Annotated in this window: 167 protein-coding genes, 1 tRNA gene and 2 pseudogenes (1 of these 170 running past the window's edge); 56 read left to right on the forward strand and 114 right to left on the reverse strand. The window is 71.0% G+C overall.

Going from position 1 to position 175,043, the window contains the following annotated elements:
• Nucleotides 1–264: the 3' portion of an O-methyltransferase gene (locus Raf01_RS02290; RefSeq protein WP_203916140.1), read on the forward strand. 378 nt of this gene lie to the left of the window's left edge; the window shows 264 of its 642 coding nt (coding positions 379–642); its start codon lies off the left edge, out of view; it ends in the stop codon at nucleotides 262–264.
• A 43-nt stretch (nucleotides 265–307) separates the two neighbouring features.
• Here the strand turns inward: Raf01_RS02290 and Raf01_RS02295 are convergent, their stop codons facing one another.
• Together Raf01_RS02295 and Raf01_RS02300 are read right to left on the reverse strand one after the other, a co-directional pair.
• Entirely contained in the window at nucleotides 308–1,768 is a 1,461-nt protein-coding gene (locus Raf01_RS02295) for a leucyl aminopeptidase (protein ID WP_203915997.1), read from the reverse strand.
• Nucleotides 1,769–2,039: 271 nt separating this feature from the next.
• On the reverse strand, nucleotides 2,040–2,207 hold the full coding sequence (locus tag Raf01_RS02300) for a DUF3117 domain-containing protein (protein ID WP_007455245.1): 168 nt from the start codon (nucleotides 2,205–2,207) through the stop codon (nucleotides 2,040–2,042).
• 248 nt (nucleotides 2,208–2,455) lie between these two features.
• Here Raf01_RS02300 and Raf01_RS02305 point away from each other — a divergent pair, with 248 nt between their 5' ends.
• Nucleotides 2,456–3,331, forward strand: coding sequence for a PaaX family transcriptional regulator (locus tag Raf01_RS02305; protein ID WP_203916141.1), 876 nt, complete (start codon nucleotides 2,456–2,458; stop codon nucleotides 3,329–3,331).
• Nucleotides 3,328–4,119 (forward strand): enoyl-CoA hydratase-related protein, encoded by a 792-nt coding sequence (locus Raf01_RS02310; protein ID WP_203915998.1) that lies wholly within the window; start codon nucleotides 3,328–3,330, stop codon nucleotides 4,117–4,119. The genes Raf01_RS02305 and Raf01_RS02310 overlap by 4 nt, the downstream gene beginning before the upstream one ends.
• A gap of 36 nt (nucleotides 4,120–4,155) precedes the next feature.
• Here Raf01_RS02310 and Raf01_RS02315 read toward each other — a convergent pair whose 3' ends face one another.
• The 4 genes from Raf01_RS02315 to Raf01_RS02330 form a co-directional block, all read right to left on the reverse strand.
• Nucleotides 4,156–4,356 (reverse strand): hypothetical protein, encoded by a 201-nt coding sequence (locus tag Raf01_RS02315; RefSeq protein WP_203915999.1) that lies wholly within the window; start codon nucleotides 4,354–4,356, stop codon nucleotides 4,156–4,158.
• Between the two features lie 103 nt (nucleotides 4,357–4,459).
• The gene (locus Raf01_RS02320) at nucleotides 4,460–5,065 is read right to left on the reverse strand and encodes a DNA-3-methyladenine glycosylase I (RefSeq protein ID WP_373319435.1); all 606 of its coding nucleotides are present in this window, start codon (nucleotides 5,063–5,065) and stop codon (nucleotides 4,460–4,462) included.
• Between the two features lie 81 nt (nucleotides 5,066–5,146).
• Nucleotides 5,147–5,638, reverse strand: a complete 492-nt coding sequence (locus Raf01_RS02325; protein WP_203916000.1) for an SRPBCC family protein — start codon at nucleotides 5,636–5,638, stop codon at nucleotides 5,147–5,149.
• Nucleotides 5,635–6,291 carry a DivIVA domain-containing protein gene (locus tag Raf01_RS02330; RefSeq protein ID WP_203916143.1) on the reverse strand — a complete coding sequence of 219 codons (657 nt, stop codon included), beginning with the start codon at nucleotides 6,289–6,291 and terminating at the stop codon, nucleotides 5,635–5,637. The genes Raf01_RS02325 and Raf01_RS02330 overlap by 4 nt, the downstream gene beginning before the upstream one ends.
• Before the next feature lie 211 nt (nucleotides 6,292–6,502).
• Between Raf01_RS02330 and folP the strand changes: the two genes are divergently transcribed.
• Nucleotides 6,503–7,315, forward strand: coding sequence for a dihydropteroate synthase (gene folP / locus Raf01_RS02335; protein WP_239133320.1), 813 nt, complete (start codon nucleotides 6,503–6,505; stop codon nucleotides 7,313–7,315).
• A 46-nt stretch (nucleotides 7,316–7,361) separates the two neighbouring features.
• Here folP and Raf01_RS02340 read toward each other — a convergent pair whose 3' ends face one another.
• Complete coding sequence (locus Raf01_RS02340) at nucleotides 7,362–7,739, reverse strand: NADH-quinone oxidoreductase subunit A (RefSeq protein ID WP_203916002.1); 378 nt, start codon at nucleotides 7,737–7,739, stop codon at nucleotides 7,362–7,364.
• A 167-nt stretch (nucleotides 7,740–7,906) separates the two neighbouring features.
• Between Raf01_RS02340 and Raf01_RS02345 the strand changes: the two genes are divergently transcribed.
• The 3 genes from Raf01_RS02345 to Raf01_RS02355 all read left to right on the forward strand — a co-directional run bounded on the left by Raf01_RS02345 (nucleotide 7,907) and on the right by Raf01_RS02355 (nucleotide 12,497).
• Entirely contained in the window at nucleotides 7,907–9,385 is a 1,479-nt protein-coding gene (locus tag Raf01_RS02345) for a COG1361 family protein (RefSeq protein WP_203916003.1), read from the forward strand.
• A gap of 240 nt (nucleotides 9,386–9,625) precedes the next feature.
• The gene (locus Raf01_RS02350; RefSeq protein ID WP_203916004.1) at nucleotides 9,626–11,470 is read left to right on the forward strand and encodes a 2-oxoacid:acceptor oxidoreductase subunit alpha; all 1,845 of its coding nucleotides are present in this window, start codon (nucleotides 9,626–9,628) and stop codon (nucleotides 11,468–11,470) included.
• Complete coding sequence (locus tag Raf01_RS02355) at nucleotides 11,463–12,497, forward strand: 2-oxoacid:ferredoxin oxidoreductase subunit beta (protein WP_203916005.1); 1,035 nt, start codon at nucleotides 11,463–11,465, stop codon at nucleotides 12,495–12,497. Before Raf01_RS02350 ends, Raf01_RS02355 begins: the two co-directional genes overlap by 8 nt.
• An 81-nt stretch (nucleotides 12,498–12,578) precedes the next feature.
• On the opposite strand, the gene Raf01_RS02360 is transcribed toward Raf01_RS02355, so the two are convergent.
• The gene (locus tag Raf01_RS02360) at nucleotides 12,579–15,314 is read right to left on the reverse strand and encodes an ATP-binding protein (RefSeq protein WP_203916006.1); all 2,736 of its coding nucleotides are present in this window, start codon (nucleotides 15,312–15,314) and stop codon (nucleotides 12,579–12,581) included.
• 318 nt (nucleotides 15,315–15,632) lie between these two features.
• Nucleotides 15,633–15,842, reverse strand: coding sequence for an FmdB family zinc ribbon protein (locus tag Raf01_RS02365; protein WP_203916007.1), 210 nt, complete (start codon nucleotides 15,840–15,842; stop codon nucleotides 15,633–15,635).
• 177 nt (nucleotides 15,843–16,019) lie between these two features.
• On the opposite strand from Raf01_RS02365, the gene Raf01_RS02370 reads away from it, so the two are divergent.
• Nucleotides 16,020–16,889 carry a lytic murein transglycosylase gene (locus Raf01_RS02370; RefSeq protein WP_203916008.1) on the forward strand — a complete coding sequence of 290 codons (870 nt, stop codon included), beginning with the start codon at nucleotides 16,020–16,022 and terminating at the stop codon, nucleotides 16,887–16,889.
• Between the two features lie 84 nt (nucleotides 16,890–16,973).
• Entirely contained in the window at nucleotides 16,974–18,002 is a 1,029-nt protein-coding gene (locus Raf01_RS02375) for a GNAT family N-acetyltransferase (RefSeq protein ID WP_203916144.1), read from the forward strand.
• 16 nt (nucleotides 18,003–18,018) lie between these two features.
• Here the strand turns inward: Raf01_RS02375 and Raf01_RS02380 are convergent, their stop codons facing one another.
• The 6 genes from Raf01_RS02380 to Raf01_RS02405 all read right to left on the reverse strand — a co-directional run bounded on the left by Raf01_RS02380 (nucleotide 18,019) and on the right by Raf01_RS02405 (nucleotide 24,420).
• Complete coding sequence (locus tag Raf01_RS02380) at nucleotides 18,019–18,498, reverse strand: helix-turn-helix domain-containing protein (RefSeq protein ID WP_239133303.1); 480 nt, start codon at nucleotides 18,496–18,498, stop codon at nucleotides 18,019–18,021.
• 285 nt (nucleotides 18,499–18,783) lie between these two features.
• A complete protein-coding gene (hemB, locus tag Raf01_RS02385; protein WP_203916010.1) occupies nucleotides 18,784–19,767 on the reverse strand; it encodes a porphobilinogen synthase in 984 nt (327 codons plus the stop codon).
• 96 nt (nucleotides 19,768–19,863) lie between these two features.
• Nucleotides 19,864–21,444, reverse strand: a complete 1,581-nt coding sequence (locus Raf01_RS02390) for a bifunctional uroporphyrinogen-III C-methyltransferase/uroporphyrinogen-III synthase (protein ID WP_203916011.1) — start codon at nucleotides 21,442–21,444, stop codon at nucleotides 19,864–19,866.
• A complete protein-coding gene (gene hemC / locus Raf01_RS02395; RefSeq protein WP_203916012.1) occupies nucleotides 21,441–22,391 on the reverse strand; it encodes a hydroxymethylbilane synthase in 951 nt (316 codons plus the stop codon). Before hemC ends, Raf01_RS02390 begins: the two co-directional genes overlap by 4 nt.
• Complete coding sequence (locus tag Raf01_RS02400) at nucleotides 22,388–23,737, reverse strand: glutamyl-tRNA reductase (protein WP_203916013.1); 1,350 nt, start codon at nucleotides 23,735–23,737, stop codon at nucleotides 22,388–22,390. The genes hemC and Raf01_RS02400 overlap by 4 nt, the downstream gene beginning before the upstream one ends.
• Nucleotides 23,737–24,420, reverse strand: coding sequence for a redox-sensing transcriptional repressor Rex (locus tag Raf01_RS02405; RefSeq protein ID WP_203916145.1), 684 nt, complete (start codon nucleotides 24,418–24,420; stop codon nucleotides 23,737–23,739). Before Raf01_RS02405 ends, Raf01_RS02400 begins: the two co-directional genes overlap by 1 nt.
• A gap of 384 nt (nucleotides 24,421–24,804) precedes the next feature.
• Here Raf01_RS02405 and Raf01_RS02410 point away from each other — a divergent pair, with 384 nt between their 5' ends.
• Together Raf01_RS02410 and Raf01_RS02415 are read left to right on the forward strand one after the other, a co-directional pair.
• Complete coding sequence (locus Raf01_RS02410) at nucleotides 24,805–26,082, forward strand: sensor histidine kinase (protein WP_203916014.1); 1,278 nt, start codon at nucleotides 24,805–24,807, stop codon at nucleotides 26,080–26,082.
• Nucleotides 26,073–26,714 carry a response regulator gene (locus tag Raf01_RS02415; protein ID WP_203916015.1) on the forward strand — a complete coding sequence of 214 codons (642 nt, stop codon included), beginning with the start codon at nucleotides 26,073–26,075 and terminating at the stop codon, nucleotides 26,712–26,714. Before Raf01_RS02410 ends, Raf01_RS02415 begins: the two co-directional genes overlap by 10 nt.
• A gap of 120 nt (nucleotides 26,715–26,834) precedes the next feature.
• Here the strand turns inward: Raf01_RS02415 and Raf01_RS02420 are convergent, their stop codons facing one another.
• The 3 genes from Raf01_RS02420 to Raf01_RS02430 are packed head-to-tail and all read right to left on the reverse strand — an operon-like array spanning nucleotide 26,835 to nucleotide 29,356.
• Nucleotides 26,835–27,470 carry an HAD family hydrolase gene (locus tag Raf01_RS02420; RefSeq protein ID WP_203916016.1) on the reverse strand — a complete coding sequence of 212 codons (636 nt, stop codon included), beginning with the start codon at nucleotides 27,468–27,470 and terminating at the stop codon, nucleotides 26,835–26,837.
• Nucleotides 27,471–27,522: 52 nt separating this feature from the next.
• Nucleotides 27,523–27,759 carry a glutaredoxin family protein gene (locus Raf01_RS02425; protein ID WP_203916017.1) on the reverse strand — a complete coding sequence of 79 codons (237 nt, stop codon included), beginning with the start codon at nucleotides 27,757–27,759 and terminating at the stop codon, nucleotides 27,523–27,525.
• A 10-nt stretch (nucleotides 27,760–27,769) separates the two neighbouring features.
• Complete coding sequence (locus tag Raf01_RS02430) at nucleotides 27,770–29,356, reverse strand: AMP-binding protein (RefSeq protein ID WP_203916018.1); 1,587 nt, start codon at nucleotides 29,354–29,356, stop codon at nucleotides 27,770–27,772.
• Between the two features lie 581 nt (nucleotides 29,357–29,937).
• Here Raf01_RS02430 and Raf01_RS02435 point away from each other — a divergent pair.
• The 3 genes from Raf01_RS02435 to Raf01_RS02445 all read left to right on the forward strand — a co-directional run bounded on the left by Raf01_RS02435 (nucleotide 29,938) and on the right by Raf01_RS02445 (nucleotide 32,881).
• Nucleotides 29,938–30,828 carry an ECF subfamily RNA polymerase sigma factor, BldN family gene (locus Raf01_RS02435; RefSeq protein WP_203916146.1) on the forward strand — a complete coding sequence of 297 codons (891 nt, stop codon included), beginning with the start codon at nucleotides 29,938–29,940 and terminating at the stop codon, nucleotides 30,826–30,828.
• Between the two features lie 130 nt (nucleotides 30,829–30,958).
• Nucleotides 30,959–31,897 carry a DUF5667 domain-containing protein gene (locus Raf01_RS02440; RefSeq protein ID WP_203916019.1) on the forward strand — a complete coding sequence of 313 codons (939 nt, stop codon included), beginning with the start codon at nucleotides 30,959–30,961 and terminating at the stop codon, nucleotides 31,895–31,897.
• 105 nt (nucleotides 31,898–32,002) lie between these two features.
• Nucleotides 32,003–32,881, forward strand: coding sequence for an HAD family hydrolase (locus Raf01_RS02445; RefSeq protein WP_373319445.1), 879 nt, complete (start codon nucleotides 32,003–32,005; stop codon nucleotides 32,879–32,881).
• 12 nt (nucleotides 32,882–32,893) lie between these two features.
• Here the strand turns inward: Raf01_RS02445 and Raf01_RS02450 are convergent, their stop codons facing one another.
• From Raf01_RS02450 to Raf01_RS02470, 5 genes are all read right to left on the reverse strand, one after another.
• Nucleotides 32,894–33,967, reverse strand: coding sequence for a lysophospholipid acyltransferase family protein (locus tag Raf01_RS02450; protein WP_203916020.1), 1,074 nt, complete (start codon nucleotides 33,965–33,967; stop codon nucleotides 32,894–32,896).
• Nucleotides 33,964–35,043, reverse strand: a complete 1,080-nt coding sequence (locus Raf01_RS02455; protein ID WP_373319447.1) for an NAD-dependent epimerase/dehydratase family protein — start codon at nucleotides 35,041–35,043, stop codon at nucleotides 33,964–33,966. The genes Raf01_RS02450 and Raf01_RS02455 overlap by 4 nt, the downstream gene beginning before the upstream one ends.
• Before the next feature lie 96 nt (nucleotides 35,044–35,139).
• Nucleotides 35,140–35,241: a 30S ribosomal protein bS22 gene (locus tag Raf01_RS02460; RefSeq protein ID WP_007465623.1), complete on the reverse strand. Its 102-nt coding sequence runs from the start codon at nucleotides 35,239–35,241 to the stop codon at nucleotides 35,140–35,142.
• A 92-nt stretch (nucleotides 35,242–35,333) separates the two neighbouring features.
• Nucleotides 35,334–35,546, reverse strand: coding sequence for a helix-turn-helix domain-containing protein (locus Raf01_RS02465; RefSeq protein ID WP_203916021.1), 213 nt, complete (start codon nucleotides 35,544–35,546; stop codon nucleotides 35,334–35,336).
• A gap of 167 nt (nucleotides 35,547–35,713) precedes the next feature.
• Complete coding sequence (locus Raf01_RS02470; RefSeq protein WP_203916022.1) at nucleotides 35,714–36,634, reverse strand: proline dehydrogenase family protein; 921 nt, start codon at nucleotides 36,632–36,634, stop codon at nucleotides 35,714–35,716.
• A gap of 69 nt (nucleotides 36,635–36,703) precedes the next feature.
• Here Raf01_RS02470 and Raf01_RS02475 point away from each other — a divergent pair, with 69 nt between their 5' ends.
• Together Raf01_RS02475 and Raf01_RS02480 are read left to right on the forward strand one after the other, a co-directional pair.
• Nucleotides 36,704–37,708, forward strand: a complete 1,005-nt coding sequence (locus tag Raf01_RS02475) for a glutathionylspermidine synthase family protein (protein ID WP_203916023.1) — start codon at nucleotides 36,704–36,706, stop codon at nucleotides 37,706–37,708.
• A gap of 54 nt (nucleotides 37,709–37,762) precedes the next feature.
• On the forward strand, nucleotides 37,763–38,302 hold the full coding sequence (locus tag Raf01_RS02480) for a CGNR zinc finger domain-containing protein (RefSeq protein WP_203916024.1): 540 nt from the start codon (nucleotides 37,763–37,765) through the stop codon (nucleotides 38,300–38,302).
• A gap of 42 nt (nucleotides 38,303–38,344) precedes the next feature.
• Here Raf01_RS02480 and Raf01_RS02485 read toward each other — a convergent pair whose 3' ends face one another.
• Entirely contained in the window at nucleotides 38,345–39,079 is a 735-nt protein-coding gene (locus Raf01_RS02485) for a sugar phosphate isomerase/epimerase family protein (protein ID WP_203916149.1), read from the reverse strand.
• Nucleotides 39,080–39,283: 204 nt separating this feature from the next.
• On the reverse strand, nucleotides 39,284–40,210 hold the full coding sequence (locus Raf01_RS02490; RefSeq protein WP_203916025.1) for a Ppx/GppA phosphatase family protein: 927 nt from the start codon (nucleotides 40,208–40,210) through the stop codon (nucleotides 39,284–39,286).
• Nucleotides 40,211–40,228: 18 nt separating this feature from the next.
• Between Raf01_RS02490 and Raf01_RS02495 the strand changes: the two genes are divergently transcribed.
• Nucleotides 40,229–41,119, forward strand: a complete 891-nt coding sequence (locus tag Raf01_RS02495; RefSeq protein ID WP_203916026.1) for a DUF3109 family protein — start codon at nucleotides 40,229–40,231, stop codon at nucleotides 41,117–41,119.
• A gap of 209 nt (nucleotides 41,120–41,328) precedes the next feature.
• On the opposite strand, the gene Raf01_RS02500 is transcribed toward Raf01_RS02495, so the two are convergent.
• Both Raf01_RS02500 and Raf01_RS02505 read right to left on the reverse strand, forming a co-directional pair.
• Entirely contained in the window at nucleotides 41,329–42,012 is a 684-nt protein-coding gene (locus Raf01_RS02500) for a response regulator (RefSeq protein WP_203916027.1), read from the reverse strand.
• A 31-nt stretch (nucleotides 42,013–42,043) separates the two neighbouring features.
• Nucleotides 42,044–43,264 (reverse strand): sensor histidine kinase, encoded by a 1,221-nt coding sequence (locus Raf01_RS02505; RefSeq protein ID WP_203916150.1) that lies wholly within the window; start codon nucleotides 43,262–43,264, stop codon nucleotides 42,044–42,046.
• Between the two features lie 300 nt (nucleotides 43,265–43,564).
• Between Raf01_RS02505 and phoU the strand changes: the two genes are divergently transcribed.
• On the forward strand, nucleotides 43,565–44,212 hold the full coding sequence (phoU, locus tag Raf01_RS02510; protein ID WP_203916028.1) for a phosphate signaling complex protein PhoU: 648 nt from the start codon (nucleotides 43,565–43,567) through the stop codon (nucleotides 44,210–44,212).
• Nucleotides 44,213–44,285: 73 nt separating this feature from the next.
• Here phoU and Raf01_RS02515 read toward each other — a convergent pair whose 3' ends face one another.
• Entirely contained in the window at nucleotides 44,286–45,047 is a 762-nt protein-coding gene (locus tag Raf01_RS02515; RefSeq protein WP_203916029.1) for a phosphoglyceromutase, read from the reverse strand.
• Nucleotides 45,048–45,193: 146 nt separating this feature from the next.
• On the opposite strand from Raf01_RS02515, the gene Raf01_RS02520 reads away from it, so the two are divergent.
• The gene (locus Raf01_RS02520; protein ID WP_203916030.1) at nucleotides 45,194–46,537 is read left to right on the forward strand and encodes an MFS transporter; all 1,344 of its coding nucleotides are present in this window, start codon (nucleotides 45,194–45,196) and stop codon (nucleotides 46,535–46,537) included.
• 738 nt (nucleotides 46,538–47,275) lie between these two features.
• Here Raf01_RS02520 and Raf01_RS02525 read toward each other — a convergent pair.
• Both Raf01_RS02525 and mshA read right to left on the reverse strand, forming a co-directional pair.
• Complete coding sequence (locus tag Raf01_RS02525) at nucleotides 47,276–47,761, reverse strand: type III secretion system chaperone family protein (RefSeq protein WP_203916031.1); 486 nt, start codon at nucleotides 47,759–47,761, stop codon at nucleotides 47,276–47,278.
• Nucleotides 47,758–49,068 carry a D-inositol-3-phosphate glycosyltransferase gene (mshA, locus tag Raf01_RS02530; protein WP_203916032.1) on the reverse strand — a complete coding sequence of 437 codons (1,311 nt, stop codon included), beginning with the start codon at nucleotides 49,066–49,068 and terminating at the stop codon, nucleotides 47,758–47,760. Before mshA ends, Raf01_RS02525 begins: the two co-directional genes overlap by 4 nt.
• Nucleotides 49,069–49,304: 236 nt before the next feature.
• On the opposite strand from mshA, the gene Raf01_RS02535 reads away from it, so the two are divergent.
• The 3 genes from Raf01_RS02535 to Raf01_RS02545 all read left to right on the forward strand — a co-directional run bounded on the left by Raf01_RS02535 (nucleotide 49,305) and on the right by Raf01_RS02545 (nucleotide 51,814).
• Entirely contained in the window at nucleotides 49,305–50,105 is an 801-nt protein-coding gene (locus tag Raf01_RS02535) for an SDR family NAD(P)-dependent oxidoreductase (RefSeq protein ID WP_373319436.1), read from the forward strand.
• Nucleotides 50,102–50,905: a class I SAM-dependent methyltransferase gene (locus tag Raf01_RS02540; protein WP_203916033.1), complete on the forward strand. Its 804-nt coding sequence runs from the start codon at nucleotides 50,102–50,104 to the stop codon at nucleotides 50,903–50,905. Before Raf01_RS02535 ends, Raf01_RS02540 begins: the two co-directional genes overlap by 4 nt.
• Before the next feature lie 135 nt (nucleotides 50,906–51,040).
• Nucleotides 51,041–51,814, forward strand: a complete 774-nt coding sequence (locus Raf01_RS02545) for a maleylpyruvate isomerase family mycothiol-dependent enzyme (RefSeq protein WP_203916034.1) — start codon at nucleotides 51,041–51,043, stop codon at nucleotides 51,812–51,814.
• A gap of 34 nt (nucleotides 51,815–51,848) precedes the next feature.
• On the opposite strand, the gene Raf01_RS02550 is transcribed toward Raf01_RS02545, so the two are convergent.
• The 12 genes from Raf01_RS02550 to Raf01_RS02605 all read right to left on the reverse strand — a co-directional run bounded on the left by Raf01_RS02550 (nucleotide 51,849) and on the right by Raf01_RS02605 (nucleotide 60,500).
• On the reverse strand, nucleotides 51,849–52,664 hold the full coding sequence (locus Raf01_RS02550) for a heavy metal-binding domain-containing protein (protein WP_203916035.1): 816 nt from the start codon (nucleotides 52,662–52,664) through the stop codon (nucleotides 51,849–51,851).
• 19 nt (nucleotides 52,665–52,683) lie between these two features.
• Nucleotides 52,684–53,682: a heavy metal-binding domain-containing protein gene (locus tag Raf01_RS02555; protein WP_239133305.1), complete on the reverse strand. Its 999-nt coding sequence runs from the start codon at nucleotides 53,680–53,682 to the stop codon at nucleotides 52,684–52,686.
• Between the two features lie 25 nt (nucleotides 53,683–53,707).
• Nucleotides 53,708–54,130: a hypothetical protein gene (locus Raf01_RS02560; RefSeq protein WP_203916036.1), complete on the reverse strand. Its 423-nt coding sequence runs from the start codon at nucleotides 54,128–54,130 to the stop codon at nucleotides 53,708–53,710.
• 31 nt (nucleotides 54,131–54,161) lie between these two features.
• Complete coding sequence (locus Raf01_RS02565) at nucleotides 54,162–54,674, reverse strand: O-acetyl-ADP-ribose deacetylase (RefSeq protein WP_203916037.1); 513 nt, start codon at nucleotides 54,672–54,674, stop codon at nucleotides 54,162–54,164.
• Nucleotides 54,675–54,689: 15 nt separating this feature from the next.
• Nucleotides 54,690–55,466 carry an EI24 domain-containing protein gene (locus Raf01_RS02570; protein ID WP_203916038.1) on the reverse strand — a complete coding sequence of 259 codons (777 nt, stop codon included), beginning with the start codon at nucleotides 55,464–55,466 and terminating at the stop codon, nucleotides 54,690–54,692.
• Between the two features lie 103 nt (nucleotides 55,467–55,569).
• On the reverse strand, nucleotides 55,570–56,307 hold the full coding sequence (locus Raf01_RS02575) for an alanyl-tRNA editing protein (RefSeq protein WP_203916039.1): 738 nt from the start codon (nucleotides 56,305–56,307) through the stop codon (nucleotides 55,570–55,572).
• Nucleotides 56,308–56,326: 19 nt separating this feature from the next.
• Entirely contained in the window at nucleotides 56,327–57,133 is an 807-nt protein-coding gene (locus Raf01_RS02580) for an alpha/beta fold hydrolase (protein WP_373319448.1), read from the reverse strand.
• Between the two features lie 10 nt (nucleotides 57,134–57,143).
• Nucleotides 57,144–57,458 (reverse strand): DUF2516 family protein, encoded by a 315-nt coding sequence (locus Raf01_RS02585; RefSeq protein WP_203916040.1) that lies wholly within the window; start codon nucleotides 57,456–57,458, stop codon nucleotides 57,144–57,146.
• A gap of 131 nt (nucleotides 57,459–57,589) precedes the next feature.
• Complete coding sequence (locus Raf01_RS02590; RefSeq protein ID WP_203916041.1) at nucleotides 57,590–58,033, reverse strand: hypothetical protein; 444 nt, start codon at nucleotides 58,031–58,033, stop codon at nucleotides 57,590–57,592.
• Nucleotides 58,033–58,584, reverse strand: coding sequence for a helix-turn-helix domain-containing protein (locus tag Raf01_RS02595; RefSeq protein WP_203916042.1), 552 nt, complete (start codon nucleotides 58,582–58,584; stop codon nucleotides 58,033–58,035). The genes Raf01_RS02590 and Raf01_RS02595 overlap by 1 nt, the downstream gene beginning before the upstream one ends.
• A gap of 82 nt (nucleotides 58,585–58,666) precedes the next feature.
• Nucleotides 58,667–59,677: an asparaginase gene (locus Raf01_RS02600; RefSeq protein ID WP_203916043.1), complete on the reverse strand. Its 1,011-nt coding sequence runs from the start codon at nucleotides 59,675–59,677 to the stop codon at nucleotides 58,667–58,669.
• On the reverse strand, nucleotides 59,670–60,500 hold the full coding sequence (locus Raf01_RS02605; protein WP_203916044.1) for a beta-keto acid cleavage family enzyme: 831 nt from the start codon (nucleotides 60,498–60,500) through the stop codon (nucleotides 59,670–59,672). Before Raf01_RS02605 ends, Raf01_RS02600 begins: the two co-directional genes overlap by 8 nt.
• A gap of 135 nt (nucleotides 60,501–60,635) precedes the next feature.
• On the opposite strand from Raf01_RS02605, the gene Raf01_RS02610 reads away from it, so the two are divergent.
• Nucleotides 60,636–62,015 (forward strand): glycoside hydrolase family 18 protein, encoded by a 1,380-nt coding sequence (locus tag Raf01_RS02610; protein ID WP_203916045.1) that lies wholly within the window; start codon nucleotides 60,636–60,638, stop codon nucleotides 62,013–62,015.
• Between the two features lie 112 nt (nucleotides 62,016–62,127).
• Here Raf01_RS02610 and ygfZ read toward each other — a convergent pair whose 3' ends face one another.
• Complete coding sequence (gene ygfZ, locus Raf01_RS02615) at nucleotides 62,128–63,174, reverse strand: CAF17-like 4Fe-4S cluster assembly/insertion protein YgfZ (protein ID WP_203916046.1); 1,047 nt, start codon at nucleotides 63,172–63,174, stop codon at nucleotides 62,128–62,130.
• On the reverse strand, nucleotides 63,167–63,592 hold the full coding sequence (locus Raf01_RS02620) for a Fur family transcriptional regulator (RefSeq protein WP_203916047.1): 426 nt from the start codon (nucleotides 63,590–63,592) through the stop codon (nucleotides 63,167–63,169). Before Raf01_RS02620 ends, ygfZ begins: the two co-directional genes overlap by 8 nt.
• Nucleotides 63,593–63,681: 89 nt before the next feature.
• Between Raf01_RS02620 and Raf01_RS02625 the strand changes: the two genes are divergently transcribed.
• The gene (locus tag Raf01_RS02625) at nucleotides 63,682–64,521 is read left to right on the forward strand and encodes an aminotransferase class IV (protein WP_239133306.1); all 840 of its coding nucleotides are present in this window, start codon (nucleotides 63,682–63,684) and stop codon (nucleotides 64,519–64,521) included.
• 116 nt (nucleotides 64,522–64,637) lie between these two features.
• On the opposite strand, the gene Raf01_RS02630 is transcribed toward Raf01_RS02625, so the two are convergent.
• Both Raf01_RS02630 and mtfM read right to left on the reverse strand, forming a co-directional pair.
• Nucleotides 64,638–65,225 carry a heme-binding beta-barrel domain-containing protein gene (locus Raf01_RS02630; protein ID WP_203916048.1) on the reverse strand — a complete coding sequence of 196 codons (588 nt, stop codon included), beginning with the start codon at nucleotides 65,223–65,225 and terminating at the stop codon, nucleotides 64,638–64,640.
• Entirely contained in the window at nucleotides 65,222–65,326 is a 105-nt protein-coding gene (gene mtfM, locus Raf01_RS50480; protein WP_275412949.1) for a small membrane protein MtfM, read from the reverse strand. The genes Raf01_RS02630 and mtfM overlap by 4 nt, the downstream gene beginning before the upstream one ends.
• 13 nt (nucleotides 65,327–65,339) lie before the next feature.
• Here mtfM and Raf01_RS02635 point away from each other — a divergent pair, with 13 nt between their 5' ends.
• Complete coding sequence (locus tag Raf01_RS02635) at nucleotides 65,340–65,714, forward strand: DsrE family protein (protein WP_203916049.1); 375 nt, start codon at nucleotides 65,340–65,342, stop codon at nucleotides 65,712–65,714.
• Nucleotides 65,715–65,750: 36 nt separating this feature from the next.
• Here the strand turns inward: Raf01_RS02635 and Raf01_RS02640 are convergent, their stop codons facing one another.
• From Raf01_RS02640 to Raf01_RS02660, 5 genes are all read right to left on the reverse strand, one after another.
• Nucleotides 65,751–66,602 (reverse strand): hypothetical protein, encoded by an 852-nt coding sequence (locus Raf01_RS02640; RefSeq protein ID WP_203916050.1) that lies wholly within the window; start codon nucleotides 66,600–66,602, stop codon nucleotides 65,751–65,753.
• An 88-nt stretch (nucleotides 66,603–66,690) separates the two neighbouring features.
• Nucleotides 66,691–67,005: a DUF1416 domain-containing protein gene (locus Raf01_RS02645; RefSeq protein WP_203916051.1), complete on the reverse strand. Its 315-nt coding sequence runs from the start codon at nucleotides 67,003–67,005 to the stop codon at nucleotides 66,691–66,693.
• A 5-nt stretch (nucleotides 67,006–67,010) separates the two neighbouring features.
• A complete protein-coding gene (locus tag Raf01_RS02650) occupies nucleotides 67,011–67,859 on the reverse strand; it encodes a sulfurtransferase (protein ID WP_203916052.1) in 849 nt (282 codons plus the stop codon).
• Between the two features lie 304 nt (nucleotides 67,860–68,163).
• Entirely contained in the window at nucleotides 68,164–68,931 is a 768-nt protein-coding gene (locus tag Raf01_RS02655; protein ID WP_203916053.1) for an LmeA family phospholipid-binding protein, read from the reverse strand.
• A gap of 29 nt (nucleotides 68,932–68,960) precedes the next feature.
• The gene (locus Raf01_RS02660; RefSeq protein WP_203916054.1) at nucleotides 68,961–70,322 is read right to left on the reverse strand and encodes a hypothetical protein; all 1,362 of its coding nucleotides are present in this window, start codon (nucleotides 70,320–70,322) and stop codon (nucleotides 68,961–68,963) included.
• Nucleotides 70,323–70,618: 296 nt separating this feature from the next.
• On the opposite strand from Raf01_RS02660, the gene Raf01_RS02665 reads away from it, so the two are divergent.
• Complete coding sequence (locus Raf01_RS02665) at nucleotides 70,619–71,359, forward strand: winged helix-turn-helix transcriptional regulator (RefSeq protein WP_239133307.1); 741 nt, start codon at nucleotides 70,619–70,621, stop codon at nucleotides 71,357–71,359.
• Here Raf01_RS02665 and Raf01_RS02670 read toward each other — a convergent pair.
• Together Raf01_RS02670 and Raf01_RS02675 are read right to left on the reverse strand one after the other, a co-directional pair.
• Entirely contained in the window at nucleotides 71,326–71,988 is a 663-nt protein-coding gene (locus Raf01_RS02670) for a response regulator (protein ID WP_203916056.1), read from the reverse strand. The genes Raf01_RS02665 and Raf01_RS02670 overlap by 34 nt on opposite strands.
• On the reverse strand, nucleotides 71,985–73,412 hold the full coding sequence (locus Raf01_RS02675; RefSeq protein ID WP_203916057.1) for a sensor histidine kinase: 1,428 nt from the start codon (nucleotides 73,410–73,412) through the stop codon (nucleotides 71,985–71,987). The genes Raf01_RS02670 and Raf01_RS02675 overlap by 4 nt, the downstream gene beginning before the upstream one ends.
• Nucleotides 73,413–73,552: 140 nt before the next feature.
• Here Raf01_RS02675 and Raf01_RS02680 point away from each other — a divergent pair, with 140 nt between their 5' ends.
• The 9 genes from Raf01_RS02680 (at nucleotide 73,553) to pstB (ending at nucleotide 83,253) form a co-directional block, all read left to right on the forward strand.
• Nucleotides 73,553–74,101 carry a hypothetical protein gene (locus Raf01_RS02680; protein WP_203916058.1) on the forward strand — a complete coding sequence of 183 codons (549 nt, stop codon included), beginning with the start codon at nucleotides 73,553–73,555 and terminating at the stop codon, nucleotides 74,099–74,101.
• Entirely contained in the window at nucleotides 74,098–75,426 is a 1,329-nt protein-coding gene (locus Raf01_RS02685; RefSeq protein WP_203916059.1) for a peptidoglycan-binding protein, read from the forward strand. Before Raf01_RS02680 ends, Raf01_RS02685 begins: the two co-directional genes overlap by 4 nt.
• Complete coding sequence (locus tag Raf01_RS02690; protein WP_308442624.1) at nucleotides 75,423–76,289, forward strand: ABC transporter ATP-binding protein; 867 nt, start codon at nucleotides 75,423–75,425, stop codon at nucleotides 76,287–76,289. Before Raf01_RS02685 ends, Raf01_RS02690 begins: the two co-directional genes overlap by 4 nt.
• Entirely contained in the window at nucleotides 76,286–77,473 is a 1,188-nt protein-coding gene (locus Raf01_RS02695) for an ABC transporter permease (protein WP_203916060.1), read from the forward strand. Before Raf01_RS02690 ends, Raf01_RS02695 begins: the two co-directional genes overlap by 4 nt.
• A 205-nt stretch (nucleotides 77,474–77,678) precedes the next feature.
• The gene (gene mshD, locus Raf01_RS02700; RefSeq protein ID WP_203916061.1) at nucleotides 77,679–78,677 is read left to right on the forward strand and encodes a mycothiol synthase; all 999 of its coding nucleotides are present in this window, start codon (nucleotides 77,679–77,681) and stop codon (nucleotides 78,675–78,677) included.
• Between the two features lie 430 nt (nucleotides 78,678–79,107).
• On the forward strand, nucleotides 79,108–80,223 hold the full coding sequence (gene pstS / locus Raf01_RS02705) for a phosphate ABC transporter substrate-binding protein PstS (RefSeq protein ID WP_203916062.1): 1,116 nt from the start codon (nucleotides 79,108–79,110) through the stop codon (nucleotides 80,221–80,223).
• 179 nt (nucleotides 80,224–80,402) lie between these two features.
• A complete protein-coding gene (gene pstC, locus Raf01_RS02710; protein WP_203916155.1) occupies nucleotides 80,403–81,359 on the forward strand; it encodes a phosphate ABC transporter permease subunit PstC in 957 nt (318 codons plus the stop codon).
• A 5-nt stretch (nucleotides 81,360–81,364) separates the two neighbouring features.
• Nucleotides 81,365–82,456, forward strand: coding sequence for a phosphate ABC transporter permease PstA (gene pstA, locus Raf01_RS02715; RefSeq protein ID WP_203916156.1), 1,092 nt, complete (start codon nucleotides 81,365–81,367; stop codon nucleotides 82,454–82,456).
• Nucleotides 82,453–83,253 (forward strand): phosphate ABC transporter ATP-binding protein PstB, encoded by an 801-nt coding sequence (gene pstB / locus Raf01_RS02720; protein ID WP_444544541.1) that lies wholly within the window; start codon nucleotides 82,453–82,455, stop codon nucleotides 83,251–83,253. Before pstA ends, pstB begins: the two co-directional genes overlap by 4 nt.
• 158 nt (nucleotides 83,254–83,411) lie before the next feature.
• Here pstB and Raf01_RS02725 read toward each other — a convergent pair whose 3' ends face one another.
• Entirely contained in the window at nucleotides 83,412–84,122 is a 711-nt protein-coding gene (locus tag Raf01_RS02725; protein WP_203916064.1) for an NUDIX hydrolase, read from the reverse strand.
• 44 nt (nucleotides 84,123–84,166) lie between these two features.
• Between Raf01_RS02725 and Raf01_RS02730 the strand changes: the two genes are divergently transcribed.
• On the forward strand, nucleotides 84,167–85,261 hold the full coding sequence (locus Raf01_RS02730) for a Gfo/Idh/MocA family protein (RefSeq protein ID WP_203916065.1): 1,095 nt from the start codon (nucleotides 84,167–84,169) through the stop codon (nucleotides 85,259–85,261).
• On the opposite strand, the gene Raf01_RS02735 is transcribed toward Raf01_RS02730, so the two are convergent.
• The 4 genes from Raf01_RS02735 to Raf01_RS02750 form a co-directional block, all read right to left on the reverse strand.
• Nucleotides 85,251–86,288 carry a hypothetical protein gene (locus tag Raf01_RS02735; RefSeq protein ID WP_203916066.1) on the reverse strand — a complete coding sequence of 346 codons (1,038 nt, stop codon included), beginning with the start codon at nucleotides 86,286–86,288 and terminating at the stop codon, nucleotides 85,251–85,253. The two genes, Raf01_RS02730 and Raf01_RS02735, sit on opposite strands and share 11 nt — an antisense overlap.
• Before the next feature lie 143 nt (nucleotides 86,289–86,431).
• Nucleotides 86,432–87,430 carry an inorganic phosphate transporter gene (locus Raf01_RS02740; protein WP_203916067.1) on the reverse strand — a complete coding sequence of 333 codons (999 nt, stop codon included), beginning with the start codon at nucleotides 87,428–87,430 and terminating at the stop codon, nucleotides 86,432–86,434.
• Nucleotides 87,427–88,053: a DUF47 domain-containing protein gene (locus tag Raf01_RS02745; protein ID WP_203916068.1), complete on the reverse strand. Its 627-nt coding sequence runs from the start codon at nucleotides 88,051–88,053 to the stop codon at nucleotides 87,427–87,429. The genes Raf01_RS02740 and Raf01_RS02745 overlap by 4 nt, the downstream gene beginning before the upstream one ends.
• A 49-nt stretch (nucleotides 88,054–88,102) precedes the next feature.
• Entirely contained in the window at nucleotides 88,103–88,990 is an 888-nt protein-coding gene (locus tag Raf01_RS02750) for a PPK2 family polyphosphate kinase (RefSeq protein ID WP_239133308.1), read from the reverse strand.
• 160 nt (nucleotides 88,991–89,150) lie between these two features.
• On the opposite strand from Raf01_RS02750, the gene sigJ reads away from it, so the two are divergent.
• Nucleotides 89,151–90,083 (forward strand): RNA polymerase sigma factor SigJ, encoded by a 933-nt coding sequence (gene sigJ / locus Raf01_RS02755; RefSeq protein ID WP_203916070.1) that lies wholly within the window; start codon nucleotides 89,151–89,153, stop codon nucleotides 90,081–90,083.
• Nucleotides 90,084–90,194: 111 nt separating this feature from the next.
• Nucleotides 90,195–91,193 carry an LLM class flavin-dependent oxidoreductase gene (locus Raf01_RS02760; protein WP_203916071.1) on the forward strand — a complete coding sequence of 333 codons (999 nt, stop codon included), beginning with the start codon at nucleotides 90,195–90,197 and terminating at the stop codon, nucleotides 91,191–91,193.
• Here Raf01_RS02760 and Raf01_RS02765 read toward each other — a convergent pair.
• Nucleotides 91,163–91,663, reverse strand: a complete 501-nt coding sequence (locus Raf01_RS02765) for a DUF402 domain-containing protein (protein WP_203916072.1) — start codon at nucleotides 91,661–91,663, stop codon at nucleotides 91,163–91,165. The genes Raf01_RS02760 and Raf01_RS02765 overlap by 31 nt on opposite strands.
• Before the next feature lie 220 nt (nucleotides 91,664–91,883).
• Between Raf01_RS02765 and Raf01_RS02770 the strand changes: the two genes are divergently transcribed.
• Nucleotides 91,884–93,782 (forward strand): ATP-dependent DNA helicase, encoded by a 1,899-nt coding sequence (locus Raf01_RS02770; RefSeq protein ID WP_239133326.1) that lies wholly within the window; start codon nucleotides 91,884–91,886, stop codon nucleotides 93,780–93,782.
• Here Raf01_RS02770 and Raf01_RS02775 read toward each other — a convergent pair.
• Nucleotides 93,779–95,035, reverse strand: coding sequence for an AI-2E family transporter (locus Raf01_RS02775; protein WP_239133309.1), 1,257 nt, complete (start codon nucleotides 95,033–95,035; stop codon nucleotides 93,779–93,781). The two genes, Raf01_RS02770 and Raf01_RS02775, sit on opposite strands and share 4 nt — an antisense overlap.
• A 141-nt stretch (nucleotides 95,036–95,176) precedes the next feature.
• Between Raf01_RS02775 and Raf01_RS02780 the strand changes: the two genes are divergently transcribed.
• The gene (locus Raf01_RS02780; RefSeq protein ID WP_239133310.1) at nucleotides 95,177–95,512 is read left to right on the forward strand and encodes a GroES family chaperonin; all 336 of its coding nucleotides are present in this window, start codon (nucleotides 95,177–95,179) and stop codon (nucleotides 95,510–95,512) included.
• An 18-nt stretch (nucleotides 95,513–95,530) separates the two neighbouring features.
• Here the strand turns inward: Raf01_RS02780 and Raf01_RS02785 are convergent, their stop codons facing one another.
• From Raf01_RS02785 to Raf01_RS02795, 3 genes are all read right to left on the reverse strand, one after another.
• On the reverse strand, nucleotides 95,531–96,859 hold the full coding sequence (locus Raf01_RS02785; RefSeq protein ID WP_203916075.1) for a PrsW family intramembrane metalloprotease: 1,329 nt from the start codon (nucleotides 96,857–96,859) through the stop codon (nucleotides 95,531–95,533).
• A 26-nt stretch (nucleotides 96,860–96,885) separates the two neighbouring features.
• Nucleotides 96,886–98,052 carry an FUSC family protein gene (locus Raf01_RS02790; RefSeq protein WP_239133311.1) on the reverse strand — a complete coding sequence of 389 codons (1,167 nt, stop codon included), beginning with the start codon at nucleotides 98,050–98,052 and terminating at the stop codon, nucleotides 96,886–96,888.
• A 213-nt stretch (nucleotides 98,053–98,265) separates the two neighbouring features.
• The gene (locus tag Raf01_RS02795; protein WP_203916076.1) at nucleotides 98,266–99,156 is read right to left on the reverse strand and encodes a hypothetical protein; all 891 of its coding nucleotides are present in this window, start codon (nucleotides 99,154–99,156) and stop codon (nucleotides 98,266–98,268) included.
• Between Raf01_RS02795 and Raf01_RS02800 the strand changes: the two genes are divergently transcribed.
• Both Raf01_RS02800 and Raf01_RS02805 read left to right on the forward strand, forming a co-directional pair.
• Nucleotides 99,155–99,922: an ABC transporter ATP-binding protein gene (locus Raf01_RS02800; protein WP_203916077.1), complete on the forward strand. Its 768-nt coding sequence runs from the start codon at nucleotides 99,155–99,157 to the stop codon at nucleotides 99,920–99,922. The two genes, Raf01_RS02795 and Raf01_RS02800, sit on opposite strands and share 2 nt — an antisense overlap.
• A gap of 7 nt (nucleotides 99,923–99,929) precedes the next feature.
• Entirely contained in the window at nucleotides 99,930–102,500 is a 2,571-nt protein-coding gene (locus tag Raf01_RS02805) for an ABC transporter permease (RefSeq protein ID WP_203916078.1), read from the forward strand.
• Between the two features lie 19 nt (nucleotides 102,501–102,519).
• On the opposite strand, the gene ligD (Raf01_RS02810) is transcribed toward Raf01_RS02805, so the two are convergent.
• Genes ligD (Raf01_RS02810) through Raf01_RS02820 form a run of 3 tightly spaced genes read right to left on the reverse strand, consistent with a single transcriptional unit; the run spans nucleotide 102,520 to nucleotide 104,801 of the window.
• A complete protein-coding gene (gene ligD / locus Raf01_RS02810) occupies nucleotides 102,520–103,431 on the reverse strand; it encodes a non-homologous end-joining DNA ligase (protein WP_203916079.1) in 912 nt (303 codons plus the stop codon).
• Entirely contained in the window at nucleotides 103,424–104,338 is a 915-nt protein-coding gene (gene ligD, locus Raf01_RS02815) for a non-homologous end-joining DNA ligase (protein WP_203916159.1), read from the reverse strand. Before ligD (Raf01_RS02815) ends, ligD (Raf01_RS02810) begins: the two co-directional genes overlap by 8 nt.
• 25 nt (nucleotides 104,339–104,363) lie before the next feature.
• Nucleotides 104,364–104,801, reverse strand: a complete 438-nt coding sequence (locus Raf01_RS02820) for a hypothetical protein (protein ID WP_203916080.1) — start codon at nucleotides 104,799–104,801, stop codon at nucleotides 104,364–104,366.
• A 249-nt stretch (nucleotides 104,802–105,050) separates the two neighbouring features.
• Here Raf01_RS02820 and Raf01_RS02825 point away from each other — a divergent pair, with 249 nt between their 5' ends.
• The 3 genes from Raf01_RS02825 (at nucleotide 105,051) to ku (ending at nucleotide 107,322) form a co-directional block, all read left to right on the forward strand.
• Nucleotides 105,051–105,896: a helix-turn-helix domain-containing protein gene (locus Raf01_RS02825; protein WP_203916081.1), complete on the forward strand. Its 846-nt coding sequence runs from the start codon at nucleotides 105,051–105,053 to the stop codon at nucleotides 105,894–105,896.
• A 41-nt stretch (nucleotides 105,897–105,937) separates the two neighbouring features.
• On the forward strand, nucleotides 105,938–106,147 hold the full coding sequence (locus tag Raf01_RS02830; protein ID WP_203916082.1) for a DUF397 domain-containing protein: 210 nt from the start codon (nucleotides 105,938–105,940) through the stop codon (nucleotides 106,145–106,147).
• Nucleotides 106,148–106,311: 164 nt separating this feature from the next.
• Nucleotides 106,312–107,322 (forward strand): non-homologous end joining protein Ku, encoded by a 1,011-nt coding sequence (gene ku / locus Raf01_RS02835; protein ID WP_203916083.1) that lies wholly within the window; start codon nucleotides 106,312–106,314, stop codon nucleotides 107,320–107,322.
• Between the two features lie 50 nt (nucleotides 107,323–107,372).
• Here ku and Raf01_RS02840 read toward each other — a convergent pair whose 3' ends face one another.
• The 6 genes from Raf01_RS02840 to Raf01_RS02865 form a co-directional block, all read right to left on the reverse strand.
• A complete protein-coding gene (locus Raf01_RS02840) occupies nucleotides 107,373–108,995 on the reverse strand; it encodes a long-chain fatty acid--CoA ligase (RefSeq protein WP_203916160.1) in 1,623 nt (540 codons plus the stop codon).
• Between the two features lie 200 nt (nucleotides 108,996–109,195).
• Nucleotides 109,196–110,809 carry an MDR family MFS transporter gene (locus tag Raf01_RS02845; protein ID WP_203916084.1) on the reverse strand — a complete coding sequence of 538 codons (1,614 nt, stop codon included), beginning with the start codon at nucleotides 110,807–110,809 and terminating at the stop codon, nucleotides 109,196–109,198.
• The gene (locus tag Raf01_RS02850) at nucleotides 110,806–111,258 is read right to left on the reverse strand and encodes a MarR family winged helix-turn-helix transcriptional regulator (protein WP_203916085.1); all 453 of its coding nucleotides are present in this window, start codon (nucleotides 111,256–111,258) and stop codon (nucleotides 110,806–110,808) included. The genes Raf01_RS02845 and Raf01_RS02850 overlap by 4 nt, the downstream gene beginning before the upstream one ends.
• A 211-nt stretch (nucleotides 111,259–111,469) precedes the next feature.
• Nucleotides 111,470–111,847: a hypothetical protein gene (locus tag Raf01_RS02855; protein ID WP_203916086.1), complete on the reverse strand. Its 378-nt coding sequence runs from the start codon at nucleotides 111,845–111,847 to the stop codon at nucleotides 111,470–111,472.
• A 156-nt stretch (nucleotides 111,848–112,003) separates the two neighbouring features.
• Nucleotides 112,004–114,235, reverse strand: coding sequence for a putative bifunctional diguanylate cyclase/phosphodiesterase (locus Raf01_RS02860; RefSeq protein ID WP_203916087.1), 2,232 nt, complete (start codon nucleotides 114,233–114,235; stop codon nucleotides 112,004–112,006).
• A gap of 286 nt (nucleotides 114,236–114,521) precedes the next feature.
• Nucleotides 114,522–114,597 (reverse strand) — tRNA-Thr (locus tag Raf01_RS02865).
• 336 nt (nucleotides 114,598–114,933) lie between these two features.
• Between Raf01_RS02865 and Raf01_RS02870 the strand changes: the two genes are divergently transcribed.
• Nucleotides 114,934–116,628, forward strand: a complete 1,695-nt coding sequence (locus Raf01_RS02870) for a metallophosphoesterase family protein (protein WP_203916088.1) — start codon at nucleotides 114,934–114,936, stop codon at nucleotides 116,626–116,628.
• Nucleotides 116,629–116,636: 8 nt separating this feature from the next.
• On the opposite strand, the gene Raf01_RS02875 is transcribed toward Raf01_RS02870, so the two are convergent.
• From Raf01_RS02875 to tmk, 6 genes are all read right to left on the reverse strand, one after another.
• Nucleotides 116,637–117,467 carry a PSP1 domain-containing protein gene (locus Raf01_RS02875; RefSeq protein ID WP_203916089.1) on the reverse strand — a complete coding sequence of 277 codons (831 nt, stop codon included), beginning with the start codon at nucleotides 117,465–117,467 and terminating at the stop codon, nucleotides 116,637–116,639.
• Between the two features lie 73 nt (nucleotides 117,468–117,540).
• Nucleotides 117,541–118,341: a hypothetical protein gene (locus Raf01_RS02880; RefSeq protein ID WP_203916090.1), complete on the reverse strand. Its 801-nt coding sequence runs from the start codon at nucleotides 118,339–118,341 to the stop codon at nucleotides 117,541–117,543.
• On the reverse strand, nucleotides 118,341–118,649 hold the full coding sequence (locus tag Raf01_RS02885; protein ID WP_203916091.1) for a type VII secretion target: 309 nt from the start codon (nucleotides 118,647–118,649) through the stop codon (nucleotides 118,341–118,343). Before Raf01_RS02885 ends, Raf01_RS02880 begins: the two co-directional genes overlap by 1 nt.
• Nucleotides 118,636–118,974, reverse strand: coding sequence for a YbaB/EbfC family nucleoid-associated protein (locus Raf01_RS02890; RefSeq protein ID WP_203916092.1), 339 nt, complete (start codon nucleotides 118,972–118,974; stop codon nucleotides 118,636–118,638). Before Raf01_RS02890 ends, Raf01_RS02885 begins: the two co-directional genes overlap by 14 nt.
• A gap of 78 nt (nucleotides 118,975–119,052) precedes the next feature.
• Nucleotides 119,053–120,234 carry a DNA polymerase III subunit delta' gene (locus tag Raf01_RS02895; protein WP_203916093.1) on the reverse strand — a complete coding sequence of 394 codons (1,182 nt, stop codon included), beginning with the start codon at nucleotides 120,232–120,234 and terminating at the stop codon, nucleotides 119,053–119,055.
• Nucleotides 120,231–122,483, reverse strand: a complete 2,253-nt coding sequence (tmk, locus tag Raf01_RS02900) for a dTMP kinase (RefSeq protein WP_239133312.1) — start codon at nucleotides 122,481–122,483, stop codon at nucleotides 120,231–120,233. The genes Raf01_RS02895 and tmk overlap by 4 nt, the downstream gene beginning before the upstream one ends.
• A gap of 375 nt (nucleotides 122,484–122,858) precedes the next feature.
• On the opposite strand from tmk, the gene Raf01_RS02905 reads away from it, so the two are divergent.
• Nucleotides 122,859–124,079, forward strand: coding sequence for an amino acid deaminase/aldolase (locus tag Raf01_RS02905; protein WP_203916094.1), 1,221 nt, complete (start codon nucleotides 122,859–122,861; stop codon nucleotides 124,077–124,079).
• Between the two features lie 39 nt (nucleotides 124,080–124,118).
• Here Raf01_RS02905 and Raf01_RS02910 read toward each other — a convergent pair whose 3' ends face one another.
• Nucleotides 124,119–124,679, reverse strand: a complete 561-nt coding sequence (locus Raf01_RS02910) for a TetR/AcrR family transcriptional regulator (RefSeq protein ID WP_203916095.1) — start codon at nucleotides 124,677–124,679, stop codon at nucleotides 124,119–124,121.
• 224 nt (nucleotides 124,680–124,903) lie between these two features.
• Between Raf01_RS02910 and Raf01_RS02915 the strand changes: the two genes are divergently transcribed.
• Nucleotides 124,904–126,205: a D-arabinono-1,4-lactone oxidase gene (locus tag Raf01_RS02915; protein ID WP_203916096.1), complete on the forward strand. Its 1,302-nt coding sequence runs from the start codon at nucleotides 124,904–124,906 to the stop codon at nucleotides 126,203–126,205.
• Nucleotides 126,206–126,220: 15 nt separating this feature from the next.
• Here Raf01_RS02915 and topA read toward each other — a convergent pair whose 3' ends face one another.
• The 6 genes from topA to Raf01_RS02945 form a co-directional block, all read right to left on the reverse strand.
• Nucleotides 126,221–129,004, reverse strand: a complete 2,784-nt coding sequence (topA, locus tag Raf01_RS02920) for a type I DNA topoisomerase (protein ID WP_373319440.1) — start codon at nucleotides 129,002–129,004, stop codon at nucleotides 126,221–126,223.
• Nucleotides 129,005–129,197: 193 nt separating this feature from the next.
• Nucleotides 129,198–129,782, reverse strand: coding sequence for a hypothetical protein (locus Raf01_RS02925; RefSeq protein ID WP_203916098.1), 585 nt, complete (start codon nucleotides 129,780–129,782; stop codon nucleotides 129,198–129,200).
• Nucleotides 129,783–129,807: 25 nt separating this feature from the next.
• Complete coding sequence (locus Raf01_RS02930; RefSeq protein WP_203916099.1) at nucleotides 129,808–130,335, reverse strand: hypothetical protein; 528 nt, start codon at nucleotides 130,333–130,335, stop codon at nucleotides 129,808–129,810.
• 153 nt (nucleotides 130,336–130,488) lie between these two features.
• Nucleotides 130,489–132,885: a sodium-translocating pyrophosphatase gene (locus Raf01_RS02935; RefSeq protein ID WP_203916100.1), complete on the reverse strand. Its 2,397-nt coding sequence runs from the start codon at nucleotides 132,883–132,885 to the stop codon at nucleotides 130,489–130,491.
• 269 nt (nucleotides 132,886–133,154) lie between these two features.
• Nucleotides 133,155–133,661 carry an ATP-binding protein gene (locus tag Raf01_RS02940; protein ID WP_203916101.1) on the reverse strand — a complete coding sequence of 169 codons (507 nt, stop codon included), beginning with the start codon at nucleotides 133,659–133,661 and terminating at the stop codon, nucleotides 133,155–133,157.
• 7 nt (nucleotides 133,662–133,668) lie between these two features.
• Nucleotides 133,669–134,079: an STAS domain-containing protein gene (locus tag Raf01_RS02945; RefSeq protein WP_203916102.1), complete on the reverse strand. Its 411-nt coding sequence runs from the start codon at nucleotides 134,077–134,079 to the stop codon at nucleotides 133,669–133,671.
• 203 nt (nucleotides 134,080–134,282) lie between these two features.
• Here Raf01_RS02945 and sftH point away from each other — a divergent pair.
• Nucleotides 134,283–136,650 (forward strand): annotated as a pseudogene (gene sftH / locus Raf01_RS02950) (DNA 3'-5' helicase SftH).
• A 180-nt stretch (nucleotides 136,651–136,830) separates the two neighbouring features.
• Here sftH and Raf01_RS50485 read toward each other — a convergent pair.
• From Raf01_RS50485 to ssd, 7 genes and pseudogenes are all read right to left on the reverse strand, one after another.
• Nucleotides 136,831–137,148: pseudogene (locus tag Raf01_RS50485) on the reverse strand (Rv3654c family TadE-like protein); the annotation flags it as partial.
• Nucleotides 137,145–137,516 (reverse strand): TadE family type IV pilus minor pilin, encoded by a 372-nt coding sequence (locus tag Raf01_RS02960; RefSeq protein WP_203916103.1) that lies wholly within the window; start codon nucleotides 137,514–137,516, stop codon nucleotides 137,145–137,147. The gene Raf01_RS02960 and the pseudogene Raf01_RS50485, both read right to left, overlap by 4 nt.
• Complete coding sequence (locus tag Raf01_RS02965) at nucleotides 137,513–137,680, reverse strand: DUF4244 domain-containing protein (protein ID WP_203916163.1); 168 nt, start codon at nucleotides 137,678–137,680, stop codon at nucleotides 137,513–137,515. Before Raf01_RS02965 ends, Raf01_RS02960 begins: the two co-directional genes overlap by 4 nt.
• Before the next feature lie 18 nt (nucleotides 137,681–137,698).
• The gene (locus Raf01_RS02970; protein WP_373319449.1) at nucleotides 137,699–138,346 is read right to left on the reverse strand and encodes a type II secretion system F family protein; all 648 of its coding nucleotides are present in this window, start codon (nucleotides 138,344–138,346) and stop codon (nucleotides 137,699–137,701) included.
• Between the two features lie 176 nt (nucleotides 138,347–138,522).
• On the reverse strand, nucleotides 138,523–139,230 hold the full coding sequence (locus tag Raf01_RS02975; protein WP_239133314.1) for a hypothetical protein: 708 nt from the start codon (nucleotides 139,228–139,230) through the stop codon (nucleotides 138,523–138,525).
• Nucleotides 139,227–140,339, reverse strand: coding sequence for a TadA family conjugal transfer-associated ATPase (locus Raf01_RS02980; RefSeq protein ID WP_373319441.1), 1,113 nt, complete (start codon nucleotides 140,337–140,339; stop codon nucleotides 139,227–139,229). The genes Raf01_RS02975 and Raf01_RS02980 overlap by 4 nt, the downstream gene beginning before the upstream one ends.
• Nucleotides 140,282–141,355 (reverse strand): septum site-determining protein Ssd, encoded by a 1,074-nt coding sequence (gene ssd, locus Raf01_RS02985; protein ID WP_203916166.1) that lies wholly within the window; start codon nucleotides 141,353–141,355, stop codon nucleotides 140,282–140,284. The genes Raf01_RS02980 and ssd overlap by 58 nt, the downstream gene beginning before the upstream one ends.
• A gap of 871 nt (nucleotides 141,356–142,226) precedes the next feature.
• Between ssd and Raf01_RS02990 the strand changes: the two genes are divergently transcribed.
• Nucleotides 142,227–143,054, forward strand: a complete 828-nt coding sequence (locus Raf01_RS02990; RefSeq protein ID WP_203916105.1) for an HAD family hydrolase — start codon at nucleotides 142,227–142,229, stop codon at nucleotides 143,052–143,054.
• Nucleotides 143,055–143,379: 325 nt separating this feature from the next.
• Here Raf01_RS02990 and Raf01_RS02995 read toward each other — a convergent pair whose 3' ends face one another.
• On the reverse strand, nucleotides 143,380–144,129 hold the full coding sequence (locus Raf01_RS02995; protein WP_203916167.1) for a Fic family protein: 750 nt from the start codon (nucleotides 144,127–144,129) through the stop codon (nucleotides 143,380–143,382).
• 183 nt (nucleotides 144,130–144,312) lie between these two features.
• Here Raf01_RS02995 and acs point away from each other — a divergent pair, with 183 nt between their 5' ends.
• A complete protein-coding gene (gene acs / locus Raf01_RS03000) occupies nucleotides 144,313–146,268 on the forward strand; it encodes an acetate--CoA ligase (RefSeq protein ID WP_203916106.1) in 1,956 nt (651 codons plus the stop codon).
• A 124-nt stretch (nucleotides 146,269–146,392) separates the two neighbouring features.
• Here the strand turns inward: acs and Raf01_RS03005 are convergent, their stop codons facing one another.
• On the reverse strand, nucleotides 146,393–147,565 hold the full coding sequence (locus tag Raf01_RS03005) for an ROK family transcriptional regulator (protein ID WP_203916107.1): 1,173 nt from the start codon (nucleotides 147,563–147,565) through the stop codon (nucleotides 146,393–146,395).
• Nucleotides 147,566–147,845: 280 nt separating this feature from the next.
• On the opposite strand from Raf01_RS03005, the gene Raf01_RS03010 reads away from it, so the two are divergent.
• Nucleotides 147,846–148,766 carry an alpha/beta fold hydrolase gene (locus Raf01_RS03010; RefSeq protein WP_203916108.1) on the forward strand — a complete coding sequence of 307 codons (921 nt, stop codon included), beginning with the start codon at nucleotides 147,846–147,848 and terminating at the stop codon, nucleotides 148,764–148,766.
• A 24-nt stretch (nucleotides 148,767–148,790) separates the two neighbouring features.
• On the opposite strand, the gene Raf01_RS03015 is transcribed toward Raf01_RS03010, so the two are convergent.
• A complete protein-coding gene (locus Raf01_RS03015; protein ID WP_203916109.1) occupies nucleotides 148,791–149,156 on the reverse strand; it encodes a UCP033725 family protein in 366 nt (121 codons plus the stop codon).
• The gene (locus Raf01_RS03020; protein ID WP_203916110.1) at nucleotides 149,153–151,831 is read right to left on the reverse strand and encodes an SseB family protein; all 2,679 of its coding nucleotides are present in this window, start codon (nucleotides 151,829–151,831) and stop codon (nucleotides 149,153–149,155) included. The genes Raf01_RS03015 and Raf01_RS03020 overlap by 4 nt, the downstream gene beginning before the upstream one ends.
• A 198-nt stretch (nucleotides 151,832–152,029) precedes the next feature.
• Here Raf01_RS03020 and mycP point away from each other — a divergent pair, with 198 nt between their 5' ends.
• Nucleotides 152,030–153,223 carry a type VII secretion-associated serine protease mycosin gene (mycP, locus tag Raf01_RS03025; RefSeq protein ID WP_203916111.1) on the forward strand — a complete coding sequence of 398 codons (1,194 nt, stop codon included), beginning with the start codon at nucleotides 152,030–152,032 and terminating at the stop codon, nucleotides 153,221–153,223.
• A gap of 143 nt (nucleotides 153,224–153,366) precedes the next feature.
• On the opposite strand, the gene Raf01_RS03030 is transcribed toward mycP, so the two are convergent.
• The 3 genes from Raf01_RS03030 to eccB all read right to left on the reverse strand — a co-directional run bounded on the left by Raf01_RS03030 (nucleotide 153,367) and on the right by eccB (nucleotide 155,504).
• Nucleotides 153,367–153,657 carry a WXG100 family type VII secretion target gene (locus Raf01_RS03030; RefSeq protein WP_203916112.1) on the reverse strand — a complete coding sequence of 97 codons (291 nt, stop codon included), beginning with the start codon at nucleotides 153,655–153,657 and terminating at the stop codon, nucleotides 153,367–153,369.
• A gap of 19 nt (nucleotides 153,658–153,676) precedes the next feature.
• Nucleotides 153,677–153,994 (reverse strand): WXG100 family type VII secretion target, encoded by a 318-nt coding sequence (locus Raf01_RS03035; RefSeq protein ID WP_203916113.1) that lies wholly within the window; start codon nucleotides 153,992–153,994, stop codon nucleotides 153,677–153,679.
• A gap of 127 nt (nucleotides 153,995–154,121) precedes the next feature.
• Nucleotides 154,122–155,504, reverse strand: a complete 1,383-nt coding sequence (eccB, locus tag Raf01_RS03040) for a type VII secretion protein EccB (RefSeq protein WP_203916114.1) — start codon at nucleotides 155,502–155,504, stop codon at nucleotides 154,122–154,124.
• A 106-nt stretch (nucleotides 155,505–155,610) separates the two neighbouring features.
• Here eccB and eccE point away from each other — a divergent pair, with 106 nt between their 5' ends.
• Genes eccE through Raf01_RS03055 form a run of 3 tightly spaced genes read left to right on the forward strand, consistent with a single transcriptional unit; the run spans nucleotide 155,611 to nucleotide 158,211 of the window.
• On the forward strand, nucleotides 155,611–157,401 hold the full coding sequence (eccE, locus tag Raf01_RS03045) for a type VII secretion protein EccE (RefSeq protein WP_203916115.1): 1,791 nt from the start codon (nucleotides 155,611–155,613) through the stop codon (nucleotides 157,399–157,401).
• Nucleotides 157,402–157,423: 22 nt separating this feature from the next.
• The gene (locus Raf01_RS03050; protein ID WP_203916116.1) at nucleotides 157,424–157,804 is read left to right on the forward strand and encodes a phage holin family protein; all 381 of its coding nucleotides are present in this window, start codon (nucleotides 157,424–157,426) and stop codon (nucleotides 157,802–157,804) included.
• Nucleotides 157,801–158,211 (forward strand): GNAT family N-acetyltransferase, encoded by a 411-nt coding sequence (locus Raf01_RS03055; protein WP_373319443.1) that lies wholly within the window; start codon nucleotides 157,801–157,803, stop codon nucleotides 158,209–158,211. The genes Raf01_RS03050 and Raf01_RS03055 overlap by 4 nt, the downstream gene beginning before the upstream one ends.
• Nucleotides 158,212–158,260: 49 nt before the next feature.
• Here the strand turns inward: Raf01_RS03055 and Raf01_RS03060 are convergent, their stop codons facing one another.
• The 15 genes from Raf01_RS03060 to Raf01_RS03130 all read right to left on the reverse strand — a co-directional run.
• Nucleotides 158,261–158,956 carry an anti-sigma factor family protein gene (locus Raf01_RS03060; protein WP_203916117.1) on the reverse strand — a complete coding sequence of 232 codons (696 nt, stop codon included), beginning with the start codon at nucleotides 158,954–158,956 and terminating at the stop codon, nucleotides 158,261–158,263.
• Entirely contained in the window at nucleotides 158,953–159,432 is a 480-nt protein-coding gene (locus tag Raf01_RS03065; RefSeq protein WP_373319450.1) for a sigma-70 family RNA polymerase sigma factor, read from the reverse strand. The genes Raf01_RS03060 and Raf01_RS03065 overlap by 4 nt, the downstream gene beginning before the upstream one ends.
• A gap of 168 nt (nucleotides 159,433–159,600) precedes the next feature.
• A complete protein-coding gene (locus Raf01_RS03070) occupies nucleotides 159,601–160,434 on the reverse strand; it encodes an IclR family transcriptional regulator (protein WP_203916119.1) in 834 nt (277 codons plus the stop codon).
• 377 nt (nucleotides 160,435–160,811) lie between these two features.
• Complete coding sequence (locus Raf01_RS03075) at nucleotides 160,812–161,792, reverse strand: polyprenyl synthetase family protein (protein ID WP_239133329.1); 981 nt, start codon at nucleotides 161,790–161,792, stop codon at nucleotides 160,812–160,814.
• Nucleotides 161,793–162,118: 326 nt separating this feature from the next.
• Nucleotides 162,119–163,663 carry an NADH-quinone oxidoreductase subunit NuoN gene (nuoN, locus tag Raf01_RS03080; protein ID WP_275412950.1) on the reverse strand — a complete coding sequence of 515 codons (1,545 nt, stop codon included), beginning with the start codon at nucleotides 163,661–163,663 and terminating at the stop codon, nucleotides 162,119–162,121.
• On the reverse strand, nucleotides 163,660–165,201 hold the full coding sequence (locus Raf01_RS03085; RefSeq protein WP_203916121.1) for an NADH-quinone oxidoreductase subunit M: 1,542 nt from the start codon (nucleotides 165,199–165,201) through the stop codon (nucleotides 163,660–163,662). Before Raf01_RS03085 ends, nuoN begins: the two co-directional genes overlap by 4 nt.
• Nucleotides 165,202–165,238: 37 nt before the next feature.
• Complete coding sequence (gene nuoL / locus Raf01_RS03090; protein WP_203916122.1) at nucleotides 165,239–167,164, reverse strand: NADH-quinone oxidoreductase subunit L; 1,926 nt, start codon at nucleotides 167,162–167,164, stop codon at nucleotides 165,239–165,241.
• A gap of 8 nt (nucleotides 167,165–167,172) precedes the next feature.
• Complete coding sequence (nuoK, locus tag Raf01_RS03095) at nucleotides 167,173–167,472, reverse strand: NADH-quinone oxidoreductase subunit NuoK (protein ID WP_203916123.1); 300 nt, start codon at nucleotides 167,470–167,472, stop codon at nucleotides 167,173–167,175.
• On the reverse strand, nucleotides 167,469–168,245 hold the full coding sequence (locus tag Raf01_RS03100; RefSeq protein WP_203916124.1) for an NADH-quinone oxidoreductase subunit J: 777 nt from the start codon (nucleotides 168,243–168,245) through the stop codon (nucleotides 167,469–167,471). The genes nuoK and Raf01_RS03100 overlap by 4 nt, the downstream gene beginning before the upstream one ends.
• Nucleotides 168,242–168,829, reverse strand: a complete 588-nt coding sequence (gene nuoI / locus Raf01_RS03105; RefSeq protein ID WP_203916125.1) for an NADH-quinone oxidoreductase subunit NuoI — start codon at nucleotides 168,827–168,829, stop codon at nucleotides 168,242–168,244. Before nuoI ends, Raf01_RS03100 begins: the two co-directional genes overlap by 4 nt.
• 1 nt (nucleotide 168,830) lies before the next feature.
• The gene (gene nuoH / locus Raf01_RS03110; RefSeq protein WP_203916126.1) at nucleotides 168,831–170,201 is read right to left on the reverse strand and encodes an NADH-quinone oxidoreductase subunit NuoH; all 1,371 of its coding nucleotides are present in this window, start codon (nucleotides 170,199–170,201) and stop codon (nucleotides 168,831–168,833) included.
• Nucleotides 170,198–172,711, reverse strand: coding sequence for an NADH-quinone oxidoreductase subunit G (locus Raf01_RS03115; RefSeq protein ID WP_203916170.1), 2,514 nt, complete (start codon nucleotides 172,709–172,711; stop codon nucleotides 170,198–170,200). Before Raf01_RS03115 ends, nuoH begins: the two co-directional genes overlap by 4 nt.
• 29 nt (nucleotides 172,712–172,740) lie before the next feature.
• Nucleotides 172,741–174,057, reverse strand: coding sequence for an NADH-quinone oxidoreductase subunit NuoF (gene nuoF, locus Raf01_RS03120; protein WP_203916127.1), 1,317 nt, complete (start codon nucleotides 174,055–174,057; stop codon nucleotides 172,741–172,743).
• A 22-nt stretch (nucleotides 174,058–174,079) separates the two neighbouring features.
• Entirely contained in the window at nucleotides 174,080–174,952 is an 873-nt protein-coding gene (gene nuoE, locus Raf01_RS03125; protein WP_203916128.1) for an NADH-quinone oxidoreductase subunit NuoE, read from the reverse strand.
• Nucleotides 174,952–175,043 (reverse strand): NADH-quinone oxidoreductase subunit D-related protein (locus tag Raf01_RS03130; RefSeq protein ID WP_203916171.1); only part of this gene is annotated, 92 nt, incomplete at its 5' end. The genes nuoE and Raf01_RS03130, both read right to left, overlap by 1 nt.

Below are 175,043 nucleotides of genomic sequence, written 5' to 3' on the forward strand. Positions count from 1 at the left end.
GACGGGATGTACGACCTGCTTTTCGTGGACGGTGACCGGGACGAGTACGCGTCCTGTGTCGGATCCGCGCAGCGGCTGCTGCGCCCGGGCGGAATTTTGGCGATCAACGGGGTACTGGCCGACGGGAAGGTGGCCGACCCGGCGGCCCGCGATCCGGAGACCGTGGTGCTGCGCGAGTTGGTCAAGGCGCTGCGCGAGGCCGAGGAGTGGCTGCCCGCGCTGCTGCCGGTCGGCAACGGCCTGCTCGCGGCCGTCAAGCGGTGAGCCATCCGGTGCGCAGAGCCGCCGTCGCTCGCATCGCCGCCTGTCAGGACTGCTCGCCGACGCTCTCCAGCCAGCGCAGCAATGTGCGTACCCCCCAGCCGGTCGCGCCCTTGACCAGCTCCCCCTCGTTCGTCTCGATCCACGAAGGTGCCGACATGTCCAGGTGTGCCCAGCGGTCCCGGGCGACACCGGTGAACTCGCGCAGGAACAGCGCGGCGACCACCGAGCCGGCACCGCCGTCCCCCACGTTGGCGGCGTCCGCGACATCGCTCGCGAGCGACTCCAGGTAGTCGTCGGTCAGCGGCATGCGCCACATCCGCTCCCCGGCGGCGGAGGCGGCCGCGGTCAGCTCACCGGCCAGTTCGTCGTTGTCGCTGTACAGCGCGGCAGTGCGCTTGCCCAGCGCGACCGCGTTGGCGCCGGTGAGCGTCGCCAGGTCGACCAGCAGGTCGGGGTTCAGCCGGCGGACCGCGTACGCCAGCGCGTCGGCGAGCACGATCCGGCCCTCGGCGTCGGTGTTGAGAATCTCGCTGGTCCGGCCGCCGTAGTGGCGCACCACGTCACCCGGCCGGTACGCGGAGCCGCTCGGCATGTTCTCGGCCAGCGGCGCGAGCGCGGTCACCCGTACCGGCAGGTTCAGCGCGGCGGCGCCGAGGGTGGCCGCGATGATCGCCGCCGCCCCGCCCATGTCCTTGCGCATCAGCTTCATGCCGTCCCGGGGCTTGATCGAGATGCCGCCCGAGTCGAAGGTGATGCCCTTGCCGACGAGCACCACGTGTCGGCGTGCCCCGCGCGGCCGCCAGCCCAGCTCGACCAGCCGGGGTCCCCGGGGGGAGCCACCGCCGACCGCGAGAATGCCGCCGAAGCCCTCCTCCGCCAGTTCCCGGGGCTCCCGGACACGCAGCTTGAGCCCGGACAGGCGGTTCGCCTCCCGAGCCACCCGCGCCGCGAACCAGGCCGGGCTCTTCTCCTGGCTGGGCATGTTGGTCAGGTCCCGGGCCAGGTACGTCGCGCTCGCCACCGCGTTGGCCACTCCGAGCGCGGTCTCGAAGCGCTCCGGGGCATCGACGAGTACCGTCACCCGGCGCAGCGCCGGGCCGCCGTCCGCCTTCTCCGCCGCCAGCCGGAACCGATATCCGGCGAGCAACATCCCCTCAGCGAGCCCGCGCAGCGCGGCCGGCTCGACGCTGCCGGGCAGCGCCACGGACAGCGCCGGCTCCCGGACAGCCGCCCGGTACAGCGCGGCTCCGGCCGAGCGCCAGTCCGCCTCGGTTCCGGCGCCGATCCCGACCAGCAGCAGCCGGCGCGGCCGGTCCTGGGGTCGGGGGAGCACCTGCACCGCACCCGCCGCGCCGCTGTGGTCGGCGTCCTCGACGAAGGCGGCGGCCTCCGCGGCAATCGCTCCGGCGACTGGCGCCTCGACGGGTACCAACCCGTCCGGGGACACCGGGAGCGCCAGCGCGGCCGGGGCGCCACCGGTTGTGGAAAGGCGGATGTTCAGCAAAGCCCGGTCATCTCCCGTTTTGCGATTGGTCTGGGTCGTCGCGCCAGACGCGCCGAGCCCGACTGGTCTGGGTCGCAGCGCGGCGCCAGACGCGCCAAGCCCGACTGGTCGGCGACTGGTTCGGGTCGCGGCGCGGCACCAGACGCGCCGAGCCGGACTGGTGGAACTGTTCGACCGTCACGGCAGCCGCCCGCACCCGGTGATCCGATGGATCATTCCGGGTGCGGACGACTGCTTGACATATTCAGCTGTCCTTACCGACGGGTCGGGGTCAGCCGGCGGCGGCCTTAAGCGCGTCTCCGAGCGCGTTCGCCTCGTCGGGAGTCATCTCAACGACGAGCCGGCCACCGCCTTCCAGCGGGACACGCATTACGATGCCCCGGCCCTCCTTGGTGACCTCCAGCGGACCGTCGCCCGTCCGCGGCTTCATCGCCGCCATCTCGTCTCCCCTCACACTTTCTGCAGGTCAAAGCGGCTCCTCCGACCTGTACGGCAGCGGCACTCCAGCCCGGGGCGGCGACCCCGGAACTGTGCCGACTCATGATTTTCCCTGATGAAGGGCGTCAGACCCAAACCGCCCCGGCGGGGATATGACACCGATCTAGACCTGACGCCAGGAAACTGTCACAATGAGCGGCATTTCCGCCGGCCGGCGGCGTGATGTCGATCACGAAGGGTGGGCAGACCATGCAGGCGCGCTCGGCCCTGTTCGACCTGTACGGCGACTATCTGCGCCCGCGCGGCGGTCGCGCGCCGGTCGCCGCCTTGGTCCGCCTGCTCGCCCCGCTGGGGATCGCCGCCCCCGCCGTCCGCACCGCCGTGTCCCGCATGGTCCGCCAGGGCTGGCTGCATCCGCTGCGCCTGTCCACCGGGCCCGGCTACCTGCTGAGCCCCAAGGCAGCCCGGCGCCTGGACGAGGCGGCCGCGAGGATCTACCGCACCGGTCGGACCGGCTGGGACGGAACGTTTGATCTGATTGTTATCGACACCCCGCCTCAGCGCGGCGACCGGTCCCGGCTCGCCGCCAATCTGGCCTTCCTCGGATATGGCAACATCGACGAGGCTACCTGGGTGGCCACCCGCACCACCGACGAAGTGGACACTCTGCTGCGCGAGTCGGGCCTGCGGTACGAACGGTTCACGGCCAGCCACGCCGCGGGTACGGCCGGCGCCATGGCGCTGGTCCGCCGGGCGTGGAACCTGGAGGAGATCAGCAACGCGTACGAGCGGTTCGTCCGTGAGCTGCGTCCGCTGGTCGCGACGATCAATGAGCGCAGCACGGATGAGGTCTGCTACGCCGCCCGGTTCACGCTGGTGCACTCGTGGCGAACGTTCCTGTTCAGCGATCCGCAGCTGCCCCCGAGCCTGCTTCCACCGCGCTGGCCGGGCACGGCGGCGGCGGCGTTCTTCGACCGGCACTCCGGGCGCCTCCGACCGGCCGCGGACCGGTACGTCGACATGTGCCTGGAGCAGTCGAGCCGCACCCTGGCGGCCCGCCACCTCACGCGTACGCCGGTCAAAACCGTCCGGCAGCAGACGATCCGGAGCGAGGAGCGGACATGAGTGACGTTCTGCTGGTCGAGCGCGACGGCGCGGTCGTGTCGCTCACCCTCAACCGGCCCGACTCGCTGAACTCCCTCAACCGGGAGTTGAAGGCGTCGCTGCGGGACACCCTCGGCGACCTCGAGTCCGATCCGGAGTGCCGGGCGGTGGTGCTCGCCGGCGCCGGCCGGGCCTTCTGCGTGGGTCAGGATCTGCGCGAGCACGTGGAGGTGCTGGAGTCGGGTTCGACCGATCCGCTGGGCACCGTGAGCGAGCACTACAACCCGATCGCCGCGCGGCTGGCCGGGCTGAGCAAGCCGGTCGTCGCCGCGGTGCGCGGAAGCGCCGCCGGTGCCGGGGCATCCCTCGCGCTGCTGGCTGACTTCCGGATCGGCGGCCCGAAGACCAGCTTCCTGATGGCGTTCGCCAACGTGGGCCTGGCGGCCGACACCGGCGCCTCCTGGACGCTGCCCCGGCTGGTCGGGCTCGCGAAGGCGACCGAGCTGCTGATGCTCGCCCAGCCGGTACCCGCCGACGAGGCGAACCGCCTCGGGCTGCTCACCACGCTGGTCGACGAGGACGATGACGTTCTGCCGGCGGCCAGGGCACTCGCCGCCCGGCTGGCCGCGGGGCCCACTATGGCGTACGGCGCGATCAAGCGCGAACTGGCGATCGGCAGCACCGGCAGCCTCGCCGAAGCGCTGGCCGGCGAGTACGAGGCTCAGACGCTGACCGGTGCGTCGGCGGACCACCGGGCCGCGACGGCGGCCTTCGTCGCCAAGCAGAGGCCCGAGTTCACCGGCCGCTGAGCGCGCCCACCGACCGCCCAGCCGCTCGCCGGACCCTCAGTCCTCCTCGGGATCGAGGTTGGTCTGCTCATTCATCAGGTATGCCTGCATGGCCAGCTCATTTCCGGCCGGCGAGACGTAGACCGGCAGCTCGGCCGGGCCCAGCTGATCCACATAGGACCAGAACCGCTCCACCGCCTCGGCCGGAGAGTCGGCCTCGATCGGCAGGTCGAGACTGATCAGCCAGCGTGCCGTCATGGAGTCACCACCACCCGCGCCGTCGAGTCGCCTGCCGCGCCACGGCCGGGGCGCCCGCCGCCCGATCGCCGGGCGGACACGGTCGCCGGACGGCCCCGGCGAATCACCGGCCACCGCCACGGGTCGCCTTGCGAGGCCGCTTCTTGACGGCCACGTAGCAGTCGGCGAGATGATCGTCGACCATGCCGGTGGCCTGCATCAGCGCGTAGGCGGTGGTCGGTCCGACGAACCGGAAACCGCGCTTGCGCAAATCCTTCGCCATCGCCGTGGACTCCGGCGTCGACGCCGGGACCTCGGCGAACGACTGCGGACGGGGCCTGCCCGGCTCCGGCGCGTAGGACCAGAGGAAGGCGGAGAGGCCGTCGGGCAGGTCGCGTGCCGCCGCGGCATTGTTGATCGCGGCGTTGATCTTCGAACGGTTGCGCACGATTCCGGCATCCGCCATCAGGCGCTCGACGTCTGATTCGTCGTAGGTGGCCACCTTGTCGATGACGAAGTCGTCGAACGCCGCCCGGAACGCCGGTCGTTTGCGCAGGATCGTCAGCCACGACAGGCCGGACTGGAATCCCTCCAGGGTCAACCGCTCGAACAGCGCGTCGTCGTCGCGCACCGGCTGGCCCCACTCCACGTCGTGGTATGCCAGGTAGTCGGCCGTGCTGCCGGCCCACCCACATCGCGCGAGCCCATCCGCCCCGATCAAGAGATCCACGCGGTCAGCCTAGCCAAGGGGTCCGACAGTGAGAGCCTGCTGGCAAACCTCCCGCTCGGCCAGACGTTTTCCAGCAGGCTCTCACGGCAGGGTGCCGGCCTCGACCAGCCGGGCGAATCGGCGCAACATCTGGGTCAGGCCGACCTTGGAACCGGGCCAGAGCACCGCCCCGGCGAACCGGCCGGCCGGCCCCGCCGGTAGCTGGAACCACTCGTGCCAGACGACCTGGGTGCGCCCACCACCCATCGCGGTACAGCGCATCACGCCCGGCCCGCGCAGCAGTCGACCGGTGTGGACGACCCGCACCTCGTACGGCGGGTCCAGCTTCGCGATCTTCATCTCGTCACGCAGGATGGCCGGGCCGACCGTGGTGACCGCCTCGACCGTGCTCCCCTCGCCGCCGTCGCCGTCGGTGATCCGCACCTTCGTGAACGGGATCCAGTCGCCCTGCCGCTCCCAGGCGGTGAAGGCGGCGTAGACCCGCTCGGCGGGTGCGTTGACGATCACCGTCGCGGTGACCTCGCCCGCGCCCGGCGTCGACGGCGGTGTCGACGCCGATCTCGGGCCGGTCACTTGGCCGGCTCGGCAGCCGCCGGGTCGCTCATCTTGCCGAAGCCGGTCGGCCAGCGACGGCCGTCCTGATCGCCGTCACCGGCCGGGGAGTCGTCGCCGTCGCCAGCGTCCTTCGGATCGGCGGCCTTCGGATCGGCGGCAGAATCGGCCGGCTGCGCGGCGTCCTCGGCCAGATCGGAGGTCACCGTCTGGCCCGGGTCTGCCGCGGTGACGGTCAGAGCCCGGTCGGACCCGGCCTCCGCACCGGTCGCCTCCGCACCGGTCAGTCCGGCGTCGTCGCCCATCCGGGTCGGCCGGGCCGCCTGCTCGCGGGCGTCGCGCAGGGCGTCCGCCTCCTCGACGCGCCCGGCGCGCAACGCCGCGACCTCGGCCTCCAACACGCCGATCAGCTCTTCCTTGTACCCGAGGTCGTAGGCGGCCCGCCGAAGCGCCAGGTCAACCTGCGTCATCCGGTAGCCACGTAGGGTTACATCGAAGCGGACCTGTCCGAGGTCGGACTCGGTCAACGGCCGGGACCCCGGCAGCGGGACAGATCGACCATCCGGTTCGATCGGCTCCAGGCCCTGGTCACCCCCCATGATCAGCACGGTGATACCAAAGACGAGCGCGGCGGCGACGAGTGCCACGGCGAGCACAATGAAGAGCTGGCCCATGCCCACGATCGTGGCACGCTTGCCGAGTACGGGCGACCCCGCCACCCGGACGAGGAGATAGATGAACGAGCACGGCGAACGAAGTGGCAGGCCCGGGGCGGTCGAGCCACGATCGTCCGGTTCCCGGACGGCCGCCGAGACCGGTACCGGCGCAGGTGACGGGGACCTGCGGCTCGGCCGGCGGACCTTCCGGCCGGGCGAGTCGGCCGTGATGGCCATCGTGAACCGGACGCCGGACTCCTTCTTCGACCATGGGGCCACGTTCGCGCAGGACGCCGCGCTGCGGGCGGTCGAGCGGGCGGTCAAGGACGGCGCGGACATCGTCGACATCGGCGGCGTCAAGGCCGGCCCGGGCGAAACCGTGGACGTGACCGAGGAGATCCGCAGGACGGTCTCGACGATCTCCGCGGTCCGGGCCGAGTTCCCTGACCTGGTCATCTCCATCGACACCTGGCGCGCAGCGGTGGCCCGGGAGGCGGTACCGGCCGGAGCCGACCTGCTCAACGACGCCTGGGCCGGCGCCGATCCCGAGCTGGCCGAGGTCGCCGCCGTGACCGGGGCGGCGCTGGTCTGCTCGCACGCCGGGGGCCTGGTGCCCCGGGCCCGGCCGCACCGGCCCGCCTTCACCGACGTGGTCGCCGATGTCGTGGGTACCGTGACCGGACTGGCCGAGCGCGCTCTGCGGCTGGGGGTCCGCCGGGACGGCATCCTGATCGATCCGGCTCACGACTTCGGCAAGAACACCCGGCACTCGCTGGAGGTGACCAGGCGCCTGGGCGAACTGGTCGGCACGGGGTGGCCGGTGCTGGTCGCACTGTCCAACAAGGACTTCGTGGGCGAGACGCTCGACCTGCCGATCCACGACCGGCTGGAGGGCACCCTGGCCGCCACGGCGGTCTCCGCGTGGCTGGGCGCCCGGGTGTTCCGAGCGCACCACGTCCGGCAGACCCGTCGGGTACTGGACATGGTCGGCGCGATCCGCGGTGACCGGCAGCCGGCGGTCTCCCGACGCGGGCTGGCCTGATCGGGCCCGGCCCGGGCGGAACCGGTGTGGTCGCCGCCGGGCCGCGTCAGGTCCAGCGCAGTACGCGCTTGCGCCAGGCGTAGAGCAGGCCGAGAGCCAGTACGGCCACGAAGATCCCCATCTCGACGACCGCGCTGGCGCCGAACTCCGGTCGGTCGTAGATGACCGCCCAGGGAAACAGGAAGACGCTCTCCACCGCGAACAGCACGTACAGGAAGGCGTAGAGGTAATACCGGATCTGGGCCTGGGCCCAGTCGCCGCCGACCGGATCGAGGCCGCACTCGTAGTTCCGGTATTTGTCCGGGGCGGGATTGGGTGCGCTCGGGCTCAGCAGGCGGTTGGCCGAGAACGCGCCGACAAAGACCAGTGCGCCGACCACGATGAGCAGACCCAGCGTCGCGTACGAGCCCAGATAGCCCGACATACGGACGATCGTACCGGCGAAGTTCGGCCGTGTACCCGGCAGAATCCGGCCGTCCTGCCGCGTCCGGAGACCGGAACGAGCCCTCACAATCGAAGTGCGAAACTCTCGTCGCCCAAGGTCATGAGGTGCCCGTGCCACGCTGGTCCGCCGCCCGGAAGCTTGGTTCGTTGACAGTCATCCTCCTGGTCGGCGCCCTGATGGTCAGCCCGGCCGCCGCACGTGCCGACGACGGCGGCACGGCCGCGCCGGCGTACGTCGAAGACTCCGCGGCGCCGGGCGAGTCCCCGACACCGGACGGGTCACCGACACCCGGCCCGACCGACGCACAGCCGGACTCGCCGACCCCGCCGCCACCCGGGTCGCCGACACCCGACCAGCCCCAGCCGTCGGCGACGACGGCCGACCCGGAGCAGGGCGGCACCGGATCTCCGGGCCTGCGGGTACGGGTGTACGCGAGCAACGCCGTTCTCGACGACCGGTACTGGAGCGGCGCGAACTCCACCTCGTTCACGATCACGGTCCGGAACACCGGTACGGCGACGGCGACCGTGGCGGTCGACTACACCGTCCCGGCCGGCGTGACGGACGTCGCCACGGGTGCCTGCCAGCACGGCCACTGCTCGGTGTCGTCGGTCTCGCCGGGCGCCTCGGTACCTCTGCCGGTGGCGATCACCGTGTCCGCGGACGCCTGGCGCAGCGCACCGCTGACCGGTCGCCTCACCTTCACCGTGAGCGCCACCGGCGCCTCGGACGTCAGCGGCCAGCGCACCTGGGGCCTGATCTTCCCGCCCGGCCCACCGGCCCCGGGGATCGATCTGCGGGTCGACGACGTGACCATGGACGCTCAGCCGGACGTACCCGCGCAGCTGAAGATCAGGCTCACCGACAGCGGCAGCCAGCCGGCGGCCGCCACGGTCGACGTGGTGGTACCGGACGGTGTGACCACGGGCACGATGTCCGGCTGCGAGTCCCAGGGGCGGCCGAGCGGCTCCACGGCGCGGTGCGTGCTGGGCGCGCTGCCGGCCGGCGGGCAGAAGACGATTCTGGTCCCACTGACCGCAAACGCCGAGGCCCGCGCCAACGCACCGCTGGCCGGGCTGGTGCGCGCCACGCTCTCGCCGCCCGGGCAGGCCGGCCGGACCACTCAGGCTTCGTACGAGATCGACGTGCCGGCCGATCAGACCGGGGTGAGCGTGGCTGCCGCGGCGTCGGTCGTACCGGCGCCGACCATGGGCAACCACGGCGGCTCGTACGTTCTGAGCTCACGCAGCGCGGTGGCGTGGCCGATGATCACCGTCTCGTCGGCGGTACTGATCACGGTCATCGTGGTGCTGGTCATGGTGCTGCGCGGGCGTCCCGTGGCGGCGGGGCCGCGGCTGGCCGGTCCGGCGGGCGGGACATTCATGAGTGGGGCCGCCTCGGTCGAGCCCGCCGACAGGACGGCCGGGGCGGAGCCTGCCGGGCTGAAGCTTGCCGAGTCGGTGCCTGTCGATTCGGTGCCTGTCGACTCGGTGCCCGTCGAGTCGGTTCCCGCCGAGGAGGAGCCCGCCGGATCGGAGCCTGTCGGGAAGGAGCCCGCCGAGGCCGGGCAAGGCCCAGCCGATGACTCCGGCGAGGACCCTGAGGACGCGGCCGGCCGCTCGTAATGCCGCCAACAACGGAGATGTCGTTACTTTGGCCAATAGTCGCCGAGACGCCCGCCTGAGCCTGATTAAGCGCAGCGAGATCTATAACTGTGACCAAACGCCTAAACATTCGTCGGACCCGGGACAGAACCCCGGTTGAACCTCGACGTAGGCTCAAGGTGATTAACACTTTAGCGGGCCGGGCTACAACGGTGTTGCACACCCGCACACGCATGGCCCGCCGCGAGGAGGTCCCTTCCCGTGACCAAGCAGGTCCGTCAACTGGATCGGGTGGTCATCCGGTTCGCCGGCGATTCCGGCGACGGTATGCAGCTCACCGGTGACCGATTCACGTCCGAGACCGCCCAGCTGGGCAACGACATCTCGACGTTACCCAACTTCCCCGCGGAGATCCGGGCGCCAGCCGGCACCCTGCCCGGCGTGTCCAGCTTCCAGGTGCACTTCGCCGACTTCGACATCCTCACTCCCGGCGACGCGCCGAACGTGCTGGTGGCGATGAACCCGGCCGCCCTGAAGGCCAATCTGCGAGACCTGCCGGGCGGCGCCGACATCATCGTCAACACCGACGAGTTCACCACCCGTAACCTCACCAAGGTCGGCTACACCGCCAACCCGCTCGAGGACGGCTCACTCGACGGCTACGCGGTGCACCCGGTCGGCCTGACCAGCATGACCGTCCGCGCCCTGGCCGACCTCGACGTGTCCAAGAAGGACGCCGAGCGAGCCAAGAACATGTTCGCGCTCGGCCTGCTGTCCTGGATGTACTCCCGGCCGTACGAGTCGACGATCACCTTCCTGGAGCGCAAGTTCGCCGCCCGGCCCGAGCTGGTCGCGGCGAACATCGCCGCGTTCAAGGCCGGCTGGAACTTCGGCGAGACTACCGAGGACTTCGCGGTCCGCTACGAGGTCAAGCCGGCCAAGATGTCGCCCGGCAACTACCGCAACGTCACCGGCAACACCGCGCTCGCGCTGGGCGTCGTGGCCGCGCGGGTGCGGTCCGGCCGGCCGGTGGTCCTCGGCGCGTACCCGATCACGCCCGCCTCGGACATCCTGCACGAGCTGTCCAAGCACAAGCGGTTCGACGTGACGACCGTGCAGGCCGAAGACGAGATCGCCGCGATCGGGGTGGCGCTCGGCGCCTCGTACGGCGGTGCTCTCGGCGTCACCTCGACCAGCGGCCCGGGCGTCGCGCTCAAGGGCGAGACCATCTCGCTCGCCGTCGCGCTCGAACTGCCACTGATCATCATCGACGTGCAGCGCGCCGGGCCGTCGACCGGCATGCCGACCAAGACCGAGCAGGCTGACCTGAACATGGCGCTGTTCGGCCGGCACGGCGAGGCCCCGGTCGCGGTCATCGCGCCGAAGTCGCCGTCCGACTGCTTCTACGCGGTACTGGACGCGGCCCGGATCGCGCTGACCTACCGGACGCCGGTGATCCTGCTCTCCGACGGCTACATCGCCAACGGTTCCGAGCCGTGGTTGCTGCCCGAGATCGCCGACCTGCCCGACCTCTCGGTGGAGTTCGCGACCGAGCCGAACGGGCCGGCCGGCGAGTTCCTGCCGTACCTGCGCGACCCGAAGACCCTGGCCCGGCCGTGGGCGATCCCCGGCACCCCGGGACTGGAGCACCGCATCGGCGGCCTGGAGAAGGCGGACAAGACCGGGGACATCTCGTACGATCCGGCCAACCACGACCTGATGGTGCGCACGCGTGCGGCGCGGATCGAAGCCATCGAAGTACCCGACATCGAGGTCGAAGACCCGGACGGCGACGCACGGGTACTCGTTCTGGGTTGGGGCTCCACGTACGGGCCGATCGGGGCCGCCTGCCGGGCACTCCGGCAGCGTGGCTGCGCGATCGCCCAGGCCCACCTGAGGCATCTCTCGCCGATGCCGCGCAACCTCGGCGAGGTGCTGAAGCGGTACGACAAGGTGGTCATCCCCGAGATGAACCTGGGCCAGCTGGCCCACGTGATCCGGGCCCGCCACCTGATCGACGTGATCGGATACAACCAGGTCCGCGGCCTGCCGTTCACGGCGGCCGAGCTGGAGACGATGTTGGAAGAAGTCGTGAAGAATGTCTGAATCGGTATCGATCAAGCTCACCACGAAGGACTTCAAGTCCGACCAGGAAGTGCGCTGGTGCCCGGGCTGCGGTGACTACGCGATCCTGGCGGCCGTCCAGTCGTTCATGCCTGAGCTAGGCATCCCGCGCGAGCGCATCGTCTTCATCTCCGGCATCGGCTGCTCGTCCCGGTTCCCGTACTACATGAACACGTACGGCATGCACTCGATCCACGGCCGTGCCCCGGCCATCGCCACCGGCCTGTCGGTCTCCCGGCCCGACCTGTCGGTGTGGGTCGTCACCGGCGACGGCGACGCGCTGTCCATCGGCGGCAACCACCTGATCCACGCGCTGCGGCGCAACGTCAACCTGAAGATCCTGCTGTTCAACAACAAGATCTACGGGCTGACCAAGGGTCAGTACTCTCCCACGTCAGAGGTCGGCAAGATCACGAAGTCGACGCCGGTCGGGTCCACGGACTCCCCGTTCAACCCGATCTCGCTGGCGCTCGGGGCCGAGGCGTCGTTCGTGGCCCGGACGATCGACTCGGACCGCAAGCACCTCCAGTCGGTGTTGCGCGCCGCGTCGCAGCACCAGGGCTCGGCGTTCATCGAGATCTACCAGAACTGCAACATCTTCAACGATGGCGCGTTCGACGTGCTCAAGGAGCCGGCGACCCGGGACGACTTCCTGATCCGGCTGGAGCACGGCAAGCCGATCACCTTCGGCGCCGACGGTGAGTGGTGCGTCGTGCACCCGCCCGGCGGCTTCGGGCTGTCGGTCGAGCGGACCGCCGAGACCGACCAGGCGCACGTCCTGGTACACGACGCGACCGTGGCCGACCCGGCCTACGCGTTCGCGCTGTCCCGGCTGCCCGACCTCGACCTCCGGCACACCCCGATCGGGCTGTTCCGCTCGGTGGACCGGCCGGCATACGACAACCTGGTTCGCGAGCAGGTCACCGCGGCGCAGAGCAAGCTCACCCGCGGGCTCGACGAGGAGTTCGCCGCGCTGCTCGGCTCGGGCGACACCTGGACGATCCTCTAGACGCATCGATCGAACGACCCATCGAGGGCGGTCCGGCGACGGGCCGCCCTTTCTGTCGTCCGGTGCCGGGTCGACCGGGGCTCAGGACGCTCGCGAGTCGACGTCGCGGGCCGGTACCGGGGCCGTACCGGTGACGCGCTCCTTCTCCGTGAAGCGCACCGAGCCGGCCTTCAGGTCCGGGTGCTCCACGGCGAGTGCGACCTTGGCCGCCTCGTCGAGCGTGAGGGCGGCACCCTCGGCGTACGCGGAGTCGAACGCCGCGTCGCCCAGCGCCGCCCGCAGCCGGGTCTGCTGCTCCGCCCAGTACGAGCCGTAGATCCTCGCCACGTCGGGCAGCAACGCGCGGGCGGCCTGGGCGGCGCCGAACAGCCGGGCGCCGGTGATCGGGTCATCGCCCAACGCGCAGCGCACCGCGAAGCCGTTGATGGTCTCGACCGCGCACGAGTGGAAGCCGTATCCCATCCGCGAGCGCAGCGCGACGGCCAGGTGATCATGCGCCGCGACCAGGTCACCGCGGGCGAGCGCGACCATGCCCAGGATCATGTCGACCGCGCGCCGGCCGCGCTCGATCGGCCGGCCGGCTTCCACCGGACGGGCCGCGGCGAGCAGTTCGGCGGCATCGTCGAGGGCACCCCGCTCCCAGAGGATCTGGGCGAGACAGTAGACCGCGGGCAACGCGTCGCCGATGACGTCGTGCGCGCGAGCCCAGTCGATCAGTTCGCGGCATCCCGTCTCGGCCTCGGCCGGGTTGCCCATGCTCAGCAGCGGCGAGCCGCGCCCGGACAGCGCTCGGGCCAGCAGCGCGGAGTCCCCGGCTCGCCGGGCGTACGCCTCGGCGCGTTGGGAGAACCGCAACTCCTCGGCGTACTCGCCATCGGCGCCCGCGTGCAGGGCGTGCACGTGGTATGCCGCGGCCAGCTCGGCCTCGGGGATCTCCTCACCGGTGTTGGAGATCCGCTCGTACAGGCGGAACAGCCACAACCGGCCCTCGCGGGCCAGGCCACGCTCGCGCCACCACTGGTCGAGCCCACCTACGATGCGCAAGCCCTGCCGGGCACTGCCCTGGGTGGCGGTCCAGTGCAGCGCGGCGCGCAGCTCGTCGGCCATCGGGTCGATGGCGAACAGCGACAGTGTGACCGGCCGCCGGTCCGGGGACTGGTGGGCACGCTCGATCGCGTGCAGGCACCAGGCCACGTGCCGGTTGCGTGCGGCGTCTGCCTCGTCCGCGTCGGCGAGGCGCCGCGCCGCGTACGCGCGGATCGGGTCGAGCATCCGGTACGTCGTGCCGGAAGCCGTGGGCTGCGCCTGCACGAGCGACTTGTCGACCAGTACGGCGAGCGCGTCCAGCGGGTCCTCACCCAGCAGCCATTCGATGGCGGGCAGATCCACCCGCCCGGCGAACACGGCCAGCCACCGGAGCAGCCGGGCGGCCCGTGGGCCGAGCGTCCGGTACGACCAGGTGACCGTGGCCTGCAGGGTGGCGTGTCGTAGCGCCGCACCGCCGGCCAGCGGCACGGTGTCCACCATGGACAGCCCGGCGTCCAATGTGGACACGACATCGTCGAGCCGGTTCACCAGTTCGTTCGCGGTCAGTACCCGCAGTCGGGCGGCGGCCAACTCCAGGGCGAGCGGCAACCCCTCCAACCGGTACGCGACCCGGCACAACTGTTCCAGCTCGGTACCGGACGGCCGCTTGCCGCCCCGGGCCGCGGCGGCCCGGTCGAGCAGAAGCGCCACGGCGTCGCCCGGCGCGCCCGCCGGATCGGGTTCCAAGGACATCGGCGGGATCCGCCACACCACCTCGCCGGCCAGCCCGAGCGGCTCCCGGCTGGTGGCCAGCACCTGCACTCCACGGCTGCCGGCGAGCAGCCGGCCGACGACCATCGCGCTCGCGCCCGGCTGGGCGTCGCAGGTGTCCAGGACGATCAGGAACCGACGGCTGCTCGCGTAGTCGGCGATGGTGTCCACGACCGCACGGCCGGGCTCCGGCCGCAGCCCCAGGGTGGCCGCCACGGTCACCGCCACGAGGCCAGGGTCGGTGGCCGACGCCAGGTCGACGAACCAGACGCCGTCCGGGTAAGCGTCCACCCGGGTGGAGGCGACCTCGACAGCCAGCCGGGTCTTGCCGGCGCCGCCCGGGCCCACGACGCTGACCAGCCGGTGCTCCTCGACCAGGGCGGCCAGTTCCCGCTGTTCGGCGGCGCGGCCGACGAAGTTTGTCACCGTGCCGGGCAGATTGTGCGGGGTCGCGTCGAGCGTGCGCGGCCGCGGGAACTGCCGGTGCAGCCCGGTCGCGATGAGCTGGAAGAGTCGTTCCCGGTCGTCGAAGCCGCGCAACCGGTGCAGCCCCAGGTCGAGCAGCCAGGCATCGTCGCTCAGCTGGCCGGCCAGCCGTGCCGTGGATGCCGAGCAGAGCACCTGACCACCGTGCGCGGCCGCCGCGATCCGGGCCGCCCGGTGCACCTCCGGGCTGGTGTACTCGTTGCCCATCGGCTCGGCGTACCCGGTGTGCAGGCCCATCCGCACCTGGGGCCGGGCCTCCGGCGTCGGCCAGTCGTGAACGGCCAGAGCGCGCTGCGCCTCGGCGCACGCGTGCAGGGCGGCGCCGGCATCCGAGAACGCGACGAAGAGCGAGTCGCCCTCGGTGGACAGCGGGGTGCCGGCACACGCGGTCAGGGTATTTCGAAGCAGCCGCCGGTGCTCATTGAGAACAGGCGGGTACCCCGCACCGAGCATCTGGGCCAACCGGGTCGACCCCTCGATGTCGGTGAAGAGGAATGTCACCAGACCGCTCGGCAGGTGAACCCGTTCCGACACGCGTGAACCTCCGCCCCCTGGAAGTCGTGCCTCATGCTGACGCACCCTCCGAAGCGACCGCATCGGAGAAACGGTCCGGCACGGATCGGCCCAAGGTCGAACCCTGGGTTCAGATCATGGCACGGTGGAGTCAACGAGCGGAGAAGCACGGGGGTGCTACGGCTGACGTAACGACGACCACCAGGCCGAGTTGCGGTCCGCGAGGTCAATGTGGGCTCGACCGACCGGCCGAGCGTTCGTCCCGTCCGGCCGCGCCAGCGACGAAAGATGCGCCGCCACCGGCTCGGATGCCCCACGGATCGCGCGTGGCGGTCCAACCTAGCACCCGCAGGCGCCTCCGCAGCACCCCCCTGAAGCGGCAGACGGCCCGGTCGACGAGGCACGACCTGCGACGGAGACCGTGGACAGAAGCTTGACGGTGTCGTCGTGCCCGTGCGGACAGCGTGCGGGCGCGGCCGACTGCTCCATCGGCCGGTTCAGCTCGAACGTGTCGCCGCAGGCACGGCATCGGTACTCGTAACGCGGCATGAACACAGATTACGACGGCTGCACTGACACCGGAATGGGTGTAATACTCACCTAGTGACCGGCACGGATATGGACTCCCCTCCCGCGCTACGGCCAGCCGCCCCGCCCCCACCCGCCCGTCACCGACCATCGCGCTTCGCGTGGTTGGCCAGGGCCGGCCGGCGAGTCAGGCAGGGCATGGCGGCCACCGGCCGGGCACTACACCGGTGGGCGCTGCGGCCGAGCGGGCGCTTCGTGCTCCCCGCGCTGGCGCTGGCCGCCCTGCTCGCGTTGGCCGGCGGCGCCGGTGGCTACCTGGTGCCGGCCACCGCTCCGGACAAGCCGCTGTCCCAAGCGGACCCGCACGCGGCCGGCGCCGACGGCACCCAGCCCAGCGCGCCGGACGGCCTCGACCCGGACGCCACACCGCTGCCCGGCGCGACCGACCTGCCCACGGACGAGCCGACCGGCACGACCGCCGCCGTGACGCGACCGGAGGACGTGTTGGCCGGCTGGGCGACCAAGCTGTCCCCGGTTCTCGGGATCCCGATCGTGGCGCTGGAGGCATACGGGTACGCCCAGCTCTGGTCGCAGCAGAGCCTGCCGTCCTGCCACCTGACCTGGACCACCCTGGCCGGCATCGGCAAGGTCGAGTCCAACCACGGCCGGACGAACGGCGCCGTACTGCAACAGGACGGCCGCGCCATGCCGCCGATCATCGGCCTCACCCTCGACGGCACGGGCGAGCGGGCGAAGATCCCGGATACCGATCACGGCAGGTACGACGGCGACATGATCTACGATCACGCGATCGGGCCGATGCAGTTCCTGCCGAACACCTGGGGCAAGTACCAGGTCGACGCGGACCAGGACGGGTCCGCCGACCCGAACGACATCAACGACGCGGCCCTGGCCGCCGCCGACTACCTGTGCGCGGGCGGCCGAAACCTTTCGGTACCCGCGGATTGGCGGTCGGCAATCCTTTCGTACAACGACCTGGACTCTTACGCGGACGACGTGTTCGCCGCCGCCGACAACTACGGGATGCAGAGTCGGACGGTGAGCTGACGCCGGACAACTTTCCGGCAGCATTAAGAATCGCCGGAACAACTACTTTCGCCGGCCTGCGATTATCGGCAAGCTAGAGCGGTGATGGTACGCGAGTGGGATCCCCGAACCGCGCCGTCCGTCGAGATCGAAGCCGTATTGGCCACGCTCAACGCAGCGCAGTCTGTCGATCTTCCGGACGATCCGCAGTGGCGCATTGACGCGTTCCGCGAATACCTTGCCGTCACGATGCCCGGCGAGCGCCGGGTCTGCTGGCTGGCCGAGTCGAGCCCCGGCGCCGCCGCGCGCGGCGAGCCGGTGCTGGGCGAGGCCAACATCCTCCTGCTGGGCGACATCGGCGTGATCGAGGTGTGCGTGCACCCGAAGGCGCGTCGCGGCGGGCTGGGGCGCGAGCTGCTCGGCGCGGCGATCCGGCGGGCATACAGCGAAGGATTCGCCTCGATCGGCGTCGAGGTCGTCGGCGGCACTCCCGCAATCGACTTCTATGAGCACCACGGGTTCCGCTGCGCATACGTGGAGATCCGTAACGTTCTCAAGTTGTCGAGTGTGGACTGGATGCGGCTCGGCGAGATGGCCACCGGAGTTGGCTCCGGGTACCACATCGAGTACTACCCTGGCGGGCCGCCGGAGGAGCTGTACGAGGCGTACGCGGAAGCGAAGGAGATCGTCCGCGAGTCCTACGATCTGGGCGACCTGGAGCTGCGGCCCAGCTCGTACGATCCGAACCGGCTACGTGCCAGCCTCACCACGCTGCACGCGCGTGGGCTCAAGCCCTACATCGTGCTCGGCATCCACGAGAAGACCGGGAAGGTCGCCGGCCTCACCGAGGTCGTCGTGCCGGCCCAGCGCCCGACCAGGGCCGACCAGTACGACACGATCGTGGTGCCGGCCCACCGCGGCTACGGCCTGGGACGGGCGATCAAGGCGCGGATGCTGTTCGAGCTGCGCTCGTCGGAACCTCGGCTCACCGAGGTGCAGACGTGGAACGCCTTCGAAAACGAGCCGATGCTCAAGGTCAACGCCGAGCTGGGCTTCCTGCCCGACCGGCAGTGGCGCGAATATGAGGCCGATGTGCCGGATCTCGTCCGCCTGCTCAACCTGGCCGGCCCCTGACCCGCGCCACCACTCTTCAGCCCCAGTAGCGGGTGTCCGGCGGAGGGCGCTCGCCCCGGTGCTGGGCGACGCGGACCTCCCACTGACTGCGCTTGCGCAGCCAGTCGCGGTAGCTGCGGCTGCGGTGGAACGTCTCCGGCGGACGGGCCAGCCCGTAGATGTCGGCCCACCACTCTCCGGGGAGCGGATCAAGGATCGTGTCCAGGTGCGACGGGTACCGCCGCTCCGCGCCATCGCGGATGTCCTCACGATCCCGCATCGGCATGATGACGTGTCCGTTGGCGTCGACCACGGCGAGGTAAAGCCCCGCCGCACCCAGGAGGCGCTGCAACAGATCCAGGCTCGGCGTGAGGGTGCCCGCCTCGACCCGGCCGACCGTGGACGGCGAGACCCGAGCCCGGTTGGCCAGCTGGCGTTGGCTCAGGTCGCCGATCCTGCGGGCACGGCGGACGAGACCAGCTATCGGATACTGACCGGCTCGCGGTGGGTTGTCCACGCCATCAGGGTGCCCGATCGGCCAAGCCCGGCTCAACCGCCGGGCGAACCCTGTGGATAACTCGCCGCCCGCCGGCCGAGGTACTCCCTTCGGCACGCTTTGCTCTGCTTACCCCCACGCAACACTCTTGGCGAAAATCGTTGCGTATAGGTAAGCAGAGCAAAGCATCCACAACAGACACCCGGCGCCGGTCGAGCCGGTGCGCCGGGCATCGAAGGCGCCGAGCGACGAGCGGCCGGGGCAGCGGGCAGCGGGCAGCGGGCAGCGGGCAGCGGGCAGCGAGGATCAGAAGCCGGCGCGCAGCAGGCGGGCCGCCTCGACGGCCCAGTACGTGAGGATCGTCTGGGCGCCGGCTCGCCGGATCGAGGTCAGCGTCTCCAGGATCGTGCGCTCACGCTCCAGCCACCCGTTCGCCGCGGCCGCCTCGACCATCGCGTACTCGCCGGAGATCTGGTACGCGGAGACCGGCACGTCCACCGATGACGCCACGGCGGCGACCACGTCGAGATACGGCAGGGCGGGCTTGACCATCACCATGTCGGCGCCCTCGGCGACGTCGAGCGCCACCTCGCGCAGCGCCTCCCGGACGTTGCCTGGGTCCTGCTGGTAGGTGCGGCGGTCGCCGACGAGCGCCGACTCGACCGCCTCGCGGAACGGCCCGTACAGCGCCGACGCGTACTTGATCGCGTACGCCAGGATCGCCACGTCCGCGTACCCGGCCTCGTCCAGCGCCCGCCGGACGAAGCCGACCTGGCCGTCCATCATCCCGGAGGGGCCCACCATGTGTACCCCGGCGGCGGCCTGCGTCACCGCCATCTCGGCGTACCGGGCCAGGGTCGCGTCGTTGTCCACCGAACCGTCCGGCGCGAGCACGCCGCAGTGACCGTGCGAGGTGAACTCGTCGAGGCACAGGTCGCCCATCACGACCGTGGAGTCACCGACCTCGGCGATCACGTCCCGGATGGCGACGTTGAGGATGCCCTCCGGATCGGTACCGCCCGAGCCGACCTCGTCGCGATGCTCCGGCACGCCGAACAGCATCAGCCCGCCGATCCCGGCCGCGACCGCCTCGGCGGCGGCCTTACGCAGCGACTCCCGGGAGTGCTGCACGACTCCGGGCAGCGACGAGATCGGCCGCGGTTCGGTCAGTCCTTCCCGCACGAACATCGGCAGGATGAGCTGGCGCGGCGCGAGTTCGGTCTCGCTCACCAGCCGGCGCATCGCCGGGGTGCGGCGCAGCCGGCGTGGGCGGGCGTCCGGATAGGTCATGGCGACCTCCTGAGGATGCGGCATTGCCGGATCGGGAACGCCGGGTCGATCGAACCCGGCCGATCGGCAGGGCCGACGGTCAACGGTACCGGCGGGTCACCGGAACCGCAGAGCCGTCGGGCCCTGCACCTTGGAGCCGCGCCGCTGCTTGGCCGGCATGGCGGCCAGCTTCTCGCGCAACTCGACCGCGTACGTGGCGAGCTCCTCGACCAGGTCGGGAACCGCGGCGTGCGGCGGCTGGACGTCCACCCTCAGGCCGAACTCGACGGCCGTCTCCGCGGTCTTCGGTCCGATCACCGCGACCACCGTGCGGGTGTGCGGCTTACCGGCGATACCGACCAGGTTGCGCACCGTCGAGGACGAGGTGAACAGCACCGCGTCGAATCCTCCGGACTTGATCGCGTCGCGGATGTCGGCCGGCGGCGGCGCGGCCCGAACGGTTCGGTACGCGGTCACGTCGTCGACCTCCCAACCGCGCTCGGTCAGGCCGGCGGCCAGGGTCTCGGTCGCGATGTCGGCGCGGGGCAGCAGCACCCGGCCGACCGGGTCGAGGATCTCGTCGTGCGGCGAGAACTCGGCGAGCAAGCCCTCGCTGGACTGCTCCCCGGCCGGAACCAGCTCGGGCTGGATGCCGAAGGCGCGCACGGCGCTGGCGGTCGCCTCACCGATGCAAGCGATCTTCACACCGCCGAAGTGCCGGGCGTCCAGGCCGTGTTCGGCGAACTTCTCCCAGACCGCGCGGACCGCGTTGACCGAGGTGAAGATCACCCACGCGTACCGGCCGTCCACCAGACCCTTGATCGCGCGTTCCATCTGCGCTGGGGTGCGGGGCGGCTCGACCGCGATCGTGGGTACCTCGCAGGGAATGGCGCCGTACGCGCGCAGTCGCTCGCTCATCACGCCTGCCTGCTCCTTGGTGCGGGGCACCAGGACCTTCCAGCCGTACAGCGGGCGGTTCTCCCACCAGCCCAGCTTGTCGCGCTGCACCGTACCGGCGCCGACGGACAGCACCACCCGGCCGCTGAAGCCGAGCGCGGCGGCCACCATGCTGTCCACGGTGGACGTCGAGGTGTACTGCGTCTCCCCGGTGCCGTCGCCGGTGACCGCGACCGGCGTCTGCGGGTCGAGTCCGGCCGCGAGCAGTCCGTCGCGTACCGTCCCCAACTCGCCCGCCTCGACCGCGACCGCTACCGCGCCACGGCCGGCGGCGGCCGCCAGCGCCTCGAAGTCGACCGTGCTGATGTCGTCGATGTCGGCGGAGGTGCGCACGCCGGTGAGCGGGATCCCGGCGTAGGCGGCCACGCCGGCCGCCTGCCCGATCCCGGGTACCACCTCGAACGGCACCGCCGTGCGGGCGACGGCCTGGACCTCCCGGACCACGGACTCGTGTCCGAACGGGTCGCCGGCCACGAGGTGCACCGCGTGCAGGCCGGACCGGGCCGCCGACAGCAGCACCTTGGCGACGTCGCCGGAGGCGCCCTCGGCCGGCGAGAACTGCGTGTCAGGCGACGCCAGGTCGCGGATCGCCCCGAGCATGACATCGGACACGCCCCGGTCGAACACCACCTGGTCGGCTGAGGTCAGTGCGTCATGGGCGCGGCGAGTGAGCAGGCCAGGGTCGCCGGGGCCGGCCCCGACAAAGCTGATGTGCCCGGTGGACTTTCGGGTCCGCGTCATTGCTGTACTCCCAGTACTTCGTTGGCCCCCGCGTCGAGCAGTTCGTCCGCCAGCAGGCGGCCGAGCGTCGACGCGTCGGCGAGCGTTCCGGTGCGGGACAGCCGGAAGGCGACGCGCCCATCCGGACTCAGTACCGCACCGCGCAGGTAGATCTCCCCGTCCTTATCGGCGGCCGGAGCGTGAACCGTAACCGCCGCGCCGTGCTCGACGATCTCGGCAAGACCGGCGACGGGTGCGCTGCAGCCCGCCTCGAGCGTGGCGAGCAGCGCGCGCTCGGCGTCGACCGCGGCCCGGGTGGGGACGTGATCGAGCGCACGGAGCGCGTCGTACAAATCATGATCGTCGACCCGGCACTCGACGGCCAGCACACCCTGGGCGGGGGCCGGCAGCATCTGCCGCGGGTCGAGGATCTCGGTCACTTCGTCGGCACGCCCGAGTCGGACCACCCCGGCGTACGCCACGACGACCGCGTCGAGCTCACCGGAGGCCACCCGCCGCAACCGGCTGTCCACGTTGCCGCGGATCGGCACGGTCTCGATGGGCAGCCCGAGCGCGTGCAGCTGAGCGAGCCGGCGCACCGCGCCGGTGCCGACCCGGGCGCCGGGCGGCAGCTCGGCCAGAGTCAGTCCGTCCCGGGCGACCAACGCGTCGCGCGGGTCCTCGCGCTGCGGGGTCGCCGCGATCACCAGGCCGTCGACCGGCGCCGTCGGCAGGTCCTTGTACGAGTGCACGGCGAGGTCGATCTCCTTGGCGCCGAGCGCGTCGCGCAGCGCGGAGACGAACACGCCGACGCCCAGCTGGGCCACCGGCGCGGTGGACCGGTCGCCAGCGGTGCTGATCTCCACCAGCTCCACGCTTTCGCCGGACGCCCTGGACAGCGCGTCGGCGACCATGCGGGACTGGGCCACGGCAAGCGCGCTGGCCCTCGTCCCCAGCCGGATGCTCACGAATCGACCTCCGGAACCCCGTTGACCGCGCCGGGTGAGGGCACGTCCAAGTCGAACAGCTCACGCAGCAGGGCGGCGTACCGGTCCCCACCAGGCCCGGCCGCCAGCTCCCGCACCCGCACCGTCGGCTGGTGGAGCAGGCGCTGCACGACCCGGTGGATCGTACGCGCCACATCGGCCCGTTGCTCGTCAGTCAGCTCCGGACGGCGTTGCGAAAGTCGACGCAACTCCACGGCGACCACGTCATCTGCCCGGGACCGCAGCGCGGCAACCGTGGGCGCCACGTCAGAACTGCGCAGCCAGGCCAGGAACGCCTCGACCTCGGCGGCGACGATGCCCTCGACCGCGGCCTTGTCGGCGGACAGGCCACCGTCGGCGGACAACGACGCGCCGAGCCGTTCGATGTCGATCAACTCAACCCCGGGCAGCGCGGCGACCTGCGGGTCAACATCTCGAGGGACAGCGAGGTCCACGATGGTCACCGGGCCGGTCACGTCCGCCGGCGTGATCACGTGGCCGGACGAGGCGGTCGCCGAGACCACGATGTCCACGGTGGACAGATCGAGCCCGGTAACGGCGGTCGCGTCGTACAGCTCGGCGAGCCGGGCGGCGCGTTCGGCTCCCCGGCTGGTCACGTACAGCGGATCGGCGCCGGACCGGCGCAACGTGGCCATGGCCAGCGAGCCCATCGCCCCGGCGCCCACCACGAGCGCGGAGCGGCCGGCGAGCACGCCCCGCCCCTCGACCGGCTCGGCGCCGGCCGCGTGAGAGCCAGCCGGCTCGGAGTCGGTCGCGTGGGGGCCGGCCGCGTGCGAGCTTGCGACCGCGGCCAGGTTCAGAGCGGCCGAGACCACGCTCTGGCCGGCCCGATCGATCCCGGTCTCCGCGTGCGCCCGCTTGCCGACCCGCAGCGCCTGCTGCATGAGTTCGTGCAGCAGGCGACCGGTCGCGTCGTGCTCCGCCGCCATCGCGTACGCGTCGCGAAGCTGCCCGAGGATCTGCGCCTCACCGATCACCATCGAGTCCAGCCCGGTGGTCACCCGGTACGCGTGCCGGACCGCCTCCGCGTCGTAGTGCACGTACGCGTGCGGCGCCAGGTCCGCCGGAGCCGCGCCGGCCCGGGCCGCCAGTACCGAGACGATGTCGGTCAACCCGCCGTGGAACGCGGACACCCCGGCGTAGACCTCGACCCGGTTACAGGTCGACAGCACGAGCGCCTCGCCGATGTAGGGCTGGGCGAGGAGCTGCGCCAGTACCGGAGGCACCTCGGCCGGCGACGTGACGAGCCGTTCCAGCACGGGTACCGGCGCCGTGCGGTACGAGACGCCGACGACGATGAGATTCATCAGCTGATCGCCTCCGGCAAGGCCGTCAGGGTCGACTTCCGGTGCTCATGGAAGGACAGGATCTGCAGCTCGATCGCGAGGTCGACCTTGCGTACGTCCACATTCTCCGGCACGGACAGCACGCACGGCGCGAAGTTCAGAATGCTGGTCACGCCGCAGTCCACCAGGGCGTCGGCGACTGCCTGGGCGGCGTGCGCCGGCGTGGCGATCACCGCGATCGCGATGTGCTCGGTCGCGACGACCTCGGCCAGCTCGTCGATGTGCCGCACCGACAGGCCGGCGATCCGGTCGCCGACCCGGGTGGGATCCGCGTCGAAGAGGGCGGCGATGTGGAAGCCTCGGGAGCCGAACCCGCCATAGCCGGCAAGGGCCTGGCCGAGGTTACCGACGCCGACCAGGGCCACCGCCCGGTGCTGGTTGAGCCCGAGGACGTGTTCGATCTTGTCGATCAGCTGTCCGACGTCGTACCCGACCCCACGGGTGCCGTTCGAACGCAGGTAGGACAGGTCCTTGCGCAGCTTCGCGGAGTTCACCCCGGCCGCCTGGGCCAGTTCCTCGCTGGAGACCACGTCGCCGCCGCCATCGGCCAGGACGTGCAGCGCCCGCAGGTATTCCGGGAGCCGGGCGACGGTGGCCTCGGGCAGGTCCGGCAGCTCGGAGGCCGGCGCACCACGCTCGGGCAGTCCATGGCCCGGCGACCCGTCGGCACTCAGCCCGGCCGCCGAGCGTGCCGGCCGGGAGTCACTTCCCGCTGGCCGCTCGCTGCGCTGCTGACTCAAGTGTTCCTCTCGATCCGGGCCGCCTGAGGGGCGCGCCGCTGTCGCGACACTGCCGGCCACCCGTCGTCCGCGTAGGTGCCTGCCGGGAACCCCACCGCGCCGACCACGGCCGACTGTGCTAGGAGGCTCACCGCGTTTATAGACTAGGCGCTCGTGAACGCGTGCACAAATCGTGATCTTGAAAGGCCGAGCCGCAGGTCAGCGCCGTGACCGGTGGGGATAACCCGACCACGGAAACGGCGGCGCGCGGGATGGGGCGTTCCGTCTCCGGTGTCTAGGTTCAATGACATGACACACCCCCGCCCCGGAAATCCCGCCGGCCGCATGCTCCGGCAGATCGGCGCCGACTCGGCCTACGCGATCGTCGGGTTCCCCATCGCCCTGGCCGGGTTCATCGTGACCCTGCCCCTGTTTGTCCTGGGGGTCGGCACGCTGATCACCGTGGTCGGCTTCCCGATCATGGTCGGCGCGCTGTACGCCGCCCGGGGGTTCGCCGATCTCGAACGGCTGCGGCTGCCCACGGTGACCCACCGGCCCGCTCCCCGCCCCGCGTACCGCAGTGCCCCGCCAGGCTCCGGCTTCTGGCGGCGGATCTTCACCCCGCTGCGGGACGGCCAGTCGTGGCTCGACCTGATGCACGCGATCTTCGGCTGGATCCTCTACACGGTCAGTTTCGTGTTCACCGTCACGTGGTGGGCCGGCGCACTCGGCGGCCTCAGCGCGATCATCTGGACCCAGTACATTCCGCACGGCGATACCGACCAGGACCTCAACGAGTTGCTCCACATCTCCGACACGCTGACCGCCCGGATCGGCCTGAACACCGTGATCGGGCTGTTCTTCCTGGTCACCCTGCCCCTGGTCGTCCGGGTGGCGGCACTGGTCCCGGCGCAGTTCGGCCGGGCGCTGCTGACCGGCATCGCCGAGGTACAGAACCGGATCAGCGGGCTGGAACAGCAGCGGGACTCGGCGGTGTCGGCCGAGGCGACCGCGCTGCGCCGGCTGGAGCGCGACATCCACGACGGGCCGCAGCAGCGCCTGGTCCGGCTCGCCATGGACCTCGGCCGGGCCCGGCAGCAGATGAACAGCAACCCGGACGCGGCCCGCGCCACGATCGACGAGGCGCTCGGCCAGACCCGGGAGACCCTCGACGAGCTGCGTGCCCTGTCGCGAGGCATCGCCCCACCGATCCTGTCCGACCGGGGCCTGCCCAGCGCACTGGCCGCGCTCGCCTCGCGCAGCACCGTACCGGTGGCGCTCACCGTCCCACCCAAACTCGGCCGGCTGACCCCGATCCTGGAGAACACCGCATACTTCCTGGTCGCCGAGTCGCTGACCAATCTGGCCAAGCACAGCCAGGCGACCAACGGCGCGGTCTACGTCTCCCACGCCAACGGGCGGCTGATCGTCGCCGTACTGGACGACGGAGTCGGCGGCGCCCACCTGTCCAAGGGCCACGGGCTGACCGGCCTGGCCGACCGGGTACGTGCGGCGGGTGGCACGCTCACCGTCGTCAGCCCGGAAGGCGGGCCGACCGAGATCCGAGCGGAGCTGCCATGCGAATAGTCGTCGCGGACGATGCGGTACTGCTGCGAGAGGGCCTGGTCCGCCTCCTGGAGGAGAACGGGCACCAGGTCGTCGCGGCGGTCGGGGACGGACCATCCCTGGTGGACGCGATCGTGGAGCACCGCCCCGACGTGTCGATCGTGGACGTACGGATGCCTCCGTCACACACCGACGAAGGGCTGCGCGCCTCAGTGTCGGCGCGCCGGCTGGTACCCCGGTCGCCGATCCTGGTCCTGTCCCAGTACGTCGAGGTCTCCTACGCGGACGACCTGCTGGCTGACCGGGTCGGGGCGATCGGGTACCTGCTGAAGGACCGGGTGGCCGAGGTCGCCGACTTCCTGGACACGCTGGAGAGGGTGGCCGGCGGAGCCACCGTGCTCGACCCCGAGGTGGTGGCTCAGTTGGTGGTACGTCGCGGCCGGGCGCCGCTGGATTCGCTCACCCTCCGGGAGCGCGAGGTGCTGGCGCTGATGGCCGAGGGCAAGTCGAACGCGGCCATCGCCAAGACCCTGGTGGTGACCGACGGCGCGGTCGAGAAGCACGTGAAGAACATTTTCACCAAGCTCGACCTGCCGCCGGACGAGGAGCAACACCGGCGCGTCCTGGCCGTGCTGACCTACTTGCGGGGCTGACCGTGGCTCGCGAGGCTGGTCACCGCCGCGGCCGGCCAGGACACGGAACGAGCCGCAGCCGGCTCGGACACGGCCGGCTCGGACACGGCCGGCTCGGACACGGCCGGCTCGGACGCGGGGCTAACTGAGCGCCGCGAGCCGGGCTGCCTCGGCAAGCGTGTCGGCGACCGGCACGCCGACCGCCCGCAGCCGGGCCGGGTCGGTGAAGCCGCCGGTGTAGAGGACACAGCGGGCACCCACGCTCTGGGCCGCGATCGCGTCGTCCTCCGAGTCGCCGATCAGCACACAGTCGTCACCGACCAGCCCCTGCGCCCGCAGGTGAGCGACCAGGTGAGGCGCCTTGGGACCGCCGCCGACCGCATCACGGAGCCCGTCGATGCGGGCGAAGTACCGGTCGAGCCCGTACCGCGACACGGTGGGTACCAGTTCGTGGTGGAACCACATGGACAGCAGGGACTGGGTGCCGGCCCAGGAGCTCAACGCCTCCATCGCGCCCACGGACAGCGCGCACCCCAGCAGCCCCTCGGCATATGCGACGTGGAACGTCTTGTCCAGCCGGACGAACTCCTCCTCGTCGATCACCCGCCCGAGGACGTCGCCGTAATACTGCGCGATCGGCCGGCGGAAGTCGCGCCGGTGCTCTTCGGCGGTCACCGCCGGGCCGCCGAGTTCGGCGAGCGAGGCATTGGTAGCGGCGACGACCAGGGTCAGGTCGTCGAGCAGGGTTCCGTTCCAGTCCCAGACGAGGTGCGGCACCCGGCAACTCTAGCCGGGACCGATGGCCGGACGCCTTCGAAAAAGGCCGCCCTCAGCCGGCCAGGTCCCGGCGCAGCCGGGCCTCTTCCACCCGCCAGTACCCGTGTTCCTTGCCGTCCAGCAGGACCACCGGCACTCGGTCGCCGTACTCCGCCTCCAGCTCCACCTCCGACTCGACGTTGATCTCCTGCCACTGCTCCCCGGTGTCCGCCGCGATGCGCTCCAACGCCTCTTTGGCGACGTCGCAGAGGTGGCAGCCGGGTCGGGTGATCAAGGTGAGTCGAGGCACGGAACCAAACCTAGCCCTGGTCGCGGAGCTTGGCCTTGCGCACCCGCCCGGTGGCCGAGTGCGGCAGCGACGGGACGAACTCGATCGCCGTCGGGCACTTGAACCTGGCCAGATTGCGCTCGCAGTGGGCCAACAACTCCTCGGTGCCGACCATGGCGGAGATCACCACGAAGGCCTTCACCGTCTGTCCGGAGTACGGGTGGGGAATGCCCAGCACCGCCGCCTCCCGTACGGCGGGGTGCGCCATCAGTACCTGCTCCACCTCGTACGGGTACACGTTGAACCCGCTGACCAGGATCAGCTCACGCTTCCGGTCGACCAGGAACAGGTCCCCGTCGGCGTCGGCGTACGCCACGTCGCCGGTGGCCCACCAGCCCTCGGCGTCCGGGCCGTCCCGGCCGTCCGGCCAGTACCCGCTGAACAGGTTCGCCCCGCGCGCCACGATCTCGCCCGGATCGGTGCCGGGCGAGCCCGGCGCGTCGTCGTCGAAGTCGTCGTCGGTGATGTCGATCTCGTCCCCGGACGCGGCGACCAGCTTCAGTGTCACGCCCGGGATCGCCCGGCCGATCGATCCCGGCTTGGGTACCGGTGCGGCCAGCGCCGAGGTGAGCACCGGCGCGGCCTCGGTCAGCCCGTACCCCTCGAAGACCGGGTGCCCGGTGGCGTTGAGGAATCGGGTGCCCGCCACGGGGTGCAGCGGCGCCGCTCCGCTGACCGTCAGCCGTACCGACGCGAACGCCTCTCCGAACTCGGGCAACAGCGACCAGGCGACGAACATCGCCGGCACCCCGATCACGATGCTCACCTGGTGCTCGGCGACCAGCCGCAGCGACTCGACCGGGTCGAACCGCTCCAGCAGCACGCCCGTGGCGCCGTGGTAGGCCAGGGCGCCGAGCCCGGCGTTGAGCCCGTACGAGTGGAACAGCGGCAGGGCGAGCAGGATCATGTCGTCGGCGGCCAGCGGCTGCGGCTCGACCTGGGCGAGCTGGGCATGGTTGGCCAGCAGGGCCCGGTGGGACAGCATCGCCCCCTTGGGGTTGCCCTCGGTACCGCTGGTGTAGAGCAGGACGGCAAGATCCTCGCCGCCGGCCTGGCTTTCCGACACCTGGTCCGGGAAGCGTGGGGGGTGCTCGCCTCCGCCATGACCCGGCTCCGGCTGTGCTCCCCCGGGAACGGACGGCGGCGCGGCATCCGGCGCGTACCGGTGGCGCAGCGGCAGCCCGTCGGCGACCAGGTCGACGCTGGCCAGCACCTCCGGCGTCGCGAACAGCACGGCGGCCCCGGAGTCGGCGAGGATGTGCCGCAGCTCGCGACCGGTGTATCCGGGATTGACCGGTACGGCGATCAGCCCCGCCCGCAGCACGGCGAAGTACGACTCGACGAACCGCGGCACGTTGGGCAGCGCGATCGCCACCCGGGCCGGGTGCCCGTTGTCCTCGGGCAGGTCGAGCGCTCGCAGCCCAGCGGCAAGCTCATCGATGCGGCCGTCGAGCTCCGCCCAGGTCACGGTCTGGTCCTGCCAGATCAACGCGGCCTTGTCCGGAGTGGTCCGCGCGGCCTGTCTGACCGTTTCGGCGACGTTTCGTGGCTCGTGCACGAAGGCACACTAGCGCCGGGGTGGCAATCCTGGCGCCTGTCAATTTTCTCCCTCCGCGTCAGTGGCCCATGATCATGGACACGCCCGGGGTACCACGACACGCCGAAGCGACACGCTGATCACGACACGCCGAAGGGGCCGGGAGCGTGTCGCGGAAATCGGGCGATCCCCACCCATCAAAGCCTTGTCAATCACAGACAGGCGGACAACGTGTGCGACGGGTGTAGGAGCGACTCCGAAATACTTCGCCTCTGAGTAACGGACTCCGCACGTATCAGTGACGTTAGCCCTATTATTTCTCAGGTCGGCCCACCCGATGTGTCGTGTGTCGACACCCCTCTGCCTGAGGAGGCCGCAGTGCCCGTTGAAGCACCGCACCACCACCTCGTGGGCAGGAGTCGGATTCCCAGGCGAATCCCGGCCTCCGCCCAGTGGGCGCTGGTGCACGGGCCGGCGGAGGAGGTGCGGTGACCCGTTACGACCTGGCCGGCGCTGGAGCCGGCGCGTCCTTCCCCGAGGTTCTCGGCGCCCGGCTCGCGTTGACCGAGGGCCTGTCCGTGCTGCGCGGCTGCGTATCCGAGATGCTGACGTCCGTCCTGCGGGGCGACGGCGGCACCAGCTCCCGCACGCGCAACCGGCCACACATCAACGACATCCCGATCCGGCACATCCCGGGCGGCAACACGAAGCCCGTCGGTGGACGGCTGGCCGTGCCGTCGCGACCGGTACCGGTGCAGGCGCCCGAGCTGGGCGGCGACACCGAGCCACTGCCCGCGACGTCCGGGACGGCTGCCACCGAGGTGATCGACGGACTTCGTGCCGACCGGACCACCGAGACGCCACCGTCGCGGACCGGGCCGCCCGGCGGGCCACCGACCGGGTACCCGGACCGCCCCGACCCGTCCGACGCCGCCGCGGCGGTGTGGACGCTGGTCGAGCGGGCGCAGGCCGGCGAGGCCGAGGCGTTCGGGCTGATCTACGACCGGTACGTCGACACGGTCTTCCGGTTCATCTACTTCCGGGTCGGCAACCGACAGCTGGCTGAGGACCTGACCTCGGACACCTTCCTGCGTGCCCTGAAGCGCATCGGCAGCTTCACCTGGCAGGGCCGCGACCTCGGAGCCTGGCTCGTGACGATCGCCCGGAACCTGGTCGCGGACCACTTCAAGTCGGGCCGGTACCGGCTGGAGGTCACCACCGGCGACGTGCTGGACGCCGATCGCGAAGACCGGGGCCCGGAGGGCAGCCCGGAGTCGGCGGTCGTGGACCACATCACCAACGTCGCCCTGCTCACCGCCGTCAAGCAGCTCAACCCCGAGCAGCAGGAGTGCATCGTGCTCCGCTTCCTGCAGGGGTTCTCGGTCGCCGAGACGGCACAGGCCATGGGCAAGAACGAAGGAGCGATCAAGGCACTCCAGTACCGCGCGGTGCGCGCGCTGGCCCGGTTGCTACCGGACGGCTTCCAGGCGTGACCGCCCACATGCCGGGAACGCGTGGGCCGGCAGCCGGCCGGGCCGTAACCGGAGGCGTGACTCGTGCGTTGAAAACGATGCCAGCCGGCAGGGTCGCCGCCGGTGGGACCAACGGGAGGGGGTGCGGGTAATGGCTGCCGCGTTTTTCAACCGTCGTCGCGCCGAACGATTCGCACAGCTCCTTGACCAGGCCGACGGCAGGAGCCGCCGGCACAGTCGCAGTCCGCTCGACGAAGAGCTGGCCGACTACGTGGCGCTGGGCCGGATGGTCTCCGGTCGCGAGCTGACCACGCAGAACCGGCCGGATCCGGACTTCCGCTCCAGCTTGCGCGCCATGCTGGTAGCCACCGCCGAGCGCGAGGGCATCGGAGTCACCGCGGGCAAGGACCAGCGCCGCACGGTCATGGGGCCGGTGTACCTGAGCGCGGTCGCCCAGACGGGAGCGCCCAGCGCGTCCCGGCCGGGCAACCGGCGGCCCGTGGTGGGTAGCCGCCGTACCCGGGGCGCGATCATCATCGGCATCGCCGCCGGTACCCTCGCCCTGTCCGGAATGTCCATGGCCAGCGGCGACGCGATGCCTGGCGACCCGCTGTACGGCGTCAAGCGGTCCACGGAGAGCGCCCAACTCGCGCTGACCGGGTCCGACGTCGACCGAGGCCAGGCATACCTGGGGTTCGCCCGCAACCGGATCCTGGAGGCGTCCACGCTGCGTGATCCGGGTCGGGTCGAGGCGACCCTCGGCGACATGGACAACGAAACCACCCAGGGCATCAGGCTGCTCACCGGGGTCGCGCTGAACCAGCACGACTCGACCGCGCTCAACCTGATCGACGACTTCGTCACGACGCAGCGTCCGCTCGTCACGCAGCTCACGGGCGACCTGTCCGGTCCGGCACGGGCGCGGGCGCAGCAGTCGGTGAACCTGCTCGATCAGGTCGGTCGACGGGTGGCGGGCCTGCGCGGTTCGCTGCTGTGCGGCTCGGCCGGTACCGCCTCCGACGCGCTGGGACCGAAGCCGCCCGCGTGTCCGGGTGCGTCCCGAGCCGGTCAGACATCGCCGGGACACTGAGCTTCGCCCGGCGGCATCCGCACTCAGAGCCTGCCAGCGGGCTCTCAGACCCCCGGTGATGCCGGGGGTCTTTTCTTGCTCGGACAGATACCCTCGCAGGGGTCGATATCCGATTGCGGAAAGGGGCGGAGCGTGACCGGGACACCACGGCACGAAGTGCTCGCCGGCTGGGCGGCGGCCGAAGTCGAGGCTGCGCTCACGGTGCCCGCGGACCGGTCTGCCGGGGCCTTCTTCGACATCGACAACACGATGATGCAGGGCGCCTCGATCTACTGGTTCGCGCGTGGCCTGGCCGCGCGCAAGTACTTCACCACGGCCGACCTGGCCCGGTTCGCCTGGAGCCAGCTGAAGTTCCGGCTGCTCGCCCGGGAGCACCGCGGCGACATGTCGCACGCCAAGCAGGCCGCCCTCGCGTTCGTGAAGGGCTGGTCGGTGGGCGAGTTGCGGCGGTTGTCCGAGGAGATCTTCGACGAGCTGATGGCCGAGCGGATCTGGTCCGGCACCCGGGCGCTGGCTCAGCTGCACCTCGACGCTGGGCAGCGGGTCTGGCTGGTCACCGCGGCCCCGATCGAGTTGGGCCAGGTGATGGCCGACCGGCTGGGGCTGACCGGCGCGCTGGGCACGGTCGCGGAGATCGACCAGGGCGTCTACACCGGCCGCCTGGTCGGCGACCTGCTGCACGGCCCGGCGAAGGCGGAGGCGATCACCGCGCTGGCCGCGACCGAGGGGCTCGACCTCAGCCGGTGCACGGCGTACAGCGACTCGGCCAACGACATCCCGATGCTGTCGCTGGTGGGGCACGCGGTCGCGGTCAACCCGGACACGGCGCTGCGCCGGGAGGCACGACACCGCAACTGGGAGGTCCGCGACTTCCGGACCGGCCGTAAGGCGGCCAAGATCGCCGTACCGTCGGCACTGGGCACCGGCATGGTCATCGGTGCGGTCCTGGCGACCGCGGCGGTCCGGCGCAGGCAGTCCCGCTAGCGCCCGGGCCCGCTAGCGCCCCGGAGTCCCGCTAGCGCCGGGGGCGTCCCCGCCGTCCCGGTCGCGCTGCTCCAGCAGCCGGTACAGGGTCTGCTGGATGGTCTCCCGCACCTGGTCGGCGAGGTTGAACACGACCGCCGGATCGTCGGCCTGCTCGGCCCGCCCGGTGGTCTCGATGGGCGTACCGAAGCTGATCAGCCACTTCGACGGCAACGGGATCATCCCGAGCGGCCCGAGCCACGGGAAGGTCGGCGTGACCGGGAAGTACGGCCAGCCAAGCAGTCGGGCCAGCGGCTTGATGTTGCCGATCATCGGATAGATCTCTTCGGCTCCGACGATGCTCACCGGGATGATCGGGGTACCGGTGCGCAGCGCCGCCGAGACGAACCCGCCCCGCCCGAAACGCTGCAGTTTGTACCGGTCGCGGTACGGCTTGCCGACGCCCTTGAAGCCCTCCGGGAACACGCCGACGAGTTCGCCGTCCCCGAGCAGCCGCTCGGCATCCGGGTTGCAGGCCAGCGTGCTGCCGTGCTTGCGGGCGAGTTCGGAGATGAACGGCACCCGGAAGACCAGGTCGGCCCCGAGCAACCGGAGGTACCGGTGGGCCGGGTGCTCGTCGTGTACGGCGACGGTGAGCATCAGCGCGTCCATCGCCACCACGCCGGAGTGGTTCGCCACGACCAGGGCCGGCCCGTTGGCGGGCAGGTTCTGGATGCCCTCGACCTCGATCCGGAACCAGTCCTGGTAAAGCCGCCGGAGCAGCGGGAAGAACACGCCGTCGGTGAGTTCCTGGTCGAACCCGAACTCGTCCACCTCGTACGCGCCGGTGAGCCGCCGGCGCAGGAACGCCAACCCGTTCGCGACGCGGCGGTCCCAGACGTCCTGGCCGGGGGCCAGGGACGGGTCGGTGATCTCCCGCGCGGCCGGCGGCTCGGGCGACGGTTCCGGCGACGGTTCCGGTGCCAGGGAGGCGGCCGGGGACGGGACGGGCGGCTTGCGGGTGCGGCCGGCCGGCGCGGTGATCGGCGGCAGGCGACCGGCCCCATTCGGGTACTGGATGCCGGCACGGCTCTCGAAGTCGGTCATGACGCGTCCCGCAGGGCTGCCCGGGCCGCCCGGATCCCGCCGAGGATGCTCCGCTCCGCGGCGGCGATCGCGTCACCCGGCAGGATTCCCCCCGCCCCGCTGCCACGGAGGAAGTCGGCGAACGCGTCCGACGTGGTACGCGGGGTGTACCCGTACTCCTTGATCAGGCGCGTCGTGTCCACCACCCTGCCGTGCACGAACAGGTCGAGCTGGTCGAGGCTGAACTTGACGCCGGAACGCGCCAGCCCGGCGGCGGCCGACAGCCCGTGCTCCATCACCGGAACGGCGATCCGGTCAGCCCGGCGTACCGCCTGGGACAGCGTGATCACTCCGGCGCCCGCAACGTTGAAGGTCCCCGGATGATCCTCCACCACCGACCGGTGCAGGATCTCCAGCGCGTCGTCGACGTGGATGAATTGGAGGCGGGGATCCCGGCCCAGCACGGTCGGCACGAACGGCAGCGCGAAATACCTGGTCAGGCTCGTGTTGGCCCGCCTGCCGATGAACGGCGCGAAGCGCAGCACGGTAGCCGACACGTCGCGGCGGCGGCGCCGGAACCCGCGGACGTACCCCTCGATGTCGAGCACGTCACGCGCGAACCCGCCGCGGGGTATCTCCCGCGGCTCCGTGTCCTCGGTGAACACCGCTGGATCGCGGAAGGACGCCCCATACGCCGCGGTCGACGACCGGATCACGATCTTGCGCAGGTCGGGCGCCTGCTGGCAGGCGGCGAGCAACTGCATCGTGCCGATGACGTTCTGCTCTTTCATGGCCGGCCGGCCACCGGCACGCCGGTCGCCGGCCACCGCCAAGTGCACGACCGCCTCCACCCGCTCAGACGAAATGATCTTCGCGGGTGCGGCGGTCGTGATGTCGGCGGCCACGAACTCGACGCCGCCGGCGAGAAGGATCGCGAATTCGGCGGGCGGCTCCTCGCTGTCCATCCCGATGACCCGGCCGATCCGGGGGTCGGCAGCGAGCCTCGCGGCAACCTGGGCGCCAAGGTAGCGGGCCACGCCGGTGACCAGCACCACTGCGGGGCCACGGTGACGTCGGCGCGGGATGGCGCCGTTGATCCGGCGCTCCTGACCGGTGCTCACGTCACTCCTCCGCGTTATCGCCAGAAGGAACCGAGCGAGGGGTGCGTCTACCTTCCCGCCGAGGCGGGGCGGCTACTTGCCGAGACGGCGACGCTGGACGCGGGTCTTGCGCAGCAGCTTCCGATGCTTCTTCTTGGCCATCCGCTTGCGGCGCTTCTTGACCACCGAGCCCATACGAGTGTTCCCCTCGAACTATGCGCTTGAGTAAACCCGGTAAGCCTAGCCGGCGCCCGAGGAGAAGAGGAAACCGGCCCTGCCCGTACCGGTCAGGCCGATCTCTGGAACGCGTCGCGCAGGTAGGCGTGCACGGCGTGCTCGGGTACCCGAAATGATCGCCCGACCCGGACGGCGGTGAGTTCCCCCGAGTGGACCAGGCGGTAAACCGTCATCTTGGACACCCGCATGAGCCCCGCCACCTCGGCAACGGTCAAGAACTGAACCTCCGAAAACCTGCCCTCGGAGTGCGCGGATCCCGCCATGGCTCACCCTCGGTCCTGTTCCCGGCGCGTCCCCGTCGGGACAGCGGGGCGCCGCCGGGGCGGGGAACGCGCGTGTAACTAGAACGGTACCGGTACGGGTGTGACTTCCGCGACGGCTTCTCGCATTTGTTCCCCGGTCGCGGGACCCATGATCAGGTGGCCCGGGTTCAGTTCCGCGACGCCAGCGACCGGGCGAAGAAGGCCAGGTTCCTCGGGCGCTCGGCGAGCCGGCGCATCAGGTAGCCGTACCACTGTTCGCCGTACGGCACGTAGACCCGCACCTGATATCCGGCGGCGGCCAGCCGGTGCTGTTCCTCGGGCCGGATGCCGTAGAGCATCTGGAACTCGAAATCCTCCGGCGACCGGTCGAACCATTTGGCCCGGTCCTCGCCGATGGCGATCAGCCGGGGATCGTGAGTCGCGATCATCGGGTACCCGGGCCCGGACATCAGGATGTTGAGACACCGCACGTACGACTTGTCGACCTCGACCGTGGACTGGAATGCCACCGACTCCGGCTCGGAGTATGCACCCTTGCACAGCCGGATCCGGGAGCCCGGGACGGCCAGTTCCCGGCAGTCCCCCTCGGTGCGCCGCAGGTACGCCTGGAGCACCGCGCCCGCGGTCGGGAAGTCCCGGCGCAGCCGGTCCACCGTGTCCAGGGTCAGATCGGTGGTCGCCGCGTCCTCCATGTCCAGCGTGACCGTGGTACCCGACGACGCCGCCACCTCGCAGATCGCGTGTGCGTACTCGTACGCCAGGTCCTCGTCGAACCGCTGGCCGAGCGCGGACAGCTTCACGCTGACCTCGGCGGCCGCGGTGACTCCGGCGTCGGCAAGCGATTTGAGCAACCGGAGATACTCGTCCTTGGTGGCCGCCGCCTGCTCGGCGGTCTGCGTGTCCTCACCGAGATAGTCCAGAGTGACCTTCAGTCCCTCGGCGACGAGCTCACGGGTCGCACGCAGCGCGTCGTCGGTGGAAACACCCGGCACGAACCGCCGTACCACGTCCCGGCTCACCGGGACGGTCTGCACGAGCCGCTCCACCCGCGACGATCGGGCAGCGGCGAGGATGACCGTTCGGAGCATGGGGCGAGCGTAGCGCCCGCGAATGGCTTCGACCCGCTAACCTCTGTTCCGGCCGACTGGAGGACGGACATGCACCGGATCAGCAGTACGCCCCGGCCGGGGTGGCAGCAGACGGTACGCGACCAGGGGGTTTCCCTCGCCCGTTGGGACGAGACCGCCTGCTATGTCCTCGACCTCGGGGAGGTGCTGCGGCTGGAGGCGCTCACCGCGGAACTCCATGAGATGTGCCTCGCGGCAGCCCGGTACGTGGTCGAACAGGGCAGGTATGCCGATTTCGGCGTACCGGAATGGGCCGTCCCGGCGGTCCACGCCTCGCTGCTGTCCGGAGCGCCGAGCCTGTGCTCCCGTCTCGACCTCTGGTACGACGGCAACCGGCAACCCAAGCTGCTGGACTGCCGATCGGACGTGCCCGGTGGCCTGGTCGAGACGTCGATCGCCCAGTGGTACTGGCTGGAGCAGACCAGACCGGACCAGGACCAGTGGAACAGCCTGCACGAGCGGCTGCTCGCCGGCTGGCGGACGATCGCCACCGGCCTGCGCCACCCGACAGTCCACTTCGGCTGGTCGCAGCTCGACCCGACCGGCGGCGACGAGCTGGCCGCCGGATATCTGGCCGGGGTGGCCGAGCAGGCCGGCCTGACCACCCGACTGGTACCGATGCACCTGATCGGCTGGGACGGCCAGCGCTTCCTCGACGACGAGAACACCCCGATCGCCACCTGCTTCAAGCGGTACCCGTGGGAGTGGATGATCCGCGAACCGTACGGCCGGGTGGCGATGTCGCCGGAGGTTCCGACGACCTGGATCGAGCCGCCCTGGAAGCTGCTGCTGTCCGGCACTCCGCTGCTGGCCACGCTCTGGCAGCTGTACCCGGACCACCCCAACCTGGTACCGGCGTTTGCCGGCCGGGCCGTGGAGCTTCCCCCGCCGCCGAGCTTCTCCGGCAACCCGGTCGTGCTGACCAGTTGGATGGTCAACGGCGACGGCGGGCTGGCGCACACCGCCGGGGCCGGTTTCCGGGAAGCGGGCGTCGACGGATTCGAGCGATTTGTCCCCCACTATGTAACAAGATAGGCATCGGCGTACCTGGATTGCGCCGCCCGCGCGAACACCGTCTACCGTTGTCGCGTGAACTTCGACGCGTACGCCCACCGGGCCGTTGATCTCGTCAACGCGCCGCTGGACGACCTCGATGACCTGAGGAGCCTGTTCGGCCCGGAGAACTGGATGCGGGACGGGACCACGGAACGCGACATCGCCTCGTTCCGCCGGGCCCAGAAACGGCTGCGGGAAATCTTCGAGCTGGGTACGGGCCACCGGGACGCGGAGGCCGTGGCCGCGCTCAACGCGCTGCTCGACGCGCACCCGGTGCAGCCCCGCATCTCCGGCCACGATGCCGCCGACTGGCACATGCACGTGGCCAGCCGCGGCTCGTCGGTCAGCGCCGAATACCTGGCCGGTGCGGTGTGGGGCCTGGCGGTCTGGCTGTGCGAGTACGGCAGCGCCCGGTTCGGCGTCTGCGCCGACGACCGGTGCGGCAACGTCTACCTCGACACGTCCTCCAACTGCTGCCGCAGGTTCTGCTCGGAACGCTGCGCGACCCGTTCGCACGTCGCGGCGCACCGCGCCCGTAAGCGTGCCGCGGACGCGCTGGCTCCGATCAGCTGATCGACCAGCCGGGCCGCGTCACTCAGGCGGCCGTCGCGTCACTCAGACGTCCACTGTGGACGTCTGAGTGAGATGCGTGCGCGCGAACGCCAGCGCCTCGGCCAGATCCGACTCCCGCTCGGCCCGGCTGGCCGCGCGCCGGGTGGACACCTCGACGGCGATCGAACCGGTGAAGCCCCGGCCGGCCAGCGACTCCAGCAGCGCGGCGCACGGCTGCGTGCCCCGGCCCGGGACCAGGTGCTCGTCGCGCGCCTCGCCGGTGCCATCGCCGAGGTGCACATGCGCCATCGACGACCCCATCACGTCGGCGAGGGCGAGCGAGTCGGTGCGCGCGGCGGCGCAGTGCGAGAGATCCAGTGTGTACGCGTCGAAGCCGACCTTGGTCGGATCCCAGCCGGGCGAGTAAGGCACGAACTCCCGCCCCGCCATCCGCACCGGGAACATGTTCTCCACCGCGAACGTGACGCTCGGGTGCTCCTCGCGCAGCTTCGCGATGCCGGACGCGAACGTCCGGGCGTAGTCCCGCTGCCAGCTGAACGGCGGGTGCACGACGACGATGCCGGCCGACAACGACTCGGCGAGCGAGGCGCTGCGGCGCAGCCGCTCCCACGGATCCGGGCTCCACACCCGCTGGGTGACCAGCAGGCACGGGGCGTGGATCGAACCGATCGGCACACCGTAGTGCTCGGACAGGCCGCGCAGCGCCCCGGCGTCCTGGCTGACCGCGTCGGTCCAGACCATCACCTCGATCCCGTCGTACCCCAGAGCGGCGGCCATCGCGAACGCGGCCGAGGTGGGCTCCGGGAACACCGACGAGGTCGAGAGCAGGACAGGAATCACACTGCCAGCGTAGCTCCGGCCCGGTATCCCGGCCGGAGTCGTCGGGACAATACGAACTGAACGTCCGACTCCGGCCGCTTGACCAGCACGGTTACAAACCGGGCGAGCCTGGCGGTCGCGGCGTCCGACTCCGGCGCGAGATCAACTCTCCAGAATGTCCAGGCGGCGGAGGATCACGCCCTCCCGCAGTGCCCAGGGGCAAATCTGCAGCTCATCGATGCCCAGACGGCGCATCGTCGCCTCCGCCACCACCGCGCCCGCCAGCAACTGGTGCGCCCGGGGAGCGCTGACTCCGTCCATCTCGCCGAGCGCGCTGCCCGGAATGTGCCGGATGAAGCCGAGCACCTGGTGCAGACCGGTCCGGGTGAGTACCCGGGGAACCAGCGGCCCGGCCCCCGACGGTGACGCGCCGGCCAGCCGGGCCAGGGTGCGGAACGTCTTCGAGGTCGCCACCGGACGGTCCCAGCCACTCGGCTCGATGACCCGGGCCGCGCCGTCGACCACCTTCCCGGCGTACTCGATCAGCGCGTCGACGTCGGCGGCCTTGGGCGGCGAGCCGTGCAGCCGCTCCCGGGTCAGCCGGCCCGCGCCCAGCGGTACGGACAGCGCTATGTCCGGCTCCTCGTCGATACCGGCGGCCAGTTCCAGCGAACCGCCGCCGATGTCGAGTACCAGCAGCCGCCCGGCCGACCAGCCGAACCAGCGCCGTACCGCGAGGAAGGTCATCCGAGCCTCGCCCTCGCCGGAGAGCACGCGCAGCTCCACGCCGGTCTCCCGGCGGATGCGGGCGAGTACCTCGGCCGAATTGGTCGCGTCCCGGACCGCCGAGGTGGCGAACGCCAGCAGATCCTCGGTCTGCAGGCGCTCCGCGGCCTCGCGGGCATCGCGGACGGCTTCCACGAGCGCGTCCGCGCCCTGGGTGGACAACCGGCCGTCCGGCTTGATCTGTTCGGCCAGGCGCAGGACGACCTTCTCCGAGTGGGCCGGCCAGGGGTGGGCACCGGCATGCGCGTCGACAACCAGAAGGTGAACCGTGTTGGAGCCGACGTCGAGGACACCGAGACGCATGCGGAATACGCTAGTCCGATGAGCATCCGCGCGTCCGTCGACGAGCCGAACGACCCTCGCAGCCTGGAAGTGGGCTTGGACTACCCCCGTGAGTGGATCGAGTTCCCCGATCCGGCCGATTCCGAACACGTCATCCGGGCCGACCTGACCTGGCTGCTGTCCGCCTGGACGTGCGTGTTCGGCAAGGCGTGCCACGGAATCATCAAGGGCCGGGCCGGCGACGGCTGCTGCTCGCACGGCGCTTTCTTCACCGACGCCGATGACGAAAAGCGCACCCGGGAGGCCGCGCGGAAGCTGACGCCCGAGACCTGGCAGCACTACCGGCGCGGATTCAAGAACTACACCGAGATGGACACGATCGACGGCAAGACGCCGGCGCGGCGCACCGCGACGCGGGACGGCGGGCCGTGCGTGTTCCTCAACGAAGCGAATTTCGCCGGCGGTGGCGGCTGTGCGCTGCACGCTCAGGCGTTGCGCGACGGTGTGCACCCGCTGGAGTACAAGCCGGACGTGTGCTGGCAGCTGCCGATCCGCCGCGACCAGGAGTGGAGCAAGCGCCCAGACGGGACGAAGGTGCTGGTCTCCACGATCACCGAGTTCGACCGGCGCGGCTGGGGCGAGGGCGGGCACGACCTGGACTGGTGGTGCACGTCATCGCCGGAGGCGCACGTCGGCACCGAGCCGCTCTACCGCTCGTACGGGCCCGAGCTGACGGCGCTGATCGGCAAGAAGGCGTACGCCAAGCTGGCCGAGCTGTGCACGGCCCGGATGGACCTCGGGCAGATCGCGCCGCACCCGGCAACGCCGAAGACCATCCCGGTCATCGCGCTCCAGCCGGGCGGCCGCGAGCCCGCGTCGCCCCGCCGCCGGGCCAAGAGCGGAGCCCGCAGCACGGACACCGCCGACTGAGTCCGGCGGACCGGCGGGAGCTTTCTCGCGGCCCGCACGACGGGCCGTTCCCGAAGGACGGAGAGCCACCCGGAACCAGGGTGGCCTCCGCCGGGCTCGGCCGTGGCGCCTGAGCCCGGCCAGACCGCCCGGCCAGACCGCCCAGCCTGACCGCCCGGCCTCACCGTCGGCCTGGCTGACTGACCGCCCGGCCTGACTGACCGGTCGGCCTACGGCTCGAACTTGTAGCCGAGGCCGCGGACCGTGACGATGTGGCGCGGCGTCGACGGCTCCGGCTCGATCTTGGAACGCAGCCGCTTCACATGAACGTCCAGGGTCTTGGTGTCGCCCACGTAGTCGGCGCCCCAGACCCGGTCGATCAGCTGTCCCCGAGTCAGTACCCGGCCGGCGTTGCGCAGCAGCATCTCCAGGAGCTCGAACTCCTTGAGCGGCAACGGCACCGCGTCGCCGGAGACGGTCACCACGTGCCGCTCGACGTCCATCCGCACCGGACCGGCGGCCAGCGTGGGCGCGGTCACCTCGACGGCCTCACCGGACTGCCGGCGCAGTACCGCGCGAACCCGGGCGACCAGTTCCCGCGGCGAGTACGGCTTCGTCACGTAGTCGTCGGCGCCGATCTCCAGCCCGACCACCTTGTCGATCTCCGAGTCGCGCGCGGTGACCATGATGATCGGCACGTTCGAACGGGAGCGCAGCTGCCGGCACACCTCGGTCCCGGACATCTCCGGCAGCATGAGGTCCAGCAGGACGATGTCCGCGCCGGTCCGGTCGAATTCGGTCAGCGCCTGAGTACCCGTGGCCGCGACGGAGACCTCGAAGCCCTCCTTGCGCAGCATGTATGACAATGCGTCCGAGAACGACTCTTCGTCCTCGACGACCAGCACGCGGGCCACTAAGCGCTTCCTTTCACTGGAACTCAGCCTTTCACTGCAACTCCGCGGCGGAGTATCCCGCCGCGATCACAACCGACGGCGGTAGCGGTAGAGCGGCATCCGGTGGACGGGCGGGCAGCCGCAGGATGAACGTCGAACCCTCGCCGACCGTACTGACCACGTCGACCTGGCCACCATGGTTGGTGGCGATGTGCTTGACGATCGCCAGGCCGAGGCCGGTGCCGCCGGTCGCCCGGGAGCGCGCCTTGTCCGCCCGGTAGAAACGCTCGAAGATCCGGTCGAGGTCCTTCGGCTCGATGCCGATGCCCTGATCGGTCACCGCGATCTCGACGAACTCGCCGTTCACGCCGGCAGTGATCATCACCTGCAGCGGCGGTTCGCCGCCCACGCCGTCCGGCGAGTACACCACCGCGTTCTCGGCGAGGTTGGCCACCGCGGTCATCAGCTGGCTCTCGCTGCCGTACACGGTCAGTCCGCGGGTACCGGAGAAGTTGACCTCGATGCCCTTCGCCGAGGCGGGGGTACGGGTCCGGTCGATCACTTCCGCGACGATGCGGTCGACCGGCACCGGCGCCGGCTCGGGCAGCGGCTCGCCGCCCTGGAGGCGGGACAGTTCCAGCAGTTCGGTGACCAGACGTCCCATCCGGGTCGATTCGTGCTGGATGCGCTCGGCGAAGCGGCGCGCCGCCTCGGGGTCCGGCGGCGTCGCGCCATCCGTATCCAGCGCGTCCAGCAAAGCCTCGGCCAGCAGCTGTAGCGCCCCGACCGGGGTCTTCAGCTCGTGGCTCACGTTGGCGACGAAGTCCCGGCGCACCCGGGCGACCCGGTGCGCCTCGGTGACGTCGGCCGCCTCGACCGTGACGTGACCGTCACCCAGCGCAACCGCCCGGATATGCACTCCGAGCGGGTCCCGGCCGTTGCCCCTCGGCAGGTCGAGTTCGACCTCGCGCCGGGTACCGGTGCGCCGGGCCTGGCCGGCCAGGGTACGCACGACGGTGTGCGCGACCGGGGTCCCCCCGGCCACGGTACCGGCGCGCAGCAGGCCGAGTTCCCGTGCCGCCGGGTTCGCCAGCACGGGTCTGTCCTCTTCGTCCAGCACCAGCACGCCGACTCGCAACGCGTCCAGGCTGCGCCTGCCGAGTCCCTTGGCCGACACGCCTCGGGCGGGCTCTTTTTCCACCGAGTCCTCCGCGTCTGGAACCGGATGCCGCTGGACCGGCCCGCCGCCGTCCTTGGCGCCGCGACGGCGCATCCACTCCACACAGTGATCGTAGGCTCGCTGTTAACCTAACGATTTCGCAGCAACGGACAAATAGGACAGCGAAGATATAGAATTCACCACTCGTCCCCGTACCGTTCACCGGAGTTCACCGCTGCGACGCACCGTGGACCTACCGTCACCGCCGAACGCGAGTAAACCTGCTGCTCAGGCCCACACCGGGGCGCCGACGGCGAGAGCACCGCGTGACCGGCCTGGACAGAACGCCAGACCGTAAGTTACGCCGCTTGACCGGTCTGGCCGACTGCCAGCCCGTGATCAGACTGGAGCGAAATGCGCGAGGAATTCCGAGCAGACCTGGCCAGCGTGGGGCAGACCCTGGTCGCGATGGCCGAGGGCGTCCGGGCAGCGATGCGTGAGGCGACTGCCGCGCTGCTGGCTGCCGACCAGACCGGGGCCGAGGAGGTCGTCCACGGCGACGCCGAGATCAACGCGTACTACCGCCAGGTCGAGGACAAGGTCTACGACCTGCTCGCCCGGCAGGCGCCCGTCGCCTCAGACCTGCGCCTGCTGATCAGCGCGATCCACGTGGCCGCCGACCTGGAGCGGATGGGCGACCTCGCCGATCACGTCGCCAAGACCTGCCTCCGGCGGGTACCCGCCCGCGCGGTACCGGACGAGCTGGTACCGGTGGTCAGGGACATGGCGGCGGTCGCTGACCGGATCGCCGGCAAGATCACCGAGATCCTCGAAACCTCGGACGCGCAGCGCGCCGCCGAGCTGGAGAGTGACGACGACGAGATGGACGAGCTGAACAAGCAGCTGTTCGGGCTGCTGCTGGGCACCGCGTGGCGGCACGGGGTCGAGGCGGCGATCGACGGCGCGCTGCTCGGCCGCTGGTACGAGCGGTTCGCCGACCACGCGGTCAACGCCGGCGATCAGATCGTCTACCTGGTTACCGGCGAGGCACCGGCAGCCTGACCGCTTCCGCCCCGGGACACCGATCTTCCCGCCCGGGCACCCAGCTCCGTCGCTGGGTGCCCGGGCGTTCGGCTCACCGGCCCTGGTTGGCCACCGCGGCGGCGGCTTCCGCGGCCGCTTCCGGGTCGAGGTAACGCCCACCGGTCACGGTCGGGCGCAGGGTCGCCGGGTCGAGGTCGTAGCGCAGCGGAATCCCGGTGGGGATGTTCAGCTTGGCGATCGCCTCATCAGAGATCTGATCCAGGTGCTTGACCAGTGCCCGCAGCGAGTTGCCGTGCGCCGCCACCAGCACGGTACGGCCGGCCATCAGGTCCGGCACGATCGCGTCGTACCAGTACGGCAGCGCCCGGGCCAGCACGTCTTTCAGGCACTCGGTACGCGGCCGGGCGTCGACCGGCAGCGTGCTGTAGCGCGGGTCGTCGACCTGAGAGAACTCGTCGTCCGCCTCGATCGGCGGCGGCGGGGTGTCGTACGAGCGGCGCCACAGCATGAACTGCTCCTCGCCGTACGCCTCCAGGGTCTGCTTCTTGTTCTTGCCCTGCAGGGCGCCGTAGTGCCGCTCGTTGAGCCGCCAGCTGCGACGCACCGGGATCCAGTGACGGTCCGTGGTGTGCAGTGTGATCTCCGCGGTCCGGATCGCCCGGCGCAGCACCGAGGTGTGCACGACGTCCGGCAGCAGGTCGTTCTCGCGCAGCAGCTCACCGCCGCGGCGCGCTTCCTCCTCGCCCTGCGCCGACAGGTCCACGTCGACCCAACCGGTGAACAGGTTCTTCGCATTCCATTCGCTCTCGCCATGGCGGAGCAGCACGAGGGTGCCCACAGTCATGCCGCCCATCCTGCCCGACCAGTCTGAACGCAGGTCAGCCGGCCGGGTGCGAGCGGGAAGAAGCGCCCGGAAAGCGTGACGTGGAAGACATGTTCGGGCGACCCGCCGAACGGTCCTGATTGAATGATCTGTAAATAAGACTTACAGGAGGTGCCGTGCGCGCCTGGTTCCGGGCAACCGCGGGTGGGCTCTCGGCGACCTACTGGGTCATCTGGTCGGGCATCCTGGTCAACAAGGCCGGCGGGTTCGCGACGCTGTTCCTGTCGCTGTACCTGACCGGTCCCCGGCAGCTGACGCCCGGACTGGCCGGCACGATCGTCGGCGGGTCGGGCATCGGGGCCGCGGCGGGCACTCTGCTCGGCGGGGTGCTGGCCGACCGCTGGGGCCGGCGTCGCACCCTCCTGCTGGCACATTTCGGCGCCTCCGGCCTGCTTCTCGTGCTCGCCAGCGCGCACAGCCTCCCGGTGATCGCGGCCTGCGTCGTGCTCGTCGGCGCCTCGCAGGGCATGCCCGGGCCCGCCTTCGTCGCGGCGATTGTCGACATCACCCCCGAGGCCGCCCGGCCGCGCGCGTTCAATCTGCAGTTCTGGGCGTTCAACCTCGGCGTGGCGGCGGCCGGGCTGATCGCCGGCGCGGTGGCCCGGTTGAGCTTCACGCTGCTGTTCGTGTCGGACGCGGCGACCACGCTGGTCACCGCGTTGCTGATCCTGCTCTGGGTGCCGGAGAGCGTGCCGCACAAGCGATCCAGGCCGGCGGTCGAGTTGGCCGGAGGCGGGCCCGCCGGAGCCGAGCCGGCCAGCACCGGAGTGACCGGCACGGCGCCGGCCAGCACCGGAGCGACCGGCGGCCCGTCATCGGCCCGGGCCGGACTGCGGGTGGCGCTGACCGACCGCATCTTCATGACGTTCGTCGGGCTGGCTCTGCTCCAGGCCGTACTGAGCGCGCAGAACACCTCGATCCTGCCGCTGTCGATGACCGCGGACCGCGTCACCCCGTCCGGGTACGGGCTGCTGATGTCGCTGACCGGGCTGCTCATCGTGGCCGGGCAGCTGTTCGTACCGTGGCTGATCCGGCGCATGCTCAACGGCTCGGTACTGGCGCTGGCGCTGGGCCTGGCCGCCGCCGGGTACGGCGCCCTCGCGTTCGCCGGCTCGCTGGGCTTCTACCTGGCCTGCGCGACCGTCTGGACTGCCGGCGCCATGCTGGCCGCACCCGCCAACGCCACCATCATGTCCGACCTCGCGCCGCCCACCGTCCGGGCCCGGTACCAGGCGGTGTTCTACCTGACCTTCTCGCTGGCGAGCTTCATCGCGCCGGCCCTCGGCGGGCTCAGTTGGCAGTACCTGGGCTCCTGGCACTGGGTGCTGTGCGGTCTGGTGGGGCTGGTCGCCTGCGTCGGGCACCTGATCGCCTCCCCGGCCCGGGAGCGCCGCATCGCTCGGCGACCGGTAACCGGCCCGGCGACCAGGGACGTCGAACTGATTGCCGAGCTGTCGTGACACAGCGCTGAGCTGTCGTAACGCAGCGAGCGGGGCTGTCGGGACAAAGACCGGAAACGCCGGATCTGAAACGCGCGCGACGACCGATCTTCCCGTATGGTCGCTTGTCTATGGAGAGGGACAACTGGCCAGGGCCGGTATCCGGCCCGGCATCAACCGATGGGCAACACGTCGTAGGCGTCGCACACGTACCGGATCTGCGCACCATCCTGAATGAGAACACAGCGAGCGACCTGCCACTCGTCCGCACGAGTCAGGCCCAGCCGACCGATTCCCCGAATCCACAATCCCACTGACGTCGAGTTCGGTACGGCGGGCGGGCGGCGCGGCCCCTGAGCCGCGTCCGCCGCGCCTGCCGCACGGGACACCAAAAGGGTTCGTCGCAATCCTTCGGGATGCCGACGAACCCTTTCTGGTTCCGGTGGCGACCTACGTCCCCCAACGAGCGCCACCCGACGGGCTGCCTTTCGGGCCGCCGTTTCGACCCCCTCGAACGACTGGCCAGCAGCGCGTCTTGCGTTAACGTACGGGGCGCGGTAAGGACCGGGCAAGTCGTTTGCGTTGTCGCCTCGATCACGGTCCCGACGCGTTTAAGTTGATGGAACCGTTGCGGCACAAGCACTTCGGGCAACGTTCGGCGGTCCGGCCGCGCTCAGACTCCACAGCGCGCATCGCTCACCCGGGGCCACTGTCCAATGTGGTCATTCGGACCCGGCCGTCGAACCAGTGTGCGTCCACTCAGGACGGATTGACCAGGTGCTCGAACGCACGCAGATTGTCCAGCGGCTCGCCGCGCTTGACCCGCCAGGCCCATTCCCGCCGGATGGCCGCACCGAAGCCGATTTCCAGCATCGTGTCGAAGCTCTCGTCGGCGTAGGTGAGCACCGAGCCGAGCAGCCGGTCCAGTTCGTCGGCGGTGACCGCGTGCAGCGGCACCCGGCCGGTGAGGTAGACGTCGCCGGCCTTGTCGATGGCGAACGCCACGCCGTAGAGCCGCGCGTTGCGCTGCAACAGCCAGGCCCACAACTCTTCCCGGCGCTCGTCCGGCTGGCGCATCACGAACGCCTCGATGGCCAGCGCGTGGTCGCCGACCATGAGGTTGCAGACCGTCTTGAGCTTGTGGGTACCGGGCAGGGTCACCGCGTACCGGCCGTCGCCGGTCCGCTCCCAGGCGAGTTCCCGTTCGTCCAATGTGGACTCGATGAGCGTGGCGACCTCGTTCATCGCGCCGTCGCCAGTTCGAAGCCGAAGCCCTGCGACCGGTACCCGGTCACCGCGTCCCGGTACACCGCCAGCAGGCTGGCAGCGGTGTGGTTCCAGGAGAACTGGCGAGCATGCTCGATGGCGCCCTTGGCCAGCAGCGCGCGCAGGTTGGGCTTGCGCAGCAGCCGGGACATGACCCGGGCCCACTCCACCGGGTCGTGGCCATCGACGAGCACCCCGGAGCGACCATCGCGCACCGCCGTGCGCAGCCCACCCACGGCTGCCGCCACGACCGGCGTCCCACACGCCTGCGCCTCCAGCGCGACCAGCCCGAAGGACTCGTTGTAGCTGGGTACCGCGACGAGGTCGGCGGCCCGGTACACGTCGGGCAGCGCCTGCCTGTCCTGCGGCGGGAGGAACCGCACCACGCCGGCCACGCCCAGCTCGGCGGCCAGGCCGGCGAGGTCCAGGCCACTGCCGCTGTTGCCGCCGACGATCGCGAGCGTCACCTGGTCACGCAGGTCCGGCGGCAGGTCGGCCGCGGCGCGGAGCAGGATGTCGGGTGCCTTGAGCGGCTGGATGCGCCCGACGAAGGCGATCACGTGCCCCCGGGTCGGAAGCCCCAGCCGGCGCCGGGCGGCGGACCGAGCCGCGTCCTCGCGCCCCACCGAGGCCGGCGCGAACCGGTCCAGATCCACGCCCGGCTCGACCACGGTGACCCGGTCCTCCGGGGCGCCGTAGAGGTCGATCAGCTCGCGCGCCTCACTCGGCGTGTTGGCCACCAGCCGGTCGGCTTCGGCGATCACCTGCTCCTCGCCGATCACCCGGGCCTTGGGTTCGGGCCGGTCGCCGTCCGCCAACTGGCGGTTCTTCACTTTCGCCAGGGTGTGCGCGGTATGTACCAGCGGTACCCCCCAGCGATCCTTCGCCAGCCAGCCGACCTGACCGGACAGCCAGTAGTGCGAGTGCACCAGGTCGTACCAGCCGGGCGAGCGGGCCGCCTCGGCGCGCAGCACACCGTTGGTGAAGGCGCACAGCTGGGCCGGCAGCTCCTCTTTGGCGAGCCCCTCGAACGGGCCGGCGACGACGTGCCGGACCAGGACACCGGGAGCCATTTCCACCGTCGCGGGCAGCCCGGAACGGGTGGCCCGGGTGAAGATCTCGACCTCGACGCCGGCCTGGGCGAGACGTTTGGCGACCTCGACGATGTAGACGTTCATCCCACCCGCGTCGCCGGTACCCGCCTGCTCCAAGGGAGAGGTGTGTACCGAAAGAGTGGCGACCCGACGCGGCAGCCGTACTGCCGCCAGTGTGCTCACTCGGGCCACGTGTGCCCTCCTACCGCGTCGTCGGTACCCGTCGTCGGTCCTGATCGGTTGTGCCCTTATCCAACGCTGTCAACCGCCAGACCGCCTCGCATCTTCCCGCTTCGCATTCCCGAAACGCCATCGGGGTGAGCAAACTCGCACCGGCCGGCCGCCACCCTGCCCGGCGCCCGGACGCGGGTGGCAGGATTTCAGGATCGCGCCGCGACGCGCATTCCCGCCAAGGAGGACGGTCGACCATGCCAGCTCACTCACCGGTACGGGCGGAAACCGACGTGCGGCCGATCGCGGTGATCACCGGAGCGTCCAGCGGGATCGGCGCCGCGACCGCGCGCCGGCTGGCCACCGAGCGGTTCCACGTGGTGGTCGCGGCCCGGCGCGCCGACCGGCTGGCCGCCCTGGTCCAGGAGATCCGGGCCGGCGGTGGTCAGGCGACCGCGGTGCCGGCCGACGTCACCTCGGCCGACGACGTGGCGGCGCTCGCCGCCGCCGTCGCCGAACTCGACGGGGACGTGACCCTCCTGGTCAACAACGCCGGCGGCGCGCTGGGCCTGGACCCGATCGAGTCCGCCAGCGTCGAGGACTGGCAGTGGATGTACGACGTGAACGTCGCCGGTACGCTGCGGGTCACCCAGGCGCTGCTGCCCGCGCTGGACGCGTCCGGTGCCGGCACGGTCGTCGTGCTCGGCTCGACCGCCGGGCTCATCGTGTACGAGGGCGGGGCGGGCTACGCGGCGGCCAAGCACGCTCAGGCCGCCCTGGCCGAGACCCTGCGCCTGGAGCTGTCCGGCCGCCCGATCCGGGTGGTCGAGATCGACCCGGGCATGGTGCGCACGGACGAGTTCTCGCTCAAGCGGTTCGACGGCGACGAACAGCGGGCCGCGGCGGTATACGCCGGCGTGGCCAACCCGCTGGTGGCCGAGGACATCGCGGACTGCATCGCGTGGTGCGCGACGCGCCCGCACCACGTGAACATCGACCGGATGATCGTGCGACCGCTGGCCCAGGCCGCGCAGCACAAGGTGCACCGGGTGCTGTGAGCCCGCGGACGGGTCACCGCCCCGACCGGCCGGCCCCGGTGGGCTCGGTGACCCGGGGCACCACGAATCCCAACCGGCTGCGCCGGGTGGACGGCTGGATCTGCGCGGTGCTCGGTCAGCGGCTGCCGGACGATCCGCTCGTGGTCGACCTCGGGTACGGGTCCTGGCCGGTCACCACCGTGGAACTGCGGTCCCGGCTGGCCCGGGTGCGCCCGGCGGCCCGGGTGGTGGGGCTGGAGATAGACCGGGCACGGGTGGCGGAGGCGTCGCCGTACGTCGACCCGCCCGGCCTGACCTTCGCGCTCGGCGGGTTCGAGTTGGCCGGCCTGCGCCCGGTGCTGGTTCGGGCGATGAACGTGCTGCGCCAGTACCCGGAGTCGGAAGTACCGGCCGCCTGGTCGACGATGTGCGCCTCGCTCGCGCCGGGCGGGTACGTCATCGACGGTACCTGCGACGAACTGGGCCGGCTGGCGTCGTGGATCCTGCTGGACGACTCCGGGCCGCGATCCCTGACGCTGTCCATCCGGCTGTCCACATTGGATAGTCCGATCGAGGTCGCCCAACGGTTGCCCAAGGCGCTGATCCATCGGAATGTGCCGGGGCACTGGGTACACGCGTACCTGACCGCGCTGGACGAGGCGTGGCGCGACGCGGCGCCGCTGTCCGCGTTCGGGTACCGGCAGCGGTGGATCCGGGCGGTGTCAGCGACGCGGGATGCCGGCTGGCCGGTACGGGACGGGGTCCGGCGCTGGCGCCTCGGCGAGGTGACCATCGACTGGCCGGAGCCCATCGACCGGTAGACACGCGCCACGCGGGCGCCAAGACCGCCGCCGACATGCAACGGACAGATCGAGGTTCTACAGTAGGTGCGACTTCGGCGGCCGGGGCTGGGGGCGGAGCCGATCGCGTCGCCGATGACACAGACATGGACGGGGATGAGCGCGAACGTGGACAAGAAGGAATTCAGCCTCGCGGCGCTGCGCACCGAGGGTCCGGCGTTCCGGGAGGCCGTCGCGGACGCGGCGCTCGACGCGCCGGTGCCGTCCTGCCCCGGCTGGAGCGTGGCTGATCTGATCGGCCACCTCGGTGAGGTCTACGGCTTCGTCGCAGAACACGTCGGCCGGGGCGTGACCAGCCGGCCCGAGGACACGGCGCCGGACCGGTTCGCGCCGCCGTCGGGTGTCGACCTGCTCACCTGGTGGGACGATCAGTACCAGAAGCTGGTCGCACTGCTCGACTCGCTCGACCCCGAGCTGCCGGCCTGGAACTGGGCTCCACAGTCCAAGACGGTGGCGTTCTGGCACCGGCGGATGGCGCACGAGACGATCATCCACCGCTGGGACGCGCAGTTCGCCACGATCAACGCGGAACCGATCGACCCGAAGTTCGCCGCCGACGGTGTCGAGGAGGTGCTGGACTCCTGGCTGCCGGCCGGGCGCCGGCGCGGCCCGACGGACCTGGTCGGCATCGTCGGGCTGTGCGCCACCGACGTGGAGCGGGAGTGGCTGGTGCGGTTGCGCGCCGACGGCGGCGTGGCGCTGCTGGACACCGACACCCTGCTGGACACGGACGAGCACCACGAGCGGGCGATGGCGCGGGGCACCGCCAGCGACCTGATGCTCGCGCTGTACGGCCGGGTCGGCTACGACCTGCTGGAACTCAGCGGCGACGTGCGGCTGCTGGAGGCGCTGCGCACCGGTTGCGCCTGAGCTCCGCCTGAGCGCAGCCCGGAGCCGGCGGCGGCTACCGATCCAGGCTCAGGACCAGCTGCGGGCGGGCGATCTCGTGATCCGGCCGGATGGGCCGGACCGCGGTGCCGATCGCGAAGAACTCCGTGGTGTGCGAACCCCACGAGTGGTTGCGCTGATCGAGCTGTACGCCGACGATGCCCTCCGCGGACAGTGCCTCGGCCTCCTTCTGCATCCGCGCCATGGCCAGTTCCCGGGCGTCGTAGAGGGCCTGGGTGAACTGCGGCAGCTCGGTGTTCTGGCCGAGGTTGGACAGGATGTTGCCGAACGTGCGGTGAGCCACGTGGTACACGCAGACGCCCATCACCATGCCCAGCGGCGCGTAACCGGCCTGGAGCAGCGTCCAGAAGTCCTGCCCGGACAGGTCCGACGTGAACGGTTGGCCGTGGTCGTTGCGCCAGCTCTGGCCGTCGTCCGCCTTGACCGCGGTGCCGACCGCGAGGAACTCCGCCGCGTCCGAGCCCCACTCCTTGAACTCCACCTCCAGCCGCACCCCGACGATCCCGTCGGCGCCGAGCAGGTCAGCCTCCGCCTGCATGCGGGTCATGGCCAACTCCCGGGCGTGGTACATGGCTTGGGAGAGCACATCCAGTTCCTGGTTTTTGCTCCACCGGCCGACCTGGAAGCCGACGTGGTACACCGAGGTGCCCAGCACCAGCCCGAGCGGGGTGAAACCGGCCTGCTTGACCAGAAGGAACTCGTTCACCGTCAGGTCGGACGTGAAGATGTGGCCCTTCTTGTCCGGCTGCAGCTCGGCGAGCCGGTTCATCGCGTCCTGCGGCAGGCCGAGCTGGCTCGGGTCGACGCTCATCGAAGCTCCATTCAAGCCCTCACAGGCGCATCATCGGTAGCGGCGCCTCAAGGGAGGCGGTCGTTTCAAACGGCACCACGGCGGTGCCCCAGATGAACGTGTTCGCGACGTGGTCCTCGCCCTCGCCGCCACCGCTGCAGCGCTGCTCGGACACCTGCATCATCATGTCCCGCAGCAGGACCGTCTGCCCGCCGACCTGCTTCGCGTCGCTGGCCAGCGACTTGCGGGCGGAGTCCCGGGCGGCCTGGACCAGCTGGGTCGACCCGGCCAGCTCCTGGTTGTACCAGGACGTCCGCTGGCTCATCATGCTCCAGTCGTCGTGCCGGATCATCGAGCCGACGCCCTGGACCAGGGCCACCGGTGCCCACCCGGCGCGGATCAGCTTGGCGAAGTCCTGCCCGGTCAGGTCGGAGGTGAACGGCTTGCGCGGGCGCTTGGCCCCGTCGGCCCGGACCGCCGTGCCGATGGCGATGAACTCCAGGCCGTTGCCGTAGAACGACTGCACGGTCAGGCGTACCCCGACCACGCCGTCGCCGCCGAGCCCCGAGCACTCCTGGCGCATCCGTTCGACCGCCCGGTGCCGGGCCTGACTGAGCAGCTGCTGGGTGGCCGGCACCGGAACCACCGGAGCCATCGTCCACCCGCCGCCGAACGTGCCCCCGCCGGCGATGCCGCCCCCGGCGAAGCCCCCGCCCGCCATGCCGCCGCGTACGCCGCCGCCCAGGCCGATGCCTCGGCCGTAGTAGTACCCGCAGCCGGTGTACGACCAGCCGACGTTGTAAACCGCGCTGCCGAGCACCTGCCCGACGGGCGAGAAGCCGACCGAGCGGATGGCGGCGAACTCCTCGACGCTCAGTGCGGAGGTGAAGCTGCCCGGCTCGCCCCGGTCCCGCCGTTCACGCTGCTCGGCGATGCGCCACTGGGCACGCAACGGCAGGCGGCCGGCGGTGATCTCCACCGCGCTGCCTTCCGCGATCTCCTCCGCGGTCCAGGTCTGGCCGGCCGGGTCGACGGTCACCGGTGGCCATCCCGGTGCCGGCCGGTCACGGCGCGGTGAGTTTCTGGAGCGCGGCCACCGCCGCGGCGTTCGTACCCGCGACCTCGGCCAGCGCGGCGGCCAACCTGCGCGCCCACTCCTCGGCGGAGACCTGTTTCGTGGACAGCACCACACCACCCGACTCGTGGCAGACCCGGGTCGCGGCGCGCGCCCCGACATCCTCGCGGTCCAGCTCGTACCGCTGGTCGCCGACCGTGACCGCGATGCTCAGCACCGCGGGCTCCCGACGCCCGGCCAGCCGCGCCTTCCACTTGCCCTCGCGGCGCACCTGGACGAGGTCCGGCGGCAGCGTCGCGGACAGCACGTTGAGCAGCATCCCGGAGTACAGCGAGAGATCATCTGTGTGCCGGCGCAACTGGGCGGCGAGCAGTTCGAGATCAAGATTCGACTGCGGTGTGCCCTGCGTCATACGCCCCTCCATCGCGTCACCCCGCTCCAGGCTAGCGCTCGGCGGCCACCTCCCGGGCGACCGCGAGAACGTCCGCCCCGAACAGCACGAGTCGGACCTCCTCCGGGCGGGCAGTGGCCGCCTCGATCGCGGTGAGCGCCTGGCGGACCGCGTCGTCGACCGGCCACCCGTAGGTACCCGCGGAGATCAACGGAAACGCGACCGAGGCCGCGCCCACCTCGTGCGCCACCGCCAGGGAGTTGGTGTAGCAGTCCCGGAGCAGGCCCGACCGGTCGTCCTGACCGGTGTAGACCGGGCCGACGGTGTGGATCACCCAACGGGCCGGGAGGTCGCCGGCCGTGGTCGCGACGGCCTGTCCGGTGGGCAGCCCGCGGCCGTACCGGGAGGCACGCAACGCCCTGCACTCGGCCAGGATCTCCGGGCCACCACGCCGGTGGATCGCGCCGTCGACCCCGCCACCACCCAGCAGGGAGGAGTTCGCGGCGTTCACGATGGCGTCCACCGGCTGCGCGGTGATGTCCCCCTGGACCAGTTCGAGCGTCATCGGAGAATCATGTGCCTAGTGCGGCAGGCCGTACATCCGGCGGGTCATCAGGGTGGCGCCGACCACGGCCGCCGGCATCACCAGGATCGCGCCGAGCGGGATCAGGAAACACGCGAAGACCGCCACGCCGAAGCCGAGCGCCAGGAACCGGTGCTGGCGCAGCACCTGGCGGCGCCCGCGCAGCCGGATCCCCCGCCGGGCGAACGCCACCCCGGTCAGCTCCAGGGCCAGCGCCCAGCCGCCGACGAGCGCGCCGATCACCGGTACCACGGTCTGCCCGACCGCCGGCAGGAACCCGGCGACGAACAGCAGCACACCGATCACCGCGGAGAAGACCAGCAGCCGGATGGATTCGCCGAGACCCCGGACGATCTCCCGCCACCAGGGCAGCTCGACCGCGTCCGGTACGCCTCCCAGGCCGTCCTCGATCCGCTCGGAGATCTTCTCGTAGAACGGATCGCCGATGGCCAGCGTGAGCCCGGTGAACGCGACGAACGCCAGGAGGAGGAACACCCCGATGATCGCGATGTCCGCGAGCACCCGGACGGTGTCCCGGGCGCCGGCGGACCAGTCGTCGGCGAACCAGGTCACCGCACGCGACTCGGGGCCGAGGAACACGAGCAACACGATGAACACGCCGACCAGCAGGGCGAACGCGATCAGCGCCGGCAGCATGCCGAGGATGACCAGTCCGGGGTTGCGGGCATAGGTCCCGAGCCCCCGGAAGAGCAGCCCCACGCCGGTCAGGAACTCCTGGATCGGCCGGCCCGCGCGCGCCACTCGGTTGTCCACGCCGGGAGCCTAGCGGTGAAGGTCGGATCCCGCCCGGGGAGCGCAGCCGGAGCCGGGTTGCGGCGGAGGCGAGCAGCCCCCCGTCGCTCAGTGACGACCACCGTCAGTCCGAGACGCGCACCCGTACCCGCCGGTTGGCCCGGCCCTTGCTCTCCACCTTGACCACCGACACCTTGCCGATCTGGCTGGTGGACGCGACGTGCGTGCCGCCGTCGGCCTGCACGTCCAGCCCGGTGATGTCGACGATCCGGATCTCCTGCTCATCGGCCGGGATCAGGTTGGACTGGGTACGGATGATGTCCGGCAGTGCCAGCGCCTCGTCCCGGGACAGCACCCGGGTGACCACCCGGCGGTCCGCGGTCACCTCCGCGTTGACCAGCTCCTCCAGCCGTGCCTTGAAGTCGGCCGGCACCTCGGGCAGGTTGAAGTCCATCCGGGCCTCGCCGGGCTCCATGTTGCCGCCGGTGACCAGCGCCCCGAAGTCGCGGAACACCACGCCGCACAGCACGTGCAGGCCGGAGTGGGTACGCATGAGCATGCTGCGCCGGTCGTCCTCGACGGCTCCGGTGACCGCGGTGCCCGGCGGCGGAAGCGGATCGCCCTCGGCCGGCAGCAGGTACAGGTCGTCGCCCTTCCGGGTGCCGACGATCCGGGTCTGTACCCCCTGCCAGAGCAGTACCCCGTGGTCTGGCGGTTGGCCACCGCCCCCGGGGTAGAACGCCGACCGGTCCAGCACGATGCCGTCCTGCGCGTCGGACGACAGGACCGTGCACTCCCACTCGCGCAGGCTCGGATCGGCCAGGTCGAGCCGGTGCGTGCGGCCATGCTGCGTGACACCCATAACCCGCGACCCTACCCGCTCAGTCGGGAGCGCCGAGGAAGGCGCTGATGCGTTCTCTCAGGTCGGCCCGGGCGGTCCACAGCACTCCGGGCTGGTCGTAGACGTGCAACTGGGCGTGCGGCAGGAGGCTGGCAAGCCGTTCAGCCACCGGTACCGGGTGCAGCTCGTCCCCGGCGGCCGCGATCACCAGCGCCGGGGCGGTCACCGCGGCCAGGGCCGTCGCGTCGGGTACCGCGACCCGGCCGGTGAGCCCGGCGAGACCGGCGCCGAGGCCGTCGCGGAGCAGCCGATCGGCCCGTTCCCGGACGAACGCCCGCGCCGCCACGGTGGCCCGGAGGGCGGCCGGTACCTCAAGGAAGATCACCTCGGCGAGCCGGTCCCGGTCGCCGGAGCCGATCGCGTCCAGCAGGGCGGTCAGCCGGGCGTGGGACGGCCCGGTCCGGGGCGTGTCCAGTACGGCGGGCAGGAAGAAGACCAGTCGCCGGAACCGGTCGGGACGGTCCACCAGCAGCCGGCACAGGGCGCCCGCGCCGAGGCTGATGCCCAGCGCCTGGTCCGCACGGTGGAAGTCGGCGACCGCGGCGAGGTCGGCCGCCAGGTCGGCGTAGCTCCACTCGCCCGGCGGCGCGGCCGAGCGCCCGTGACCGCGGAGCTGTATGAAGATCTTGGAGCCGGGGACTCCACTGCCCAGCGGGCGGGTATCGGCGATGCCGCCACCGAGCCCGTGGGCGAACACGGTCACCGGGCGACCGGTACCGGTGGCCAGATATTCCAGCTCGACGCCGTGGGGCGCGCCCAGCAGCTCGGTCGGGGGCGATGGCAGCAGCGCGGGTCCCCTACCAGGAGCCCTGCCCGTCGACCGCGTCGCGGAGCGCCGGACGCAGGTCGAGCAGGTACACGGCCGCGACGGTGATCGCGATCAGGCCGAGGAAGCTCCGGACGCTTCCGAACAGCAGCGTCACCAGCAGGGCGGCGCCGGTCATCGCGAGCCACCCGCCCTTGGGGATGCGCCCCACGATCTGGAACGCGTCGGCCCGCTGGGTCAGGCAGTTGACGAACGCGAACAGTTCGATGATCAGGCACACCAGGGTGAGCGCATAGGTGACGACGTTGGTCACCGTGATGTAGAAGAGCGGCGCGGCAACGACCATGGCTACGAGCTTATGCCGGCGCGGCCCGGGGATCCCGGGCCGCGCCGACGCTGTGTGGTTGTCCGACCGGTCTGGCTCGGCGCGTATGACGCCGCGCGACGACCCAGACCAGCCGTGTGGTGCGCCGTGAGCTACTTCGCGGCCGGCTTGGTCCGCTTTGCCGGCTTGGCCGCGGTCTTCTTGGCCTCGGCCTTCCCGCTCTCGGTCTCCCCCTCAGCGGGGGCGGAAGCCGTGGTCTCCTGCTCGATGCCGATGGTGGCGTGGATGACCCGGCGACCGCGCACCACTTCCTCGCCGCGGGCGACCAGGTCGGTGTAGATCGCCTGCGCGCGCTCCTGGGCGGCCTGAGCGTTGGTCACCAGCGCGGTCACGTTGCGCTGGGCCGCGTCCCGCAGCCGCTCGACCCGCTCGGCCGCACCACGCAGCCGATCCACGTCCAGGTCGGTGTCGGCCACGCGGCCGCGCAGCTCGGCGACCGTGGTGGGCAGCTTGCGCAGCCGCTGGTAGGCCATGTCGCCGACGGCGGCCGCGGCGTACAGCGGAGCGGGAATCTTCGTGTTGGTTTCGGCAGCCATCAGATCTCCTTGGTCGTGGCGGCCTTCCCGGCCGCGTTCGTGGCTGGTGTGTGCTGTGCGGGGACTGAGGGAGCCGAGGCTTCCTCGGCGGTCACGGCCTCGTCGAAGCGGGCGCCGCCGCCGTCGGTGCGGGCGTCGTCGCCGGCCGGTTCCGCCGGCGCCTCGCCCTCACGGGCGTGCTCGGTCTCGCGGGCATGCTCGGCCTCGCGGGCGTTCTCCCGACGGAATGTCTCGTAGATCTGGATGAGCGACTGCTTCTGGGCCGCGGTCAGATCCGGGTCGGCCGCGATCGCCTCCAGGACGTCGTGGCCTTCCTTGCCGTCGAGCAGGCCGGCGCGCAGGTACATCAGGGGTGTCGAGACCCGCAGCGCGCTGGCGATCTGTTGCAGCACCTCGGCGCTCGGGCGGCGCAGGCCGCGTTCGATCTGGCTGAGGTACGGATTGCTGACCCCGGCCTGGTCGGCGAGCTGGCGAAGCGAGATCCGCGCGTTGCGGCGCAGGTCACGAATGAACTCGCCGATGTCGCGTGGCAGGTCCTTGGGCGTTGGCATGCGCCCAACGGTACGTCGGCGTGCTTGCAACAGCAAGCAGAGCGCTAGCAGTTGCTAGCGTGAGCCCCGCCACTCCGGCGGTTCACCAGATCGCCCGTACCGTTCCCACCGGCTCACCGCGGCCGCGCTGGACGACGCCGTCCGCGTCGGCGGCCAGCTCGGCGAGGACCGGAGCGTCCACCCCCAACCGGCGCAGTGCGCTGGCCAGAACCGGGTACCGAGCCCGCCGGTTACCGTCATCGATCTTCATGGCCACCGCGCCGACCCCCGGTACGGCGACCGCCAGCACGCCCTCGGCGCCACCCTTGGCGAGGATGCCCGGTATGCCGCGCATCAGCCGGGCGTCGTCCGCGCCGGTACCGGAGACCAGTTCGGGGTACTGGCGCATCGCGTCCGCCACGGCCCGCTCCCCGGTACCCGGTTCGGCCCGTACCACCCGCAAGAAGCCGGACGCCAGCGCGTACAGCGAGATGGCCAGGACCGGCGCACCGCAGCCGTCCACACCCACCGCCGCCACCGACTCGCCGACGACCTCCTCCAGCACCGATCGCAGGTGCTTCTGCAGCGGATGGTCGGGCCGGTGGTAGCCCTCGGTCGGCCAGCCCGCCGCCACGCAGGTCAGCAGCATGCCGGTGTGCTTGCCGGAACAGTTCATGTAGATCCGCTCCCGGTCGCCGCCGGCCAGGAGCACGTCCCGGCGCGCGGATTCGGACAGCGGCAGGTCGGGCGGGCAGGCCAGCGCCTCTTCGGTCAGGCCGGCGCCGCGCAGCATCGACCGGGCGAGGTCGATGTGCATCGGCTCACCGTGGTGACTCGCGGCTGCGAGGGCGAGCTGGGCCGGCTCGGCCGGTGCCAGCCCGGCCCGGAGCATCCCGGTGGCCTGGAACGGCTTGTTCGACGAGCGCGGGAAGACCGGGGCGGTCACGTCGCCAGCGGCGGCCACCGCCTCACCGGTGGCGGAGAGCACGACGACCGAGCCCCGGTGGTACCCCTCGACGAACCCGGACCGGGTCACCTCGGCGAGCAGCTCGCCGCCGGCGTACGTGTCGGCCGTCGCGGGGCGCTCCCCGGTCGCGTCGTGAAGATCAACCACGGCTCTTTACCTCCAGCAGCGCACGGGCTTCGCCGGCCGGCATCGGCGGCCGCTGCGCCAGCCGGGCGAAGCCGACCGCGCGCGCGACCAGTTGCATGTTCGATTCGACCGGCTGCCCCTTGGCGTAGCTGATCGTGTCCTCCATGCCGACGCGCAGGTGGCCGCCGGCGGACAGCGAAGCGAGCATCACCGGAATCGTGGACCGGCCGATTCCGGTGGCGGAGAAGGTCGCACCGTCGGGCAGGTCGCGCAGGCAGGAGACGAGTGCCTCAGCGGTACCCGGCATCCCGCCCGGTACCCCCATCACCAGGTCGACGTGGACGTGCCCGCCGGCCGGCGGCCCGTACTTGTCGAGCAGGCGGCGCAGCGTCGTCAACTGGCCGAGGTCGAAGATCTCGTACTCCGGCACGATCCCGCGTTCCCGCATCCGGGTGTGCAGCTCGACGATGAACTCCCACCGGTTCATGAACACGTCGTCGCCGAAGTTGACCGTACCCATCGTGCAGGACGCCATGTCCGGCTCGGCATCCAGTACGCGCAGCCGGTCGGACTCCGGGTCGGAGACCGCACCCCCGGTGGACAGCTGGACGATCAGATTGGTCTGCTCGCGCAGGGCCGCGACCGTGTCCCGCAGCCGACCCAGGTCGAGTGTGGGCCGGGCCTCGGCGTCGCGGATGTGGACGTGGATCACGGCGGCACCGAGGGCCTCGCACTCACGCGCGGTGCTCACCAACTCATCGAGGGTCACCGGCAACGCCGGCACCTCGCTCTTGGCGGACTCGGCGCCGGTCGGCGCGATCGTGATCAACGTCGGTGTTGTCATGGTCGCGATCCTGCCACGCCCGCTGACCTGCCAGCCAATCCGGCATCTGCCATCTATTGACGTAACAGATAAGACTCTTTACTGTTCAGCAATCGACATCCATCCCTGTATCGATTGCTGATAGGGAGACCTGTCTTGGCCAGATCACGCATCGTCGCGTCCGTCGCCGCGCTGGCGGGCGCCGCGCTCGTCGCCACAACTCTCGCGCTCGCGCTGCCCGTCCAGGCGGCCGGCGGTGTCACCGCGACGTTCAGCAAGGATTCCGACTGGGGTACCGGCTACCAGGGCAAGTACACGATCACCAACGGTACGTCGACCGGCATCAGCTCCTGGACGGTCGCCTTCGACCTGCCCTCCGGGCTGACCATGGGCACCTACTGGGACTCCCTCGTCACGACCAGCGGCCAGCACGTGACCGCGAAGAACCGGGACTACAACGGCACCGTCGCGCCGGGCGCGAGCGTGACCTTCGGCTTCACCGTGAACGGCGGCTCGGGCGCGCCCACCGGCTGCACGATCAACGGCGCCTCCTGCTCCACCGGCTCCGGTGGCGGGGGCAGCTCGCCGACGCCGCCGCCGACGAAGAGCCCCACGCCGAGCCCGACGCCGACCGGTGGTGGAGGCGGCGGCGGTACCGGCACCACGCTGGCGACCGCGCCGTACATCGACATGGGATCGTGGCCCACGCCGGTGCTGTCCGACGTCGCCTCCGCGAGCACCCTGAAGAACTTCACCCTGGCGTTCGTCACCTCGGCGGGCTGCCACGCCTCCTGGTTCAACGCGTACGACCCGCGCAGCGGCTGGCAGCTCGACCAGATCAACGCGATCCGTGCCCGGGGCGGCGACGTGAAGATCTCCTTCGGCGGCGCGTCCGGCATCGAGCTGGCCCAGGCGTGTACCAGCGTCAGCGCGCTGACCGCCGAATATCAGGCGGTGGTCAACGCGTACAGCCTGAAGTACATCGACTTCGACATCGAGGGCGCGGCGGTCGCGGAGCCGAACTCGATCAATCTGCGCTCACAGGCGATGAAGCAACTCCAGAACGCCAACCCGAACCTGAAGATCTCGCTGACCCTGCCGGTGCTCCCGACCGGCCTGGACAGCAACGGTCTGGGCGTCGTCACCGCCGCCAAGAACGCGGGCGTCAACCTGGACGTGGTCAACGTGATGGCGATGGACTACTACCAGAGCGGCGACTACGGCGCCTTCGCGATCCAGGCCGCGCAGTCCACCTTCAACCAGCTCAAGTCGCTGTACCCGAGCAAGACCACGGCCCAGCTGTGGCGCATGGTCGGGGTGACCCCGATGCTCGGCCAGAACGACGACGGGCACGTCTACGACCAGGCCGCAGCTCGCGACCTGGTCTCCTTCGCCAAGACCAACCACCTGGGCGAACTCGCGTTCTGGGAGGTCACCCGGGACCGCAACGCGTGCACCGGTGCGCTCTACATGTGCACGAACATCAGCCAGTCGCCGTACGAATTCAGCAAGATCTTCTCCAGTTACACCGGCTGATCTGATAAACCAGCAGGACGCGGGCCCGCTCGTCCGGGGTGGGCCCGCGCTCGGCGCTCAGCGTCACTCCCGCGGCCTGGGCCGCCTCTCCGAAGAACGGCCGCGGCTGCGCTCAGGGGATGTCGATCGCCGCGGCCGACACGCCGACGCGCAGTTGCTCATCGTCGCCGACGTTGCGCTTGACGATGGCCAGCGCGATCATCCCCAGCTCGTGGTGACGCACAGCGGTGCCGACGAACCCCACGTCACGCCCGTCGGCGGTGGACACGGCGGTGCCCGGGGCGGGCAGTTCGTCCGTGCTGACACCGTCCAGGTGCAGCAGTACCAGCCTGCGGGGCGGTCGGCCCAGGTTGTGCACCCGGGCGATCGTCTCCTGGCCCCGGTAGCAGCCCTTGTCCAGGTGCACCGCGTCGGCGGTCCAACCCACCTCCGCCGGAATCGTCCGGTGGTCGGTCTCCAGCCTGTACCGGGGCCGGCGGGCGGCCACCCGCAGGGCCTCGAACGCCCAGATCCCGGCCCACGGCACGGCCAGCTCATCGGCGACGGCGGCCACTCGGGACCGCGGTACCAGCAGGTCATAGCCGTATGCCATCCGGCGCGCCCAGCCGCCACCGGGCAGTGGAGCGGTCGAATACACCGTGGTCGGACGCGGCGCCACGTCGGCCGAGGCGAACTTCGCCCCAGGTACCGGCGCCACCTTCGGCGGGTCCAGCTCGATGCCCGGGATCCGCGCCTCGGGGCCGACAAGCGAGAGCAGCGCCCAGTCGGCGGTCACGTCGGCCGGTTCGACCCGCATCAGGAACCGCATCCGGTTCAGGAAGTCCAGCAGCGCCGGCGCGGTGCCCGGCTCGGTATCCAGCCAGGTCGTGGTGCCGTCGTCGGTCAGTACGGCGTGGTGCTCCACGTGCCCGTGCGGCGACAGCACCAGCAGCTCGCTGCCCTCACCCGGCCGCAGGTCGGTCAGGTGCTGGGTGGTCAGGCTGTGCAGCCAGCTCAGCCGGTCCTCGCCGGGGATCGCGATGATCCCCCGGTGCGACCGGTCGACCAGCCCGGCGGCACCCTCCAGCGTCCGCTGCTCGCGGACCGGGTCGCCGTAGTGCGCCACGGCGCCGGTGTCCGGCGAGCCCGGCTGTACGGCTTCGATCAGTACCTCAGGCATCCCCGCCTCCACATCCGGCACACAGCCCGAACAGCGCGACATGGCCGATATCGATCAGGAAGCCGTGGTCCCGGGTCAGCGTGTCGGCGAGCGGGTTGAGCACTCCAGAGGAAACCTCAAGGATGGCTCCGCAGCGCCGGCAGACCAGGTGAACGTGCTGTGCCTCACCCACCGCGTGATAGGTCGGCGCCCCGTGGGAGAGGTGCGCGTGGGTCACCAGACCCAGTTCCTCAAGCAGCTCCAGGGCGCGGTACACAGTGGTGATGTTCACTCCGGCGGCGGTCTCGGCGACCCGTGCGTGCACCTGGTCCGGGGTGGCGTGGCCAAGCGAGTGCACGGCCTCCAGCACAAGCTGCCGCTGGGCGGTCAGCCTCAGACCCCGGGAGCGCAGTACCTCCGCCAGCGGCGAATTCGACACGTTTCGAGAGTACTCGGAGGGGCCGGTTCGACCATGACCGGCGGGGCGTCGCGCGCGGGCGGGACCGCCCCTGCGGGTAGGCTCCCGATGTGTCGCAGCGAGTGGTTGCCGTGCTTGGTCGCGGTGTCGTACCAGCCCAGACGCCCATCCTCCGCGCCGACGACCTCGGCGTCCTGCGCGGTGACGGGATCTTCGAGACGATGCATGTCCGGGATGGCCGAGCCTGGCTGATAGAAGATCATCTCGACCGGATGAGCCGCTCAGCGAGCCTGGTCGAGATCACGCTCCCGCCGCGCGAGGCACTCCTCGACCTGGTCGGCCAGGCGCTGGCCGAGTGGCCGGACGGCGTCGAGGGCGCGCTGCGCCTGGTGTGCACCCGCGGTGGCGAAGACGGCGAGCCGGTCACGGCGTTCGCCACGCTCGCCCCGGTCGGCGCCCGGCAGATCCAGGGACGCCAGGAGGGCATCGCGATCGCGACCGCCTCGCTGGGCGTCGCCGCGGACGCGCGCCCGGCCGCGCCGTGGCTGCTCGGCGGCGCGAAGACGCTGTCGTACGCGGTGAACATGGCCACCCAGCGGTGGGCCGGCGGGCAGGGCGTGGACGACGTGCTGTGGGTCTCCAGCGACGGATACGCGCTGGAGGCGCCGACCTCGACACTGGTCTGGCTGGCCGGCGACACGCTGTGGACGGTGCCGGCCGCCTCGACCGGAATCCTGCCCGGAATCACCGCGCGCTGCCTGCTGGACCACGCCGGTGACCTGGGTTACGCGGCCGGTGAGCGGATGATCCGCCCGGTCGACCTGACCGAGGTGGACGGCGCGTGGTTCGCCTCCTCGGTGCGCGGCCTGGCGGAGATTCGCAGCCTCGACGGCAAGCCGCTCAACCGGGCCGGCGACACCGCCCGGATGCTGAGCCTGCTCGGCTTCTGACCGGCGGCGATCCGCCAGTCGCATCCGCCGGCACCCGGCACCCGGCACCCGGCCCGCGTGCCAGCGGCGTCAGCCGCCGGTCGCGTTCGCCGGCACCCGGCCCCGGGCCAGCGGCGTCAGCCGCCGACCCGGAGGAGCCTCGCGGACAGGTGCGCGGACAGCGGCTGTCCCACCGCGGCCATCTCCTGCGCGTAGAGCAGGGCGCCCTCGACGATGCCGTACAGCCGCTGGCCGGCGGTGACCTCCTTGGCGGAGACCGTACGCACCACCGCGTCGGTGACCAGCTCGACCTTGAGGTGATCCATCCGGCCGACGTACAACTCCATGATCCCGGTCGGGTTGCTGAGCAGCACCTCGAGCTCGTCGGTCGCCTTGTCGTCCGCCATGACCGGGCGCCACCAGCCGGTCTCCCGGGCCGCCGGCCGGATCGGCGTGCCGTCGTCCTCGATCAACCAGGAGCGCGACTCGTAGAACAGGAACGGCCGGCCGTCGTGGCTGAACCGGACTTCCTGGGCGTAGTCGAAGTCCTCGATCGTCGGGTACCCGCCCCGGCCCCGGCCCCGCCAGACGCCGACGAACGGCAGCAGCCCCAGCAGCGCGGGGTGCAGGTCCGGCCCGGTACGCAGGTCGTGAGTCTCCTCGTACGGATACTCCGGAACCGGCGGGGCGTTCAACCACGGCGGCGGTGTCAGGCTGTCAGTCACCAGCGTCCTCTCGATACCCGTACGGCAAGATAGACCAGCCCGCCCGCCAGCACGCCGAAGCCGGCGACCAGCAGGCTGACAAAACCGATCTCGGTAACCACGGCATCCGATCCTATGCTGGTCGGCATGGTCCGTTCTCTGGTCATCAAGGTGACTGCCGGCAGCGATGCCCCGGAACGCTGCTCACAGGCGTTCACCGTGGCCGCGACGGCGCTGGCCGCCGGTGTCGACGTGTCGCTCTGGCTGACCGGCGAGTCGGCCTGGTTCGCGGTGCCCGGCCGGGCCGCCGAGTTCGAGCTGCCGCACGCCGCGCCGCTGCCCGATCTGCTGGACGCTGTGCTGGTCGGCGGCCGCGTGACGCTCTGCACCCAGTGCGCGGCCCGGCGCTCGATCGGCCCGGAGGACGTGATCCCACAGGTCCGGATCGCCGGAGCGGCGGTCTTCGTCGAGGAGATCACCGCCGAGGGCGCCCAGGCGCTCGTCTACTAGGCCGTTTCTCGAGGTGCTCGGTCGAGCGGCGCCGGGTCAGGACGCGCAGCCACCGGTGGTGAGCGTCACGGTGAGCTGGTCGCCGTCGGTACGGACCAGCAGGCCGGGGTCCTCCGCGTAGACGTCGTCGCGCTCGACCACGGGCGGCTGTGGCGGTACGGGCAGGGCGTCGAGGGCCTGCCGCGGTACCCCGACCGCCTCCACGGTGCGTACCCCGCAGGGCAGCCGGTGGGTGGACCAGTGCGGGGAGGCGACGCCGAGCGCGTCGAGAACGCGCTGTACGGCGGCCCGGTCGGCGGCGGCCGGTACCCCGGTCGGGTCGGGTGCCGGCAGGTCGCCCCGCGGTCGGCAGCCGGTACCGGCGGTGACCTGCACCAGCCCGGTACGGTCGACCGAGCCGTTGATCTGGACGTAGTCCCCGGCATCGGCGCTCATCCGCTGCGCCGTCAGGCCGCCGGATTTCGGATGTACGGCACTCGGCCGGTACGAGTGGGGCAACCCGGCCACGATCCGGTCCAGCAGGCCGGACTCGGTACCCGGCCTGGTGGCCAGGAAGACCACCCGGTCATAGCGCACCCCGGGGCGTACCGGCGTGATCGCGCAGGTGGTCACCTCGTCGTACCCGGTGATCGCCGGCACCACCCCGGTGCCGGCCGCGTTGATCACCTGGCCGAGAGCCCGGTCCACGGTCGGCTCAGCCCCGGCGGCGGTGGTCTGTTCCCGGACGGTCGGCCGGCCAGCCAGCGCGTACCAGACGCCGCCCGCCAGCAGTACCAGCGCCCAGGCGCAGCACACCGCGACCAGCACCCGGCGCCGGCGCGGGTCGGCGGGCGGGGTCGGCCGGGGCGGCTCGTACGGCACGTACCTCGGCGGGTTGTCCACTGTCACGCGACCATCGTCCTCTCCACGCACAAAGGTGCCGGCGGCACGTCGTGCGCGCCACCGGCACCTCGTGATGAGGTCGCTTCCTGGACGGTCAGGCGGCCACCGACAGGGCCACCTCGGTGATGCCCCGGCCGGCGTCGACCGTGGCGTCGCCGTTGCCCGCGCGGGACAGCGCCCGCAGCGTCCAGCTGCCCGGAGCGGCGAAGAACCGGAACTGCCCTGCGGCCGAGGTGACCACCTCGGCGGTGAACTCGCCGGACGCGTCGAGCAGCCGCACGTAGGCACCGGACACCGGCTGGTCACCGGCCCGGACCACGCCGCTGATCACGGTCTCCTTCTCCACGTTGACGCTCGCCGGGAGCGGCGCGGACTGCTCCGGCGCGCCGCAGCCTGAGATATCAGTCATGATCTTCACCCCTGCCCCGGCTCGTCGCCGAGCGCGACCGGCACGCCCACCAGCGAGCCGTACTCGGTCCACGAACCGTCGTAGTTCTTGACATTGCTGTGACCGAGGAGCTCGCGCAGCACGAACCAGGTGTGCGAGGAGCGCTCACCGATCCGGCAGTAGGCGATCGTGTCCTTGCTGTCGTCCAGCCCGGCGGCGCCGTAGATCTCGCGCAGCTCGTCGTCGGACTTGAAGGTGCCGTCTTCGTTGGCGGCCTTGCTCCACGGCACGTTGATCGCGGTCGGCACGTGCCCGGCCCGCTGCGCCTGCTCCTGCGGCAGGTGGGCGGGGGCGAGCAGCCGGCCGGCGAACTCGTCGGGCGAGCGGACGTCGACCAGGTTCTGCGCGCCGATGGCGGCGACCACGTCGTCGCGGAAGGCCCGCAGCGACAGATCCTGCTCCTGCGCGGTGTAGTTGGTCGCAGGGCGGGACGCGGGCTCCTTGGTCAGGGTCCGGTTGTCCAGCTCCCACTTCTTGCGGCCGCCGTCCAGCAGCCGGACGTCGCCGTGCCCGTAGAGCTTGAAGTACCAGTAGGCGTAGGCGGCGAACCAGTTGTTGTTGCCGCCGTACAGGACGACGATGTCGTCGTTGCCGATGCCGCGCGAGGACAGCAGGGTCTGGAACTGCTCACGGTTGACGAAGTCCCGCCGGACCGGGTCCTGCAGGTCCAGGCGCCAGTCGAGCTTGACGGCGCCCGGGATGTGACCGGTGTCGTAGGCGCTGGTGTCCTCGTCGACCTCGACGAAGACGACGCCCGCGGCGCCCAGGTTCTTCTCGGCCCAATCGGCGGAGACGAGTACGGAGTCGCGACTCATGGTTACCTCTCGAGATGGTGACGGGGCCGCGATCATGCGCGCCGCGACCCATGGGCGATCGATGGGTACGTCGGACGGCGCCGCTGCCGGCTAAGAGGCTGGAAAGAACGGCCGCCGTATCAGACCTGGCGACACAGGCATGCTGCGACCAGGCCGAAGTCGATCGGCCGGCGCTTGGTGAGCATCAGGTCACGGTCGCTGCACGCCAGAGACGGCGAGGCGGGGACCACTGGGCTCATGGTTCGGGAGCTTATCATCGCGACAACCGGCCGAACAGGGCGCCTAACCTTGCGACAAGGCTCACTCACGCTCCGGCGCCGCCCAGCGGGACATTTGTCGCCGTCGCTGTGATGGTGACGCCCTCCGGCTTCGCCTGAACGCTCTTGATCTTCAGGTGGTACGGCAGCGGCGGGATCTTCACGGTGAACGACAGCTGCTCCTTGAGCGAGCCGAGCACCGCCTGGAGCACCGACGGGATGCCGCCGCCCTGGACATTCACCTGGGTGATGTTCACGTGCGCCGCGTCGCCGTCGACGGCGATGGTGCCGGTGGCGACCACGGTCGTCGACAGGCTCAGCACCTTAACCGGCGCGGTGATCTGCACCTGGCCGTCGGGCAGCGCGGCGACCGTCGCGCCGGTGCTGTTGAACTGCGACAGGTCGATCAGCTTGTTGACCGAGTCCCAGCCGAGCCGGCCGGTGCCGGTGACGTTGTCCGCGGTGACCTGGCCGTTTCCCTTGATGAGGGCGCTGGCGCTGGCGTTGACGCCGGTGGCCACCACGGTGAGGTCGTCGAGCGTGACGCCCTGGTCGGTCGGCTTCGTCACATCGATCGTGATCTTGTCGTACCGGCCGCGGGCCACCTGGGTCAGGAACGGAAAGCCGCCGATCTTGACCTTCGGATCCTCCGGCGAGCTGATGTTCTGGTCGGCCATCTGCTGCTTGGCCTGGCTGGCGACGGTGCGCTCAGCGGCGTAGACAGCCACCCGGTCGGCGATGGCGAACAGCCCGACCAAGGCGATCACCAGGATCACCAGGACGAGCAGACCTTTGCGTCCACGACCGGCCGCCATGTGAGTGCTCCTCGCTGCGTTGCGACGCGTCAGTTCAGGTTGGTCACCAGTACCATGACGCTCAGCACGTACGCGACCGGGGATGCCAGCGCGAAGCCGCCGAGCGGGCCTTGCAGGTGCCGTGCGATCCACAGCGCCGGCTGCCCACCGTCCAGCTCCCTACTCACCTCCGCATATGAGACCGCGAGGTCGGCGAGCACCGCCACCAGGGCGGTGGCGAGCCCGACGATCGCGGCCCGCGGCGGGTGCAGCCCGCTCAGCACTGATCCCATGATGCTCGCCGCGACGGTTCCGGCCATCGCGCCCAGGACCACTCCGATCGAGCCGCGCGGCACCTGGGGGCTGGTGCGTGGCGACGGCAGCACGGTGTCGGTCAGCCTGGCGACCACCAGTGCGACTCCGGCGGCAACCAGACAGGCGACGATCGCAGGGGTACCCGGCGCGTGCCGGCTCAAAACAATCAACATCGCGAAGCAGATCACGCCGATGACGACGATCAGCGTGCTGCCCAACGACTCCGTGACGCGCGGCCGGGGGCTGCGGCGCAGCAACTGCCCGCCGACCGCCGCCCCGACCGCGGCGACCATGATCAGGCCGAGCGGGGCGAGCGAGGCGTGCTGCGGCAGGGAGGCGGCCAGGTCGGAGCCGGCCGCGGCGGCGAGCGCCACGCCGGCGACGATCCGGGGTCCGGCCGGACGGATGGTCACCGTCCAGGCCAGGACAAACAGCACCTGTACCGCGAGGACCACAAACGCGTACGAGCCGGGCACCATGTACGCGCCGAGGATCAGCGCGAGCCCCAGCAGCCCGGAGAACCCGGCCACCGACAGAGAGAGCAGCCGCCTGGCCGGCGCCACGCCCTCGCCACGCTCCTGGAGCCAGCTCGGCAGGTCGGACTGCATGCCGCTGGTGAGGCCGGTCTCCTGGCCGGCTTCCGCCCGCCGCCGGTGCGGCCTGCGCAACCGGCGACCGCCGCCCTCGCCCGCCCCGTCGCGCGGCGGCTGCCCGCCCGGACCCCCCGGTGCCCCGATCGCGACCCTGGTCGGGTCGTCCCGATGCTGCTCGCCCCAGGGGGCGTCGCCCGCGCCCTGGTCTGCCTGCCACGGCTGTGTCATGCCCTGCTCCACCCGGCCCCGTTGATCTCCGCGTCCCCGCTCCGCCCGGGCACGATCCGCACGGCCACCCCGCTGCTGCTCCTCGGGCGGACCGGACGGGTAGTCGATCCCACCATCCCGCGCCGCACTCCAGCCGAACGGATCGGAGTCGTCGATGCGGCGCTCGGGCGAGTCCGCACGCGGGGAGCGGCGCGCGTCCGCACGCTGGCCGCGCCAGTCGTCGCGGCCACCGTCTGCCGCCTCGCGGCCTCCGCCGGGAGGAATTGTCGGGGACACGCCCCTGATCGTGCCAGAGCATGGGGTGTTGCCGCGACGCCGGCCACCGCCGGTCGGGCTCCGGGCGCTGCCTGCGGGCCGCCCGGATCATGCCGGACTGTGCGGTGTTGCCGAGATGACGCGGTAGCCGGTCCGGGCTCCGGACGTGCCACCGGCCCCGGACCGGCCGCGGCGACCCTCGCACCAGCCGAGTGCCTCAATTCACCCAGTGAGTTGAGCAGGACCTTCGGTTATTCTCTTCTCTTAACCGCCCGTCAGCGCCGTCGGGAATGATCGACAACAGACGGAGGAGACGCGTGGAGATCCTGTTGTTGACCGGTGGTCGCGCCGGTGAACCGGCGACCGTTCTCCCGGCCCTGGACCTGCTGCCGCACTCGGTACGCACCGCACCACGCGACGTACGCACGCTGGTGTCCGGCCCGTCGCCGGACGTTGTCATGATCGACGCCCGTAACGAACTCGCCGACGCCCGCGCCACCTGCCGGATGCTGCACGCCACCGGTCTGGGCGTGCCGCTGCTGGCGGTGGTCTCCGAGGCCGGCCTGGTCGCGCTGTCTGCCGACTGGGGACTCGACGACCTGGTGCTGGCCTCGGCCGGCCCCGCCGAGATCGAGGCGCGGCTGCGGCTGGCGGTCGGGCGGATGGGGCAGGCCAACTCCAACGAGGGTGGCCTGATCCGGGCCGGCGAGCTGACGATCGACCCGGACACGTACGCGGCGAAGCTCAAGGGCCGGCCGCTCGACCTCACGTACAAGGAGTTCGAGCTGCTCAAGTTCCTCTCCCAGCACCCCGGCCGGGTGTTCACCCGGGACCAGCTGCTGCGCGAGGTGTGGGGCTACGACTACTTCGGCGGTACCCGCACCGTCGACGTGCACGTCCGGCGGCTGCGCGCCAAGCTCGGCTCCGAGTACGAGTCGATGATCGGCACGGTTCGCCAGGTCGGGTACAAGTTCGTGGTGCCGCCGTCCCGGGCGCTCCCGGAGGGCGAACCGGTCGGCGTCGTTCAGCCGGAGGCCGTGGCCAGCCCGCTCTCGTAGCCGAGGATCACCGCCTGCACCCGGTCACGCAGGCCGAGCTTGGCCAGGATCCGACCGACGTGGGTCTTGACCGTGCCCTCGGAGAGGTGGAGCGCGCTCGCGATCTCGGTGTTCGTCAGGCCGCCCGTGATCAGCGTCAGCACCTCGCGCTCCCGGGCGGTCAGCACGTCGAGCCGGTCCGCGCGGCGGGGCGCCGGCGGGGCGCTGTGCAGGAAGTGCGCGATGAGCCGCCGGGTGACGCTGGGCGCCGCGACCGACTCGCCGCCGGCCACGACCCGTACCGCGGCGATGAGGTCCGCCGCCAGCGTGTCCTTGAGCAGGAAGCCGCTGGCGCCGGCCCGGAGCCCGGCGAACACGTACTCGTCGAGATCGAACGTGGTCAGGATGATCACACGCGGCACCGAGGTACCGCCGGCCCGCAGCCGCCTGGTCGCCTCGATCCCGTCCAGGCCGGGCATCCGGACGTCCATGAGCACGACGTCGGGGCGGTACCGGCGGATCACGTCCAGCGCTCCGGCTCCGTCGGCCGCCTCACCGACCACCTCGATGTCCTCGGTCTCGTCGAGGATCATCCGGAACCCGGTCCGTACCAGCGTCTGGTCGTCGACCAGCACCACCCGGATCGTCACGCCGGAGACCAGACCGGGTCGGCGGCCGGGGCGGCGGCAGGGTCGGCTAGCGGAGCGACGGCAGGGCCGGTCGCGCCGCCCAGCGGGGAGGCGGCACGGCCGGTCGCGCCGGCCAGCGGAAGGACCGCGCGGACCCGGAAGCCACGCTCCGACGGCCCGGCGACAAGGGTGCCGCCCAGGACGCTGACCCGCTCGGCGATACCGGCCAGCCCGCTGCCCGCGCCGTCGGCCGCCGCCTGGCCGTCGGACACTGTCTGGCCGTCGGCAACCGCCCCGCCGTCGGCCACCGCCGTGCCCCGACCGTCGTCGCTGACCTCGATCTCCAGTTGGTCGGGCCGGAAAGCCAGCCGTACCTGAGCCTTCGCGCTGGGCCCGGCGTGCTTGAGCGTGTTGGTCAGCGACTCCTGCACGATCCGGTACCCGGACAGGTCCACCCCGACCGGCAGCGGTACCGGCTCACCCTCGATCGTCAGGACGACCGGGGCGCCGGCAGCGCGCACCTGATCGACCAGCGCCGGCAGCGCCGCCACGCCCGGCTGCGGTGCCAGCTGCGGATCTTCGGCCGGGTCCCGGCGGACGACGCCGAGCAGCCCACGCATCTCGGCCATGCAGCCGCGGCCGGTCGCGATGACGTCGCGCAGCGCGGCCTCGGTGCGTTCCGGATGCCGGCGCAGTGCGGCCGCCGCGCCCTGGGCCTGGATGACGATGACCGACAGCCCGTGTGCGACCACGTCATGCAGCTCCCGGGTGATCCTGGCGCGCTCGGCGGCGGCGGCCAGGACCGCCCGCTGCTGCTGTTCGCGCTCCAGGTCGGCGGCGCGCTGTTGCAGCGTACGCAGGTGGGCCTGGCGGGTACGCGCGCTGTCGCCGAGCACGACCGCGAGTGCCAGCATCAACAGCACCTCGACCGTCGATCCGACACCCTGCAACTGCAGGAAATGCCAGTACGACTGCTCCGCGGACACCTCTTTCACGGAGATGGAGATGGCGGCGGGCGATTTCGGCAGCCACGTGCCGAGCAGGAAGTCGCCCACGACCAGCACCACGAGCGCGCACAGCGGAACCAGCCGTGACCGGGCACGACTGGCCAGCGAGTAGAGCACGATCAGCACGGCGAAGTCGATGAGCGGCAGCGGGATGAGCCGGTCGTTCTGGTGACCGGCGGCGCCGATCGACGCCAGACCGAGGGCGGGCAGCGGCCAGCGGTGCGCGAGCAGCATTCCGGCCACGAGCAGAGCAGTGGACACCCACCACAGCGTCAGCGCGTGGTGCCAGCCGCCGACCGAGCCGTACGCGAGCAGCAATTTCCTCGCGAACGGCCCGTCGAACAGGTAGCCCGCACCCTGCACGATGCTGCCCAGCGTCAACACCAGCGCCAGGCCGGCGTCGACGAGGAGTGTCCGGTTCACAGTCAGGCGGGACACCCGTTCATGGTAGGTACGGCCGGCGGTCCCTGGCATCTGTCTGTGGTCGTACCCGCCGGTGCGACTCCCGTCGGATGCCGGCACGACAGATCCGACGGTACGCAGACGATCCGGGCCGGCCCGCGCCGGACCGTGTGGGCATGAGACTTCACCGATTCCTCGCTCCCGCCGTCGCGGTCGCGCTGCTCGGCGGCTCCGGCCTGGTGGCCGGCTGTGGTGGCCGGTCGGCGGGTTCCCCCGCGGCCTCCCCCTCGGTGGCCACCGACGGGCAGATCCTCGCGATCGGCCGCGAGTACGCGCAGTGCCTGCGCACCCACGGGATAGCCAACTACCCCGATCCCGTCGTCGCGGACGGCCGGCTGGCCTGGCAGGTGACCGACGGCGCGGATCCGAAGCAAATGCTCCAGAGCAACAAGGCGGCCGCGGATGCCTGCCACTCGATCCTCGACCGGCTGCCGGCGTCGGCCGTCAAGCGGCGCAGCTTCTCGCCGGAGGACATGCAGAACCTGCTGCGGTACGCGCAGTGCATGCGCCAGCACGGTATCCCGGACTGGCCCGACCCGCAGGCAGACGGCACGTTCGAGCTCTCCCCGGCGCTGAGGAACGAGGGCAAGTCGTCTCGCCGGATCGCCGCCGGCCAGGCGTGCGACCAGTACCTGAACGGCAACGGGATAGCGGTGAGCAAATGACCGGCGCACCGGGCACCGACGAACGGGCGGTCGCGCCGGCCGGCGACGACCCGGCTTTCCCGCCGGGCGGCGGCTCAGCGGCCGGCGCGCACAACGGCGATTCCAGCGGCGCGTCGGGCGGCGATCCCCACGGCGGGCGCGACGGCGATTCCAGCAGCGCGCCGGACGGCCATTCCGAACGCGGACAGCACAGCGGCCGCCGGGCCGGGCGCGAGCGCCGACGGCTCAGGCGGGCACTGGCCGGCGCCGCGGCGATCGCGGTGGCCGGCTCGGCGGCCGCCATCGGGTACGCGGCAACCGCCCGGCCGCACGACAACGCCGCCGTGGCCGGGACCGTGCCCAGCACCACCGCGCCGGTCACTCGGGGCACGGTCACCGAGACCGTGAAGGTCGCCGGAACGCTCGGCTTCGACGGCGACTTCCCGGTCGTCAACCAGTACGCGCCGGGGGTGCTCACCGGGCTACCCGAGTTGGGTGCGACGGTCGCCCGGGGCGGCACCCTGTACCGGATCGCGAACCACCCGGTACGGCTTCTCTACGGGGCGGTGCCGGCGTACCGGGGGTTCGCGTCGGGCATGCCCGACGGCCCGGACGTCGCCCAACTGGAGGCGAACCTGGTCGCGCTGGGCTTCGACCGGAGCCACGCGATCACCGTCGACAACCACTTCACCGCGGCCACCGCCAGCGCGATCCGGCGCTGGCAGGCGTCCTGGGGCGTCCCGGCCGGTCACCGTACCGGCACCCTGGAGCCCGGCGAGGTGGTGTTCCTGCCCGGCGCGCTGCGCGTCAGCCAGGCACAGGCGGCGCTGGGCACGACGGTGGCACCGGGCGCCCCGGTGCTCACCGGCACGTCCACCTCCCGGGTCGTCACGGTGGACCTGACCACCGACCAGCAGTCGCTGGTACACCAGGGCGACCGGGTACAGGTGAGCATCGCGAACGGTGCGCCGGTCGCCGGTACGGTCAGCCGGATCGGCCGGGTCGCCACCGCCCCGACCAGCGACAACGGGCCGGCCGGCGGTACCGGCGGCGATTCGGGACCCGCCACGGTACCGGTCACCGTCACGCTCACCCCGCCGCCCGGCGCCGCCGACCTGGATCAGGCACCGGCCCAGGTCTCGATCGTCGTCGACGAACACCCGGACGTCCTGCTGGTGCCGGTCACCGCTCTGCTGGCCCGGCCCGGCGGCGGGTACCAGGTGCGGCTGGCGTCGGGCGGGTACCTGGCCGTGCAGCCCGGACTGTTCGACGACGACACCGGCACGGTGGAGGTCACCGGTGCCGGGCTGACCACCGGCGACCGGGTCGAGGTGCCGGCCTCATGACCGCTTGCGGCGAACCCGTACTGGAGCTGCGCGACGCCCGCAAGGTGTACCCCGGCAATCCGCCGGTGGAATCGATCCGGGGCATCGACCTGACCATCCGCGACGGCGAACTGGTCGCGGTGATCGGCCCCTCCGGGTCCGGGAAGACGACGCTGCTCAACCTCGCGGCCGCGCTGGACCGGCCGACCACCGGATCGGTCCGCATCGCCGGCCAGCGGGTGGAGAACCTGTCCGACCGGCAGCTGTCCGGGCTGCGCGCGTACCGGCTGGGTGTGGTCTTTCAGCAGTTCTTCCTGCTCGACCAGTTGAGCGCGGAGGACAACGTGGCGACCGGGCTGCTGTACCGGGGGGTGCCGGCCAGGCACCGGCGCGCCGCGGCCCGGGAGGCGCTGGCCCGGGTCGGGCTGGCCCACCGCGCGCACCACCGGGGCCAGCAGCTGTCCGGCGGCGAGCGGCAGCGGGTCGCCATCGCCCGGGCGCTGGTCGGACGGCCGGCTGTGCTCCTGGCCGACGAACCGACCGGAAACCTGGACTCGGCGACCGGTGCGGAGATCCTCGCGCTGGTCCGGCAGCTCAACGACGACGGCACCACCGTCGTGATGATCACGCACGACGCCGCGGTGGCCGCCGCGACTCACCGCCGGATCGAGCTGCGCGACGGGCTGGTCGTGCGCGACACCGCCGGCGCGGGCAGCCCGGTGCCGGCCGGTGCGATACCGGCCGGTCCGGCGGGCCCGATGCCGGTCGGTCCAGCGGGCTCAGTGCCGGTCGGTCCTTCGGGCCCGGTGCCGGTTGGTCCGGCGGGCTCAGTGTCGGTCGGTCCGCCGTGCGACGGCGCTCCGGGGACGGGAGGGTCGCGATGAACTCCCGGATCCGGCTGGCCGACCTGTTGCCGCTCGGCACGATCGGGCTGCGCAGCCGGCGCGGGCGGGCCGCACTGTCCATGCTGGGCGTCACGATCGGCATCGCGGCGCTGGTCGCGGTGCTCGGCATCACCCGGTCCAGCCAGTCCGATCTGCTGGGGCGGATCGACCGGCTGGGCACCAACCTGCTGACCGTGGTGAACGGGCACACCATCGGCGGGGACGAGGCCGAGTTGCCCAGCACCGCCGGGGCGACCATCGCCCGTACCGCCGGTGTCGTGTCCGTCGCGCCCACCGCCGAGCTGTCCTCGGTACCCGTGTACCGGTCGGATCGGATCCCCAGCTACCGCGGCGGTGGGCTGTCGGTACGGGCCTGTGACGGCCAGCTGATGTCCACACTGGACGGTCACCTGTTGCGCGGGACCTTCTTCGACGCGGCGACCGTGAACTACCCGGCGACCGTGCTCGGGTACACGGCCGCGCAGACCCTCGGGATCACCGACCTGTCCGGCACGCCGCGGGTGTTCCTGGGCGGCACCTGGTTCACGGTCATCGGCATCCTGGCGCCGTCCGAGCTGGCGCCGGAGGTGGACCACTCGGCGCTGATCGGGTTCCCGGTGGCCGCGGCTGACTTCGGGTACGACGGGCACCCGAGCCGGGTGTACGTACGCGCCGACACCGCCCGTACCGAGGAGGTGTCGGGCCTGCTGGCCCGGGCGACCGACCCGGAGCACCCGGAGCAGGTCACGGTCAGCCGGCCATCGGACGCGCTGTCGGCCCGGCTCGCCGTCTCCGGTGCGGCCACCACTCTGTACCTGGGACTCGGCACGGTCGCGCTGCTGGTCGGCGGCATCGGCATCGCCAATGTGATGGTGATCTCAGTGCTCGAACGGCGGCACGAGATCGGCCTGCGTCGGGCGCTGGGCGCGGCCCGCCGGCACGTGGCGGCCCAGTTCCTGGTCGAGTCGCTGCTGCTCGGGGCGGCCGGCGGGGTGGCCGGGGTGGCGGTCGGCGCGTGGATCACGTACGGGCTGGCGAACCAGCGCGGCTGGCAGCCGCTGATCCCACCGACGGCGGTGGGAGCCGGGCTGCTGGCCGCGGTGGTGATCGGTGCCGTCGCCGGCCTCTACCCGGCGGCCCGGGCGGCCCGGCTGTCGCCCACCGAAGCGCTGCGTACGGTTTGACCATTCTCCCGGGCCGGTCGGCGAGTGCCGGCCGGCCCGGCCCGTTGCCTCTGGTCTGAGTGACGGCACGGCGCCAGACGCGTCGAGCCAGACCGGTCGAACGACTGGTCTGGGTCGTGGCGCGGCGTCAGACGCGTCGAGCCAGACCGGTCGAACGGGACCGGGCTCACACCGGGCCCCGCCGGACAACGGATACGGTTGCCAGATGACCTCTACCGTGCCGGTGCGGCGCCTCGATCGACTGGACCCGCACCAGGTCGGCGAGGTACTGGAACTGACCCGTGCGGCGGGCGACGCCGACGGTGCGCACCCGCTGTCCGAGCACGTGATGCTGCACGTCCGCCACGGTGGCGACGAACCCGCCGAGCACCTCGTCATCCGGGTCGACGGCCGGCTCGTCGGGTACGCGCACGTGGACACCACGGACGCGATCGAGGGAGCCAGCGCGGAACTGGTGGTACACCCGATGTACCGCCGGCATGGGCTCGGCCGCGCCCTGGTCGCGGCGGCGACCGCCGCGGCGACCGAGCATGACCCGACCGGCCGGCTGCGGCTGTGGGCGCACGGTGACCACCCCTCCGCCACCGTTCTCGCGCTGTCGATGGGATTCGAGCGGCACCGGGTGCTGTGGCAGATGCGCCGGTCGCTGTACGCGCCGGTCGAGGCGCCCCGGCTACCGGCGGGCGTGCGGATCCGGGCGTTCCAGCCGGGTGAGGACGACACCCGCTGGGTCGAACTGAATGCGCGGGCCTTCGCGCACCACCCCGACCAGGGCAAATGGACGCTGAAGGACCTGCGGGTACGGATAGCCGAGCCGTGGTTCGACCCGGCCGGCTTCCTGCTGGCCGAGCGCGAGCCGGGCCCGGCCGGTGGAGCCGGCGACGACCGGCCCGACCCGGCCGGCGACCGGTCGGTCCTGGGCTTCCACTGGACCAAGGTGCACGGCGCGCTGCGCGACGAGGGCACGGACATGCACCAGCACGACCCGATCGGCGAGGTGTACGTGCTGGGTGTCGACCCTTCCGCGCAGGGGCTCGGCCTGGGCACCGCGCTGACCCTGGCCGGCCTGCGGTACCTGCGGGGACGCGGCCTCGACCAGGCCATGCTGTACGTCGACGAGAGCGACGCGGCGGCGGTCCACCTGTACCAGAAGCTCGGCTTCGCGCGGTGGTCGACGGACGTCAGCTTCCGGCGCCAGGTCTGAGAGCGCCGGGTCCGAGAACGCCGCTCCCGAGAACACCGCGTCTGAGAGCGCCGGGTCCGAGAACGCCGCGTCTGAGAGCGCCGCTTCCGAGAACGCCGGGCCTGAGAGTGCCCCGGACCGACGGCGCCGAGCCCTTCCCGGACGCGGTGAGCGACCTCACCGGGGACGCCGGATGCGGCGGCCGAGGCACAGATATCCGAATAAGTTAGCCCCAAAATCGGGCATCAGCACCACCGTTCACGCAACCGACATCTCGCCATCGGCACATCGTCAGCTAGTGCCCGGAACGTGTTCACCCTGCGTTCACTTGCGGCCTCTGCACCGTCCATCTGCCGCTCCTACCGTCCAGGGCATCCGGTGTGATCGCCGGTGACTTCGACGGTGGCCACCGCCGCCGTATAACTCTCGAAAACTCTCGAAGGGACAGCACGTGAAGCTCCAGCGGCACGGCATCCTGGCTGGCCTCGCGCTGACCGCGACGTTCGCGCTCGCCGCGTGCGGCTCGGACAACAACACCACCCCACCGGCGAACGCCGGCGGTGGTAGTTCTTCGGCGTCGAACCCCATCGCCTGCGCGAGCGGCACCCTGAACGCGGCGGGTTCCACCGCCCAGCAGAACGCGATCAACGAGTGGGTCAAGGACTACCAGACCTCCTGCTCTGGCGCCAACATCGTCTACACGGGCAACGGCTCCGGCGCGGGCCAGCAGGCATTCATCTCGGGCACCGCGGACTTCGCCGGCTCGGACTCGGCGCTCACCGCCGCCGACCAGCCGAAGGCTGACGCTCGTTGCAAGACCGGCCCGGCGATCCACCTGCCGATGGCCGTCGGCCCGATCGCGGTCGTTTACAACGTCCAGGGCGTGACCAACCTGCAGCTCAAGCCCGCCACCCTGGCGAAGATCTTCGCTGGCAAGATCACCACCTGGAATGACGCGGCGATCAAGGCCGACAACCCGAGCGCCACGCTGCCGTCCACCAAGATCCTGACGGTGCACCGCTCGGACAGCTCCGGCACCAGCGACAACTTCACCAAGTACCTGGGCACCGTGGACGCCGCCGACTGGACCTTCGGCCACGACAAGACCTGGAAGGGCCCGGGCGGCGACGCCGAGAAGGGTTCGGACGGTATCGCCTCGCTGCTGGGCAAGACGGACGGCGCGATCGGCTACGTCGAGTGGTCCTTCGCCCAGGCCGACAGCCTGAACGTCGCGAAGGTCGGTAACGGCGCGGGCGAGTTCGCCACGCTGGACGGCGACTCGGCCGGCAAGACCATCGCCAGCGCGAAGACCACCGGTAGCGGTGACGACATGCAGCTGAGCATCGACTACAACACCACGGCCGCGGGTGCGTACCCGATCGTCCTGGTGACGTACGAGATCGTCTGCGAGAAGGGCAACGACGCGACCAAGCTCCCGCTGCTGAAGGACTTCCTGTCCTACACCGCCAGCACCGGCGGCCAGCAGGCCATCACCAAGGTGGGCTACGCGCCGCTCCCCGACTCGGTCCGCGCCAAGGTCGCCTCCACCGTCAGCAACCTGAGCTGACGACCACGACAGGTAGACGAATCGATAGGTAGACGATGAGCCAACCATCGTTTCCCGGCTCCGCCGAGGCTGCTTCCGCAGCCTCGGCGGATTCGCCGAATGACCTGACTGTGCAAGACGACACCCGTGCCGTCGACATCCCCCGTCACCGCTCCGGCGGCCGGGGGCCGGTCGCCCCGATGGGCGGCGGTGGTGCCCTGCCCCCGAAACGCCGCTTCGGCGCGGAGAGTGTCTTCCGCTGGTTCACCACCGGTGCCGGGACGATTGTGCTGGTCATCATCGTGGCCATCGCGATCTTCCTGATCGTGAAGGCAGTACCGGCGATCAAGGCCGACAAGGCCAACTTCCTGACCCACTTCGAGTGGTTCCCCAACGACCCGACCGATCCGAAGTTCGGCATCGCGTCGCTCGCGTTCGGCACCGTGTTCAGCTCCGCGATCGCGCTGGTTCTCGCGGTACCGGTGGCCCTGGGCATCGCGCTGTGCCTGTCGCACTACGCGCACAAGCGGCTGGCGAACGGCCTCGGCTTCCTGATCGACCTGCTGGCCGCCGTGCCCAGCATCGTGTTCGGCCTGTGGGGCCGCGACTACCTGGTCGACCCGGTCCGGCAGCTGTCCGGCTGGCTGCACAAGTACTTCGGCTGGATCCCGCTGTTCGGCAGCGACGGCCCGTACGGCAAGTCGATCCTGCTCGGCTCGCTGGTGCTGGCCATCATGGTCCTGCCGATCGTCACGTCGCTGTCGCGTGAGGTGTTCCGGCAGACGCCTGGCATGAACGAAGAGGCGGCGCTGGCGCTCGGTGCGACCAAGTGGGAGATGATCCGCATGGCGGTCATCCCCTACGGCCGTCCCGGCCTGATCGCCTCGGTCATGCTCGGTCTCGGCCGGGCACTCGGCGAGACCATCGCCCTGGCGCTGACCCTCGGCGGCGGTTGGGCCGTCGGGTCCGACATCATCCACGACGGCGGCAACTCGATCGCCGCGAACATTGCCAACGGCTTCGGCGAGGCGAACGACATCGGCCGGGGCGCTCTGATCGCCTCCGGTCTCGTGCTGTTCGCGATCACGCTGATCGTCAACATGATCGCTCGGGCCATCGTGTACCGGCGCCGTGAGTTCATCGGGAGCGCGGTGTGACCAGCATGACGACCATTCCCACGTCCTCGTCGGCACCGCTGACCAACGCCCTGAGGTCCCGGCGCCTGCCGGTCTGGGCGCTGGTGGCGATCGGGGTCGCCGCCGCCGTACTGGCGGTCCTGCTGTTCAAGGTCGCCGGGCTGATGGACGGCGGCTGGGTACTCACCCTGGTGGGTGCCGTGCTCATCTTCCTGATCGGCTTGTCGGTCATCTCCTCGGTGGTCGAGGGCCGCCGGGCGGCACGCAACCGGGTGGCCACGTCGCTGATCTACTCGGCCTTCGTGCTCGCGTTGGTGCCGCTGGTCTCCGTGGTGATCACGCTGCTGAACAAGGGCCGGACGCGGCTCGACGGCACCTTCTTCAACAACTCGATGCGCAACATCACCGCGTTCGACTCCGGCGGCGGCGCGTACCACGCGATCGTCGGCACCCTGGAGCAGGCGGGCATCGCGACGTTGATCACGGTACCGCTGGGCGTCGCGGGTGCCATCTACATCGTCGAGTACGGCCGCGGCCGGCTGGCGAACACCATCCGGTTCTTCGTGGACGTCATGACCGGTATCCCGTCGATCGTGGCGGGTCTGTTCATCCTGGCGTTCTGGGTGCTGATCGTCTCGCCGCACCTCTCCTCGACCCACCAGCCGTTCAACTCGGGCTTCGCCGCGGCCCTGGCACTGTTCGTGCTGATGCTGCCGACGGTCACCCGGTCGACCGAGGAGATGCTCCGGCTGGTACCGGCGTCGCTGCGGGAGGGCTCGTTCGCGCTCGGTATCGCGAAGTGGAAGACGATCATGCGGATCGTGATCCCAACCGCGCTGCCCGGCATCGTCACCGGCATCATGCTCGCCGTCGCCCGCGCGGCCGGCGAGACCGCGCCGGTGCTACTGGTCGCGGGCGGCACCCCGAACCGCAACTTCAACCCGTTCGAGGGCAACCAGGAGTCGCTCTCGGTCTACATCTACGACCAGGCCGCGGCGGCCACCAAGTACGGCCCGCCCCGGGCCTGGACCGCGGCGCTGACCCTGGTCGCGCTCGTACTTCTCCTCACGGTCGTGGCAAAGCTGCTGTCGCGCCGGACCAAGTTGAACCAGAAATGATCGCCACACAGGAGTTGGCAATGGCGAAGCGGATAGAAGCGGTCGGCGTCACCGCATACTACGGCGCCTTCAAGGCGATCGACGGTATCAGCATGGTGATCGAGCCCAAGTCGGTCACCGCCCTGATCGGGCCGTCCGGCTGCGGGAAGTCGACGTTCCTGCGCTCGATCAACCGGATGCACGAGGTGCTGCCGGGTGCCCGGGTCGAGGGCAAGCTGACCATCGACAGCCAGGACATCTACGCCCGTGACGTGGACGTGACCGCGGTACGGCGGACCATCGGCATGGTCTTCCAGCGGCCCAACCCGTTCCCCACCATGTCCATCTACGACAACGTGGTGGCCGGGCTGCGGCTGGGTGGCGTACGGCGGAAGTCGCTGCTGGACGACGCGTGCGAGAAGGCGCTGCGCGCGGCGAACCTGTGGAACGAGGTGCACACCCGGCTGAACCGGCCGGGCGCCGGGCTGTCCGGCGGTCAGCAGCAGCGACTGTGCATCGCCCGGGCCATTGCCGTCGAGCCGCAGGTCGTGCTGATGGACGAGCCCTGTTCCGCGCTGGACCCGATCTCCACGCTGGCGATCGAGGATCTGATCAGCGAGTTGAAGAACCAGTACACGATCATCATCGTCACGCACAACATGCAGCAGGCGGCTCGGGTCTCCGACCGCACGGCGTTCTTCTCGATCGACAAGACCGGTGACCCGGGACGGCTGATCGAGTACGCCGAGACCGCCAAGATCTTCACCAACCCGTCGGTGAAGAAGACCGAGGACTACATCACCGGCCGCTTCGGCTGACACCGTCAACCGAAGCGGCTGACCGCGGGATCTGGCTCGTCGCGCGGCGCAAGGCGCGCCGAGCCGGATCGGTCGGAGGCTGGTCCGGGTCGTCTCGCGCGTCAGACGCGCCGAGCCAGACCGGCCTCAGCGAGCCGGCGTCGAGAAGGTGGCGGCCTTCAGAACACGAGCCGGCCCTCGACCAGTCGTGGGCGCACCGGGTTGACCGCATCCCGGTGCGCCGCCGCGGCCATGGCCTCGTCGATCCCGCCGTGCCCGGCCAGCTGATCGAGCGTGGTCCGGGTCGGAGGCAACATCGGCAGATCCTGGGTCTCGGCGGGTGCCACCCAGAGCGACAGTGACGCCTCCGTACCGATGTGCCGGGTCAGTTGTCCCTCCGGCAGCCGGGCGAGGAAGAAGTACGTGTCATACCGGCGGGGTTCGAATTCCGGCGTGATCCAGCGGCTCCACGCCGCCAGCAGGTCGCCGCGCAGCACCAGCCCCCGGTCCCGGAGCAGCTCGGCAAAGCCGATCTCGCGCGACTCGACCGCTCGGCGGGCATCCTCCCAGTCCACCGTCGACACGTCGGCGAGCACGGAGTCCGCGGACGGCCCCGCGAGCAGCACGCCGGTCTCCTCGAACACCTCGCGCACGGCCGCGCAGACGACTGCCCGGGCCTGGTCGGCGGGCAGCCCGAGCCGCTCGGGCGGGGCCACCCAGTCCAGCTCGGTGGCCGCGTCGCGGGGGTCGACGGTACCGCCGGGGAACGCGTACATCCCGCCGGCGAAGGCCATGCTGGCCGCCCGGCGGACCAGATAGACCTCGAACGGGGAGCGGAGCAACAGGACGGTCGCGGCGGGCCGGGGACGCGCGACGGACTCGGGACTCACGCGTCGACCCTACTTGGCCCGAACGCACATGATTGGATCAAGCCATGACCACTCCGGAACGGCCGCTTGACCGCAGCGCCTCGTCCCTCGGCGCCGCTGGCGGCCGCAACACTCAAGAGCGGCCGCTTGACCGCAGCGCCTCGTCCCTCGGCGCCGCTGGCGGCCGTGGCACCACCCGAATCCGCTGGGGCATCCTGGCCACCGGCCGTATCGCCAACACCTTCGCCGAGGATCTCGCGCTCCTGCCGGACGCGGAGATCGCCGCCGTCGGCTCCCGTACCCTCGACGCCGCCCGGGGCTTCGCGACCCGGCACGGGATCCCCCGCGCGTACGGCTCGTGGGACGAGCTGGCCGCCGATCCGGACATCGACGTGGTCTACGTCGCCAACCCGCACTCCGCTCACCACGCGGCGACCCGGCTGATGCTGTCGTCCGGCAAGGCGGTGCTCTGCGAGAAGCCGATCACCCTGGACCTGGCCTCCACGCAGGACCTGGTCACCGTCGCCAGAGAGAACGGCGTGTTCTTGATGGAGGCGATGTGGATGCGCACGATCCCGGCCATCCGCAAGATCGCCGGCCTGGTGGCCGACGGGGCGCTCGGTGAGGTGACCGCCGTGTACGCGGACTTCGGGGTCGCCGGGCCGTTCGCGCCGGAACACCGGATGCGCGACCCCGCGTTGGGCGGCGGCGCCCTGCTCGACCTGGGCATCTACCCGGTCACGTTCGCGCACCTGTTCCTCGGGCCGGCGCAGCGCACCACCGCGCTGGCCACGCTGACCCCGGAAGGCGTCGACGAGAACACCGCGATCGTCCTGGGCTATGACAACGGCGCCCTGGCCAGCCTGCACTGCGGGATCGTGGGGGCGTCGCCGAACATCGCCTCGATCGTCGGCGAGACCGGCCGGATCGAGCTGCCGGCGCCGTTCTTCCGCCCCGACCGGTTCACCATTCACCGGGGTGAGCACGCCGAGGTCGTGCAGGTGCCGATCCGCGGCAACGGCATGGGCTACGAAGCCGAAGAGGTCATGCGCTGCCTCCGCGAAGGGCTGACCGAGAGCCCGCTGGTGCCGCTGTCCGCGACCCTGGACGTGATGCGCTGCCTGGACGCCGTACGCGCGCAGATCGGCGTCACGTACTAGCGGCTTCGCTCGACACCGAGCCGGCCGCCGCGACCGAGAGCGTCAGCCGGTTGCGTGCCGGGCCGGAGGCGGGCAGCACCTCGACGGCCTGGTTCGTCGAGACGAATCCGGCACAGAGGGTGTACTCGCCGCCCGGGCCGCCGAGACCGGGCGTGGCGCCGCTCACCTCGACCGTCTGCCCCGGCTCCACGATGCCGGCGGTACCGGCGTCGACCACCAGGGTGGCGTCGAGATCCTCCCCGCCCGGCCCGCGTACGGACAGGTGCCAGCGATCGGCGTGCGCGGTGAACTCGCCGACGTTGCGCACCTGGTACCCGCAGCGGAACGGCGCCCCGGCGACCGGTGCGCCCGGCTCGACGGTCAGCCCGGACGTCAGCATCAGGTCGTGGTACGGCGGCTGTGCCGGCCGGTAGTCCTGAGCGAACAGGCCCCGCCACCGGTCCTGGACGTCGCCGGCCTCCAGTGACCAGGAGCCGTCCGGCCTGCGGGTGACCGTGCCCTCCACGTCCGGGCAGCGATTGTCGTAGATGTGCAGTTCATCGCCGTCGTACCCGTAACAGACCACCTGGTGGTTGTCGCCCAGGTCGGTCAGCAGGGTCGACCGGAGCAGCCCGAGGACCACCGGATCGCCGCGGTCGATCGACCGTCGGATCCGGACCAGTTCCTGGCTGGTCCGGGTGTGGACGCCGGGCAGCCGCAGGATGTCGTGATCGGGCCGCAGCGTCCAGGCGATGAACTTGGTCGCCGATCCGGTGAGGAAGCTGTCGATCAGGCGGTGGTAGATGTAGCCGGCGAGCACGCTGCCGTCGGGCGGCACGCCGTCGGCGAAGTCGCCGGTCTCGTGGGTGGGGACGGGCAGCCCCGCGTGGAAGTAGTCGAGCGCGGCGTAGGCCATGCCGCCGCACCGGCCGCCGGTCGTCACGTCCACCGCCCCGTGCAACGGGACATGCAGCGTGACGATGTGGTTGACGAAGTTGTTGGGGAAGTGGAAGCCGTTCTTCCCGGCACGGAAGGCGGTGTCCGGCATGGGTCCTCCCGCGGTCGCGGTCGGCCGCCCTCGGGGGCGTTTGCGGACACCGTAGGCGGGCCGGTGACGCTGCGTACACGCAGCGACGCGCAGCCGACAGCGCGGACAGCCGTTCGGTCGAGGAGGGGTCGGGCGGAACGGCGTCAGAACAACGGATGGATCGCGAGGTAGACGATCGCGCCGACGGCTCCGGCGGCGGGGAAGGTGAGCACCCAGGCGACCAGGATGTTGCCGGCGACGCCCCAGCGGACCGCGGAGAGCCGCTTCGTCGCGCCGACGCCCATGATGGCCGAGGTGATCGTGTGGGTCGTCGAGATCGGCAGGCCGTACGCGGTCGCTGTGTAGAGCACGGCCGACGCCGTGGTCTCGGCCGCGAATCCCTGCGGCGGGTCGAGGTGGATGACTCTGCGGCCGAGGGTACGGATGATCCGCCAGCCACCCGAGTACGTGCCGGCGGCCAGTACCAGGGCGGTCAGCACGTCCACCCACCACCGGTGGCGGGTGGCGCCCTGGTACCCGCCGACGGTCAGCCCGAGCAGCACGATGCCGACCGTCTTCGAGGCGTCCTGCATACCGTGCCCGATCGACATGCCGAACGCGGAGACCGACTGGGCGATCCGGAAGCCCCGGTTGAGTGTGCCCGGATGTCCCTTCCGGAAGATCCAGAGAACGGCGAGCATGACCAGGTACCCGAGGATCAGCCCGACCACCGGCGAGACCACCATCGGGATGATCACGCTCTTCAGGATGCCGTGCCACAGCACGATGCCCGGGCCGGACAGCAGGGTCGCGCCGACCAGACCGCCGAACAGCGCGTGTGACGACGAGGACGGGATGCCGAAGTACCAGGTGATCAGGTTCCAGGCGATCGCGCCGATCAGCCCGGCGATCACGACGCCGAGACTGCCCGTGCCCTCGGGCAGATTGACGATGCCCTTCCCGACGGTGGCCGCGACCTTGCCGCCCAGGAAGGTACCGATGAGGTTGCCGACCGCCGCCATGAGCAGGGCCACCCGCGGAGTCAGCGCGCGCGTCGAGACCGAGGTCGCGATCGCGTTGGCCGCGTCGTGGAACCCGTTCGTGTAGTTGAAGCCCATCGCGAAGACGATCACCGCGATGGTGGCGAGCAGTTCGAAGCTCACGATTCCTTCACCGCGATGGTTTCCACGGTGTTGGCGACCCGTTCGAACGAGTCACACGCCAACTCCAACTCCTCGACGACCTCCTTCATCTTGAGCACGGTCAGCGCGTCGTACTCCCCGGAGAAAAGCCGTACCAGCAGCATCCGGTAGGCCCGGTCGCCCTCGTTCTCCAGCCGGTTGCACTCGACCCAGTAGTCTTCAAGATCCTTCAGGCCCTTCAGCCGCGGCATCGCGTCGGCGGTGACCCTGGCCTGGCGGTCGAGAACGTCCACCATCTCGTGCATCTCCCGGGGCAGGGCCGGCATCTTGGTCAGCCCGTACAGGTAGACCAGGCTGCCGACCGCCTCCAGGTGATCCATGACGTCGTCCAGGTTCGAACCCAGCCGGTAGATGTCCTCCCGGTCGAACGGCGCGATGAACGTCGAGTTGATCTTCTGGTACAGGTCATGCGTGATCGCGTCGCTGTCGTGTTCGACCTCGACCAGCCGCTCACTGATCGCCTGGATGTCGGCGCCGGGCAGGATCAACTCGGCCAGCAGCTCGGTGCCGGTGACGAGGTTCTGCGCGGCCCTGCTGAAGAATTCGTAGAAGGAGTTGTCGCTGGGACGCAGTCGGAATCGCACGCGGGGAACCTCACACGGTACGGAGGGGTGATCTCGCGGGAACTCTAGTTCACCGCCTGGTCACCCGGTGTTTGGCGGGGCTTGTGGAAGCCGCCAGCCGGCGCCGCTCGGCGGCGACGTCGAAGTCGCCCTCCGGATAGGTTAGCCGCAGATCCGCGAAAGCTTCTCTGAGCAGCGTCGCGACGGCCCAATCGCGGTACCACTTCCGATTTGCCGGAACCACGTACCACGGTGCGTAATCGGTCGAACACTCCGTAAGCGCATCCTGGTACGCCTCCTGGTACTCGGTCCAGTAGCCCCGTTCGTCCACGTCTGCCGGGTTGTACTTCCAATGCTTGGTCGGGTCGTCCAGCCGCTGCTCGATGCGCGCGCGCTGCTCCTCGAAAGATATGTGCAACATCACTTTGACGATGGTGGTGCCGTTACGGGTCAGATCCCGCTCGAACTGGTTGATCTTCTCGTACCGCTCCCGCCACACGGCCGGGGCGACCAGCTCGTGTACCCGCGCCACCAGCACGTCCTCGTAGTGCGAACGGTTGAAGACGCCGACATATCCGGCAATCGGCAGGGCAGCCCGTACCCGCCACAGGAAGTCGTGCGCCAGCTCCTCGGGAGAGGGCTTGCCGAAGCTGACGATGTGCAGGCCCTGAGGGTTCATGGTGCCGGCGACCTTTTTGGTCGTGCCGTCCTTCCCGCCGCAGTCCATGGCCTGCAGTACGAGCAGTAGGCGACGGCGGGAATGGCCCGCCTTGGCGCCCGCGTACAGGCGCTCCTGGTGCGAGGCGAGGTCGGTGCCGATGGACTCCAGCTCCCGCCGCGTCCAAACCTTCGGCTCCTTGCCGGCTTTCTTCGGCAGGCCGGGGGTACCGGCCGGATCGATGGCGCCGAGATCCACCCGGCCGCCCGGTGCCACCCGGAGGATGTCGCGTAGGTTCACCGGCCGATCATCGCGCATTCATATGGATCAGCAAGCCGGGCGCGATCTCGCCGCCGGCCGGCCGGCCGGTCGTGACCCGACTCCCGCCGGCCGTGCCGGCCGCGCCGCCGACCGTCGTTCAGGCCAGCCGCCGTGGCCGGGGTCACCGTAGGCTCGACGGATGGTCGATGAGTCCGGCGGGCAGTTCGAGGAGCACCGTGGCCACCTGTTCGGCGTCGCGTACCGGATGCTGGGCAGCCGGTCGGAGGCCGAGGACGCCGTCCAGGAGACCTGGCTGCGCTACGCCTCGTCCGGGTCCGAGCCAGCGGATCTGCGTGCCTGGCTGACCACCGTGATCGGCCGGATCTGCCTGGACGTGCTGCGTTCGGCGCGGGTACGCCGGGAAGCGTATGTCGGCCAGTGGCTGCCCGAACCGATCGTCACCCGGCTGCCCAGTGGCGCCCCCGATCCGGCCGACGAGGTCGCGCAGCACGAGCAGGTCAGCCTCGCGCTGCTGGTGGTGCTGGAGCGGCTGACCCCGGAGCAGCGCGTCGCTTTCGTCCTGCATGACGTGTTCGCCGTACCGTTCGAGTCCATCGCGGCCACTCTGGACACCACACCGGCCGCGGCCCGGCAGCTGGCCACCCGGGCACGGCGCACGCTGGCCGGACCGGAGACGCCCCGGCACACCGCCGACCTGACCGAGCAGAGGCGGGTCATGTCCGCGTTCGTCGCCGCGGCCGCTCGGGGCGACCTGGACGGACTGGTCCGCATCCTGGCACCGGACGTGGTCGTCACCGGCGACGGCGGTGGCCTCGCCCCGGCCAGCCGGCAGCCGGTCGTCGGCGCCTCTCAGGTGTCCCGCTTCGTGCTCGGCCTGTTCCGCCAGGCCGACCGGTTCCAGGTGGCTCGCGCCGAGCTTGCCCTGGTCAACGGCGATCTCGGCCTGGTGATCGACGGAGTCGACCCGGCCGGCAACCCGAGCCTGACGGTGGTGGCGCTGGCCGTGGCGGACGGGAAGATCACGGCCGTCTACAACCAGCTCAACCCGAACAAACTCCGCGAGGTCCCCCGTCCCGACGCGGCGACAGCGAGCTGGCCGCCCACTGTGTGAGTAGACGCCGGCTGGGCTGAGGAAGGCGCCTGCTGGCTCTGGGCCCGGCCCACGGTCGCCATTCCCGGAAGGGAATTGCCGGGACACCGCGCGGCCAGCACGATCCACGACATGGACAGCGTGGCTGACGGCAATCACCTGGGTGTGGTGCTACCGACCGGGAAGGCCCAGTGGGGCGAGGGTACGGATCCGCGCGACCTGATCGATTTCGCGGTACGGGCCGAACGGCTCGGCTACGCCTCGATCTGGGCGGGCGACACGCTGCTGCGGCCGGTGATCGAGACGTTCACCATGCTGTCCGCCGCGGCGGCGGCGACCGAGCGCGTGGGACTCGGCAGCGCGGCCCTGATACCGGCCCTGCGCCGGCCGGTCCAGGCGGCGCAGGCGATCGCCTCACTCGACCTGCTCTCCGGTGGGCGGCTCACCCTCACCGTCGGCGCCGGGTTTCCCCACCGCTCCGAGACCGAGTACGCGGTGGCGGAGGTGCCCTGGCGGGGACGGTTCGCCCGGCTCGATGACACGGTCGCGCTGTGGCGGCAGCTGTGGACCGCTGACGGACCCACCTCGTACCACGGCGACGTGCTGCACTTCGATCACATCCCCGAGGCCATCCGTCCGGCCCAGCCAGGCGGGCCGCCGATCTGGCTCGGCGGTGCCGCTCCCGCCGCACTCGACCGCGCCGGCCGGCTCTACGACGGCTGGCTGCCGTACCCGCCGGAACCGGCGGACTACCAGACCGGACTGGCGGCGGTGCGCCGGGCGGCCATCGGGGCGGGCCGGTCGGCCGAAGCGGTGACCCCGGCACTGTTCGCGACCGTGCTCATCGTCGACGACCCGGAGGCGGGACGCCGGGCCCTCGCGGAGTACGCGCAGCGCACGTACCGGATGCCGATCGAGGTCGTGGAGACCATCCAGCTACTCGTCGCCGGTCCCCCCGAGACGGTCACCGCCGCGCTCGACCGGTACGTCGCGGCGGGCGCCCGGCACGTCGTGTGCCGCATCGGCGCGCTGGACCTGAAGTCCCAGCTCGATCAGCTCGAACTGATCAGCGAGCTGCGCCTCTCGCCGGCCGGGGCGGCTCAGAGCACCTGGTCGAGCCAGGCCCGATAGCCGCCGGCAAACGGCTCGGTGTCGTCGGAGAGCGCCTTGACCAGCCAGTGGGCGGCCGCCCAGGCGTTGTTCACCACATCCTCCGGGTATCCGAACCGGACCCGGTTGACCTCGAACTCGTCCTCGTCGACCAGTTCCACGACGCTCTCCACGCGCCGTCGCCGCACGTCGAGGTCCAGGTCGACGAACCGGACCAGGTACCGGTCGACCCAGGTCGCCGGCGTGGCGATGTCGCAGTAGATCTCGGTGCGCCTGGGCGGCGCGTTGAACAGCGCCGTCCACCAGGCGTCCCGGGGCACCAGCAGGACGTAAGGGTCGTCGTACTTGTAGCCCTCGTTGTGCGCGTACCGGGGCTCCGGTACGCCCAGCCAGACGCCGTGCTCGTCCTCACCCAGGCGCAGAGCCTCATATCCACGGTGTGCGCCGCCGTCGTACTTCGTGTACTCGACGCGCACCACCTCTCTGGCCATGAGCAGACAGTACTGTCCACCACCCTGGTAACACAGTTAGCGAACTGGAGTTTTCCCCGACGTGTCCGGTGGATAACTCGCCGGGGGTGTGGACGACGCACCGGGGCGTCGGAGGCACGCGGTAGCGTTCTCACCCGTGAGCCGACCCAGCGTTGACAGTCTGCTGACCGCCGCCGTGACGGCCGTCCCCGGCGGTGCGAAGCGTCCCGGGCAGCAGGCCATGGCCGCCGCCGTAGCCGAAGCGGCGAAGAGTGGGGAGCACCTGCTCGTCCAGGCCGGCACGGGCACCGGCAAGTCGCTGGCCTACCTCATCCCCGCCCTGCTCGTCGACGGCCCGGTCGTGGTGTCCACCGCCACCCTCGCGCTCCAGTCCCAGCTGGTCGACCACGACCTGCCCCGGCTGGCCGACGCGATCGAGCCGGTGCTCGGCCGGCGCCCCACGTTCGCGGTGCTCAAAGGCCGGCATCACTACGCCTGCCTGGCCCGGCTGGACAACCTGAACGAGGAGGAGCCGACCGACTCCCTGTTCGAGTCCGAGGGCGGCGGCACGAAGTGGCTCGGTGAGGCCGGCCGGCTGGGCAAGCAGATGCAGCGACTGCGCGACTGGGCGCTGGAGTCGGACACCGGTGACCGCGACGAGCTGGATCCGGGCGTCGACGACACCGCCTGGCGGCTGGCATCCATGCCGGCCCGTGAGTGTGTCGGCGCGGCCCGATGCCCCTACGGCTCGGAGTGCTTCGCCGAGGCGTCGCGGGCGCGGGCCCGCGAGGCCGACATCGTGGTCACGAACCACAGCCTGCTCGCCGTCGACATGCTCGCCGGCCGGCACATCGTGCCGCCACACAAGCTCCTCGTGGTCGACGAGGCGCACGAGCTGGCCGACCGGGTGTCCAGCGCGGCGCAGGCCGAGCTGTCGCCGGAGGCCATCGAGCGGGCGGCCCGGCGGGTGCGTTCCCTGGTGGACACCGACGACCACGACCGGCTGGTCGAGGCGGGCGACGGGCTGGCGGCCGGGTTGACCGAGGCGCAGCCGGGCCGGCTGACGGCCGGGCTGCCGGCGGCGATCGCCGAGGCGCTCACCCTGCTCGACAGCGCCTGCCGGCGCATGCTCGACCGCCTCGGCGACGTGAAGGCCGAGGATCCCGACCCGGTGCGCAAGCAGCAGGCCAAGGCGACGCTCTCCGAGATGTCCGAGACCGCCCAGCGCCTGCTCGCCGCGGCCGACTTCGACGTTGCCTGGATCGAGCTGGGCGACCGACGCCGGGCCATCGTCGTGGCGCCTCTGTCGGTCGCCGGCACGCTGGCCAACCACCTGTACGAGGACCGCACCGTGGTGGCCACGTCGGCCACCCTGGCTCTCGGCGGCCGGTTCGACACGGTCGCGCGGGCGCTGGGCCTGAGCGAGGACCCGTCGACGGTCGACCCGAAGGTGTCCCCGTCCTGGAAGTCGCTCGACGTGGGCTCACCGTTCGACTACCCGAAGCAGGGCATCCTCTACGTCGCCGCGCACCTGCCCCGGCCGAGCGCGTCCGGGCTGTCCGACGCGGCGGCCGACGAGCTGATCGCCCTGGTTCAGGCGCTCGGTGGGCGGACGCTCGGGCTGTTCTCGTCCCGGCGGGCCGCGGAGCGCGCGGCCGAGGTGCTGCGGGCGAAGACCGACGTTCAGGTGTTGCTGCAGGGCGACGAGGCGCTGCCCCTGCTGGTCCGCAAGTTCCGTGACGACCGCACCAGTTGCCTGATGGGCGTCATGTCGCTCTGGCAGGGCGTCGACGTGCCCGGCGACGCGTGCCAGCTGGTCGTCATCGACCGGCTGCCCTTCCCGCGCCCCGACGAGCCGCTGGCCGCGGCCCGGGCGGCGGCCGTTGACGCGTCCGGGGGCTCCGGCTTCGCCGCCGTGAGCGTGCCGATCGCCGCCGTACGGCTCGCTCAGGGCGTCGGCCGGCTGATCCGCAGCGCGCAGGACAAGGGCGTGGTCGCCGTACTGGACTCGCGGTTGGAGACCGCCCGGGGATATGGCGGCTACCTGCGCCGCACGCTGCCGCCGTTCTGGTACACGACGAAGCCCGAGGTCGTCCACGGCGCGCTGCGCCGGCTGCGGGAGCCCGCCCCAACGGGCTAGCTCTTGACCACGACTTCCTTGGGCGGCGGCGGTTCCGGCTGATGTCGCTGACGCGCGGCGAGGTGCCGGATCCCGGTGTTGAGCACCGCCAGGATCGGTACCGCCACCAGCGCGCCGATGATCCCGGCCAGCACCACGCCGGTCGCGATCGCGACGATCACGGCCAGCGGGTGTACCGCGACCGCCCGCCCCATGATGAGCGGCTGGAGCACGTGCCCCTCGAACTGTTGGACGAGGATGACCACGGCCACGACCAACAGCGCGGTGACCGGGTTCCGGGTGACCAGAGCGACCAGTACGGCGATCGTGCCGGTGAGCGTCGCCCCGACGATCGGGATGAAGGCGCCCAGGAAGACCAGGGCCGCCAGCGCGAAGGCCAGGTCGACCCGCAGGATGACCAACCCGATGCCGATGCCCGTCGCGTCGATGAACGCGACCAGCACGGTGGCCCGGACGTACGCGACCAGGGTCTGCCAGGACTGCTCACCCGCGCCGCGCACCGGCTCCCGGGCGGCGACCGGCAGCAGGTTGACCAGGAACCGCCAGATGCGCCGCCCGTCGCGGAGGAAGAAGAACGTGGTGAACAGCGTCAGGAAGGCGGACGCGATCACCTCGAACGCCGTCGTGGCGGTCGACCAGGCCCCGGTGGTCAGCAGCGACTTGTGGTCGTTGAGCCAGTCCTGGACCGAGTTGAGCGCCGAGTTCAGCTGCTGGTCGGACAGGTGCATCGGCCCGCGCTTGAGCCAGTTCTGGATCTGCTGGATGCCGCCCTGCGCCTGCTGGCTCAGCTCACCCCAGCTGTTCACGAACTCGGTGACGACCAGTGTCAGCACGCCGGCGACCACGGCGAGGCCGGCGATCATCGTGAGCGCGGTGGCCAGCGACCGGTGCACGTGAGCGCGCTGGCGCAGGAAGCCGACCGACGGCGCGAGCAGCGCGGACAGCAGGAGCGAGATCGCGATCGGCACGACGACCTGGTGTAGCGTGCCGACAACCCACAGCAACGCCGCCCCGGCCACCGCGACGATCAACAGACGCCACGACCAGGCGGCCGCGATCCGCAGCGGGTACGGCACATCCTGGCCGTCCTTGCCGACCGGGTGTTCGGGGTACTCGGCGTACTCCTCGCTGTCCACCGGATCGTCGCCCGTCACGTCGGGCTCGCGCGACTCGATGGCGGCGCTGCGCGCGGTTTGGCGACCGGCCTGATAAGCCCGCCAGATATTCGCCTGTACCTGCCTGAAACGGCCCAAGGCTCTCTCCATCTACCGGCCTCGCCGATCCCCACCCGCTCGATGGCTACCGACTGTGACGCGGTGCCGTCCCGTAGCGGTGCCCCCACCAGACCTACCGTACCGAGGCAGGCAATCGAGATCCGCTGTACCGTACCGATCGTGAACGCGAACGACCCCGACCAAGGTCTGCCCATCCGCCTGCTCCACGACCGCGTCCTCGTCCGGCTGGAGGGAAACGAGGGGGAACGACGCTCTGCCGCGGGCATCGTGATTCCCGCCACCGCCTCGGTCGGCCGGCGGTTGTCCTGGGCTACGGCGGTGGGCGTCGGCCCACACGTACGGTCGATAGTGATGGGTGATCGGGTCCTCTTCGATCCCGACGACCGCTCGGAAGTCGAACTGCACGGGCGCGACTACATCCTGTTACGAGAGCGCGACGTCCACGCCGTCGCGGCCAGCCGGGTCGAGCCCGACGCTACCGGGCTCTACCTGTAGTCCAACGCGCTCGCACCGCTACCGGTAACCGGTCTGCGGGTACCGGGGCAGCACCACGGGCACCGGTACCACCGGCAGCTCCGGCGGCTCGACCGTGCGCACCGAGCCGTCCGGGAAGCTCACGTGATAGCGGGTGCCGTCCCAAGTCACCGGCGGCGCGTGCGGATCCCGGGAGAACTTGCCCCGGTACCAGGCGATCGCCTCCAGCAGCCGGCGCTCTTCGGCGAGCATGGCGGTCAGGTCGGCGGGCCGCATCGCCAGGCCGCGGTGGAGGCCGTCGCGGAGCAGGGCGAGCTGGGTAGCGGCGAACTGGTACCCGCGCATCGCCCGGTCGCCCTCGTCGCCGGCCACCCGCTTCGCCCAGGCTCGGGCGGACATCCGCCGCCCCATGGTGACCAGCGTGGCGACCTCCGGCGCGGTGAGCCAGCCGGTCCGCACGTACTCCGGCAGGATCCGCTCGGTCAGCCGGCCCTCCCACGCTCGCAGGTAGAGGGCGAGCCCAACCATGGCCAGGAAGATCGGAACCATCACCGAGAAGTACCCGTAGAGCTGGATCAGGTACTGGCCGGTCTGCTGGGCCAGGGTGATCATGAGGTTCCACGAGCCATGCATGATCATCGCAGCGAGGAGCCCGGCCAGCGGAGCCAGCCGGCGCACGGCCTTCGAGCCGGCCCGGGCGGCGACGCCCAGCCCGACGCCGGTCATGGAGGTGAACAGCGGGTGGGCGAAGCCTGACAGCAGGATCCGGGCGATGAAGAGCGCGATGACCTGGGAGAGGCCGCCCGCCACGCCGCCCTTGTCGGCTCCGCTGGCGTACCCGTACCCGCCCAGGTACAGGATGTTCTCCACCATCGCGAAGCCGGTCGCGGACAGTCCACAGTAGACGATCCCGTCGACCACGCCGGAGAACGTCCGGCGCCGGCGCCAGAACAGCAGGATCGGGCCGAGCGCCTTCATCGACTCCTCGATGATCGGCGCCACCACCACCGCGACCAGGGCCGCCGGCCAATGCAGCTTCCCGAACGCCCAGCCGGCCAGGTTGTTCAGCAGGAACGCGACGAGGGTCGCCACGCAGGCGCCCCAGGCGAAACAGTAGGCCAGGTACTTGATCGGCTCCGGCTCGTACCGGTCGAGCCAGAAGAAGGCCGCGACCAGCACCGGTACCGGAATGATCGCGGCGAGCACGCCGACGGCCAGCGCCCGCGGGCCGATGTTGTATCCCAGCAGGATCAGCATCGCCACACCGCACAGCGCGATGAAGACGATCAATCCGGCCAGCAGGCCGATCCTCTTCCAGTCTGGCCGTCGGGGCTGGATCGGTTCGAGGCTCCCAGCGAGCTGGCTCATGGACTGAGACTAGACCCTGTCCCTGCCTACCTTGCCGGGCGTGAGGGGCGGGCCACCCGGCCGGCGGCCCGGTGGATCAACCGCGTCGTCGCGCGGTCCGACACCCCGGTGGCCAGCAGCAGATCGGTGCCGATGGTGCGGATCTGCGCGGCGATCACCCCGGCGGAGAAGCCCAGGCCACGCCGGTACGCCTCGCCGGCTATGGCCACCGAGGCCAGGGTGAGTTCCCGGGTGCGTACCGGATCCCGGCCCGCGGCCAGCTCCCGCACCAGGGTTTCCACCGCCTCGGACGCGCTCTGCAACGAGGCGATCAGGGCGGCGGGCGACTCCTCGCCGTCCTCGATCGCGATCACCGCCCGGCGTGCCAGCACCCTCGCGTTGCGCAGGGCGTGGTCGATGTGTGGGGCGGCGTCGACATACTCGGTCAGCGGCACCCGGGCCCGCCACCGGACCGGCGCCAGCGTCGCGGTCTCCCGGGCATCGGCCAGCGCGTCCTGGAACCGGGTGACCGACGCGTCCGCGTCCCGCAGTGCGTCCAGGGCCGCCTGCGCGTCCTGGAGGCTGCCTGCCCGCAACGCGGCGGCGCAGTCCCGCAGCCCCTCGGCCAGGCAGCCGAACGCCGGCTCGGCCGCACGCTTGATCACCGTGAGCGGGTTGATCTGGAGCAGCAGCGCCAGCACCAGCACTCCGACCACACCGCCGGCCAGGGCGTCCACGAAACGCGAGTAGTAGATGCCGCTCTGCGGCGGCGCCAGGGTCGACACCAGGACGGCCGAGGACGCCGCCTGACCGATCACGGTCGGGCTGCCGCCGAGGAACACGCAGGCCAGGATGACGAAGGCGACGGACACTCCGATCTGCCACGCCCCGGTACCGGTGAAGTAGATCAGCAGATCACCGAGCAGGATTCCCAGCGCCACTCCGACCAGCAACTCCACGGCCCGGCGTAGCCGCTGGCCGACCGACACGTTCAGCACGATCACGGCGGCGATCGGCGCGAAGTACGGGTGCGGGTGGCCGATCAGCTCGTGCGCGACCAGCCAGGCAAGCGATGCCGCCAGGCCGCCCTGGGCGGCGAACAGCAGGCTTCCGCGCAGGCGCCGGACGCGGTCGGACAGGTCCGCCCTCGACCGGTGGCTGATCTCGTTGACCGCGTCTACGGCTGTGTGTACCCGGGTTCCGGCCATCGCCATGGTCGAAAGACTATGCGTCCGGCCTGCCCGAATACGCTCAGATGAAGCCAGACCGTGTCTCGAAGTGCCTGGCCGGCCTGCGGCGGGTCCAGACGACGACCGGCGGCCTTGTCGTCTCGTCCGGATACAACACCGGTATCCGGACGAAACTCCGCCTTGCCGGATCGCCGCCTGGACCTCGCCTCGGCTCGACCGAGCACTCCGAGACACGGCCTAGTCGTAGAAGCCGCCCACCTCGGGGTCGAACCCGAATTCGGGGTCGACACGCGGATCGGGCCGGCGACGCCTGCCCCGGTAGACCAGCATGCCGAGCATGCCCACCCCACCGACTACCAGCACGGCACCGAGAATCATGATCCATGGCCCGATCGAACCGCTGGTCTTCAGCGGCGCCGTCTGGGCGCTCGGCGCCCCGTTGTTGAGCGGGACGACCTGGCCGCCCAGGCTGCTGGGGGCGAACAGCGCCGGTTCGGTCGGCTCCTGCGCGACAGACGTCGCGGCGTGGGTCGGCGTCGGCCGCCCGGCGTTCGGGGTGGGACTGACAGCGCCCTGAATCGTGTACGTGGCCACCTGCGCGGGCCGCCCGAGAGTCCCCGGTACCGCGACCCGGTGCGCCCCGGCGGCACGGGCTCTGGCCGGTGGCCGGGCGCGGATGCTCGCGACGCAGGCGGTGGTGCCGTTTCGCCGGGCCGACCGCTGCGGGGCGCCGAGCGGCAGGCCGTCCCAGGTGAACTGCACGACCGGGCAGCCCAGCCTCGGTCCCTGCTGCGTGCCGGACGGCTGGACCCGGTACTGGGCCACGAAGACCGCGGTGGGCAGGCCGTGGTTGGGCGCGAGGGTGAGCGAGGAATCGTTCGGAGCCGACACGGCCGGTGACCCGATCAGGACCACGCCGGTCAGGACCGCCGCGCCGAACAGGGGCACGGACGCGAGCCGGAGTACGCGCATCGGCTCATCGTGGACCAGGGCGCCGGTTCGGGCTACCCCGCGTGGGGGAGTTGGCACCCCGAGGCTCGCCAGGGTCGGGTCCTCCTTGAGTCGTACCCACAAAGCGTTCTTCGCGGCGACGACCGCGGCCCTCGCGCCGCCATAGCGTGCCGGCATGACAACATCCACGACCACGACCCGGGCCGCCGTGTCGATGAATGAGCTGGTCAAGGTGTACGGGACCGGAGACACCGCGGTACGCGCCCTGGACCGGGTGAGCGTCACCTTCGGCGCTGGCGAGTTCACCGCCATCATGGGCCCGTCCGGCTCCGGCAAGTCGACCCTGATGCACTGCGCCGCCGGCCTGGACACGGTCAGCTCCGGCACGGTCGCCATCGGCTCCACCCAGATCACCGGCATGTCCGACAAGGCCCTCACCCGGCTGCGCCGGGAACGAGTCGGATTCGTGTTCCAGTCCTTCAACCTGCTGCCCACGCTCACCGCCGCGCAGAACATCCGGCTGCCCTTGGAGCTGGCCGGGCGGCGGGCCGACCGGCAGTGGTACGACACCGTCATCGACGTGCTCGGCATCCGGAGCCGGCTGGAACACTTCCCGGCGCAGCTGTCCGGTGGGCAGCAGCAACGGGTCGCGTGCGCCCGGGCGCTGCTGCCCCGGCCGGACGTCATCTTCGCCGACGAGCCGACCGGCAACCTGGACTCCCGCTCCGGCGCCGAGGTACTGGGCTTCCTGCGCGACTCGGTACGCGAACTCGGCCAGACCGTTGTCATGGTCACCCACGACCCAAACGCCGCCTCGTACGCCGACCGGGTGGTCCTGCTCGCCGACGGCCGGCTGGCTGGCGACCTGCCCGACCCCACCGCCGACGGTGTCCTCGACGCGCTGCGGCGGCTGAGCGAGCCCGCGCCAACCCGGAGGGGCTGAGCCGGAGATGCTGAAGACCACACTCGCCGGGCTGCGGGCCCACACCCTGCGGCTGCTCGCCACCGCCCTGGCCATCGTGCTCGGCGTCGGCTTCATCGCCGGCACCCTGATCTTCAACGACACGATCAAGGCCGCGATGTACGACGAGTACGCCCGCACCGCGCGCAACGTCGACGTCTCCATCACGCTGCCCGATTCGGCACAGGCCCGCGCTCCCCAGGCCGGCTCTCCCCAAGCCATGGAGTTGCCGCTGTCCACACTGGACAACGTGCGCCGCGTGCCCGGCGTGGCGTTGGCCGACGGACGGATGCACGAAACCCTGCCGCTGCTGAACAAGAAGGGCAAGCTGGTCGGCAACGACGGCAAGCCGGGTATCGCGCTGTCCGCCGGTACCGTGCCGGCGCTGCGCCCGTACGACGTGACGAAGGGACGCGTACCGGCCGGCGTCACCGAGGCCGCCCTCGACGCCGACACCGCGGCGCACACCGGGTACGCCGTCGGCGACACCCTGACAGTGCTGGACACCAAGCAGGTCAGGCACACCGTGACCCTGGTCGGCATCGTGAGCTTCGGCGACTCCAAGCAGTACGCCGGCGAAGCCGTGGTGATCCTCACCCAGGACGCGATGGCGCGCCTGGCCGGGGCCACCGGGTACAGCCAGGTGGTGGCGAAGGCGGCACCGGGCCAGGACCAGTGGCTGCTCACCCGCAAGGTACGCGCCGCGCTGCCCGAGGTGCGGGCCGTCGCCGGGGCACAGTACCGGGACAACCTGGCGAACGACGCGATCAACCAGCTCAGCCAGTTCACCGAGGTGCTGCTGATCTTCGCGATCATCGCGTGCGTGGTGTCCGCGTTCGTCATCTACAACACGTTCAACATCCTGATCGTCCAGCGCATGCGGGACATGGCGTTGCTGCGCTGCGTCGGCGCGTCCCGCGGCCAGCTGTTCGGTTCGGTGCTGCTGGAGTCCGTCGCGGTCGGGCTGGCCGGCGGCGTACTGGGCATCGGGCTCGGAGCCCTGCTCGGGTACGGGCTGTTCCGCGGGCTCGGGGCGGTGGACGAATCGCTACCGTCGCACGCCGTCGTGCTCACGCCCACCCCGATCGTCGTCGCCCTGCTGGTCGGTGTCGTGGTCACCGCGGCGTCGGCGCTCATCCCCGCGGTACGGGCAACCCGGGTGCCGCCGCTCGCGGCGCTCCAGGTGGCGCCGCTTGCCACCGCGTCCCCGGGCCGGCGGCGAGTCCTCCGGATCGCGGCCGCCGTACTGGTCGCCGCGGCCGGTACGGCGCTGACCGTGGCCGGTTCCCGGACATCCGGCGACGCGCAGACCGCGACGCTGGCCGTGGTGGCCGGCGGGCTGGTGAACTTCCTCGCCGTACTGATCGCGTCGCCGCTGTTCGTCGGCCCGCTCACCGCCGCGCTGGGCTGGCTGCCGGGACGCCTGTTCGGTACCCCGGCCCGGCTCGCCGCCGCGAACGCCCGGCGCAATCCGGGCCGTACCGCGGCCACCACGGCGGCGCTGATGATCGGCGTGGGCCTGATGTCGGCGGCGACGGTGGCGATCACGACCGTCAGAACCACGGCCAACGATCAGCTCAACACTCACTACCCGATCGACTACATGCTGCGGTCCAGCGATCCCGACCACGGCTCGGGCGTCCCCACGGAGGTGGCGCGCCGGCTGCGCGACCGGCCCGAACTCGGCACGGTCGCCGAGATCCGGCTCGGTCAGGTCACCCTCGACGGCACCCGGCTCGACGTCGGCTCGGTCGACCCGTCCGGTCAGGCGTTGCTGACCGGCGCGGCGATGCCGGTCGTCGCCGGGTCGACGGCTCACCTGGGGCGTGGATCGATCATCCTGTTCACCTCCGCACCGGACGCGAAGGGCAAGAAGGTCGGCGACACCGTCACGTTGTCCACCGGGGACGGACGCGGTGGCCGCTTCACCGTGGCCGCGCTGGTCAGCGGCGAGTCGCAGTTCGGGGTCGCGCTCCTGGCGTGGTCCGACTTCGCCACGCTGTATCCGGCGAGCACCGACGACACCGTCCTGGTGAAGGCGGCGCCCGGGGTGTCGCCGGCCAGCTCGCAGGCGGCGGTCGAGTCGGTGACGGACGACTATCCGGTGATCAGCGTCGCAAGCCTCGCCGAGTGGCGATCGGAGATCAACCAGTCGGTCGACTCGCTGATCGCCGCGGTCGCGGCCCTGCTCGGAATCGCCGTCGTCATCGCGCTGATCGGCATCATGAACACGCTGTCGCTGTCGGTCTTCGAGCGCACCCGCGAGTCGGCGATGATCCGCGCGCTCGGCCTGACCAGGGGACAGCTGCGCGCCACCCTGCTGATCGAGGCGCTGCTGATGGGCGTGGTCGGCGCGATCGTCGGCTTGAGCTTCGGCCTGCTGTACGGCTGGGCCACCACCCGGGTGATGTTCACCGGCTTCGCTGCGGAGGTGACGGTACCGGTGGGCCAGCTGCTCGGGTACCTGGCCATCGCCGCCGTCGCCGCGGTCGCCGCCGCCGTACTGCCGGCCCGCCGGGCGGCCCGCGCCTCGATCGTGTCGGCCATGGCGGAGACCTGAGCGTGCGGCGACCTGAGCGTCAGGACCGGCGGGACGGCCGGGGTACCTCCGGACCGTCTCCGCCGGTCAGGTCGGCGAACAGGTCGCCGTACCGCTTGATCCGCTTGAGCACCTCGTCGGCGCGGAACTGGCGGACCCGGCCCTTCTCCAGCTCCGTCCAGGTCAGCGGCGTGGAAACGGTCGGCGCCGGCTCGGCACGCATCGAGTACGGCGCCACCGTGGTCTTCGCCGCGTTGTTCTGGCTCCAGTCGATGAACACCTTGCGTGGGCGCAGGTTCTTGGCCATCCGGGCGACGATCAGCTTCGGGTTGTCCCGCTCCAACTCCTCGGCGATCCTCCGGGCGTACGCGGCCACCTCCTCGGCCGGCTGGCTGCCCGCGATCGCGCACATCAGCTGCATGCCCTTGCGTCCGGAGGTCTTCGGCTGCGGGTCCAGGCCATCGGCGGTTAGCCGCTCGCGCAGCAGCAGGGCCACCTCGGTGCACTCGGGCAAGCCCGCGGGCGGGCCGGGGTCCAGGTCCACGACCAGCCGGTCCGGCCCCGCCGAGCCGACCGTCCACTGTGGGACGTGCAGTTCCAGGGAGGCGAGGTTGGCCAGCCAGACCAGGGTCGGCAGGTCATCGGCGACGACATAGTCCAGGGTCTCCCGGCCCTTCGACGAGCCGGGTGCGGGCAGGGTCTCGATCCGTACCCAGTGCGGGACGCCGGCCGGCGCGTTCTTCTCGAAGAATCCGTTGCCGCCGACCCCATTCGGGTACCGGATCCGGGTCAGCGGGCGGCCCGCCAGGTGCGGCAGGAGGACCGGTGCGACCCGGGTGTAGTAGTCGATCACTTCGCCCTTGGTGAACCCGGCGGCCGGGTACAGCACCTTGTCGAGATTGGACAGCTCGAGGGTGATGCCGTCGACCTGCACCGGGAAGCGATCAGGCATCGACACACTCCTCCGGAGACTTGTCGGTGCGCAGCCGCTCCAGGCGCGGGAAGCGCAGCCGGTGGTCGGCGGTCACCTGGCCGTACCGGACCTCCACCACGACCTGTGGCCGTACCCAGACCGCGTCCCGGGCGTCCTCCCGGGGCAGCGGGCTCGCGAACGGCGAGGACGGCACGATCAGCGGACGCAGCGCGGCGAGCAGGTCCCGCTCCTTGGCGGCCGAGATCCCGCCGCCGACGCGGCCACGGAACTCCAGCCGACCGTCCGGCCGCGCGGTGCCGACCAGCAGGGCTCCGATGGTCCGCGCGCCCCGTCGCCAGCCGCCGACCACCAGGTCGGCAGTGTGCTCCCGCTTGTACTTCACCCAGTCCGGCGAGCGGGTACCCGGCCGGTACGGCGCCGAGAGCCGCTTGGCCACCACCCCCTCCAGCGCGTACTCGTCGGCAGCCGCCAGGGTCGCGTCACCGTCATCGAACCGGGGAGGTACCAGCCATCGCCTCGCGGACAGGTCCAGGTCTTCCAACGCGGCGCGGCGGTCGGCGTACGACCGGCCGGTCAGGTCGAGCCCGTCCAGCGCGAGCAGGTCGAAGATCATGTACGTGACCGGACGGGTGGCCGCGAACCGGGCCGCCCGGCCCGCCTCCCGGACATGCATCCGCTCCGCGAGCGCGGTGAACGAGGGCCGCCCGTCCTCGTCCAGCACGACGATCTCCCCGTCGAGTACCGCCTGGTCGAGGACCGCGCCCAGCGGCGCCAGCTCGGGATAGGCCGCGGTGACCTCCGCGCCGCTACGGGCACGCAGCCGCAGGGTGCCGCGCTCGACGGTGGCGATCACCCGCACGCCGTCCCACTTGAACTCATACGCCCAGCCCGGCCCGCTCGGCAGCGGACCGGCGGTGGCGAGCATGGGCGCGCCGGGCACCCTTCAGACCCTATAGCGGCTGGTGCGCCCCTGGCCGGCAGAAATAGCGGGCGGCCGCGCGCAGCCCGCCGGCCACCGCCCACATCGGGGCCCCGGTCACCCAGCCCCGGACCGCGCGCCGCGGCGACCTGGCCGGCCCGGTCTCGCCGGCCGCGACCAGGTAGGCGGCGAACATCTCCTCAGCCTGATCGGCGACCAGATGGGCGCGACCGCAATCGTCGCCACCAGGCAGAACCCGGGCGGCGGAATACAGGGTGGCGTGCACATCGCTGCTCAGCATCGGCCCGTCGCCGACCACCGTTGGCAGGAGGTCGGCGGCCATGGCGAGAAGTCCCGCACCGATCGTCGTCGCGACCGATTCGAGCCCGGAGAGCGGCCGCTTGACCGCGGCAGCTCGTCCCTCCCCGCCGCTGGCGGCGGATGAATCGGTCGGAACGATCATGGTCACGCCCGGACTCCTCCCCTGGCCACCGCTCCAACCACGTCGCTCGTCGGTCCGGCCCAAGGACCGATCCGCGACGCGTGCGTGGCGCCGCTCTCCCGCAGCCGTCGTCATCCGGAACAGCCGACTTCGGGGAACTCGACGCCGACGCTCCACACAGCATGCACCGACGTCTATTGCGATGCAACTCCCAGATAATCACGTTGCGTCACGAGTCCCTAGCATTCCTCTGCTACAGATGCGAGACTCAGCGCCGTGACCAGCAGCCCGACCGTTCGCCGCCGCCGTATTGCCCGCGAGCTTCGCCAGTTGCGCGAACAAAATGGATTGACACTGGACCAGGCCGCGCGGCAGCTCGATATGTCCAAAAGCAACCTGTCCCGGATCGAGAACGCGCAGATCGGCATCAAGCCGCGTGACGTGCGCGCCGCTCTCGCCCTCTACCAGGTCAACAATGCCGACGCCGAGGTGCTGATTGAAATAGCCCGGGGCGCCCAGCAGCGGGGCTGGTGGCACAACTACAGCGACGTCCTGCCGGAATGGTTCGAGTTCTACGTCGGACTCGAGGCCGAGGCGTCCGTGATGCGCACCTACGAGGCCGAGTCGGTGCCGGGGTTGATGCAGACCGAGGCGTACGCGCGTGCCATGTTCCTGCTGACCGTCGGCGACGTGGACATCGACCGCAAGGTTGCCGCCCGGATCCAGCGCCAGGAGATCCTGCGCCACCAGGAGACGCCGGTGGCGCTGTCCGCCGTCCTGAACGAGGCGGTGCTGATGCGCCCGGTCGGCGGACCCGACGTGATGAGCGAGCAACTGGAGCAGCTAGCGGATCTTGCGAAACTACCGAACGTAACTATCCAGGTACTACCGATGGCGGCCGGTGGGCACCCTGCGATGACAACACCCTACGTAATCCTGAGCTTCAAAGACGCCCCGGCCGAATCAATCGTTTACCTGGAAAATCTCACAAATGGACAAGCTTTGGAGGAGCCCGAACACGTCGGAGGGTATACCATGGTCCACGAGAAGCTGTGCAGTATGGCGCTCGGTCCCGACGACTCGATTGCCCTACTACGCGAAGCTTCTCGTAACATTCAGTAACTCCTCCGATAGCTCTCCTAAAAGACAAAAGGGGGTGCGGTATGGCCGCCATGGACCTGACCCGCGCCGCGTGGCACAAAAGCTCACGCAGCAGCGGTAACGGCAACTGTGTCGAGGTCGCGATCCTCGACGACACAGTTGCGGTCCGCGACACCAAAGACCGCAGCGGTCCGGTGCTGGTATTCACGCCAGCCGAATGGAGCGCGTTCGTAGCCGGCGCCAAGGACGGAGAATTCGACCTCGCCTGCTGAGTTAGCCGAACACCAACGACCCCTGAGCAGGGGGTCGTTGCTTGCTTTTTGGGGCGCCCTCGCTGAGAGCGCCCCACACATTACGTTCCGTCTGGGCCGGTAATTGCGCCTTTGAACCCTTCGGAGCGGTCGTTTTCCCTGGTCGTCGGTCGTATCCTGGCTGTATGCGGGCGATCTGGAAGGGCGCGGTCTCGTTCGGCCTGGTGTCGATCGGGGTCCGCCTCTACTCCGCGACCGAAGAGAAGGACATTCGCTTCCATCAGGTGCACCGCACCGATGGCGGGCGCATCCGGTACAAGCGGGTGTGCTCGGTGGACGGCGAGGAAGTCTCGTACGACGACATCGCCAAGGGCTACGACATCGGCGGCGGCGAGATGGTCATCCTCGATGACGAGGACTTCGCCGACCTGCCGCTGACCACCTCGCACGCCATCGAGGTGCTGGAGTTCGTGCCGGCCGAGCAGGTCGACCCCATGCTCTATGCCAAGGCGTATTACCTGGAGCCGGAAAACACCGCCGCCAAGCCGTACGTGCTGCTGCGCGACGCGCTGACCGGGGTGGACCGGGTCGCCATCGTGAAGGTCGCGCTCCGCCAGCGGGAGCAGCTGGCCACCCTGCGGGTCCGCGAGGGCGTGCTCGTCCTCAACACGATGCTGTGGCCGGACGAGGTGCGTGCGCCCGCGTTCGACTTCCTCGACGAGGACTACTCGGCCCGGCCGCAGGAGCTGGCGATGGCCGAGTCGCTGATCGACTCCATGGCGGCCGACTTCGAGCCCGACGCGTACACGGACAACTACCGCGAGGCTCTTCAGGAGGTCATCGACGCGAAGATCGAAGGCCGCGAAGTGGTCGCGCCGGCCGAGGAGGAGGCAGCGCCGGCACCGGCCGTCGACCTGATGGCCGCGCTGCGGGCGTCGGTGGACCGGGCCCGGGCGGCACGCGGCGAGTCGGGTGCCCCGCGCTCGTCGGAACCGACACCGATCACCTCGGCGAAGTCCGCCAGGAAGGCCGCGGTGAAGGCCGCCCCGGCGAAGAAGACCACCAAGGCGGCGCCCGCGAAGAAGACGGCCGCGAAGGCAGCCGCGGACGAGGACAAGCAGGCCACGAAGAAGACCGCCGCGAAGGGTACGGCGGCCAAGAAGACGGCCGCGAAGAAGGCGCGCCGGTCGGCCTGAGCCGGCGCGCACCTCCCGGCCACGCCGGCCCGTCTACCTGGCGCCGTCGCTCAGCCGGCCATCCGCACGTCCAGGGCGCCGTCCGCGTACTGCGCGCGGACCACCTTCTTGTCGAACTTGCCGACGCTGGTCCTGGGTACCGCCTCGATGAACGCCCACCGCTCCGGCACTTGCCAGTTCGCCACCCGGCCGGCGAGAAACTCGCGCAACTCGTCGACCGTGACGGCGGCCGACTCGCGGAGCACCACGGCGGCCAGCGGTCGCTCGTCCCACCGGGGATCCGGTACCCCGATCACGCACGCCTCCAGCACGGCCGGGTGCGCCATCAGGTGGTTCTCCAGATCCATGCTGGAGATCCACTCGCCGCCCGACTTGATGACATCCTTCGCCCGGTCGGTCAACGTCAGGAAGCCGTCGGCAGACAGCGTGCCGACGTCGCCGGTACGCAGCCAGCCGTCGCGGAACTTGTCCGGGTCGGGTACGTCGTCGCCGAGGTACCGCGCGGTCACCCAGGGGCCCCGGACCTCCACCTCGCCGACCGCCTGGCCGTCGTTGGGCTGTACGTCGCCGAGCGGCCCGACGATCCGCGCCTGGACCGAGGCCGGGAACAGGCCCTGTGTGTACCGGTAGTTCCAGGCTTCCTGGCCGTCCACGAGCGCCGGGGTACGGGACACCGAACCGAGCGGGGACATCTCGGTCATCCCCCAGGCGTGCAGGATCTCGACGCCGTAGCGCTCCGAGAACGCGTGCATCAACGCCGGTGGGCAGGCCGAGCCACCGACCACGACCTCCTTGAGCGACGAGACGTCGGCGTCCGGATGCGAGTCCAGGTATGCCAGCAGGTCGGTCCAGATGGTCGGTACCGCCCCGGCCAGGTTGGGCCGCTCGCTCTTGATCATCTCCGCGAGCGGGGCGGCCTGCAGGAACCGGTCCGGCATGATCAGCGAGGCGCCGGCCATGAACGCCGCATAGGGCACCCCCCACGCCATCGCGTGGAACATCGGCACGATGGCCAGCTCGCGGGAGTGCGTGGTGAGCCCGAACGCCGCCGGCGAGCAGACCTGCATCGAGTGCAGCCAGATGGACCGGTGCGAGTAGGCCACGCCCTTGGGGTTCCCGGTGGTACCCGACGTGTAGCACAGGGCCGCCGCGTCGCGCTCGTCCAAATCGGGCCAGTCGTACTCGGTGGGCTTGCCAGACAGCAGCGCCTCCCACCGGTGTACCGGTATCCCCGTCGCTTCCAGCGGGCCGGCGTCACCTCCGCCGACCACCACCACGTGCTCCACGGTCGGCATCTGGGGCAGGCTCTTCGCGAGCAGCGGGACCAGCGTCGAGTCGACGATCACCACCCGGTCCTCGGCATGCGTCGCGATGTACGCCAGTTGCTCGGGAAACAGCCGGATGTTGAGGGTGTGCAGCACCGCACCCATGCTGGGGATCGCGAAGTAGGCGACCAGGTGCTCGGCGTTGTTCCACATGAACGTGCCGACCCGCTGGTCGCCCACCACGCCGAGGTCGTCGTGCAGCGCGTGGGCCAGTTGGGCGGCCTGGGCGCCGACCTCGGCGTACGTAGTGCGCCGGGCACCGTCCGCCGTCCAGGTCACCACCTCGGACCTGCCGTGCACGCCGCGGCCGTACTCGAGAAGCCGGGAGATCTGGAGTGGGAGATCCATCATCGTGCTACGCATGATCACACGTTAGTGGCGAGCGTCACACCGGGCCAGTGGCAAAACGGTCCGGTTACCGGGATCCGTTCCCGGCAACCGGACCGTCAGCGGCCCGCCCCGCCACAGAGCGGCTGGGCTCAGACTCTGCTTCCGTTGGTTGTGCTCGCCTACGCCACAGACCGGCTCCGGCTGCGCTCAGGCGATGCTCAGCCGATGAGCGCCTCGGCCGCCGCCTCGCGGTACTCGCCGTCCTGCTCGCCGCCCGGCTGGCCTGCACCGCGAAGCTCGCTGTTCGGCAGGACCAGGCAGAGCACCACCGCGATCAGCGCGACCAGGCCCGCGACCAGGAAGATCGGGTGCAGCGTGTCGACGAAGCCGTGCTGGATCGCCGAACGCAGCGGGCCGGGCAGCGCCTTGATCGACGCCGGGTCGTTGATCGAGATGTTGTTCGCCTGTCCGGCGAAGTGCCGCGCCACGTCCGGCGGCAGTTGCTTGAGCGCCGCCGTGACCAGCGGAGCCAGCGCGCTGCTCAGCTTGTTGCTCAGCACAGCGCCCAGCGCCGCGACACCCACCGAGCCGCCCAGCGAGCGGAAGAACGTGGCGGTCGCGGTACCCGAGCCCATGTCGCGCAGGGACAGCGAGTTCTGTACCGCCAGGATCAGCGGCTGCATCGACAGGCCCAGACCGATGCCGATCACCAGCATGTAGATGAACGACAGCCACAGCGGGGTGTCCACCTGCAACTGGGTGAACAGCAGCAGGCCGGCGGCGAGGATGACGGTACCGGCGATCGTGCTCCACTTGTACTTCCCGAGCTTGCTGATCACGCGGCCCGAGACGATCGAGGTCACGATCACGCCGGCCATCATCGGCAGCATCAGCAGACCGGACTTGGTGGGCGTCGCGCCCTTGACGATCTGCAGGTACAGCGGCACATAGATGATCGCGCCGAACATGCTGAAGCCGAGGATGAACGTCGCCGCGTTGGAGATCGAGAAGCTCGGGATCTTGAACAGCCGCAGCGGCAGGATCGGCTCCGACGCACGCGATTCGACAAACATGAATCCCGCCGCGAGAACCACGAACGCGATCAGCAGGCCGAGCACCTTCGCGGAGGTCCAGGCCCAGCCCGTGCTACCGCCGAAGGACAGCGCGAGCAGCAGGCAGATCACGCTGAGGACCATGAGAATCGAGCCCTGCCAGTCCACCTTGTGCTCGCGCTTGACGTGCGGCACCAGCCGCAGCACCGAGTAGCACACGAAGATCGCGAGGATCGCCAGCGGCACGTTGATGTAGAAGATCCAACGCCAGTCGTGCTGCGCGAAGTACCCGCCGACGAGCGGGCCCGCCACGCTGGACAGGCCGAAGACCGCGCCGAAGATGCCCTGGTACCGAGGCCGGTCGCGGGGCGGCAGGACGTCCGAGACGATGGTGAACGCCAAGGTCATCAGACCACCGGCACCCAGACCCTGGATCCCGCGGAACAGGATCAGCTCGGTCATGTTCTGCGACAACCCGGCCAGCAGCGAGCCGACGAGGAAGGTGCCGATGGCGAACATCAGCAGCGGCCGGCGACCGTACAGGTCGGACACCTTGCCGTACAACGGGGTGGACGCGGTCGAGGCCAGCAGGTAGGCGGTGACCACCCATGAGTAGTGGTTGATCCCGCCCAGCTTGCCGACGATCGTCGGCAGTGCGGTACCGACGATGGTCTGGTCCAGCGCGGCCAGCAACATGCCGGTCATCAGACCGGCCATCAACAGAAGGATCTGCCGGTGACTCAGCTGTGGCCGGGTCTGGTGCCCGACGGCCGTACTCATCTTTTCTCCTGTCCCGATGTGGCGATCGTTTCGTTGAGCCGCGTGAACAGCCTGGTGAACTCGGCCCGCTCCTCGGCGGTCCAGTCCGCGAGCAGGTCGCGGAGCGCGGACAGCCACAGATCCCGGTTACGGGCGAACACCTCGTGGCCGCTGGCCGTGGCTCCGACCAGTACGGCCCGCTTGTCGGTGGGATCGGGCGAGCGCCCGACCAAGCCGGCCGACTCCAGCGCGCCGACCTGACGGCTGACCGTCGACAGGTCGAGACACACGTCATCGGCCAGCGCGGACAGCCGGGCCGGACCGCCGCTGGCGATCCGGCTCAGCAAGATATAAGCGCCCCGCTCCAGGTCGAGACCGTCCGGTGGAACGCGAAGGCTCGCATAGAACCGGTCAGCCCGACGAAGGAAGATGCCGAATTGACGCCCGATCTCGACGTGATCGTCCGGCAAAAGTTGTTCCCCGCAATCCCCCGAGATACTTGCTCCGCACAAGCATTTCTCGACAGCGGTCCCACTGACAACCGAAATAGCCCTGGTGTGGGCTAGCTCTCTCCCAATCGGGCCGCTTGACCGGCCCGCCCACAAACCAGGCGGACCTGACGGCCCTAACTCTCTCTCCCAATCGGGCCGCTTGACCGGCCCGCCCAAGAACGAGGCGGCCCTACGACATACTCGCGAGGCCGCTCGGCCTGCCGACCGTGTTCAGCACGTACACGGCCTTGTCCGGTTCCAGCGCGGCCGCGAGCGCGGTGGCCCGTTCCTCGGCCGCCTGGCGCGCGGCTTCCGCCTGCCGACGAGCTTCTTCGGCTTCCCTCTTACCCGAGGCACCCGCCTGTACGCCGAGGAAGCCTCCGAGGATGGTCCCGACCGTGCCGGTGATGACGCCCAGCGCGGCGCCCACCTCGGTACCGGTCTTGTACCGGTACACGGCCACCCCGAAGAACAGGAGCATGGCCGCGATGGCGACGAACACCGCCAGGAACGCGTACCCGCCGCTGCCCCGCGAGCGCTCGCCGGAACTCTTCTTACTGCTGGACATGGGCGTCCCACCCCCTGGATCGCCTGGAACTGACGGATCGACTTTAGTCCCGATTTGGGCTATCTACGGCGTTTGGCGTAGTTCGGGGCAAATGGTCGAGACGCTCCGGTCCGAGGCGTGATGGCCATCGTGCTGGCCGCAGCGCTCGGGTAGGGATCAGTTGGCCGCCGCGGCGTCCAGCGGGGCGGCTTCGCCCTGGCTCGGTGCGCGCCCCGTCCCGCCCTGGCGCGGCACGCGCACGATCTCACCCTGGCGCGGCATGCGCCCGATTTCCTCCGCCGGCACCGGCCGGCCGAACAGCCAGCCCTGCCCGCAGTCGCAGCCCAGGTCGCGCAGCCAAGCCTCCTGTGCCGCCGTCTCCACGCCCTCCGCGGTCGCGGACAGCCCGAGCCCGTGAGCCAGGCCGACCAGCGTGGCCACGATCCGGTCGCGCGCCGGATCGGCCGGCTGCGAGTCCCAGAGCCCCTCGATGAACTGCGCGGCCAGCTTCAGGTTGTGTACCGGCAGGTCACACAGGTACGCGAAGTTGGAGTACCCGGTGCCGAAATCGTCGATCGCGATCCGGACTCCCATGGCGACCAGGGCGCGCAGCATCCGGATGGGCTCGCCGGTGGTGTCCATGACCGCACTCTCGGTCAGTTCGAGCTGCAGCAGCCGGGGTTCGAGCCCGGTCTGGCGGAGCACGTCCCGTACCGTGTCGGCGAGGTCCGGCTGGTGAATCTGGCGTACCGACAGGTTGACGCTCACCACCAGGTCGGGCTCACCGTCCCGCTGCCAGCTCCGGGCCTGCCGGCACGCCTCCGCCAGCACCCAGCGGCCCAGCGGCACGATCAACCCGCTCGCCTCGGCCACTTCGATGAACTGGTCGGGCAGCAACCGGCCGAGCGTCGGGTGCTGCCACCGGACCAGCGCCTCCACGCCCAGCAGCGCCCGGTCGGCAAGCCGCACCAGCGGCTGGTACTCGACGACGAACTCACCCCGCTCCAGCGCCGCCGGCATGGTCGCGGACAGCGTGTACCGGGTGACCTCGCGTGCGTGCCGGTCCTCGTCAAAGAGTGCCCAGCGGCGGCCGCCGGCCGACTTCGCCCAGAACAGAGTGGTGTCCGCGGCCTTCATCATGTCCTCGACGTCGCTGCCGCGCACGGCGCGCTCCACCACGCCCACGCTCGCGCCGACGGTCAGCTCCTGGCCGGCGATCGGGACCGGAGCCTCCAGCGCGGCGAGCACGTCGCGTGCCACCCCGACGACCTGCTCGGTATCCGTCGAGTCGGAGACGAGCACGACGAACTCGTCACCCCCGATCCGGGCAACGAAGTGCCCGAGGCGGGAGACCGCGACTTCCAGCCGAGCGGCGATCGCGGCCAGCAGACGGTCGCCGAGGTCGTGGCCGAGGGTGTCGTTGACCACCTTGAAGTCGTCCAGATCCAGGTAACAGAGCCCGACCCTGCGGTCCCGGTCGGTGGCGGCGAACAGCTCGTTCATGCGCTCCAGGAACAGCCGCCGGTTGGGCAGGCCGGTCAGTGGGTCGTGCCGCGCCTCGTGGCGCAGCCGGGCGTGCAGCCGCTGCCGGTCGGTGACGTCCTGGATCATCGCCACCGTGTATCGGGGCCGGCCGTCCCGGTCGCGCAGCAGGGACAGGGTCATCTCGGTGTAGACGGTGCTGCCGTCCCTGCGCCGGTAACGCCGGTTGCGGCGGATGTAGTCCACCTCGCCGCCGATCACCTGCTGGTACCCGTCCCAGCTGGACGGCTCGTCGTCCGGGTGCGACAGGTCCCACACGGTCAGCTGTCGCAGCTCCTCGATCGGGTACCCGAGCAGGTCGGCCAGGGCCTGGTTCGCCTCCAGGATCCGGCCGCTGATGTCGGCGATACCGATCCCGATCGCGGCACTGGCGAACACCGCCCGGAACCGCGCCTCGGCCTGGGCCTGCGCGGCGGCCAGCGCGTCCCATGCCTGCTCCTGGTCGTCGAGGGTGCGCCGGCGCAGCGCCCAGGTGTACCCGCTGGCCAGCGCGCCCTGAAGCCCGGCGATCCGGCCGGCGGTGTCGCGCGGCTCGGGATCGGCGGTCGGTTGCCCTCTCCGGGCGTCCGCTTGGGCGTCCACAGCGCCGGCAAACTCCGTGCCGAGCAGCGCGACGGTCCGGCTGAGCGCGTCCGGGTTGAGAAAGTGCGCGTCGACGAGCGCCGCTCCCACCCGCCGCGCGGAATCGGCGGAGAACGGCCGCGCGGACAGCGCCGCGATCAGTTGGTCGGTGAGGCCACGCAGCAGCTCGCTCAGCGCGGCGGAGCTCATCGGGACATAGCTGGTCCCGCCGATCGCCCGCGCCCACGCGTCGACGAAACGGTCCCGACCGGATCCGGCTGTCGAGCCGGACCCGTTGCGTCCCATAAGGCCCTCCCCCAGTGCCCCGCGGCAACGCCTACCTCCGCGGCGACGCGTGCGTACGCGACGACGCGCGGCATGCCCGCGCGGTGCGAGCATATTGCCATCGACAACGCCTCGGGAACCCGCCGACAGTACCGGCCGATCCGCCGGGACTTTGATGCCTGTCAACGTATTCCCCGACTGGGCCTGCGGTAATCGTCGAGAGTCGCGACCCGAACACGTACCGTTTCCAACCCGGAAACCACGAAAGGCCGGAGCTGAACTCCGGCCTTTGCGTGCGCGTCGCGCGTGGAGCCGCCTGTCGGAATCGAACCGACGACCTCATTATTACGAGTAATGTGCTCTACCGACTGAGCTAAGGCGGCGCGAGACCCGTTGAGTCTACGCGACGCGGTCATGGCGGGCCCACCGGGTATCGGCAAGGTCGTCTCGGATCCCGAGGTGTTCCCAAACCGTTACGATGTTGATCGTCATACCGGGTTTTTCCTGGCCAAAGGCATGATCGAGATGCCTGGCGCGACCGGTCGCGCTGCTACCCCGGCCGCACATCATTGATTACCCTGCACACGCATGACCAATCGAGCAAACGACCGCCCGACCGCGGCGCCCCGCCGACCGGTCCTCGGGTGCGCGACGGCGGCGGCAGCTCAGCGTCCCTCGCGGCCGGCAGCCCGGCGCCGCCCGACCTCGCGGGCGACCGCATGACCATCGACGACCAGCCGGTCACCGAGCCACGACCGCGCACCTTCGACCCCAAGGAACTGGGCTTCCGCCCGCAGCCCCCGGTCGGTTGGCTCCAGCCCGTCCAGCTCTCGGGCACCGCGCTGCGGGTCATCCTGTCGCAGATGTTCGGCGCGTACCTCGACAAGCGCGAGCTGCAGAACACGCTGCCGGCCAGGGTCTACGACGAGGGCGCCGACCGGGACGAACTGTGGTTCGACTATGTCGCCGACCTCGGCGACGGATTCAACCCCACCTACACGGTGGCCTACCTGCTCGCCCAGCCCAGCCTCACGGTCGATGGGCATGAGCTGCCCCGGGGCAAGGTGCTGATGATGGGCGGCGACGAGGTGTACCCGACCGCGAGCACCGGTGCGTACGAGGACCGTACGAAGGGGCCGTACAAGGCGGCGCTGCCGTGCGCGTACGGCGCGGACCAACCCCAGCTGTACGCGCTGCCGGGCAACCACGACTGGTACGACGGCCTGACCGCGTTCCTGCGGCTGTTCGCGAAGAACGAGGCGGACAGCATCGGCGGCTGGGTCAACGCGCAGGCCCGCTCGTACTTCGCCATCTCGCTGCCGCACAAGTGGTGGCTGCTGGCCATCGACACCCAGTTCGGCGCGTACCTGGACGACCCGCAGTTGCGCTACTTCCGGGACGTCGCGGCCCGGCTGGACGCCGACGATCGGCTGATCCTGTGCTCGTCGACGCCGGGGTGGGTCGAGGCGATCGACGACGCGAGCGCCTACGACGCCATCGACTATTTCATGCGTACCGTCGTCGAGCCGACCGGCGCCAAGGTAAAGCTGATGCTCTCCGGGGACCTCCACCACTACGCCCGGTACGAGGGGCCGGACCGCCAGCTGATCACCTGCGGCGGCGGCGGCGCCTACCTGTACCCGACGCACAAGCTGCCCGAAGAGATCATGGTGCCGCCGCCGGTCAGCAGGTCGCGCCGGCAGAGCCCGATCAAGCGGTACGGGCTGGCCACCACGTACCCCTCGAAGGCGAGGTCGCGGCGCTACGCCACCAGCGTGTTCACCAGCGTCCTGGCCCGTAACTCCAGCTTCGCCGCGCTGCTCGGTGCCGTGCACACCCTGTATGCGATGGCCCTGGTCGAGCTGATGCGCCACCCGTCCGGAACGGCGCAACGCCTGTTCACCATCCCGGCGGCGCTGATGGGCCTGCTGATCATCGGCGGGGCCACGTTCTTCGCGATGCCGTCCAAGGGCGGTAAACAGTCGAAACACTGGATGTTCGGCGTCGGACACGGGCTGGCGCATGCCGCTCTCGGCGTGCTCGGCGCCTGGGCGTGGCTGCACCTGCCGTTCGGTGACTGGGTCTGGCCGCTGCCGCTGTTGGCCGCCGTGGTCATCTACCTGCCGGTGTCCGGCCTGATCGCGCTCGAACTCTTCTGCCTCTACCTGCTGCTGGCCAGTACGGCCCGGGTGAACCTGAACGAGCTGTTCGCCGGGCAGTCCATTGTGGACTCAAAGTGCTTCCTGCGGCTGCGTTTCGACCGGGATGGCTCGCTGACCATCTACCCGATCGGGATCGACCGGGTCAATCTCGGCTGGGAGGTCGCGCCGGACGCGCCGCAGACGCAGTCGTGGATCGAACCCACGAGGCCGATCGACATCCACCTGATCGAGCAACCGCTGCGGATCGAGTAACGGCCGGTTCAGCGGCTCTCGTACGCCTGGCGGGGGCCGCACACCGAGGCCCGGCTGCACGAACAGCGCGAACCGTCGGCGTCCATGCGGACGACGACCGAGTCGCGCGGCACGCTGTGCCCGACCACCCGGCCGTCACCGTCCGGAGTGGACACTCGGGTGCCCACCGCCGGGGCGGCGGCCTGGAACTGCTGGTACAGCGGGTGCTCGTACTTCAGGCAGCACATCAGGCGGCCACACGCGCCCGAAATGCGCAGCGGATTGAGCGGGAGGTCCTGGTCCTTCGCCATCCGGATGGTGACCGGCTCGAAGTCGGTCAGGAACGTGGCGCAGCACAGGTCGCGTCCGCACGAGCCGATCCCGCCCTGGACCCGCGCCGAGTCCCGGGCGGAGAGCTGGCGCAGCTCGACCCGGCAGTGCAGGGTGGCGCCCAGGTCGCGGACCAGCGACCGGAAGTCGACCCGATGCGGCGCGGTGAAGTAGATGGTGGTCCGGCCGCCCGAGCCCCCGGCGCTTTCCAGCACGTGGTCGACCGCGACCACCTTCATCGGGAGTTCGTGCTCGCGGATCAGCCGCTTGGCGGCGGTCTTGGCCTCCGCCTTCCGTTTGCGCATCAGCTCGTCGCGGCGCAGGTCGTCGTCGCCGGCCACGCCGAGCAGCTGAGGGAAGCCGTCGGTTTCCTCGGAGACCCACTGCGGCGCCCATACGCACTCGGCGACCTCGGCGCCGTCGTCCGTGGGGACCAGCACCTTGTCACCGACGCTGATCGACAGGTCGCCGGGGTTGAGGTAATACAGCCGGCCGTACCGATTGAAGCTGACCGCACACAGCATTCCCATCAAGCCACCTTATCCCGGTTTGGTGCGCCGGAGACCAGGCGTGATGCGGCCGGCACGCACAGGCAACGGGCAGTCAGCCGATTTCCAACCGCCCGTGAACGCTGGTCGCCATCGGGGCCTGGGCCGGAAAGGGCAGGTCGTCGAGCCGGCCGGCCCACGCGTCGAGGACGCGCCGGCCATCGTCCAGGATCTCGGCCGCGCCACCGAGGATGTGCGCGCCGAGGTCGGCCGCCGCCCGGGCGGCGTCGCGGGACGTGGCGGTCGGTCCGTCAAGGGCGCCGGCCGGTCCGCCGGCCGCTCCGGCGGTGACGCCACCCCCGATGCCGATGCCCGCGAGGTTGCTGACCGCGCCGGCAATGCCCGCGATGTCGCTGCCCGTGCCGGTATGGCCGGTGCCCGGGGCCAGGGAGGCCCGCAGGGTCGCCGCCTCGGCCGAGCCCAGGCACTCGGCCAGCGTGCCGGCCAGCGCTCGGCGCCCCCGGGCCAGCCAGGCGCCGACCTCGTCGAGGTATGAAGCGGTCGCGTCCAACCGGCCGGCCATGCTGGCCGAGTCGCCGGCCAGGTATCCAGAGAGTGTCGACCACCGGGCGGCGAAGCTCTCCGCGGCCGGGCCGCGCCAGGCCGCCGGCATCGGTGCCGACGCCTGCCCGGTCTCGTAGCCCTCGGACTGGCGGCGCAGAGCATCACCGGCCACGACGAGCGGATCGGCGGTCACCGCGGCGAGTTGCGTGACAACGTCGCCCGGCAGCGCGCCGACCCGGCGCAGCAGCGGCAACACCGGATGGTCGGCCGGTGCACCGGCGGCGATCAGCGTGGCGTCGATCCGGTCGAGCAGGGCGCCGGCAGCGGGGTGGATGCGGTCGAGGAGGTCCATCACGGCGCTCCCGCCCGTCGGTGCCGGCGGTGCGCCGCGTCCTCGGCGTCGCGGTAGCCATCGGCCGCGGTGCGCAGCGCGCCGGCCAGGTCGGTGAGCCGGGCACCGGCCGCCGCCGCCTCCCGCTCCCGGGCAGCCAGCGCGGCCCTCCACTGGGCGTGCAGAGCCCGGCCAAGCTCGCCCAGGCGGCCGGAAGCGTCGCCCGCGAACGCCTCCGGACCCGGGTCGGTCCGGCCGAGCCGGTCCGCGGCGCCGGACACCTCGTCGCCGAGCGCTCCGATCCGGCCGGCCAGCTCATCGATCTCCATCGGCCCTCCTCAGCGGCCGGTATTCGCTGAACGTCTCGGCGTGCAGCGTGGTGCGGGCCCAGGCGGCGGCGTCGGCGGCGGCCGACACGGCCTGCCGGATCGAACGGGACAGCTCGGCGTTGGTGCGGCCGGTGAGGTCACCGGTGACGGTCACGTCGCGGATGGCTCCGTCGGCGGTCACCACGACCTCCACGAGGCCGTCGGGGGAGCTGACCGTTACCTCGGCGGTGCGCACCGCCTTCTCGAACTCGGCGAGCCGGGCGTCGAGGCGCTGGTAGCGCTCGATGGCCTCCTCGATGAAGTGCTCGTCGATCTCGCGCCCCATGAGGGTCACCGTACGGCACCTCAGGGTAGTGGGAAACCCCGCGATCCGGGCCTGTGGATAACTCCGCGGCAGCCGGGGTCAGCCGCGCCAGAGGGCGAGCATCATGGCCTCGACCGCGATGCGCGGCTTGACGTTCAGCTCGATCTCGGCCCGGCAGGCGAGTACCGCCTCCAGCCGGCGCAGGGTGCTCTCGGGAGTCCAGCGCGCGGCCGCCTGCGCCGCGACTTCGACGCTGTCGGCGTGCACCGGTGCCACCGGTGCGGCCAGCTTGTCCACGAGCACGTCCCGGTAGAACCCGGCCAGGTCGACCAGGGCCCGATCCAGGGCGTCCCGTTGAGCCCGGGTGGCCCGCGACTTCTGCCGCCGCTCCAGTTCCCTGATGGCGCCCGTCATGCCGCGCGCGGCGGACGCCGCGCCCTTGCCGGTACCGCCGGCCCCCAACGCGGTCTGCAGATCGGCGCGTTCCCTGGCGTCGACCTCGACCACCGCGGCGGCCGCCTCGCTCTCCGCCGCCTCGATCAGTGACGACGCGGCGTCGAAGGCCGCGCCGATTCCGGTGAGCCGGCGCGGTACCCCGAGCACCTTGTCCCGGCTCGCTCGGGCCTGCGGGTCGCGCGCCAGCCGGCGGGCGCGGCCGACGTGCCCCTGCGCCGCGGCGGCGGCCCAGGCCGCCTCGGCCGGGTCGATGCCGTCCCGGTTGACGAGTACCGAGGCGACTGCCTCCGCGGGCGGCTGGCGCAGAGTCACCACCCGGCACCGGGAGCGGACGGTCACCGAGATGTCATCCGGGTGGGTGGACGGCGTACAGAGCAGGAAGACCGTACGCGGCGGCGGTTCCTCGATCGCCTTGAGCAGCGCGTTGCCGGCCGCCTCGGTGAGCCGGTCGGCATCCTCGATCAGCAGTACCTGCCAGCGGCCCTGGCTCGGTGCGCTGGCCGCCCGCAGTACCAGGGCACGCATCTCGCCGACCCCGATGGTCAGCCCCTCGGGGACCACGAACCGGACGTCGGCATGCGTACCGGCGAGCGTGGTGTGGCACGCCGCGCAGGTACCGCAGCCCTGATCGGCGCACTGCAGAGCGGCGGCGAACGCGCGGGCGGCCACCGACCGGCCCGACCCCGGCGGCCCGGTGAAGATCCACGCGTGGGTCATGCCCTGCGCCGGTTCGCCGCGCACCACGGCAGCGGCCGCTGCCGCCGCGCGACGCAGCGTGTCGATAGCGTCGTGCTGGCCGACGAGCGAGTCGAAGACCCCGGTCACGACGGCGACCGGCTCTCCAGCGTGGACAGCGGCCCTTCAAGCACCTTGGTGGGCTGATCGGGACCGTCGGGCGCGACGTCGCTGGCCAGGCCGCCGTCCGGCGCCTGCGGGCCCTCCCCGGCCTCGGGCCGCTGCCCGGGCTCGGACTCCGGCCCGGCCGACGGCTCCTGCCCAGCCGATGGCTCGGCCGACGGCTCCGGCGCGGCCGGCGGCTGCGCTGGGCTCGGCGCGGCCGGCCCGACCATGCCGACCACCCGATCGGCCACCAGCCCGGCCACCACCTCCGGCGGCCGGCTCGCGTCCAGCACCAGGTACCGGTTCGGGTCCGCCGAGGCCAGGTCGAGGAAGGCGTACCGGACCCGCTCGTGGAACGGCAACTCCTCGGCCTCCAGGCGGTCCGCGTCCCCGGCACGGTTGCCGACCCGGGTCAGCCCGATGGACGGATCGATGTCCAGCAGCACGACCAGATCCGGCTTGAGGCCGCCGGTCGCCCACGCCGACAGCCACCGCACGTCGTCGACCGGCAGGGTACGGCCGGCCCCCTGGTAGGCCAGCGACGAGTCGACGTACCGGTCGCTGATCACGATCGCGCCCCTGGCCAGCGCCGGGCGTACCACGCTGGTGACGTGGTGCGCCCGATCGGCGGCGTACAGCAGCGCCTCGGCCCGCGGCGCGATCGCGCCACCGTCGACCGGTCCGGGATCGAGCAGCAGGCCGCGGATGCGCGCACCGACGTCGGTCGCGCCCGGTTCCCGGGTCACCACGACGTCGTGACCCTCCGCCCGCAACCGGTTGACCAACCGCTGTACCTGCGTGGACTTGCCGGCGCCCTCGCCACCCTCGAACACGATGAACCGGCCGACCCGTACCGACTGCTCGTTCAGCGACAGCGGGCGGCCCCGCACCGACCCGATCAGGTCCCGGAAGAGCGGTACGCCCTTCTTGTCGTCCATCTGGCGCAGCGCGGCGATGCCGGCGAGCACGCCGATCAGGCCGGCCGCGAACAGCAGCAGACGGGTGGTCGAGATCGGGACACCGAGCAGCCTGCGGGAGCCGCCGACGCCGGTGATCAGGGCGGACACCGACACGCTGAACAGCAGGGTCAGCTGGGCACCGACCTGGATGAAGGAGAACACCCGGCCACGGATGTCGTCGTTGACCTCACGCCCCATCAGCGTGGTACCGGCCAGCAGCGCCATGCCCGCGCCGATGCCCACGCCCACCGCGGCGACCACCGCGATGACCAGGTGCCAGGCGAACGCGAGGACGGCCACCGACAGCGCGGCGAGCACGATGGACAGCCCGAACCAGCGACGCCGGGACAACGCGCCGACCAGCCGGGGACCGCCGACGATGCCCAGCGCGAGGCCGATGAACAGGAACGCGAACAGCAGGGAGAAGCTGGACTCGCCACCGCCCAGCGACCGGGCGTAGAACTGCGCGGTACCAACGACCACGCCAGCGACCGCGAACGCGCACAGGATGCCCTGCACCAGCCCGCGCACCATCGGCGTCTTGCCCACGTAGGCCCAGCCGGCGATGAACTCACGCCAGAGGCTCGACTGCTTGGCCCGGCGCTCGGCGGACCGGCCGCTGATCTCCTTGATCCCGAAGAACACGGTCAGCGCGGTCGCCAGGAACGTCAGCGCGTCGAAGTACAGCGCCACATGCGTCGCGTTGATGGCGCCGTGCCCGGTGGCCCGGTGCAGCGACCCGAGGACGGTGTTGAGGGCGGCGAGCACGAGGCCGGCCAGCACCGGGGTGATGCCGTACGTGGTGGCCAGCGTCAGCTGGTTGGCCGACTCCAGCCGGCCCTTGGGCAGCAGGTTGGGTACCGAGGCGTCCTTGGCCGGGCCCCAGCCCATCTGCAGCGTCTCGATCATGAACGTCGCGATCGCGGCCCAGAGCACGATCAGCCTGGAGTCGCCGGTGACCAGGGTGATCCCGGGGATCGAGGCGAACAGCACGAACCGGCCGAGGTCACAGACCACCATCGTGTACCGGCGGTCCCACCGGTCCGCGACGACTCCGGCCAGCGGGCCCATGACCAGCGCGGGCAGCATGCGTACCGCGACCACCGAACCGAACGCGGCGCCCTGGGCCGCGGAGCCGGTCACCTGCTGGCTGGCGAACAGCGCCGAGCCGAGCAGGCCCAGCCAGTCACCGAGCGAGGAGAACCCGAGTACCAGCCATAGCCGGCGGAAGGGCCGGATCTGGAGGATCGCCTTTAACGCGGCGCCCCCCGACAAATCGACGGGTGATTGTGCTGGCGGATCCGGCGATTCCGTGCGCCGTTTCCGCGGCTCGGACGTCGTACCGATGGCCCTAACCTCCGCACCTGCCAGCTGTCGAGCAGCTCCCCATGGCGTTAACTGTAGCCGGGCTACCGATCGCCAGCGGATCGGCACTGCGTGTCGCCCTTGCTTTGTGGGGTCGACAAATTATCCCCGGCGCGAAACTCTCACGCAGGTCAGACGGTACGCACCCCGAATCGGTTCGGCAGCCGGCGGATCCACGCCGCGAAACGGCCCCGCCTATCGACAGACCGCTATGCGACACAAACCCGTCCCTCCGAATTACGCGAGACTGTTTCGTGTTAATCGCGGACCAGCTAGCGTGCTTTTGTGTCCAACGCAACGTCCGAGCGGGTTGCCCTGCTTACCCGCTACAACCGCGCCACTGTCGCGCTCGATCCGCCGTTCGCGGTCGTCGACCTCGACGCCTTCGACGCCAACGCCACCGAACTTGTGAAGCGATCGGCGGGCAAGCCGCTGCGCGTGGCCAGCAAGTCGGTGCGCTGCCGGCACCTGATCGGCCGCGCACTGGACGGGCCCGGCTGGCGCGGCGTGATGGCGTACACCCTGGCCGAGGCCGTCTGGCTGGTCGAGTCCGGAGTCAGCGAGGACGTGCTGGTCGGGTACCCGACCGCCGACCGGCTCACACTGCGCACCCTGGGTACCGATCCGAAGCTGGCCGCCTCGGTCACGCTCATGGTCGACAGCCCGGAGCAGCTCGACTTCATCGACGCGGCCGCGGGCGGGAGCGCCGCGCGGGAGACCATCCGAGTGTGCCTGGAACTGGACGCCTCGTGGCGGCCGGTCGGCCAGCGGCTGCACGTCGGGGTGCGCCGCTCACCGGTACACAGCGCCGAGCAGGCCGGTGCGCTGGCCGCCGCGGTGGCCGGCCGGCCCGGGTACCGGCTCGTCGGGCTGATGTCCTACGAGGCGCAGATCGCCGGCCTCGGCGACGCTCCGGCCGGCCAGCGGGCACGGGGTGCCGCGATCCGGTTCATCCAGCGCCGTTCGATGCCCGAGCTGGTAGCGCGCCGGGGCGCCGCGGTGGCCGCCGTACGGGAGCACGCCGAACTTGAGTTCGTCAACGGCGGCGGTACCGGCAGCGTGGCCGCGACCTCCGCGGACCCGGCGGTCACCGAGGTCACCGCCGGGTCGGGTCTGTACGGGCCGGCACTCTTCGACGGGTACCGCGCCTGGCGGCCCCGGCCGGCGGCGTTCTTCGCGCTGCCGGTCGTACGCCGTCCCGCACCCGGCATCGCCACCGTCCTCGGTGGAGGCTGGATCGCCTCGGGCGAGACCAGCCGCAGCCGACAGCCGGTGCCGTGGCTGCCGGAAGGGCTGTCGCTGATCGGCACCGAGGGCGCCGGTGAGGTGCAGACCCCGGTGACCGGACCGGCCGCCGACGCGTTGCGGGTCGGCGACCGGGTCTGGTTCCGTCACGCCAAGGCCGGAGAGCTGTGCGAGCACGTGGACACCGTGCACCTCGTCTCCGGCGATCGGATCGTCGACACGGTACCGACGTACCGCGGCGAGTCGCGGACGTTCCTCTAGGCCATTCCGCGCTGGCGCGCGGAGACCGGGACGGAGCTGTCAGCGGGAGATGGTGTTGACGTGTCGGTACAGGTACTCGCGGATCAGCGCCTTCGCCTCGGCCAGGACCGCCGGATCACCGTCCGGGTCCCGGCGGAAGGCCAGCTTGATCAGCGCGTCTCCGGCCTCCACGGCGATCCCGAGCGCGAAGTCCAGCCGGGGGCCGGACGCCGCGCCGAAGTGATCCACCAGCAGTCCGGCGAGTTGCTCGGCGATGATCGTGTTGTTGTCCCGCTCCTCGTCGAGGAGGTGGACGTCGACCACGTCGCCGAAGTGCAGGGTCCGGAAACCCGGCACCGCGCGGTGCATCGAGATGTACTCGTCGATCGCCGCGTCGACTACGTCCCACCAGTGCGTGAACTGGGTGTCGGCGAAGCGGGAGCTGATTCGTTGCAGGTACCCCTCGAGGTTGCGCAGGGTCAAAGCCTGCACGATCGCCCGCTTGTCGGGGAAGAACTGGTACACCGAACCGATCGCGACCCCTGCCCGCTCGGCGAGCAACGTGGTCGTCAACGACTCGTATCCGATCTCGTCTACCAGTTCGGCGCACGCATCCAGCATTCGCTTGACTCGCGCGACGCTGCGCTCCTGTACTGGAACACGGCGCAGCGGTCGGCTGGAAGCCTCGGTCGTCACTCTGCGCGCCACCCCTTCCGCGGCTACGGGCGATCCCGCCACTTGACGTCAAATCTACTCAGAGCAACGATGCCGGCGCGGCCTCGAAGTGCCCTGTTCGGCTTTAAAACACCCCAGATCGCGCGAGTCCACTTCAGCGAGGAGCCTCGATGAGCGTCAACCAGTGGCAGAACTGGGCTGGAAACCAGCGGGCGCAGGCCGCCCGAGTGGCACATCCGGCCAGCACGGACGAGGTATCTGCCCTGGTCAAGACGGTTGCGAATGAAGGACTGAAGATCAAGGCAGCGGGATCCGGACACTCGTTCACGTCCGCCGCGGTCGCCGACGGAGTCCGGGTCGAGCTGGACCGGCTCGCCGGCACGGTCTCGGTCAATCCAGCCACCCGGCGGATCACTGTCCAGGCCGGCATGCCACTGCGGGTACTCAACCAGGTGCTCGCCGGACACGGGCTGGCACTGCCGAACCTGGGCGACATCGACGTGCAGACGGTCGCCGGGGCGATCTCCACCGGTACCCACGGCACCGGCGGCCGGCTCGGCTGCCTGTCGACCTTCGTCGAGGCGCTGACCCTGGTCGCCGCCGACGGCTCGGTGATCCGGTGCTCGCCGACCGAGCGGCGGGAGGTCTTCGACGCGGCCCGGGTCGGGATCGGTGCCCTCGGAATCCTTACCGAGGTGACACTGCGTTGTGTAGACGCCTTCACGTTGCGCGCCGAGGAGCGCCCGGAACCGCTGGCCGACGTACTCGCGGCGCTCACCGAGCACATCGAAGGCAATGATCACTTCGAGATGTACTGGTTCCCGTACACCGACCGGGTGCAGACCAAGCGGAACAACCGGGTACCGGCCCACGACCGTCCACTTCCCCGGTTCCGGAGCTGGCTCGACGACGAGTTCCTGTCCAACACGGTGTTCGCCGGCGCCTGCCGGGTCGGCCGGGTGGTCCCGGCGCTGATACCGGGGATCACCGCGATCGAGGCCCGGGCGCTGACCGCGAGGATCTACACCGGACCGTCGCACGAGGTGTTCTGCACGCCGCGGCGGGTGCGCTTCGTGGAGATGGAGTACGGGGTACCGCGCGCCGCACTGCCGGAGGCATTCGAGGGGCTGCGGAAGGTCGTCGACCGGCTGCCGTTCAAGGTGATCTTCCCGGTCGAGGTGCGGGTGTCGGCGGCGGACGACATCTGGCTGTCCCACGGGTACGGGCGGGACAACGCGTACATCGCGGTCCACCAGTACGTCGGCATGCCGTACGAGCCGTACTTCCGCGGCTTCGAGGAGGTCGCCGAGAGCCTGGGCGGGCGGCCACACTGGGGCAAGATGCACTGGCGTACCCGCGAGGACCTCAGGCCGGCGTACCCGCGCTTCGACGACTTCCTCGCGGTACGCGACCAGCTCGACCCGGGCCGCGTGTTCGCCAACCGGTACACGTCGAGGGTCCTCGGGGACTGAGCCCCGAGGACGCCCCTAGGTCGTCTTCTTCGCGGCGGTCTTCTTGGCCGGTGCCGCCTTCTTGGCGGCGGTCTTCTTGGCCGCAGTGGCCTTCTTCGCCGTGGTGGTCTTCTTCGCGGTCGTGGTCTTGCCCGCGACCGCCTTCTTCTCCGCCGCGGTCTGCTTCTTCGCGGTGGTCTTCTTCGCCGCGGCCTTGGTGGCCTTCTTGCGGGCCGGAGCTGGCCCCTTGGCCCGCTTCTCGGCCAGCATCTCCGAGCCCTGCTCCACGGACATGGTCTCGGGCGTCTGACCCCGCCGCAGCGAGGCGTTGGTCTCGCCGTCGGTCACGTACGGCCCGAACCGGCCGTCCTTGATCACCAGCGGCTTGTCCGTCAGCGGGTCGGGGCCCAGCTCGCGCAGCGGCGGCGCGGCCGGCCGGCGCTGGCGGGTCTTCGGCGCGGCCAGCAGTGCCAGGGCCTCGTCCAGGCTCACCGTGAACAGCTGCGACTCGTCGGCCAGCGACCGGAAGTCGTCGCCCCGCTTCACGTACGGCCCATACCGGCCCGCCCCCGCGAACACCTCGGCGCCCCCGGGGTCCTTGCCCAGCAGCCGGGGCAGCGAGAGCAGCTGCAGGGCGTCGGCCAGCGACACCGCCTCCGGCGACTGATTACGCAGCAGCGAGGCGTTGCGCTCCCCGCTGGACACGTACGGGCCGAACCGACCCGACTTGATCACGACCAGCTCGCCGGTCTCCGGGTGCTCGCCCAGCTTCCGCTCGCCGCCGCCGCCCAGGAACAGTTCGTCGACCTTCGCCGGACTCAGCTCGTCCGGGGCGATGCCGTCCGGCAACGACGTCCGATCGTCCTCGCCGGGCTCCTGGCCGGGCACCGTACGCTGCAGGTACGGCCCGTACCGGCCGACCCGCACCACGACGTCCCGCTCGGAGTCGTCCCGGAACAGCGGGATGGAGTTGACCCCACGGGCGTCGATCTCGCCGAGGTTCTCGGTGACCATCTTCCGCAGGCCACCCGCCCTGGCGATCGAACCCTCGTCGCCCACCCCGCCGAAGTAGAACGCGGTCAGGAAGTCCAGCGCCGATGCCTCGCCGTCGGCGATGTCGTCGAGCTCGTTTTCCATCGAGGCGGTGAACTGGTAGTCCACCAGCCGGGGGAAGTGCCCCTCCAGCAGGTTGGTCACCGCGAACGCGGTGAACGACGGGATCAGCGCCTGACCCCGTTTGAACACGTACCCGCGGTCCTGGATGGTGGCCATGATGTTGGCGTACGTCGACGGCCGGCCGATGCCCAACTCCTCCAGCGCCTTGACCAACGACGCCTCCGTGTAGCGGGCCGGTGGCTGGGTGGTGTGGCCGACCGGGTTGAGCCTGTCGGCGCGCAGCGGCTGATCCTTGACCAGGGTCGGCAGCCGGCGCTCGGCGTCCTCCGCCTCGGCCTCCTCGTCGTCGCTGGACTCCACGTAGGCGCGCAGGAAGCCGGGGTCGGTGATCGTCTTACCGGTCGCCCCGAAGTCGCACTCCTCGTTGTTCGTGGAAACGGCCCGGATGCGCACCGACACCGACGAGCCGACCGCGTCGGTCATCTGCGAGGCGATGGTCCGCCGCCAGATCAGCTCGTAGAGCCTGAACTCCTCGGTGGACAGCTCGTTCGCCACCTCGCCCGGGGTGCGGAAGGTGTCCCCGGCCGGGCGGATGGCCTCGTGCGCCTCCTGAGCGTTTTTCACCTTGGACGTGTACCGGCGCGGCTGCGGCGGCACGAACCGGTCGCCGTACAGCTCCTGGACCTGGGCCCGGGCAGCGGTGATGGCCGACTCGGAGAGGTTCACCGAGTCGGTACGCATATAGGTGATGTAGCCGTTCTCGTACAGGCGCTGTGCCGTACGCATCGTCTGCGCGGAGGAGAACCGCATCTTGCGGGCGGCCTCCTGCTGCAGCGTGGAGGTGATGAACGGCGGGTAGGGCCGGCGCCGGTACGGCTTCTCCTCGACCCTGACGACCTTGAACGACTGGTTCTCCAGCCGGCCGGCCAACCCGCGGGCGGCCGCCTCGTCCAGGTGCACCACGTCGCTGCGGGCCCGGCCGGTGGTCGGCTCGAAGTCCCGGCCGGTGGCGATCCGGTCGCCGTCCAGCGAGATCAGCGTGGCGGAGAAGCCCCGGGGCCCGTCCGCAGGGGCGTCGAGCATCGCGAGGTCGGCGATGATGTCCCAGTACTCCGCCGAGCGGAACGCCATCCGCTGCTTCTCGCGATCCACCACGATCCGTGTGGCCACCGACTGCACCCGGCCCGCCGACAGCCGTGGCATGACCTTCTTCCACAGCACCGGCGAGACCTCGTACCCGTACAGGCGGTCCAAGATCCGCCGGTACTCGTACGCGTTGACCAGGGCGCGGTCGATCTCCCGGGGGCTGGCCACGGCCGCCTGGATCGCCGGCTTCGTGATCTCGTGGAAGACCATCCGCTTGACCGGGACCTTGGGCTTGATCGTCTCCAGCAGGTGCCAGGCGATGGCCTCGCCCTCGCGGTCCTCATCTGTCGCCAGGTAGACCTCGTCCACCTCTTTGGCCAGCTTGGTCAGGCGGGTGATCTGCTGCTTCCGGTCGCTGGAAACCACGTAAAGCGGCGCAAAACCGTTGTCGACGTCCACGCCCAGCCGGGCCCACGGCAGCGACTTATACTTCGCTGGCACGTCGGCCGCGTTGCGCGGCAGGTCCCGGACATGGCCCAGGCTCGCCTCGACCACATACCCGGGGCCTAGGTAACCCGAGATCGTCTTGGCCTTCGCCGGGGACTCGACGATGACCAAGCGCTTAGCGTCGTGCGGCACGGCACTCCCAGTTGCTCATGGACACGGTGTTCAAACGTAACCCAGCGGTGTCCGGAACCGGGCGTACCGGGCCCTGCCAGGCGGCGTCACCGTACACCCAACTCCGCCGGTGACTCACGTCACGGCACCGATCATGCCCCGAACGCGTGATTCGCACCTCGGATTCCGGCCGCTACCGAGATGCCGGCCACGCCTCTGCGGGAACCTCGGCTGGACGGTCGCCGACAAGCTCGGCAAGCCTTCCGATCCGGCGCCGGCCGGCGATCCGGTACGCGGGTCCGCCGGCCCTGGTACCCAGCAGAACTGCCGGTAATCCGACACTCGCGAGCGCCACGCCGACCGGCTCCCAGGCCGGCTCGTCGGACGGTCCCAGCCGGAGGGTGAAGCCGAGTTGGTCGCCGTGCCCGGCAGCGATCACCCACAGCCGCAGGCGCCGGCCATCCAGCCCGAACCCGGGCGGCGGCAGCTTCACCGCACCCCGCAGCCAGGCCGCGCCCAGCGGGGCCAGGGTGCTGGAGTATGCCGTCCGGACGCCGATGTGCTGCTCGACCGTGGACACCAGGGTCGCCGGTACCCCGCGTTGTGCCAGCTCGGCGTGCAGCACCCGGCCCCGCCACAGGTCACCGACCACGACGGAGACCCGGGCGGTGCCGCCCATCCGGACCACCTGACCCGGCCCGGCCAGCAGCCCTTCGAGGTCGGCCGGTGCCGGTGGCGCCGCCTCGACCCCGAATATGGACAGCTGCTTCACCTGCATCCCGGCCTCACCGCATCCCCGCCCGCTACCCGCACTCCGGTACTGCTTCGAACTCCTCACGCAGTTCCGTCGACGTGAGCGCGCCGGTGTTGAGCCCCGCCTGCGAGTACTCCTTGTCGAGGGTGCCGACCGCGGCGGCCACGCCGTCGTAGAACGGCTTCGGCTGGCTGGTCGGGAGTGCCGCGACCGTGTGGTGCGCCTTGTCGTACGCGTCGCGTACGTGGGCCAGCGCGGACACGAACCGGTTGGCGATCACCTTGCCCCCGTCGACGTCGGGCACCCCGGCGGCGGCGACCTTCACCCGCGCGCTTTCCGTGGAGTCCCGGGCGCCGTCGAACAGCCGGATCATGTTGTCCCTGGTCTGCACCGGGGTCTTCGCGTCCTTCATCTGCGCCGCGGCCTGGCTGTTGAGCTGTGAAATGCTGGCCCGCCACGGGGACAGTGCCCGGCACACCTCGGTGGCCCAGGTCTTGGCCGGCGTGGCATCGCTGCCGCACGCGGCGACCGTTGCCACCACACCGAAGGCCGCCAGGGACGCGAGCATGCGACGCATGCCCGTCACTGTACGACTGTTCGATTGCCGGCGGTGTCTGGCGGAGGCTGCGGGGCGCGTGGCGTACCGGCCGGAGGCCGCCAGCGGGCCCGAAACGACGGCGCCGGCCCCGCGGGAACCCCGCGGAGCCGGCGCCGGTCTGCCAGCAGGCTCTTACACCTTGGCGGCTTCGGCGTCCTCGCTCGTGTTCGCCGAACCGTCGCCCGGCGTCGCGCCGCCGTTCGTGGCGGCCGCGATGTCCTCCTCCGAGGCCACCGACATCGGCTTGCGCTTGTTGATGGTCACCGCGACCACGATGATCAGCAGGGCCAGCACCGCGACCAGGATGCGCAGCGGGGTGTTCTTGTCGCTCCCCACGCTCCACATGACCACGGCCGGTGCGATCAGCAGCGAGACCAGGTTCATCACCTTGAGCAGCGGGTTGATCGCCGGGCCGGCGGTGTCCTTGAACGGGTCACCGACGGTGTCACCGATGACCGTGGCGGCATGGGCGTCCGAGCCCTTGCCGCCGAACTTGCCGTCCTCGATCATCTTCTTGGCGTTGTCCCAGGCACCACCGGAGTTGGCCAGGAACACGGCCATCAGGGTCCCGGCACCGATCGCCCCGGCCAGGTAGCTGGCCAGCGCGCCGATGCCCAGGCCGAAGCCGACCGCGATCGGCGCCAACACCGCGAGGAGGCCAGGCGTGATCAGCTCACGCTGGGCGTCCCTGGTGCAGATGTCGACCACCCGGCCGTACTCGGGCCGCTGGGTGCCGTTCATGATCCCGGGGAAGTCCCGGAACTGCCGCCGTACCTCGAAGACGACCGCACCGGCCGACCGGGACACGGCGTTGATGGCCAGTCCGGAGAAGAAGAACACCACGGCCGCGCCGAACAGCAATCCGACGAGGTTGCGCGGGTTGGACACGTTGAGGATCTGGTCAAGCGACTCGGTGACCTTCGCCTTGGTCAACGCCGTACCGACGGTGTCCGTGTACGACCCGAACAGCGCGGTGGCCGCGAGTACGGCCGTGGCGATCGCGATACCCTTGGTGATCGCCTTCGTGGTGTTGCCCACCGCGTCCAGGTCGGTGAGCACCCGGGCGCCATCCTCGTCGATCTCACCGGACATCTCCGCGATGCCCTGAGCGTTGTCGGAGATCGGGCCGAAGGTGTCCATGGCCACGATCACGCCGACCGTGGTCAGCAGGCCGGTGCCGGCCATGGCGATCGCGAACAGGGACAGCACGGTCGAGCCGCCGCCGAGCAGGAACGCGCCGTACACACCGGCGCCGATGACCAGCGCCGAGTACACGGCCGACTCGTACCCGATCGAGATACCGGCCAGGACCACGGTGGCCGGACCGGTCAGCGAGCTCTTGCCGATGTCCTGCACCGGACGCCGGTCGACCTCGGTGAAGTAGCCGGTCAGCGCCTGGATGATGGCCGCCAGCACGATACCGATGATGACCGCGATGATCGCGACCACCGGCGGGGAGAGCCGCAGGTTGTCGGTGGGGGCCAGGCCCAGGGCGGTCCGCCAGCTGTCGCCGAGCAGGTCCGACCAGTTCTTCGGCAGGTACAGCCACGCGGCCACCGCGCTCAACACCGCCGAGATGCCGGCGGAGATGAAGAACGCTCGGTTGATCGCGGTCAGACCATTTCGGTCGGACGCACGCAGCCGGGTGATGAACACGCCGATGATCGCGGTGAGCACACCGATCGTCGGAACGATCAGCGGGAACACCAGTCCGTACTCGCCGAACGCGGCCTTGCCCAGGATCAGGGCGGCCACGAGCGTCACCGCGTACGACTCGAAGAGGTCCGCGGCCATGCCGGCGCAGTCGCCGACGTTGTCGCCCACGTTGTCCGCGATGGTGGCGGCGTTACGCGGGTCGTCCTCGGGAATCCCCTGCTCGACCTTCCCGACCAGGTCGGCGCCGACGTCGGCCGCCTTGGTGAAGATGCCGCCGCCGACCCGCATGAACATGGCCAGCAACGCCGCGCCGAAGCCGAAGCCCTCCAGCACGGTTGGCGCGTCGCCCTTGTAGATGAGCACGACGATCGCCGCACCGAGCAGGCCGAGCCCGACGGTGAGGAAGCCGACCACGCCGCCGGTGCGGAACGCGATCTGCATTGCCCGCTCGCGGCTGCCCTGACCGGTGTTGGCGGCCGCCGCGACCCGGAGATTCGCCCTGGTGGCCAGGGCCATGCCCGCGCCACCGATGAACGCGCTGAACAGTGCGCCCACCACGAAGAAGGCAGACCGTCCGATCTTGACCGACAGGCCGCCCTCGTTGACCGGGAGCAGGAACAGCAGAATGACGGCAATGATCACGAACACGCCGAGGGTCTTGAACTGGCGGAAGAGGTACGCGGTCGCGCCCTCCTGCACAGCCCCGGCGATCTCTTGCATTTTCTGGGTACCCTTACCGGTTGCGAGAACCGCCCTAACCAGGGCGAACGCAAAGCCCAACGCCACCAGCGCGATAACCGCGGCGACTATGACGTAGGACAGGTTGCTACCGGTAAGGGGCAGCTCGCTGGCAGCGAGGGATCCCTCGGACATCTATGTCCTCCTGTACCGATATGTGCGTCATCGCCCGGTCAGTGGCGATGACAGACTCTACGCGGGAGTAACCGCGCCCCTGCCCCGCAAACGCGGGGACAAGGATTAGCTGATGACCCGGGGTACTCTAGTCGGCCGCCGTGGGCCTGGTCACACCGCCGTACCCATGTGTCCCCTGCTGGGGCCGGTGCGGGGGTTCCGGCGGGCCCACCCGAGCACAGCCGGAGCCGGGTTGTGGCGGAGGCGGGCAAAGGCTCGACCGTACGGGCTCAGCCCCGCCCGCCCGACCCGTTCCGGCCCGACGGCATGGGCCACGACATCCGTACCTCGGTGCCCGGACCATGATCCGCCGGGCGTACCGTCAGGTCCTCGACCAGGCCGGCGAGCAGGGCCAACCTCATTCCCACGGTGACCGCCTCCTCGGTGGCCGGATCCGGGCTGGCCACCTGTCCCGGGGGCTCCTCGAGGAGCGCGACGGGGTCGGCGAGTTCGGCCGGGTCACCGAGCGCCTGACCGAGCGCGGCGTCGATCGGTGCACGGTCGATGACCCGTACCGTGAACCGGTCGTCGTCGCCGAGCGCCACCTCGACGAGGTCGGCGATCGAGTGGTCGCGATGCAGGGCGACGGCACGTGAACACGCCTCACCGATCGCCAAACGGATCTCGTCGAACAGTTCGGAGGCCACCCCGGCGCGACGGGCGACCGCGACGCCCACCAGGCGTGCGGTGCGTACATGAGCCGGCGCGGGCGTGAAGGACAACCTGACCGTCGGCATCCGCGCCTCAGCCGGCCGAAGCGGCAGGGTCGGCGCCACCGTCCGCGTCTGGAGCCGGGGTCCCCGTGCCGGAGCCGCCCTGGCCACCAGCCGTCGCCGCCTCCACCGACGGGAACATGGTGAAGACGCGGTCCAATCCGGTGATCCGGAAGATCTTGAGCAGCCTCTCTTGGCCACAGGCGAGGAACAGCTCACCTCCGACGCCGCGCAGCCGCTTGAGCGCGCCGACCAGGACGCCGAGCCCCGTCGAGTCGAGAAACTCCACCCGGTCGAGGTTCACGATCACGTGCCGTGCGCCGCCTTCGACCAGCGCGATCAGACGCTCACGCAGCTGGGGTGCGGTATAGACATCGATCTCGCCGGCCACATCGAGTATCAGATAGCCCTCGGCGTCGCGGGCCGACAACGACAGCTCCATGTGGACCTCCTTCGGTGGCGTCGCCGAAGGGCGCACCTCCCTGGGCATCTAACCATCGTTCGGCGATCTCGTGCGCACGCGTACCACACCTGGAGATCCGACGTCGTCGCGCGTGGTGAGTCCGGCGTCGCCGGGCGCTCACGAGGGAGCCACGTCGGGTGGCTCACCGTCCCGATCCGTCGTTGGACGTGGCCCGGGCACCAGTGTCAGAGTGCTTGGGTGACCAGCCCCGCCCTGTCGCCCGCCGGGACGCTCGCCCCCGACGAGTTGCTCGACCGGTTGTCGAGCGGCCAGCAGGAGTCGCTGACCCACGTCGAGCGGGTACCGGCCCGGGACGGTGTGACCGCCGCCTGGCCCGGGTGGGTCACGCCGGCGCTGCGCGCCGCACTCGCCGACCGGGGGATCACGGCCCCGTGGAGGCACCAGGCCGAAGCCGCCGACCTCGCCCACGCCGGCGAGCACGTGATCGTGTCCACGGGTACCGGCTCGGGCAAGTCGCTCGCCTACCACCTGCCGGTGCTCGCGACCCTGGAGAGCGATCCCCGGGCCACCGCGCTCTACCTGGCCCCGACCAAGGCGCTCGCGGCCGACCAGCTGGGTACGGTCTCCGCACTGGCGTCGCCGGGCATCCGGCCGGCCGGGTACGACGGGGACACGCCACGCGAGGAGCGTGACTGGGTGCGCGCGCACGCGCGGTTCGTGCTGACCAACCCGGACATGCTGCACTACAGCGTGCTGCCCCGGCACGACGGCTGGTCGGCGTTCCTGCGCCGGCTGCGTTATGTGGTCGTCGACGAGTGCCACACGTACCGGGGCGTCTTCGGCTCGCACGTGGCGCAGGTGCTGCGGCGGTTGCGGCGCGTCTGCGCCCGGTACGGGTCGGCCCCGGTGTTCGTGCTCGCGTCCGCGACCGTGGGCGATCCCGCCTCCTCCGCCACCCGGCTGACGGGGCTGCCGGTCACCGCGGTCAGCGATGACTCCTCGCCGCGCGGCGGGGTCACGTTCGCGCTGTGGGAACCCCCACTGCTGCCGTTCAGTGCCACCGACGCTCAGTCCGGCGAGGCGACCGGGGCACAGGCTCGTGACGCGGTGCCCATCCGCCGGTCCGCGCTGCGCGAGACGGCCGACCTGCTCGCCGACGCGATCGCGGGCGGCGTACGGACACTCGCGTTCGTCCGGTCGCGCAGGGGTGCCGAGGTGGTGGCCGCGATGGCCCGCCGCTCGCTGGCCGAGGTGGCACCGGAGCTGGCCGATCGGGTCGCCGCCTACCGGGCCGGGTACCTGCGTGAGGACCGCCGGGCCCTGGAGACCGCGCTGCGCACCGGTGAGCTGTACGGACTGGCCTCGACGAACGCGCTGGAACTCGGCGTGGACCTGGTGGGGCTGGACGCCGTGGTGATCACGGGGTACCCGGGCACCCTGGCCTCGCTGTGGCAGCAGGCCGGCCGCGCCGGCCGGGCGGGCCGGGACGCGTTGTGCGTCCTGGTGGCACGGGACGATCCCCTGGACACCTACCTCGTGCACCATCCGGCGGCGCTGTTCGGGCGGCCGGTGGAGGCGACCGTGCTCGATCCCGGCAACCCGTACGTCCTCGCTCCCCACCTCTGCTGTGCCGCCGCCGAGCTGCCGCTGACGGATGCCGACCTCACCCTGTTCGGCGAGGCCGCCCGGGCGGCGGTGGACGCCCTGGTCGAGGCCGGCGCGCTGCGCCGCCGCCCGTCGGGCTGGTACTGGACCGCCTCCGACCGGCCGGACGTGGACCTGCGCGGTACGGGGGACTCCCGGATCTCCATCGTCGAGTCGGCGACCGGCCGGCTGCTCGGTACGGTCGACGGCGGCTCGGCCCACGCGCAGGTGCACACCGGCGCCGTACACCTGCACCGGGGCGCTACCTACGTCGTGGACGAGTTGGACCTCGACGACTCCGTGGCGCTGGTGCACGCCGAGGAGCCGGACTGGACCACCCATCCGCGCGACGTGACCGACGTCGACATCGTGTCGGTGTCGTCTTACGTGGACGCCGGGCCGGTCGGGCTCTTCCTCGGTACCGTCGACGTGACCGGGCAGGTCGTCGGGTACCAGCGCCGGCGCATCGGTACCGGTGAGGTGATCGACAGCCGGCCGCTGGACCTGCCGGTACGGCAGCTGCGCACGACGGCCGTGTGGTGGACCATCTCGCCGGAGGAGCTGGACCGGTACGGGGTCGAGCCGTACCAGGTCCCCGGCGCGCTGCACGCCGCCGAACACGCCGCGATCGGCCTGCTGCCGCTGATCGCCACCTGCGACCGGTGGGACATCGGCGGCCTCTCCACAGCCGTGCACCCGGACACCGAGGCGCCCACGGTGTTCGTCTACGACGGGCACCCGGGCGGCGCGGGCTTCGCCGAGCGGGCCTACCACGCGGCGGCGCAGTGGCTCACCGCCACCCGGGACGTGATCAGCGCCTGCGGCTGTGAAACCGGCTGCCCGTCGTGCGTCCAGTCGCCCAAGTGCGGCAACGGAAACGATCCGCTCTCCAAGCAGGGCGCGATACGGGTGCTGGAAGCCGTCCTCGCCGCGCTGCCGTCCTGACCCGCTCGCCGGGCGCTGCCGTCCTGACCGGCTCGCCGGGCGCTGCCGGCCCAGGCGGCTCGCCGGGCGCTCCCGGCCCGGGCGTCCGGCAGCGCCCACAGCATGCGGAGGCCCCGGCCCGCCCTCCGTCCGCCGAGTGCCGCCAGCGGCAGCGGCAGCGGCACGCAGCGGACCCGCCCGAGCGACCGCCCGTGCACGGGCGATGTCCATGACCGCCACCTCCCCGGTCACGACCAGGTCCAGTCCGTCGAGCCGGCAGTCCGCCATCCGGGCACCGTTGCCGTTCACCACTGGCTGCGCCCGCGCGCACGCGACCGCCGCGCCGTCGATCACGTACCGTGCGCCGGCCAGCGCCCCGAGATCGGCAGCCACCTGCGCCCGGTGCCGGGCCGTGGCGGCCGCGGTGGCCAGCGCGCCGGCCAGCCCCACCGCGACCACGACGAACCCGGCACCGAGCAGCCAGATCGAGGCGGAGCCCCGATCGCGACGTGGGTTCACGGCACCGCCACGGGCTCGACGTCGGCCACCGCGTCGGCCGAGACGGTGACTCCGGGAAGGTGCGCGCCCAACGGCCGGACGTCCAGCCGGATCCGCACCCGTACCGTCTGCCCGTCGTCCGTCACCGACACCACGGCACCGTGCGGCGCCCTGGCCCGGCCGGTCGCCGTACCGTCGCCACCCCGTGCCGCCTCCAGTGCCGCGTCGCGGGCCGCGTCGACACACTGCATCCGGGCCAGTACGGCATCCACCGCACCCAGCGCGAACAGCAGCAACAGCACCAGGGCGGGGAGTGCGACCGCCAGCTCGGCGGTCGCGCTTCCCCGATCACGGCCGTCGCGCGCGGAGCACCACGCCGGCAGCCTCATTTGAGGGCCCGCTGAATCACCGCGGCGAGCGCCGCCTGCACCTGCCCGGAGGTCAGCACCTTCAGCAGGATCCCGGCGAACGCGACGGCGGCCAGGGTTCCGACCGCGTATTCCGCCGTGTTCATTCCCCGGTCGTCACGCAACCGCCGGGCGAGTCTTCGCAACAGCCTCACGGAACCTCCTCAGGACCGAAGTACGCCGCCGAGTACGGCGACGATCACCGGCACGATGCCGGCGAAGACGAATGCGGGCAGGAAACAGAGACCCAGCGGCAGCACGACGAGCACACCGGCCCGGTGACCCGCTGCCTCCGCGTCGGTGACGCGATGTGCCCGCTGGTCGTCGGCGAGCCGGACGAACGCCGCGGCCAGCGCCGAGCCGCTGTCCGCGCTGCGGACGGCCGCCGCCGCCATCCGGCCTCCGCCGGGCAGGTCGGCCATGGATGTCCACGCCTGGGCGGGGGCCAGGCCGAGCCCGAGCGACCGGCCGACCCGCGCCAGCCGCTGCCCGACCGGACCGTCGACCGCGTCGGCGACGACGGCGACCGCCCGGCCGGTAGGCAGGCCCGCGCGCAGCGCGGCGGCGAGCAGGTCCGCCGCGAACGGCAGATCGGCCTCGGCACGCAGCCGCTCGGCGCGACGCCAGGCGGGCTCCATGCGCCGCAGGTACCGGTCGGCCGCCACGGAGACGGCGGCACCGACCACCACACCGGGCCACCCACCGATCAGGAGAGCAGCGGCCACCGCCCCGAGGGCTACCGCGCCGAGTCTCGCGACGGCGATCCGATGACGTCCCGGCCGAGGGTCGCCCGGCCGACGACCGGCCGGCAGACGACCGCCCCGCCGACGACCGCCCGGTAGACGACCGCCCGGTAGACGACCGCTCGACAGGCGACCGCCGGGCAGGCGACCGGCCGGCAGACGATCGGCCGGCGCCTTTCCGGCAAGCCGCCCGGGCCCGGGGGCGGCGCGGCGCCCGGGCGCGGCCACCGCTCGCCGTCCGGCCATCACATGCCTCCGGCGATGCCCCGAGCCAGGCGGCTCGACCAGGCCATGCCGGCAACCTGCAGCAGCAGCGCCAACCCCGCGCAGGCGGCACCCACCCGCGTGTGCAGCAGGACGCCCAGCGGATCGGCACCCATCCCGTACCCGACCCCGATACCCGCGACCGGCAGGGCCGCGAGCAGCCACGCCGTCGCACTGGCACCGGCCGCCTGGGCAGCCGCGTTGGCCCGCACCCGGTCGAGCCCACGAGCGTCGGTCTCCAACCGGTCGAGCAGCTCCGCCAATGGCGCTCCTGCCGCGTCGGCGACCTCCCATGCACTGGTGATGCGATCGACCAACCGGCTCACCGGAGCGACGTCCGGCACCGAGAGCGCCGGCAACGCCGCGCCGAGAGCGCCACCCGGCGCCACTCCCGCTCGCAGGTCGGCCGCGAGCACCGCGACCGCGTCCAGCGCTCGTGCCGTCGCTTCGGTGGCCCACCGTGTCCGGCGCCGACGCAGGACCATCGACGCCGCGAGCGTCCCGTAGACCGCTGCCGCCGCCCCGGCCACCGGGCCGCCCGCCAATACGGCGATGGCGGCGCCGAGCGCTCCGACCGTGACCGCTGCTGTACGCGGGCGGCGATCGGCGAGCCGTTGCGGAGCGGCCGGCTCAGCTCCACCGCCGAGCACGGTGAGCCTGCGGTGTCGCCGTGACACGAGGATGTTCACGGTCGCTCGCTCAACACGTCGGGAGGCGTGACGCCGCGTGCCTGCAGCAGATCGACGAGATCGCGGGCGGCCGGTCCGGCACCGGTGCCGCGCTGCCACGCCGGTACCGCCGCCACTGTCCGGTGCGGATCGACGGGCACCAGAAGGCAGATCTGCTCGAGTACCCGTCCCGACGGCTCCCGCCGCAGGTGTACCGCGACCCGCAGCGCGGCCGCGATCTGCGCGTGCAGCGCGGCACGTGGCACACCGCCGAGCAGCCCCAGCGCCTCCAACCGGGCCGGGACGTCCGCGGCGCCGTTCGCGTGCAGCGTGCCGGCACCGCCCTCGTGGCCGGTGTTCAGCGCGCCGAGGAAATCCAGCACCTCCGCGCCCCGGCACTCACCGATCACCAACCGGTCGGGCCGCATGCGCAGCGCCTGCCGGACCAGCTCACGCAGCCCCACGTCGCCCGCACCCTCGACATTCGAGGTGCGTGACTGAAGCCCGACCACGTGCGGGTGGGTCGGGCGCAGTTCGGCGGCGTCCTCGACCAACACGATGCGCTCGTCGTGCGGGACCAGCCCGAGCAGGCTCGCCAGCAGGGTGGTCTTTCCCGAACCGGTGCCGCCCGAGACGACGAACGGCAGCCGCGCCGCGACGATGGACGCGAGCAGGTGCGCCCCGCCCGCGTCGACCGTGCCAGCGGCGACCAGGTCGGACAGCGTGAACGAGCGCTGGCGGAACGTGCGCAGCGACAGGTACGGCCCACCGGTCGCGATCGGCGGGAGGACGGCGTGCAGGCGACTACCGTCCGCCAGACGTACGTCGACGAACGGGACGCCCTCGTCGAGCCGGCGACCACCGGCCGCCGCGAGGCGCTGCGCCAGCCGGCGAACCTCGTCGGGCCCACCGACAGCCAGCGGAGCCCGGACCAGTCCGGCACCCCGGTCGACCCAGACCTCCCGGCCGTTGACCAGCAGGTCCGTCACGCTCGGGTCGCGCAACAGAGAAGTCAGCGGGCCGGCCGCGGGTAGATCGTCCGTGATCCTGCCGACCAGCGTCTGCGTGCCGCTCATGACGCGACCGCCTTCGCCGCGCCGAGCCCGAGTTCCCCAAGCAACTGCCGGCACAGCACGGCCAGCGGCCCCCGCCCGTCCCGCGCGGGCGGCTGCCCGCGTTCCAGGCCACGGGCCAGACCCGGCTCCGGGCGCAGCACTCCGGCCAGCGGCAGTCCGAGCGCCGAGGCGACGTCTGGGCCGCGCAGGCCGCCCGGTGCAGGACCCCGTACCACGACGGACAGGGACAGGCAGTGCGGCGCGGCGGTCGCGGCGACCCGGGCAGCGGCGGCGCACGCCCGCAACTCGGCAGGCACCACCAGGTAGCTGCGGTCGGCCGCGCCGAGCGCGAGCACCGACGCGTCGTCCAACCGGCGCGGCAGGTCCACCACGACCAGGTCCTGTCCGCGCCGACCGGCGTCCAGGGCACTGGCCATCGCCTCCGCCGGTATTCCGAGCACACCGCCGCGATCCCACGACAGCACCACCAGCTCGCCGCGCTGGGGCAGCACCTCCACCAGCGCCGGTGGGCTCACCCGGCCGCTGGTCTGGGTCAGAGCGGGCCAACGCAGACCGTCGAGCTCCTCCCAACCGAGCACCAGGTCCACCCCGCCGCCCAGCGGATCGGCGTCCACCAGCAGGGTGCGCATGCCGGACCTGGCCGCGGTGACCGCCAACCCGGCCGCCAGCACGCTGGCTCCGGCACCGCCCCGCCCGCCGAGCACCGCGACCATCCGGGCCTCGGCCCCGGCGAGCCGGCCGATCCGGTCGACCAGCCAGGGCTCGGCCGCCGGCAACGTGGCCACGTGCTCCGCGCGGAGGTCGAGCGCGACCGGCCAGTCCGGAGGCCCCGGTCGCTCGTAGCGCCCGACCAGTACGACGCCGGGCCGGCGGGGAAACGACGCGCGAGCGCACTCTTCCGCCACGTCGATGCCGACCAGCACCATCGGAGCACCGCTGAACCACTTGCCTGCTGCGACGGCATCCGGCGCCACGTCCATCATCACGTTTACCTGGGCGGCGCATCGCAACAGGTCATCGAGGAGGTCGAGGTCGGCCGTGACGACGAGCGGGCGCCGCTGGCCGGGCATGGGCGCGGCGTTGTGTGCGATGCGAACAGCCATCACGGCCTCCTGCCGGGTGCGACGGATCTGACCCGCACACCGTGGACCGCGAGGCCGGTTCCACCAACCGGCGAAACCATGATCTGTGGACAGCGAGGGTGACTGTGGAAGCCCGGATTCGAGGCCCGGAGGATCTGCTATGGAACCCCGGTTGAGCAGGGCGTCGGCATCGGTGCCGGTGCGTCGCCGCCGGAAGGAGCCGCCGGAAGGAGCCGCCGGCCGACATCCCGCGGAGTTGGTAAGAGCACGCCCAAGGTCGTTCAGGGCGCCGTGCGGGCGCCGGGACCGCGTGCGGGTGGTTGGGGGAACCGCGGATTTCCGCGGCGGTCCTGGCGCCTTTCTGGTGGCCGTCCAGGTCCGGAGCCACCGGGCGGTCCGCCCCACTCGCAAGCCGCGCGAACCATCCGGGAGGGACGGGCGGGAGGGAGCCCCGCGGGACCGATCCGGGGAAGTCGTCGTGACCTGGGGATTTGCTACCAGCACGTACGGTGCGGGAATAGGGACGACCCCCGCCGGGGGGTGACGGGGGTCGTCGGGGGTCCGGCTCCGGGGGGGTCGAGCCGAACCCACTCAGCGGTTACGGGGGGTGCAACCGCCGAGGGTCTGAATGTCGAGCAACGCGGTCGCGTCGGGGCAACAGGCAACCGTCGTTGTATCAAGCATGCCTGAACCACTCGGCACACGTCGAGTGGCCTACGCCCCAACACACCGCGACACTCCACATCGCGATCATTCCGGCACACCATACGCCCATCGATCCCGCGCGGGCACGCCCCTTACGCAACGCATTCGCCCGTCTCGGGGTCTGTCACCCCAGTAACGAGGTACACCGCTAGACTTGCCCGCCGTGGGCCACGGCGCCGCCTTCTTCGACCTCGACAAAACCGTCATCGCCAAGTCGAGCGCTCTCGCGTTCGGCCGACCCTTCTACCGCGACGGCCTGATTACACGGCGTGACGTAGTCAAGGCTGCGTACGCCCAGCTGATCTTCAAAATCGGTGGCGCGGACGATCAACAGATGATTCGGACGCGCGACTATTTAGCCGAATTGTGCAAGGGGTGGAAGGTCGAACAAGTCCGACAAATCGTAAATGAGACGTTGCACGATCTGATCGACCCGTACATATATGCCGAGGCTGTAGAACTCATCGAGCATCACCAGGCGGTAGGCAGGGACATCGTCCTGGTCTCCGCGTCCGGCGAGGAGATGGTGCGCCCGATCGGCGAACTGCTGGGTGTGACCCACATCATCGCGACCCGGATGGTCGTCGAGGCCGGCCGGTACTCCGGCGAGATCGAGTTCTACGCCGGCGGGCCCCACAAGGTCGCCGCGGTCAAGGAGATGGCCGCCGCCCAGGGGTACGACCTCGCCGAGTCGTACGCCTACTCAGACTCGATCAGCGACGCCCCTCTGCTGGAGTCGGTGGGCCACCCGACCGCCGTGAACCCGGACCGGGCCCTGCGCAGGGTCGCCGCCGAGCAGGGCTGGCCGGTGCTGGCGTTCCGCCACCCGATTCCGCTGCGCCGCCGGCTGCGTGACCGCCCGGCGGTGCCGGTGGCAGCCGCCGCGATCGGCGTCGGGGTCGGAGTCGCGATCGGCCTCGCCTGGTACGGGCGGCACCGCCGCTCACGTCCGGGCGGGCTGGAAGCGTCCCGGGCGCTCTGACCACCCTCTCTAGGTTCCGGGCAGCGACACTTTCCGCCCGAGGGGTAGCGGGCTGTCCCGAACCGGCGTAGAACAAGGAGTGCGAAACCCCTCGGGGTTACGCACACGGCCACCGGGCACCCACGCGCGACCAGCCGCGGCAGGCACGTTGCGGCGGCGCCGTGAGGACCGCCGACAACGAATATGTGCACGCTTGGTAACCCGGTAGGACGTGTGGTGACGGCGCCTCCACTGGAGGCGCCGTCCACATGTGTGGCACGATCCGTAGCCCCCGAATCATCCACTGTGGATAGTCCGGACGGGGAGCCAGACGTGAACGTCAGGATCAGAGTTGCTTCGGCCGCCCGGCCACCGCCGCGATCGCGGCGAGTTCCTCCGCTGCCACAGAGATCGCCGCCGTGCAGTGCTTGATCCAGGAGCGGACCCCGTCCGGGGTACCGGTCGCATAGGCACCGGCGGCGCCGAGGTACTCCGGCTGTCGAGCCAGGTGGCCGACCTCCGGCGCGAGCAGCCCCCGGGGATCCAGCCCACCGGCCACCAGCGTGGTCCGCGCCGCCGCTCGGGCCACCACCCCGTTCGGACCGGAAAATGGCGCCATCGACAGCAGCTCACCGTGCACGATCGAGGCCAGCAGCATGGTCGGGACCGAGGTACCACCGGCGATCAGCTCCAGCAGGGCGGTCAACCGGTTCACGTCGACACCCGGGGCGGGCCGGCCCAGTTCGTCGGGCGGTACGACATCCCGGGCGGCCAGCACGTGCATCCGCACCAGCACCTGCCGGGGCACCTTCGTCCACAGGTCGGCGAGCCCGTCGGACTCCCGGGACACGCGTAGCGCGCCCTGGACCACCGGGTCGGTCACTGTGCCGGAGCGGACCTCTTCCAGGTCGTACCCGTGGCCCTCGATCGCGGCGCTGGCCACCGCGGACCGCAGGCCGGCCTCGGCCGCCATCGCCCCGCCCGACGAGCGCAGCGCCGGGTGACGCAGCGCCGAGTCCACGTCCGCGCGAGCCGAGTCCAGCGCTGCTCCGACGTCGACGAGTTCCAGCAGCGGGGCCAGCACATCGGTCACGATCACACAGAGTAGCGAGATTTTGGGAGGGAATAAAGCGCACACTCCGTTGCCGAACAGTCACACCTGCTTGAAGACTGTTCGTAACCGCGCAGAAACGGCAAGATTGAGCCGGCGCACGCGCAGCGTTTGCTCGCGTCGTCGGGAACGTGCTGCACGAAAGCGAGCCGAAGAGGGAGCCATGCGATGAGCGAGACATTGGAGAACCTGCTCCAGGAGACCCGCCGGTTCGAACCGCCGAGCGACCTGGCCGCAGACGCCAACGTCAAAGCGGACGCGTACGACCGGGCCAAGGCGGACCGGCTTGGTTTCTGGGCGGAGCAGGCCGGGCGCCTGTCCTGGGCCAAACAGTGGGACCAGGTGCTGGATTGGTCGAACCCGCCGTTCGCGAAATGGTTCGTCGGCGGCACGCTGAACGTGGCGTACAACTGTGTCGACCGGCACATCGAGGCCGGCCGGGGCAACAAGGTGGCCATCCACTGGGAAGGCGAACCGGGCGACACCCGCACCATTACGTACAGCGAGCTGCACACGTCCGTGTGTCAGGCGGCGAACGCCCTGACCGCGTTGGGTGTCGGGAAGGGCGACCGGGTCGCGATCTACATGCCGATGATCCCCGAGGCGGCGGTCGCGATGCTCGCCTGCGCGCGGATCGGCGCGACACACAGCGTGGTCTTCGGCGGCTTCTCGGTCGACGCGCTCAAGGGCCGCATCCAAGACGCGGACGCGAAGCTCGTGATCACGGCGGACGGTGGGTACCGGCGCGGCAACCCGAGCGCGCTCAAGCCGACGGTGGACGAGTCGGTGGCTCAGTGCCCGAGTGTCGAGCACGTGCTCGTCGTGCGGCGCACGGGGCAGGACGTCGCCTGGACCGACGGTCGCGACCTGTGGTGGCACGAGGCCGTGGAGACGGCGGAGCCGACGCACGAGGCTCAGCCGATGGACGCCGAGCACCCGCTGTTCATCCTCTACACCAGCGGTACGACGGCCAAGCCGAAGGGCATCCTGCACACCACCGGCGGGTACCTGACCCAGACCAGCTTCACGTTCAACGCGGTCTTCGATCACAAGCCGGACACCGACGTGTACTGGTGCACCGCCGACATCGGCTGGGTCACCGGGCACTCGTACATCGTGTACGGTCCGCTGTCCAACGGCGCCACCCAGGTCATGTACGAGGGCACCCCGGACACGCCGCACCGGGGCCGGTTCTGGGAGATCGTGCAGCGGTACAAGGTAACCATCCTTTACACCGCACCTACCCTGATCCGCACGATGATGAAGTGGGGCGACGAGATCCCGGCCGAGTACGACCTGTCGTCGCTGCGCCTGCTCGGCAGCGTGGGCGAGCCGATCAACCCCGAGGCGTGGATCTGGTACCGGCAGACGATCGGCCGCGGCGCGACGCCGGTCGTGGACACGTGGTGGCAGACCGAGACCGGGTCGGTCATGATCAGCCCGCTGCCCGGAGTGACCGCGGCCAAGCCCGGTTCGGCCATGCGGCCGCTGCCCGGCATCGACGCGGACGTCGTGGACGACCAGGGCAACAGCGTGCCCAACGGTGGCGGCGGATACCTGGTGCTCCGCGAGCCATGGCCGAGCATGCTGCGCACCATCTGGGGCGACGACCAGCGGTTCATCGACACGTACTGGTCGCGCTTCGCGAACATGTACTTCGCGGGGGACGGCGCCAAGCGCGACGAGGACGGCGACCTGTGGCTGCTCGGCCGGGTCGACGACGTGATGCTGGTGTCCGGGCACAACATCTCCACCACGGAGGTGGAGTCGGCGCTGGTCAGCCACCCGAAGGTGGCGGAGTCCGCGGTGGTGGGCGCGACCGACCCGACGACCGGGCAGGCCATCGTCGCGTTCGTCATCCTCCGGGGTGCCGGCGAGGGCGACGACGCGCTGCTCAAGGAGCTGCGCGACCACGTCGCCAAGACGCTCGGCCCGATCGCCAAGCCGCGGCAGATCATGCTGGTACAGGAGCTGCCGAAGACCCGGTCCGGGAAGATCATGCGCCGGCTGCTGCGTGACGTCGCGGAGAAGCGGTCGCTGGGTGATGTGACCACGCTGCAGGACTCGACGGTCATGGACCTGATCCAGAACGGCATGTCCTCCGCGAAGTCCGACGAGGACTGACACCGTCGCGGCGCCGGTCCGGGAGACGGGAAACCGCGTCCCGGCCGGCGCCGCCTCGACGGGCGCTCCGGCGGTCACAGCTGATCGACCGAGCTGATCGAACAGGCTCGTCGGCCGGCAGCGTTCAGCCGTGCAACGAGGCGAGCAGCCCCTCCCGTACCGTGGCCAGAGCCGCGTCCAGCGCACCGAGCAGTACCGCGTCGTCGGTGACCGACGTGATCGCGACCGCCGTCTCCAGAGCCGGCGCGGCGCGCATGGCGCCGACCACCGCCTCGCACAGCGCGGGCCCGCCCGCCTGCGCCACCTCACCGCCAAGCACCACAAGCGGCGGATCCAGGACGGCGACCACGGCGGCGAGCCCCACCGCGATGCGCTCCGCCAGCTCCGCCAGGAACGCCTTGCCGTCCGGACCGGCCGCCACCGCGGCGTTCACGACCTCGGCGGGAGTCTGTCCGGGCACCCGGTGCGACGCCCCCAGGTCGAGGACCGCTCGACCGCCGACCAGATCCTGAAGGTCGGCGTTGCGCGCACCGGCCGCGCTGAACAGCGGCATGTACCCGATCTCGCCGGCGCCGCCCCGGGCCCCGCGCAGCAGGGTGCCGTTCAGGTCGATGGCCAGACCGAGACCTTCGCCGAACCAGAGCAGCGCGAAGCTTTCCGCATCGGTAGCGGCGCCCCGGCGGCGTTCGGCGATGGCCGCCAGGTTGACGTCGTTGTCCACGCCCACCCGGGTGCCTACCCGCTCCTGGATCCGGCCGATGAGTCCCGGCCGGTTCCAGCCCGGTACGTCGACGTGGTGCACGGTGCCGGTGTGCGGGTCGTACGCGCCGGCCACACCGATCTGCACGTACCCGGTCGCATCGGCCGACATGCCGGACCGTTTCCGCAGGTCATCGACGATGTCGCCGACCGCGTCGACCGGATCGGCCGCCCGGAAGTCCACCGGCGCCTCCAGCCGGGCGCGCACCGCGCCGGACACGTCGCACACCGCTCCGGTCAACGCCGGCGAGCCGGTCATCAGGGTGTCCCGCACGGACAGCGCGATGCCGTACGCGGCGCCGGGATTGGCGGCGTACACCTCGGCGTTCGGGCCGGGGCCGGCGCTGACGTGACCAACCACGATCACGAGGCCGGCATCGGTCAGGCGGCGTACCGCCTCGGAGATCGTGGGCTTGGACAGGCCGGTGAGGTCGCGAAGCTCCGCCCTTGTCAGCTTGCCCCGATCGAGCAGGTGCGACAGCGCCGCACTCTCGTTCATCGCGCGCAACAGGCGCGATGACCCGGCAAGGTGGGTCACGCATACTCCCCTAAACGGGCAGAGTCTTTTACAGTTTTATGAACGGTAGGGCGGCCGAGGGCCAACGTCAACGCGCCGTGCCAGTGCCGGACGGTATCCACGGAATTGCAGTCCGTTCGGCCGGTCTGTCCCTCCGGTGAACGCCCGAGTACGGTCCGTTCGCGGCCCGCCTCGCGGCGGAGCCGAACACCCCGGCGCCGCACCGGGGACTACCCGGACGTGACCCGGAACTCTCGTGTGAAGCGTTCGCCGAGCTGACCTCCGGCCCTACCCTGTGACCATGAGCGCTCCCGACGAGTCAGCCGTTCTGATCGAAGGGCCGTGGACCCACCGGTTCGTCAGTGCCAACGGCAGCCGGTTCCACGTCGTCGAGGCGGGCACCGGTCCGCTCGTGCTGTTCCTGCACGGGTTCCCCGAATTCTGGTGGGCGTGGCAGCACCAGGTGCGGGCGCTGTCCGAGGCCGGCTTCCGGGCCGTCGCGGTGGATCTGCGCGGGTACGGGGCGAGCGACAAGCCGCCGCGCGGCTACGACGGGTACACGCTGGCCGGCGATGTGGCCGGGCTGATCCGGGCGCTGGGCGAGCGCTCGGCGATCCTGGTAGGCGGCGGAGCCGGGGGCATGGTCGCGTGGACCACCGCCGCGTTCCACCCCAAGCTGGTCCGGCGCCTGATCGTCACCGGTGCCGCGCACCCGCTGCGGCTGCGCACCGCGCTGGCGTCCGACCCCCGGGGCCAGCTCGCCGCGTCGGCGCCGATGCTGAGGTTCCAGGTTCCCCGCTACGAACACGCCTTGACCCGCGACGACGGCGCGCTGATCGACATGTACCTGCGGCGATGGGGCGGTCCGGCGTGGGTACGGGGGCCGGGTTTCGCGGAGTACTCGCGACTGTGCCGCACCGCGATGCAGATCCCCCAGGCGACGTTCTGCGCACTGGAGGCGTACCGCTGGGCGTTCCGGTCGGTGCTCCGGCTGCACGGGTACCGGTTCGTGAAGCTGGTTCAGCAGCCGATCGTCGCGCCGACGCTGCACCTGCACGGACAGCTGGACGGCGCGATCCTGCCGCGTACGGCGCAGGGTTCCGGCCGGTACGTCATCGCGCAGTACGAGTGGCGACCGATCGAGGGCGTCGGGCACTTCGCCCCGGTCGAGGCGCCCGATCTGGTCACCGGCGAGATCCTGCGCTGGGCCAAGGAGTCGTAGCGGAACACCTCGGCCCGGCAGAACCTAGACGCGGAACTCCCGCACGTCGGTGACTTCGGCGGCCGGTGCCCAGCCCTGGTACACGCCGAAGTCGAACTCCTCGAGCCCGAGCGCGGCGGCGACCGGGGCCTTGCCGCCCGTGTACTCCACCCGCAACCAGCTGTCGTGCTCACCGAGCACGATGAACGGCTCGCCCCGCCAGTGGCACATGGTGCGCACGTACCCGAACTCGGACACCTCGTCGGCCGGCACGATCCGCCGGTACCGGTCGGGGCGGATCTCCTCGAACCCGTCGCGGGGCTGCGTGGCATACAGCCGCATCTCGTCGCCGTCCGGGCTGACCTCGTACTCGTCGCCCCGCCACCGGCCGACGTACCCGTCGCGCATCACGCTTCCGGCTCCCGCTCGGCGTCATCGGTCGGGCTCTGGAAGCCATCGTCCCAGTCGGCATCGGCACTGCCGTGATCGCCGGCCGCTTCCGAGTCGCCCGCACCGCCGTCACCATCGGCTTCGTCGGTGGCCGCCGCGGTCGCCCCGTCCTCGCCGTCGGACTTGTCCTCGGGGTCGGCCTCGACGCGGCGCCAGCGCGGCTCGCCGGAGTCCAGCAGGGCCATCAGCGTCTCGCCGCCGTCCCGGCTGACCCGCCACATCTGTGCGCCATGCGGCAGCCGGGCGCTGTCCACCTTGAACTCCGCGATCACGTCGCTGCTCTCGCTCGGGGCGAAGCCGTTGCCCCGGAACGGTGGCCGCTCGATGACCCAGCCCTGCATCGCGCGCATGCCGGCCTGGTCCCGGCCGCCGTACGGGATGCGGTACAGGTTCGGCCGGTACGCCGTCCACCGCAGCACGTAGAGCTCATCGTCGGAGGGCTTGAACGGCGACCCCGGGTACCCGAGGCCGAGCGCCGCGTACAACTGCTCCGGCGTCGTGAGGTGGGCCGCCTCGCTGGCCCGGTGCACGAACCCGGAGACCCGGTCGTACCCGCGCTCCAGGAAGTACGCCACCTGGGTGGGCGCGATCGGCTTCTGCATCACGACCGTGTGCTGCGTCTCGGGACGCGTGGTCGTGGTCGAGGCCACCTTGTCGAACTCCACCGACGGGTCGTCGCTCAGGCCGACCTCGGCTGCCCAGGCCGCCAAGGCACGGATCTGAGCACCGGGCAGGGTCGCTCCGACCGGCGTGCCCGGGTTGACGGAGAACGACCAGGACTCGTCGGGCCAAGCCTTGATCAGCTGGACGAATTTGACCGTGGTCGAGTCGACGTCCGTGCCGAGGTGCTCCTCCATCCGCGGCGGCGAGGTGAACACGACCACGTACGGCTGCCCGTCGATCTGCTCACGCCGCCAGGCGAAGCCGGGCTCTCCCGGGGCGGTCGCGGTCGACTCGCCGGGCGGTACCGGTACCAGCACCTTGGCCAGCAACAGCGTGGACAGGAACGTGTCGGTCTGCCCGTCGGACGCGGCGGCCAGCAGGTTTGCCTCCACCTCGTTGGCCGGAACGAAGTCCGGATCGAGGGGCGGCGCTTCCTCCTTCGTCTCCGGTACCCCGGAGTGCGCCGGCACCCGGGCCCGCCCGGCCCGCTCGACGGGAGGCCGGCTGGTCTTCTCGCCGGGGCGTGCCAAAGGTGCCCGGACGGAGCCCACCGCTGCCGCGCCGGACCATCCGCCCGCGGGCGAGACGGGCGCGGACGCCTGAGCCGGCGCGTACGTCCTGGCCGGCTCGGGGCGCGGCGCGCTGTCCGGATGCGCCGGACCGGACTGGGGCGGCCGGCCGGGCAGCGGCGTGGGGGCCGGGTACGGATCCGCGCCGATCGGGCGCGTCGGCCGGCCGGGCAAGGGGCCGGCACCGTAATCGGCGTCCCCCGCCGGACGCACCGGCCGACTCGGCAGGGGGCCTGCACCCTGATCGGCGTCTCCACCCGCCGGCCGCACCGGCCGGCTGGGCAACGGACCGGCGCCCTGTTCTGTGTACGGCGACGGCCGGCTCGGCAATGAACCATACGGATCCGGCGGCAGCGGCCGGCCGGGCAACGAACCGTACGGGTCGGCATCGGCACCCATCGGACGTACCGGCCGGGTCGGCAACGCACCATCCGGCGCAGCCGGCGACAGCGGCCGGCCGGGCAACGAACCGTACGGATCGGCATCGGCACCCATCGGACGTACCGGCCGGGTCGGCAACGGACCATCCGGCGCAGCCGGCGACAGCGGCCGGCCGGGCAACGAACCGTACGGATCGCTCGGCGGCAGCGGGCGGTTCGGCAAGCCACCGACTGGATCGCTCGGTGGCAGTGGCCGGCTCGGCAAGCCACCGGCCGGCTCGCTCGGCGGCAGCGGGCGGTTCGGCAACGGACCGCCCGGGGCTCCGAACGCCCCCGGCCTGCTCGGCAGCGGGTCTGCCTCTCGGGGGCCGGGACGCAGTGGCCGGGTCGGCAGCGGTCCGGCCGGGCGTCGGGCAAGGCCCTCCGGAACCCTGGGCGGAAGGGGCTCGCCCATCCGAGGTTGGTCGCCGGGCTGCGGCTCCAGCCGCCCTTCGGCGGCCGCGCCGGGCGGGGCGGTTCCCGGTCGTGACGCCAGCGGCGGTGGGCCGCCGCCGTCGGCCGGATCTCCGACCGGCGCGACCCCACGTACCCGGGCGGCGGCCTCGACCCGAGCCCGCGCGCCCAACGTGCGCCCGGGCAGCCGGACGTCTCCGCGGGCAAGCTGAGCGACGAACCACGCGGGCAGATAGCCCTCCACCGGCAGTCCCGGGTTGATCGCCAGCCACCAGTCCTGGTTCGGCCACGCGGCCGCCAGGTCGTGATACGGCACACGGCGTGCCGGGCCGGTGTGGTTCGTCAGGCTGGAGCGCATCGACTCGGGCGAGGTGAACGCCAGGACATGAGTGCGCCCGCCGCTCGTCCAGGTGCCCCAGCCGGCCGCCGGTTGACCCGCGACAGCGTTTCCCGAGACAGGCAGCAGCAGGTCCACGCGAGCCAGGATCCTGAAGTACAACTCCTGGTCACCGGCGTGCAGCGCGTCCCGCAAAGCCGCCTCGGCCTCGGTGGCTGGCTCCCAGTCGGTCACTAGGGCTGCACCTCCACCGCGCCGAAACTACGAAATCCCGCGACTAAACCTACAAGCCGATGCCGGGTTGCGCAGCAGGTGGTCGCCTCACACGTCGGGTCACGGGTGAAGTCGTCCATCGATACGATCCGACACGGCGTCCCTACACGCGGCGATCATCGGTGGCAGGACGCCTTTCGACGGCATCCTGGAGGCTGCATGCGCCGGATTGTGGCGCCGCTCGTGGCCGTTATGACGCTCTTTGTTGCATTCGTTACACCGGCCCGATCCGCCGAGGCGGCGCCGGCCTGCGCCGGAACGCCGAGCGGGGTGCCGGCCGCCGGCTCACCTCAGGCCGGAGTGCCGTGGGCCGAGCAGCGGTACCAGCCGCAGCGGCTGTCCGGTATCGCCGACGGTACCGGTGTGGTGGTCGCCGTACTCGACTCCGGCGTGGACGGTACGAGCCCGCTGCTGCACGGGCGGGTGCTGCCCGGTACCGACGAGTTGGGCTCCGGCGACGGGCGGCTCGACTGTGTCGGGCACGGTACCGCTGTGGCGAGCATCATCGCCGCGTCCGGATCCGGCGACGGATTCGCCGGGCTGGCACCTCGGGCCCGCATCCTGCCGGTACGGGTGACCGAGCAGGAGATCGTCGGGGGTACGGTAACCGGCCGGCCCGGTACCGTCGCCGGCCTTGCAGGCGCGCTGCGATGGGCGGTTGCGCACGGCGCCCGGGTACTGAACGTGTCCCTGGTCGTCTACCAGGACACGGCCGTCCTCCGCTCAGCGGTCGCCGACGCGCTGGCGCACGACGTGGTCGTGGTCGCCGCCGCCGGCAACGGCCACTCGCGGGGATCCGGGCCGGATCGGGTCCCGTACCCGGCCGGGTACCCGGGCGTGCTCGGGGTCGGTGCGGTCGGCCCGGACGGGCAGCGGCTCTCCGAGTCGCCGATCGGGCCGTTCGTGGACGTCGTCGCGCCCGGCGGGAGCGTGGTAGCGGCTGGTGAGGGAAAGTCGCTGGCCAGCTACAACGGCACCAGCTTCGCCACGCCGTTCGTGTCGGCGACGGCTGCCCTGATCCGGCAGCGCGACCCGGGGCTTCCCGCCGCCGAGGTGTCGGCCCGGATCCTCGCGACCGCCGATCCCGTCCCGGACGGACGCCCTTCCGGCGGGTACGGGTACGGGGTCGTCAACCCGTACCGCGCGGTGACCGAGAGCCCCGACGCCGCCGGTCCGGCGAGTGCGCCGGTACCGGCACGGGTGGCGCCGCGCCCGGTCGCGACGCCGGCACCGGTACGCGGACGGGCCGTCGCCCTGGCGCTGGCCGGCGCCGGACTCGTCGCGCTCGTGGTGCTGGCCGCCACGATCGTTCCGCGAGCGTCACGGCGTCGCTGGCGACCCGGCCGGGGCTGAGCTTCGACCCGGCCAGACACGGCTTCGACCCGGCCAGACGGCTTCGACCGGCTAGACGCAACCGGCCCGGGCGCCTCGGAGCCCGGGCCGGTGCGACGCGCCGCCCGGCCGGAACGACCGGGCGGCGCTGCTGGAACCGTTCACTATTGGAACATCCCGGTGTTGCGGCGCTCGGTGTGCAGGTAGTCGCTGGCCGAGTCGTCGACCGAGACCTTGATGTTCCGCAGGATCCGGGACAGGTCCTCGGCGGCCGAACGCCACTGGGCCTGCCGGACGTCGTACGCCTCACGAGCCGAACCGTCCCACGTCGAGACCAGCGGTGCCGCGTCCTGCTCCAGCTGGCCCAGCTGCGAGGTGAGCGCGTCCAGCGCGGCCTGGATGTCCAGGCTGGCCTGTGAGAGCGCGGCGAAGTTGACGACGAGCGTGTCGCTCATAACCCTGACCATCCCTCTGCTAGAGCGGCAACTGCAGGCCGCCGGTGGCCCCGCGGACCCGGTCCGCCGCGGCGGTGTCAGACATCTGGTACTGCCGGCCCGACGTGCGGATCGCCGTCGCCGTCTCGCCGAGCGCCCGCTGCAGCGCCTGCTGATCCTCGGACCATGCCTGCTTGACCTGCTCGAATGAGGCACCGCCGGCACCCTGCCACTGGGTCCGCAACACCTCCAGCTCGCCGAGCAGCCGGCTCAGCGTGCTCTGCAGAGACTGGCTGACCTGCTCGAACTTGGTCGCGGTGGCCTCCATCACCGCGGCCTGCGCCTGTGTCGTCGGCATCGCGGAACTCGCCCCCAATCCCTCGAATCTCACGTCCTGCGGTCACTGACGTCGCCGACGGTAGCGATGCATCGGAACCCGTCGCTACCCCCGAAGTCGCGCCTGTGGATAACTTCCGGCGGATCAGTCAGAACGGCGTCAATGCCACGGCAGCGGTCGTCCGCGCCGCGTCCGGGTCCAGCGCAGGCCCGGTCGGGAGCGCCGCCACCAGCCCGGACGGCATCCGTACCGGACTCACGCCGGCGTACCCGAGGATGTTCAGCACGTCGGCCCTGGGCACCGGGTACCGCACGCCCAGGTCGGTGACCAGGCTGAGCGCGCCGCTCGGCGCGTCCGGGGACGGCATCGCCTCGACGATCGTGCCCCGGCCGGGCGGCACCACCACCCGCGCGGCGAGCGCACCGTTCGCGCCGGTAACCGGCCCTGCCGGCACGTCGAGCCGTACCGACGGCAGCCGCTGGACGCCGTCGGTGCGGACACACAACCCGGAGTCCACATTGGACGGCTGAGTCAGGGCCGGCATGGACAGCGGCGGCGCGAGTTCATCGGCGCGCGGCGTGAGCGGCGCCGACACCGGTGCGGCGGTGTAGTCGCCGGGAGACAGTTCGATCGCGCCCGACCGGCCCTGTACCGCCGCGGTCTGCCGGTCGCCGAGCAGCAGATTCGCCTGTACCTGCGAGATCGCGGCCAACCCGTCACTCACCGCGACCGCATACTGCGGCACGCCACCCTGCGGGCGTACCACGAAAACCTGCCCCACCGTGAACCCGGCCCGCGACGGCCGTCCCCGCCCGGCGATCGGGACGGCCCCCAGGTCCGGACCGGCCGGTACCGCGTTCAGCAGCGCGGCCGCCACGGACAGCACCGGCTGGCCGCGCCAGGCCAGCGCGCCCAGCGCGAAGTCGGTGACCTGGTGCCGGTGGCCTCGCCAGACCAGCGAGATCCCGCCGGCCGGGTCACCGGCCGCACGCACCAGGACACCGGCGTCGCCGAGCGGGCGCCCGCCCGGCACCGCCTGCCCGATCGACAGGGCCGACGCCCCGGCGGCGTCGGAGCACATCGTCCACGGCGCGCCGAGCAGCCGCCCGGCCTCGGGCAGGGAGTCCGGGGCACCCGCGATGCCCAGCGGCGCCCCGCGGCGCACCCGCTCGATCGAGCGCCGCGCGACCGACACCGTGTGCGCATCGGCGGAGCCGATGACCAGCAGCGCGGAGGTGTAGTTGGGCACCGGGCGCAGGACGCCGTCGAGGTACACGTAGCGCGCCCCGGTCTCCTTTTCGACGATCACCGCCGACGGATCCCGCCAGCCGGTGCCGCCACCCGGCGCGAGTACTCCGTAGACGGCCACCGCGGCGAGCGACAGCGCGGCGACCAGGACGCCGATGAACGTCGATCCGGCCAGCCGGGAAAACGGCGACTGCGCCGGATCGGTCTGCCCGGTGACCAACGCCGAGACCACGCGCTGCGCGGTGAACTGGTACGAGTGAAGCTGGTCGGTCCGTGACGCCACGCCGTCCTCCCGTGCCATTCGGGGTCACCGATGCGAGCGAGCCGGCAATACGATATGCGGCCGGAGGCGATGACGGGAGGTGACCGCGTGCCGACGCTACGAGATCATGGCTGACTCGTCTCGGGTCGCGGTGCGGCGCCAGACGCGCCGAGCCGAACCGGTCGGAGGAGTTCCGGGCCGAATCGTGGCGGCCCAGGTCGCCGTCCTCGTCCTGCTGCTGGCCGCGTTGAGTCATGGCGCGCTGGCCTGGTCGCTCGCGACACCAGTCGCGGTTGCGCTGATCGCGCTGGTGGGCGTGCGCTGGCGGCACCGTTGGCTGCACGCCTGGCTGGCCACCGCGGTGCGCTACCTGGTCCGGGCCCGAACTCCGCCGGCCGGTTCCGGCGCGACCGCTTTGCTCGGGTGGGTCGAGCCGACCGCCTGCTACGGCGCCCAACCGGGCGTCGTCGAGGACTCTGACGGCGTGGTCGCGGTCCTCGAACTGGGCGACGGCGAGGCGCTGCAGCCGGGAGCCCAACCCACCCTTCCATCCCCGGCCGAGCTGGTACCGGCGGCCGGTCCCGGCACCGTCGCGCTGGTCGTCTCGGCCACGCCGGCCGGGGGCGCCGGTCCGGCCGGCGCGTCGTACCGGCAGCTGACCGACGGCCGGATACCGGCCCGGCAGCGGGTACTGCTGGCGGTCCGCGCGTCCCGGGTGGACGTCGACTGGTCCGGCGACGAGCTGCGCCGCTGTCTCGACGGGAGCCTCCGGCGCATCGGCCGCCGGCTGCGCCAGGACGGGATCGCTGTCCGGCAGCTCTCCGTCGAGCAGGTTGCGGCGCTTCTCGACGAGGCGTCGGAGGGCAGCGGTCCGGTGCGGGAGGGCTGGACCGGCATCCGGCTCGGCGGGCTGCGCCAGACCAACCTGCGGGTACTCGGGCTGGATCGGCTTGCCGCCGAGGTCGCCGAGCAGTTCATCGCGCGGTTGCTGGCGCTGCCGGCCGCGTCGACCACGATCGGTTGGTGCGCGTGCGCCGCGGGCACCGAGCTGACGGTACGGCTGGGCGCCGGTACCCCGGCCGGTTTGGCCGCCGCCGTGGCGACCGCGCACCGGCTGGCGGGTACGGCCGGCGCGGTTGTCGAGCGGCTCGACGGGCAGCAACGCCGAGGCCTGGCCGCCACGCTCCCGCTGGCCCGGCCGCCCGGCGGAAGCCCCGGCGGGGAGCCCGGCGCACGGCCTGACGGGGAGCCGGGCTCACCGGAACCGGCGACCGCGCCACGGTTCACGCCGGCCCCGTCCGGGCTCGTCCTCGGACACAACCGGCACGGGCAACCCGTCACCGTACGGCTGTTCCGGCCCGAGCCGACCCGGACGATGCTGCTCGGCGGCGTACCGGCGGCACAGGTGCTCACCATGCGCGCGCTCGCGGTGGGCGCCCAGGTGGTGGTGCAGACCGCCCGGCCGCAGGCGTGGGAACCGTTCCTGCGCGCGGTGAGCCTGCCGACCGGTGGTCTCACCGTGGTACCGCTCGGATCCCCGGTGCCGGCGCCGTTCGGCCCGCTGGTGCCGCAGCTGGTCGTGGTCGACGCAGGAATGCCGGACGCTCCGGCCGTACCGGCGGCCGCCTGGCGCGCCAGCCTGTTGCTGCGCGAGGACGTATCGGCCCCGGACATCGCCGAGCTGTCCCGTGCCGACCTGGTCATCCTCCAGCCGTTGCGGCCCGACGAGGCCGCGCTGGTCGGCGACGCGCTCGGCCTCGACGCCAGCCGCGACTGGCTGGGCCGCCTACCGGCCGACATGGTCGGTGCGGTGAGCCGGGCCGGCGCCGGGCGCAGCGCGGTCCGGTGGGCCGTCCTGTCCGCGACGCTCATCGAACGGCAGGTGATCGGGGCACCGGAGCGGGTCGCCACCGGTTGATCGGACATGCGAGGATCGCCCGATGGGCATCGTCATCCGGGTCGCGGTCACGGCCGTAGCGCTGTGGATCTCCACTCTCCTGCTGTCCGGCATCGAGCTGGGCGGGAGTTCCACGCTGAAGAAGGTCGGCACGCTGATCGTGGTGGCGATCATCTTCGGTGTGATCAACGGAGTGCTCCGTCCGATCATCAAGACCGTCGGTTGCGCCGTGTACGTGCTGACGTTCGGTCTGGTCGCGCTCATCGTGAACGGGCTGCTGTTCCTGCTGACCAGTTGGATCGCCGACCAGTTGACGCTGCCGTTCCACGTGGACAACTTCTGGCCGACCGCCGTCCTCGGCGCGCTGATCGTCGGCGTGGTGAGCTGGCTCATCGACCTGGCGATCCCGAAGAAATTCAAGTGATCGACGGCTACCGGATCGACACCGAGAACTTCGATGTCGACCTGGTGCACCACTGGCTGTCGGACGAGTCATATTGGGCGACCGGGCGCAGCCGGGAAACGGTCGAACTGAGCATCCGCAACTCGCTGTGCCTGGGCGCGTTCGCCGCGGGCGGCGAGCAAGTGGCGTTCGCCCGCGCGGTGACCGACTGGGCCACCTTCGCCTGGATCGCCGATGTGTACGTCGCCAGCGACCACCGGGGCCGGGGGCTCGGCACCTGGCTGGTGGGCGACCTGTGCGACCGGATCAGGGCGTCCGGGGTGAACCGGCTGCTGCTGGCCACCGCCGACGCCCACGGGATATACGCGAAATTCGGATTCGCCGGCCTGGCCCGGCCCGAACGCTTCATGGAGATCGACCTGCGGTGACGGTCCGGCTCGGCGCGTCTTGCGCCGCGCGGCGACCCAGACCGGTCGGTCAGGCAGGCTGGTAGACGAGCAGCTTCTCGCCGTCGGCTCGGTCCAGTTCGATCCGGTCGATGTCGTTCGGGGCGAGCGAGACGTGCGCGTGGGTCGGAGCGGCGTCCTGGCCCGGCCGTACGGGCCAGGGCTTGAGCGGTACCGGCTGGCCGCCACCGCGCGGGTAGACGACCAGTTGCACCATCCACGGCGTGTTGTACTGCGACGACTGGGCGTACAGGCACAGCATCCGAATGTCCGTACCGCCGTCGGCCTCGTCGTAGCCGAGCAGCGCGACGATCGGCACATCCGCGTCGACCGGCCGCATCTGGGCCACCACCGGCTTCGGCGGCGTTGCCGGCTTGCTCACCATCACGGTCACGCCCACCGCCGCCAGCACGGCCAGGCAGGCCGCGGCCAGCCCGGCGCCGGCGAACTGCCAGCGCCGCCGGCGGGCCGAGCGGCCCCGCTCCGCGCCGGCCGTACGCAGCACCGAGTCCAGCAGAGCCGCCGGCGCCTTGGTGGCCGGTCGGTCGATCGCCACCGCGGTACCCGCGTCCAACCGACCCAGCAGTCCCGGCAGCACGGCGAGTTCGGCCACCTCGTTCCGGCATTCCGCGCACCCGGCCAGGTGCCGCTCGTACTGAGCCCGGTCGGCGGGGGCGAGCGCACCCAGCACGTACACGCCAGCATCGACCGTTTGCGGGCACCTCATTGCGTCACCCCCATCTCTTCCAGTACCAGGCGCAGCGAGCGCAACGCGTAGTGCGTACGGGACTTGACCGTCCCTGGTGGCACACCCAGCCGACTCGCCGCCTCGGCCACCGACCGGCCCTGGTAGAAGCACTCCACCAGGACCTGCCGGTGAACCGGGGACAGCCGGCTCAGTGCCTCAGCGATCAGCCACGCCTCAACCGTACGGTCGGTTTCGTCGTCGCTGACCGGTTCGGGCAACGTGTCCGTCACGACCTCGGCCACCCGTACCGACCGTCGCCGCCACGAGTCGATCGCCAGGTTCCTGGCCGTCGTGAACAACCACGCGCGCACCGAGCCTCGGTCCGGATCCAATGCCTCCGGATGCCGCCATGCCCGCAGCAACGTCTCCTGTACCAGGTCCTCGGCCCGCTGGCGGTCACCGCTGACCAATCGCAGGGCATGGGCATACAGCGCATCGCCATGATCGGCGAACATCACCCTCAGCAGCTCGGTGTCGTCGCGAGCCGGTCCTCGCGCCGGACCGGCCAGGCGGCGCTCGACCCTACCCATTCCCATATCCTCCCGCGCCCTACGCAGGATGACACGAGCCGGAACGCGAAGTGGTTCACCGTTCGGTCGTCGAACCGCCAGGTCGGCAGCGGTTCACCGGCGAGCGGCCGGCGGCTCCGGCGGTGTTGTCCCGCCGTTCGGGCCGGGAAGCTCCTCAATGAGGGCGCCGGCGACAGCGCGGGCGGTAGCGGTCAACCGGGCGCGTACCGCCTTGGCCGACGTCATCATCTCGGCGGCCGGCAGCGCGCACGCCACGACCACCCGGCGGTCCGGGTCGCGGTCGGCCATGGCGAGCACCGAGGCGCACGCCACACCCGGCCGGAACTGGCCGATCTCCATCTGCATCGCGCGCCGCTCCCCGGCGGCCAGGTCGGTCTCCAGCGCGTCGGGCGTGACGATCGTGGCCTGGGTGAACGGGCGCATCCCCCAGTCGCGCAGGTACCGGCTGCGCTGCTCGCTGGTCAGCGTGGCCAACAGGGACTTCCCCAGCGCGGTGGCGTGCGCGCCGTCGTCGAACCCGGGGACGAGATCCTCCAGGTACGGCGAGCGGGGCCCCTCGGCCACCGCGCAGAGCACCACCCGGCCGCTGATGAACCGGGCCAGGTAGTGGCTGTACCCGGTGTCCAGCGCCGCCTTGCGCAGCACGTCGGTGACGCTCGCCGGCCCGCGCAGCGCCGCCGTCAGCTCCCGGAACCGGTCCGAGACCTCCATTCCGACCACGTACGTGCCGTCCTCGCGGCGGGCCACGTAGCCCTCGTAGGCGAGCGTCCGGACCAGGTGATAGGTGGTGGCGACGGTGAGCTCACAGCGCCGGGCGATCTGCTTGACCGTCAGGCCCTTCGGCGAGGCTCCAACCGACTCCAGAACCCGCAGCGCCCGCGAGACGCTCCGAATCAGGTCGGAGGGCTCACCCTGTGGATCTCGCACCGGGGCACCTCCCCACGCCTCCAGGCTTTACACCATATGAAATCGGCTTTGATTTGTGAACGCCTGTCCGTTCTGCAACGTGCTGGGAAACCGCCGCGAGACAGCAACGCCGGGCAGCCGGGCGCCGACGCCGGGGAGGCTGCCGGATGAATCTTCCCTCGTCACGAGGGGTGAGCGAGTGATTGCGCTTTGGTATGACCACCGGAAAGACGGTGACGAGATTGTGACCCTAATCTCGCCAAAAACCCGCGGCGGGGCACTGGAAGATCGAGATCTGTGCCGCGCGGCGGCGATCGGGTCGGACTCGCGGGTTTGCCGCACACCGCCGCCGCGGGCGCCACGTGTCCGCCGGAAGGCGGCCGGTCCGCCGTCCTGGCTCAGCTGGTGCGGTCGGCGATGAACTCGCAGAGCGATTCCAAGGCCCGGCGCGCGGACGTGTCCGGCAGCGGCGCCAACTCCGTGCGTGCCTGCTCGGCGTACCCCCGGACGGTCTCCCGGGCGTGCTTGAGCGCCGCGGACTCCCGGAGCAGCCCGAGCGCCTCGGCGTGCCGCCGCTCGTCGGTGAGCGGGCCGTCCGCCAGCAACTGCCGCAGCCGTACCGAGCCGGCGTCGCGCTCGTCCGAGGCGAGTGCGTACAGCACCGGGAGCGTGGGCACGCCCTCGCGCAGGTCGGTGCCCGGGGTCTTGCCCGACACCGGGGAATCGGACTCGATGTCCAGCAGGTCGTCGGAGAGCTGGAACGCGATGCCCATCGCCTCGCCGTACCGGGCCAGCGCCTCGGCCTGATCCTGTGGCGCACCGGCGAACATGGCCCCGAACCGGGCCGACGTCGCCATGAGCGAACCGGTCTTCTCGGCGAGAACGTACAGGTAGTGCCGGACCGGGTCGGCGTCTCTCGGGCCGACCGTCTCGGCGATCTGCCCGTGGACCAGCCGGGAGAACGTGCTCGCCTGGATCCGGACCGCCTCGGGGCCCAGCTGAGCCGCCACGTCGGCGGCCCGGGCGAACAGGAAGTCGCCGACCAGGATGGCGACCGAGTTGTCCCAGCGGGAGTTGGCGCTGGGGGTGCCGCGGCGCAGCGACGCCTCGTCCATCACGTCGTCGTGGTACAGGGTCGCCACGTGGGTCAGCTCCACCACCTCGGCGGCCTTGACGACCTCGGGACGGCGGTGGTCTCCGAACTGAGCGCAGATCGCCACGAGCAGCGGCCGGAACCGCTTGCCGCCCGCGTCGACCAGGTGCCGAGCGGCCTCGGCCACCAGCGGGTCTCCGCTGGCGAGCGCGACGTGCAGCCCCGCCTCGACCTCCGCGAGCGTGGCCGCAACAGCCGACTCCAGCTCGGGATCGGATAACGGGATGCCGACTGAGTCGCTGGGAACCGCACCTACCACGACTCAACGATGCCATACCCGCCGGCAGGCGCCGATCCGGCCCCGGGCGGCCGTCAGGTATTCGTCAACCGGGTGCGGCTATCGCGCGTACCGTGCCGGGTTTGCCGGGTTCCGGCCCACCCCAACCGGGTTCCGGCGCGCCCCGGCCGAGTTTCGACGCACCTCAGCCGGGTTCCGGCGCACCCGACGGGGCGGCCGGGCATGGGCCGGCCCGCCGCATGGCAGCGGGCCGGGTGTCCGACCGGTCCGGCTCGGCGCGGCTGGCGCCACGCCACGACCCGGACCGGTCGTTCTCAGCGAATGAACTGGGCCGCGTGGTTGGTCAGGTCCAACAGCGGCGCCGGTACGACGCCCAACACCAGCGTGGCGAGCCCGCCGATGGCCAGCGTGGCCGAGGTCAGGGCGCCGGGGATGGACACCGTCGGAGTCGACTCACCTGGCTCGGACAGCCACATCATGACCACCACCCGCAGGTACGGGAAGGCGAGGATCATGCTGCTGACCACACCGAACACGACCAGCCACGACTGGCCGCCGCCGATCGCCGCGGCGAACACCGCGAACTTGCCGGTGAAGCCGCTGGTCAGCGGGATACCGGCGAAGGCCAGCATGAGGAACGTGAACAGGCCCGCGTACAGCGGGGAGCGGCGGCCGAGCCCGGCCCAGCGGGACAGGTGGGTGGCCTCGCCGTCGGCGTCCCGTACCAGGGTCACCACCCCGAACGCGGCGATGACCGTGAACCCGTACGTGACGAGATAGAACAGGGTGCTCGACAGGCCGTCCTTGCTCAGGCCCAGGACGCCCACCAGGATGTACCCGGCGTTGGCGATCGACGAGTAGGCGAGCAGCCGCTTGATGTCGGTCTGGGTGACCGACAGGATCGAGCCGACCAGCATGGTGAGCACCGCAATCGCGCCGATGACGGGCCGGAAGTCCCAGTCCGTGCCCTGGAATGCCACGTACAGCACGCGGATCAGGGCACCGAACGCGGCCACCTTGGTGCAGGCCGACATGAACGCGGTGATCGGGGTCGGTGCGCCCTGGTACACGTCCGGGATCCAGACGTGGAACGGCGCCGCGGCCGCCTTGAACAGCAGGCCCAGCGCGACCAGAGCCAGGCCGATGTACAGCAGCGTCGTGCTCTGCGTCGAGGTCTGGATCGCGCTGTGAATGCCGGCGAAGGAGATCTGCCCGGAGAACCCGTACAGCATCGCGATGCCGAACAGGAAGAACGCGGAGGCGAACGAGCCGAGCAGGAAATACTTCATGGCCGATTCCTGCGACAGCAGCCGGCGCCGCCGGGCCAGGCCGCACATCAGGTACAGCGGCAGGGAGAAGACCTCCAGCGCGACGAACATCGTCAGCAGGTCGTTCGCCGAGACGAACAGCATCATGCCGCCGAGCGCGAACAGCAGCAGCGGGTACACCTCGGTACCGGCGTCCTCACGGGCGGCCTGGGTGCGGTCCTCCTCGGTACCCGCGGTGACCGCGGCCGCGGCGACGAACGGCCCGCCCGGCTCCAGGGTGCGCTCCGCGATCAGCAGCAGCGCGACGATGCCGAGTGCGGCCAGCGAACCCTGCAGGAACAGGGCCGGCCCGTCCAGCGCGATGGCGGCGCCAGCGGTCAGCTCCCGGGTACCCGACTCGGTGATCACTACGATCAGCGCGGCGACCAAGGCGCCCAGCCCCAGCACCAGCTGGAGCGCGTACCGGCTGCGGCGCGGTACGAACGCCTCGATCAGCACCCCGACGGCAGCCGCACCGAACAGGATGAGCATCGGCGCGAGCGCACCGTAATTGAGGTGCGGAAGCTGGAGAGCATCCTGCGCGATTGTCACTTGCCGCCTCCCTGAGCGACCGTCGGGTTCGGGTCGGACGTCCCGATCTGCGAGAACGTCGCCTTGACCGCCGGGTTGATGACGTCGGTGACCGGCTTGGGATAGAAGCCGAGCAGCAGAAGCAGCACGATCAGCGGGGCGACCACGACCTTCTCCCGCACCGACATGTCCCGGCGCATCGCGTCGACCTTCTCCAGGGCCGGGTTCAGCGTGCCCTGGGTGGTGCGCTGCACCATCCAGAGCACGTAGGCCGCGGCCAGGATGATGCCGACGGTCGCGATTACGGCCACCGTCTTGTGCACCGTGAAGGTGCCCAGCAGAACCAGGAACTCGCTGACGAACGGGCTGGTGCCCGGCAGCGCGAGCGAGGCCAGACCGGCGATGAAGAACACCCCGCCGAGGACCGGCATCAGCTTGCCGGCGCCGCCGAAGTCGGAGACCAGCGAGCTGCCCCTGCGCGCCACCAGCATGCCCACGACCAGGAACAGCAGGCCGGTGGCCAGACCGTGGTTGAGCATGTAGAGCACCGCACCGGTTCCGCCCTGGGTGGTGAAGGCGAAGATGCCGATGCCGATGAAGCCGAAGTGCGCGATCGACGTGTACGAGACCAGCCGCTTGAGGTCGTTCTGCCCGATCGCCAGCAGCGCGCCGTAGATGATGCCGACCAGCGCCAGTACCAGGCCCAGCGGGGCGAAGTACTTCGACGCGTGGGGGAACAGCGGCAGGCAGTACCGCAGGATCCCGAACGTACCGACCTTGTCCAGCACTCCGACCAGGAGCGCGGCGGCTCCGGCCGGCGCGGCGCCACCGGCGTCCGGCAGCCAGGTGTGGAACGGGAAGAACGGCGCCTTGATGGCGAACGCGACGAAGAAGCCCAGGAACAGCCACCGCTCGGTGGTGGTGGACATGTGGAGCGAGGTCAGCTGGTGCCAGTCGAAGGTGCCGTGGCCGAGCTGGTCGCGCCCGACGACCCAGAGGCCGATGACCGCGGCGAGCATGAGCAGCCCGCCGACCAGCGAGTAGAGGAAGAACTTCACCGCCGCGTACTGCCGGCGCTGCCCGCCGTACGACCCGATCAGGAAGTACATCGGGACGAGCATGACCTCGAAGAACACGTAGAACAGGAAGATGTCCGCCGCGGCGAACACCCCGATCATCGTGCACTCCAGGGCGAGCAGCAGCGCGAAGTAGGTCGGGACCGATCGCTTGGCGCTGTCGACGTCGTGCCAGGAGGCCAGGATCACCAGCGGTACCAGCAGGGCGATCAGCGCGAGCATGACCAGCGCGATGCCGTCGGCCTCGAAGGTGAACCGGGCTCCCCAGAACGGGATCCACTGGTACGACTCGCGGAACTGGAAGCGCGACCCGTTGGCGTTGAAGGTGGCGTACATGACCGCGGTCAGTACCAGGGCCGCCAGCGACCAGACCAACGCGACGACCTTGGCCAGCTGCGGCCGGCTGCGGGGTAGGCACGCCACCACCGCGGCGCCGACCAGCGGCCCGCCGGTGAGCACGCTCAGATACGGAAAGGAGCTCATACTGCGGTGGCCTTCCCCAATCGCTTTCTAATGCCGGTCATCCGAGTGCCACCGCCAGCATCGCCGCCACGATGAGCAGCGCACCTCCGAGCATGGACAGGGCGTAGCTGCGGACGAATCCGGTCTGCGTGCGCCGTAGCCGGCCCGAGCTGCCGCCGACCAGCGCGGCGAGCCCGTTGACCAGGCCGTCGATGCCGCGGTTGTCGAGGTACACCAGGGCACGGGTCAGGTACAGGCCCGGCTTCTCGAAGACCGTCTCGTTGAACATGTCGCCGAACAGGTTGGCGCGGGCCGCCGCGACGACCGGTCCGGCCGGCTGCTCCTGGGGGGCGGTACCCCTGCGGAACAGCAGCAGCCCGATCGCGAGGCCGATCAGGACCACGACGAACGTCATGCCGGTCGCCCACCACTGGCCGATGTGCTCGTGGCCCTCGGCCGCCGGGTTGTTGAACACCGGCCGCAACCAGTCCTTCACGTTGAACGGCGAGTAGACGAACAGGGCGCCGGCCGCGATCGAGCCGACCGCCAGCAGCACCAGCGGGATCGTCATCACGGCCGGGGACTCGTGCGGGTGCTCGATGTCCTCGGTCCAGCGCTTCGGCCCGTGGAACGTGAGCACGAACAGCCGGGTCATGTAGAACGCGGTCAGCCCGGCGCCGAGCAACGCGGCGGAGCCGAACAGCCAACCAGTCCAGCCGGCCCGGTTGAACGCCGATTCGATGATCGGATCCTTGGAGAAGAAGCCGGACAGCGGCGGGATACCAATGATCGACAGGTACCCGAGCCCGAACGTGGCCCAGGTGATCGGCATGTACCGCCACAGGCCGCCGAAGCGCCGGATGTCGGTCCGGTCCTTCATGCTGTGCATGACCGAACCGGCGCCGAGGAACAGGCCGGCCTTGAAGAAGCCGTGCGCGAGCAGGTGAATCAGCGCCAGCGCGTACGCCGCGCCGCCCAGGCCCACGCCGAGGAACATGTACCCGATCTGGGACACCGTCGACCAGGCCAGTACCCGCTTGATGTCGTCCTTGGCCCCACCGATGATCGACCCGAACAGCAGGGTGAACGCGCCGACCGCGACGACCACCGTCTGGAGCGTCAGGTTGGCGGTGAACAGCGGGTTGGACCGGGCGATCAGGTACACGCCGGCGGTCACCATGGTCGCGGCGTGGATCAGGGCGGAGACCGGGGTCGGGCCCTCCATCGCGTCCGGCAACCATGCCTGGAGCGGGAACTGGCCCGACTTGCCGCACGCGCCGAGCAGGAGCAGCAGGCCGAGGATCAGGATCGTGGTCTGGCCGGCGCCGTGCGACGCGACCCCGTTGAACACGTCGGCGAAGTTGACCGAGCCGAACGTGGCGAACATCAGGAAGATGGCGGTCACGAACCCGGCGTCACCGACGCGGTTCATGATGAACGCCTTCTTGCCGGCGGTGGCCGCGGCTGGCCGGTCGTACCAGAACGAGATAAGCAGGTAAGACGCGAGACCCACGCCCTCCCACCCGACGAACGTGATCACGTAGTTGTTGCCGAGTACCAGCAGCAACATCGCGGCGACGAACAGGTTGAAGTACCCGAAGAAGCGCCGGCGCCCCTCGTCGTGTGACATGTACCCCACGGCGTACAGATGGATCAGGAAGCCCACGCCCGTGATCAGCAGCACGAAGATCGCCGACAACGGGTCGTACAGCAACCCGAACTGCACCTTCAGCCCGCCGACCGGAATGAAGTCGAACAGGTTGAGCGACGCCGCCCGGTACGGGCTGGAAAGGCCGCGCAGCGAGAAGAAGTAGATCAGGCCGAGGATGAACGAGGCGAGCACGCTCGCCACGCCCAACAGGTGACCCCACCGCTCGGTGAAGCGGCCGAACAGCAGCAAGATCGCGGCGCTGGCCAGCGGAATCGCGACGAGCAACCAGATACTGGACAGCGTCCCATGCGCTGCCGCGAAGTGAACCGGCATCTAAAACCTCAGTACTTCAGCAGGTTGGCGTCGTCGACGCTGGCCGACCGCCGGGTACGGAAGATCGACATGATGATGGCGAGCCCGACAACGACCTCGGCCGCGGCCACCACCATCACGAAGAAGGCGATGATCTGACCGTCGAGGCTGCCGTTGATCCGGCTGAACGTGACCAGCGCGAGGTTGGCCGCGTTCAGCATCAACTCGATGCACATGAACAGCACGATCGCGTTGCGCCGGACCAGTACTCCCACCGCGCCAATGGTGAACAGCGCGGCCGAGAGCACTATGTAGTAAGTCGGGGTCATCGCTCAGTTCCCTTCGGAGCCGACTCGGCACCGCTCAGCTCCCGGGTCGGCAGGATCTTCGAAACGCTGCGGTCGGCGAACGTTCCGTCCGGCAGCAGGGCCGGCGTGGCCACCGAGTCAGAAGTGGCGTAGACGCCCGGTCCGGGCTTGGGGCCGGGGTAGTTGCCCGGCGCGAAGCGCGCCTTCATCAGGTCGACCTGGCTGAGCCGGTTCTCCCGGCGCCGTTCGACGTGCGCCAGGATCATCGCGCCGACCGCCGCCGTGATCAGCAGCGCGGAGGTGACCTCGAAGGCGAAGACGTACTTGGTGAACAGCAGCGCGGCGATGCCCTGGACGTTCCCGCCGTTGGCCTGGTTCGCGGCGTCCAGGCCCTTCGCCGAGACGCTGCCCATCGCGCGGGCGATCGCCGTGCAGACCAGGCCGGCGAATCCGAGGCCGATGAGGATCGCCGCGGTGCGCTGGCCGCGGAGTGTCTCGATGAGCGCGTCCGAGGAGTCCCGGCCGACCAGCATCAGCACGAACAGGAACAGCATCATGATGGCGCCGGTGTAGACGATGATCTGCACCATGCCGATGAACGGCCCGGCCTGCAGCACGTAGAACACGCCCAGCGACAGCATGGTGAGCACCAGGAACAGGGCCGAGTGCACGGCGTTGCGCGCCCACACCATCCCGATGGCGCCGATCAGCGCGAGCGGCCCGAAGATCCAGAAGAAGACCTTCTCGCCGGTACCCATCTGGCCCGCCGCGGCGGCCAGAATCGAATGACTCATGCGGCACCCCTGCTGAGTGGTTCCCCGGGCTGGGACGCGTCGGCGCCCCCGGCACGCTCGGCACCGGCCGAGGTACCCGGGTTCGTCAGGCTCCCGAGGTAGTAGTCCTTTTCGGAGTCGCCCAGCCGCATCGGGTGCGGTGGCTGCTCCATCCCGGGCAGCAGCGGCGCGAGCAGCTGCTCCTTGGTGAAGATCAGATCCTGCCGGCTGTCCCGTGCCAGCTCGTACTCGTTGCTCATGGTCAGCGAACGGGTCGGGCAGGCTTCGATGCACAGCCCACAGAAGATGCAGCGGGCGTAGTTGATCTGGTAGACGCTGGCGTACCGCTCACCGGGCGAGAAGCGCTGCTCCTCGGTGTTGTCGCCGCCCTCGACGTAGATCGCGTCGGCCGGGCAGGCCCAGGCGCACAGCTCGCAGCCGATGCACTTCTCCAGCCCGTCCGGGTGACGGTTCAGGATGTGCCGGCCGTGGTACCGGGGGGCCGGCGTCGGCGGCTTGAACGGGTACTCCGTCGTGACGACCTTGCGGAACATGTGCGCGAAGGTCACCCCGAAGCCCTTGAACGAGCCGGTGAAGGTACCCACCTCAGTTCTCCTTCTCGTCTGTTCCGCCGCCGACGGTCGCCGGCTCGCGCTGGCCGGTCAGCCGCTGCAGCCGAGGGCTCGGCGGAACCTGCAGGTCCAGCGGCGGCAGCGGGAAGCTGCCCTCGGGCAGCTGGGCGAGCTGCTCTTCCAGCTGCTCCGTGGACGGCGCCTCCGGCCCCTTCTTCTCCGGCCAGAGGAACACCGCGATCAGCGCGACCACGACCACACCCGCGATCACGAACCAGCGGGTGTTGCCGGTGGGCGTGCGCTGCGTCGTCTTGATTCCGGCCAGGATCAGGATCCAGACCAGGTTCGCCGGAAGCAGGACCTTCCAACCCAGCCGCATGAACTGGTCGTACCTCAGCCGGGGCAGCGTGGCCCGCAGCCAGATGAAGCCGAACAGGAAGATCAGTACCTTGCCGAGGAACCAGATCAGGCCGAACCAGCTGTGGTTCAGGACGCCGTGGTCGATCAGCGAGAGCGGCCACGGCACCCGCCAGCCGCCGAGGAACAGCGTCGCGCCGACCGCCGACACGTTGATCATCGCGATGTACTCGGCCAGGTAGAACATCGCGAACTTGAACGACGAGTACTCGGTCAGGTAACCGCCGACGAGTTCGGACTCGGCCTCGGGCAGGTCGAACGGCGCCCGGTTGGTCTCACCGACCGCCGAGATCGCGTAGATCACGAAGCTGGGCAGCGTGACGATCGCGTACCAGCTCGGCGCCTGTGGGTGCCAGCCGAAGATGTCCCAGTTGGCCTGGGCGCCACCGGCCTGGGCGTGCACGATCCCGGAGGTGGACATCGTGCCGGCGGTCATGAACACCGCGACGATGGACAGGCCCATCGCCACTTCGTACGAGATCATCTGGGCGCTCGACCGGAGGCCGCCGAGCAGCGGGTACGTCGACCCGGAAGCCCAGCCGGACAGCACGATGCCGTACACCGACATGGACGTCGCGGCGAGGATCACCAGTACGGCGACCGGCACGTCGGTCAGCTGCAGCGGCGTCCGGTGCCCGAAGATCGAGACCATCGGCCCGAACGGGATCACCGCGAAGGTGATGAACGCGCAGGTACCCGCGATCACCGGAGCGAGGAAGTAGACCACCTTGTCCGCGGTGATCGGGATGATCTCCTCCTTGAACGGCAGCTTCATGCCGTCCATGAGGCTCTGCAGCCAGCCATTCGGGCCGACCTGGTTGGGGCCGGGCCGTACCGCCATCCGCGCCACGACCTTGCGCTCATACATGATCGTGAACAGCGTCAGTACCAGCAGCAGGGCGAAGACGGCGACTACCTTGATCAGCACCAGCCACCAGACGTCGTGGCCAAAGTTGGCCAGCGTCGGGTCCTGCGCAAGATACTTCACCGGGCACCTCCTTCGGCGGAGATCCGCACGACCGCGCCGGAGGCTACACCGAGGGTGCGGTGCACTCCCGAGCCGGGTGAGTTGGTTGGCAGCCAGACCACACTGTCGGGCAGGTCGGTGATGGCCGCCGGCATGGTCAGCGCGCCCCGGTCGGTGCCGACCGTGACCGCGTCGCCCTCGGCGACACCGAGCCGCGCGGCCGCCTCCTTGGACAGCCGCACCAGCGTCGGGCGGGCGGTGCCCTTCAAAATGTCGTCGCCGTCCAGCAGGCTGCCCGAGTCGATCAGCTGGTGCCAGGTGGCCAGGACAGCCTCACCGTCGGCCGGCCGCGCCGCGTGTCCGGCGGTGACCGCCGGCGCCGCGGGCCGCGCGGCGGTGGTCGAGGGCAGCGAGCCCATCTCCCGCCGCACCGACGCCGGGTCGCCCACGCCCAGTTCCACACCAAACTCGCGGGCCAGCGCGTCGAGTACCCGCGCGTCGGTCATGGCCGGGGTGTTGAGCACCCTCTCGAAGCTGCGTACCCGCCCCTCCCAGTTGAGGAACGAGCCCGCCTTCTCGGCCACCGGCGCGATCGGGAACACCACGTCGGCCCGCCGGGCCACCGCGCTGCGCCGCAGTTCGATGCTGACCAGGAAACCCACCCTGTCCAGCGCGTCCTCGGCGGCCCGCGGGTCAGCCAGGTCGGCCGGGTCGACGCCGGCCACCACCAGCGCGTCCAGCCGCTCGTGCGCGGCGGCCTCGATGATGTGATCGGTGTCCCGGCCCAGCCGGTTCGGCAGCACACCCGACTCCAGGTCCCATGCCTGGGCCAGCTCGGCACGGCCGGCCGCGTCCAGCACCGGACGGCCGCCGGGCAGCAGGTTCGGCAGGCAGCCGGCCTCGATCGCGCCCCGGTCGCCGGCCCGGCGCGGTACCCACGCCAGCCGGGCGCCGGTACGCGCGGCGAGCGCTGCGGCGGCCGACAGCGCACCCGGTACGGTGGCCAGCCGCTCGCCGACGATCAGCAGCGCGCCCTCGATGCCCAGCGCGGTGCTCACCGCCTCGTTGCTGGCCAGTGCCGCGGCCTCGTCGCCCGGAACGGTCGGGATCAGCGTGGCGCCGATCTTCGTGAAGCCGGGGCTGGCGAACGGCGCGAGAGCGTAGACCGGCACGGCGCGCTTGTTGTACGCCTTGCGCAGCCGCAGGAAGAGGATCGGGCACTCCTCCTCCGGTTCCAGCCCGACGATCACCACGGCCGGCGCGGCGTCCACGTCGGCGTACGTCACGTGGTGCGTCCCGACCACCGACGAGGCCAGGAAGTCCTGCTCCTCGTTGATGGAGCGGCTCGCCGGGTCGGCGGAGCGCACCGGACGGGACCGGAAGTCGATGTCGTTGGTGCCCAGCACCACCCGGGAGAACTTCGCGTACGCGTACGCGTCCTCGACGGTCAGCCGGCCACCGGTCAGTACGCCGACGCCCTTGCGCTCACGCGCCCGGCGCAGCCCCTCGGCTGCCACCGACAGCGCCTCCGGCCAGGACGCGGTGCGCAGCTCCCCGGTCTTCCGGTCGCGCACCATCGGCTCGGTGATCCGGTCGGTGGCGTTCGCGTACTGGAAGCCCCAGCGGCCCTTGTCGCAGTTCCACTCCTCGTTGACCTGAGGGTCGTCGCCGGCCAGCCGGCGCAGGACCTTGCCCCGCCGCCAGTCGGTGCGCTGCGAGCAGCCGGCGGCACAGTGCTCGCAGGCGCTCGGCGTGGACACCAGGTCGAACGGGCGAGACCGGAACCGGTACTGGGCGCCGGTCAGCGCGCCGACCGGGCAGATCTGCACCGTGTTGCCAGAGAAGTAGGAGTTGAACGGGTCGTCGTCGGCGTCCGGCTGCTGCTGCTCGTAGGCCAGCTCGTCGATCGTCGAGTGGTCCCGGGGGTGGCCGAACGCGGCGTCCCGGAAGATGCCGATCTGCTCCGCTGAGCCGCGGTCCATCAGGTCGATGAACTTGTCTCCGGCGATCTCCTCGGAGAACCGGGTGCACCGCTGGCACAGCACGCACCGCTCACGGTCGAGAAGCACCTGGGTGGAGATGTTGATCGGCTTCTCGTACTCGCGCTTGTGGTCGTGGAACCGGGTGTCCGTACGGCCGGTGGACATCGCCTGGTTCTGCAGCGGGCACTCACCGCCCTTGTCGCACATCGGGCAGTCGAGAGGGTGGTTGATCAGGAGGAACTCCATGATCCCCTCTTGCGCCTTCTTGGCGACGCTGCTGGTCAGCTGCGTGCGGACGACCATGCCGTCGGCGACCGGCTGGGTACAGGACGCCACCGGCTTGCGCTGGCCCTCGATGTCCACCAGACACTGCCGGCAGGCGCCGGCCGGCGCGAGCAGCGGGTGGTCGCAGAACCGCGGGATCGCGATGCCCAGCCGCTCGGCGGTCCGGATGACCAGCTCACCCTTCGGCGCCTCGACCTCGATGCCGTCGATGGTGAGCTTCACCGTCGGTACCGGCGGCGGCGTCGGCGCGGTCGCCGACGGCACGGCCTGGGTGCTCTTTTCCAAATCGGTCACTAGTGCGCTCCCACCAACTCCGCGGGCGACAACAGCGGAGACCTGCGGCCCTCGATGTAGTCCAGGTAGTCCTGCTTGAAGTACTTCATGGACGACTGCACCGGGCTGGCCGCGCCGTCGCCGAGGGCGCAGAACGAACGGCCGAGCAGGTTGTCGCAGGTGTCCAGCAGAGTGTCCAGGTCCTCGTGGGTGCCCTTGCCGGCGAGGATCCGGTGCAGTACCTGCACCATCCAGTAGTTGCCCTCGCGGCACGGCGTGCACTTGCCACACGATTCGTGGTGGTAGAACTCGATCCACCGGTACGTGGCGTAGACCACGTCGTCCTGGTCGGAGAAGACCTGCACGGCCGTGGTACCGAGCATGGTGCCCACGCCGGCCATGCCCTCGAAGTCCAGCGGCGCGTCCAGGTGCGCGGCGGTCAGCATCGGCGTCGACGAGCCACCCGGGGTCCAGAACTTCAGCTCGTGGCCGGGCTGCATGCCGCCGGCCAGCTCGATCAGCTGCCGCAGCGTGATGCCCAGCGAGCACTCGTACTGGCCCGGGTTGTTGACCCGCCCGGAAATCGAGTAGATCTTCGGGCCGGGCGACTTCTCGGTACCCATGCTGCGGAACCAGCCGGCCCCACCCAGCACGATGTACGGCACGCTCGCGATCGTCTCGACGTTGTTCACCACCGTCGGGCTGGCGTACAGCCCGTGGGTGGCCGGGAACGGCGGTCGCAGCCGGGGCTGGCCGCGGTAGCCCTCCAGCGAGTCGAGCAGGGCCGTCTCCTCGCCGCAGATGTACGCGCCCGCCCCGCTGTGCACCACGACCTCCAGGTTGAACCCGGAGCCGAGGATGTTCTCGCCGAGGTACCCGGCGGCCTTCGCCTCATTCACCGCGTTGCGCAGCCGGCGCGCGGCGTGGATCGCCTCACCCCGGATGTAGATGAAGGCGCGGTCGGCCCGGATCGCGTAGCAGGCGATGATGATGCCCTCGATCAGCGAGTGCGGGTCGGCCATCATCAGCGGCAGGTCCTTGCAGGTGCCCGGCTCGCCCTCGTCGGCGTTCACCACCAGGTAGTGCGGCTTGCCGTCGTTCTGCGGGATGAAGGCCCACTTCATCCCGGTGGGGAAGCCCGCGCCACCCCGGCCGCGCAGGCCGGAATCCTTGACCAGGGCGATCAGGTCGTCCGGGTGAGCGGTCAGCGCCTTGCGCAGGGCGGCGTACCCGTCGAGCCGCTCGTACACGTCGATCTTCCAGGCGTCCGGCGACAGCCAGCGCTTGGTGAGGACCGGCGTGAGCTTCGCCAAGGCTTCCTGGGAGGGGGCGGTCATGCTCCTGTCACCTCTTCGTTCTTCACGACGGGTCCTCGCGGCCCGGCGTCACGTCGCCGGCCGGCTTGGCGTCGCTGGCCGGCTTGTTCGCCTCCAGGCCCTTCGACTCCGCCGGTGAGGTCACCACGGGCGCGGCCGACGGGGCGGGAGCCGGCGGGGCGGCCTTCTCTTTCTCGGCCTTGGCCTCGGCGGCCGCCTTCGCCGCCTCGCGGTCGGCCTGCGTCGGGATCGGCGTGTTCGGGTCGTACCCGGCCACCGAGACGCTGTACTGCTCGGCCAGCCGATTGCCGCGCAGCGTCGACTCGCCGGCCGGCCCATCGGCCAGGGCGCCGTCCCGCTCCTCGGCGAACCCGGCGAGCTGGATCGACATCTCCTTGAGCGTGCACAGCCGGGCGCCCCGGGTCGGGGTCGGACGTTCGCCGTTCTTGAGCTGCCGCACCATGTCCAGCGCCTGCTCGGCCTGGACGTTGTCGAAGAACTCGTAGTTGACCGTGACCACCGGCGCGTAGTCGCACGCCGCGAGGCATTCGGCGTGCTCCAGCGTGATGGTGCCGTCCGCGGTCGTCTCGTCGTGCCCGACGCCGAGTTCCTCGGACAGCGTCTGGAAGGTCCGGTCACCGCCGAGCACGCCGCACATGGTGTTGGTGCAGACGCTGACCAGCCAGTCGCCGGTCGGCCGGCGCTTGTACATGGTGTAGAACGTGGCGACAGCGCCGACCTGGGCCCGGGTAATGCCCAGTTGCTCGGCGCAGAAGGTCACCCCCTCCGGCGAGACGTACCCCTGCTCGGACTGCACCAGGTGCAGCAGCGGCAGCAGTGCGGACCGCTCGCGACCGACCGGGTACCGCGCGATGATCTCCTTCGCGCGGGTGTAGGTCTCTTCACTGAAAGCCATTAACGGTCACACCCACCCATCACCGGGTCCAACGAAGCTCCTCCGGCGATCACGTCGGCCAGCAAAGCACCCTCCGCCATCGCGGGGATGG

This window comes from Rugosimonospora africana, assembly GCF_016862975.1.
GTDB lineage: Bacteria > Actinomycetota > Actinomycetes > Mycobacteriales > Micromonosporaceae > Rugosimonospora > Rugosimonospora africana.

Coding starts and splice junctions, on each gene's coding strand:
- Raf01_RS02645 (WP_203916051.1), bottom strand. CDS start 67,005: ATGACTGATATCTCAGGCTGCGGCGCGCCGGAGCAGTCCGCGCCGCTC.
- Raf01_RS02565 (WP_203916037.1), bottom strand. CDS start 54,674: ATGACGCTCGAACTGGTCCAGGGGGACATCACCGCGCAGCCGGTGGAC.
- pstC (WP_203916155.1), top strand. CDS start 80,403: ATGGGCGGCGGTGGTGCCCTGCCCCCGAAACGCCGCTTCGGCGCGGAG.
- ku (WP_203916083.1), top strand. CDS start 106,312: ATGCGGGCGATCTGGAAGGGCGCGGTCTCGTTCGGCCTGGTGTCGATC.
- Raf01_RS02485 (WP_203916149.1), bottom strand. CDS start 39,079: ATGGCCGCCGCTCTGGGGTACGACGGGATCGAGGTGATGGTCTGGACC.
- Raf01_RS02870 (WP_203916088.1), top strand. CDS start 114,934: ATGACCATCGACGACCAGCCGGTCACCGAGCCACGACCGCGCACCTTC.
- Raf01_RS02450 (WP_203916020.1), bottom strand. CDS start 33,967: ATGACCGACTTCGAGAGCCGTGCCGGCATCCAGTACCCGAATGGGGCC.
- Raf01_RS02860 (WP_203916087.1), bottom strand. CDS start 114,235: ATGGGACGCAACGGGTCCGGCTCGACAGCCGGATCCGGTCGGGACCGT.
- Raf01_RS02585 (WP_203916040.1), bottom strand. CDS start 57,458: ATGGTCGTTGCCGCGCCGCTCTTCTACATCACGGTGACCAACGTCGTC.
- Raf01_RS02855 (WP_203916086.1), bottom strand. CDS start 111,847: ATGTCCAGCAGTAAGAAGAGTTCCGGCGAGCGCTCGCGGGGCAGCGGC.
- Raf01_RS02800 (WP_203916077.1), top strand. CDS start 99,155: ATGACAACATCCACGACCACGACCCGGGCCGCCGTGTCGATGAATGAG.
- Raf01_RS02935 (WP_203916100.1), bottom strand. CDS start 132,885: ATGTCCGAGGGATCCCTCGCTGCCAGCGAGCTGCCCCTTACCGGTAGC.
- Raf01_RS02805 (WP_203916078.1), top strand. CDS start 99,930: ATGCTGAAGACCACACTCGCCGGGCTGCGGGCCCACACCCTGCGGCTG.
- Raf01_RS02650 (WP_203916052.1), bottom strand. CDS start 67,859: ATGAGTCGCGACTCCGTACTCGTCTCCGCCGATTGGGCCGAGAAGAAC.
- Raf01_RS02940 (WP_203916101.1), bottom strand. CDS start 133,661: ATGCCGACGGTCAGGTTGTCCTTCACGCCCGCGCCGGCTCATGTACGC.
- nuoF (WP_203916127.1), bottom strand. CDS start 174,057: ATGACCGCCCCCTCCCAGGAAGCCTTGGCGAAGCTCACGCCGGTCCTC.
- Raf01_RS02765 (WP_203916072.1), bottom strand. CDS start 91,663: ATGGCCAGAGAGGTGGTGCGCGTCGAGTACACGAAGTACGACGGCGGC.
- Raf01_RS02440 (WP_203916019.1), top strand. CDS start 30,959: ATGGCTGCCGCGTTTTTCAACCGTCGTCGCGCCGAACGATTCGCACAG.
- Raf01_RS02840 (WP_203916160.1), bottom strand. CDS start 108,995: ATGGATCTCCCACTCCAGATCTCCCGGCTTCTCGAGTACGGCCGCGGC.
- ligD (WP_203916159.1), bottom strand. CDS start 104,338: ATGCTCGCCACCGCCGGTCCGCTGCCGAGCGGGCCGGGCTGGGCGTAT.
- Raf01_RS02365 (WP_203916007.1), bottom strand. CDS start 15,842: ATGCCGCGTTACGAGTACCGATGCCGTGCCTGCGGCGACACGTTCGAG.
- Raf01_RS02535 (WP_373319436.1), top strand. CDS start 49,305: ATGCCAGCTCACTCACCGGTACGGGCGGAAACCGACGTGCGGCCGATC.
- Raf01_RS02410 (WP_203916014.1), top strand. CDS start 24,805: ATGACACACCCCCGCCCCGGAAATCCCGCCGGCCGCATGCTCCGGCAG.
- Raf01_RS02515 (WP_203916029.1), bottom strand. CDS start 45,047: ATGGGCGGCATGACTGTGGGCACCCTCGTGCTGCTCCGCCATGGCGAG.
- Raf01_RS02415 (WP_203916015.1), top strand. CDS start 26,073: ATGCGAATAGTCGTCGCGGACGATGCGGTACTGCTGCGAGAGGGCCTG.
- Raf01_RS02300 (WP_007455245.1), bottom strand. CDS start 2,207: ATGGCGGCGATGAAGCCGCGGACGGGCGACGGTCCGCTGGAGGTCACC.
- Raf01_RS02930 (WP_203916099.1), bottom strand. CDS start 130,335: ATGCGTCGCATGCTCGCGTCCCTGGCGGCCTTCGGTGTGGTGGCAACG.
- Raf01_RS02880 (WP_203916090.1), bottom strand. CDS start 118,341: ATGGACCTCCTCGACCGCATCCACCCCGCTGCCGGCGCCCTGCTCGAC.
- pstA (WP_203916156.1), top strand. CDS start 81,365: ATGACGACCATTCCCACGTCCTCGTCGGCACCGCTGACCAACGCCCTG.
- Raf01_RS02695 (WP_203916060.1), top strand. CDS start 76,286: ATGAACTCCCGGATCCGGCTGGCCGACCTGTTGCCGCTCGGCACGATC.
- Raf01_RS02505 (WP_203916150.1), bottom strand. CDS start 43,264: ATGCGCCGTCGCGGCGCCAAGGACGGCGGCGGGCCGGTCCAGCGGCAT.
- Raf01_RS02495 (WP_203916026.1), top strand. CDS start 40,229: ATGAGCATCCGCGCGTCCGTCGACGAGCCGAACGACCCTCGCAGCCTG.
- eccE (WP_203916115.1), top strand. CDS start 155,611: ATGGCTGACTCGTCTCGGGTCGCGGTGCGGCGCCAGACGCGCCGAGCC.
- Raf01_RS02680 (WP_203916058.1), top strand. CDS start 73,553: ATGAGACTTCACCGATTCCTCGCTCCCGCCGTCGCGGTCGCGCTGCTC.
- nuoE (WP_203916128.1), bottom strand. CDS start 174,952: ATGGCTTTCAGTGAAGAGACCTACACCCGCGCGAAGGAGATCATCGCG.
- Raf01_RS03030 (WP_203916112.1), bottom strand. CDS start 153,657: ATGAGCGACACGCTCGTCGTCAACTTCGCCGCGCTCTCACAGGCCAGC.
- Raf01_RS02885 (WP_203916091.1), bottom strand. CDS start 118,649: ATGGAGATCGATGAGCTGGCCGGCCGGATCGGAGCGCTCGGCGACGAG.
- Raf01_RS02435 (WP_203916146.1), top strand. CDS start 29,938: ATGCTGACGTCCGTCCTGCGGGGCGACGGCGGCACCAGCTCCCGCACG.
- Raf01_RS02310 (WP_203915998.1), top strand. CDS start 3,328: ATGAGTGACGTTCTGCTGGTCGAGCGCGACGGCGCGGTCGTGTCGCTC.
- Raf01_RS03035 (WP_203916113.1), bottom strand. CDS start 153,994: ATGCCGACGACACAGGCGCAGGCCGCGGTGATGGAGGCCACCGCGACC.
- Raf01_RS02830 (WP_203916082.1), top strand. CDS start 105,938: ATGGCCGCCATGGACCTGACCCGCGCCGCGTGGCACAAAAGCTCACGC.
- Raf01_RS02550 (WP_203916035.1), bottom strand. CDS start 52,664: ATGAGCGTCGACCCGAGCCAGCTCGGCCTGCCGCAGGACGCGATGAAC.
- Raf01_RS02545 (WP_203916034.1), top strand. CDS start 51,041: ATGAGCGCGAACGTGGACAAGAAGGAATTCAGCCTCGCGGCGCTGCGC.
- Raf01_RS02340 (WP_203916002.1), bottom strand. CDS start 7,739: ATGTCGGGCTATCTGGGCTCGTACGCGACGCTGGGTCTGCTCATCGTG.
- mycP (WP_203916111.1), top strand. CDS start 152,030: ATGCGCCGGATTGTGGCGCCGCTCGTGGCCGTTATGACGCTCTTTGTT.
- ygfZ (WP_203916046.1), bottom strand. CDS start 63,174: ATGCCTGAGGTACTGATCGAAGCCGTACAGCCGGGCTCGCCGGACACC.
- Raf01_RS02460 (WP_007465623.1), bottom strand. CDS start 35,241: ATGGGCTCGGTGGTCAAGAAGCGCCGCAAGCGGATGGCCAAGAAGAAG.
- Raf01_RS02400 (WP_203916013.1), bottom strand. CDS start 23,737: ATGAATCTCATCGTCGTCGGCGTCTCGTACCGCACGGCGCCGGTACCC.
- pstB (WP_444544541.1), top strand. CDS start 82,453: ATGATCGCCACACAGGAGTTGGCAATGGCGAAGCGGATAGAAGCGGTC.
- Raf01_RS02465 (WP_203916021.1), bottom strand. CDS start 35,546: ATGGCGGGATCCGCGCACTCCGAGGGCAGGTTTTCGGAGGTTCAGTTC.
- acs (WP_203916106.1), top strand. CDS start 144,313: ATGAGCGAGACATTGGAGAACCTGCTCCAGGAGACCCGCCGGTTCGAA.
- Raf01_RS02475 (WP_203916023.1), top strand. CDS start 36,704: ATGCACCGGATCAGCAGTACGCCCCGGCCGGGGTGGCAGCAGACGGTA.
- Raf01_RS02730 (WP_203916065.1), top strand. CDS start 84,167: ATGACCACTCCGGAACGGCCGCTTGACCGCAGCGCCTCGTCCCTCGGC.
- ssd (WP_203916166.1), bottom strand. CDS start 141,355: ATGCCCGGCCAGCGGCGCCCGCTCGTCGTCACGGCCGACCTCGACCTC.
- Raf01_RS02785 (WP_203916075.1), bottom strand. CDS start 96,859: ATGAGCCAGCTCGCTGGGAGCCTCGAACCGATCCAGCCCCGACGGCCA.
- Raf01_RS02470 (WP_203916022.1), bottom strand. CDS start 36,634: ATGCTCCGAACGGTCATCCTCGCCGCTGCCCGATCGTCGCGGGTGGAG.
- Raf01_RS02925 (WP_203916098.1), bottom strand. CDS start 129,782: ATGCAGGTGAAGCAGCTGTCCATATTCGGGGTCGAGGCGGCGCCACCG.
- Raf01_RS02605 (WP_203916044.1), bottom strand. CDS start 60,500: ATGACAACACCGACGTTGATCACGATCGCGCCGACCGGCGCCGAGTCC.
- Raf01_RS02575 (WP_203916039.1), bottom strand. CDS start 56,307: ATGGGTGTCACGCAGCATGGCCGCACGCACCGGCTCGACCTGGCCGAT.
- Raf01_RS02960 (WP_203916103.1), bottom strand. CDS start 137,516: ATGAGGCTGCCGGCGTGGTGCTCCGCGCGCGACGGCCGTGATCGGGGA.
- ligD (WP_203916079.1), bottom strand. CDS start 103,431: ATGCCTGATCGCTTCCCGGTGCAGGTCGACGGCATCACCCTCGAGCTG.
- Raf01_RS02590 (WP_203916041.1), bottom strand. CDS start 58,033: ATGGCTGCCGAAACCAACACGAAGATTCCCGCTCCGCTGTACGCCGCG.
- nuoK (WP_203916123.1), bottom strand. CDS start 167,472: ATGACCCCGACTTACTACATAGTGCTCTCGGCCGCGCTGTTCACCATT.
- Raf01_RS02770 (WP_239133326.1), top strand. CDS start 91,884: ATGGCCGCCGCCGTAGCCGAAGCGGCGAAGAGTGGGGAGCACCTGCTC.
- Raf01_RS02875 (WP_203916089.1), bottom strand. CDS start 117,467: ATGGGAATGCTGTGTGCGGTCAGCTTCAATCGGTACGGCCGGCTGTAT.
- Raf01_RS02915 (WP_203916096.1), top strand. CDS start 124,904: ATGAGCGTCAACCAGTGGCAGAACTGGGCTGGAAACCAGCGGGCGCAG.
- Raf01_RS02315 (WP_203915999.1), bottom strand. CDS start 4,356: ATGACGGCACGCTGGCTGATCAGTCTCGACCTGCCGATCGAGGCCGAC.
- sigJ (WP_203916070.1), top strand. CDS start 89,151: ATGGTCGATGAGTCCGGCGGGCAGTTCGAGGAGCACCGTGGCCACCTG.
- nuoL (WP_203916122.1), bottom strand. CDS start 167,164: ATGCCGGTTCACTTCGCGGCAGCGCATGGGACGCTGTCCAGTATCTGG.
- Raf01_RS02690 (WP_308442624.1), top strand. CDS start 75,423: ATGACCGCTTGCGGCGAACCCGTACTGGAGCTGCGCGACGCCCGCAAG.
- Raf01_RS02845 (WP_203916084.1), bottom strand. CDS start 110,809: ATGAGTACGGCCGTCGGGCACCAGACCCGGCCACAGCTGAGTCACCGG.
- Raf01_RS02735 (WP_203916066.1), bottom strand. CDS start 86,288: ATGCCGGACACCGCCTTCCGTGCCGGGAAGAACGGCTTCCACTTCCCC.
- Raf01_RS02945 (WP_203916102.1), bottom strand. CDS start 134,079: ATGGAGCTGTCGTTGTCGGCCCGCGACGCCGAGGGCTATCTGATACTC.
- Raf01_RS02375 (WP_203916144.1), top strand. CDS start 16,974: ATGGTACGCGAGTGGGATCCCCGAACCGCGCCGTCCGTCGAGATCGAA.
- Raf01_RS02370 (WP_203916008.1), top strand. CDS start 16,020: ATGGCGGCCACCGGCCGGGCACTACACCGGTGGGCGCTGCGGCCGAGC.
- folP (WP_239133320.1), top strand. CDS start 6,503: ATGGCCATCGTGAACCGGACGCCGGACTCCTTCTTCGACCATGGGGCC.
- Raf01_RS02795 (WP_203916076.1), bottom strand. CDS start 99,156: ATGCCGGCACGCTATGGCGGCGCGAGGGCCGCGGTCGTCGCCGCGAAG.
- Raf01_RS02760 (WP_203916071.1), top strand. CDS start 90,195: ATGGACAGCGTGGCTGACGGCAATCACCTGGGTGTGGTGCTACCGACC.
- Raf01_RS02305 (WP_203916141.1), top strand. CDS start 2,456: ATGCAGGCGCGCTCGGCCCTGTTCGACCTGTACGGCGACTATCTGCGC.
- Raf01_RS03060 (WP_203916117.1), bottom strand. CDS start 158,956: ATGAGGTGCCCGCAAACGGTCGATGCTGGCGTGTACGTGCTGGGTGCG.
- Raf01_RS03085 (WP_203916121.1), bottom strand. CDS start 165,201: ATGAGCTCCTTTCCGTATCTGAGCGTGCTCACCGGCGGGCCGCTGGTC.
- Raf01_RS03065 (WP_373319450.1), bottom strand. CDS start 159,432: ATGTTCGCCGATCATGGCGATGCGCTGTATGCCCATGCCCTGCGATTG.
- Raf01_RS03100 (WP_203916124.1), bottom strand. CDS start 168,245: ATGAGTCATTCGATTCTGGCCGCCGCGGCGGGCCAGATGGGTACCGGC.
- Raf01_RS02560 (WP_203916036.1), bottom strand. CDS start 54,130: ATGACGCAGGGCACACCGCAGTCGAATCTTGATCTCGAACTGCTCGCC.
- Raf01_RS02910 (WP_203916095.1), bottom strand. CDS start 124,679: ATGCTGGATGCGTGCGCCGAACTGGTAGACGAGATCGGATACGAGTCG.
- Raf01_RS02390 (WP_203916011.1), bottom strand. CDS start 21,444: ATGACGCGGACCCGAAAGTCCACCGGGCACATCAGCTTTGTCGGGGCC.
- Raf01_RS02330 (WP_203916143.1), bottom strand. CDS start 6,291: ATGGGCCAGCTCTTCATTGTGCTCGCCGTGGCACTCGTCGCCGCCGCG.
- Raf01_RS03050 (WP_203916116.1), top strand. CDS start 157,424: ATGGGCATCGTCATCCGGGTCGCGGTCACGGCCGTAGCGCTGTGGATC.
- Raf01_RS02685 (WP_203916059.1), top strand. CDS start 74,098: ATGACCGGCGCACCGGGCACCGACGAACGGGCGGTCGCGCCGGCCGGC.
- Raf01_RS02655 (WP_203916053.1), bottom strand. CDS start 68,931: ATGGCGGCCGGTCGTGGACGCAAAGGTCTGCTCGTCCTGGTGATCCTG.
- Raf01_RS02635 (WP_203916049.1), top strand. CDS start 65,340: ATGCTGGTCGGCATGGTCCGTTCTCTGGTCATCAAGGTGACTGCCGGC.
- Raf01_RS02525 (WP_203916031.1), bottom strand. CDS start 47,761: ATGAACGAGGTCGCCACGCTCATCGAGTCCACATTGGACGAACGGGAA.
- hemB (WP_203916010.1), bottom strand. CDS start 19,767: ATGACCTATCCGGACGCCCGCCCACGCCGGCTGCGCCGCACCCCGGCG.
- Raf01_RS02890 (WP_203916092.1), bottom strand. CDS start 118,974: ATGGGGCGCGAGATCGACGAGCACTTCATCGAGGAGGCCATCGAGCGC.
- Raf01_RS02595 (WP_203916042.1), bottom strand. CDS start 58,584: ATGCCAACGCCCAAGGACCTGCCACGCGACATCGGCGAGTTCATTCGT.
- Raf01_RS02490 (WP_203916025.1), bottom strand. CDS start 40,210: ATGCGTCTCGGTGTCCTCGACGTCGGCTCCAACACGGTTCACCTTCTG.
- Raf01_RS02790 (WP_239133311.1), bottom strand. CDS start 98,052: ATGGCGATGGCCGGAACCCGGGTACACACAGCCGTAGACGCGGTCAAC.
- mshD (WP_203916061.1), top strand. CDS start 77,679: ATGACCTCTACCGTGCCGGTGCGGCGCCTCGATCGACTGGACCCGCAC.
- phoU (WP_203916028.1), top strand. CDS start 43,565: ATGCGCGAGGAATTCCGAGCAGACCTGGCCAGCGTGGGGCAGACCCTG.
- Raf01_RS02355 (WP_203916005.1), top strand. CDS start 11,463: ATGTCTGAATCGGTATCGATCAAGCTCACCACGAAGGACTTCAAGTCC.
- Raf01_RS03010 (WP_203916108.1), top strand. CDS start 147,846: ATGAGCGCTCCCGACGAGTCAGCCGTTCTGATCGAAGGGCCGTGGACC.